This is a genomic window from Tessaracoccus sp. MC1627 (assembly GCF_014164725.1).
Taxonomy (GTDB): Bacteria; Actinomycetota; Actinomycetes; order Propionibacteriales; family Propionibacteriaceae; genus Arachnia.
Genome location: NZ_JACJGA010000001.1, coordinates 795,282 through 1,025,213 on the forward strand (window position 1 = coordinate 795,282; position 229,932 = coordinate 1,025,213).

Annotated in this window: 206 protein-coding genes and 5 tRNA genes (1 of these 211 cut by a window edge); 132 read left to right on the forward strand and 79 right to left on the reverse strand. The window is 69.5% G+C overall.

From position 1 onward, the window contains the following. From H5399_RS03600 to H5399_RS03610, 3 genes are all read right to left on the reverse strand, one after another. Positions 1-457, reverse strand: partial view of a histidine kinase gene (locus tag H5399_RS03600; RefSeq protein ID WP_182781629.1) — the 5' end (the start) only. 626 nt of this gene lie to the left of the window's left edge; only the first 457 of its 1,083 coding nucleotides appear in the window; the start codon lies at positions 455-457; the stop codon falls past the left edge of the window. A gap of 166 nt (positions 458-623) precedes the next feature. Continuing rightward, positions 624-1,439, reverse strand: coding sequence for an alpha/beta fold hydrolase (locus tag H5399_RS03605; RefSeq protein WP_182781630.1), 816 nt, complete (start codon positions 1,437-1,439; stop codon positions 624-626). Between the two features lie 40 nt (positions 1,440-1,479). Next, positions 1,480-2,133 carry a precorrin-8X methylmutase gene (locus H5399_RS03610; RefSeq protein ID WP_182781631.1) on the reverse strand — a complete coding sequence of 218 codons (654 nt, stop codon included), beginning with the start codon at positions 2,131-2,133 and terminating at the stop codon, positions 1,480-1,482. Positions 2,134-2,346: 213 nt separating this feature from the next. Here H5399_RS03610 and H5399_RS03615 point away from each other — a divergent pair, with 213 nt between their 5' ends. The 6 genes from H5399_RS03615 to H5399_RS17845 all read left to right on the forward strand — a co-directional run bounded on the left by H5399_RS03615 (position 2,347) and on the right by H5399_RS17845 (position 8,410). Beyond that, positions 2,347-3,021, forward strand: coding sequence for an energy-coupling factor ABC transporter permease (locus H5399_RS03615; RefSeq protein ID WP_182781632.1), 675 nt, complete (start codon positions 2,347-2,349; stop codon positions 3,019-3,021). Continuing rightward, positions 3,014-3,289, forward strand: a complete 276-nt coding sequence (locus H5399_RS03620; protein ID WP_220489042.1) for an energy-coupling factor ABC transporter substrate-binding protein — start codon at positions 3,014-3,016, stop codon at positions 3,287-3,289. Before H5399_RS03615 ends, H5399_RS03620 begins: the two co-directional genes overlap by 8 nt. 142 nt (positions 3,290-3,431) lie before the next feature. Next, positions 3,432-4,175, forward strand: coding sequence for a cobalt ECF transporter T component CbiQ (gene cbiQ / locus H5399_RS03625; protein ID WP_182781633.1), 744 nt, complete (start codon positions 3,432-3,434; stop codon positions 4,173-4,175). Next, positions 4,160-4,972: an energy-coupling factor ABC transporter ATP-binding protein gene (locus H5399_RS03630; protein WP_370585683.1), complete on the forward strand. Its 813-nt coding sequence runs from the start codon at positions 4,160-4,162 to the stop codon at positions 4,970-4,972. Before cbiQ ends, H5399_RS03630 begins: the two co-directional genes overlap by 16 nt. Further along, a complete protein-coding gene (gene cbiT / locus H5399_RS03635; protein ID WP_182781635.1) occupies positions 4,969-5,568 on the forward strand; it encodes a precorrin-6Y C5,15-methyltransferase (decarboxylating) subunit CbiT in 600 nt (199 codons plus the stop codon). Before H5399_RS03630 ends, cbiT begins: the two co-directional genes overlap by 4 nt. 115 nt (positions 5,569-5,683) lie before the next feature. Then, entirely contained in the window at positions 5,684-8,410 is a 2,727-nt protein-coding gene (locus H5399_RS17845; RefSeq protein ID WP_255421950.1) for a cobyrinate a,c-diamide synthase, read from the forward strand. Between the two features lie 2 nt (positions 8,411-8,412). On the opposite strand, the gene H5399_RS03650 is transcribed toward H5399_RS17845, so the two are convergent. Then, positions 8,413-8,667 carry a precorrin-6A/cobalt-precorrin-6A reductase gene (locus tag H5399_RS03650; RefSeq protein WP_220490755.1) on the reverse strand — a complete coding sequence of 85 codons (255 nt, stop codon included), beginning with the start codon at positions 8,665-8,667 and terminating at the stop codon, positions 8,413-8,415. An 86-nt stretch (positions 8,668-8,753) separates the two neighbouring features. On the opposite strand from H5399_RS03650, the gene cobT reads away from it, so the two are divergent. The 3 genes from cobT to pyrE all read left to right on the forward strand — a co-directional run bounded on the left by cobT (position 8,754) and on the right by pyrE (position 11,391). Continuing rightward, positions 8,754-9,809 (forward strand): nicotinate-nucleotide--dimethylbenzimidazole phosphoribosyltransferase, encoded by a 1,056-nt coding sequence (cobT, locus tag H5399_RS03655; protein WP_182781636.1) that lies wholly within the window; start codon positions 8,754-8,756, stop codon positions 9,807-9,809. A 236-nt stretch (positions 9,810-10,045) separates the two neighbouring features. Beyond that, positions 10,046-10,855, forward strand: coding sequence for a sortase domain-bontaining protein (locus tag H5399_RS03660; RefSeq protein WP_182781637.1), 810 nt, complete (start codon positions 10,046-10,048; stop codon positions 10,853-10,855). Beyond that, a complete protein-coding gene (pyrE, locus tag H5399_RS03665; protein ID WP_182781638.1) occupies positions 10,852-11,391 on the forward strand; it encodes an orotate phosphoribosyltransferase in 540 nt (179 codons plus the stop codon). The genes H5399_RS03660 and pyrE overlap by 4 nt, the downstream gene beginning before the upstream one ends. A 34-nt stretch (positions 11,392-11,425) precedes the next feature. On the opposite strand, the gene H5399_RS03670 is transcribed toward pyrE, so the two are convergent. Then, entirely contained in the window at positions 11,426-13,663 is a 2,238-nt protein-coding gene (locus H5399_RS03670) for a malate synthase G (RefSeq protein ID WP_220490757.1), read from the reverse strand. A gap of 32 nt (positions 13,664-13,695) precedes the next feature. Next, complete coding sequence (gene aceA / locus H5399_RS03675) at positions 13,696-14,958, reverse strand: isocitrate lyase (protein WP_370585684.1); 1,263 nt, start codon at positions 14,956-14,958, stop codon at positions 13,696-13,698. Positions 14,959-15,103: 145 nt separating this feature from the next. On the opposite strand from aceA, the gene H5399_RS03680 reads away from it, so the two are divergent. From H5399_RS03680 to fbaA, 6 genes are all read left to right on the forward strand, one after another. Continuing rightward, complete coding sequence (locus tag H5399_RS03680; protein WP_182781640.1) at positions 15,104-16,576, forward strand: helix-turn-helix domain-containing protein; 1,473 nt, start codon at positions 15,104-15,106, stop codon at positions 16,574-16,576. 73 nt (positions 16,577-16,649) lie between these two features. Continuing rightward, on the forward strand, positions 16,650-17,429 hold the full coding sequence (locus H5399_RS03685) for a LemA family protein (RefSeq protein WP_182781641.1): 780 nt from the start codon (positions 16,650-16,652) through the stop codon (positions 17,427-17,429). A 204-nt stretch (positions 17,430-17,633) separates the two neighbouring features. Further along, complete coding sequence (locus tag H5399_RS03690) at positions 17,634-18,179, forward strand: YceI family protein (RefSeq protein WP_182781642.1); 546 nt, start codon at positions 17,634-17,636, stop codon at positions 18,177-18,179. Positions 18,180-18,270: 91 nt separating this feature from the next. Further along, the gene (locus tag H5399_RS03695) at positions 18,271-18,906 is read left to right on the forward strand and encodes a TrmH family RNA methyltransferase (RefSeq protein WP_182781643.1); all 636 of its coding nucleotides are present in this window, start codon (positions 18,271-18,273) and stop codon (positions 18,904-18,906) included. A gap of 22 nt (positions 18,907-18,928) precedes the next feature. Continuing rightward, positions 18,929-19,468 (forward strand): hypothetical protein, encoded by a 540-nt coding sequence (locus H5399_RS03700; RefSeq protein ID WP_182781644.1) that lies wholly within the window; start codon positions 18,929-18,931, stop codon positions 19,466-19,468. Positions 19,469-19,565: 97 nt separating this feature from the next. Then, on the forward strand, positions 19,566-20,594 hold the full coding sequence (fbaA, locus tag H5399_RS03705; protein WP_182781645.1) for a class II fructose-bisphosphate aldolase: 1,029 nt from the start codon (positions 19,566-19,568) through the stop codon (positions 20,592-20,594). 575 nt (positions 20,595-21,169) lie between these two features. Here fbaA and H5399_RS03710 read toward each other — a convergent pair. Next, positions 21,170-21,520: a rhodanese-like domain-containing protein gene (locus H5399_RS03710; protein ID WP_182781646.1), complete on the reverse strand. Its 351-nt coding sequence runs from the start codon at positions 21,518-21,520 to the stop codon at positions 21,170-21,172. 143 nt (positions 21,521-21,663) lie between these two features. Here H5399_RS03710 and H5399_RS03715 point away from each other — a divergent pair, with 143 nt between their 5' ends. From H5399_RS03715 to H5399_RS03745, 7 genes are all read left to right on the forward strand, one after another. Beyond that, positions 21,664-23,181, forward strand: coding sequence for a sugar ABC transporter ATP-binding protein (locus H5399_RS03715; RefSeq protein ID WP_182781647.1), 1,518 nt, complete (start codon positions 21,664-21,666; stop codon positions 23,179-23,181). After that, complete coding sequence (locus H5399_RS03720; RefSeq protein ID WP_370585674.1) at positions 23,178-24,185, forward strand: ABC transporter permease; 1,008 nt, start codon at positions 23,178-23,180, stop codon at positions 24,183-24,185. The genes H5399_RS03715 and H5399_RS03720 overlap by 4 nt, the downstream gene beginning before the upstream one ends. Positions 24,186-24,250: 65 nt before the next feature. Continuing rightward, positions 24,251-25,294, forward strand: coding sequence for an ABC transporter substrate-binding protein (locus H5399_RS03725; protein WP_182781648.1), 1,044 nt, complete (start codon positions 24,251-24,253; stop codon positions 25,292-25,294). A gap of 147 nt (positions 25,295-25,441) precedes the next feature. Beyond that, positions 25,442-27,211, forward strand: coding sequence for an L-fucose isomerase (locus tag H5399_RS03730; protein WP_182781649.1), 1,770 nt, complete (start codon positions 25,442-25,444; stop codon positions 27,209-27,211). A gap of 106 nt (positions 27,212-27,317) precedes the next feature. Further along, the gene (locus H5399_RS03735; protein WP_182781650.1) at positions 27,318-28,730 is read left to right on the forward strand and encodes an FGGY-family carbohydrate kinase; all 1,413 of its coding nucleotides are present in this window, start codon (positions 27,318-27,320) and stop codon (positions 28,728-28,730) included. After that, a complete protein-coding gene (locus tag H5399_RS03740; protein WP_182781651.1) occupies positions 28,727-29,710 on the forward strand; it encodes a LacI family DNA-binding transcriptional regulator in 984 nt (327 codons plus the stop codon). The genes H5399_RS03735 and H5399_RS03740 overlap by 4 nt, the downstream gene beginning before the upstream one ends. Positions 29,711-29,825: 115 nt before the next feature. Next, entirely contained in the window at positions 29,826-30,263 is a 438-nt protein-coding gene (locus H5399_RS03745) for an RbsD/FucU family protein (RefSeq protein ID WP_182781652.1), read from the forward strand. Between the two features lie 267 nt (positions 30,264-30,530). On the opposite strand, the gene H5399_RS03750 is transcribed toward H5399_RS03745, so the two are convergent. From H5399_RS03750 to H5399_RS03770, 5 genes are read right to left on the reverse strand one after another with little or no spacing between them, the layout of a single operon-like run. Further along, positions 30,531-31,580, reverse strand: coding sequence for a biotin/lipoate A/B protein ligase family protein (locus H5399_RS03750; protein ID WP_182781653.1), 1,050 nt, complete (start codon positions 31,578-31,580; stop codon positions 30,531-30,533). Positions 31,581-31,603: 23 nt separating this feature from the next. After that, positions 31,604-31,840, reverse strand: a complete 237-nt coding sequence (locus H5399_RS03755) for a thioredoxin family protein (protein WP_182781654.1) — start codon at positions 31,838-31,840, stop codon at positions 31,604-31,606. Between the two features lie 21 nt (positions 31,841-31,861). Further along, positions 31,862-32,902, reverse strand: coding sequence for a permease (locus tag H5399_RS03760; RefSeq protein ID WP_182781655.1), 1,041 nt, complete (start codon positions 32,900-32,902; stop codon positions 31,862-31,864). Positions 32,903-32,905: 3 nt separating this feature from the next. Next, positions 32,906-33,208: a helix-turn-helix transcriptional regulator gene (locus tag H5399_RS03765; RefSeq protein ID WP_182781656.1), complete on the reverse strand. Its 303-nt coding sequence runs from the start codon at positions 33,206-33,208 to the stop codon at positions 32,906-32,908. Between the two features lie 46 nt (positions 33,209-33,254). Continuing rightward, a complete protein-coding gene (locus H5399_RS03770) occupies positions 33,255-33,683 on the reverse strand; it encodes a hypothetical protein (RefSeq protein WP_182781657.1) in 429 nt (142 codons plus the stop codon). A gap of 126 nt (positions 33,684-33,809) precedes the next feature. Between H5399_RS03770 and H5399_RS03775 the strand changes: the two genes are divergently transcribed. Beyond that, positions 33,810-35,477 (forward strand): alpha/beta-hydrolase family protein, encoded by a 1,668-nt coding sequence (locus H5399_RS03775; RefSeq protein WP_182781658.1) that lies wholly within the window; start codon positions 33,810-33,812, stop codon positions 35,475-35,477. Here the strand turns inward: H5399_RS03775 and H5399_RS03780 are convergent. The 4 genes from H5399_RS03780 to H5399_RS03795 form a co-directional block, all read right to left on the reverse strand. After that, complete coding sequence (locus H5399_RS03780) at positions 35,447-36,250, reverse strand: sulfite exporter TauE/SafE family protein (protein WP_182781659.1); 804 nt, start codon at positions 36,248-36,250, stop codon at positions 35,447-35,449. The two genes, H5399_RS03775 and H5399_RS03780, sit on opposite strands and share 31 nt — an antisense overlap. After that, on the reverse strand, positions 36,247-36,594 hold the full coding sequence (locus H5399_RS03785) for a rhodanese-like domain-containing protein (RefSeq protein ID WP_220490761.1): 348 nt from the start codon (positions 36,592-36,594) through the stop codon (positions 36,247-36,249). The genes H5399_RS03780 and H5399_RS03785 overlap by 4 nt, the downstream gene beginning before the upstream one ends. Further along, positions 36,591-37,964 carry an MBL fold metallo-hydrolase gene (locus tag H5399_RS03790; RefSeq protein WP_182781660.1) on the reverse strand — a complete coding sequence of 458 codons (1,374 nt, stop codon included), beginning with the start codon at positions 37,962-37,964 and terminating at the stop codon, positions 36,591-36,593. Before H5399_RS03790 ends, H5399_RS03785 begins: the two co-directional genes overlap by 4 nt. Positions 37,965-38,045: 81 nt before the next feature. Next, positions 38,046-38,717 (reverse strand): fructose-6-phosphate aldolase, encoded by a 672-nt coding sequence (locus H5399_RS03795; protein ID WP_182781661.1) that lies wholly within the window; start codon positions 38,715-38,717, stop codon positions 38,046-38,048. 193 nt (positions 38,718-38,910) lie between these two features. Here H5399_RS03795 and H5399_RS03800 point away from each other — a divergent pair, with 193 nt between their 5' ends. Continuing rightward, positions 38,911-39,981: a hypothetical protein gene (locus tag H5399_RS03800; protein ID WP_182781662.1), complete on the forward strand. Its 1,071-nt coding sequence runs from the start codon at positions 38,911-38,913 to the stop codon at positions 39,979-39,981. A 62-nt stretch (positions 39,982-40,043) separates the two neighbouring features. On the opposite strand, the gene H5399_RS03805 is transcribed toward H5399_RS03800, so the two are convergent. Beyond that, positions 40,044-41,069: a LacI family DNA-binding transcriptional regulator gene (locus H5399_RS03805; RefSeq protein ID WP_220489037.1), complete on the reverse strand. Its 1,026-nt coding sequence runs from the start codon at positions 41,067-41,069 to the stop codon at positions 40,044-40,046. Between the two features lie 99 nt (positions 41,070-41,168). Between H5399_RS03805 and H5399_RS03810 the strand changes: the two genes are divergently transcribed. Beyond that, positions 41,169-44,033, forward strand: a complete 2,865-nt coding sequence (locus tag H5399_RS03810) for a glycoside hydrolase family 32 protein (protein ID WP_182781663.1) — start codon at positions 41,169-41,171, stop codon at positions 44,031-44,033. A 54-nt stretch (positions 44,034-44,087) separates the two neighbouring features. Here the strand turns inward: H5399_RS03810 and H5399_RS03815 are convergent, their stop codons facing one another. After that, entirely contained in the window at positions 44,088-45,320 is a 1,233-nt protein-coding gene (locus H5399_RS03815) for a serpin family protein (protein WP_182781664.1), read from the reverse strand. 182 nt (positions 45,321-45,502) lie between these two features. Between H5399_RS03815 and H5399_RS03820 the strand changes: the two genes are divergently transcribed. Genes H5399_RS03820 through H5399_RS03845 form a run of 6 tightly spaced genes read left to right on the forward strand, consistent with a single transcriptional unit; the run spans position 45,503 to position 54,107 of the window. After that, positions 45,503-46,255: a DeoR/GlpR family DNA-binding transcription regulator gene (locus H5399_RS03820; RefSeq protein WP_182781665.1), complete on the forward strand. Its 753-nt coding sequence runs from the start codon at positions 45,503-45,505 to the stop codon at positions 46,253-46,255. 28 nt (positions 46,256-46,283) lie between these two features. Further along, positions 46,284-47,654 carry a dihydrolipoamide acetyltransferase family protein gene (locus H5399_RS03825; RefSeq protein ID WP_182781666.1) on the forward strand — a complete coding sequence of 457 codons (1,371 nt, stop codon included), beginning with the start codon at positions 46,284-46,286 and terminating at the stop codon, positions 47,652-47,654. Between the two features lie 15 nt (positions 47,655-47,669). Next, the gene (gene lpdA / locus H5399_RS03830) at positions 47,670-49,103 is read left to right on the forward strand and encodes a dihydrolipoyl dehydrogenase (protein WP_182781667.1); all 1,434 of its coding nucleotides are present in this window, start codon (positions 47,670-47,672) and stop codon (positions 49,101-49,103) included. Positions 49,104-49,134: 31 nt separating this feature from the next. Then, the gene (locus H5399_RS03835) at positions 49,135-51,594 is read left to right on the forward strand and encodes a thiamine pyrophosphate-dependent enzyme (protein ID WP_182781668.1); all 2,460 of its coding nucleotides are present in this window, start codon (positions 49,135-49,137) and stop codon (positions 51,592-51,594) included. A 3-nt stretch (positions 51,595-51,597) separates the two neighbouring features. Continuing rightward, on the forward strand, positions 51,598-52,956 hold the full coding sequence (locus tag H5399_RS03840) for a PHP domain-containing protein (RefSeq protein ID WP_182781669.1): 1,359 nt from the start codon (positions 51,598-51,600) through the stop codon (positions 52,954-52,956). After that, positions 52,953-54,107 (forward strand): SDR family NAD(P)-dependent oxidoreductase, encoded by a 1,155-nt coding sequence (locus tag H5399_RS03845; RefSeq protein WP_255421951.1) that lies wholly within the window; start codon positions 52,953-52,955, stop codon positions 54,105-54,107. The genes H5399_RS03840 and H5399_RS03845 overlap by 4 nt, the downstream gene beginning before the upstream one ends. Before the next feature lie 152 nt (positions 54,108-54,259). On the opposite strand, the gene H5399_RS17855 is transcribed toward H5399_RS03845, so the two are convergent. Next, positions 54,260-54,976, reverse strand: coding sequence for a hypothetical protein (locus H5399_RS17855; protein ID WP_182781670.1), 717 nt, complete (start codon positions 54,974-54,976; stop codon positions 54,260-54,262). 536 nt (positions 54,977-55,512) lie between these two features. Here H5399_RS17855 and H5399_RS03855 point away from each other — a divergent pair. Then, complete coding sequence (locus tag H5399_RS03855) at positions 55,513-55,926, forward strand: CBS domain-containing protein (RefSeq protein ID WP_182781671.1); 414 nt, start codon at positions 55,513-55,515, stop codon at positions 55,924-55,926. A 28-nt stretch (positions 55,927-55,954) separates the two neighbouring features. On the opposite strand, the gene H5399_RS17860 is transcribed toward H5399_RS03855, so the two are convergent. Both H5399_RS17860 and H5399_RS03865 read right to left on the reverse strand, forming a co-directional pair. Further along, positions 55,955-56,938, reverse strand: a complete 984-nt coding sequence (locus tag H5399_RS17860; RefSeq protein ID WP_255421952.1) for a zinc-binding alcohol dehydrogenase family protein — start codon at positions 56,936-56,938, stop codon at positions 55,955-55,957. After that, positions 56,935-57,462, reverse strand: coding sequence for a PadR family transcriptional regulator (locus H5399_RS03865; RefSeq protein WP_182781672.1), 528 nt, complete (start codon positions 57,460-57,462; stop codon positions 56,935-56,937). The genes H5399_RS17860 and H5399_RS03865 overlap by 4 nt, the downstream gene beginning before the upstream one ends. A 149-nt stretch (positions 57,463-57,611) precedes the next feature. On the opposite strand from H5399_RS03865, the gene H5399_RS03870 reads away from it, so the two are divergent. The 6 genes from H5399_RS03870 to H5399_RS03895 all read left to right on the forward strand — a co-directional run bounded on the left by H5399_RS03870 (position 57,612) and on the right by H5399_RS03895 (position 65,570). Next, complete coding sequence (locus H5399_RS03870; protein ID WP_182781673.1) at positions 57,612-58,511, forward strand: ABC transporter substrate-binding protein; 900 nt, start codon at positions 57,612-57,614, stop codon at positions 58,509-58,511. Positions 58,512-58,579: 68 nt separating this feature from the next. Further along, the gene (locus H5399_RS03875) at positions 58,580-58,876 is read left to right on the forward strand and encodes a Dabb family protein (RefSeq protein WP_182781674.1); all 297 of its coding nucleotides are present in this window, start codon (positions 58,580-58,582) and stop codon (positions 58,874-58,876) included. Between the two features lie 99 nt (positions 58,877-58,975). Then, entirely contained in the window at positions 58,976-59,197 is a 222-nt protein-coding gene (locus H5399_RS03880) for a CsbD family protein (protein ID WP_182781675.1), read from the forward strand. Positions 59,198-59,652: 455 nt separating this feature from the next. Continuing rightward, a complete protein-coding gene (locus tag H5399_RS03885) occupies positions 59,653-62,040 on the forward strand; it encodes a glycoside hydrolase family 3 N-terminal domain-containing protein (RefSeq protein ID WP_182781676.1) in 2,388 nt (795 codons plus the stop codon). Positions 62,041-62,138: 98 nt separating this feature from the next. Continuing rightward, positions 62,139-62,549 carry a hypothetical protein gene (locus tag H5399_RS03890; protein ID WP_182781677.1) on the forward strand — a complete coding sequence of 137 codons (411 nt, stop codon included), beginning with the start codon at positions 62,139-62,141 and terminating at the stop codon, positions 62,547-62,549. 51 nt (positions 62,550-62,600) lie between these two features. Then, a complete protein-coding gene (locus H5399_RS03895; RefSeq protein WP_220490763.1) occupies positions 62,601-65,570 on the forward strand; it encodes a glycoside hydrolase family 3 C-terminal domain-containing protein in 2,970 nt (989 codons plus the stop codon). A 96-nt stretch (positions 65,571-65,666) separates the two neighbouring features. Here the strand turns inward: H5399_RS03895 and glf are convergent, their stop codons facing one another. Further along, a complete protein-coding gene (glf, locus tag H5399_RS03900) occupies positions 65,667-66,809 on the reverse strand; it encodes a UDP-galactopyranose mutase (RefSeq protein ID WP_182781678.1) in 1,143 nt (380 codons plus the stop codon). 89 nt (positions 66,810-66,898) lie between these two features. On the opposite strand from glf, the gene H5399_RS03905 reads away from it, so the two are divergent. Next, a complete protein-coding gene (locus H5399_RS03905; RefSeq protein ID WP_182781679.1) occupies positions 66,899-67,612 on the forward strand; it encodes a LytTR family DNA-binding domain-containing protein in 714 nt (237 codons plus the stop codon). After that, positions 67,609-68,910, forward strand: a complete 1,302-nt coding sequence (locus H5399_RS18440; protein WP_182781680.1) for a sensor histidine kinase — start codon at positions 67,609-67,611, stop codon at positions 68,908-68,910. The genes H5399_RS03905 and H5399_RS18440 overlap by 4 nt, the downstream gene beginning before the upstream one ends. Here H5399_RS18440 and H5399_RS03915 read toward each other — a convergent pair. The 4 genes from H5399_RS03915 to H5399_RS03930 form a co-directional block, all read right to left on the reverse strand. After that, a complete protein-coding gene (locus H5399_RS03915; protein ID WP_182781681.1) occupies positions 68,903-69,913 on the reverse strand; it encodes a glycosyltransferase family 2 protein in 1,011 nt (336 codons plus the stop codon). The genes H5399_RS18440 and H5399_RS03915 overlap by 8 nt on opposite strands. 14 nt (positions 69,914-69,927) lie before the next feature. Beyond that, on the reverse strand, positions 69,928-70,554 hold the full coding sequence (locus H5399_RS03920; protein WP_182781682.1) for a hypothetical protein: 627 nt from the start codon (positions 70,552-70,554) through the stop codon (positions 69,928-69,930). A 19-nt stretch (positions 70,555-70,573) separates the two neighbouring features. Beyond that, entirely contained in the window at positions 70,574-72,967 is a 2,394-nt protein-coding gene (locus H5399_RS03925; RefSeq protein ID WP_182781683.1) for a glycoside hydrolase family 3 C-terminal domain-containing protein, read from the reverse strand. A 202-nt stretch (positions 72,968-73,169) separates the two neighbouring features. After that, on the reverse strand, positions 73,170-73,574 hold the full coding sequence (locus H5399_RS03930) for a hypothetical protein (RefSeq protein ID WP_182781684.1): 405 nt from the start codon (positions 73,572-73,574) through the stop codon (positions 73,170-73,172). A gap of 153 nt (positions 73,575-73,727) precedes the next feature. On the opposite strand from H5399_RS03930, the gene H5399_RS03935 reads away from it, so the two are divergent. The 6 genes from H5399_RS03935 to H5399_RS03960 all read left to right on the forward strand — a co-directional run bounded on the left by H5399_RS03935 (position 73,728) and on the right by H5399_RS03960 (position 79,963). Beyond that, entirely contained in the window at positions 73,728-74,366 is a 639-nt protein-coding gene (locus H5399_RS03935; RefSeq protein WP_182781685.1) for a response regulator transcription factor, read from the forward strand. Next, complete coding sequence (locus tag H5399_RS18445) at positions 74,363-76,168, forward strand: histidine kinase (RefSeq protein ID WP_182781686.1); 1,806 nt, start codon at positions 74,363-74,365, stop codon at positions 76,166-76,168. Before H5399_RS03935 ends, H5399_RS18445 begins: the two co-directional genes overlap by 4 nt. Positions 76,169-76,252: 84 nt before the next feature. Continuing rightward, a complete protein-coding gene (locus H5399_RS03945; RefSeq protein WP_182781687.1) occupies positions 76,253-77,743 on the forward strand; it encodes a methylmalonyl-CoA carboxytransferase subunit 5S in 1,491 nt (496 codons plus the stop codon). Between the two features lie 11 nt (positions 77,744-77,754). After that, the gene (locus H5399_RS03950) at positions 77,755-79,311 is read left to right on the forward strand and encodes an acyl-CoA carboxylase subunit beta (protein ID WP_182781688.1); all 1,557 of its coding nucleotides are present in this window, start codon (positions 77,755-77,757) and stop codon (positions 79,309-79,311) included. Positions 79,312-79,323: 12 nt separating this feature from the next. After that, entirely contained in the window at positions 79,324-79,584 is a 261-nt protein-coding gene (locus H5399_RS03955; protein ID WP_182781689.1) for a hypothetical protein, read from the forward strand. A 19-nt stretch (positions 79,585-79,603) separates the two neighbouring features. Beyond that, complete coding sequence (locus H5399_RS03960) at positions 79,604-79,963, forward strand: biotin/lipoyl-containing protein (RefSeq protein WP_182781690.1); 360 nt, start codon at positions 79,604-79,606, stop codon at positions 79,961-79,963. 541 nt (positions 79,964-80,504) lie between these two features. Here H5399_RS03960 and H5399_RS03965 read toward each other — a convergent pair. Continuing rightward, complete coding sequence (locus tag H5399_RS03965; protein WP_182781691.1) at positions 80,505-80,951, reverse strand: hypothetical protein; 447 nt, start codon at positions 80,949-80,951, stop codon at positions 80,505-80,507. Between the two features lie 186 nt (positions 80,952-81,137). Between H5399_RS03965 and H5399_RS03970 the strand changes: the two genes are divergently transcribed. Both H5399_RS03970 and H5399_RS03975 read left to right on the forward strand, forming a co-directional pair. Beyond that, a complete protein-coding gene (locus H5399_RS03970; RefSeq protein ID WP_182781692.1) occupies positions 81,138-82,301 on the forward strand; it encodes an iron-containing alcohol dehydrogenase in 1,164 nt (387 codons plus the stop codon). 80 nt (positions 82,302-82,381) lie between these two features. Continuing rightward, on the forward strand, positions 82,382-83,830 hold the full coding sequence (locus tag H5399_RS03975; RefSeq protein ID WP_182781693.1) for an AI-2E family transporter: 1,449 nt from the start codon (positions 82,382-82,384) through the stop codon (positions 83,828-83,830). On the opposite strand, the gene H5399_RS03980 is transcribed toward H5399_RS03975, so the two are convergent. The 3 genes from H5399_RS03980 to phoU form a co-directional block, all read right to left on the reverse strand. Further along, the gene (locus H5399_RS03980; protein WP_182781694.1) at positions 83,824-84,561 is read right to left on the reverse strand and encodes an SDR family oxidoreductase; all 738 of its coding nucleotides are present in this window, start codon (positions 84,559-84,561) and stop codon (positions 83,824-83,826) included. The genes H5399_RS03975 and H5399_RS03980 overlap by 7 nt on opposite strands. Positions 84,562-85,051: 490 nt before the next feature. Then, complete coding sequence (locus tag H5399_RS03985; protein WP_182781695.1) at positions 85,052-85,801, reverse strand: phosphoglyceromutase; 750 nt, start codon at positions 85,799-85,801, stop codon at positions 85,052-85,054. 31 nt (positions 85,802-85,832) lie between these two features. After that, positions 85,833-86,498 carry a phosphate signaling complex protein PhoU gene (phoU, locus tag H5399_RS03990; RefSeq protein ID WP_182781696.1) on the reverse strand — a complete coding sequence of 222 codons (666 nt, stop codon included), beginning with the start codon at positions 86,496-86,498 and terminating at the stop codon, positions 85,833-85,835. Between the two features lie 199 nt (positions 86,499-86,697). Here phoU and H5399_RS03995 point away from each other — a divergent pair, with 199 nt between their 5' ends. Continuing rightward, positions 86,698-87,873: a cell wall metabolism sensor histidine kinase WalK gene (locus H5399_RS03995; RefSeq protein WP_182781697.1), complete on the forward strand. Its 1,176-nt coding sequence runs from the start codon at positions 86,698-86,700 to the stop codon at positions 87,871-87,873. Further along, positions 87,874-88,551 carry a response regulator transcription factor gene (locus tag H5399_RS04000; protein ID WP_182781698.1) on the forward strand — a complete coding sequence of 226 codons (678 nt, stop codon included), beginning with the start codon at positions 87,874-87,876 and terminating at the stop codon, positions 88,549-88,551. It begins immediately after the preceding gene. A 3-nt stretch (positions 88,552-88,554) separates the two neighbouring features. On the opposite strand, the gene H5399_RS04005 is transcribed toward H5399_RS04000, so the two are convergent. After that, positions 88,555-89,046 (reverse strand): hypothetical protein, encoded by a 492-nt coding sequence (locus H5399_RS04005; RefSeq protein ID WP_182781699.1) that lies wholly within the window; start codon positions 89,044-89,046, stop codon positions 88,555-88,557. 162 nt (positions 89,047-89,208) lie between these two features. Between H5399_RS04005 and H5399_RS04010 the strand changes: the two genes are divergently transcribed. The 4 genes from H5399_RS04010 to H5399_RS04025 are packed head-to-tail and all read left to right on the forward strand — an operon-like array spanning position 89,209 to position 92,614. Next, a complete protein-coding gene (locus tag H5399_RS04010; RefSeq protein ID WP_182781700.1) occupies positions 89,209-89,694 on the forward strand; it encodes a CarD family transcriptional regulator in 486 nt (161 codons plus the stop codon). A gap of 8 nt (positions 89,695-89,702) precedes the next feature. Beyond that, positions 89,703-90,404, forward strand: a complete 702-nt coding sequence (ispD, locus tag H5399_RS04015; protein WP_220489035.1) for a 2-C-methyl-D-erythritol 4-phosphate cytidylyltransferase — start codon at positions 89,703-89,705, stop codon at positions 90,402-90,404. Between the two features lie 12 nt (positions 90,405-90,416). Next, positions 90,417-90,890, forward strand: a complete 474-nt coding sequence (gene ispF / locus H5399_RS04020; protein ID WP_182781701.1) for a 2-C-methyl-D-erythritol 2,4-cyclodiphosphate synthase — start codon at positions 90,417-90,419, stop codon at positions 90,888-90,890. 47 nt (positions 90,891-90,937) lie between these two features. After that, positions 90,938-92,614 carry a DUF2207 domain-containing protein gene (locus H5399_RS04025; RefSeq protein ID WP_182781702.1) on the forward strand — a complete coding sequence of 559 codons (1,677 nt, stop codon included), beginning with the start codon at positions 90,938-90,940 and terminating at the stop codon, positions 92,612-92,614. Positions 92,615-92,624: 10 nt separating this feature from the next. Here the strand turns inward: H5399_RS04025 and H5399_RS04030 are convergent, their stop codons facing one another. The 3 genes from H5399_RS04030 to cysS all read right to left on the reverse strand — a co-directional run bounded on the left by H5399_RS04030 (position 92,625) and on the right by cysS (position 96,585). Further along, the gene (locus H5399_RS04030; RefSeq protein WP_370585675.1) at positions 92,625-94,061 is read right to left on the reverse strand and encodes a glycine hydroxymethyltransferase; all 1,437 of its coding nucleotides are present in this window, start codon (positions 94,059-94,061) and stop codon (positions 92,625-92,627) included. Positions 94,062-94,143: 82 nt separating this feature from the next. Continuing rightward, entirely contained in the window at positions 94,144-95,097 is a 954-nt protein-coding gene (gene rlmB / locus H5399_RS04035; RefSeq protein ID WP_182781703.1) for a 23S rRNA (guanosine(2251)-2'-O)-methyltransferase RlmB, read from the reverse strand. Then, positions 95,098-96,585: a cysteine--tRNA ligase gene (cysS, locus tag H5399_RS04040; protein WP_370585685.1), complete on the reverse strand. Its 1,488-nt coding sequence runs from the start codon at positions 96,583-96,585 to the stop codon at positions 95,098-95,100. Between the two features lie 31 nt (positions 96,586-96,616). Here cysS and H5399_RS04045 point away from each other — a divergent pair, with 31 nt between their 5' ends. Both H5399_RS04045 and H5399_RS04050 read left to right on the forward strand, forming a co-directional pair. Next, on the forward strand, positions 96,617-97,336 hold the full coding sequence (locus H5399_RS04045) for a DsbA family oxidoreductase (RefSeq protein WP_220490765.1): 720 nt from the start codon (positions 96,617-96,619) through the stop codon (positions 97,334-97,336). A 32-nt stretch (positions 97,337-97,368) separates the two neighbouring features. Further along, positions 97,369-97,989 carry a class I SAM-dependent methyltransferase gene (locus H5399_RS04050; RefSeq protein ID WP_182781706.1) on the forward strand — a complete coding sequence of 207 codons (621 nt, stop codon included), beginning with the start codon at positions 97,369-97,371 and terminating at the stop codon, positions 97,987-97,989. Here H5399_RS04050 and H5399_RS04055 read toward each other — a convergent pair. From H5399_RS04055 to H5399_RS04065, 3 genes are all read right to left on the reverse strand, one after another. Then, positions 97,986-99,365, reverse strand: a complete 1,380-nt coding sequence (locus tag H5399_RS04055; RefSeq protein WP_182781707.1) for a DUF4032 domain-containing protein — start codon at positions 99,363-99,365, stop codon at positions 97,986-97,988. The two genes, H5399_RS04050 and H5399_RS04055, sit on opposite strands and share 4 nt — an antisense overlap. 9 nt (positions 99,366-99,374) lie before the next feature. Beyond that, positions 99,375-100,565 (reverse strand): cystathionine gamma-synthase, encoded by a 1,191-nt coding sequence (metB, locus tag H5399_RS04060; protein ID WP_182781708.1) that lies wholly within the window; start codon positions 100,563-100,565, stop codon positions 99,375-99,377. 99 nt (positions 100,566-100,664) lie between these two features. After that, positions 100,665-101,759, reverse strand: a complete 1,095-nt coding sequence (locus H5399_RS04065) for an ABC transporter ATP-binding protein (RefSeq protein WP_182781709.1) — start codon at positions 101,757-101,759, stop codon at positions 100,665-100,667. Between the two features lie 211 nt (positions 101,760-101,970). Here H5399_RS04065 and H5399_RS17875 point away from each other — a divergent pair, with 211 nt between their 5' ends. Both H5399_RS17875 and H5399_RS04075 read left to right on the forward strand, forming a co-directional pair. After that, positions 101,971-102,741 (forward strand): DedA family protein, encoded by a 771-nt coding sequence (locus H5399_RS17875; protein WP_370585676.1) that lies wholly within the window; start codon positions 101,971-101,973, stop codon positions 102,739-102,741. Continuing rightward, positions 102,738-104,828: a beta-galactosidase gene (locus H5399_RS04075; RefSeq protein ID WP_182781711.1), complete on the forward strand. Its 2,091-nt coding sequence runs from the start codon at positions 102,738-102,740 to the stop codon at positions 104,826-104,828. Before H5399_RS17875 ends, H5399_RS04075 begins: the two co-directional genes overlap by 4 nt. 6 nt (positions 104,829-104,834) lie before the next feature. Here the strand turns inward: H5399_RS04075 and H5399_RS04080 are convergent, their stop codons facing one another. The 3 genes from H5399_RS04080 to manA all read right to left on the reverse strand — a co-directional run bounded on the left by H5399_RS04080 (position 104,835) and on the right by manA (position 106,775). After that, positions 104,835-105,440 carry a trans-aconitate 2-methyltransferase gene (locus tag H5399_RS04080; RefSeq protein ID WP_182781712.1) on the reverse strand — a complete coding sequence of 202 codons (606 nt, stop codon included), beginning with the start codon at positions 105,438-105,440 and terminating at the stop codon, positions 104,835-104,837. 38 nt (positions 105,441-105,478) lie between these two features. After that, a tRNA-Thr gene (locus H5399_RS04085) sits at positions 105,479-105,554 on the reverse strand. Positions 105,555-105,596: 42 nt separating this feature from the next. Further along, complete coding sequence (gene manA / locus H5399_RS04090; RefSeq protein ID WP_182781713.1) at positions 105,597-106,775, reverse strand: mannose-6-phosphate isomerase, class I; 1,179 nt, start codon at positions 106,773-106,775, stop codon at positions 105,597-105,599. A gap of 126 nt (positions 106,776-106,901) precedes the next feature. Between manA and H5399_RS04095 the strand changes: the two genes are divergently transcribed. Further along, the gene (locus H5399_RS04095) at positions 106,902-107,177 is read left to right on the forward strand and encodes a DUF3263 domain-containing protein (RefSeq protein WP_182781714.1); all 276 of its coding nucleotides are present in this window, start codon (positions 106,902-106,904) and stop codon (positions 107,175-107,177) included. On the opposite strand, the gene H5399_RS04100 is transcribed toward H5399_RS04095, so the two are convergent. Further along, a complete protein-coding gene (locus H5399_RS04100) occupies positions 107,167-107,652 on the reverse strand; it encodes a hypothetical protein (RefSeq protein WP_220489032.1) in 486 nt (161 codons plus the stop codon). The genes H5399_RS04095 and H5399_RS04100 overlap by 11 nt on opposite strands. 222 nt (positions 107,653-107,874) lie before the next feature. Here H5399_RS04100 and groL point away from each other — a divergent pair, with 222 nt between their 5' ends. The 8 genes from groL to H5399_RS04140 all read left to right on the forward strand — a co-directional run bounded on the left by groL (position 107,875) and on the right by H5399_RS04140 (position 117,829). Then, entirely contained in the window at positions 107,875-109,506 is a 1,632-nt protein-coding gene (gene groL / locus H5399_RS04105; RefSeq protein WP_182781715.1) for a chaperonin GroEL, read from the forward strand. 123 nt (positions 109,507-109,629) lie between these two features. Further along, entirely contained in the window at positions 109,630-110,040 is a 411-nt protein-coding gene (locus tag H5399_RS04110) for a phage holin family protein (RefSeq protein ID WP_182781716.1), read from the forward strand. Next, positions 110,037-111,542: a DUF3375 domain-containing protein gene (locus tag H5399_RS04115; RefSeq protein WP_182781717.1), complete on the forward strand. Its 1,506-nt coding sequence runs from the start codon at positions 110,037-110,039 to the stop codon at positions 111,540-111,542. Before H5399_RS04110 ends, H5399_RS04115 begins: the two co-directional genes overlap by 4 nt. Continuing rightward, entirely contained in the window at positions 111,511-112,143 is a 633-nt protein-coding gene (locus H5399_RS04120; protein ID WP_182781718.1) for a DUF4194 domain-containing protein, read from the forward strand. Before H5399_RS04115 ends, H5399_RS04120 begins: the two co-directional genes overlap by 32 nt. After that, on the forward strand, positions 112,140-115,472 hold the full coding sequence (locus H5399_RS04125; protein ID WP_182781719.1) for an SbcC/MukB-like Walker B domain-containing protein: 3,333 nt from the start codon (positions 112,140-112,142) through the stop codon (positions 115,470-115,472). Before H5399_RS04120 ends, H5399_RS04125 begins: the two co-directional genes overlap by 4 nt. Then, positions 115,469-116,623 carry a Wadjet anti-phage system protein JetD domain-containing protein gene (locus H5399_RS18450; protein ID WP_182781720.1) on the forward strand — a complete coding sequence of 385 codons (1,155 nt, stop codon included), beginning with the start codon at positions 115,469-115,471 and terminating at the stop codon, positions 116,621-116,623. The genes H5399_RS04125 and H5399_RS18450 overlap by 4 nt, the downstream gene beginning before the upstream one ends. Beyond that, on the forward strand, positions 116,620-117,330 hold the full coding sequence (locus tag H5399_RS04135; RefSeq protein ID WP_182781721.1) for a copper homeostasis protein CutC: 711 nt from the start codon (positions 116,620-116,622) through the stop codon (positions 117,328-117,330). Before H5399_RS18450 ends, H5399_RS04135 begins: the two co-directional genes overlap by 4 nt. After that, complete coding sequence (locus H5399_RS04140; RefSeq protein WP_182781722.1) at positions 117,323-117,829, forward strand: NUDIX hydrolase; 507 nt, start codon at positions 117,323-117,325, stop codon at positions 117,827-117,829. The genes H5399_RS04135 and H5399_RS04140 overlap by 8 nt, the downstream gene beginning before the upstream one ends. Here the strand turns inward: H5399_RS04140 and H5399_RS04145 are convergent. Further along, entirely contained in the window at positions 117,826-118,647 is an 822-nt protein-coding gene (locus H5399_RS04145) for a hypothetical protein (RefSeq protein WP_182781723.1), read from the reverse strand. The two genes, H5399_RS04140 and H5399_RS04145, sit on opposite strands and share 4 nt — an antisense overlap. A 175-nt stretch (positions 118,648-118,822) precedes the next feature. On the opposite strand from H5399_RS04145, the gene nagB reads away from it, so the two are divergent. From nagB to H5399_RS04170, 5 genes are all read left to right on the forward strand, one after another. After that, positions 118,823-119,614 (forward strand): glucosamine-6-phosphate deaminase, encoded by a 792-nt coding sequence (nagB, locus tag H5399_RS04150; protein ID WP_182781724.1) that lies wholly within the window; start codon positions 118,823-118,825, stop codon positions 119,612-119,614. Positions 119,615-119,698: 84 nt separating this feature from the next. Further along, complete coding sequence (locus H5399_RS04155) at positions 119,699-120,082, forward strand: cold-shock protein (RefSeq protein WP_182781725.1); 384 nt, start codon at positions 119,699-119,701, stop codon at positions 120,080-120,082. A 5-nt stretch (positions 120,083-120,087) separates the two neighbouring features. Further along, positions 120,088-120,858 carry a DUF3027 domain-containing protein gene (locus H5399_RS04160; RefSeq protein ID WP_182781726.1) on the forward strand — a complete coding sequence of 257 codons (771 nt, stop codon included), beginning with the start codon at positions 120,088-120,090 and terminating at the stop codon, positions 120,856-120,858. A gap of 67 nt (positions 120,859-120,925) precedes the next feature. After that, positions 120,926-122,473: an NCS2 family permease gene (locus tag H5399_RS04165; protein ID WP_370585677.1), complete on the forward strand. Its 1,548-nt coding sequence runs from the start codon at positions 120,926-120,928 to the stop codon at positions 122,471-122,473. 114 nt (positions 122,474-122,587) lie between these two features. Next, the gene (locus H5399_RS04170; RefSeq protein ID WP_182781727.1) at positions 122,588-125,989 is read left to right on the forward strand and encodes a pyruvate carboxylase; all 3,402 of its coding nucleotides are present in this window, start codon (positions 122,588-122,590) and stop codon (positions 125,987-125,989) included. 9 nt (positions 125,990-125,998) lie between these two features. On the opposite strand, the gene H5399_RS04175 is transcribed toward H5399_RS04170, so the two are convergent. Beyond that, complete coding sequence (locus H5399_RS04175; protein WP_182781728.1) at positions 125,999-126,619, reverse strand: hypothetical protein; 621 nt, start codon at positions 126,617-126,619, stop codon at positions 125,999-126,001. Between the two features lie 36 nt (positions 126,620-126,655). Between H5399_RS04175 and H5399_RS04180 the strand changes: the two genes are divergently transcribed. The 9 genes from H5399_RS04180 (at position 126,656) to H5399_RS04220 (ending at position 138,202) form a co-directional block, all read left to right on the forward strand. Beyond that, on the forward strand, positions 126,656-127,636 hold the full coding sequence (locus tag H5399_RS04180; RefSeq protein WP_182781729.1) for a hypothetical protein: 981 nt from the start codon (positions 126,656-126,658) through the stop codon (positions 127,634-127,636). 12 nt (positions 127,637-127,648) lie between these two features. Then, positions 127,649-128,782 (forward strand): N-acetylglucosamine-6-phosphate deacetylase, encoded by a 1,134-nt coding sequence (locus H5399_RS04185; protein ID WP_182781730.1) that lies wholly within the window; start codon positions 127,649-127,651, stop codon positions 128,780-128,782. Between the two features lie 50 nt (positions 128,783-128,832). After that, a complete protein-coding gene (locus H5399_RS18340; protein ID WP_182781731.1) occupies positions 128,833-129,522 on the forward strand; it encodes a metal-dependent transcriptional regulator in 690 nt (229 codons plus the stop codon). Then, entirely contained in the window at positions 129,515-130,270 is a 756-nt protein-coding gene (locus H5399_RS04195) for a class I SAM-dependent methyltransferase (RefSeq protein ID WP_182781732.1), read from the forward strand. Before H5399_RS18340 ends, H5399_RS04195 begins: the two co-directional genes overlap by 8 nt. 121 nt (positions 130,271-130,391) lie before the next feature. Beyond that, entirely contained in the window at positions 130,392-130,751 is a 360-nt protein-coding gene (gene trxA / locus H5399_RS04200) for a thioredoxin (protein ID WP_182781733.1), read from the forward strand. Positions 130,752-130,872: 121 nt separating this feature from the next. Beyond that, positions 130,873-132,510, forward strand: coding sequence for an NAD(P)-binding protein (locus tag H5399_RS04205; RefSeq protein ID WP_182781734.1), 1,638 nt, complete (start codon positions 130,873-130,875; stop codon positions 132,508-132,510). Next, positions 132,507-136,079: a pyruvate:ferredoxin (flavodoxin) oxidoreductase gene (gene nifJ, locus H5399_RS04210; RefSeq protein ID WP_182781735.1), complete on the forward strand. Its 3,573-nt coding sequence runs from the start codon at positions 132,507-132,509 to the stop codon at positions 136,077-136,079. The genes H5399_RS04205 and nifJ overlap by 4 nt, the downstream gene beginning before the upstream one ends. Next, positions 136,079-137,092, forward strand: coding sequence for a dihydroorotate dehydrogenase-like protein (locus H5399_RS04215; protein ID WP_182781736.1), 1,014 nt, complete (start codon positions 136,079-136,081; stop codon positions 137,090-137,092). The genes nifJ and H5399_RS04215 overlap by 1 nt, the downstream gene beginning before the upstream one ends. A gap of 18 nt (positions 137,093-137,110) precedes the next feature. Further along, a complete protein-coding gene (locus H5399_RS04220) occupies positions 137,111-138,202 on the forward strand; it encodes a calcium/sodium antiporter (RefSeq protein ID WP_182781737.1) in 1,092 nt (363 codons plus the stop codon). 66 nt (positions 138,203-138,268) lie between these two features. Here the strand turns inward: H5399_RS04220 and H5399_RS04225 are convergent. The 4 genes from H5399_RS04225 to H5399_RS04240 all read right to left on the reverse strand — a co-directional run bounded on the left by H5399_RS04225 (position 138,269) and on the right by H5399_RS04240 (position 139,701). Next, positions 138,269-138,344 (reverse strand) — tRNA-Arg (locus H5399_RS04225). 341 nt (positions 138,345-138,685) lie between these two features. Continuing rightward, a complete protein-coding gene (locus H5399_RS04230) occupies positions 138,686-138,949 on the reverse strand; it encodes a type II toxin-antitoxin system RelE/ParE family toxin (protein WP_182781738.1) in 264 nt (87 codons plus the stop codon). After that, positions 138,946-139,209, reverse strand: coding sequence for a type II toxin-antitoxin system Phd/YefM family antitoxin (locus tag H5399_RS04235; protein WP_197971681.1), 264 nt, complete (start codon positions 139,207-139,209; stop codon positions 138,946-138,948). The genes H5399_RS04230 and H5399_RS04235 overlap by 4 nt, the downstream gene beginning before the upstream one ends. 246 nt (positions 139,210-139,455) lie before the next feature. Next, a complete protein-coding gene (locus H5399_RS04240) occupies positions 139,456-139,701 on the reverse strand; it encodes a hypothetical protein (RefSeq protein ID WP_182781739.1) in 246 nt (81 codons plus the stop codon). A gap of 490 nt (positions 139,702-140,191) precedes the next feature. On the opposite strand from H5399_RS04240, the gene H5399_RS04245 reads away from it, so the two are divergent. The 19 genes from H5399_RS04245 (at position 140,192) to H5399_RS04335 (ending at position 162,533) form a co-directional block, all read left to right on the forward strand. Continuing rightward, entirely contained in the window at positions 140,192-140,668 is a 477-nt protein-coding gene (locus H5399_RS04245; protein ID WP_182781740.1) for a hypothetical protein, read from the forward strand. After that, entirely contained in the window at positions 140,665-140,985 is a 321-nt protein-coding gene (locus H5399_RS04250) for a transcriptional regulator (RefSeq protein ID WP_182781741.1), read from the forward strand. Before H5399_RS04245 ends, H5399_RS04250 begins: the two co-directional genes overlap by 4 nt. A 91-nt stretch (positions 140,986-141,076) precedes the next feature. Then, positions 141,077-142,186, forward strand: a complete 1,110-nt coding sequence (locus H5399_RS04255) for an endonuclease NucS domain-containing protein (RefSeq protein ID WP_182781742.1) — start codon at positions 141,077-141,079, stop codon at positions 142,184-142,186. Positions 142,187-142,308: 122 nt separating this feature from the next. Then, positions 142,309-143,781, forward strand: coding sequence for a HEPN domain-containing protein (locus H5399_RS04260; RefSeq protein WP_182781743.1), 1,473 nt, complete (start codon positions 142,309-142,311; stop codon positions 143,779-143,781). A gap of 178 nt (positions 143,782-143,959) precedes the next feature. After that, positions 143,960-144,712 (forward strand): hypothetical protein, encoded by a 753-nt coding sequence (locus H5399_RS04265; protein ID WP_182781744.1) that lies wholly within the window; start codon positions 143,960-143,962, stop codon positions 144,710-144,712. Between the two features lie 82 nt (positions 144,713-144,794). Next, positions 144,795-146,030, forward strand: a complete 1,236-nt coding sequence (locus tag H5399_RS04270; RefSeq protein WP_182781745.1) for a hypothetical protein — start codon at positions 144,795-144,797, stop codon at positions 146,028-146,030. 330 nt (positions 146,031-146,360) lie between these two features. Further along, positions 146,361-147,776, forward strand: coding sequence for an MFS transporter (locus H5399_RS04275; RefSeq protein ID WP_182781746.1), 1,416 nt, complete (start codon positions 146,361-146,363; stop codon positions 147,774-147,776). Between the two features lie 3 nt (positions 147,777-147,779). Next, positions 147,780-149,879, forward strand: a complete 2,100-nt coding sequence (locus tag H5399_RS04280; protein WP_182781747.1) for a molybdopterin oxidoreductase family protein — start codon at positions 147,780-147,782, stop codon at positions 149,877-149,879. Next, positions 149,876-151,360, forward strand: a complete 1,485-nt coding sequence (locus H5399_RS04285) for an FAD-dependent oxidoreductase (RefSeq protein WP_182781748.1) — start codon at positions 149,876-149,878, stop codon at positions 151,358-151,360. Before H5399_RS04280 ends, H5399_RS04285 begins: the two co-directional genes overlap by 4 nt. A 107-nt stretch (positions 151,361-151,467) precedes the next feature. Beyond that, positions 151,468-154,068, forward strand: a complete 2,601-nt coding sequence (gene nirB / locus H5399_RS04290; protein WP_182781749.1) for a nitrite reductase large subunit NirB — start codon at positions 151,468-151,470, stop codon at positions 154,066-154,068. Further along, positions 154,065-154,460, forward strand: coding sequence for a nitrite reductase small subunit NirD (gene nirD, locus H5399_RS04295; protein WP_182781750.1), 396 nt, complete (start codon positions 154,065-154,067; stop codon positions 154,458-154,460). The genes nirB and nirD overlap by 4 nt, the downstream gene beginning before the upstream one ends. Before the next feature lie 12 nt (positions 154,461-154,472). Continuing rightward, positions 154,473-155,606, forward strand: a complete 1,134-nt coding sequence (locus H5399_RS04300) for a uroporphyrinogen-III synthase (RefSeq protein WP_182781751.1) — start codon at positions 154,473-154,475, stop codon at positions 155,604-155,606. Continuing rightward, positions 155,603-156,289 carry a sirohydrochlorin chelatase gene (locus H5399_RS04305; RefSeq protein WP_182781752.1) on the forward strand — a complete coding sequence of 229 codons (687 nt, stop codon included), beginning with the start codon at positions 155,603-155,605 and terminating at the stop codon, positions 156,287-156,289. The genes H5399_RS04300 and H5399_RS04305 overlap by 4 nt, the downstream gene beginning before the upstream one ends. Before the next feature lie 66 nt (positions 156,290-156,355). Continuing rightward, positions 156,356-156,637: a DUF2249 domain-containing protein gene (locus H5399_RS04310; RefSeq protein WP_182781753.1), complete on the forward strand. Its 282-nt coding sequence runs from the start codon at positions 156,356-156,358 to the stop codon at positions 156,635-156,637. Continuing rightward, entirely contained in the window at positions 156,637-157,095 is a 459-nt protein-coding gene (locus H5399_RS04315; protein ID WP_182781754.1) for a hemerythrin domain-containing protein, read from the forward strand. The genes H5399_RS04310 and H5399_RS04315 overlap by 1 nt, the downstream gene beginning before the upstream one ends. Next, positions 157,055-158,158 carry a hypothetical protein gene (locus tag H5399_RS04320; RefSeq protein ID WP_255421953.1) on the forward strand — a complete coding sequence of 368 codons (1,104 nt, stop codon included), beginning with the start codon at positions 157,055-157,057 and terminating at the stop codon, positions 158,156-158,158. The genes H5399_RS04315 and H5399_RS04320 overlap by 41 nt, the downstream gene beginning before the upstream one ends. Further along, positions 158,155-160,749 (forward strand): multicopper oxidase domain-containing protein, encoded by a 2,595-nt coding sequence (locus tag H5399_RS04325; RefSeq protein ID WP_182781755.1) that lies wholly within the window; start codon positions 158,155-158,157, stop codon positions 160,747-160,749. The genes H5399_RS04320 and H5399_RS04325 overlap by 4 nt, the downstream gene beginning before the upstream one ends. A 70-nt stretch (positions 160,750-160,819) precedes the next feature. Beyond that, positions 160,820-162,199 (forward strand): UTP--glucose-1-phosphate uridylyltransferase, encoded by a 1,380-nt coding sequence (locus H5399_RS04330; RefSeq protein WP_182781756.1) that lies wholly within the window; start codon positions 160,820-160,822, stop codon positions 162,197-162,199. After that, on the forward strand, positions 162,192-162,533 hold the full coding sequence (locus H5399_RS04335; protein ID WP_182781757.1) for a hypothetical protein: 342 nt from the start codon (positions 162,192-162,194) through the stop codon (positions 162,531-162,533). Before H5399_RS04330 ends, H5399_RS04335 begins: the two co-directional genes overlap by 8 nt. A 60-nt stretch (positions 162,534-162,593) precedes the next feature. On the opposite strand, the gene mscL is transcribed toward H5399_RS04335, so the two are convergent. The 4 genes from mscL to H5399_RS04355 all read right to left on the reverse strand — a co-directional run bounded on the left by mscL (position 162,594) and on the right by H5399_RS04355 (position 164,720). Continuing rightward, positions 162,594-162,959: a large conductance mechanosensitive channel protein MscL gene (gene mscL, locus H5399_RS04340; protein ID WP_182781758.1), complete on the reverse strand. Its 366-nt coding sequence runs from the start codon at positions 162,957-162,959 to the stop codon at positions 162,594-162,596. 180 nt (positions 162,960-163,139) lie between these two features. Then, positions 163,140-163,760, reverse strand: a complete 621-nt coding sequence (locus H5399_RS04345; protein WP_182781759.1) for an SAF domain-containing protein — start codon at positions 163,758-163,760, stop codon at positions 163,140-163,142. 48 nt (positions 163,761-163,808) lie between these two features. Then, positions 163,809-164,096 (reverse strand): FmdB family zinc ribbon protein, encoded by a 288-nt coding sequence (locus H5399_RS04350; protein ID WP_182781760.1) that lies wholly within the window; start codon positions 164,094-164,096, stop codon positions 163,809-163,811. A 39-nt stretch (positions 164,097-164,135) separates the two neighbouring features. Further along, entirely contained in the window at positions 164,136-164,720 is a 585-nt protein-coding gene (locus H5399_RS04355) for a 5-formyltetrahydrofolate cyclo-ligase (protein WP_182781761.1), read from the reverse strand. A gap of 18 nt (positions 164,721-164,738) precedes the next feature. Here H5399_RS04355 and glp point away from each other — a divergent pair, with 18 nt between their 5' ends. From glp to H5399_RS04370, 3 genes are all read left to right on the forward strand, one after another. Further along, positions 164,739-166,034 carry a gephyrin-like molybdotransferase Glp gene (glp, locus tag H5399_RS04360; protein WP_182781762.1) on the forward strand — a complete coding sequence of 432 codons (1,296 nt, stop codon included), beginning with the start codon at positions 164,739-164,741 and terminating at the stop codon, positions 166,032-166,034. An 83-nt stretch (positions 166,035-166,117) separates the two neighbouring features. After that, on the forward strand, positions 166,118-166,858 hold the full coding sequence (locus H5399_RS04365) for a hypothetical protein (RefSeq protein ID WP_182781763.1): 741 nt from the start codon (positions 166,118-166,120) through the stop codon (positions 166,856-166,858). Between the two features lie 45 nt (positions 166,859-166,903). After that, positions 166,904-166,979 (forward strand) — tRNA-Ala (locus H5399_RS04370). A gap of 49 nt (positions 166,980-167,028) precedes the next feature. Here the strand turns inward: H5399_RS04370 and H5399_RS04375 are convergent. Further along, complete coding sequence (locus H5399_RS04375; protein ID WP_182781764.1) at positions 167,029-168,219, reverse strand: MarP family serine protease; 1,191 nt, start codon at positions 168,217-168,219, stop codon at positions 167,029-167,031. Positions 168,220-168,305: 86 nt separating this feature from the next. On the opposite strand from H5399_RS04375, the gene H5399_RS04380 reads away from it, so the two are divergent. Both H5399_RS04380 and nhaA read left to right on the forward strand, forming a co-directional pair. Beyond that, positions 168,306-168,902 carry a hypothetical protein gene (locus H5399_RS04380; protein ID WP_182781765.1) on the forward strand — a complete coding sequence of 199 codons (597 nt, stop codon included), beginning with the start codon at positions 168,306-168,308 and terminating at the stop codon, positions 168,900-168,902. 287 nt (positions 168,903-169,189) lie between these two features. After that, complete coding sequence (gene nhaA / locus H5399_RS04385) at positions 169,190-170,464, forward strand: Na+/H+ antiporter NhaA (protein WP_182781766.1); 1,275 nt, start codon at positions 169,190-169,192, stop codon at positions 170,462-170,464. Positions 170,465-170,478: 14 nt separating this feature from the next. Here nhaA and H5399_RS04390 read toward each other — a convergent pair whose 3' ends face one another. Then, complete coding sequence (locus tag H5399_RS04390; protein WP_182781767.1) at positions 170,479-170,964, reverse strand: flavin reductase family protein; 486 nt, start codon at positions 170,962-170,964, stop codon at positions 170,479-170,481. Between the two features lie 50 nt (positions 170,965-171,014). Next, complete coding sequence (locus H5399_RS04395; RefSeq protein ID WP_182781768.1) at positions 171,015-172,448, reverse strand: uracil-xanthine permease family protein; 1,434 nt, start codon at positions 172,446-172,448, stop codon at positions 171,015-171,017. 94 nt (positions 172,449-172,542) lie between these two features. Between H5399_RS04395 and H5399_RS04400 the strand changes: the two genes are divergently transcribed. Beyond that, a complete protein-coding gene (locus H5399_RS04400) occupies positions 172,543-173,628 on the forward strand; it encodes an FAD-dependent oxidoreductase (protein WP_182781769.1) in 1,086 nt (361 codons plus the stop codon). A 12-nt stretch (positions 173,629-173,640) separates the two neighbouring features. Here H5399_RS04400 and H5399_RS04405 read toward each other — a convergent pair whose 3' ends face one another. After that, positions 173,641-175,221, reverse strand: a complete 1,581-nt coding sequence (locus H5399_RS04405; protein ID WP_255421954.1) for a dolichyl-phosphate-mannose--protein mannosyltransferase — start codon at positions 175,219-175,221, stop codon at positions 173,641-173,643. Between H5399_RS04405 and rsmI the strand changes: the two genes are divergently transcribed. The 5 genes from rsmI to H5399_RS04430 are packed head-to-tail and all read left to right on the forward strand — an operon-like array spanning position 175,220 to position 179,211. Next, on the forward strand, positions 175,220-176,071 hold the full coding sequence (gene rsmI / locus H5399_RS04410; protein ID WP_182781770.1) for a 16S rRNA (cytidine(1402)-2'-O)-methyltransferase: 852 nt from the start codon (positions 175,220-175,222) through the stop codon (positions 176,069-176,071). The genes H5399_RS04405 and rsmI overlap by 2 nt on opposite strands. After that, positions 176,068-176,934 (forward strand): TatD family hydrolase, encoded by an 867-nt coding sequence (locus H5399_RS04415; protein WP_182781771.1) that lies wholly within the window; start codon positions 176,068-176,070, stop codon positions 176,932-176,934. The genes rsmI and H5399_RS04415 overlap by 4 nt, the downstream gene beginning before the upstream one ends. Next, positions 176,927-177,781, forward strand: coding sequence for a 16S rRNA (adenine(1518)-N(6)/adenine(1519)-N(6))-dimethyltransferase RsmA (gene rsmA, locus H5399_RS04420; protein WP_182781772.1), 855 nt, complete (start codon positions 176,927-176,929; stop codon positions 177,779-177,781). Before H5399_RS04415 ends, rsmA begins: the two co-directional genes overlap by 8 nt. A gap of 45 nt (positions 177,782-177,826) precedes the next feature. Next, positions 177,827-178,726 (forward strand): 4-(cytidine 5'-diphospho)-2-C-methyl-D-erythritol kinase, encoded by a 900-nt coding sequence (locus tag H5399_RS04425; RefSeq protein WP_182781773.1) that lies wholly within the window; start codon positions 177,827-177,829, stop codon positions 178,724-178,726. Then, positions 178,723-179,211: a MarR family winged helix-turn-helix transcriptional regulator gene (locus H5399_RS04430; RefSeq protein ID WP_182781774.1), complete on the forward strand. Its 489-nt coding sequence runs from the start codon at positions 178,723-178,725 to the stop codon at positions 179,209-179,211. Before H5399_RS04425 ends, H5399_RS04430 begins: the two co-directional genes overlap by 4 nt. Here the strand turns inward: H5399_RS04430 and H5399_RS04435 are convergent. From H5399_RS04435 to H5399_RS04450, 4 genes are all read right to left on the reverse strand, one after another. Continuing rightward, the gene (locus tag H5399_RS04435) at positions 179,178-179,858 is read right to left on the reverse strand and encodes a TetR/AcrR family transcriptional regulator (protein ID WP_220490849.1); all 681 of its coding nucleotides are present in this window, start codon (positions 179,856-179,858) and stop codon (positions 179,178-179,180) included. The genes H5399_RS04430 and H5399_RS04435 overlap by 34 nt on opposite strands. A gap of 101 nt (positions 179,859-179,959) precedes the next feature. Then, entirely contained in the window at positions 179,960-180,172 is a 213-nt protein-coding gene (locus tag H5399_RS04440; protein WP_182781776.1) for a hypothetical protein, read from the reverse strand. A 250-nt stretch (positions 180,173-180,422) separates the two neighbouring features. Further along, positions 180,423-180,992: a DNA-3-methyladenine glycosylase I gene (locus H5399_RS04445; protein WP_182781777.1), complete on the reverse strand. Its 570-nt coding sequence runs from the start codon at positions 180,990-180,992 to the stop codon at positions 180,423-180,425. Positions 180,993-181,163: 171 nt separating this feature from the next. Next, complete coding sequence (locus H5399_RS04450) at positions 181,164-182,531, reverse strand: DUF222 domain-containing protein (protein ID WP_182781778.1); 1,368 nt, start codon at positions 182,529-182,531, stop codon at positions 181,164-181,166. Between the two features lie 173 nt (positions 182,532-182,704). Between H5399_RS04450 and H5399_RS04455 the strand changes: the two genes are divergently transcribed. The 3 genes from H5399_RS04455 to H5399_RS04465 all read left to right on the forward strand — a co-directional run bounded on the left by H5399_RS04455 (position 182,705) and on the right by H5399_RS04465 (position 183,515). Next, positions 182,705-182,783: transfer RNA gene (locus H5399_RS04455), tRNA-Gln, on the forward strand. Positions 182,784-183,015: 232 nt separating this feature from the next. After that, on the forward strand, positions 183,016-183,261 hold the full coding sequence (locus H5399_RS04460; protein WP_182781779.1) for a type II toxin-antitoxin system Phd/YefM family antitoxin: 246 nt from the start codon (positions 183,016-183,018) through the stop codon (positions 183,259-183,261). Then, positions 183,258-183,515 carry a Txe/YoeB family addiction module toxin gene (locus H5399_RS04465; protein ID WP_182781780.1) on the forward strand — a complete coding sequence of 86 codons (258 nt, stop codon included), beginning with the start codon at positions 183,258-183,260 and terminating at the stop codon, positions 183,513-183,515. The genes H5399_RS04460 and H5399_RS04465 overlap by 4 nt, the downstream gene beginning before the upstream one ends. 361 nt (positions 183,516-183,876) lie before the next feature. On the opposite strand, the gene H5399_RS04470 is transcribed toward H5399_RS04465, so the two are convergent. Then, positions 183,877-184,878: a LacI family DNA-binding transcriptional regulator gene (locus H5399_RS04470; RefSeq protein ID WP_220490770.1), complete on the reverse strand. Its 1,002-nt coding sequence runs from the start codon at positions 184,876-184,878 to the stop codon at positions 183,877-183,879. Between the two features lie 191 nt (positions 184,879-185,069). On the opposite strand from H5399_RS04470, the gene H5399_RS04475 reads away from it, so the two are divergent. Continuing rightward, positions 185,070-186,290 (forward strand): Gfo/Idh/MocA family protein, encoded by a 1,221-nt coding sequence (locus tag H5399_RS04475; protein WP_182781782.1) that lies wholly within the window; start codon positions 185,070-185,072, stop codon positions 186,288-186,290. 45 nt (positions 186,291-186,335) lie between these two features. Beyond that, positions 186,336-186,836, forward strand: a complete 501-nt coding sequence (locus tag H5399_RS04480) for a DUF427 domain-containing protein (RefSeq protein WP_182781783.1) — start codon at positions 186,336-186,338, stop codon at positions 186,834-186,836. Between the two features lie 167 nt (positions 186,837-187,003). Here the strand turns inward: H5399_RS04480 and H5399_RS04485 are convergent, their stop codons facing one another. The 5 genes from H5399_RS04485 to H5399_RS04505 form a co-directional block, all read right to left on the reverse strand. Continuing rightward, positions 187,004-188,401 carry a hypothetical protein gene (locus H5399_RS04485; RefSeq protein WP_182781784.1) on the reverse strand — a complete coding sequence of 466 codons (1,398 nt, stop codon included), beginning with the start codon at positions 188,399-188,401 and terminating at the stop codon, positions 187,004-187,006. Between the two features lie 204 nt (positions 188,402-188,605). Beyond that, positions 188,606-189,700, reverse strand: coding sequence for a ScyD/ScyE family protein (locus tag H5399_RS04490; RefSeq protein WP_182781785.1), 1,095 nt, complete (start codon positions 189,698-189,700; stop codon positions 188,606-188,608). Positions 189,701-189,885: 185 nt separating this feature from the next. Then, complete coding sequence (locus H5399_RS04495; RefSeq protein ID WP_182781786.1) at positions 189,886-192,321, reverse strand: hypothetical protein; 2,436 nt, start codon at positions 192,319-192,321, stop codon at positions 189,886-189,888. Then, positions 192,311-193,333: a substrate-binding domain-containing protein gene (locus tag H5399_RS04500; protein WP_182781787.1), complete on the reverse strand. Its 1,023-nt coding sequence runs from the start codon at positions 193,331-193,333 to the stop codon at positions 192,311-192,313. The genes H5399_RS04495 and H5399_RS04500 overlap by 11 nt, the downstream gene beginning before the upstream one ends. Beyond that, positions 193,326-195,407 (reverse strand): glycoside hydrolase family 36 protein, encoded by a 2,082-nt coding sequence (locus H5399_RS04505; protein ID WP_370585678.1) that lies wholly within the window; start codon positions 195,405-195,407, stop codon positions 193,326-193,328. Before H5399_RS04505 ends, H5399_RS04500 begins: the two co-directional genes overlap by 8 nt. A 163-nt stretch (positions 195,408-195,570) precedes the next feature. Between H5399_RS04505 and glmU the strand changes: the two genes are divergently transcribed. Continuing rightward, positions 195,571-197,052: a bifunctional UDP-N-acetylglucosamine diphosphorylase/glucosamine-1-phosphate N-acetyltransferase GlmU gene (gene glmU, locus H5399_RS04510; protein ID WP_182781789.1), complete on the forward strand. Its 1,482-nt coding sequence runs from the start codon at positions 195,571-195,573 to the stop codon at positions 197,050-197,052. 5 nt (positions 197,053-197,057) lie between these two features. Further along, complete coding sequence (locus tag H5399_RS04515; protein WP_182781790.1) at positions 197,058-198,032, forward strand: ribose-phosphate diphosphokinase; 975 nt, start codon at positions 197,058-197,060, stop codon at positions 198,030-198,032. 31 nt (positions 198,033-198,063) lie between these two features. Here H5399_RS04515 and H5399_RS04520 read toward each other — a convergent pair whose 3' ends face one another. The 7 genes from H5399_RS04520 to H5399_RS04550 form a co-directional block, all read right to left on the reverse strand. Next, positions 198,064-200,562, reverse strand: coding sequence for an FGGY-family carbohydrate kinase (locus H5399_RS04520; RefSeq protein ID WP_182781791.1), 2,499 nt, complete (start codon positions 200,560-200,562; stop codon positions 198,064-198,066). Continuing rightward, positions 200,562-201,722 carry an L-rhamnose isomerase gene (rhaI, locus tag H5399_RS04525; RefSeq protein WP_182781792.1) on the reverse strand — a complete coding sequence of 387 codons (1,161 nt, stop codon included), beginning with the start codon at positions 201,720-201,722 and terminating at the stop codon, positions 200,562-200,564. The genes H5399_RS04520 and rhaI overlap by 1 nt, the downstream gene beginning before the upstream one ends. Before the next feature lie 86 nt (positions 201,723-201,808). Continuing rightward, positions 201,809-202,825 carry a LacI family DNA-binding transcriptional regulator gene (locus tag H5399_RS04530; protein ID WP_370585679.1) on the reverse strand — a complete coding sequence of 339 codons (1,017 nt, stop codon included), beginning with the start codon at positions 202,823-202,825 and terminating at the stop codon, positions 201,809-201,811. A gap of 101 nt (positions 202,826-202,926) precedes the next feature. Next, positions 202,927-203,751: a carbohydrate ABC transporter permease gene (locus H5399_RS04535; RefSeq protein ID WP_182781937.1), complete on the reverse strand. Its 825-nt coding sequence runs from the start codon at positions 203,749-203,751 to the stop codon at positions 202,927-202,929. 5 nt (positions 203,752-203,756) lie between these two features. Then, a complete protein-coding gene (locus H5399_RS04540) occupies positions 203,757-204,689 on the reverse strand; it encodes a carbohydrate ABC transporter permease (RefSeq protein WP_182781793.1) in 933 nt (310 codons plus the stop codon). Positions 204,690-204,839: 150 nt separating this feature from the next. After that, positions 204,840-206,177: an ABC transporter substrate-binding protein gene (locus H5399_RS04545; RefSeq protein ID WP_182781794.1), complete on the reverse strand. Its 1,338-nt coding sequence runs from the start codon at positions 206,175-206,177 to the stop codon at positions 204,840-204,842. Positions 206,178-206,329: 152 nt separating this feature from the next. Next, positions 206,330-209,104 (reverse strand): glycoside hydrolase family 78 protein, encoded by a 2,775-nt coding sequence (locus H5399_RS04550; RefSeq protein WP_182781795.1) that lies wholly within the window; start codon positions 209,102-209,104, stop codon positions 206,330-206,332. Positions 209,105-209,251: 147 nt separating this feature from the next. Between H5399_RS04550 and H5399_RS04555 the strand changes: the two genes are divergently transcribed. From H5399_RS04555 to H5399_RS04605, 11 genes are all read left to right on the forward strand, one after another. Continuing rightward, positions 209,252-210,283, forward strand: a complete 1,032-nt coding sequence (locus H5399_RS04555) for a LacI family DNA-binding transcriptional regulator (RefSeq protein WP_182781796.1) — start codon at positions 209,252-209,254, stop codon at positions 210,281-210,283. Positions 210,284-210,364: 81 nt separating this feature from the next. After that, on the forward strand, positions 210,365-211,258 hold the full coding sequence (locus H5399_RS04560; protein ID WP_182781797.1) for a GTP-binding protein LepA: 894 nt from the start codon (positions 210,365-210,367) through the stop codon (positions 211,256-211,258). A gap of 141 nt (positions 211,259-211,399) precedes the next feature. After that, positions 211,400-212,002, forward strand: coding sequence for a 50S ribosomal protein L25/general stress protein Ctc (locus tag H5399_RS04565; protein WP_182781798.1), 603 nt, complete (start codon positions 211,400-211,402; stop codon positions 212,000-212,002). Further along, a complete protein-coding gene (gene pth, locus H5399_RS04570) occupies positions 211,999-212,583 on the forward strand; it encodes an aminoacyl-tRNA hydrolase (protein WP_182781799.1) in 585 nt (194 codons plus the stop codon). Before H5399_RS04565 ends, pth begins: the two co-directional genes overlap by 4 nt. Before the next feature lie 22 nt (positions 212,584-212,605). Further along, on the forward strand, positions 212,606-216,091 hold the full coding sequence (gene mfd / locus H5399_RS04575) for a transcription-repair coupling factor (protein WP_182781800.1): 3,486 nt from the start codon (positions 212,606-212,608) through the stop codon (positions 216,089-216,091). Between the two features lie 91 nt (positions 216,092-216,182). Next, positions 216,183-216,686, forward strand: a complete 504-nt coding sequence (locus tag H5399_RS04580) for a hypothetical protein (protein WP_182781801.1) — start codon at positions 216,183-216,185, stop codon at positions 216,684-216,686. Between the two features lie 17 nt (positions 216,687-216,703). Continuing rightward, positions 216,704-217,312, forward strand: coding sequence for a MazG family protein (locus H5399_RS04585; protein ID WP_182781802.1), 609 nt, complete (start codon positions 216,704-216,706; stop codon positions 217,310-217,312). A gap of 76 nt (positions 217,313-217,388) precedes the next feature. Then, complete coding sequence (eno, locus tag H5399_RS04590) at positions 217,389-218,669, forward strand: phosphopyruvate hydratase (RefSeq protein WP_182781803.1); 1,281 nt, start codon at positions 217,389-217,391, stop codon at positions 218,667-218,669. 120 nt (positions 218,670-218,789) lie between these two features. After that, positions 218,790-219,320 (forward strand): septum formation initiator family protein, encoded by a 531-nt coding sequence (locus H5399_RS04595; protein WP_182781804.1) that lies wholly within the window; start codon positions 218,790-218,792, stop codon positions 219,318-219,320. A 12-nt stretch (positions 219,321-219,332) separates the two neighbouring features. Further along, complete coding sequence (locus H5399_RS04600; RefSeq protein WP_182781805.1) at positions 219,333-219,827, forward strand: DUF501 domain-containing protein; 495 nt, start codon at positions 219,333-219,335, stop codon at positions 219,825-219,827. After that, the gene (locus H5399_RS04605) at positions 219,824-220,741 is read left to right on the forward strand and encodes an exopolyphosphatase (RefSeq protein WP_182781806.1); all 918 of its coding nucleotides are present in this window, start codon (positions 219,824-219,826) and stop codon (positions 220,739-220,741) included. Before H5399_RS04600 ends, H5399_RS04605 begins: the two co-directional genes overlap by 4 nt. Here the strand turns inward: H5399_RS04605 and H5399_RS04610 are convergent. The 4 genes from H5399_RS04610 to H5399_RS04625 form a co-directional block, all read right to left on the reverse strand. Further along, positions 220,738-222,231, reverse strand: coding sequence for a flotillin family protein (locus tag H5399_RS04610; RefSeq protein WP_182781807.1), 1,494 nt, complete (start codon positions 222,229-222,231; stop codon positions 220,738-220,740). The two genes, H5399_RS04605 and H5399_RS04610, sit on opposite strands and share 4 nt — an antisense overlap. 16 nt (positions 222,232-222,247) lie before the next feature. Beyond that, entirely contained in the window at positions 222,248-222,766 is a 519-nt protein-coding gene (locus tag H5399_RS04615) for an NfeD family protein (protein WP_182781808.1), read from the reverse strand. Between the two features lie 62 nt (positions 222,767-222,828). Then, positions 222,829-223,170 (reverse strand): HNH endonuclease, encoded by a 342-nt coding sequence (locus H5399_RS04620; protein ID WP_182781809.1) that lies wholly within the window; start codon positions 223,168-223,170, stop codon positions 222,829-222,831. Positions 223,171-223,612: 442 nt separating this feature from the next. After that, positions 223,613-224,104, reverse strand: coding sequence for a hypothetical protein (locus tag H5399_RS04625; RefSeq protein ID WP_182781810.1), 492 nt, complete (start codon positions 224,102-224,104; stop codon positions 223,613-223,615). A 688-nt stretch (positions 224,105-224,792) separates the two neighbouring features. Here H5399_RS04625 and H5399_RS04630 point away from each other — a divergent pair. After that, positions 224,793-224,866: transfer RNA gene (locus H5399_RS04630), tRNA-Leu, on the forward strand. Positions 224,867-224,869: 3 nt separating this feature from the next. Here the strand turns inward: H5399_RS04630 and H5399_RS04635 are convergent. Then, on the reverse strand, positions 224,870-226,288 hold the full coding sequence (locus H5399_RS04635) for an MBL fold metallo-hydrolase RNA specificity domain-containing protein (protein WP_182781811.1): 1,419 nt from the start codon (positions 226,286-226,288) through the stop codon (positions 224,870-224,872). A gap of 129 nt (positions 226,289-226,417) precedes the next feature. Between H5399_RS04635 and H5399_RS04640 the strand changes: the two genes are divergently transcribed. Next, positions 226,418-227,230 (forward strand): Bax inhibitor-1/YccA family protein, encoded by an 813-nt coding sequence (locus H5399_RS04640; RefSeq protein WP_182781812.1) that lies wholly within the window; start codon positions 226,418-226,420, stop codon positions 227,228-227,230. Here the strand turns inward: H5399_RS04640 and H5399_RS04645 are convergent. Beyond that, positions 227,215-227,910, reverse strand: coding sequence for an NUDIX hydrolase (locus H5399_RS04645; protein ID WP_255421955.1), 696 nt, complete (start codon positions 227,908-227,910; stop codon positions 227,215-227,217). The genes H5399_RS04640 and H5399_RS04645 overlap by 16 nt on opposite strands. A 93-nt stretch (positions 227,911-228,003) precedes the next feature. Here H5399_RS04645 and H5399_RS04650 point away from each other — a divergent pair, with 93 nt between their 5' ends. Then, a complete protein-coding gene (locus H5399_RS04650) occupies positions 228,004-228,894 on the forward strand; it encodes a neutral zinc metallopeptidase (RefSeq protein WP_182781813.1) in 891 nt (296 codons plus the stop codon). Positions 228,895-228,903: 9 nt separating this feature from the next. Here the strand turns inward: H5399_RS04650 and H5399_RS04655 are convergent, their stop codons facing one another. Next, positions 228,904-229,899 carry a hypothetical protein gene (locus H5399_RS04655; RefSeq protein ID WP_182781814.1) on the reverse strand — a complete coding sequence of 332 codons (996 nt, stop codon included), beginning with the start codon at positions 229,897-229,899 and terminating at the stop codon, positions 228,904-228,906. Positions 229,900-229,932: the final 33 nt, after the last annotated feature.

The window sequence follows — 229,932 nt, forward strand, 5'->3', positions numbered from 1 at the left end:
CGTTGCGCGAGACGGCGTTGAGGCCGAATCCGACGAGCACGAACACGGCGTCCAGCGCGAACCACCCGAGGATCACCTCGAAGGGATTGAAGTCCTCCGCGAGCTTGCGAGCCGTGGCGGTCACCGACGCCGTGAACACGGTTGCTGCCATCACCGCTGCCTGGGCCCATCGCCCGTTCCTCAAAGCGGCGACGACAGGGAGCATGAGGAGATAGCCCCAGAAGCCGAGCAGGTTCTCGTCGACCGCGGCGGCCGTGACCGCCATGACGATGGTCAGCGGCGCCCCGACTCTCGGCCAGCGGACGGCCACCACCACAGTGAGGAACGCCGCGACGTCGAGGGCCACGATCTCTGGGGGCAGGACGAGGCGGGCCCGGGGAGCGAGGAGCTCTGCCGTGATGATCACGAGCGCGATGAGGACCTCCAGCGCGCCGCTCGAGAGTGCTTTTCGTCCCACGCCGTCATCCTATGGGTGGGCGACGCTCGCCCGACCAGCGGAGGAGCGCGGGAAGGTACTTTCGTACCCTCCCGGATGCATTCTCGGCGGATCGCGGCGACACTGCGGCTACGCCGAGGTCTTGGGGGGACCTCGGCGCCACAATCGCCCGCGTCAGGCGGACTGCTCAGCGGTGCGCGTGCTCGTCGATGAGATCAGCGATCAGCTTCGGCGACGCGAACATCGTGGCGTGCGGCCCCGGCACCGTTGCGAACCAGCCGTGCTTGAACGTGCCCGCCAATTTCTCGGCCCAGTCGAGGGGAACAATGGGGTCGTCGAGCCCGCAGAGCACCAATGTCTTCGCGTCGATCCGCCCCGCGACCAGTTCCATATCCATCTGAAGCAGGTGCGGGGTCTGCTGGACCATGTACGGCACCCCGGCTCGGAACAGATAGTCGTAGATCGCCATCGCCGCGACCTGCGGGGGCTCCTTCAACCCGTTGGCCATCAGCAGCCCCGCGACCTTCGCCAGCGAGCGGGCCGACGGCGTCACCACCGGCGCGATCAGGACGATGTGGTCGACCTCCTCGGGGAAGTCGGCGGCCAGCTGCGCCACCACCTGGGTGCCCATCGAGTGGCCCACCACCACCGGGTGGTCGAGGTCCTTCTCCGCCAGGTACTTGCCGACGAGGGCAGCGTGATCGGCGATGCTCAGGTCGCGGTCAGGGCGGGGGGAACGGCCATAGCCGGCCAGGTCGATGAGGTGGACGTCACCGTGGTTCGCGAGCTCTACCGCCGTTGGACCGTACGAACGCGCCGACACGCCGATGCCGTGGATGAGCACGAAGTCCGGGCTCGTCTTCTGCGGGACCTGGCAGGGGAACCGGTAGGACACCATCGACGCGTCGCCATAGCCGGAGCGGCTGGTGTGGTATTCCACCGTGCCGACGTACTTGTTCTTGTACACCACCTCGTCGCGGGGTGCGTGGCGGCGGGCGGACATGCGGCTCAGCGTAGCCGTCACGCGGACGTGCCAGCGGTTCTCAGGCTTGGCGTGAGGTGTTGGTCAGCTCGTCGGTGCTGGCGATGGCGTTGACAGCGGCGACGGTGAGGGCCGAGCCGCCCCGTCGGCCGTGGACGACGAGATACTCGAGGCCTAGGTCGTTTGCCGCCAGCGCCTGCTTGGACTCGGCGGCACCGACGAACCCGACCGGGACGCCGATCACCGCCGCCGGCCTCACGCCGGTCTCCGCGACCACCTCGAGCAGCCGGAAGAGCGCCGTCGGCGCGTTGCCGATGGCGACGACGGCGCCGTCGAGGCGGGGCAGCCACAGGTCGATCGCGGCCATTGTCTTGGTCATCGACTTCTCGGCGGCCAGCGCCGCGAGGCCGGGGTCCTTGATGTGGCAGACGACGTCGTTGTCGCGGGGGAGGCGGGAGGCGATGATGCCGGTGGCCACCATGGAGGAATCGCAGAGGATCGGTGCTCCGGCCCGCAGCGCGGCGTTGGCGGCGGCCACGACGCCGGGAGTGAAGGCCACGTCGTCGGCGACGTCCGGGGCGCCGGCCGCGTGCACCATCCGCACGACGACGCGGGCCACGTCGTCGGGGAAGCGGGTGAGATCGGTCTCCTCGCGGATGATCCGGAAGGATTCGCGGTAGATGTCGGAGCCGTCGGTCAGGTAGTCGTAGCGCACGCCATTCACCGTAGTGGACCCCGCAATAGCGGGGGACGCAGGGCTCTGGTTGACTGGGCCCCACACATTCACACCGCGAGGGGACCAGGAAGCCGGAACGAGCCGGCACGGTCGCGCCACTGTGGACCGCCGTCGGGCGGGAAGTCAGGAACTGGACCCTCACGGCCGACTGCCTGGGGCGCGTCATCCCGGGCGAAGGGACCTAAGAGAGCGATGCACATCGCCGAGGGGATGCTTCCCCCGTTGCACTGCGCGGCCTGGCTGGCCGCCTCCACCCCGTTCGTCGTCCACGGCGCCCGCGCCGTGCTCACCACCGTGCGGGAGCACCCGGAGCGCAAGCTGATCCTCGCCGCGGCGGGCGCGTTCACGCTGGTGGTGAGCGCGCTGAAGCTGCCGTCGATCACGGGAAGCTCGTCGCACCCGACGGGGACAGGCCTGGGGGCGGTGCTGCTCAAGCCACCGGTGATGGCGTTCCTCGGCACGCTGGTGCTCCTGTTCCAGGCGACGCTGCTCGCCCACGGCGGGCTGACGACGCTCGGGGCGAACGTGTTCTCGATGGCAATCGTTGGGCCGTGGGCGGCGTACGGGATCTACCGGGCGACGGCGCGGCTGTCGGCCCCGCTGTGGGCGTCGGTGTTTTTGGCGATGGCGGTGGCGAACATCGCCACGTATGCCGTGACGTCGGTGCAGCTGGCGTTGGCGTATCCGGACCCGGTGAGCGGGCTGGGGGGCGCGCTGGTGAAGTTCCTCGCGCTGTTCGCGGTCACGCAGGTCCCGCTGGCCGTCGCCGAGGGGCTGCTGGGTGTGCTGCTGGTCGGGTTCCTGACGCGTGCGGCGCGCCCGGAGTTGGCCCGGCTGGGTCTGCTCAAGGAGGACGCCGGTGTTTAGCCGTCGCGACGTGTGGATCGGGGTGGCGCTCGTGGTCGCCGTCATGGGGGTGTACCTCGGCAGCCTGGCGCTGGCCCCCACGGGGGCGGAGTTCCTGGGCAGCGACGCCGCCGCGGGGGACCTGACCGGCGGCGTGCCGTGGCTCGAGCCGCTGTTCGCGCCCGAGAGCGCGGAGCTCGAGTCTGGACTCTTCGCCCTCCAGGCGGGCCTGGGCGGCATCCTGCTGGGCTTCGTCCTCGGCCGGTTGACGGCTCGGCGCGCGTCATGAGGGAACTCGCGACGGTTGCCGGGGTGGCCCGTCGTCCGAGTGTGAATTCCTGGGTTGAGTTCACCCACGGGAGTCACACTCGGGGCGCGGTGCGCGGCAGCGACCGCCACCTCACCCGTCATTCGACGTCCGGCGCACGCCCGTGAGCATCCACGTCACCGCCGTCGACGACGCCGCCTGGGCAGGGCCCTGGCGGGCGATCCCTGTGGGGCACAAGGTGGGGCTCGCCGTCGCTCTGGTGCTGACCGCTCTGCTGACGCCGGCCTGGCCCGGGACCCTGCTGGTGGCGGGGGCGTCGCTGATCCTCATGCTAGGACCGGCCCGCATCCGGCCGGGTCTGGTGGCCGCCGTCGCGCTGCCTCCGCTGGCATTCCTCGTGGTGGGGGCGTTGCCGCTCGCGGTCGAGGTGGGCGACGGGCTGCGCATCACCGCCGACGGCGGGCTCCGGGCGGCGGAGATGCTCGCGCACGGCGTCGCGGGGACCTTGGCCGTCCTGCTGCTGGCCACCACCACGCCGATGAGTGACGTGCTGGGCTGGCTGCATCGCCGCGGCCTCCCCGGCCCGCTGCTGGAGATCGCCGCACTGATGTACCGGCTGCTGTTCGTGCTGCTCAGCAGCGCGCTGGCGCTGCAGGCCGCGCAGGCCGCCCGTCTCGGGGGCGACGCGCCCTTCAGTCGTCGGTTCCAGGCCGCCGTCGACGGCATCGGCACCGTCCTGCTAATGAGTTGGCGCCGCGCCACCCGGCTGCAGGCGGGCCTGGAGTTGCGCGGCTACGAGGATGCGCTGCCGACGCTACGGCCCGTGGGCCGCACCCGCCCCTGGGCCCCGGCTGCGGGGGCCGCCCTCGTCGCCGGCATCTGGCTGGCCTGCTGGGCGGTGGCGTGATGCTCCGGGCCGAGGGGGTCGTCGTCGGGTATCCGGGCGGCTCGGCCGTGTTGACGGGGGCGAACCTCTCCGCCGCGTCGGGGCGGCGGGTGGCGCTCCTCGGCGCCAACGGTTCGGGCAAGACCACACTTCTGCAGTGCCTGGCCGGGGCCCTGCCTGCCGCCGACGGCCGGGTCACCCTCGACGGGCAGCCGCTCACCCACACGCGGGCCGCGCTGCGGGCGCACCGCCGCCGCGTCCAGTTGGTGCTGCAGGACCCGGACGACCAGCTTTTCTCCGCCGATGTCACCCAGGACGTCTCCTTCGGCCCGCTCAACCTCGGACTCAGCGACGACGACGCCCGCGCCCGCACCAATGAGGCTCTCGCGCTGCTCGGCATCGCCCACCTCGCCGCCCGCCCCACGCACCAGCTGAGCTTCGGCGAACGCAAGCGCGTGGCGCTGGCGGGGGCGGTGGCGATGCGGCCAGACCTGCTGCTGCTCGACGAGCCGACGGCCGGGCTCGATCCCGCAGGGGTCGCCGACCTGCTGGCCACGCTGTCCGGTCTGGACGCGGGGATCGTGTTGGCCACCCACGACGTCGACCTCGCCCTGGCCTGGGCCGACGACGTGGCCGTGGTGCTGGATGGTCACGTGACGCAGGGGCCGCCGTCGCTGCTCGGAGACGAGGTCCTGCTCCGCGCCGCCCAGCTGCGCCGCCCCTGGCCCCTGGAGCTCGCGGCCCGCCTGGGGCTCGCCGGCGCGCCGCGCGACCTCGACCAGGTACTCGCTCTCCTTCCGGATGGAATCCGCCAATGATCATCGACCCCGACGGCGCCCTGCTCGGCCGCACCCCCGGCCTCCCGGACGACGTCTTCGAACACGACGGGCTCATCACCAAGCGACACATCCGCGCGTCCGCGTTGGCGCTGCTGCGGCCGCTGGCAGGCGAGTTGCTGTGGGACCTCGGCGCGGGGGCCGGCTCGGTGGCCATCGAGTGGTGCCGGGCGGCCGACGGGGCCCGGGCGGTCGCCGTCGAACGGGTGCCGGAGCGGGCGGCGAGGGTCGCGGCGAACTCGGCCCGGCTGGCGCCCGCGGGGGCGGTTCGGCTGGTGGAGGCCGGTGTCGCGGAGGCGGTGGATGGCCTGCCCCGGCCCGACGCGGTGTTCATCGGCGGGGGAGCGACTGCCTCGTTGCTGGAGCGGGCGGTTGATGCGCTTCCGGTGGGGGGCCGGCTCGTCGTGCACGGGGTGACGGTGGAGGCCGAGGAGGTGTGTGTCGCGGCGTACCGACGGTGGGGCGGGCAGCTCGCCCGGCTGCACCACGAGCACGCCGCACCCATCGGCCGCCTGTTGGGGTGGACGCCCGCGCGCGCAGTGGTGAGTTGGGCGTACGTGGTGGAGGGGTCGCGTTGAGCGCGCCCACACGCGCGACCTGCGGCAGCGGCCGATCGTCGCGGTGCCTCGTCACTGAGATGGCCCTCGTCCAGCACCCCTCCCAGCAGGGCCAGCGCGGGCAGGCCGGCATCGAATGGTGAGCCGGCTGGTGATCGCGGCGCCGTCGTCTGGGCAGGGGAAGACGACGGTGGCCACCGGGCTGATGGCCGCGCTGCGGGCGCGCGGGCTGGAGGTGGCGCCGTTCAAGGTCGGGCCGGACTACATCGACCCCGGCTACCACGGGCTCGCCACCGGCCGGCCGGGCCGGAACCTGGATCCGTTCCTCTGCGGCGAGGAGCGCATCGGGCCGCTGTTCGCGCACGGCGCCGCAGGTGCGGATGTCGCGGTGATCGAAGGCGTCATGGGGCTGTTCGACGGGCGGCTCGGCACCGGCGGTTTCGGGTCGACGGCGCACGTGGCCCGGCTGCTGGAGGCGCCGGTGGTGCTGGTGATCGACGCCCGGCACACGTCGCGGAGCGTCGGCGCGGTGGCGCTGGGCATGGCGCGGTTCGATCCCCGTGTGCGCGTGGCGGGGGTGATCCTCAACCAGGTGGGGAGCGACCGGCACGCCGCGGAGGCTCGCGCCGCCGTCGAGGAGGTGGGGCTGCCGGTGCTGGGGGTGCTGCCCAGGGCGTTGGACATCGAGGCGCCGTCGCGACACCTGGGCCTGGTGCCGGTGGCCGAACGCGACGACTCGAGGGTCGCGGCGATGGGCGAGGTGGTGGCCGAGCACGTTGATGTGGAGGCGCTGCTGGCGGTGGCCGTTGGGGCGCCGGAGCTGGACGTCGCCCCGTGGGATCCGGCGCGGGAGGTGTCGCCGCCGTCGGACCGGCGGCCGGTGGTGGCCGTGGCCGGGGGACGGGCGTTCACGTTCCGCTATCCGGAGACCGACGAACTGTTGGAGGCGGCGGGGTGCCGGGTGGTGGAGTTCGACCCGCTCGTGGATTCCGCGCTGCCGGAGGGGACGGCCGGGCTGTGGCTCGGCGGCGGGTTCCCGGAGGTGTACGCGGGGGAGTTGGCGTCGAATTCGCCGCTGACGGGGGAGATCCGGGCTGCTGTCGCGGGCGGGCTGCCGACGGTCGCGGAGTGCGCCGGGCTGCTGTACCTGTGCCGGAGCCTGGACGGTCGCGGGATGGTGGGCGCCGTCGAGGCGGACGCGACGATGGGGCCGCGATTGACGATGGGCTACAGGGTCGCGGTGTCGTCGCGGGACACGTTGCTCGGCCGCCCCGACGAGGAGGTGACGGGGCACGAGTTCCACCGCACGACGGTGAGTCTGGATGCGGCCGCGGGCGAGACCGCAGCTGTCGGGCCGGCCTGGCTGTTGGACGGCAGGGATGACGGTGTCGCGGGGGAGACCCTCCACGCGTCGTACCTGCACGTCCACTGGGCCGGCCACCCACAGTTGGCCCAGCGCTTCGCCGACGCAGCACATGCCCAGGAGCGAGTAGAAGCGGCCGTCTCTCTTCGCTCCCTGAGGAGGTCCGCCCGCGAAGCGGCGGGGACCGTCTCGAAGGGTCGAGAACCCAAGCCTGCGTGGGGACCTGGGTCACAACCCTTCGAGACGCCCGAGGCGCCTTCGGCGCCGGGGCTCCTCAGGGAGCGGGTGGGGGCGCCGGAGGTGCCTTCGGTGCCGGGGCTCCTCAGGGAGCGGGGGGAGACGGCGGAGCTGGACGATCCCGAGGCAGGCTCGACCCACCCGCGCGGCCAGCGTTCCTCCAGATCGGATCCCGACCCCCTGAGGGGGCCGAGACCCTGCCTGGAGGAACAGCAACCGCGCACCCCCGACCCGACCCGGCTCGTGCCCGGCACCGTGGACCTCCTGCACCACGGCGACCGCGACCTCGCCCCCGGCCTCGTCGACCTCGCCGTCAACGTCCGGGTCCCCGCGACACCCACCTGGCTGGCAGAGGAGATCTTCGGCGACGGCGATCTCGCCGCCTACCCCGACCCCCGCCCCGCACGTGACGCCTTGGCCGCGCATCACGGCGTCGACCCCGCCATGGTGCTCCCGGTCGCCGGCGCCGCCGAGGCGTTCACCCTCATCGCCCGCGCCATTCCGGGCGACGCGCTGGTAGTCCACCCGCAGTTCACCGAGCCTGAGGCGGCGCTGCGGGCCGCCGGCCGCGCCCCCCGCCGCCACCTGCTCCGGCCCGACACCGGCTTCCGGCTCGTCCCCTCCCAGGTTCCGGCGGCGGACCTGATCATCGTCGGCAACCCCACCAACCCCACCGGCGTCCTCCACCTCGTGGCGGACCTCGCCGCGCTCCCGGCCGGGATTCTCGTCGTCGACGAGGCCTTCATGGACGCGATCCCTGGCGAAACCGAGACCCTCATCGCGCCCACGATGCCGGGGCGCCTCGTGCTGCGCTCGCTCACGAAGACCTGGGGGCTAGCAGGCCTGCGGGTGGGCTACGTGATCGGCGACCCGGCCCTCATCGCGCTCCTGGCTGCCCAGCAACCGCCGTGGTCGGTGTCCACACCCGCGATCCGCGCGTCCGTGGCCTGCACCTCCCCGCGCGCCTCCGCCGAGGCCTCCCGCCTCGCGGAGGAGGCCGCCCGGGCCAGAGCGGATCTCGCCGCGCGCCTCACGGACGCGGGACTTGCCGTCGTCCATGGTCACGCGCCATTTGTGCTGGCCGACGCCTCGGCGCTGTCGCCGATGTCGCTGCGGGAGCCGCTTGCCGAACGCGGATTCGCCGTGCGGCGTGGAGAGACGTTCCCCGGCCTCGGCCCCACCTGGCTGCGGTTCGCCGTTCGCACCCCCGACGTCCACCGTCGGTTGGCCGCAGCCTTCTCCGCCCTCAACGGCCGGCCGTGACGTCAGCCCAGCCAGGCCAGGGCGGCCGCGACATCGGCTACCTCGGGCACCCCCAAGGGCGACGCAGGACGCCGGATCATCACGACGGCGGCGCCCCGCTCGGCGGCCACAGCCAGTTTCGCGTCGGTGTGCGGGCCGCGGGCGTCCTTGGTCACCAGCACGTCGACCCCTCCGAAGCCTCCGATCCGCACCTCTCCCGCCACGAGGGGGGGGGCGCGGGTCCGGCCGGCCAACGAGAGCACCGCATCGCGTCCCACCAACACCTCGGCCAGCCGTCAGCCCTCCGCGGTGCCACCAAGGATCAGAATCACCAGCCCATCCAACCATCGAAGACAAGGACGCCATGACCCTCCTCGACGACACCCTCGCCGCCCTCCGCCCCGCCTCCGCCGACGCCTTGGCGGCGGCCCGCGCCAGGCAGTTGACCCTCACCAAGCCCGCCGGGAGCCTCGGCCGGCTGGAGGAGATCGGCAACCGGCTCGCGGCCATCGCCGACGCCTGCCCGCCCCCGCTGCCCGAGCACGCCGTCATCGGCCTGTTCGCCGGCGACCACGGCGTCTGCGTGCAGGGCATCAGCCCCTGGCCGCAGGAGGTCACGGTCCAGATGGCGCTCAACATCGCCTCGGGCGGCGCGGCCATCAACGCCATCGCCCGCCAGGTGGGGGCCGACGTGTGGGTCACGGATGTGGGTGTCGCGGTGGAGGTGCCGGAGCACCCCGGGATCCGCGCCCGCAAGGTCCGGTCCGGGACCCGCGACTTCTCCGTCGAGCCGGCCCTCACGCTCGATGAGGCCCGGGCGGCCCTCGAGGTGGGCATCGAGGCGGCCAACGAGGCCATCGACGGCGGCGCCGACATCCTCCTCACCGGCGAGATGGGCATCGGGAACACCACGCCCGCCAGCGCGCTGATCGCCGCGTTCTCGGGCCTTCCCGTGACCTCCGTGACGGGCCGCGGGGCCGGCGCCGGCGACGACATGCTGAGCAGGAAGAACGCCGTGATCGAGGGCGCGTTGGCCCTGCACCGCCCGGACCCCGCGGACCCGCTGGGGGTCCTGGCCGCAGTCGGCGGGCTCGAGCACGCAGCCCTGGCGGGCTTCATCCTCGGCGCGGCGGCGCGCCGGGTGCCGGTGATCATCGACGGGGTGATCGCGGCATCGGCGGCGTGTGTCGCGGCGGGTTTCGACGAGGCGGTGACCGGATACCTGATCGCGGGTCACGCGGGCGTCGAGCCCGGCATCAAGGCGGCGCTCACGTGGCTGGACCTGCAGCCGCTCGTGGACCTGGATCTCCGCCTCGGCGAGGGCACCGGCGCCGCGCTGGCGTTGCCGACGGTCCAGGCGGCCGCGCGCATCCTGCGGGAGATGGCGACGTTCGACTCCGCGGGTGTCGCGGAGGGGTGACGGGCGCTACCCTCACCGCTCTCCCCTCGGCCCGAGGCGCCCAAGCGCGGAGACGGGACCCCAGTGCCGGTCACCCCACCTCCTCCTGAGCGTGAAGCCTCGAACTCGCGTCCCGCTTCCGCGGCCGTCGCGCCTGACTCCTGGCCTCTACCGTGCGGCGGCCTTGAATCGCTCGATGTGGTTGGCGCCTGGGAGCGGGACCACCACGGCGGGCCGGTTAGGGAAGAATGGCGCGCATGGAAGCGAAGCGGGCCGCCGGCGAGGGCGAGGGTGACGAGCCTGCGGTCGCTGCTGAGCGAGACGGCTCGGGCAAGCCCGTCAGCCCATCCCGTGCCGTCGAGCCCGAATCGGACCAGGCAGGGCCTGAGCAGCCGTCCCGCGGCGCCGAGTCGCGGCGTCGCGTGTCGCCGCTGACCGTCAGCGGGCTCGTGATCCTCGCCGCGACACTCGCAGTCACCGGATTCCTCGCCTGGCAGGTCTTCGGCACCACGTGGCTCGCCCGCGGCGCGGCCGCCGAAAGCGTGGCCCAGCTCCGCGACCAGTGGGCCACCGCGACACCTACGCCGCCCGCCGAGGACGGCGAACTCCCAGCGGAGCTGGCCCCCGGCCCGGGCGAGCTGGCCTGGATCCTGCGCCTCCCGGGACAGAACCTCGAATGGCCCATCGCCGCAGGCGTGGACGAAGACCTGCTCACAGAATCCGTCGGGTGGTACCCGTCGACGGCGCTCCCGGGGCAGGTCGGCAACGTCGCCCTCGCCGGGCTCCGGCTCACGCACGGCGCACCCTTCGCGGACCTGCTCAGCGTCCAAGTGGACGATGAGGTGGTTATCGAGACAGCCCAGGCCATCTACACCTATCGGATCACGCTGCCGCCCTCGCACCTGACGGTGCATCGCGACGACTCCTGGGTCCTCGAGCCCGTCCCCGGGAAACCCGACCTCGCGCCCACCGAGGCCATCATCACGCTGACCACCCACGAAGACCTCATCGACACCCCGGACCGCGCCGTCGGTTTCGGCGTCCTGGATACAACGGAGATGAAATGACAGACCGCAGCGAACTCATCGGACACATCAAGGCCCTCGCCGTCGTGCACGGCAAGGTCACGCTGGCGTCCGGCAAAGAGGCCGACTACTACATCGACATGCGCCGCGTCACCCTCGACGGCGCCGCCTCGCCCCTGGTCGGTCGCGTGATGAACGAGCTGGTCGCGGACCTGGACTTCGACGCCGTCGGCGGGCTCACCCTCGGCGCTGACCCCGTCGCCACCGCGATGCTGCACGCCAAGGCCGCCGAGGGTGGCCGGCTCGACGCCTTCGTGGTGCGCAAGTCCGCCAAGGGGCACGGGATGCAGCGCCGGATCGAGGGCACCGAGGTGGCGGGCCGCCGCGTGCTCGTGGTCGAGGACACCTCCACGACGGGTGGCTCGGCCCTGACCGCCGTCGAGGCCGTGCGCGAGGCCGGGGGCGAGGTGGTCGCGGTGGCCGTGGTGGTGGATCGCGGGACCGGCGCCGCCGAGAAGGTCGGCGACGCCGGTCTGGAGTACCGCTACGCGGTGGATCTGGCGGACCTCGGCCTCTGAGCCGTCGCTCCCTCAGCTCAGGGATCGGATGGGCTCAGCTGAGCCCGTACCGCGCCTTGTACTCGCGGCGCCGCGCGTGGAGGATCGGCTCGGTGTAGCCCGAGGGCGACCACGCGCCCTGGATCACCAGGTCCCTGGCCGCGCACCACGCGATCGAGTCCTCGAACGCCCCACCGCCCGCGACACCCGGCGACATCGGCCGGTAGGCCGGATCGTCGGCGTTCTGCGCGTCGACCACCCGCGCCATCCGCTTCAGCGCCTCGACGACGAACCCCTCGGTGACGATGCCGTGCCGGATCCAGTTGGCCAGCATCTGGGAGCTGATCCGGCAGGTGGCCCGGTCCTCCATGAGCGAGGTGTCGGTGATGTCGGGCACCTTCGAGCACCCGACGCCCTGGTCGATCCAGCGGACGACGTAGCCCAGGATGGACTGGCACGAGTTGTCCACCTCCTGCTGCCGCTCCTCAGGCGTCCACCGGGTGCTGGGCGCCAGTGGGATCTCGAGCAGCTGATCCAGCGACGCCCGCCGCCCTCGCTCCGCGATCTCGTCCAGCCGCCCCCGCGCGTCGACGCGGTGGTAGTGGGTGGCGTGCAGTGTCGCGGCGGTCGGGGAGGGGACCCACGCGGTGGTCGCCCCCGAGGAGGGATGAGCGATCTTCTCGGCCACCATGTCCGCCATCAGGTCCGTCTTCGCCCACATGCCCTTGCCGATCTGCGCCCGGCCCGGCAGGCCGCAGGCGATGCCGACGTCGACGTTCCAGTCCTCGTAGGCCTGCATCCAGGCGGCCTGCTTCATCTCCGTCTTGCGGATCATTGGCCCGGCCTCCATCGAAGTGTGGATCTCGTCGCCGGTGCGGTCCAGGAAGCCGGTGTTGATGAAGATGATCCGGTCCGCCGCCTCCGCAATGCAGGCCGCGAGGTTGAGGGTGGTGCGCCGCTCCTCGTCCATGATCCCCATCTTCAGCGTGGTGCGGGGCAGGCCCAGCACGTCCTCGACGGCGGCGAACAGGTCGCTGGTGAAGGCCACCTCGGCCGGCCCGTGCTGCTTGGGCTTGACGATGTAGATCGATCCCGTGCGTGAGTTGCGCCGCGGGTTGTGCGACGACAGCCCCGGGATGGCGCACAGGCTGGTGACCAGTGCGTCGAGGATGCCCTCGGGGAGCTCGCGGCCCTCGGAGTCGAGGACGGCGGGTGTGGTCATCAGGTGCCCCACGTTGCGGCACAGCATCAGCACCCGCCCGTGCAGGGTGAGCTCCCCGCCGTCGGCCCGGGTGAAGGTGCGGTCGTCGGCCAGGGTCCGGAGGAACGAGTGCCCGCCCTTCTCCATCTCCTCCGAGGCGGTGCCTGCGTTGAGCTCGAGCCAGGTGCGGTAGCCGATCGCCTTGTCGGGGCCGTCGACGGTGGACACCGAATCCTCGAAGTCCATGATCGCGGTGACGGCGGACTCCAGGACGATGTCGTCGATCCCAGCGAGGTCTGAGCGGCCGATCGGCCCGGTGGGGTCGATCCGGAGCTCGATGTGCAGGCCGTTGTTCTCGATCAGGATGGCCGACGGCGACTCCGCCAGACCGCGGTAGCCCACGTACGCCCACGGCGTCGCGAGTCCGACGGTCTCGCCCGAGCCGAGCGTCGCCCGCAGCTCCTTCCCCGCCCCGTAGCTCACCACCTCGCTGTGGGAGCCCAAGGCCAGGGGGGCCGCGCGGTCCAGGAACTCCCTGGCCCACGCGATGACCCGCTGGCCGCGCGCCGGGTTGTACCTGGCCCCCCGGCCCGCCCCTCCGTCGTCGCTGATGGCGTCGGTGCCGTACAGCGCGTCGTACAGCGAGCCCCACCGGGCGTTGGCGGCGTTGATCGCGAACCTGCGGTTGGTGACCGGGACCACCAACTGCGGGCCCGCCATCTCCGCGATCTCCGCGTCCACGTTCGTGGTGCGGGCCCGGACCCCGGTGGGCTCGTCGAGCAGGTACCCGATCTCCCGCAGCAGCGCCCGGTAGTGCGGCGCATACGGGGTGCCGGGGGTGGCGCGATGGAAGGCGTCGATGGCGCCCTGCATCCGGTCCCGCTCATCGAGGAGGCCGCGGTTGCGCTCGGAGAACTCCCCGAAGACGCGCTCGAAGCCGGCCCAGAACCGCTCGCGGTCCACCCCGGCCACGGGCAGTGCCGCGCGGTCCAGGAAGTCCACGAGGGTCCGGTCCACCCACAGGGGCCCGACGGGGGCGTGGGTCTCCGACGGGGGGTGGGGCTGGGTGGGGGCGGTGAGTGTCATCGTCATGGGAGTGCTCCTTGCTTGAGTGCGAGGTGGGGTCAGAACTGCGCGGACTCGGTGGAGTCCTCGAGGGCGGTGGTGGAGCTGGAGGGGTTGATCGCGGCGGCGATGGCGTCGAAGTAGCCGGTGCCGACCTCCCGCTGGTGACGGGTGGCGGTGTAGCCGCGTGCCTCGGCGGCGAACTCGCGCTCCTGCAGCTCCACGTAGGCGCTCATCTGGCGGGTGGCGTAGCCCTCAGCCAGATCGAACATGGAGTAGTTGAGGGCGTGGAACCCGGCCAGGGTGATGAACTGGAAGGCGTAGCCCATGGCGCCCAGCTCGCGCTGGAACTTCGCGATGGTGTCGTCGTCGAGGTGCTTCCTCCAGTTGAACGACGGCGAGCAGTTGTAGGCCAGCATCTGGTCAGGGTGCTCAGCCTTGATGGCCTCTGCGAACTCCTTGGCGGCGGCCAGGTCCGGGACGCCGGTCTCCATCCAGAGCAGGTCGGCGTACTTTGCGTAGGCCTTGCCGCGGGCGATGCTCGGCTCCATGCCGGGGCGCACCTTGTAGAAGCCTTCGCTGGTGCGCTCGCCGGTGATGAACTCCTGGTCGCGCTCGTCGACGTCGGAGGTGATCAGGGTGGCGGCCTCGGCGTCCGTGCGGGCGATGATCACCGTCGGCACGCCCGCGACATCAGCCGCCAACCGGGCCGCGTTGAGCGTGCGCTCGTGCTGCTGGGTGGGGATGAGCACCTTGCCGCCGAGGTGGCCGCACTTCTTCTCGGCCGCCAGCTGATCCTCCCAGTGCACCCCGGCCGCGCCGGAGGAGATCATGGACTTCATCAGCTCGTAGGCGTTGAGGCTCCCGCCGAAGCCGGCCTCGGCGTCGGCGACGATGGGAACCAGCCAGTCCTCGACCGTGCGGATGCCCTCGGCGTGCTCGATCTGGTCCGCGCGCAGCAGTGCGTTGTTGATCCGCCGGACCACCTGGGGCACCGAGTTGGCGGGGTATAGCGACTGGTCCGGGTAGGTGTGCCCGGAGAGGTTGGCGTCGGCGGCCACCTGCCAGCCGGAGAGGTAGATGGCCTTCAGGCCGGCCTTGACCTGCTGCACGGCCTGGTTGCCGGTCAGCGCGCCCAGCGCATTGACGAAGTCCTCGCTGTGCAGCTGCTCCCAGAGCTTCTCGGCGCCGCGGCGCGCCAGGGTGTGCTCCTCCTGGACGCGGCCGCGGAGGCGGACCACGTCGTCGGCCGTGTAGTCGCGCTGGACGTGGGTCCAGCGGGGGTTGATCTTCCAGTCGTACTTCAGGAGCTCTGCGGACATCGGGTCGTTCATGGGATTTCCTTCCGGTGGTGGCGGCGTCTCTGCTGCCTCGTGCGGTGCGATGTCACCATCCTGGGCGGATCTGCCAGCATTTGGTCAGAAATTCCTGGTGAAGAAGCGCAGAAATTCCGTTAGCATCAATTTCATGCCAGTCGACGACGATGGACCCGTGCGAGCCCCAGACCTCGAGGGGCCTTTCGACCCGTTTTCACTGGGACGACGGCTCCGCCACCTCCGCAAGGAGCGCGGCCTCACCCTGTCGCAGGTATCGGAGGAGTCCGGGCTGGCCGCCTCCCAGCTGTCGCTCATGGAGAACGGCAAGCGCGAGGCCCGCCTTTCGCAGCTCCAGGCGCTGGCCCGGGTCTACGGGGCGACCCTGGATGACCTGACCGCACCCGTGCCCAGCCGCCGGGCGCAGCTCGAAATCGAGCTGGAGCGCCTGATGCGGTCCCCGCTGGCCCGGGCCAAGGGGTTGCCCGTGGTGCGGATCTCGCCCCGGATGCCCCTCGACGTGCTCGAGGCGCTCGTCGCCCTGCACCGGGAGCTCGCCCACGACGCCGCGGAACGAATGGCCACGCCTGAGGAGGCGCGGCGGGCGAACGCGCAGCTCCGCGACGAGATGCGGGGGCGCGATAACTACTTCGGTGCCATCGAGGAGCAGGCCGCCGCCCTGCTGAAGCGATGCGGGTACGTCTCCGGCCCTCTGTCTCAGCACCTCATCGGTGAGATCACGACGCACCTCGGCTTCACGCTGCACCACGTGGGGGACCTGCCGCATTCCACGCGCTCGGTGATGGACCTGAAGAACAAACGCATCTACCTGGCCGCGGCCTGGTCCAGGGAGTACGACCCCCGATCGGTCCTCCTGCAGGCGCTCGGCCATCACATCCTGGACCACGCGCCGCCGGCCAACTACGGCGATTTCCTCCGTCAACGCATCGAGACCAACTACTTCGCCGCGGCCCTCCTGCTCCCGGAGGGACCCGCCGTCGAGTTCCTCCAGAAGGCGAAGGCGCGCCGGGAGCTGGCGCTGGAGGACCTGCGGGATTCCTTCGCCGTCAGCTACGAGGCGGCCGCGCACCGGTTCACCAACCTGGCGACGAAGCACCTCGGGATCCCCGTGCACTTTCAGCGCGTCCACGAGTCGGGGATCATCTACAAGGCCTACGAGAACGACGGGGTGGCGTTCCCCCGCGACAATCTCGGCGCCATCGAGGGTCAGCCGGCCTGCAGGTACTGGACCTCTCGCGAGGTGTTCGATGTCGCGGACAAGTTCAACGCCTTCAACCAGTACACGGACACGCCCACGGGCACCTTCTGGTGCACCGCGCGGGTCGAACAGACCGGCTCGGGTCTGTTCTCCACGGGGATCGGGGTGCGGTACCGGGACTCGAAGTGGTTCCGCGGCCGCGACACGAGGGAACACTCAGTGTCCACGTGCCCGGACCCCTCCTGCTGTAGGCGTGCCCCCGAGGATCTGGCGACGAGGTGGTCGGGGCACTCCTGGCCGAGCGCCCGCACCCACGCCCACCTGTTGGCGGCGCTGCCGCCGGGCACCTTCCCCGGCGTCGACGACACCGAGGTGTACCAGTTCCTGGACGCCCATCACCAGCAGTAGTGGGCCGGTGGTGTTGCTGCGGGTGAATCCTCGGCTGCGCTACCGTGAAGACGACTGTTAGAAGGAGACCCCCGTGGACATCATCCTGATCATCCTCATCGTCCTGGTCGTCGTCGCTCTCGCCGTGGTGGGCTGGGGCGTGAGCGCCTACAACGGCTTCGTCCGTAGCCGCAACCTGATCCAGGAGTCGTGGCGCCAGATCGATGTTGAGCTCAACCGCCGCTACGAGCTGATCCCCAACCTGGTCGAGACCGTCCGCGGCTACGCGGCGCACGAGCGCAACACGCTCGAGCAGATCACGGCCCTGCGCAACACCGCCCGCTCCCTCTCCCAGCAGAGCCACGGGCAGCCGAGCGAGCAGCGCGCCGCCGTCGAGTCCGAGCTGACGCAGGCCGTGCACAACCTGCTGGTCTCGGTCGAGGCCTACCCGGATCTGAAGTCCAACACCAACTTCCTCGAGCTGCAGCGCGAACTGACCGATACCGAGGACCGGATCGCCGCCTCGCGCCGCTTCTACAACGCCAACGTGCGTGATTACAACACGCGCATCGAGTCGGTCCCGAGCAACATCATCGCCGGGTTCGCGAAGTTCGAGAAGGCCACCTACTTCGAGGTCAACGACCCGATCGTGCGCCAGGCCCCCGACGTGAACTTCGGGGAGATCTCGCAGCGTCCCACCGCCTCACCTGAGCCGCAGCAGCAGATCCAGGCGCCCAGGTACGACGACGTGGCCCAGCCCTACCAGCCGCCGCAGCGCGCCCAGGACCAGCCCCCGGCCCAGCCGGCGGTGCCCCCGCCGTCGCAGAATCCCACGCAGGGCGAGGGCGGCTACCGTCCCCCGTTCTCCAGCTGACCTGCGCGCCGAGGCCCGCTCCCATGCGTGGGGGCGGGCCTCGCGCATGCCCAGGGGAAGGATCCTCGCTGGTTGAGCCCGCCGCGGCGCGAAGCGCCCGCGGCGGCGTCGAAATGGACTCGGGTGTGATGAATCTCTGAACTGGTTGACATTTCAACAACAGTCGTTTAAGGTTGTACCAACAGCCCACGAAAGGAACACCTCATGGCCCTCAACGAACTCAACGGCACCTACGTTCTCGATCCCTCCCACAGCACCTTCTCCTTCGTGACCCGCCACGCGATGGTCACCAAGGTCCGCGGCTCCTTCGAGCAGTTCGAGGGTGCAGCAGTTGTCGACGCCGCCAACCCCGCCAACACCAAGCTGGACGTCACCATCGACGCCGCGTCGATCACCACCCGCAACGCCGACCGCGACGGTCACATCCGCTCCGCCGACTTCTTCGACGTCGAGAACCACCCCACCTGGACCTTCAAGGGCACCGACTTCGCCATCAAGGGCGACGTCGTCGAGGTGACCGGCGACCTCACCATCAAGGACACCACCCGTCCCATCACCCTCCCGCTGGAGTACCAGGGGGCCGCCAAGGACCCCTTCGGCAACGTCCGCGTGGGCTTCGAGGGTTCCACCGACATCCTGCGCTCGGACTTCGGTCTCACCTGGAACGCCGCCCTCGAGACCGGCGGCTTCCTGGTCTCGGACAAGGTCGCCATCGAGGTTGAGATCTCCGCGATCCAGCAGGCCGCCTGATCCACCCACACAGCGCCCCGGCCGATCGGCCGGGGCGCTGTCGCGTCCCCGTCGCTTGCCTCTCAGGACGGAGTGGGACAAGCTTCGCTCCGTGACCGACGCCGAGCCCCACGACCCGACGGCGCCCACCGTCGGTGTCGGCCCGCACCCCCAGCCCTGGCCCGACGACGAGCGCCTGGATCCCGAGTTCCTCGCTGAGGGCGACCGCCGCAACGTGATCGACCGGTACCGCTACTGGCGGATGGAGGCGATCGTCGCGGACCTCGACCGGACGCGGGTGCCTCTGCAGGTGGCCATCCAGAACTGGGAGCACGACTTCAACATCGGCTCCATCGTCCGCACGGCCAACGCCTTCAATGTCGCGGCGGTGCACATCGTGGGTAGGCGACGGTGGAACCGCAGGGGAGCGATGGTGACCGACCGCTACCTGCACGTTGTCCACCACGAGGACGAGGCGTCGCTGTTGGCTCACCTCGCCGAGCAGGGCGTGACCCCGATCGGGGTCGACAATCTTCCAGGGTCGGTGCCGCTCGAGACCGCACAGCTCCCAGAGCGCTGCTGCCTGGTCTTCGGCTCCGAGGGCCCGGGCCTGACCGAGGCGATGGTCGCGGGGTGCGAGCGCCTCGTCGCGATCACGCAGCGGGGATCGACCCGCTCGATGAACGCCGGCGCCGCCGCGGCCATCGCGATGTACCACTGGAGCCTGCAGCACGCCGGCCTCCGCTGACCCGCGGGCTATTGTGGCGACCATGCAGCCAGAGCGTTTCGCGGCGGGCCTGACCCCCCTTCCGACGGCGGCCCGCGTGACACAGAAGCGCGGTGCGCTCCGCTGGCGGATCATCTCCACCGTCATCTCGCTGGCCATCCTGGCCGTCATCATCCTCACCGTCGGACGCGACTGGCCGCAGGAGTGGACCATCGCCATGGTGGCGATCTGGGTGGGCTCGTCGGCTTTCTGGATCGTGGTCTCGGTGTTCGGCCTGCAGCGCGCCAAGCGTGACCTTGGCCGCATCCAGGACGGAGTCGCGTTCTACCTCGATCCCGACGGTGTCGAGTTCGTCACCCCGCCTGCGCCGCCAGTCCCGTGGGATCGCGTCACGGCCCTCAAGCTCACCGGGGGACTCTCCGGTGCCGGGCCGTCCGTCGTACTGGAGGCCGACGGTGTCGCGGTGGCCAAGGTGCCCGCAAGCTTCGTCGACGCCAGCCCGGCGGTGATCGACTCGGCTGCCCGGGCCTACTCGCTCGGCCGCGTCGGATTGGACGTCTCAGCGCTCGACAGGGTGCTCTGAGCTGAGCGCTCCTGAGTGCTGACCCCGCCCTCCCTCCCGGGACCCTGAGGCGATAAGGTTGGGGCGACCCGAAGTCTCACTCAGAAAAGAGGCATCCATGCCCATTGCTACTCCCGAGATCTACGCCGAAATGCTCGATCGGGCCAAGGCGAACAAGTTCGCCTACCCGGCTATCAACATCACCTCATCGTCGACGGTGACCGCGGCCATCCAGGGGTTCGCGGAGGCTGGCTCTGACGGCATCATCCAGGTTTCGACCGGCGGCGCCGAGTACGCCTCCGGGTCCACCATCAAGGACAAGGTCACCGGCGCCGCTGCGCTCGCGGCGTACGCGCAGGAGGTGGCGAAGAACTACCCCATCCAGATCGCGCTGCACACCGACCACTGCCCCAAGGACAAGCTGGACTCGTTCGTCCGTCCGCTGCTGGCCATCTCGGCCGAGCGCGTGAAGAACGGACAGCTCCCCCTGTTCCAGTCCCACATGTGGGACGGCTCGGCCGTGCCGATGGAGGAGAACCTGCAGATCGCTGACGAGCTGCTCGCCCTCACCAAGGCCGCCAACATCATCCTCGAGATCGAGGTCGGTGTCGTCGGTGGCGAAGAGGACGGCGTCTCCGCCGAAATCAACGACAAGCTCTACACCACCATCGAAGACGGCATGCGCACCATCGAGGTGCTCGGCCTGGGCGAGAAGGGTCGCTACATGACGGCCCTCACCTTCGGTAACGTGCACGGTGTGTACAAGCCGGGCGCGGTCAAGCTGCGTCCCGAGGTGCTCAAGGAGATCCAGGACGCCGTCGGCGCCAAGTACGGCAAGGACAAGCCGTTCGACCTGGTCTTCCACGGCGGTTCCGGCTCCACCGCACAGGAGATCTCCGACGCGGTTGACTTCGGCGTCATCAAGATGAACGTGGACACGGACACGCAGTACGCGTACACCCGTCCCGTCGTCGGTCACATGTTCAGCAACTACGACGGCGTCCTCAAGGTCGACGGCGAGGTGGGCAACAAGAAGCACTACGACCCGCGCGCGTGGGGCAAGCTGGCCGAGGCCGGCATGGCCGCCCGCATCGTGGAGGCGTGCGAGAACCTCCGCTCCGCCGGCACCACGATGGGCGCCAAGTGAGCTGAACCACGGTTCGAACGGCGTGTGGCCGGTCCCTTCGGGGGCCGGCCACACGCCGTTTCCGTTGGCTGAGGTGCCGCCCTGCATCGCTGGCTGAGGTGCCGCGCAGCGGCCTCGAAGCCTATGAAACGTGAGCTGACAAGGTCACCTTCTTGAGGCTTCGAGTCTCGTCGCTTCGCTCCTCGCGCCTCAGCCCGCGGGGGTTGTCCTGTCGCTGCGCTCCCTCGGCCGCGGGGTTGAGTCCGTTCCAGCGGGATTGGTCGCGGCGCTCGTGGCGCTCTCCCCTTCCCGCTGGCTGAGGTGCCGCGCAGCGGCCTCGAAGCCTATGAAACGTTGGCTGACAAGGTCACCTTTTTTAGGCTTCGAGGCTCGTCGCTGCGCTCCTCGCTCCTCAGCCCGCGCGGTTGTCGCTGCGCTCCTCGCTCCTCAGCCCGCAGGGATGGTCGCTGCGCTCCTCGCGCCTCAGCCCGCGGGGATGGTCGCTGCGTTCCTCGCGCCTCAGCCCGCGGGGTCGTAGCTGGGCTTCTGGCCCGAGGGCCGGCGGGTCGGGTGTGGTCGCTTCTCGGCCGGGGTGGTTACTTCAGGGAGGTGTAGGCGCCGCCGTCGATGAGGCTGGTGAAGCCCAGGTCCTCCATGATGTCGATCGCGGCCGCGGACCGGTTGCCGGAGCGGCAGTACACGACGTAGGTGTCGTCCTTGGGGAGCTCTCCGACGCGGTCGGCGAAGTCCGCGGCCTGGACGTCGATGTTGAGCGCGCCTTCGATGTTGCCGGCCGCGTACTCGGAGGGGGTGCGCACATCGATGACCGTGGCGCCGTCGGTGATTGCCGTGCGTGCGGTGTCGGCGCCGGCGTCGGAGCATCCGCTGAGCCCGAGCAGGGCGGCGACGGCGACGAGGAGGGCGAGGAGGGGCATGCGTAGCTTCATGCGCACAGTCTATACCCCTACGGGTATACGTTCGTCACAGTTCGGTAACGACGGTGGCACCTCGGATCGCGGAATGATAGCGTTAGCATCCGTCGGGCTGGGCGCGAGAGCCCAACCGATCCGGCAGGTACGAAGGAGTACGTGTGACCAAACTTCTAGAGCTGAAGAACGTCTCGAAGACGTTCCCGGGCGTGAAAGCGCTGAGCAACGTCCACCTGGATCTCAACGCGGGCGAGGTGCTCGGCCTGTGCGGCGAGAACGGCGCCGGCAAGTCCACGCTGATGAAGATCCTCACCGGCATCTATACCCCGGATCCCGGGGCGGAAATCTGGCTGCAGGGCAAGCGGGTGGAGGTACGCAACACCAACCATGCCCGTGACCTTGGCCTCAGCATCATCCATCAGGAACTCAACATGGTTCCTGACCTCACCGTCGCCCAGAACCTGTTCCTCGGCCGCCCCGGCAGCCACAAGGGCGGCTACATCGACGACGCCAAGCTGAACCGTGAGGCCGCAGAGCTGATCGACAGGCTCGGCATGAACCTCAATCCCAAGACCTATGTCCGCGACCTCTCCGTCGCGCGCCAGCAGATGGTCGAGATCGCGCGCGCCCTGTCCTACGATTCGCGGATCCTGGTCATGGACGAGCCGACGGCGGCCCTCACGCTCGCCGAAACCGACGCGCTCTTCGGCATGATCCGCGACTTCATCACGCCGGAGACCGGCCTGATCTACATCTCCCACCGTATGCCGGAGATCGAGGAGATCACCGATCGAGTCTCCGTGCTGCGTGACGGCCAGTACATCGGCACCGTCGTCACCAAGGAGGTCGAGATCCGCGAGATCATCTCGATGATGGTGGGCCGCGAGGTCTCGGGCGACGCCCGACCCCGCACCAAGCCGGTCTCCGACGAGGTGGTCCTCAAGGTCGCAGGCCTCAACAGCAAGAAACTTGTCCGGGACGTGGGCTTCGAGGTCCGCAAGGGTGAGGTGCTCGGATTCGCAGGGCTGATGGGCGCCGGGCGCACCGAGGTGGCTCGTGCCGTCTTCGGCGCGGACCCACGCACCAGCGGAGACATCTTCGTGCACGGCCAGAAGGTGAACATCCGCACCGCGGCAGACGCCGTCCGCGCCGGCATCGGCTACCTCTCCGAGGACCGGAAGCAGTTCGGGGTCCTGCTGGATCAGGACGTCAAGGCCAACACGGCCATGGCGGCCATGAAGGACTTCCACATCGGCGGTTTCATCCTCGACGGCAAGATCAAGACTGTCGGCACCGAGTACTCGCAGAAGCTGCGCGTCAAGACCCCCAACGTGAATCAGCTGCTGGGAAAGCTCTCGGGCGGCAACCAGCAGAAGGTGGTCATCGCGAAGTGGCTCGTGCGCAACTGTGACGTGCTGATCTTCGACGAGCCCACCCGCGGCATCGACGTCGGCGCCAAGGAGGAGATCTACAACCTCATCGAGCAACTGTCCGGTCAGGGCAAGGCGATCATCGTCATCTCGTCCGAGCTGCCGGAGGTGCTGCGCGTGTCGCACCGCATCGCCGTCATGGCACACGGGCACATCACCGGTTTCCTCAACAACGAGGACGCCTCCCAGGAGAACATCATGGAGCTCGCCACCGTCGGCATGGCTCAGTTGAAAGGACACGCAGCGTGAGCACTGACACCGCCACCAAGGCAGCACCAGCCGAACCCTCCCGGGTGCAGCAGTTCCTCAAGTCGTCGCTGCAGCAGGTGTTCGTCTTCGCCGCGCTGATCGTGGTGTTCGTCTTCTTCATGATCTTCGCGCCCAACTTCAACGCCGGCGTCGTCATCCCCAACATCCTGCTCCAGGCCGCCGCCATCGGCACGATGGCGCTCGGGGCGACGTTCGTGATTGCCACCGGCGGCATCGACCTGTCGGTGGGCACCGGCATGACGTTCACCGCCGTCATGGCGGGCGTGTTCATGTCCGCGGAGTTCATGAACCTCCCCCTGGGCATCGGCCTGCTCCTCACCATCGTGGTGGGCGCGGCGATGGGCCTGGTCAACGGCCTCCTCATCGCGTATCTCCACATCCCGCCGTTCATCGCCACGCTCGCGATGATGATGGTCACCCGAGGGTTGTCGCTGATCATCTCCAACGCCTCCAGCATCAAGATCGCCAACCCGGACTATTCGCTGATCTCCAACGGGCGGATCATCCCCTTCCTGTCCAACGCGGCGCTCATCTTCGTCTTCATGGGCATCATCGCCGCCGTCATCCTCGGGAAGACCCTGCTCGGGCGCTACGCCCTGGCGATCGGCTCCAACGAGGAGGCCACCCGGCTGTCGGGCATCAACGTGAAGTTCTGGAAGGCGCTCGTCTATGTCACCGCCGGCGTGTTCACCGCCTTCGGTGCCATCCTCTACTCCGGCCGCTTCGGCTTCGTCCAGCCCGCTGAGGGTCTGGGCATGGAGCTCCAGGTCATCGCGGCCGTGGTCATCGGCGGCACCTCGCTCTCCGGTGGCCGCGCCAACATCGTCGGCACCATGATGGGCGCCCTGCTCATGATGACGCTGACCGTCGGCCTCCAGATGATGGGCGTCGCCCAGCAGTGGCAGCTCGTCGTGACCGGCGTCGTCGTCCTCCTCGCCGTCTACGCGGACATTCTGCGCCGTCAGCGCGCCTCCGCCGTCTAGATCCACCCACAACTTCATCCACGTCACGGGAGGGCGGTCCTCCCAGAAACCGAAAGGAAACCGCCATGCGCATGCTGCGCTCCGCACTGGCAATGTCGTCAGTGCTCGTCCTGGGCCTCACGGCCTGCTCCACCTCGTCCACCACCACTTCGTCGGCCCCTGCCCCGGCAGAGACCACCGCGAGTTCGTCCGCACCTGCCGAGTCCTCGGCCCCCGCCGAGGCGGGCGAGATCCCGATGGGCGACGGCACCCAGACCATCTACCTGGTGTCCAAGGGCTTCCAGCACCGCTTCTGGCAGGCAGTCAACCAGGGCGCCGAGGAGGCCGGCGAGGAGTTCAACTACAACGTCGAATTCGTGGGCCCGGAGAACGAGCAGGCCGTCACGCAGCAGCTCGATCAGCTCCGCACCGCCCTGCAGTCGGCTCCGGCCGCCATCGGCTTCGCCGCCCTGGACTCCGGCGCAGCCGGCCCCGTCCTGGCTGAGATCCAGGCCGCCAACATCCCGATCATCGCCTTCGACTCGGGTGTGGATTCCGACATCCCGCTGACCACCGTCTCCACCGACAACAAGGCCGCGGCTGCTGAGGCGGCCAAGAACATGGTCGAGCTGCTGGGCGGCACCGGCACCGTCGGCATGGTCTGCCACGACCAGACCTCGGCCACCGGCAAGCAGCGCTGCGAGGGCTTCCAGGAGTACATGGCCGCCAACGCGCCCGACATCAAGGTCCTTGACCCGCAGTACGCGGGCGAGGTGGGTCTCGCCGCCAACACCGCCAAGGCCCTCATCCAGGCCAACGCGGACATCACCGGCATCTACGGCTCCAACGAGGCCTCGGCCATCGGCGCGCTCCAGGGCGCCATCGAGTCCGGCAAGGAACTGACCGTCGTGGGCTTCGACTCCGGTAAGGCCCAACTCGACGCCATCCGCAACGGCCAGCAGGCCGGCGCCATCACCCAGTCGCCCGTCAAGATGGGCTACGAGACCGTCGTCGCCGCCATCCGCGCCATCGACGGCCAGGAGCTGCCGAAGATCATCGACTCCGGCTTCGCCTGGTACGACGCCAGCAACATCGACGATCCCGACATCGCCGCAAACCTCTACGAGTGAGAGATACGGGGTGGGCCTTCGGGCCCACCCCGTCCCACGCCCCCACATCCCGTACCCCGGGCGCAGCCCCTGCCGGCCAGCTGCGCCCACCGCACCGCACCGGCACCCATGAGAACCGCAAGACATTGATCAAAGAAGGTGTGTTTCGTGTCCAACTACCCCAAGATCGGCATTCGCCCCATCATCGACGGGCGGCGCAACGGCGTCCGTGAGAGCCTCGAAGACCAGACCATGAACATGGCGCTGCGCGTCAAGGAACTGTATGAGGCCGAGCTGCGCTACCCCGACGGCACCCCCGTCCAGGTGGTCATCGCCGACTCGACGATCGGCCGAGTCCCCGAGGCCCAGGCCACGGCTGAGAAGTTCAAGCGCGAGAACGTTGGCCTGACGCTGTCGGTCACGCCGTGCTGGGCGTACGGCTCCGAAACCATCGACATGGACCGCACCATGCCCCACGCCATCTGGGGCTTCAACGGCTCGGAGCGCCCGGGGGCCGTCTACCTCGCCGCCGCGCTCGCCGGTCACACCCAGCTGGGCATCCCCGCCTTCGGCATCTACGGCGAAGAGGTCCGCGACGCCGACGACGACTCCATTCCCGACGATGTGCGCCAGCGGCTGCTGGACTACGCGGGCGCGGGCCTCGCCGTCGCGCTCATGAGGGGCAAGTCCTTCCTCTCCATCGGCGGCGTGTCCATGGGCATCGCCGGCTGCGTGGTCAAGGAGGAGTTCTGGAACTACTGGCTCGGCATGCGCAACGAGTACGTGGACATGGTGGAGCTCGAGCGCCGCATCAAGCTCGGCATCTACGACGAGGCCGAGTACGAGAAGGCCTACGCCTGGGTGCGCGAGAACCTCGTCCAGGGGGAGGACTTCAACCCCGAGGAATGGCAGCGCTCCGCCGAGGACCACGAGGAGTGGTGGGCCTACGTCACCAAGCTCGTCCTGATCGGCCGCGACCTCATGATCGGCAACCCGAAGCTCGCCGAGAAGGGGTTCGGGGAGGAGGCGCTGGGTCACGGCGCGCTCGTCTCCGGCTTCCAGGGGCAGCGCCAGTGGACCGACTACCTGCCCAACGGCGACCTGATGGAGACCCTCCTCAACACCCAGTTCGACTGGAACGGCAAGCGCCAGCCGCAGGTCATGGCCACGGAGAACGACAACCTCAACGGCGCCTCGATGCTGTTCAACTACCTGCTGACCAACCGTGCGCAGATCTTCTCCGACGTGCGCACCTACTGGAGCGCCGATGCCATCGAACGCGTCACGGGGCACCGCCCCGAGGGCCGCGCGGCCCAGGGCGTCATCGACCTGCGCAACTCCGGCGCCACCACCCTGGACGGCACCTTCGCCGCGAAGGACGCCGACGGCAACGCCTGCATCAAGCCCTGGTGGGAGCTGACGGACGAGGACATCGCCGCGATGACCGAGGCCACCACCTTCCACCCGGCCAACACCGGCTACTTCCGCGGCGGCGGCTTCTCCACCCACTTCCGCTCCGCGGGAGACGTGCCGGTCACCATGACCCGCATCAACTGGGTCGACGGGCTTGGGCCGGTGCTGCAGCTGGCCGAGGGCTACACCGTCGAACTGCCAGACGAGGTGGCCAAGACCATCGAGCTGAGGACCGATCCGGGGTGGCCCACCACCTGGTTCGTGCCCACCATCACCGGCGAGGGCGCCTTCACCTCTGTCTACGACGTGATGAACGCCTGGGGTTCCAACCACGGCGCGATCAGCTACGGCCACATCGGCCACCAGCTCATCACGATGGCCTCGATGCTCCGCATCCCCGTCAACATGCACAACGTGTCGAGGGAGCGGATCTTCCGGCCGAAGAACTGGCTGGGCTTCGGCTCCGCCGATCTGGAGGGCGCGGACTACCGCGCCTGCGCGCAGTTCGGTCCGCTCTACAACTGACGTCTCGGGTTCCCCCAGCCTGAGGCGGTGACCCCGCCGCGACCCATACTGGGAACGCGGCGGGGGTTTAACCCCCCGACGCCCCGATCCCACCAGGAGGACCACCGTGAATCCAGTCACCGCGCTGGCCGTGGACCTCGGCTCGTCGTCGGGCCGCGTCATCGCCGGCACCTTTCGCGACGGCAGGGTTGAGGAGGTGGAGGTGCGGAGGTTCGCCCACGAGGCGATGCTGCGCGGCGGCTACCTGGCGTGGGATCTGGACTTCATCTGGGCCGAGGTGGTCGCGGGGCTGCGGGACGCCGTCGCCCGCTTCCCAGACGCCATCAGCGTCTCCGTCGACACCTGGGGCGTGGACTACGTCCCCCTCGATGCCGAAGGCGATCGGCTCACCCCCGGCCGCGCGTACCGCGACGAACGCACCGCCCGGACGCACGCAGCGTTCCGCGCTCGGCTCAGCGACCAGGCCGCCTGGGACGCCACCGGCATCGCGCCGGCCACCATCAACACCGCCAACCAGCTGTTCGCCTTCCTGACGGAGGAGCCGGAGGTGGCGGCGAGGGTGGATCAGATCCTCCTGCTGCCCGACTACTTCACCTACCTGCTTTCCGGGGTCCGGGGCTGGTCCCGGTCACACGCGTCATCGACGGGTCTCTGCCGCCCGGGGGCCGATGAGTTCAGCGATGAGGTGTTCGACGCGCTCGGCATCCCGCGCCGCTGGGTGGGGGAGGTCACCCGCGAACACGCCGTCGTCGGGCCGTGCACCGTCGCCGGGTTGGAGCAGCTGACGGCGGTCACCGCCGGCGCGCACGACACCGCCTGCGCGGTCCACGCGCTTCAGCGCGACGTGGACGACGAGTCCCTCTTCCTGTCCTGCGGGTCCTGGTCCGTGTTGGGCGTGCTCCGCGACGAGCCGCTCATGTCGCGGGAGGCGTACCAGTTGGGCCTCACCAACGAGGCGCGCGCCGACGACGGGCTGCGCCCCCTGTTCAACATCACGGGGCTGTGGATCCTGCAGGAGTGCCAGCGTGAGTGGAGGGCCACCGGCGGCGTCCACGACATCGTGGAACTCGTTGCGCGGGCAAGGGCCGCCGAGCCGCTGGGCTACCTGATCAACCCCGACGAGCCGCAGTTCGCGCAGCCCGGAGGCATGGTGGGGCGGGTGACCGACGCGCTGCGCGCCCAGGGCGCTGACGTGGAGGGGCTCGACGAGGGGGCCGTCGTGAGGGTGGTCCTCGAGTCGTTTGCCGCCCGGTACGCGCGAGGGGCGGCGGATCTCGCGGCCCTCACCGGCCGCTCAGCCAAGCAGCTGAACCTCGTCGGTGGTGGCTCCCGCAACGCGCTGCTCTGCCAGCTCACCGCCGACGCGATCGGGGTGCCGGTCATCGCCGGGCCGGTGGAGGCCTCCGTTCTCGGCTCGCTGCTCGCGCAGCTCGAGATCATGGGCCGGCTGGATCCGCGGGACCGCAACGCCGTGATCGGCGCGTCGGCGAGAACCGTGCGCTACGAGCCGCGGCCATGAGCAGGCGGGGGGAGCGGGCGAATCTCCGCGACATCGCCGAGGCCGCGGGGGTCTCGATGCAGACGGCATCGCGGGTGGTGCGCGGCGTGGACGTGGTGGCCGAGGCCACGCGCGCCCGCGTGCTGGCCGCCATCGAGGAGCTCGACTACCAGCCCAACATGGCGGCGCGTTCGCTGTCGGCCCGCCGCACCGGGTCGGTGCACATCATCGACGCGGTGCCGCTGCTCCACGGCCACGCCACCACCTACGTCGTGATCTGCCAGCAGCTGGCGGCGCTGGGCCTGCATATCTCCACCTCCGTCGTCAGGTCCGAGCTCGGCGGGCTCGCGCTGCGCGAACTCGTGCCGGTAGGCGCCGACGGTGTGGTGATCCTCGGCGGTCGCTACGAGCCGGGGGAGTGGGTCAACACGGTGGCCACCCGGCTGCCTACGGTCTACGTGGGTCAGGTCAAGGAGCTGCCGCCGCTGGCCGTCGGGGTCGCGGTGGATCACCGGGCCGGAGCGCTGATGGCCGTCGAACACCTCGTCGGGAGGGGCGCCACGCGGATCGCCCACGTGGAGGGGCCCACTGAGTGGATCGACGCGCGGTTGCGGCACGAGGGCTACCTCGCCGGCTGCGCGGCGGCCGCCCTCGAGCCGTTGGTCCTCCAGGCCGGATCCTGGGACGCCGCGGCTGCCAGCCCGTTGATGACCGGTCTGGATCGGCGCGTGGACGGGATCTTCGCGGCCAACGACCACCTCGCACTGGGCTCCATGACCGCACTCCAGTTGGCGGGGCGGAGGGTGCCCGGCGAGGTCCGGGTGGTGGGGTTCGACGATGCGTTGGGCTCGGAGTCGTTCCTGCCGCCGCTGACCACCGTCCGTCAGGACTTTCGGGCGGTGGGAGAAGCGGCCGTGGCAGCGCTGAGCCTCCTGCTCAACGGTGACGAGGCCCACTCCACCATCATCACGCCCACCCTGGTGGTGCGCTCCAGCACGTGATCACCACGGCGGCAGGAAGCCGTGCACCGTCCCGGTTCACCCCTTCGGCCGTTGAACCTCAGGACAACCCAATCCGCCGGAGGCCCTCCGCGTCGGCCCAGATCAAAGGAGAACAATGCTCTACGGACCCATGACCCACCCCCAGCTCCTCGGCGCCCTCGGTCGCGCCGGCCACAGCTCCAAGGTCCTCATCACCGACGGCAACTACCCGGCGGCCACCGGCGCCCCCGTCTCGGCGGAGCGGATCTACCTCAACCTGGCGCCCGGGCTGCTGACGGTCTCAGACATCCTCGAGGTGCTGAAGCTCACCATCCCGATCGAGCAGGCGGGGATCATGGTCCCCGCCGCGGACGCCACAGAGGTGCCCGAGTCCATCCCGGCGCACGATGAGTACCGCGCGGCATTGCCGGGCATCGAGGTGGTGGAGATCCCGCGGTGGGACTTCTACGACGTGGCGAAGTCCGAGGACGTGTCCGTCGTGATCGTGAGCGCGGACCAGCGGCTGTACGCGAACCTGATCCTCACCGTCGGGGTCCGCCAGCCCGGCGAGTAAGTGTCCGGTGACTCGATCCCTGAGGAGGTGCACCGCTGAAGCGGGGGTGGCGGTGTCTTCCCTTCGATCCCTGAGGAGGCGCACCGCCGTAGGCGCGGGTGCCGTCTCGAAGGGTCGTGTCGTGACCTGGCAAGGGTTCTTGCTGCGGGTTTGAGTGACGACCCTTCGAGACGTCCCACGGTCGCTTCGCGACGCGGAACTCCTCAGGGAGCGGGGTAGTGGGTCCCACGGTCGCTTCGCGACGTGCAACTCCTCAGAGGAGCGAGGTCAGGGGATCCGCTTGGTCCACGCCTCGGAGGAGAACTTCGTCTCCACCAGGTGCTGAGCGGCGGCCAGCTCCGCGTCGGTGTAGCCCCGACGCTGGGTGGCGTAGCGCCCCTCGAAATGGGCGAGGAACGACGCAATGATCTGATCGCGGGGGAGGCGGGTCTGCGATCGCAGCGGGTCTACCCTCTTATTCGCCGACTTCGTGCCCTTGTCGGAAAGCTTCTCGCGGCCGATGCGCAACACCTCGAGCATCTTGTCCGCGTCAATGTCGTAGGCCATCGTCACGTGGTGCACCACCACTCCACCCGTCACGCGACGCTGAGCGGCGCCGGCGATCTTCCCCTTGTCCGAGGCGATGTCGTTGAGCGGCACATAGCGGGCGTTGACGCCGAGCTCGGCCAGAGCGCCCATCACCCACTGGTCCAGGAACTCGTAGCTACGTTCGAAGCTCAGCCCCTCCACCAGCGACGCGGGCACCACCAGCGAGTAGGTCACGCAGTTGCCGGGTTCCATGAACATAGCCCCGCCGCCGGTGATCCGGCGCACCACGTTGATGCCGTGGCGCCCCCGGCCCTCGTCGTCGATCTCGTTGCGGTAGGACTGGAAGGATCCGATCACCACCAGCGGCTGGTCCCAGTCCCAGATGCGGAGGCTGGGGTTGGCCTCGCCTCGGGCGAGCCTGCCTGCGATCACCTCGTCGAGGGCGACGTGCATCCGCGGATCCATCGAGACCGGGCCTATGACGTCGAACAGGTGATCCGACCAGTCGGAGGCGTGCCCCAGGGCGCGGCGCACCGCGATGCCCACTGCCTCGGGGGTGAAGCCGATCAGTGTCGCGGCGGGGTCCAGCCGGGCGACGATGGCGGCGGCGAGATCCGCGACAGACGACGTGTCCGGCATGCCGAGCAGGGCGCCGTTGATGTCGTCGAGCGCCTCGTCGGGCTCCAGGAAGAAGTCCCCCGAGACCGCGGCCTCGGTGATCTGGCCGTCGTCACTCTCCACATCGACCGCGACCAGCTTGCCGCCCGGGACCTTGTACTCACCACGCATGCCCCGACCCTATCGGGGCACTCCTAGCGGGCTTGGATCAGCTCCACGATCTGGGTGGGCGTGGGGACGCGGCCGTAGGAGACGACGTCGCCGTCGATCACCAATCCTGGGGTGGACATCACGCCGTGGGCCATGATGTCGGCGTATTCGGTGACCTTCTCCACCTCGGCGTCGACGCCGAGCCGTGTGAGGGCCTCCCGGACGTTCTTCTCGAGGTTGGTGCAGTTCTTGCAGCCGGGGCCGAGGACCTTGATGAGCATGGGGTTCCTTCTTTCAGGGGGTCAGGCGAACAGATTGAATCCGAAGCCGATGGCCATGATGGCGATCGACACGCTGCCGAAGAACAGTGCGAGCAGCTTGGGCTTGAGGACCTGCTTGAGCAGGATGAACTCCGGCAGGGAGAGCGCGACGGTGGCCATCATGAACGACATCACCGTGCCGAGCGCCATGCCCTTGGTCCAGAGCGCTTCGGCGATGGGGATCACCCCTGCCGCGTTGGCGTAGAGGGGCACCCCGGCCAGGGTGGCGAGCACGACGGCGAACGGGTTGTCCGCGCCGGCGTAGGTGGCGAAGAAGTCTGTGGGTACCCAGCCGTGGATGACAGCGCCCACTCCGACGCCGACGAGGATCCACTTCCAGACCCGGCCTACGATGTCGCGGGTCTCCTCGAGGGCCGCCTCCACCCTCTCGTGCAGTGTGGGGCGGTGCCCGTCGGCGTGCAGCACGGCGACGGGGGTCTTGAAGACGAAGTCGGCGACGAGGTGATCCAGCTTGAGCCGGCTGTAGAAGAAGCCCAGAGTCACGGCTGCGGTGAGCCCCGCGACAACGTAGGCGATGGTGTTGGGGATCCCGAAGGTGTCTGCCAGCAGCACCACGGCCACCTCGTTGACCAGCGGCGACGCGATGAGGAACGTCAGCGTGACCGCCAGCGGGATGCCCGCGCCCACGAAGCCGATGAACAGCGGGATGGAGCTGCAGGAGCAGAACGGCGTGATGGCGCCGAACAGGGCGGCTAGGACGAGCGAAAGCCACAGCGGCTTCCCCTCCAGGAAAACGCGTACCCGCTCGGGACGAAGCGTGGTGCGGACCATGCCGATCACGAAGATCATGCCGACCAGCAGCAGGATGATCTTGGAGGTGTCATAGAGGAAGAAGTGGACGGCGCCCGGGATGCGCTGGGTCAGGTCCAGCCCGAGCGCACGTTCGAACAGCGCGTCCCAGAGAACCTCGTTGAGCGCATACAGCCCGGCCCAGACCACGGCCGCCGCCGCGAGGGCGGCGATCAGGCGTTTGGTGGAGCGGGGGGTGAGTGTCGCGGACACCGGTCAGCCTCTCAGCTCGCCTGGCAGAGCGGAGCGGACAAGCGCGGCGGCGCCGTCGGCCAGCGTGTAGTCGATCCAGCGGCCGCGACGGGTGCCGACGATCAGGCCCGCCTCGCGCAGCACCTTGAGGTGGTAGCTGAGCAGGTTGGGGGCGATGTCGATCGTGGCCTGGAGGTCGCAGACGCATTGTGTCGACGACGACAGCCTCGACAGCACCCGCCACCGGATGGGGTCCGCGACAGCCTGCAGCACCGCCACCGCGCGATCCTCGCGCAAGGTCAGTTCAATGAGGCTTGATTCAAGCATGATTGAATCGTACGCCTCTGGTTGACGGGCGGCGGGCCGGGGTGGGTTAGGCGGCGGAATCCGGGGTGGCAAGGAGCCGGCGTACCCCGCTGCGGGCGAACATGAGGACGAGGATGAGAGCGGTGACGGCCCAGAAGCCGCCGAGTTTCACGCTGTCGCCGAAGAGCAGGGCGATCAGCTCCAGGACGACGAACTTGCTGCTGACGAGCAGCGCCCAGAGCAGAAGACCAGCGACGATGCGGCCCACCGGCGTCGTGGCTGCCTTGAACCGTGCCTTGGCCCGATCCTTCAACGCCACCACCACCTCCAGCACCAGCTTGAGGATGACGGCCGTGAGCAACGAGAGAGTGAAAGTCTCTGAGATCACAGCGGGCATATACTCCGCGGCCAGGTTGAGGACCACCACGTAGACGAAGACATCGACCACATCTGCGGCCGACAGCCACCGACGCCGGGGTGCCGCAGGATCTGCCATGGGCTCATCCTAGGGACGCGTCCCCCCGGATCGGGGGAGGTGCCCACGAGGCACACTGCCGTAGCCTGTGTGCCGGCGGTCACGCCCGGTGGGGGCGTTGGACCCGCACCGCACACGGAGGGTCACATGAAGCAGCACCTTCAGCAGTACCTGCGCAGCCTGAACCCGGTTGGTGTCGCGATGGGGGCCGTCCTGCTGGCGCTGTCGCTCACGCCGTCGCTGCTTCCGAGGCCCGCGGTCCTGCAGGGTGTGGGCTCCGGCATCGTGTTCGGCGTCGGCTACCTGATCGGCGTGGCGCTGGCCGTCCTGGGGGCGAGGCTGACCCGGTGGCGTCCACCGCAGGAGTGGCTGCATTGGCTGCGTCTGGTGGGATGGCCCCTGTACGGCGCGGTCCTGATCGCTGCCATGATCGGCGGCGTCGCCGCGCAGAACGAGGTGCGCCGCCTCGTCGAGCTGCCCCCGCAGGACAACGTCAACATCCTCGGGTTCGTGGTGGCGTTGGCTGTTGCCAGCCTGGCGAGCCTCGGACTCGGCCGCCTGGTCCGCTCCGCGTGGCGGCGCACGCTGCGTCGGATGGTGGAGGGCGGACGCACCCCCGCCGTCGCCCTCAAGCTGGCGAGCCTCCGGGCCGCCGCGGCGTCGGTCCTGATCCTGGCCCTGCTGGGCATCGGCTTCTTCGGGCTGCTCAATGTCGCGTACCGGGGCATCAACGGCCAGCCGGCGGGCGGTGTCGTCGCGCCCGGTGCCGCGGAACGCTCGGGCGGGCCGGGGTCCGAGGTGACGTTCGAGGAGTTGGGGCGCCAGGGCGGGGACTTCGTGACCGGCGGCCCGACGGCCGACGAGATCAGCGCGCTCACCGGGGAGCCCGCGATGACCCCCGTGCGCGTGTACGTGGGCGTGGGTGCGGGCGGCACGCTGGCGGACAGGGTGGCGACCGCCGTCCGGGAACTCGTGCGCACAGGCGGCTTCGAGCGGGAGGTGCTCGTGGTCGCGGCCACCACCGGCTCAGGCTGGGTGGAGCCGCAGGGCGTGGACTCCGTCGAGTACCTGCACTCGGGCGACACGGCGACGGTGGCCCTCCAGTACGCCTACACCCCGAGCTTCGTGTCCGCGGTCACCGCGCCGGAGCTCACCGTCGAGGCCGCCTCTGCGCTGTTCACCGGGGTGCGGGGCCACTGGCTCACCTTGCCGGAGGAGGAGCGTCCCAAGCTGGTGGTCTACGGGCTCAGCCTCGGCGCCCAGGGCCTGATGAACGCATTCGGCAGCGTGGACGCGCTCGCCGAACGCACCCAAGGAGCGCTGCTCGTCGGGCCCACCTACGCCACGCCCCTGTGGCAGGAGCTGCAGGCGACGCGCGACGCAGGATCACCGCCGTGGCAGCCGGTCCTCGACGGCGGGCAACGGGTGCGCTGGGCCTCGCAGTCCGGAGACTTCGACACGCTGGAGGGGGACTGGTCCGAGCCGCGGGTGGCCATCCTCCAGCACGCAACTGATCCGATCACGTGGCTGGGGCCTGAGCTCATCTGGCAGCGCCCGGAGTGGTTGACCGAGGGCGGCAGGGCGCCGGACGTGAGCCCGCACATGCGCTGGATCCCGGTGGTGACGGCGGTCCAGGTCTTCCTGGACATGCTTGTCAGCGTGGACGTCCCCGCCAGGCACGGGCACGCGTTCGGCGACGTGATGATCGACGGCTGGGTGGCCGTCACCGGCGACGGGGGCCTCGATGAGGCGACGATCGCGGAGATCCGCGCCGTCATCGAGGACTACTGGGTGATCAAGCCCGTCAACGTCTGAGCCAGGATCGCCAGCGAGGTCACGCCGAGCAGCGCCGCGAAACCGAGGCCCAGGGTCCTGGCCGGGAGCCGTCGGCCCACCCTGCCGCCGAGGATGGCGCCGACGGCGGCCAGCGCGCTGAACCATCCGATCATCGTCCAGTCGATGTCGGTGGCCACCGTCAGCCTGGTGGCGAGCGCCACCAGCGAGTTGAGGACGATGACCAGCAGAGACGTGGCCACCGCCTGCTGCATCGTGAACCCCAGGGCGAGCACGAGGGCGGGGACGATGGCGAACCCGCCACCCACTCCGAAGAACCCTGTGAGCAGGCCTACCCCGGTCGCGGTCAGCGCCACGAGGCCGACCTGGCGCCAGTTGACGCGAAGCGGTTCGCGTTCAATCATGGGCGGCACATGGCGCGGCGAGGCCGACGACGGGCGAAGGAATTTCTTCGCCATCACCGCCGCGACGATGAGCAGCAGTACCGCGAACAGGGCCATGAGAACGTTGCCCGGCATCTGCATCGACAGCAGCGATCCGCCGATCGCCCCCGCGGAGCCCAGTGCGGCGAACGCCACCCCTTCGGAGGGGCGGACAAGACCGGCCCGCCAGTGCCCGATCATCCCGGCGCTGGCTGTGACGCTGACCACGATCAGCGAGCCGGCCATCGCGGCGGCGGGCGGCTGACCCGCCAGGTACACCAGCACCGGGACGGTGATGATCGCCCCGCCTCCCCCGAGCGCCCCCATGATGAGGCCCACGGCGATGGCCAGGGGGGCGATCCACCACGTCATCGGCTGCCTGAGCCCGCCCCGTGGAGGCGCGCCGAGACGGGGAGGCCCGCGGAGATCCAGCCCAGGGTCCCGCCGCTGACGGAGATCGCCTGACGCCCGGCGTCGGCCAGCGCGCGCGCCCCGGTCATCGACCGGCGGCCGCTGCGGCAGACCACATAGATGGGGCGGTCCGTCGGCACCTCGTCGACCCGCGACGCGACCTCGCCGAGCGGGATCAGGATCGCCGACGGCACATGGCCCTCGGCGTACTCATCCGGTTCACGGACGTCGAGGATGAAGTCGCCCCGCTTCCAGGCGGCGTGCAGCTCCGAGATGGTGCACTCGACGACATCGGCCGTGCTCACTGCGCACTCGCCATCGGCAGGCCGTTCTTCTCTGCGTTCTCGAAGTTGTCGTCGATGATGACGACGTTGAGGCCCTTCGCCGCCAGGATCGAGCCAGCGATGGAGGAGCGGTAGCCGCTCTGGCAGTGCACCCAGATCTCGCCGTCTGGGGCCTCGCTGATGCGCGTGAGCAGGTCGTGGAGCGGGATGTTGACGGCGCCGTCGATGTGCGCGGTGTCGTACTCGGAGGTGCGCCGCACGTCGAGGATCTCCACCTGGCGGTGGTGCCGGACCTGGCTGAGGTCGCCGAAGTTCGCCTGCTGCAGCGTGGCGGGGGCGTCGGTCCAGTCCTCCGGGGTGCCGGTGGCGCTGGCGGCGACGTGCTCGATTCCGATGCGCACCAGCTCCCGCTGCGCCTCGGCCACCTGCTCCCTCGACTCGCCGAGGAGCGTCAGCGGGGTGCCCCACGGGATCATCCAGCCGATGTAGGTGGAGAGCTGTCCGTCCAGGCCGAAGTTGAAGCTGCCGGGCACGTGTCCGGCAGCGTAGGCCGTGCGATTGCGCAGGTCCACCACCCACTCGCCCTTCTCGAGGCGGGCGCGGATCTCGTCCTTGTCCGCCTGCGTGGGCTCGGCGAGGTCGGGCGCACCGGGACCCGACGAGTTGGCCGGGGCCATGTGAGCGTAATACGCGGGGTAGACGTCCAGGCCGGCGAGGATCTCGTCGATCCACTCGGTCTCGTCCTGCGTGAGCACAGGATTGGTCCGCTTCTCGCGCCCGATGGTGGACTCGGTGCCGCTGGTCTGGGTGGCCGCGCAGAAGCTGCCGAAGCCGTGCGTGGGCATGATTTCCGTGGCATCCGGGAGCTCGGTGGCGAGGCGGTGTGCCGAGTGGTACTGGTGCCGGACCAGGTCGTGGGTGTGCGCGGCGCCGAGCAGGTCCGGGCGTCCGGTGGCACCGAACAGCAGGGATCCCCCGCTGAAGACCGCCTGACCCTGGGCGTCGTCGTCGTCCGCGGTGGGGTTGAAGAGGACGTAGGACAGGTGGGTGAACGTGTGCCCGGGGGTGGCCAGCGCTTTGACCGACATGGTGGGTGACACCTCCACCACCTGCTCGTCGACGATGGGGGTGCGCTCGAACGACACCGTGTCTGCCGCGTTGACGTAGTAGTCCGCGCCGCGTTCGCGCGCCAGGGCCAGGCCGCCGGTGACGTAGTCGTTGTGGATGTGGGTCTCGAAGACTGCACTCAGCTGCACGCCCTCGTCGTCGAGGATCGTCGTGACGCGATCGATGTCGCGCTGGGGGTCGATGACGAACGCCACGTTCCCGTCGTGGACCACGTAGCTGCGGTCGCCGAGGGTCGGGGTGGCAATTGTGATGATCTTGGCCATGGGTCACTCCTTCGTTTCACAGGAGTATATACCCCAGGGGGTATAGGTCGTCGAGCCTCAGCAGACCATGACGGGGTGCGCTCAGGGGAGCGTGGTCGTCCCGTGCACCTCTTTCCAGTCCGAGATGAAGGCGTCGACGGCGTCCTCGATCATGGGCGCCGACAAGGCCTGGCGCAGCAGCTTCGGCGACAGCGTGACGGCGTGCGCGCCCGACTCCAGAGCGTGTGAGACCTGCGAGATGTTCTTGAAGCTGGCCGCCATGATCTTGCTCGGTGCGTCGAAGCGGTCGATGAAGCTGGCCAGGGTGCTGATCATCCCGCGGGTGTCGATGTCCAGGCTCTGCATGCGGTTGTAATAGGGCGCCAGGTAGTCGACGCCGGTCGCGATCGCGAGGAATCCCTGCGTCTTGGAATAGATGGCGGTCGCCGTGACCCTCACACCCTCCTCCTTGAGGGTGCGCATGGCCTGGATGCCGGCCTCGGTGGTGGGGATCTTGGGGTAGACGTTGGCGTCGATCTTGTCCAGCAGGCGGTGGGCCTCGTCGATCATCCCCTGCGCGTCCTTGGCCAGCACCTGCACGTGAAGCGTGCGGTTCGGGCCGATGATCGAGCGGATCCGCTTCAGGTGGGCGTAGAAGTCGATCTGGCCCTCCTTCTTGAGGATCGACGGGTTCGTCGTCACGCCCGTGACGGGGTAGATCGGGGTGAGGCGCTCGATGTCGTCGAGGTTGGCGGTGTCGAACAGGATGTCCATGGGAGCCTTTCGGGATGCGTGGCGGGGCCTCGGCCCACCTGTATTCCACCACCGTGGGAGCGCGAACGGGAGGGATCGTCGGCGATCCGGGCAGATGCCCAGCCGGGGGCTACCGTCGGTCGTGTTCCGGCGGGACAATGTGCTCAGCCCTGCCGCACGGTGGCCGTGGGGTGGTTCAGGATCGAGGTGCTCCATGGTGGACGACGACGGTGCGGCTGGCCGGGAGGACGCGCTCTCGGGTCCCGAGGCTCGAGTGTCGCGGCGGTGGGTGACCGGTGCCGTGGTCGGCGGACTGATTCTCGCCGCCGTCGCCATCCCGCTGGGGTATCAGGCGCTGTGGGGTCCCGACCGCGCGGTCCCGGGCGACACCCCGAGCGCCAGTCCCACCGTTTCGGGCCCAGAGACGCCGGTGGGTCCGACCCCGTCGGTCGGTCTGCCCTCCGCGTCGTCGGAGCCTCCCGTGGGCCCCGGTGAGAACCGGTGCCCGGGCAGCTCGGAGGAGGCCGCACAGGACCGCTTCCAGCTCACCCCGTTCGACGGCGACCTTCCCGACGGAGCCGTGAGCGCGTGGCTGTGCGGCGACCCCAATGAGGGCTTCACGTCCACGGGTGGCCCGGCCGAGGCGCTGACCAAGGGGGTGGACGAGCTGGTGGCCGCGTTCAACGCCCTTGAGCCACTGCCCCAGGACATCGCTTGCACCATGGAGTACCGGATGACCTACGTGGTGGTCGTCGACTACGCGGATGGGGCCAAGCGGCTGAGCGGAGAGTTGCACGGCTGCCGGGCGGTGAGCGACGGCGAGCGCCGGCTCGCCGGAGCCGACGGGTTCCTGGCCACGGTCGTCAGGCTGTGGGAGGACCAGCGCGCAGGGCTTCCGGCCCCGACGGAGGCGCCGGAGGTGTGCCCGCCGCTCACCACGCTTGTTGCAGCCACCCCTGACGACGTGATGGCCGGCTACGTCTGCTCCCGGAACTTCGGCGACATCCGGATCCTGCAGGAGGTCCCCGACGATCTGCTGGCGCGCATGGCGGAGTCGCTCAAGACCGACGTGGGCGGGGAGGTCCCCGGGATGGGCATCGACGACCGCGGTGCGTTCGTCCTGGTCGACGGGTGGGGCTCGACGATCTCGCTGGTGCCGCTGCACGACGGCAACTTCGCCGTCGACCCGGGCGCCCTCACCGAGTTCACCTACTGGAAGCCGCCGGTCGACCTGGCTGAGGAGTTGCACGCGTTCCTCGGTCCGGAGCCGTCGCCCACGGGCTGACGGCCTCGTTCACGATTCCGGGCCACGGGGGAGAGTCGAGTCCGATGGCTCGCCTGTGACGCTCAACGACCGGCGCCGGGCTCAGCCCTGATCTCCCCGCTGCCTCGCGGAATGAGGGTGGTGGGAAGGACCGTGTGCTGGGGCGGGGACACATCACCCGCGAGCCGGGCGAGGACCTTGCGCGCGCACAGCTCGCCGATGGCGTCGGGATCCTGAGCCACGACGCTGAGCCCAGGCGTCACCAGATCGGCCATCGGGATGTCGTCGAAACCGATGAGCGCCACGGAGTGCTGTCTCCCGAGGCGCTGGAGCGTCCGCATGGTGGCGATCGAGATCTCGTTGCGGGCGGTCACCAACGCTGTGGGTGGGTCCTCCCCAGTCAGGAGTGCCGTGACGGCTGCGCTCACGTCGTCCTCGACGGCCAGGTCCGGGATGCGAAGGCAGTCGGGATCGCCGTGGGTCTCCTCCTCGAAGCCTCGAAGCCGCTCCTGGGTGGTGCGGATGGCCATCTTGTTGGCCAGGAAGGCGATGCGCCGATGCCCGTGGGCGCGCAGGTGTCGCACGGCGGCACGGACGCCCCCGACGTTGTCCACGGTCACCGTGTCGCACTCGATGTCGTCGACGGTGCGGTCCACGAACACCACGGGCCAGCCCCTGGCGATCTCCCGCGCCAGGAGCCCGTGCTCCTCGCGGATGGTGGAGATGATCAGACCGTCGAGGCGCCGGCCCAGGAGCGTGGTGAGGGCGGTGAGCTCGAGGTCAGGGTCGTCGCCCGTGCTGGCGGCGATGACCATCAGCCCGGCGGCCCGGGCAACCCGTTCCACGGCCCCGTGCACCTGGCTGTCGAACGGGTTGCTGACGCTGGAGACAAGCAGACCCAGAGCGCGGCTCCCGCCGTCGCGGCGGCGCAGTTCGGCGGCCTGCTCGTGCAGTACGTAGCCCAACTCGGCGGCGGCGGCGCGCACCCGTTGCGTGGTCTCGGGACGCACATGCGGCTCGCCATTCATCACGCGGGAGACGGTCTTGATCGCGACGCCGGACGCGACTGCAACGTCGCGAATGGTGGGCCTGTGTGAGTGGAGTGCCACTCCGTCATTCTCCTCGATAGCGGCTGGAAGGGGGTTGACATCTCACCGGACGCCGTGTGACCCTGGTCATGACAACGTTGTCATAGGCAAGGAGAAGACGTGAAGAAGGCACTAGGAATCGGACTGGCGGGGGCGGTCCTGCTCGGCGGTCTCACCGTCCCGGCGGCTGCGGAGCACTCCGCGGGCCAGGAGCCCTACCGGCCGGCGTACCACTGGTCGCCGGAGCACAACTGGATGAACGACCCCAACGGACTCGTTTACCACGACGGCGTCTACCACATGTACTACCAGTACAACCCGCTCGGCACCCGGTGGGGCAACATGTCCTGGGGCCACGCCACCAGCCCGGACCTGGTCACCTGGACCGAGCAGCCGCTGGCCATCCCCCAGACGTTCAACGACGACGAGGTCGCGGTGGAGGACATCTTCTCCGGCTCCATCGTGGTGGACGAGACCAACTCCAGTGGGCTCGGCACCGCGGAGAACCCGCCGCTGGTGGCCGTCTACACCAGCGCGTACACGCAAGCGCATCCCACCTTGGCCGGGAAACAGGCCCAGTCGCTGGCCTACTCGCTCGACGGCGGCTACACCTGGCAGAAGTACGAGGGCAACCCCGTCCTCAACCGCAACTCCAACAACTTCCGCGACCCGAAAGTTATACGTTACACGGCGGCCAACGGCGAGGCCTACTGGGTCATGGTGGCGGTCGAGGCGGTGAACCACGAGGTCGTCATCTACCGCTCGGACAACCTCGTGGACTGGACCTACCTCTCCACGTTCGGACCCGCCAACGCCACCGGCGGCATCTGGGAGGTGCCGGACCTGTTCGAGCTCCCCGTGGGTGACACGGGTGAGACCAAGTGGGTCATGGTGGTCAACCTCAACCCCGGAGCCGTGGCGGGCGGGTCGGGCGCGCAGTACTTCGTGGGCGAGTTCGATGGCACCAGCTTCACCGCCGAGACCATCGTGGAAGGGGCGGCTGACCCCCTCGGCACGGTGATCGAGGACTTCGAGTTCGAGTCCTGGGACGGCTCCGGGTGGACCGTGCAGAACGAGCCGGGCAACGCGCAGGACGGGCCGTTCGCGACCGGCCCGTTCCCCGGAACGTTCGCCGATCAACAGCCGGTCAGCGGCTTCCGAGGCGAGCAGCTCGTCAACAGCTTCGTGGGATGGGACTGGCCCGTCGGCACCCTGACCTCCGAGCCGTTCACCGTGGATACGACGTGGCTGAACCTCCTGGTGGGCGGCGGCAACCATCCGCACCTCGAGGGCGGGAGGCTCGACAACGAGCCTCCGGCCGGCACGCTGCTGTGGAACGGCTTCGAGGGCGGCCAGACGCTGGAGGAGTTCGGCTGGACGGGGTCCGGTGATCTCGCGGCCAACGCCAGTCCGTCCTACGCGGGCGGGGATTACTACATCGGCGAAGCCCGGATCAACACCTTCGAGGGAGGGCTCGGGGGCGATGGCAGGGTCGGCACGCTCACCTCTCCCGAGTTCACGCTTGACGGGGATTACGTCAGCTTCCTCGTGGGCGGTGGACGGGACAAGGAGGGGGGCCTGGAGGTCCAGCTCCTGGTGGGCGGCGAGCCCGTTCGTTCGGCCTCCGGCACTGACGGCGGATCGCTCAACTGGCACTCCTGGGACGTGTCCGAGCTGGACGGCTCGACGGCTCAGCTGCGCATCGTCGACCAGGCCACCGGCGGCTGGGGGCACCTGACCCTCGACCACGTCGTGATGGGTGACGAAGCGGCGCTGCCGCGCACCGACGAGACCACCGTCAACCTGGTCGTCGACGGCCAGGTGGTGCGGTCCGCCACCGGCCAGAACTCCGAGAATCTCGACTGGGTGTCGTGGGACTTGTCCGGGTTGCAGGGTGAGACGGCGCAGATCCGCATCATCGACAACAACCGCGCGGGATGGGGACACATCCTGGTGGACCAGATCGTGGCGAGCGATGCCCCGCAGCCGCGTCAGGTGGAACGGTACGACTGGCTGGACTGGGGCCGTGACTACTACGCGGCCATCTCCTTCAGCAACACCCCCGACGGCCGTCAGGTCATGCTCGCGTGGATGAACGACTGGTCCTACGCCGAGAACATCCCGACGGGGGAGTGGCGCAGCGCCATGGCCCTCCCACGGGAGGTGACCCTCGAAGTGGTCGACGGCGAGTACGAGCTCGTCCAGGCCCCGGTGGAGGAGGTCTCCACGCTCGAGGTGACGAAGGACTCCCTGCGGAAGCGCAACGTCAACGTCAACGACGGTGCCGTGGCGCTGCCCTGGAGCTCGGACGCCTACGTGCTCGACGTCACCGTCGACCCGAAGGACGCCGAGATGGCGGGCGTGGCCGTGCGCACCAGCGACGACTACAGCCCTGACTCCGGTGAGGGCACATTCGTGGGCATCGACACAGAGACAGGCAAGATCGTGGTGGACCGCACGAGGTCCGGCGCCGTGGACTTCGATCCCGACTTCCCCGTCGTCACGTCCGCGCCGCTGACCAACCCTGACGGGTCGGTGACCTTCCAGGTCTACGTCGACAGGTCCTCGGTGGAGGTCTTTGCGGAGGACGGCGTGCGCACGCTCACCAACCAGGTCTTCCCGGCGGCCGACTCGCTCGGACTGTCGCTGGTGAGCCTCGGGGGTACGGCGCGGTTCACCTCCGTGGTGGCCACGCCTCTCACCCAGTCGGTGCACACCGGCACGACGCCTCCCGAGGTGTCGGTGGAGAATTCCTGCTCGGACGGCGCCACGGTGACGCTGACCAACCCCACCGACGAACGGATGATCGTCACGCTCTCTTCGGAGGGCACGCCGCTGGAGTTCTCGCTGGCGGCCGGGAAGACCAAGGTCGTGACGTTGACCGACGGCGTCGGCGAGGCAGCGGGATCCCTCTCGGTTGCCTCGGTGACCCGTCCGGCCAAGACGAAGGCCTGGACCTCGATGAGCCTGCCGGCCTGCAGCTGACCTGACAACTCGGCGCCCGTCCCGCAGGGGGGCGGGCGCCGAGCCATGTCTGCACTACTCGGCAGCGGCGGCAGGGTCCTCGACGACGGCGAGGAAGATCGGCCATCGTGTCCGGGTGTCCAGCACCCGCATGACGTAGGGCCGGTCCACCCAGAGCTCGGCGTCGTAGGCCGGCATGCCTGTGCCGACGGCGCCCTCGGTGAGCACGGCCCCAACGGTGCCCTTCGGGCTCACCGTCAACGTCACCTGCTGCACCAGCGGGCCCAGCGTCCCGCCGGGCACGATCCTGCTCAGGTCGGACAGGACGATCCCGGCCTCCTGGACGGGTTGCAGCAGGTCCCAGGTCTGCTTCTGGTCCGACGTCGGCATGACGACGGAGACCTGTCCTTCGCCGGCGGCCTCCAGCCCCTCCGCGACGGCCACGAGTTCGTCGACGCTGAGCTGACCAGGAGCCACCCCCGGTGAGGGGAGGATCACGTCCATCGCGAGGACGTCGTCGTACGGCAGGCGCACGGCAGCCCACCGCGACCCCTCCGCGAACCTGGCAGGAACGATCTCCGTCATGCCGGGCACCTCCGTCGGCGCGCCACCGGCGGGGGTGAACGGCACCGGCCACTCGCTGGTGAACGGCGTGCGCCATCTGGCAGCGAACAGGACGGCGTCCTGCAGCACGAGCTGCAGCTCCGGCGTCACCTCGATGGCGGACTTCTCGATCAGCCCGGCGGTGTGCTTGTTCGCCCACGCGTCCAGCACCGCCTTCGCCCCGTCGCGGTCCACTCGCTCCACCCCCGAGTCGTAGAACCTCGACAGCCGGTCCAGGAAGGCCTCCTCGACGATCGCCTCGTCAAGGATCACCACCTGCGACGCCTGATGGACGACGATCTCCTCCGGCGGCTCCTTCTTGTCCACGCTGTCCGGAAGTGTGTCGTACCCGGCGAGTGCCTGTCGCAGCGCCGCGACGGCCGCGGACCGCTCGTCCCCGGCCAGGCCGATCGTCGAGTCGAGCGACGCGGCGCTCGCCCCGGCGGCGCCCTCGCCCAACATGGCGATGGCGGACATGAGCGAACTGGGGCCCAGCACCCTGTTGCCCGTCTTCCCGGCCAGCAGCGTCCATGCCAGCGCCTCGGTGGCCGCGGACGCCGTCGGCACGCCGGAGGTGTCCAGGGGGAACTCCTCCGGGGCGATGGTCCCTCGCAGTTCCCCAGGGCTGGCCGTGGCGCAGGACGACAGTGGGATGGCAAGGGCCGCGAGTCCCGCGGCGGCCAAGAGTGATCGACGGGTGGGCATCGCTGGCCTCCTTCCCTCCAGCGTAGATCCGCATCCTCGCGAGGGTGCCGACGTGACCGGATCGTGATGTCGTGAGCAGATGCTCAGCATTTCGCCAGCCGTCAATCGAAACCCGTACGAAGGGCTTAGGGTGGTCACATCGAAACCACTTCGGAAGTCAATGGCAAGTGATGGGACCGACAATGACCGTCGAGCGCGCTGAGCGGGCGAGCGAGATCATGACGCGTCTCACCGATGATGGCACCCTCTCGGTCTCCGCCCTCGCCGTCGAGCTCGGCGTCTCCGAGGTCACCATCAGGGGAGACCTCAGGAACCTCGAGGAGCGCGGACTCCTGGTCCGCACGCGCGGCGGGGCCCGCCCCACCACGCTGAAGTCCATCCTGCAGCGCGAGAAGCTCCACGTGGAGGCCAAGCAGCGCATCGCCGCCGCGGCCGCCGCGATGGTTCTCGACGACGACACCATCATGATCGAGGCCGGTACCACCACCGCCATGCTGGTGCGCAACCTCACCGGGCGGCGCGGCGTCCAGATCGTCACCAACTCGGCGCTGGCGTTCTCCACGGCCCGGATCAACCCCGCGCTCGGGGTCATCCTCACCGGGGGCGTGTTCCGCGCCGAGTCGGAGTCCTTCGTCGGCCCGCTCGCCGAGCGCGCCATCGCGGACTTCAACACCCGCCTGGCCTTCGTCGGCACGGACGGGTTCTCTCCTGAGCGGGGACTCACCACGCGGTTCGTGGAGGGCGGCCAGGTGGCCTCCCTCATGCGCGAGCGGGCGGAGGAGACCTGGCTGCTGGCCGATTCGTCGAAGTTCGGGCAGGCCGGCTTCGTCACCTTCCTGCCCCTGGCGGGCATCACCGGAGTCATCACCGACGACGGCCTCCCCGCGGGCGCCGTCGAGGCGCTCCGGGAACACACCCAAGTACGCGTCGTCTAGTCAATCAACGAAGAAGAAGGACAACACCATGGCAACCGTCGTAGTCATGCCGCAGCTCGGCAACAGTGTCGAGTCGTGCCTGATCGTGTCGTGGCAGGTGAAGGTGGGCGACGAGATCGCCGAGAACGCCATCGTCTGCGAGGTCGAGACAGACAAGGCCTCCATGGAGGTCCCCTCCTCCGCGGCCGGCACCGTGCTGGCCCTGCTCTGGGCCGAGGGCGACGATGTCCCGGTCAAGGAGCCGCTGCTGGTTGTGGGCGCCGCGGGCGAGGATCCCAAGCCGGCGCTCGACGCGGCCGGATGGAAGGGCGACGGCGAGGCCGAGGCCACGCCCCCCACCGAGGCAGCTGCACCCGCCGTCGCGCCCGAACCCGGGGAGGCCCCCCAGACGGAGCGCACCGCGGCCACCGGCGCTTCGAGCCCCCGCGCCCGCAGCCTCGCCGCCGCCAACTCCCTCGACCTCGGCGCTGTCGCCGAGGGCTCGGGTCCCGGCGGCCGCGTCATCGAACGCGACGTCAAGGATGCCCTCACCTCGGCCACCACCGGCGCCGCCCGCGCAGGAGCCCACGGCTCGGCCGCGCAGGGCACCGGGCTCGGCGGCCGCGTGACCACCGCCGATCTCGCCGCCCCGGCCGAGCCGGCCGCCGCGGCCGCCCCCGCGGCGCCACGTCCGGCGAGCGCCGTCGACGCCGACTTCCCCGGCCCGTCGGAGGCCACCAAGGTCAAGGGTGTCCGCAAGGTCATCTCGGACCGGATGATGAACTCGCTGGCCACCTCCGCGCAGCTCACCTACACCACCACCGCGAACGCCCAGGGCCTGCTCGACCTGCGCAAGAAGCTGAAGAACTCGGACTCGTCGCTGGGCATGAACGGCGTCACCATCGGCGACCTCGTCGGCTACGCCGCGGTCCGCGCCGCCGCGAAGAACCCCTCGCACAACGCGCACCTGGCCGACGGCGTGCTCACCACCTTCGAGCGGGTCCACATGGGCTTCGCCTGCGACACCCCCCGCGGCCTCCTTGTGCCGACGGTGCGCAACGCGTCGCTGATGAGCCTGCGCGAGTTCTCGGCCGTCAGCAAGCAGCTCGCCAACGAGGCCATTCAGGGCTCGATCAACCCGGATCTGCTCTCCGGCGCCACCTTCACGGTGTCCAACCTCGGCGGCTTCGGCATCGAGTCCTTCACCCCGCTGCTCAACGTGCCGCAGACGGCCATCCTCGGCGTCGACGCGATCTTCCCGCGGGTCAAGGTCAACGCCGACGGCTCCGTCGGCGCCGAGCAGCGCATCGGACTGTCGCTCACCGCAGACCACCGGGCCATCGACGGCGCGGACGCCGCGCGCTTCCTGCAGGACCTCGTGAAGTTCATCGAGGCCATCGACATCACCGTTCTCGGCTGAGAGGAACCAGCACCAATGAGTGACTACGACGTCATCGTCCTGGGCGGAGGCCCCGGGGGCTACATCAGCGCCGAGCGCCTCGGCCACGCCGGGAAGAAGGTCCTCCTCATTGAGGCCGAGGCCCTCGGCGGGACCTGCCTCAACGTGGGCTGCATCCCCACCAAGGCCCTGCTCAACGCGGCCAAGACCTACGAGCACGCCAAGCACGGCACCAACCTCGGCATCCACACCTCCGACATCACGGTGGACTGGACCGAGCTCCAGAAGTGGAAGGCCCAGACGGTCACCACCCTGGTCAAGGGTGTGGGCTTCGCGGAGAAGAAGGCCGGCGTCACCGTCGTCAAGGGCTACGGCACGTTCGAGGGACCCGGCAAGGTCACCGTGCGTTTCGACGCGGACGGCGCCTCCGGCTCCGGTCCGGCTCAACGAGCGGAGAGCTACACCGGCGACCACGTGATCCTCGCCACCGGCTCCGTCCCCGTGATGCCCCCCATCCCGGGCGCCAAGGACCCTTCGACAGGCTCAGGACAAGGCAACCCGCACGTGGTGGACTCCACCGGCATGCTCGCCGTCGAGGCCATCCCGCCGCGCCTGGCCGTGATCGGCGGCGGGGTGATCGGGCTGGAGTTCGCGAGCCTGTTCGCCACGCTCGGCTCCGAGGTCACCGTCGTGGAGATGCTGCCCGAGATCGTGCCGTTCATGGACGCCGAGCTGGCGCCCATGCTGCGCAAGGCCCTCAGCAACGTGAACTTCAAGCTGTCCTGCAAGGTCACCGCCCTCGACGGCGGGACCGTCCGCTACACCACCGCCGACGGCGCCGACGAGGCCGTGGAGGCCGACGTCGTGCTCATGGCCGTGGGCCGCCGCCCCGCCGTGCAGGGCTGGGGCGCGGAGAACTCCGGCCTGGAGGTCTCCGGCAAGGGCGTGGTGGTCGACGACCGCATGCGCACCAACCTCCCGAACGTCTGGGCCATCGGCGACGTCACCGGACGCTCCCTCCTGGCACACGCGGCCTACCGCATGGGCGAGATCGCCGCGGCGAACATCCTCGACCCCGAGGCCTACCGCAAGGGCGAGGTCATGCGCTGGTCCACCATCCCGTGGGCCGTCTACTCCATCCCGGAGGCGGCGGGCATCGGGCTCACCGAGGCCCAGGCCAAGGCCCAGGGCGGCAACGTGCAGACCGTCACCGTCCCAGGCGCCATGTCGGGCCGCTTCGTCGCCGAGAACGGCGTCAAGGCCCCCGGCGCCGCCAAGCTGGTCTACGACGGCGACACCCTGCAGGTGCTCGGCGTCCACGTCGTGGGCAGCTACGCCTCCGAGATGATCTGGGGCGCCTCCGTGGTGCTCGAGACCGAACTCAACATCACCGACCTGCGCCAGATCGTCTTCCCCCACCCCACCGTCAGCGAACTCATCCGAGAGGCGGCTTGGGCTGCCAAGGCCTGAGCGACCACCAGAAAGCTAGGAGCAGTCACACATGCCACGCACCCTCGTCGTCGATCCGAGCAACGTCCGCTCGGCGTCGTTCATCACCACGCCCGACATCCCCGTCAACCAGTACAAGCCCAACTTCGCCGCTGAGCTCGAGACCCACGGCAAGGACGGTCTGGTGGACATCCTCCACGACATGATCGCCGTGCGTCAGTTCGAGACCATGCTGAACTCGATCAAGACCACCGGCGCCTGGAACGGGGTGGAGTACAACCACCGCGGCCCGGCGCACCTCTCCATCGGGCAGGAGTCTGCCGTCGTCGGCCAGGCCTCGCAGCTCGATCCCACCGACTTCCTCTTCGGCTCGCACCGCAGCCACGGCGAGATCCTCGCCAAGTGCTACTCCGCGGCCCGCAAGCTCGACCCGGCCGAGCTCGAGAACATCATGAAGACCTTCCTCGACGGCGAGACCCTTGGCTTCGCGGAGAAGGTGGGCCACGACGGCCTGCTGGACCTGGCCGAGAACTTCATCCTCTACGGCACCGTGGCGGAGACCTTCGCCCGCAAGGCCGGCTTCAACCGCGGCCTCGGCGGCTCCATGCACGCCTTCTTCGCGCCCTTCGGTTCCATGCCCAACAACGCCATCGTCGGCGGCTCGGCCGACATCGCCACCGGCTCGGCGCTGTTCAAGCGGATCAATCGCCAGCCCGGCATCGTGATCGCCAACATCGGCGACGCGTCGATGGGCTGCGGCCCGGTGTGGGAGGCCATGATGATGGCCGCCATGGACCAGTACCGCACCCTGTGGAAGCACGGCGTCGACGGCAACCCGCCGATCTGGTTCAACTTCTTCAACAACTTCTACGGCATGGGCGGCCAGACCTCCGGCGAGACCATGGGCTACGACATCCTGGCCCGCGTCGGTGCAGGCGTGAACCCCGAGGCGATGCACTCGGAGCGCGTCGACGGACTGAACCCGCTCGCCGTGGCCGACGCCGTCGCCCGGAAGCGCCAGATCCTCGAGTCCGGCAAGGGCCCGGTCCTCACCGACACCATCACCTACCGCTTCTCCGGCCACTCGCCGTCGGACGCCTCCAGCTACCGCACCCGCGAGGAGGTAGAGCTGTGGGAGACCCACGACGGCCTCAAGAACTACGCGGCCTACCTCGTCGAGAACAAGGTGCTCAGCCAGACCGAGGTCGACGACATCCAGGCGAAGTTCGACGAGCGCCTCACCAAGATCATCGCCATCGCGACGAAGGACGAGGAGTCCAGCCCCCGCGTCGGCATGGACTTCATCGAGACCGTCATGTTCTCCAACGGCAACGTGGAGGCCATGGCCGAGGGCGAGCCCGAGCTGCTCGAGCCGCTGGAGGAGAACGCCCGCGTCAAGTCGCTGAAGAACAAGGTGCGCAAGGCCACCGACGAGAACGGCAAGCCCGTCTCCAAGGCCAAGGCCTACTCCTACCGCGACGCTCTGTTCGAGGCCGTGGCGCACCGCTTCGCCACCGACCCGACGATGGCCGGCTGGGGCGAGGAGAACCGTGACTGGGGCGGCGCGTTCGCCGTCTACCGCGGGCTCACCGAGATGCTGCCGTACCACCGCCTGTTCAACTCGCCCATCTCGGAGGCCGCCATCATCGGCGCCGGCGTCGGCTACGCCCTTTCGGGTGGCCGCGCCATCGTCGAACTGATGTACTGCGACTTCCTGGGCCGCGCGGGCGACGAGATCTTCAACCAGGCCGCCAAGTGGCAGTCCATGTCCGCCGGCCTCCTCACGATGCCCCTGGTCATGCGCGTGTCCGTGGGCTCCAAGTACGGCGCCCAGCACTCCCAGGACTGGTCCGCGCTCGTGGCCCACATGCCCGGGCTCAAGGTCTACTACCCCTCCACCCCGTACGACGCCAAGGGCATGATGAACCTGGCGCTGCGCGGCACGGATCCGGTGATGTTCTTCGAGTCCCAGCTGCTCTACGACGTGGCCGAGCAGTTCGCGGCCGACGGCGTGCCGGAGGGCTACTACGAGGTCCCCGAGGGCGAGCCGGTGGTGCGTCGCGAGGGCACCGACCTGACCATCGCGGTGATCGGCCCCACGCTGTACCGCGTGATGGAGGCCGCCGACCTGCTTCAGGAGAAGTACGGCATCTCCACCGAGGTGATCGACCTCCGCTTCGTCGCGCCGCTCAACCTGGACCCGATCGTCGAGTCCGTGAAGAAGACCGGACGCCTCGTGCTCACCTCGGACGCGGTGGACCGCGGGTCCTTCCTGCACAACGTGGCCTCGTCCATCCAGACGCTGGCGTTCGACCACCTCGACGCCCCCGTCACCGTGGTGGGCTCGCGCAACGCGATCACCCCGGCAGCCGAGCTGGAGAAGGAGTTCTTCCCCCAGCCCGACTGGCTGATCGACGCCATCCACGAGCGGATCCTCCCGCTCAAGGGTCACGTGCCCACCACCAACCAGACCAACGCCGAGCTTGCGCGTCGCTCCCGGCTGGGGCTCTGAGCCATGTCCCGCGACGTGATCAACGATCCGACGGCGGTGCCGGCCGAGCGCCTGGCCGCCCTGCGGGAGTACCTGCAGGACGGCCCGGAGTTCCCGGAGTTCGTCACCGAGTCCAACAACCACGTCCACACCATCTACAGCTTCAGCCCGTACACGCCGGCGATGGCCGCGCTGCGGGCACGTGAGGCCGGTCTGATGGTGGTGGGTTCGGTGGACCACGACTCCGGGGCGGCCGCCGCGGAGATGGCGGAGGCGGCCTCGTTGCTCGGCATGGGCGCGGTGACCGGCTTCGAGTGCCGCGTCTACGTGCACACCGCCGACGAGGTGGCCTCGGGCAACGCGCCGATGCACACCCGCAAGCTGAACAACCCGGACACCGCGGGCATCGCCTACATGACGGTGCAGGGCATTCCCGCCTCGTCGCGCGACAAGGTGGCCGAGTACCTGGTGCCCATCCGCGACGCGCGGCTCAAGCGCACCGCCGCGATGGTGGAGCGGGCCAACGAGATCCTCGGCCGCCTCGGCGCGCCGCTGATCGACCTGGAGGAGGACATCGTCGAGCGGTCGCAGTTCCTGCGGGGCGGGACGGTGACCGAGCGTCACCTGCTGGCGGCCATGGCCTCGAAGCTCATCGAGCGCTTCGGGCCGGGGCAGTCCCTGGTCGACGGGCTGGCCGAGATGGGCCTGTCGCTCTCCGGCAAGGTCGCGGACCAGCTGGCGGATCCGGACAACCCGCACCTTGTCTTCGACCTGCTGGGCGTGCTGAAGGCCGAGTTCCTGGACCAGATCTACGTGATCCCGGAGCGTCTCGAGGACGGCGGCGAGTGCCCGAGCATGGCGGAGGTGATCGCCTTCGCCAAGTCCGTGGGCGCCATCCCGTGCTACGCCTACCTGGGCGACGTCACCGCGTCGCCGACGGGGGACAAGAAGGCGGAGAAGTTCGAAGACGACTTCCTGGAGGAGCTGTTCGTCGAGCTGGAGCGCATGGGCATGCCGGCCATCACCTACATGCCGCCGCGCAACACTGCCGAGCAGATGGCCCGCGTGGCCGAGCTGGCCGCCGAGCATGGGATGCTGGAGGTCTCCGGGGTGGACATCAACACGCCTCGCCAGGTGTTCAACTGCCCGGAGCTGCAGCGCCCCGAGCTGGCGCACCTCAACGACGCCACCTGGGCGATGGTCGCGCACGAGCAGCTCGCCAACGAGTCGGCGTCGCTGGGACTCTTCTCGCCGGACTCTCCGCTGGCGGTCCTGCGGTTGACGGACCGGGTGGCGCGCTACGGCGCGCTCGGCCGGGCACTCGTGGCCGGTGAGACCACCGTCGAGGAAAGTGTCAGTCAACTGAGGAGGGCTCTTTCATGAGCATCGTCGACATCGCCCCGGTGGTCCGGGGCGCCTACCTGGCGAGGCACGGCATCCCGGTCCTCGTGACGTCGCTGGCTGAGGTGCCGACGCAGTCGGCCTCGAAGCCCCACCCCCCGCTGGCTGAGGTGCCGACGCAGTCGGCCTCGAAGCCTATGGAAGTGGCCACGGCCGCAGACCTTCCCCAGGCCCTGGCCGACGCCGACCTCCCCCTCCCCGGCGACGTCGTCGTCGAGGTGGCGGGGGAGCGCCACGCCTTCTCGGTGAGCACCCTCGGCGACCTCACCCCCCTCCCCGGCGCACGCTCGGCCGAGGCGCGCAGCGCGGCCTCACGGTCCGCGGTCGTCGCGGGGAAGGTGGCCGTGGTCACCGGCGGCGCCCAGGGCTTCGGCGCGGAGATCGTCCGCGGTCTCGTCGACTCCGGCGCGTTCGTCTACATCGCCGACCTCAACGCCGACGGCGCGGCCGCACTGGCGGCCGAGCTCGGCGAGCAGACGGCGGCGATCACCGTCAACGTGGCCGACGAGGCATCCGTCGCCGCGATGGCCGAGCAGATCGCGGCCACCACCGGTGGCCTTGACCTGGTGATCTCCAACGCGGGCATCGTGCGCGCGGGCAGCGTCCTGGAGCAGGACCTGTCCGCGTTCGCGCTGACCACCGACATCAACTACACCGCGTTCTTCCTCGTCACCAAGCACCTGGGCCGACTGCTCGCCGCCCAGCACTCGGCGGCTCCTGGCTGGATGACCGACATCATCCAGATCAACTCGAAGTCCGGCCTGGTGGGCTCGAACAAGAACGGCGCCTACGCCGGCTCGAAGTTCGGCGGGATCGGCCTGGTGCAGAGCTTTGCGCTGGAGCTCGTCGAGCACGGGGTGAAGGTCAACGCGATCTGCCCGGGCAACTTCTACGACGGCCCGCTGTGGTCGGATCGGGACAGGGGGTTGTTCGTGCAGTACCTCCGCTCCGGGAAGGTCCCCGGCGCCACCACCGTCGACGAGGTGCGCGAGTTCTACGAGGCCAAGGTGCCGCTTCGTCGTGGCACCACGGGGGCCGACGTGATGCGGGCGGTGTACTACATCGTCGAGCAGGCGTACGAGACCGGCCAGGCGATTCCCGTCACCGGCGGTCAGGTCATGCTGAGCAGCTGATCCCTGCCGACGCCTAGGCGGCGGATCTGGTCTCGACTACGCGACCAGATCCGCCGCTCAGCATTTCCGGACCTCTATCGCTCCCTGAGGAGCCCCGCCCGCGGAGCGGCGTGGGGCGTCTCGAAGGGTCGTGACGCCAGCTTCCGCTGGGACTAAGCCACCAGATCCGCCTCTTTGGCTTGCGGACATTGGGGGCAGCCGAGCCGCTGGCCCTCCCAGCCGCGCGCGCCCAGCGCATCGGCCAGTTGAGCCGCGACGGCGCACGCGTCGAGCGTTACCGCCTGCCACCCGTAGCGCAGGGTGGAGGTGTCCTCCGCCACCAGACGTTCGTTGTCGCGGGCCATGTCCTTGGACCACTCGGTGTGGTCCCGCACACCGTCGAGTTCGACGGCGAGCCGCGTGTCTCGATACAAAGAGTCCCCGCGCCCGACGACGCTGCGCGCCTGCTTCTCGGGCACGGGCAGACCGTGGGGGAGTAGCACCTGGCTCTGGAAGCGCCACTCCAGGGCGCTCTCGATGCCCTGGCCGGCGTAGCCGCACAGTTCCTTGATGACGGCCGAGTGCCGGGTCCGTTGCCGCGTGGCGAGTGTGGCCAGGATCCTGGCGGGTAGCGTCCGGCCCTGCGCGAGGGCACGCGCCAGCGCCGCGACAGTCGCGTCCTCCGAGCTGACCCGGGCCAGATCGACCAGGGACGTCTCCACCGACGTCCGTGGGGGACTGCCCATGCCCTTCCTCGTCCCCCGTCGGTACACCACGCTCCACTGGCCGACGGTGAAGCCGTCGCGTCTGGCCGCGGTCCAGACTGCGATCCGCGACGGGGCGTCCCGGACGGCGTCGTGGAGGTGCGCCGCGGCGTCCTCCCCCAACACGGCGTCCCTCCCACCGCGGAGCAACCCTGCCCTGGCGGCTGCCAGCCACGTCACCCCGTGGTCAGGTGCAGACCGTCGGCGGGATTGACCCAGTCCCTGGCCATCCGTCGGATCACCGCCCGGGTCAGCCCGGCGTCGATCAGTTGCTCCGTGGTGAGGATCCCCTCCTGGCTGGTTGCGAGCGCGCGGAGGGCCGGAGAGAGGTGTTGTCACGGATGCATTGGCCAAGCGTGCCGAGCCAACGGCCCCACGTCACCGGGTCGGGCGACCACGGACAACACCGCCGACCAACCGGACAACACCGCTGGCCACTGGGGTGCCACCGTCGCCTGATCGGCGGATCTAGGCCCGACTACGCGACCAGATCTGCCGGCCAGCGATGCGCCAGCCGTCGGCCGGTTCCTAGCTGGCGCTTCTGGTCTCGACTACGCGACCAGATCTGCCCCTCACCGAGGCTCGGCTGGTTTACATCCGCCCAACCTGGGTAAGGGGGGAGTGGAGGGTCCGAGATCGGGCCACTGACAGATGGAGGAATCATGAAGACCGCACGAGACATCATGACCACGCCGGCGGAGACGCTCGCGCCCACCGCGACACTCACCGAGGCCGCCCAACAGCTCCGGGACCTCAACGTCGGCTCGCTACCCATCCTCGACGGCGACCACCTGGTGGGTGTGGTCACCGACCGCGACATCGTGGTCCGAGGCATCGCCGAGGGCCTGGACCCGTCGAGCGCCACCGTCTCGGAGGTCGCGACGGGCGCCGTCGTGACTGTGGATGTCGCCGACGATGCCGAGAAGGTCGCCCGCATCATGGGCGAGCGGCAGGTGCGTAGAGTCCCCGTACTCGACGGCGGGAAGCTCGTCGGCGTCATCGCGCAGGCCGACGTGGCGCGTGATCTCGACGCCCGCACCACCGGCGACGTGGTGGAGGACATCTCCCAGCGTTGACCCGTCGGCGGTGAGATCATCGGTCATCTCAGAGTGTGACGATGAGCTTGCCCCGTGCGGTTCCCTGCTCCATGACAGTGTGGGCTTCCTGGATCTTATCGAGGGTGAAGGTGCGGTCGATGGGGACTACGGCCCGGCCGGCGGCCACATCGTCGAGAAACCCCTGGAGAACCTCCGGGGGGAGGTCGTCGGCTTCGCCGGAGTAGGCGGTGAGCCGGACGCCCCGTGGGAGGTAGTCGATGGGGTAGAAGTCCCGGACTGTCCACTGGTTGGACAGCATGCCGGTGAAGCAGACGACGCCATGCACCCGGGTAGAGCGCAAGGTGTCCGGGAGCGTGGGGGTGCCCACGAGCTCCACAGCCGCGTCGACACCGTCGGGCAGGATGCGGCGGACCTGCGTCGCGATGTCGCCGTCGTCGATTATCACGTGGTCGACGCCGACGGCACGTAGTGACTCCGCCTTGGCCGGGTCGCGGGTGGTGGCGAACACCAACGCGCCCCGTCGCTTGGCCAGGACCGCGGCAGCCATCCCCACCGATGAGGACCCGCCCCGGATGAGGAGTGACTGGCCCGGCTGCAGGTCCAGCCCCACAGTGAGGGATCCGTAGGCGGTCTGGAGCATCTCGGGGAGGGCGCCGAGGGTGGCCCAGTTGAGGTCGGACCGGAACGCGATCACCTGGCCGGCGGGCACGCAGGTGTACTCGGCGTAGCCGCCGTCGAAGACGCGGCCCATGCCGCCCATCATCGTCATCACCTGCTGTCCGGGCTCGAATTCCCCGCCGGGTGCGAGATCGACCACCCCTGTCGCTTCGATGCCGGGGACCCGCGGGAACGTGACGCCCTCGGCGAGCCCGAGACGGGTATGCAGTTCGGAGCGGTTGAGCCCGAACGCGTGGATCCGGATGCGCACCCAGCCGGGCCGGGGCTCAGGTATCGGAAGCTCCCGGACGAGCAGGTTGGAGACGGGGCCGGGGGCTTCAAGCACCACTGCGCGCATCGTCGTGGGGGTCATCGCGTGCCCTCCAGCACGTCGCGGAGCCACGCGCGCTCCGCTCGGCTGGTCGCGCCGGCGGTCAGCATGATGCCGCGACGGTAGGGGTCGGTGACCTCGTCGAAGCCGAGGGCGCGATCACCGTCGTAGAAGAATCCCACTCCCGGCTCGTCAAGGAACGCGAATCGACGCCGCAGCACTGCGTGCTGGTCGGCTACGGCCGGCAGGTTGGACAGGAAGGCGAGGACGACGAAGAATCGGCCGCCGTCGGTGATGTCGTGGCCACTCGCGCCGCGTAGCCGGGCCCGAAGCTCGTCCAGGCCGGCGCCGGTCAGGCGCAACGTCTGCCGCTGGACGGCCCCTCGACCGGGTGAGGGATCGTCGCGCTGCACGAGGCCCGCCGCCTCCAGGCGCTTGAGGGCGGGGTAGAGCGTGCCATCGCTGATGGCTCGCGCATAGCCGTGCAGCCGCTCCATCCGATGCCGCAGCTCGTAGCCGTGGAGCGGCCCTTCTGCCAGGAATCCCAGCACCATCAACTCGATCACAAGCCCACCCTACACCTCGATTCGTGTTACCTCGTTTCGATATATAGACTGGTGCGTGTTCCCCAACCGAACCGGCTCCTCGTTGACCGCAGGACAGCTGGTCACGCTCACTGAGACGCCAGCCTCTGGCGCCTGACCGAAGGAAATCCATGCCCCTGCTTCACACTCTCACCGTCGTCTCCGCCGGCCTTGCTGCGGCCGTCGCCCTGACCGCCTGCGGGGGCTCTGAGCCTCTCGCCAGCGGGGAGACCGAGGCGATCGTCATCGGGTCGCAGGACTACTACTCCAACGAGATCATCGCCGAGATCTATGCCCAAGCCCTTGAATCGGCCGGGCATGAGGTGGTCAGGGAGTTCCGCATCGGCCAGCGTGAGGTGTACGTCCCGGAGATCGAGTCCGGCGCCATCGACCTGTTTCCCGAGTACTCGGGTCCGCTGCTGCAGTACTGGGAGCCGGACACCCAGGCCCGGCTGGCGGACGAGGTCTACGCCGCGCTCCGGGACGCCACCCCTGAGGGGCTGAGGCTCCTGGATCAGTCCCCGGCCACGGATCAGGACTCGTATACCGTCACCCGTGCCTTCGCCGAGCAGTGGGGTCTGGAGACCATCGCCGACTTGGCCGCGGTGAGTGAGCCGCTGACGCTGGGCGGCAACTCCGAGGGCGAGGCGCGCCCCAACGGTCCCAGTGGGCTGGAGGCCGCCTACGGCGTCTCCGTCGCCTTCACGCCAATCGAAGACGGCGGCGGCCCGCTGACCGTCAAGGCCCTCCAGGACGGCGACATCCAGCTGGCCATCATCTACACCGCTGATCCGTCCATGCAGAAGAACGACCTGGTCAGCTTGGAAGACACGGAGGGGCTCTTCCTCGCCTCCCACGTCGTGCCGGTCGCCAGCGACGACATCGACGACGAGGCAGCGGCCATCATCAACGCGATCAGCGCAGCGATGTCCGCCGACGATCTCGTGGGCCTGAATCTACGCAGTGTTGACGAGGAGCTCGCCCCCGCGCAGATCGCGGCCGACTGGCTCGCCGCCGAGAACCTGAACTGAGCACACCCACCCACCGATCGAACAACTCAGCCGCACGCAGCGGCCACCACCCACAGAGAGAGCAGAACATGATCACCCACGTCTGGAACATGCAGTTCACCACCGAGGCCACGACCGAGCAGCGCGAGGCACTCGTCGACGCGATGACGGAGCTTCCCGCCAAGATCGAGGGCGTCGCGTCCTTCCGCTCAGGTGCTGACCTCGGGCTCAACCCCGGCAACGCCGAGGTCGGAATCATTGCCGAGTTCGCCGACGAGCAGGCCTGGCGCAACTACTTCGCAGCTCCGGCGCACGTCGCGTTCGTCGACGACCACGTGACCGCGTTGTGTGCCACCTGGAGCGCGTTCCAGCTGCGCACCCTCTGAGGCGGGCTTCTCCGATAATCGTCGAACCCTTCCCTAGCTTGATCCGGGGGCGTACCGTGGAACTCGTCCTGTTATCTAGACCAACTCGGGAGGCAAAGTATGGGCTTCGGAGACAAGATTCAAGAGACCATCGGTAAGGCCAAGGAAGGCCTGGGCGACTTGATCGACAACGACGAGCTTCGCCGAGAAGGCCAGAAGGACCGCATCGAAGCCAGCGCGAAACAGGTGGGCGCTGAAGTGAACGAAAAGTTCACCGACGCTACCGGCAACGTGGCTGACAAGGTGGAGGACTTCAAGCGTGACGTCTCAGACGGCCGCTAGCCAGGCTTTATCACTACCAGGACGGGGTCGCCTTCGGGCGGCCCCGTCTTTGTTGTTGCCAGCATGCGTGGGGCTTGCTCGTGCCGCGCGCGAGCGGTTGCCCCTCGAGATACTCGAGACCCGGAGTTCTGCCGTGCACCCTGGCGGCCCGGCGCAGGTTGTGCGCATAGACCGACAGGTTGTGCTCAGCGCGGCGACGGCCAATTCCGCGGCTGATTGAGTTTGTCACGGTTACACGCGACGTCAGTCCGACGGCCCAGGTCAGTGCCTACAGCACTGCAAGGGCAGCGGCAGGCGACGCGAGGGCCGTGTCCACATGGATCGTGACAGGACAGCGGTACGGGCGGTGAACGGAGACCTCCACTCCCCGCATACCGCATCGGTCATCGGTCCGAGAAACTCAACGAGGAGAGTTTGATGAAGATTCACCAGCGCGCGACTGCAGGAGGCGTTCGATGAAGCGTCCCACTGTACGGATCATCGCCTTCGCCGGGATCGCCGCCATGGCACTTGCGGGATGCACAGCAAACCCGCAGGGGTCTGAGTCCCCCGTACCCACGTCGGAGCAGGCCGTGACCGGCACCTACACCGAGCGTGAGGTCACCGACGGGTCCACGGCCTTCATGGTCGTCGAGAACCCGGGTGATGGCCCGACCCTGTCGTACGGTGCCGAGAGCGGCATCACGCTGCTCGAGGAAGAAATCGGGGGCGCGACCTATGCGTTCAAGGACATGAACGCCAACGGCGAGCTCGACGCGTGGGAGGACTGGCGCCTTGACGCCACCGAGCGCGCCGCCGACCTGGCCGAAGCAATGTCGATCGAGCAGATCGCCGGCCTCATGCTGTTCAGCTCCCACGAGCGCACACCCGCCGATGGCCTGACCGACGCGCAGAAGACCTACCTGTCGGAGTCCAATCTGCGCAACGTGCTCAACGCCGCTGGCAGCGACGCGGCGGTCACTGTCCCGTGGGTCAACGAGATGCAGGCCTACGTCGAGACCCTCGCCACGGCTGACCTGCCCTACGTGCCGGTCAACTTCAGCTCCGACCCGCGCTCGACCGCCGGTTCCGGCGGCTACAACGCTGAAGGCGCCGACATCTCCCGCTGGCCCTCCAGTCTCGGGCTTGCGGCAACCTTCAACGCCGAGCACACGGCGAACTTCGGCGAGATGGCGTCCGCGGAGTACCGCGCGCTTGGGATCGCCACCGCGCTCAGCCCCCAGATCGACCTCGCCACCGAACCGCGCTGGCTGCGCGTCGGCGGGACCTTCGGTGAGGACGTCGATCAGAACACCGAACTGGCCGCGGCCTACGTCGACGGCTTCCAGGGAACCGGTGGCGAAGACGTCTGGGGCTCCGAGTCCGTCAACGCCATGATCAAGCACTGGGCCGGCGACGGTCCGGGCGAAGGTGGCCGCGAAGGTCACACCGACGCGGGCAAGTACGGCGTCTACCCCGGTGACAACTTCGACGAGCACGCCGCGGGCTTCCTCGGTTCGCTCGACTCGGCGGCCGTCATGACCGCCTACTCGATCGCTCTGGATGCTGACGGTGAGCCGCTTTTCGGCGAGCGTGTCGGCACCGCCTACGACAACGGGCGCATGTCGATCCTGCGTGAGGACAACTCCTACGAGGGCGTTGTCGTCACCGACTGGGGCGTCATGAGCGGTTCCAAGGACGAAGGTGCGTTCTTCGGCATGGCTTGGGGCGCCGAGGATCTGACGCCTGCAGAGCGCTACCTTGAGGTGCTGGGGACCGGACACGACATGTTCGGCGGCGTCAACGACGCCACTTTCCTCCTCGAGGCCTCCGCGCTGTGGCAGGAGAAGTTCGAGGCTGGGGAGCTTGACGTGGACGCGGAGACCCGCTTCCAGGAGTCGGGTGCGCGCATCCTCACGATGCTCTTCAACCCGGGGCTCTACGAGAGCGCATTCCTGGACCCCGCCGAATCCGCTGAGATTCTCGCCAGCGACGACAAGCTCGAGGCCGGCTACGCCGCGCAGCTCGACTCCGTCGTGATGGTCAAGAACGACGGCGGAACAATCGCCGCGACCGAGGCCGCTGACTGGTCCGACAAGACCGTCTACATCCCGCGCTCCTACAGCAACGGCTTCGCCAGCGCCTTCGGGCCCGGCGAGTACACCGAGGGTCCGAGCATCGACCTCGAGGTTGCCGAGCAGTACTTCGGCACCGTCGTCACCGATGAGGCCGTGTCCGACGCAGATGGCGTCGTCACCAGCTACACCGCTCCGGACCTGAGCAACGTCGACCTCGTCCTGGTCGGCATGGACAGCCCGGACAATGGAGGCAACTTCTCCAACATCGGCCACGATCTCGAGACCGATGAGTGGTACCCGTTGTCCCTCCAGTACCGCCCCTACACCGCCGACGGCGAGAACGTGCGCCAGGAATCGATCTCCGGCGACATCCTCGCCGACGGGACCAAGCAGAACCGCTCCTACTTCGGCAACACCTCGCGGATCGCGAATGAGGCCGACCTCGACGCGTTCGAGCGGGCCGTGGCAGCGGTTGATGCCAGCGGCAAGGACATCCCGGTGGTGACCGTTCTCAAGGCGATCAACCCGGTCGTACCGGCTGAGTTCGAGGCGGCGTCCGACGCGATCGTCGTGGGCTTCGGCACCAGCGACCAGGCCCTCATCGAGGTCTCCCTGGGCCTGTACGAGCCCATGGGTCGCCTGCCGATCCAGTTCCCCGCGAACATGGACACCGTCGAGGCGCAGCTGGAGGATGTCGCGAAGGACATGACGCCCTACACCGACGCCAACGGCAACGTGTACGACTACGGCTTCGGCCTGAACTACGCCGGCCCGATCGCCGGCTGACGCAGATCACCCGAGGGGTGGCCGACGGACTCGTTCGTCGGCCACCCCACTACCGGCCGCGGGACCAGCCCAAGGCCAGAGACCACAAGGAGACAATTGTGAAGACCAACAAGATCCTGACCACCGGACTCGGCCTGCTGATCGCCCTCACCGGCGTCTTCGGCGTCACCGCATGCTCCGGCGACAACGGCGCCGGCAGCGCGTCGCAGAGCAGCCAGGCCACGCAGAACATCGACGTGGCTGAGGACCTGGAGAACGCGCGCCAGACGGTGCTTGAGGCGCTCGAGGACGACGACTGGGCCCAGGTCATGCTGGCCAGCGACGTCGACGCACCCACCGTCAAGTACGGCCTCCTCGTGATGCCCTACACCTACTCCGAGGCCACCTCCCGTGTGCAGGGCACCATCGAGATCGATGGCGACAAGTTCACCATCGAGGCTGACTCCGCCGCGACCGGCCAGACCTGGAAGATCGACCAGGACGGCACCATCACCGAGGTCACCGAGTAGTCCTCCGACCAGAGGACTCCCCACGCCGCCCGTACTCGAAGGAGAGAAGAAGTGAACGCCCGACCCAAGAAGGACACAGGTCGCCAGAAGGCGCCCATGTCGAACAAGAAGTTCCTGTGGATCTGGATCCCCGTGCTCGCCACGGTGACCGCGCTGATCATCGTCGTGAACGTGGCGCTCGTCGCCGGAGGCGGATGGGTCGCGTCCCAGCTCGGGTCCGGCACGTACACCTTCACCAACTCCGAGGAATCGGCGGAGTGGGACACCGAGTACTACACCTCCGACTTCGCCGACATCGAGGAGGTCGACGCGGCGGCCAAGGAACTGGTTGAGGAGATCGCGGCCGGCGGCATCGTCCTGGCGAAGAACGAGGCGGGCGCGCTGCCGCTCGCTCCAGCGTCGCGGGTCACGATGCTGGGCCGTGCTGCGGCGGACCCCGTCTTCGGCGGCGCGGGCTCCGGCTCGGTTGACACGCGATCTGCGGTGACGGCACGGGGCGGGCTGGAGAACGCAGGCTTTGTGGTCAACGATTCGGTCTACGCGGCGATCGAGGCGTTCGTCGCCGAGAACAAGCGGGGCCACATCGAGATGGACAACCCCGGAGCCTCCAGCTACAACATCGGCGAGCTCGTCGTCGCGGACTACGAGGCTCACCAGGCCTCGTTCGCGGACTACTCCGACGCGGCGATCGTCTACATCGGCCGCCCCGGTGGCGAGGGGGGCGACCTGTCGCGGGACATGACCGACTGGGACGCCAACGCCGTCGACGGCCAGCACCAGCTGGAGCTGAACCAGGACGAGCGGGACCTGCTCGAGCTTGCCAAGGAGTCCTTCGAGACGGTGGTGGTCGTGGTCAACTCGTCGACGACCATCGAGATGGGCGACGTCCAGGACGACCCGGGGATCGACGCGGTCCTCCTGGCTGGATCGCCGGGAGCAACCGGTCTCTCGGCACTGGGTAGGATCCTGAACGGCGAGGTGAACCCCTCCGGTCGCACAGCCGACGTCTGGGCCGCCGATTTCACGGCAGATCCGACGTTTGTGAACTTCGGCGACTTCATCTACGACAACATCGAGGCGTCCTTCCCGGTCTCGGCCGTCGAGCAGGCCACCTCCAACGCGACGCTGACCTCTGACGCGCCGTTCGTGAACTACGCCGAGGGCATCTACATCGGCTACCGGTACTACGAGACCGCGGCAGCCGAGGGCTTCATCGACTACGACGATGCGGTGGTCTACCCGTTCGGCTACGGCCTCAGCTACAGCGACTTCGCGTGGGAGATCGTCTCGAGCGAGGCGGGCGACCTCGACGGCACCGTGTCTGTGGAGGTCGAGGTCACCAACACCGGCGACGAGGCGGCCAAGGACGTGGTCGAGCTGTACTACACCTCGCCCTACACCCCCGGTGGCATCGAGAAGTCCGAGGTGGTGCTCGGGGCATTCGACAAGACCGGACTGCTCGAGCCCGGCGCGTCCGAGACCCTCACCCTCGAGATCGCCGTCGAGGACATGGCCTCCTACGACCACCTCGACAACCGCGCGTACGTGCTCGAGGCAGGCGACTACGAGATCAGCCTGCGCACCGACTCACACACCCCCGCTGATGGCGTCGAACCCATCACCTACACGGTGGCCGATGACGTCGTCTACTCCGGCGACGACCACCGCTCGACCGACCTCGCCGAGGTCACCAACCAGTTCGACGATGTCTCGGCCGCTTTCACCAGCGAGCCCCAGGAGGGCAAGATCCTCTCGATGTCGCGTGCGGACTTCGCGGGTACCTTCCCGCAGGCGCCGACGCCCGACATGTTCGTCGCCGACGACGCCGTCGTGGCCGGGTTCGCCCCCTGGGATCACGAAGCGGCAGCAGCGGAGTTCGACGGTGAGAAGCCGGCTCTCGGAGAGGACTCCGACCTGACGCTTATCGACATGCGCGGGCTCGCGAAGGACGACCCGAAGTGGGAGGAGATCATGGACTCCCTTACGGTGGGCGAGATGACCGATCTGCTGCTCAACGGCGCATACCAGACCGCCGGCATCGGGTCGATCGCCAAGCCGCAGACGCTCGAGCCGGACGGCCCGGCGGGCTTCTCCTCCTTCATCAACTCCTCGATCAACGGCGTCGCCTACCCCTCGCAGTTCCTCATCGCGCAGACCTGGGACGTCGATCTCGGCACCGAGATGGGCAGGATGCTCGGAAACGAGGCGCTGCAGAAGGGGATCAACGGCTGGTACGCACCAGCGGCCAACCTGCACCGTTCTCCGTTCGGTGGCCGCAACTTCGAGTACTACTCGGAGGACCCGCTCCTCTCGGGCGCGCTGCTCACCGCAGTGGCAGACGGTGTCGCGGAGAAGGGCGTCTACACGATGCTCAAGCACTTCGCGCTCAACGAGCAGGAGACGAACCGCGTCAACAACGGGATCGCCACCTGGGCGAACGAGCAGACCATCCGTGAGCTGTACCTGAAGCCGTTCGAGATGGCCGTCAAAGACATCACGATGGACGTCACCTACATCGCCGACGAGAACGGCACTGTCGAGGAGACCACGATCGGCGCGGGCGGTGTCATGAGCTCGTTCAACCGGATCGGGTCAACCTGGGCCGGAGGCTCCGAGGCGCTGATGACCAACGTGCTCCGCACCGAATGGGGCTTCGAGGGGTTCGCCATCTCGGACTTCAACCTGTACCCCTACATGAACCCGAACCAGTCGATCAGCGCCGGCACGGATCTCACCCTGACCTTCCAGCCGTCGAAGTCGCTCTCGGACACCTCCTCCGCCAAGGCGGTCACCGACATCCGGAACGCGACTCAGAACATCCTGTTCACTGTCGCGAACTCCAACGCGATGAACGGGCTCGCCCCCGGCACGACTGTCGATTACACCCCGCCCACCTGGGTCTACATCCAGTATGCGGTCTCGGCCGTCCTGGGCGCGCTGGTCCTCCTCGGGGCGTTCCTGGTGTGGCGTCGGGTGCGCCGCCACAGCGCCACCACGGAGGCCGGTTCGGCAGCAAGCTGACCGCTCCTAGCAACGCACACGGGTGCGGGACCCTTTCCGGGTCCCGCACCCGTGTGCGTCTATGCCGTGATCCCTCCATCGCGATCGGGCGGAAGATCAGCTGAACCAGCCGCGCACCGTGCTGTCGAAGCGGCTGAGCGCCGAGCCGATGGCCATGTGCATGTCCAGGTACTGGTAGGTCCCAAGCCGCCCGCCGAACAGCACGCGCGGTTCCCCGACCGTCGCCTCGCGGTACTGCTCCAACCGCGCCCGGTCGTCGGGGGTTGCGACGGGGTAGAACGGCTCGTCGCCCGCGTCCGCGAAGCGGGAGTGCTCCCGCACGACGACGGTGCCGGAGCGGTGCGTCCGCTCCGGGTGAAAGTGCTTGAACTCCAGTGTCCGGGTGTAGGGCACGTCCTCGTCGCACTCGTTGATCACTGCGGTGCCCTGATGATCCGAGACGTCCAACACCTGACGATCGAAGTCCAGAGTGCGCCAACCGAGGGCCCCGAACCGGTGGCCGAAGTAGCGGTCCATGGGGCCGGTGTAGACCACGGGGACCTGACCGACCGCTGCGTCTCGGCTGAGCTCCTGGCCGCTGTCGAGGAAGTCCACGCCCAGCCGGACGTCGATGAGCCGATGGTCGGCCATGCGCTCCAGCCAGGCCGCGTAGCCGTCGCGGGGCATGCCTTGGTGGGTGTCTGAGAAGTAGCGGTTGTCGTAGGTGAACCGCACGGGGAGCCTGGTGATGATGGACGCCGGCAGGTCGCGGGGATCGGTCTGCCACTGCTTGGCGGTGTAGCCCCGGATGAACGCCTCGTACAGCGGCCGGCCGATCAGCGAGATGGCTTTGTCCTCGAGATTGCCCGGCTCGCGGCCGGCGAGCTCGCCGGCCTGCTCGTCGATGAGACTGCGGGCCTCGTCGGGGCCGAGGCCTGTGCGGAAGAACTGGTTGATGGTGCCGAGGTTGATCGGCAGCGGGAACACCTCTCCGCGGCGGCGGGCGTAGACACGGTGTTCGTAGGGGGTGAATGCGGTGAACCGATTGACGTAGCCCCACACCGCGTCGTTGGACGTGTGGAAGATGTGGGCCCCGTAGCGGTGCTCCTCGATGCCGGTGGCCTCGTCCACCGTGCTCCAGGCGTTTCCACCGATGTGGTCCCGCGACTCGACGACGCTGACCCGCAGTCCGAGCTCAGTTGCCGCCCGCTCCGCGATGGTCAACCCGAACAGGCCAGACCCCACAACCAACAGATCCATCTGTCCTCCCGGTAACCAGTTGTGGGCGAGGCTACCAGCGCCCCGCCAGGTGCCGGTTGATAATGTGTGGGACTTCGGGAGGAGGGCGCATGATCCGCATCGGAGTTGTCGACGACCAGGAGGAGAGCCGCCACCTTCTGCAGAGTTACCTGGCCCGCTACGAGCTTGAGAACGGTGGCCAGTTCGTCGTGGAGGAGTTCACCGACGGCTCTGAACTCACGGCCGCCTACCGTCCCCGCTTCGACATCATCTTTCTCGACGTCCAGATGGAGAACCTCGACGGTTTCGCCACCGCCCGGCTGATCCGCGAGGTTGACCCGGGCGTCATCCTCATCTTCGTCACCAACATGGCGCAGTTCGCCATCAAGGGCTACGAGGTGGACGCGATGAGCTATCTCCTCAAGCCTGTGCCCTACTTCGCGTTCTCCCAGGAGCTCAAGCGTTCGCTGCAGCGCCTCGACCGCGCCCGCGACGACCACATCGTGCTCAGCGTGGGCGGTGAGGTGCTCCGCGTCAACCTGGTCGACGTGGTCTACATCGAGAGCATCAAGCATCGGCTCGTGTTCCACACCAGCGAGGGCAAGCTGTCGATGATCGGCACCCTCAAGGAGATGTCCGCCCAGCTCGAGCCGCGTGGCTTCTTCCGTTCCAACAGCTTCCTGCTGGTCAACCTGCGTCACGTCGAGGGCTTCAGCGACGGAGAGTCGAAGCTCACCGGCGGAATCTCGCTGCCTGTGAGCCGCTCGCGGAAGAAGCCGTTCCTCGAGGCGCTCACCGGCCACTTCGGGGGGCACCCGGCGTGACTGAGGTCCTGCCCAACATCCCTCGCGAGATCACAGGGCTGGCCGAATGGCTGGCGTGCGTGGTCTACATCCTTGTGTTGCCACGACGGTGGGGGGTGGTGGGGACCGCGGCCACCTGCGTCGTGGGCCTCGTGGTCCTCGTCTCCGTGCAGCTATTCGCCGGCAAGCTCCCGCTCCAGCTGTGGACGGTCGGGATGCTGCTGGCGGTGGCGGCCATGTGCGCCTTCATCGCCGTCACCACGACGGTGGGGCCGCGCGACGTCGGCTACGTCGCCGCCCGCGCGTTCGTGTTGGCCGAGCTTGTGGCCTCGCTCGAGTGGCAGATCCACGCGTTCTACTTCCACCCCGAACCCGGGGTCACGGGCCTGGTTCCGACGATCGTGCTGCTGATCCTCTACGCGGTGGCGTTCGGTGCCGCCCACATCCTTGAGCGCCGTCACTTCGACGGGACGGCGCCGGCCGTCGGTCCCCGAATGCTCGCCATCGCCGTCGCCATGGCGGTGACGACGTTCGCGCTCAGCAACCTCAGCTTCATCACGCCCAACACGCCGTTCAGTGGGGCGATCTCCATCGAGGTGTTCTACATCCGCACGTTGGTGGACCTTGCCGGCTACATCGCCCTCTATGCCCAGCACGAGCAGCTCCGCAAGCAGCGCGCTGATCTTGAACTCGCGGCCATGGACGGGATTCTGCGCACCCAGCACGACCAGTATCTGGCCGCCAAGCGGGACATCGACATGGTGAGCCGCGCCGCCCATGATCTCAAGCACCAGTTGGAGGTGATCCGGGCGGAGGTAGATCCGGAGCAGCGCGGGCGGCACCTGGACACCCTCGGAGACACGCTGAACGAGTTCGGAGCAGCCTTCGACACTGGCAACCCGGTTCTCGATACGGTCCTCACCTCAAAGGCACGCTACTGCCGTTCACGCGGGATCAACTTCACCTGCGTGGCGGACGGCACAGCGCTGGGTTTCGTCGAGGTGATGGATCTGGCCAGCATCCTCGGCAACGCCTTGGACAACGCGATCGAGTCGGTGTCGCGGCTGGGGGAGGAGGAGCACCGGATCATTCGGGTCGCGGTGTTCAATCAGGCCCGCTTCGTCGTGATGAAGTTTGAGAACTACTTTGACGGACAGCTGCAGTACCTGGAAGGGGAGTTGGCCACGCGGAAGGTGGGCGGCACCCACGGACTGGGGCTCAAGAGCATCCGCTTCGCCGCCGAGAAGTACGGCGGTCAGGCTATCGTCGCGGCTCAGGACAACTGGTTCACGTGCACGGTGCTGCTGCCGCTCAGTTGAAGCCGACAGCGCGCTGCGCCGCGAGGTAGGCCCACACGGAGACCGTCCGGCCCGCCTTGCCTGGCAGGTTCACCAGGGCACCGACGCCGCTGCGCCGCAGCCGCCGGTGGGCGGTGGCGTGGGCTCCTCGGAGGTCGCGCCACAGATCCCGCTTCTGCCTCAGGTGCTCAGGCTGCCCCGCGCGGATCAGCATGATCGATGACACCGCGCAGATCAATCCGAGGTAGTGCACCAGATAGCGGTGCAGGGCGGGGTTCGTGGATGCCGCGTCTGGCAGGGCATCGATCATCATCCGGTTGACGCGCAACTGCTGATCCAGCCGCCGCAGCATGACGGATTCGTTGACCGACTGGTCCGCCCGGCCGATGTGGTAGCGGTACAGGTCCACGTCGAGGTACTGCAGCCGCCGCACGAAGGGCAGCGGCACGAAGGCGAAGAGGTTGTCCACGTAGAACGTGTGCTCCGGCAGCCGCATGCCGGATGAGCGCAGGACCGCAGTGCGGTAGGTCAGCGAGTGCATCAGGAGCCCCTGATTGGGGCGGAATCGTCCCACCTCCCGCCAGGAGAACTCGCGACCCTGGGGAAGGACGTTGCGGTAGCGCATCGCGTGCCGGCGACTTCTGCCCTCCTTCTCGTAGACGAAGTTGCTCACCACCAGATCAACCGGCTCGTCGCCCTGGGCGCGCAGGACGGCCAGTATCGAGGCGAGGGCGCCGCGATCCAGCCAGTCGTCGCTGTCGACCACCTTGAAGTACCTGCCCGTGGCGGCGTCGAGACCGGCGTTCACGGCCGACCCGTGCCCCCCGTTGGGCTTGTCGACGACCCTGACCCGGCCGGGATGCGCCCCGGCGTAGCCGTGTGCGATCGCGGACGTGTCGTCGGTGGAGCCGTCGTTGACGACGATCACCTCGACGTCGTCATCGAACGGCAGCATCGAGTCCAGGCAGCGGTGCAGGTAGGCGGCCGAGTTGTAGCTCGGCACCACCAGGGACAGGGTCGTCACAGCGGATGATCCTTTCAGGCCGTGTGCTGCTCGGCAGGTGCCTCGTCGGTGGTGACGGGCTCCTGCTTGAAGATCACCTTGAAGATGGGGTAGAAGACCCAGAACGAGATGGCCGAGTTGATGATCATCGTGATGACATCGGCGGTGGTCTCGCCTGTCTGGCCCCAGCCGAGCGTGTCGATGAAGAAGGTGTAGATCGGCGCCTTGTAGAAGCCCTGGGCTGCCGCGGCCACCAGCGTGATGACGAGGTAGGCGACGAAGTACCAGAATGCCGCCCGCCAGATGCTGGTGTTGGACTTGAAGGTGATGTTGCGCTGGGCGAAGAAGTTGATCACCTGTGCAATGAGGATGGCGAGCTGGACGGCCAGGAAGTACGCGAGGCCTCCACCCCCATCCGGCAGCGCGCCCGCGGCGTAGTCGAAGACGAAGTACTGCGAGCCGTCGATGTTGGAGCCGATGGGCCACACCTGGAAGTCGGTGTCGATCAGCGACGTGCGGCCGAAGATCCCCCGGAACACGGGCATGATCACGATCTGCAACACGGTGACGCCGTTGCTGAGGATGAAGAACATGAGGAACTTGGACAGCTCGGGGTGGCGTTCGCTGAATCCCGCCCACATGGAGCGGATCTTGGTCAACATCGTGTGGATCTCCTTGGGTTCAGCGGGCCGCGGTGAGCTGGCGCGTGAGGTTCTTGGTGGTGCGGCGGGCTCGGATGAAGCCGCCGAGGATCATCCGCAGCCCTCGGATGTGGTGACCGTTGACGAGGGTGACGATGCCGTCGACCATCTCGTCGCTGACCATGCCGCCGGTCATCTTGCCCAAGGCGCGGAAGGGCATGTTGTAGAGGAACTGGATGTTGAGGTCGGGCTCGCCCTTGGCCTCGCTGCGGAGGCGCAGGGTGTTCAGGACCCAGTGCGCGAAACGGCCGAGCGGGCTTCGCCCCAGGCGGAGATCGCCGAGCGGGTCATTGCGGTCCACCGTGCCATCGGCGCTCTCCGGAAGCACGGTGACGCCCAGGAGGTCCCGGAACTCGTCGTCGGTGAGACCGCGCAGCATGGCGGTGCGCAGCGTCGCGGGGGCGACGGCGCTGGTGACGCTCACCCCGGGGATGTGCAGTTCCCCGCTCAGCCGCACGTCTGCCGAGCTGGCGCCCACCAGGACGCGGCGGGCGGCATCCTCGACCACCCATCCACCGGTGGCGGTGTCGAAGTGGCGCCAGGTGTAGCTGTCGAAGGCGATCGTGACGCGGCGCGACTCGCCCGGCGCGAGGCGCACCTTGGCAAAGCCCTTGAGCTCCTTCTCCGGGCGCACGACGGCGCTGCCCGGCGTCGCGACATACAGCTGCGCGATCTCGGAGCCAGCCACGGGGCCCGTGTTGGTGAGGGTGAACTTGGCGCCGGCTTCGCTCACGGAGAGGTCCGAGTAGCTGAAGGTGGTGTAGCTGAGGCCGTGACCGAACGGGTAGCGGACGGCGCGCCCTGCGGCCTCAGCGTGGCGGTACCCGACGAACAGACCCTCGCGGTACACGCTCGAGCGGCCCTCGGCGGGGAAGCTCCCGAAGGTCGGGGTGTCGGTCAGGGCCATCGGGTAGGTCTCCGCGAGCTTGCCCGAGGGCGTGACAGCCCCGGTCAGGACCCGCATCGCGGCTTCGGCGCCGGCCTGGCCGGAGAGATAGCCGTGCAGCACGGCCCGGGTCCGGTCCGCCCAGCCCATGTCCACGACCGAGCCGGCGCTGAGCACCACGACAACGTTCGGGTTGGCGGAGGCCACGGCCCGCAGCAGGGAGAGCTGCGCGTCGGGCAGGTCGATGTGGCGACGGTCCACGCCTTCGGATTCGCTGATCTCGTCAAGTCCCAGGTAGAGGAGTGCCACGTCGGCCGACCCCGCGGCCGCGACAGCCTCGCGCTCCAGGTCCCCGTCGGCGGGGGAGTGCCGACGGTAGCCCTGCGCGAACGCGGCCAGTTCCAGCCCACTGCCCGCGATGGCCTCGCGGGCGCTGGTCAGGCGGGTGGGGTTGACGGCGGAGGAGCCGGCGCCCTGGTAGCGGGGGGTGTCGGCCATGTCGCCGATGAGCGCGACGGTGGTGCCGGCGGGCAGCGGGAGGATCGCGCCCTCGTTGCGGAGCAGCACCATCGACTCCTCGGCAGCGCGACGGGCGATGTCGTGGTGGGCGTTGCGGTCAACCTGCGGGCGCGGGGACTTGCGGGCCCCGAGTGCGAGCGCCACCACCTCGGCGGCCCTGGCGGTCAGGGCCTCCTCGGAGATGCGGCCGTCGCGGACAGCCTCGACGAGTTGGCGCACCGAGTCGAAACCGGGGGCGGGCATCTCAAGATTGGCCCCGGCGGCGACGGCGGCGACGGCGTCGTTGCTGCCTCCCCAGTCGCTGATCACCACGCCGTCGAAGCCCCACTCGTCACGGAGGATGTCGGTGAGCAGGTGGCGGTGCTCGTGGGCGTAGGTGCCGTTGACGCGGTTGTACGAGCTCATCAGCGCCTTGGGTGCGGACTCGCGGACCACGATCTCGAAGGCGGTGAGGTACAGCTCGCGCAGCGTCCGCTCGTCGATGACGGAGTCCGACGCCATGCGGCGCAGCTCCTGGCTGTTGACCGCGAAGTGCTTGGGTGTCGCGGCCACGCCTTCGGCCTGGACGCCGCGGACGTAGGCCGCGGCGAGCTTGCCACTCAGGTACGGGTCCTCGGAGAAGTACTCGAAGTTGCGTCCACCCAGGGGGCTGCGCTTGAGGTTGAGGCCGGGGCCGAGAAGCACGTCGACGTCAAGGGCGCGTGCCTCGCGCCCGAGGGCGTGGCCCACCTGGTTCGCCAGGTCGACATCCCAGCTGTTGGCCACCGTCGCTGAGGTCGGGAAGCAGGTGGCCGGCTCCGAGGCGTTGAGCCCGAGATGGTCCCCCGAGCCGACCTGCTTGCGGATGCCGTGGGGGCCGTCGGCCATGAAGAACGAGGGGATGCGGTGTCGCGGCAGGTCTCGCGATTCCCAGACGTTCTTGCCGCTCAACAGGGCGGCCTTCTCCAGCGTCGTCAGCTTCTCGATCATGGGGCATCTCCGATGATGGGCTTGGTGGCTGGCGGGTCGTTCCGCCGTAGGACTGATTCCAGCACGCCGCCCGGGGGTGTCTCCCGTCGCGCATGCACAACCGGCACGATCACCGGCACGATCTGTCGCGTTCCGCCCGACGACAGCGCAGGGCCCCGTCCTTGCGAGACGGGGCCCTGGTGAACCGGCGGAGCGTGTGCTGTCAGGCGGGCTGCGGCATGCGGCTCCGCTGTGCCGGGGCCAGCAGCAGCACCGCGATCACGATCGCCAGCAGGATCGAGCTCCCGGCCATCACGCGCAGCAGGACCGGAACCCCGGCGACGAAGAAGGCAGGGAGGGCCGTCAGGGCGGAGATCGCGACGGCTCCGGTGGCGATGCGGTGCGCCGCCGGATGGTCCGTCCGCCAGCCGATGATGACCGCCATCAGCCCGATCACGCCGAGCACCGAGCCCAGCACCAGCACGATGAAGGGTGGGCCCACCTCGCCGGTGACGGGAATGAGGGCTGAGGGGATGTTGGTCAGGGAATAGAGGCCGGCGAGGACGAGGCCGGTGATCCTCTTGGCCCCGAGCTTGGGCCGGTCGAGTGAGGTGGCGCTGGTGTTCATGGTGAGATCCTTTCGTCTGGTGTCCCTCCAGCGTGCGCCGCGCGCGTATCCCACCGCGACAGTCGCGTCTCCCCTCGCCCCGGGAGTGGGTCCCGCCTGGTCGGGAACATTCTCCCGGTGCCCACCCAGGCGGCTGGCTGCCATTCTTGGGCCATGACCGTTCGGCTTGTCCTCGTCGATGACCACCCGGTGGTGCGACGGGGCCTGCGCGCCCTGCTCGACACCATCGATGAGGTGGAGGTGGTGGGAGAGGCCGCCGACGGCGAGGCCGCGGTGCGCGAGGCCCAGCTGCTCCACCCTGACGTGATCCTCATGGACATCAGGATGCCCATTCTCGACGGTGTGGAGGCCACCCGGCGGATCAGCGCGGCCGTGCCGGAGGTCGCGGTCCTGGTGCTGACGATGTACGACGACGACGCCACCGTCCTGACCGCGATGCGGGCCGGCGCCCGCGGATACCTGCTCAAGGGGGCTGAGCAGGACGAGATTGTCGCGGCCATCCGGGCGGTCGCCGCCGGGCAGGTCATCTACGGGCCGGGGGTCGCCGCGCGCATGCTCAGCCTGTTCGCGGCGCCGGCGGTGTCGACGGTCCCCTTCCCGGAGCTCACCGGGCGGGAACGCGAGATCCTCACCCTCCTGGCCTCGGGGCTGCGCAACGCCGCGATCGCCAGGCAGCTCTTCCTCTCTCCCAAGACGGTCAGCAACAATCTGACGGCGATCTTCGCGAAGCTGCGGGTCGCGGACAGGTCCGCGGCCATCATCCGGGCGCGCGACGAGGGGCTGGGCTCGTGACCGACGTGGCCGAGTCCTCCGCGCTCGTGGTGATGTGCCTGGCCCTGATCGGATCGGGCGTAGCGCTACTCGCCACGCGAGGCAGCCGCACCTCGGCCGCGCTGCTCATCCTGGCCGGCGCATTCGGGGTGACGGGTGTCGCGATGGGGAGGCTCGGGCTCGACCCGGCCAGGCCCTGGACCGCCGCAGGCGTGCTCTTCCTGCCGCTCAGCCTCATCACATACCCGCGGGTGAGGCGCAGCACGCCCGATCTTCTGGCGGTGACGGTGAGCGTCGCCATCGGAGCAGCCGCCGTCGCCTACCCCGGTTCGGGGGCCATCGCGGTTCTCGCCACCGCCGTGTTGAGCGTGGTGGTGATCAGGACGTGGTGGGCCTTTGAGCGGGGGGAGGCGGGGGAGCGTGCGCCGCTGGCCTGGGTCGCGTTGGCCCTCCTCGTCGCGCTCTGCGCGTCCTTCCTGGGCGCGTTCGGCGGGCTGGGGCTCGTCGGGACGGTGGCCGCCATCCTGTCGTTGGCGCTGATCGGCCCCGCGATGGTGGTGGGGGTCAGGGCCCCGACGACAAGCCCGCGCGGGGCGCTGGTCTGGGTGACAGTCACCTTCACGACCGTGGCCGGGTACATCGCGGCGTTCGGCCTCGTGGCGGCGATGGTCGAGCTCCTCCTGGGGAGCCCCCCCACCGTCGGCGTCCAGGGGCTGCTGGCGGCGGCCCTGGCCCTGGGGGTGCACCCGTTGCGTCACGTCCTGCGAGGCGTCGTAGAGGAGCTCTTGTTCGGGCGCCGCCGCGATCCTCTCGACGCCGCTGCTCGGGTGGCTGGGTCGGTCGGCGACGAGCCCGAGTCTGCGCTCGAGGCCATCCGGGACGCGCTCGGGCTGCCCTACGCCGCGGTCGTCGCGGGCGGCGTGACCCTCGCCGAGTCGGGGAGCAGGGTGGGGACGGAGGCGGTTCGCCCCCTCGAGCCGGGGTCGCCGGGGACCCGGCGGCTGGTCGTGTGCCTACGCAGCGGAGAGCTGCGGTTGAGCCGCGACGACGAACAGGTGTTGTCGCTCGCCGGCCCCCTGCTCGCCCAGACGCTGCGCGCTCACGAGCTCGCCGCCGAGGTGCGGGCCTCGCGGGTCACGGTCATCTCCGGGGTCGAGGACGAGCGGCGACGGCTGCGCCGCGACCTCCACGACGGCCTGGGACCCAGGCTGACGGGCATCGCGTTCACCGCGGACGCGGCGATCAACACCCTCCGCTCCGACGGCGGGGCCACCGTTGCGCTGCTCTCCGACCTGCGCGCCGAGGCCGCCGCTGCGATCGTCGAGATCCGCGGGCTGGTGGACGGACTGCGGCCCCCGTCGTTGGACGAGCTGGGGCTGGTCGGCGCCCTCCGGCTGCAGCTGCAGTCGCTGCGCAGTGCGTCGGGGCAGCCGATCTCCGTCGAGCTGGACGCGGATGTGCCGAGCGGGCTCCCCGCAGCCGTGGAGGTGGCGGCCTACCGGATCGTCACCGAGGCGTTGTCGAACGTGGCGCGTCACGCAGGGTCGACGCGGGCCATCGTGCGGCTCGAGCCCTCCGACCACCCTGGTGGGCGGGCGCTCCTCATCGAGGTGCGCGACGGGCACGCCGAAGGAAGGAGGGCTGAGGACCCGAACACTCAGTGGCGCCCAGGCGTGGGTCTGGGGTCCATGCGCGAGCGGGCCGAGGAGCTGGGAGGATCCTTCGAGGCCGGCCCCACGCAGGCCGGTGGGTACGTGCTCGCAGTCCTCCCGCTGACCGCCCCAGTGCCCGCTCGACTAGGGGCGACGACGGCACACGAGTAGTTCTCCAGCCTACAGCAGGTTGGTCGGACCGATTATCTCGGGGGTGCCGTCCCGGGCGACCGACGGCCATGATTGGATTACTCCATGACAGCCCGAAAGATCGGCGTGACGGAGCTTGTACTCCGAGACGCGCATCAGAGTTTGATGGCGACCCGCATGGCCATGGAGGACATGGTCGGCGCCTGCGAAGACATCGACCAGGCTGGTTACTGGTCAGTCGAATGCTGGGGTGGCGCGACGTTCGACGCGTGCATCCGATTCCTGAACGAGGACCCCTGGAAGCGCCTGCGCACGTTCCGCGAGTTGATGCCCAACTCCCGGCTGCAGATGCTGCTGCGCGGCCAGAACCTCCTCGGTTACCGCCACTACGAGGACATGGTCGTCGAGAAGTTCGTGGAGAAGTCCGCCGAGAACGGCATGGACGTCTTCCGGGTCTTCGACGCCCTCAACGACCCCCGCAACATGGCCCACGCCATGGCCGCGGTGAAGAAGGTGGGCAAGCACGCCCAGGGCACCATCTGCTACACCATCTCCCCGGTCCACACCGTCGAGGGCTACATCAAGCTCGCCGGCCAGCTGCTGGACATGGGCGCCGAGTCCATCGCCCTGAAGGACATGGCCGCCCTGCTGCAGCCGCAGCCCGCCTACGACATCATCCGCGGCATCAAGGAAACCTACGGCGACGTGCAGATCAACGTGCACTGCCACGCCACCACCGGCGTCACCCTCGTGTCGCTGATGAAGGCCATCGAGGCCGGCGCGGACGTCGTGGACGCGGCCATCTCGTCGATGTCGCTCGGCCCCGGCCACAACCCCACCGAGTCGCTCGTAGCGATGCTCGAGGGCACCGAATACACCACGGACCTGGACATGGAGCGCCTCCTCAAGATCCGCGACCACTTCGCGGGCGTGCGCCCCAAGTACAAGGAATTCGAGTCCGCCACCCTGGTGGACACCGACATCTTCCTGTCCCAGATTCCCGGCGGCATGCTCTCCAACATGGAGTCCCAGCTGCGGGCCCAGGGCGCGGGAGACCGCATCCGCGAGGTCATGGAAGAGGTCCCCAGGGTCAAGGCAGACGCCGGCCACCCGCCGCTGGTCACCCCGTCGTCGCAGATCGTGGGCAGCCAGGCTGTGTTCAACGTCCTCATGGGCCGCTACAAGGTGATGACGGGCGAGTTCGCGGACCTCATGCTCGGCTACTACGGCGAGTGCCTCGGCGACCGCAACCCCGAGGTCATCGAGCTGGCCCAGAAGCAGACCAAGAAGGACATCATCACCGGCCGACCCGCTGATTACCTCAAGCCCGAATGGGACAGCCTCCACACGCAGGCCGAGGCGCTCGAGGGCTTCGACGGCTCCGAGGAGGACGTGCTCACCAACGCCATGTTCCCGGGCGTTGCGCCGGCGTTCTTCAAGACCCGCGCTGAAGGCCCCAAGAGCGTGGCGAAGACGCCGGAGCAGCTCAACACCGAGAAGGTAGCCGCTGCGAGCCACCAGGGCATCACCGGTCCCATCAAGTACAAGGTGACGCTCGCCGGCCGCGAGCACCACGTCGCCGTCGAGCCAGTCTGAGGAGCAAGCAGATGCCCAAGGAATACACCATGGCTGAGCGCCTCGATCAGCTCACCGAGAAGCGCGCCCACGTCCACGCCGGTGGCGGCGAGGACAAGCTGCAGAAGCACCGCGACAAGGGGAAGATGACGGCGCGCGAGCGCATCGCCTCCCTCGTCGACGACGGCTCCTTCCAGGAGACCGGCGCCTTCCGCCGCAACCGCACCACCACCTTCGGGATGGACAAGGCGGACATGCCGGCCGACGGAGTGGTCACCGGCGCCGGCTACGTGCTGGGGCGCCCGGTCCACCTGGCCAGCCAGGACTTCACCGTCATGGGCGGCTCCGCCGGCGAGGCGCACTCCATCAAGGTCACTGAGACCCTGAAGGCGTCGCTGACCACCGGAACGCCGTTCATCTTCATCAACGACTCGGGCGGCGCCCGCGTCCAGGAGGGCATCGACTCGCTCTCCGGCTACGGCAAGGTGTTCTACGCCAACGTCCTGCTCTCAGGCGCGGTGCCCCAGATTTCGATCATCGCCGGCCCGTGCGCCGGTGGCGCGGCCTACTCGCCCGCGTTGACGGACTTCATCATCCAGACGCGCAAGGCCCACATGTTCATCACGGGCCCCGGCGTGATCAAGCAGGTCACCGGTGAGGACGTCTCGCAGGACGAACTCGGCGGCGCGGATGCGCACATGGCACGCTCCGGCGTGGTGCACTTCGTGGCCGACGACGACGAGCAGGCCATCCTGATCGCCAAGAAGCTGCTCAGCTTCCTCCCGCAGAACAACACCGAGGATGCCCCCATCGTCGATCCCGACGACGTGGTGGAGCCCAACGAGAAGCTCCGGAACATCCTGCCCGTGCAGTCCAACAAGGGCTACGACGTGCGCGAGGTCATCGCCGAGATCGTGGACCACGCGGACTTCCTCGAGGTTCAGGCCGGCTGGGCGAAGAACATCGTGGTGGGCTTCGGCCGGATCGTGGGCCGCACCATCGGCATCATCGCGAACCAGCCGAGCGTCATGTCCGGCGTGCTGGACATCGACTCCTCGGACAAGGCCAGCAAGTTCGTCCGCTTCTGCAACGCGTTCAACATCCCCGTGGTGAACCTCGTCGACGTCCCCGGCTTCCTGCCCGGCGTCGCCCAGGAGCACAACGGCATCATCCGCCACGGCGCGAAGATGCTCTACGCCTACTCCGCGGCCACCGTCCCGAAGATCACCGTCGTGATGCGCAAGGCCTACGGCGGCGCATACCTGGCGATGTGTTCGAAGGACCTCGGCGCGGACAAGGTGTTCGCATGGCCGACGGCGGAGATCGCCGTGATGGGCGCTGCCGGCGCGGCCAACGTCGTGTTCCGTCGCGAGATCGACGCGGCCGAGGACAAGGAGGCGCGTCGCGCCGAGCTGGTCGAGGAGTACCGCGAGACGTTCTCCACCCCCTACATGGCGGCGAGCCGTGGCCTGGTGGACGACATCATCGATCCGGCAGACACCCGTCGCGAGATCGCCATGGCCCTCGAGCTGCTCGTCGGTAAGCGCGAAGTGCGCCCCGCCAAGAAGCACGGCCTCGGCCCGGCCTGATCGGGGATAGCGATGGAAGACACCACACTGCAGGAGTTGCGCGACGCTGTCGCGGCCCTCACGGACAAGGTTGCCGCCCTCGAGGCACGGGTGGAGTCCCTCGAGGACTGCCGCCAGATCCCCGAGGCGGACATCATCGCCATCGGCGCCGCCGTGGCCGCGTACTTCGGCCACAAGGCCAAGGTGCGCGCCATCCGTTACGGGTCGCAGACCAGGTGGGCCGCGGCCAGCCGGGCCCGCGTCCACGACCGGTCCGTCCCCCACGTCCGCTGACACAGCCACAGGAGAACCAATGAAACTCAAGGTCACCGTCAACGAGACGGAATACGAGATCGATGTCGAGGTCGAGGAAGAGGAGCGCCAGGGGATGGGGCCGGTCATCATCGGCGTCAACGCCGGTGCCAACCCCATTCCGACGAAGGCCTCCGTGTCCGCCGTCAGCTCCAACGCCGTCGTGGCGCCCCTGGCGGGGTCGGTCGCGCGGGTGCTGGTCACCGTCGGCGAGGAGATCGAGGCCGGGCAGGTCCTGCTGCTTCTCGAGGCCATGAAGATGGAGACGGAGATCACCGCCCCCGCGGCGGGCGTCGTCTCTGCCATCCTCGTCGCCCCCGGCGACGCGGTCCAGGGTGGTCAGGCGCTCATCGAGCTCTGACAACCGCTTCAACTCACGACGGGCCCCGGGTGCGCGAGCACTCCGGGGCCCGTCGCTGTTCCCTGGCGCGCCTCTCAGGTGCACGACACGCCGTCTGAATGTGGGTGCGTGTGCACCAGCGACGGTGGGGTGCGGGTCCGACGGCGAGTCGTGCACGGCCGGTAAGGAGGGTGCCTGCGGGGGGTGTGGTGCTGCGGTCGGGTGCATCCGTGTGCACGACACGCCGTCGGAATGTGGGTGCGTGTGCACCAGCGACGACGGGGTGGCACTCGGCCGGCGTTTCGTGCGCACCTGACTCCCGGCGGGAGGAGCGGTGCTGGGGGAGTGGTGATCCGGCGTTGATGGCGCTCCGGTTGAGCGTGCACGAAACGCCGTCGGAAGCAGGGTGCGTGTGCACCAGCGACGACGCGGTGACGCTCGACCGGCGTTTCGTGCACACCCAGGGGACGGCTTGTGGGCACGACACGCCGTCGGAATGTGGGTGCGTGTGCACCAGCGACGGTGGGGTGCGGGTCCGACGGCGAGTCGTGCACACCCACGGTCACGGGGCGCCGCATTGAGGCGTAGGGTTCGCATCACGGGGATGCGTCGCGGGGGACCTTAAGGCGGCCGGCACGACGGCGTGCGTGGGCCAGATCGACCGTCGGAGCGCTCCGTCACCAGCGCTGTCGGCTGCATACAGGGCGTCCAGAGGGATGAGCGGCAGCGCGGGGCACCCTTCGGTAAGGGACGGCTGGAAGATCTGCGGGTACCCGGTCACGAAGATGGTGGCCTTCGGTGCTTGGGTTTTGAGCGCCGTGATCAGCAAGCCGAGGTCGGCGCCCATGTCCCCCAGCTTGTCCGCAGCCGCGAGGATCGCACCCTGGCAGCGGGAAGGAGCCTCAGCGCAGGCTTGCGCGACCGTCATGAAGCCGACGTCGTTACCGCCCACGGTCAGCGTGATTTGGTTCGCCGACTCCGGCACCTTCGGGACCTGCTTCATGAGCACTTCGTCGATCGTGGCCCCAGAGGAGGCGAGGAACGCCACCCGGTTCCACTGCCCGGCAAGCGGGACGCGGACGCCATCGAAGGCGCCGGGTTCGTCACCGGCTAACGACACCCGCTGGCCCCGTCGCTCCGGACTTCTTCCGGGCGACGGGGCCTTCGTCTGCCGTCGGTCTGGCACGCTGGAGGCATGACCGAGTTCACCTTCGCCACCGCCACGTCGATCCGGTTCGGGGCGGGGGTGGCGGCCGAACTCCCTCAGCACAGCCGACGGCTCGGAGAGCGTCCCTTCGTCATCACCGGCCGCAACACCCACCGACACGCCGAGGTCCTCCGCGACATTTCTGACGTCGGCTCCTTCGCGCTCACCGGTGAGCCCAGCTTCGACGACGCCCGCGCCGCGGTCGCCGCCGCACGTGCCGCCAAGGCGGACCACATCATCGGCATCGGCGGGGGAGCGGTACTGGATCTGGCGAAGGCCGTCGCGGCCCTGGCGGCCGGCGACACCGACCCGATGGACCACGCCGAGGTGATCGGCGGCGGCCACCCGCTCCCGCACCTGTCCCTGCCGTTCATCGCGCTCCCCACCACGTCCGGCACCGGCTCCGAGGTGACGGCCAACGCCGTCCTCACCTCCGTCGAGCACCGGGTGAAGGTGTCGCTGCGGGGACCGTCGATGCTGGCGACGGTGGCCATCGTCGACCCCGCGCTCACGCTCACCTGCCCCCCGCTGGTGACGGCGCAGTCCGGCATGGACGCCCTGACCCAATGCCTGGAGCCGCTCACGTCCCGGTTCGCCAACCCGATGGTCGACGCGCTCGCGACCGCGGGTCTGCGGGCCGCAGCGCGAGGCCTGGCCCGCGCCGTCGCGGAGAGCGAGGACCTGGAGGCGCGCACCGACATGGCCTTCTGCTCCCTCATGGGCGGCCTCTCGCTGGCCAACGCGAAGCTGGGAGCCGTCCACGGCTTCGCCGGTCCGCTGGGCGGCACCACCGGCGCGCCCCACGGCGCCATCTGCGCGGCCCTCCTCCGGGTCACCACCCGCACCAACATCCGCGCCATGGCGGAGCGCGAGCCGGACAACCCGGCGTTGGCGAAGTACGCGGTCGCGGCCGAAGCGCTCACCGGTGAGCGGTTCGACGGAGCGCCCAGAGCCCTCGTCGGCGAGCGGCTCGAGGCCTGGCTCATCGCTTTGGAGGACCAGTTGCGCCTCCCCGGGCTGGCCGAGCTTGGCCTCGCCGAGGGGGATCACGACGCCGTGGTCGAGGCGGCCATGAAGGGCAGCTCCATGAAGGGCAATCCGATCACCCTGACCCGCGACGAGCTGGCACAGATCCTGCGCGACGCCGCCTGATCCGCCACCTCCGGCGTGCCCGGTACGCTGAGCGGCAGACCGGCGCCAGTCACACCGGCCCGCGAACGCAAGGAGGATGGGTGACCCACCACGAGGATCAGAGGGAAGGTGGCGCCTCGGCGCCCCAGAACAGCACAGCGGACCAGAAGGGACACGACGCGCCGCACCCGGACCTGACGGCCGATTCCGTCCCGGACCCGCGGCCTGGACATCCGAGTGACGCGCTGCTCACACCTGATCCGGCGGAGCCCGTGGACCGCGCTGACGTGATCGGCCAGGGCGGACGCTGGCTCGCCCTGTGGGCGGGCCGGTTCCTCCTCATCGCGCTCGCGCTCGCCGCGTTCGGCTGGGTCTTCGCCCAGTTCTGGGACGGTGTGCTCCCGCTGGTGCTCGCGCTCCTGCTCACCTCGGTGCTGTGGCCGGCCACCGCGGCGCTCAAGCGCGTCGGGGTGCCCTATGCGCTCGGGGCGGCGATCTCGCTGCTCGGAGGCGTGGGGATCATCGCCGGGCTGATCGCCAGCATCGCGCCGAGCGTGGCCAAGCAGTGGCCCGAGTTGTCCTCGCAGGCGGTGCAGGGCGTCCGGCGCCTTCAGGAGTGGGCGGCGGGGCCGCCGCTCAACCTGCGGGACGAGCAGCTCGACACCTGGATCACGCAGGGGCTGGACTACCTGCAGTCCCGAGCCGGTGAGATCTTCTCTCAGGCGCTCAGCATCGGCGGCAGCGTCGGCAACGTCGTCATCACGCTCCTGCTGATGATGGTGCTGACCTTCTTCTTCCTCAAGGACGGCGCGAGCTTCCTGGGCTGGACCCGGAGGGTGGTGGGTCGGCGAGCAGGATTCCATGCCACCGAGCTCCTGACCAGGCTCTGGGGCACCGTCTCCGGTTACATCCGCACTCAGGCCATCGTCAGCTTCGTTGACGCTCTTTTCATCGGGCTCGGCCTGGCACTGCTCGGCGTCCCCCTTGCCTTCCCGCTGGCCGTGATCACCTTCATCGCGGGCTTCATCCCCATGGTGGGAGCAGTGACCGCCGGCGCCTTCGCAGTCCTGGTGGCGCTCGTCTCCAACGGGTTCACCACCGCCGCCCTGGTGTTGGGCCTGATCCTCCTAGTGCAGCAGCTGGAGGGCAACATCCTGCAGCCACTGTTGCAGTCCAAGGTGATGAAGCTTCACCCCGTGGTCGTGCTGCTCGCTGTGGTGCTCGGCAGCGTCTGGTTCGGCATCATCGGCGCCTTCCTGGCCGTTCCCGTGGCTGCAGCCATCGCCGTCGTCCTGCGCTACCTCGGAGACCTGATCGACATTAGGACGGGGGAGCGGTCAGCTGACGAGGTCGAGTGGGCCACGGCCGACGGTCGGGTGGTGGCGAGCGAGTCCGAGCGCTCCGCCCAGTTCTTCAGCGCCTTGGTGCGGCTGCGCCGCACGAGGCGCCCGGAGGTCGAGGTAGCCGATGAAGGCGTCCTAGCGGAGGATGAGCACGGTGATGAGAGCCACCGGTCCTGGCTCGATCGGATGCGTCGCCGCAGTCACTGACCTTCGCGGTACACCTTGTGCTGGGCGGCCTGCGCCCGCGGGCGGATGGTCAGCCTGTCGATGTTCACATGCGACGGGCGGGTGGCCATCCAGGTGATCGCGTCCGCCACGTCCTCGGCGCTGAGCGGCTCCGCGACACCCCGATACACGGCCGCGGCGCGGTCCTCGTCGCCCCCGAAGCGGGTGACGGAGAATCCCTCCGTGCGCACCATGCCGGGGCAGATCTCGGTGATGCGGACCGGGACGTCGAAGAGCTCAAGCCGCATGGATTCGACGACGGCGCGCTCCCCGGCCTTCGCTGCGCAATAGCCCGCGCCGCCCTCGTAGCCGGAATCGGCGGCAGTGGAGGTCACGAACACGATCACACCCTGGGCCGCGATCAGCGCGGGGAGCAGCGCCTTGGTGACGCGGGTGGTGCCGATCAGGTTGGTCTGCAGCATGGCCGTCCACGCGTCCAGGTCCGCGTCGCTCACCGGCTCCAGCCCGAGCGCGCCGCCGGCGTTGTTGACCAGCACATCGAGGGCTCCGCCCGCCGCCTCGGCGAGGCGGGCCACGTCGTCGTCACTGGTGATGTCGCACTCGACGGCGACCCCGCCGATCTCGGCGGCCAGCGCCTCGATCCGGTCTGACCGGCGGGCCGCGCAGATCACGCGAAACCCCTCCCGCGCCAGGAGGCGCGCAGTCGCTGCCCCGATCCCAGAACTTGCCCCTGTCACCACAGCTGTCTTCATGGGGGCCACTCTAGGACGACGATGAGATCCGCGTGAAGGTGATAGTCACGACCCTTCGAGACGGGCCACGCCGCTTCGCGGGCGGCCCTCCTCAGGGAGCGGTTCGGCGGCCCCGGCACACACCGCGCCTGATCCATCAGGGATGGTTTCCAGGAGTGCTCGTCTGGCGGCTCGCCCTTACTCAACCTGGCTTGTGGAGGCGCATGAGGGTGCTGGGTGACTGGGCGGCTCGGCGCAGTGATGCCCAACCCGACGATCACATGACTGGCGTCCCGCCTCAGCAGGGCCGCACCAGGGCCGCCCCGTCGGCCATCGCCCGGACCCGACCACGCCACGGTGAGACCAGTGCAGGAGTTGTGAAGAGATGCCCGGGCGGCCCTCAAGCCACCCGGGCATCTGCGAACTTGGGAGAGGCACCAAGGCCAACCGCAACGGGCCGCCCGGTCATCGCCTCACAAGTCCTGCACCTACGCCAGGCGCGATGCCGGGTCTACTTCTTTCCTTGGTTCTTCACTGCCTCGATGGAGGCGGCGGCCGCCTCGGGGTCCAGGTAGCGACCACCCGGGGTGACCGGCTTGTAGTCCTCGTCCAGCTCGTAGTAGAGCGGGATGCCGGTGGGGATGTTCAGTCCGGCGATGTCCTCGTCCGAGATGCCGTCCAGGTGCTTGACCAGCGCGCGCAGGGAGTTACCGTGGGCCGTCACCAGCACGGTCTTGCCCTCGGCCAGGTCCGGCACGATGTGCGCTTCCCAGTAGGGCAGCATGCGCGCCACGACGTCCTTGAGGCATTCGGTCCGCGGGCGGTCCGCCTCGGGGATGTCCGCGTACCGGGGATCGTGGTGCTGCGAGAACTCGTCGTCGACGTCGATGAGCGGCGGCGGCGTGTCGTAGCTGCGGCGCCAGAGCATGAACTGCTCCTCGCCGTACTGCTCCAGCGTCTGGGCCTTGTTCTTTCCCTGCAGCGCACCGTAGTGGCGCTCGTTGAGGCGCCAGCTGCGCTTCACGGGGATCCAGTGACGGTCGCAGCCGTCCAGCGCCAGGTAGGCGGTGTGGATGGCGCGGCGCAGCAGCGAGGTGTGCAGGATATCTGGGAGGAGGTCCTCCGCCTGGAGCAGTCCGGCGGCGGCCTTGGCCTCCCCGATGCCCTTCTCGTTGATGTCCACGTCCACCCAGCCGGTGAACAGGTTCTTGGCGTTCCACTCGCTCTCGCCGTGGCGGAGCAAAATCAACTTCGCGGTCATGCGCGCAACACTACAGGCGGGGCCGCCGCCGTCAGGCGTTGGGCCAGTCCTCGCCCTCGGGCACATCGCCGGTGATGATGTAGATCACTCGCCGGCCCACCGCGACAGCGTGGTCTGCGAAGCGCTCGTAGTAGCGGCCCAGCAGCGCGACGTCGACGGCGCCCTCGATCGAGATGTCCGTCCCCTCCGCCAGCATCATGGAGAACTGTTCGCGGCGCAGGACGTCCATCCGCTCGTCGATCTCCACCAGACGGTGGGCGCCCTTGGCGTCGCGATCCTGCAGCGACTGCCTGGCGAGGGTGACGATCTCGATGGCGATGTCAGCCATCTCGCGGAAGCTCGCATCGAACTGCTCCGGGACGGCGCTGACCGGGTAGCGCAGGCGCGCGATCTTGGCCACGTGGGCGGCGAGGTCGCCCATGCGGGCGAGCTCGAACACGACGCGGATGGCCGAGACGATGGTGCGGAGCTCGCCGGCGACGGGGGCCTGCAGCGCCAGCAGGGAGAGGCACTTGTACTCCATCTCCTCGTGCATCTTGTCCAGCTGCACGTCGTTGCTGATGACGGACTCGGCCTTGGTCAGGTCTGCCGTCAGCAGCGACTCGGAGCCTTCGCGGATCGCCACTTCGACGAGTCCGGCCATGTTGACGAGGCTGTCGAGGATCGAATCGAGCTCCTCGTGGTAGCTGGTGCGCATGTGCAGTGCTCCTTGTGTGTCAAAGCCAACGGCCAGTCTAGCCGGGGGAGGGCCATCCCGAACGATAGGCACCCCGGGTAGCGGGGCATTTCCTCTGGGTGAATCGCGGGTGAACGGACGGTGAAGACTCGGCGCCGCCGTCGCTGCTCAGAGGGCTTTCGGGCCCGGGCCCCTGGCGGTCGAGTCATATGATGGCGGCATGCACCCAGCCCTCGCCGGACTCATCGGGGCGGGGGTAGCCCTGCTCGGTGTCCTGTTCGCGTACCTGCTCGTCCAGGGCAAGCAGAGCTGGCGCCAGCTGGAGGCCCAACGCATGGCGGACAAGGCGTCACGGGAACTGCACGACGTGCTGGACACCATCGCCTCCGGCGCCGTCCTCGTTGGCCCTCACGACGAGATCCTCATGGTCAACGAGCCCGGCGTGGCGCTCAACCTCGCCCGGGGCAGCAGGGTCGGCTTCCCCGAGCTGCTCGAGCGCGTCCGGGAGGTGCGCTCGTCCCAGGCGCCCTACCGCGGGCCGGTGGTCCGGGAGCTCCACCCCGGCTCCGAGAGGCTGGAGCTCGCCACCCGGATCGCCCCCATGGTGGACGAGAACGTGCTCGTCATCGCGGAGGACGAGTCAGCCCAGAAGCGGGTGGAGGCGGTGCGGCGCGACTTCGTCGCCAACATCTCCCACGAATTGAAGACCCCCATCGGCGCCATCTCGGTGCTGGCGGAGGCCGTCGAGGCGGCCAAGGACGACCCCGAGGCGGTCCAGCGCTTCGTACACCGGATGCAGCTGGAGACGGCCCGGCTCGCCGAACTGGTCAATCAGATCATCGATCTGTCCAGGCTGCAGTCCACGGACCCCCTGCTCAGCCGGGAGGTGGTGGACGTGGCCGAGGTGGTGGGTGAGGCGATCGCCCGCTCGCAGGAGCGCGCCACGCAGCGGGACGTCTCCCTCATCCTGGCCCGCACCACGCACGCGAAGGTGATGGGAGACAGGTGGCAGCTCGCCGATGCCGTCACCAACCTCGTGCAGAACGCCATCAACTACTCCGACGAGAAGGCCCGCGTCACGCTCAGCATCCTGCCCGTCACCGCAGACGGGGACCAGTTCGTGGAGATCAAGGTCTCGGACAACGGCATCGGCATCAGGCCCGAGGAGCAGGAACGCGTCTTCGAGCGCTTCTACCGGGTTGACTACGGCCGGTCGCGGCAGAGCGGCGGCACCGGTCTCGGCCTATCCATCGTGCGCCACATCGCCAACGCCCACGGCGGCACCGTGAGGGTGTGGTCCAGGCCCGGGCAGGGCTCCACGTTCACGCTGCGGCTACCCGCCTACCTGGGGCCAGATCCCGCCGCCACAGATCACGACACCGACGAGGAGGCCTAGATGACCCGCATCCTGATCATCGAGGACGAGGATTCCTACCGCGACGCCACCAGCTTCATGCTCCGTAAGGAGGGCTACGACGTGGTCACGGCGGCCGACGGCGCCGAAGGGCTGGCGGAGTACGACAGGAACGGTGCCGATCTGGTGCTGCTGGACCTGATGATGCCTGGCATCCCCGGCGTGGAGGTGTGCCGCCAGCTGCGCGCCAGGGGCAACGTCGCCATCGTCATGGTCACTGCCCGCGATTCAGAGGTGGACAAGGTGGTGGGCCTTGAGCTCGGCGCCGACGACTATGTCACCAAGCCGTTCAGCCACCGCGAGCTCGTCGCCCGGATCCGGGCAGTGCTGCGGAGGGGCCAGGACCAGGTTCTGCTCCCCGAGGTGGTGGAGGTCAGCGGCGTGCGGATCGACGTGGAGCGTCACCAGGTCAACGTCGACGGCGTGGACGTCCGCTTCGCGCTGCGCGAGTTCGAGCTCCTCGAGCTCCTGCTGCGCAACGCCGGCCGGGTGATGACCCGGGGCCAGCTGATCGACCGCATCTGGGGCAGCGACTACGTGGGCGACACCAAGACCCTCGACGTGCACATCAAGCGGTTGCGCTCCAAGATCGAACGCGATCCGTCCAACCCGGAGCGGCTGGTGACGGTGCGGGGCCTCGGCTACAAGTACGACGCCTGACGCTCAGGCGCCGGCCTGCTCCCACGCCTCGACGAAGTCCGGGTGCTCCGCGGACACGACGGGGACGCTCAGGGTGACGCTCTGCCCGCCGTCGAACTGCACCGCGACCCGTGCGAGGCGCCCCACCAGCAGCTCGGAGGTGTTGAACGTGGTGTCCGCGCCGTCGAGGATGATGGTCTTGCCCTTGGGGATGTCCGCCGTGAAAGGCACGGCGTTGAGCTCACCGAACGAGCCATCCTCCAGCTCGGCGGCGTATCCGAGGCCGGCGACGCTGGCTGCCTCGTCGCGCGAAGCGATCCCGCCCAGGATCATTCCCGTGCCGTCGCCGTCGGTGACCACCATGAAGTTGCGCAACTTGAGCCCGCCCTCATCCACCTGGACCCCGGCCGCCGGCGGTGCGGCGTACTCCCATTGGCCCGCGGTGCACCCGCTCACCGAGACGGCGAGCGCGACGGTGGCGACGAGGGCCGCGGTGCGGCGCAGGGTCTTGCTCATGTGTCCTCCGGCTGTGGGGCGTGGCTAGGCACATCCTAACCGGATCCGGGCTGTGTGTACCACGAAGCATCCAGCGCGGGGCCCCGGGGTGGGGTAAGAATCGCCGTCTGGGTGGGTGGCGGCGGCCCTGCTAGAATTGAGTTCTGGGAAAGGGGTCATTGAATGACTTTTTCGATCGGTGAAACGGTGGTCTACCCAAATCATGGGACTGCTGTCATTGAAGACATCGAGAACAAGACCATCAAAGGCGAGGACAAGTTGTACTTGGTCCTCCGCGTCATCGGACAAAACGACCTGGTGATCAGCGTGCCGGCGTGCAACCTGGATCTGGTTGGTGTGCGGGACGTGGTCGACGCTGATGGTTTGGAAAAGGTGTTCGCGGTGCTTCGCGCCGAGCACACCGAGGAGCCGTCCAACTGGTCCCGCCGCTTCAAGGCCAACATGGAGAAGCTGCACTCCGGCAACGTGATCAAGGTCTCCGAGGTTGTCCGGGATCTGTGGCGTCGAGACCGCGACAAGGGTCTCTCCGCCGGCGAGAAGCGGATGCTGGCGAAGGCCCGCTCCATCCTGATCGCCGAGCTCGCGCTCGCCGAGCAGGTCAACGAGGACAGGGCCGAGGTCATGCTCGACGAGGTCCTCGCCTCCTGAATCCAGAAGTGTCACATCTTGATACGCCGGTCGTCGCCGTTGTGGTGGCGGCCGGTTCTGGTTCCCGGCTGGGCGCAGCCCAGCCGAAGGCCCTCGTAGAGCTGGAGGGCGTCACCCTGGTCCGCCGTTCCGTGGACGCCCTGGCAGCAGGGGGAGTCGAGCAGGTCGTCGTCACCGTCCCCCACGGCCTCGAACCGGAGTTCCGTACCGCGCTGGACGGGGCCGCCGTGCCCACCACCTGCGTCGAGGGGGGCTCAACCCGGCAGGACTCCGTACGGATCGGGCTGGCCGCCATCACCGCGCCGGACCGGGCCGTCGTCCTCGTCCACGACGCGGCCCGCGCCCTCATCCCGCCCACCGTCGTGCGGGCCGTGGCGTCGGCCGTGGCCGGCGGCGCGGAGGTGGCCATCCCCGTGCTGCCTGTGGTGGACTCCATCCGCCGGATCGACGGGGCCTCGTCGCAGGTGGTGGACCGGGCCCCGCTGCGAGCGGTGCAGACACCCCAGGGGGCGCGGTTCGGCGCGCTGCGGCGGGCCCACGACCTCCTGCTGGCCGAGGCGCTCGAGGTCACCGACGACGCCGCCGCCTGCGAACACGCCGGCCTCAGCGTCACGCTCGTCGACGGGCACCGGGACGCGTTGAAGATCACCGAACCCGTGGACCTGGTGCTGGCCCGAGCCATCCTGGCCGCTCGGGATCACTCACACTAAGGGGCAGCAACGATGAATCGAGTGGGGATCGGCACGGACGTGCACCGGCTGGAGCCGGGGGTGCCCCTCTGGGTGGCCGGCGTGCACTTCCCCGACGAAGCCTCCGGCCTGGCCGGTCACTCCGACGGCGACGTCGCCGCCCACGCGGCGTGCGACGCGCTGCTCAGCGCCGCCGGGATGGGCGACCTCGGAAGCAACTACGGCACCGCCGAGCCGGAGTGGGCGGGCGCCAGCGGCGTAGCCTTCCTCACCGAGACCGCCCGGCGCGTCCGCGCGGCCGGCTACGCCATCGGAAACGTGGCCGTCCAGGTGATCGGCAACCGGCCCAAGCTCGCACCGCGCCGTGCGGAGGCGGAGCGCGTGCTCAGCGCCGCCGTCGGAGCCCCGGTGACCGTCAGCGCCACCACCACCGACGGGCTCGGCCTCACCGGCCGGGGCGAGGGTGTCGCGGCCATCGCGGTGGCCACGGTCGTCGCGGAGGACTGACGTCGCGGGTGCGCTAGGTTGCTGATACCTGAAGAGGAAGGGCTGCGATGAGCCGTCGTGCGCGTTGCTGGATGCTGATCGCCGCCGTCGCGACGATGCTGTGGTGGCCCTCAGCCGCCCTCGCGCAGGACGGTGAGGCGGCCGCCGAGGTCGCGGGCGTGGTTGCTGCCGACGGGACTCTGCGCGTCACGCAGACCCTCACCTTCGACGCGCCCCTCGACGAGCTCACCCAGGTGCTGGCGCTCACCCGAAGCATCGACTCCTCCCACTTCCACCGGTACCGCATCAGCAACATCTCGGCCACTGTCGCGGGCGAGGCGGTGGACCTCGCCACCACCACCACCGCCACCCAGGTGGAGATCCGGATGGCCGTCGACGGTGCCGGCCCTCTCATCCTCGCCTACGACGTCCACGGCGCCACCCGCACCGAGCAGGGCCAGGACGGCGCCCTCACGATGCTCCAATGGCCCCTGATTCAGGGCCTTCCGGTGGCGCTCAGCCAGGTGGCAGGAGTGGTCGAGGGGCCGGCGCTCCCGGACATGATCGGCTGCGAGGCCGGCCCCCGCGGCAGCGTCGGCCGGTGCGCGGCGCTCGGCGGCGGCACGTTCGCCCAGCCGGATGCGGCGTTCCAGGACGGTCCCCGAGACGCGGGCGACGAGGTGGTGCTCAGCGTCGCCTACCCCGCGGATGAGGTGGCAGCTACGGCGGACCTCCAGGAGCGGTGGAGCCTGGATCGCGCGTTCACCGTCTCCTGGCCGACGGTGCTCGCGGCCCTCGGCGCCGCCCTTCTCGGGGGCGCGCTGCTGCTCCTGCTGCATCGCCGCGCCGGCCGCGACCTCGCCCCTTCCGCGGCCCACGCCATCGGATCGTTCGCGCCGGTCGGGCCCGGCGAGTCAGTGTTCCGGGTGGCGGAGGGCGTGCGCCCCGGGCACGTGGGCACGGTCGCCGACGAGCGGGTGGACCCGATCGACGTCACGGCCACCCTCGTTGACCTCGCCGTCCGCGGGCACCTGCTCATCACGGAGCTGCCGCGGCCCAGCCACGGGCTGCTGGACTGGACGATCGAGCGCACCGAGGCCCCCGTCGACGAGCTGGCCCGGTTCGAGCAGGAGCTGCTCGACGCCGTCGCTCCCGTAGGCGAGCGGACTCTGGTGTCGCGGCTGAGCGGTCGCCTCGCCGATCGGATCGTCGGCATCCAGGACGCACTGTACGACGACGTGGTGGCACGGGGCTGGTTCGAGCAGAGGCCGGACTCCACCCGGTCGTCGTGGCGCACCCGCGGGTACGTCGTGCTCGGGCTGGCCTTCCTGGCCGCCGTGGTGCTGGTGGCGTTCACGACCCTCGGCCTGATGGCGCTGGTGCTGGTGTCGGTGGGGGCCGCGGTGGTGTGGGTGGCGGACCGGATGCCGCGCCGCACCGCTGCGGGCACCGCCCTCCTCGACGGTCTCGGGGCCCTGTCCGCGCTGTTGGCCACGCACACCACCGCCGAGATGCCGCGCGGCCGCGAGCTCCAGGAGATCTCGCGGCTGCTCGGCTACACCGTCGTGCTGGGCGGCAAGGAGCGCTGGCTCGAGGCCATGGTGGCCGCCGACGACGACGACACCGTCCCGGATCCTGCCGTGCTCAGCTGGTACCACGCGCCCGGCACCTGGCACCTCCAGGACCTCCCCGCATCCATGACGCAGTTCATCCACACGGTGCAGGGCGCGTTGTACTCACGCTGAGGCGTGCGCCTCAGAGCTCGAAGCCCGGGTACAGCGGCCGCATCGACAGCAGGCGCTCGGCCTCGGCCAACGACGTACTGCGGGCGTCGTCGGTGAGGACGTACTTCGCCTTGCTCGGGTCGCCCGCGGCGGTGGTGGTCGGCGTGGTGGACTTCAGGACGCCGGAGATCATGTCCGCCACCGCATCCATGTCCGAGGCGGTGAAGCCGCGCGACGTCAGCGCGGGGGTGCCGAGCCGGACGCCGGTGGTGTACCAGGCGCCGTTGGGATCGTTGGGCACCGCGTTGCGGTTGGTGACGATGCCGCTCTCCAGCAGCGCGGACTCCGCCTGGCGGCCGGTCAGCCCGAAGGAGCGCACGTCCATCAGCACGATGTGGTTGTCCGTGCCTCCCGTGACCAGGGTCACGCCGCGCCGGAGCAGGCCCTCGGCCAGCGCCTTGGCGTTGTCGGCGACGTTCTGCGCATAGGTCTGGAACTCCGCGGTGCGGGCCTCGGCCAGCGCCACCGCCTTCGCAGCCATGACGTGGGACAGCGGGCCGCCGAGGACGAGCGGGCAGCCGCGGTCCACCGACGGGGCGAACTCCTTGGTGGCCAGCACCATACCGCCGCGCGGGCCGCGCAGGGACTTGTGCGTAGTGGTGGTCACCACATGCGCGTGCGGCACCGGATCCTCGTCGCCGGTGAACACCTTGCCGGCCACCAGACCCGCGAAGTGGGCCATGTCCACCATCAGCACGGCACCCACCTCGTCGGCGATCTCGCGCATTGTGGCGAAGTTCACGCGCCGCGGGTAGGCGGAGTAGCCGGCCACCAGGATCAGGGGCTTGAACTCGCGGGCCTGGGCGGCGAGGGCGTCGTAGTCCAGCAGCTGCGTCTCGGGATCCGTCCCGTAGGAGCGCTGGTGGAACATCTTGCCCGACACGTTGGGGCGGAAGCCGTGCGTGAGGTGGCCGCCGGCGTCGAGCGACATGCCGAGCAGTCGCTGGTCGCCGAAGCGGCGCCGCAGCGTCTCCCAGTCCGCCTCGGACAGGTCGGCCACGCCCTTGGCGCCGAACTCGGCCAGGCCCGGGGCCTCGACCTTGTTGGCCAGGATGGCCCAGTAGGCCACCAGGTTCGCGTCGATGCCCGAGTGCGGCTGCACGTAGGCGTATTCGGCGCCGAACAGCTCGCGGGCGTGCTCGGCCGCAACGGCCTCAACCGTGTCCACGTTCTGGCAGCCGGCGTAGAAGCGGTGCCCGACGGTGCCCTCGGCGTACTTGTCGCTCAGCCAGGTGCCCATGGTGGCGAGCACCGGAAGACTGGCGTAGTTCTCCGACGCGATGAGCTTCAGCGACGCGCGCTGGTCGGTGAGCTCCTGCCGCGTCGCCTGCGCGATGCGGGGCTCCACCTGCTCGATCATGCCCAACAGGGTCTGGTAGGCCGAAGAGATCGACTCGAGATCGCTCACAGTTCTCCTTGAGTGTGCGGTGTGGGTACCAATCTAGTCGCCCCGTCGCCTGGGGGCATTTTTCACCGTTGGCGGCTGGACATCACTCCGACGGGGTGATCCCGGAGCGCTGCTGGGTCACCTCGTACAGCGCGATGGAGGCGGCGACGGAGGCGTTGAGCGACTCCACCGAGCCTGCGATCGGGATGGAGACCAGTGCGTCGCAGTTCTCGCGCACCAGGCGCGCCAAGCCCTCGTCCTCGGAGCCCACCACGATCACCACGGGCCCGTCGAGGCCGGGCGCGCCGGAGACGGGCACCTCACCCTCGCCGGCGAGCCCGATGATGGTGAAGCCCATCTTGGACGCCTGCTGCAGGGCTCGGTTGAGGTTGGTGGCCATTGCGATCGGCAGCCTTGCGGCGGCCCCGGCGGAGGTCTTCCACGCCGCGGCCGTCATGGAGGCAGAGCGTCGCGAGGGGATGATGATTCCCTGCGCGCCGAACGCCGCCGCGGATCGCACGATCGCCCCGAGGTTGCGCGGATCCGTGATGCCGTCGAGAGCCACGACGATGCCGTCCAGCTCCAGCGCGTCCGCCAGCACATCCTCGGCGTCGGCGTACTCGTAGGCGGGCAGCTGCACCGCGACGCCCTGGTGCACCAGACCGCCGGTGACCCGGTCCAGCTCGGCTCGGGTGACCTGAAGCAGGGGCAGGCCGTGCTCAGCGGTGAACTTGAGGATGTCGCGGAGACGGTCGTCGCGCTCCGCGCCCTCCGCGACGAAGGCCTGCTTCACCGGCAGGCCGGCCGTGAGAGCCTCGAAGACGGGGTTGCGCCCCACCACCCAGTCCGCCCCGACGGGGTTCTTCGTGGTCTGGGGACGTCCCTGCCCGGCGCGCTGCGCGGCCTGCTTGGACTTGTAGGCCTTGTGGTAGGGCCGGTCCTCGGCCTTCGGTGTGGGCCCGCGACCCTCGAGGCCGCGCCGGACGCGCCCACCCGATCCGGCGGTCTTGTTCTTGCCCTTGCTGGTCGCGCCGCGGCGCGATGAGTTGCCTGCCATCTACTTCTTCTCCAAGCTCCACCGGGGGCCGGTGGGGGTGTCTGTGATCACGAGGCCGAGGCCTGCGAGGGTGTCGCGGATGGCGTCCGCGGCGGCCCAGTTCTTGTCCGCCCGGGCCTGCGCGCGCTGCCCGAGGAGGGCCGCGACGAGGCCGTCGACGACTGGGGTGAGGTCGTCGTGTGACGTCTGGCCCGCCCATTCGTCGGCGTCGGGGTGGATCCCGAAGACGTTCAGCATCGAATCGACGACGGCGGCGTACAGCCGCGCCTTCTCGTGATCCCCGTCGGCGATCGCCTGGTTGCCGACACGGATGGCCTCGAACAGGGCGGCGGTAGCGGCCGGCGTGCCGAGGTCGTCGTCCATCGCCCTGTCGAACGCTTCGTACTGGGGGACCTGCAGTGGTGCGTAGGCGAAGAATCCGACGTCGCGGAGGGGCTTGACGCGCCCGACGAAGGAGTCGATACGCGCGATGGCCTTCTCCGCCTCCGTCAGCGACCCGCGGGTGCCCTCGTCGGCGGGCGAGAACTCGATGGTGGAGCGGTAGTGCGGGGCGAGCAGGAAGAAGCGCACGGCGCGCGGGTTGTAGATCCTGGTCACCTCGGAGACCAGCGCGGTGTTGCCGAGCGACTTGCTCATCTTCTCGCCGGCCATGGTGACCCAGGCGTTGTGCATCCAATAGCGGGCGAAGCCCTTGCCCGCCGCGGCGGACTGCGCCAGCTCGTTCTCGTGGTGCGGGAAGCGGAGGTCGACGCCGCCGCCGTGGATGTCGAAGGTGTCGCCGAGGTACTTCCCGGCCATCGCCGAGCATTCGAGGTGCCATCCGGGACGGCCGCGACCCCAGGGCGAGGGCCAGGACGCCGTCGCCGGCTCGCCCTCCTTGTGTCCCTTCCAGAGGGCGAAGTCTCGCGGGTCGCGCTTGCCGCGCGGATCCGCGTCTGCCGCGGGCTCCATCTCGTCGACCTTCATCCCGGACAGCTCGCCGTAGCGGGGCCAGGACTTCACGTCGAAGTAGACGTCGCCGGACCCGTCCGGCGCCGCGTAGGCGTGGCCGCGCTCGATGAGGGTCTCGGTGAGCTCGATCATCTCCGGAATGTGGCCGGTGGCGCGGGGCTCGTACGTGGGGGGTTTGCAGCCCAGTGAGGCGTAGGCGTCGTGGAGTTCGCGCTCGAAGTGGTAGGCGTGGGCGAACCACTCCACGCCGGCCTCGGCGGACTTGGCGAGGATCTTGTCGTCGATGTCCGTGACGTTGGCCACAACAGAGACCTCGAGGCCCGTATGTTCCAGCCATCGGCGCAGGACGTCGAAGACGACCTCCTTGCGGATGTGCCCCAGGTGCGGCGACGCCTGGACGGTGAGCCCGCAGTGGTAGATCGACACCTTGCCCTCGGCGAGGGGAACGAACGCGCGCACTGAGCGGGTCGCGGTGTCATAGAGCTTGAGGGTCACAGGAGCAGAGTCTACTGGGCAGCCCGCGGATTCGCCGCTCAGAGGTGATTGAAACATGTACTATCCTGGGCTGGTGACTCTCAACGTATCGATCTGGTCAGACATCGCCTGCCCCTGGTGCTACATCGGCAAGCGCCGCTTCGAAACCGCGCTGGGCCGGTTTCCGCAGCGCGATCAGGTGGTGGTCCAGTGGCGCAGCTACCAGCTCGATCCGGGCCTCCCCGAGCACGACCATCGCACCGAGGTGGAGTACCTCGTGGCATCGAAGGGCCTGCCCGCCAGCAGCGTGGAGGCGATGATCGCCCACGTCTCCGAGCAGGCTGCCGGCGAGGGGCTCACCTACGACTTCGACAGCCTCGTCGTCGCCAACTCCCGCCGCGCGCACCGCGTGCTGCAGGCCGCCAAGCGGGCCGACGCCGTCGACGGTGGCGCCCGCACCGACCGGCTGAAGGAGTCGCTGCTGTCGGCCCACTTCGAGGGGGGCGTAAACATCGGGGACACCGAGGTGCTGGGCGGGCTGGCCGCCGCGGCGGGGCTGGCCGAGGAGGAGGCGCGCGCCGCCGTCGACTCCATGGATCTCGACGCCGCGGTGGACCGCGACATCGCAGAGGCGGCCGCCATCGGCGTGCGCGGAGTGCCGTTCTTCGTCTTCGACGACAAGTACGGGGTCTCCGGCGCACAGCCTCCTGAAGTGTTCCTCCAGGCGCTCGAGGTGTCATGGTCTGAGCGGGTGCCCGGGTTGATCACGATCGACGGCTCCGGAGAGGCCTGCGGTCCTGACGGCTGCGCGTGACGGCCGCTCGACGCCGGTGGTCTACTTGACCCATGTCGAAAGCGCGCGAGGAACGGCTCCGTCACCACTGGGACGAGGGAGCCGAACACTTCGACGACAAGATCGCGCCCCTTGAGCGCCGGTTTCTGGCCGGGAGCCGGGCCTGGGTGGCGGAGCGTGCGGCCGGCCAGGTGCTGGAGGTCGCGGTGGGGACGGGGCTCAACCTGCCCTACTACAGCCGCGACATCACACTCTCCGCGATCGAGCTGAGCCCCGGGATGTTGGCGGTGGCCGAGCGCAGGATCGACCGTCTCGGGCTCACCGTCGAGGCGCAGGTCGGGGACGGCCAGGAACTGCCGTTCGACGGCGGGTCCTTCGATGCCGTCGTGTGCACCTACTCGCTGTGCGGCTTCGCGGACCACCGGCGCGGGGTCGAGGAGATGGTGCGGGTGCTTCGCCCCGGAGGCAGCCTCCTGCTCGCCGACCACGTGGGCTCCACCAATCCCGTGCTCCGCGCCGGGCAATGGCTTCTCGAAGCCGTGACCATCCCGCTGCAGGGGGAGTACTTCACTCGCCGCCCGCGCCTGGTCGTCGAGGCGATGGGCCTGGAGGTGGTGGCGGCGGACCGGTTGCATCACGGCGTCATCGAGCGGGTCCACGCCCGCAAGCGCTAAGCCTTCTTGGGCTTCTTGGCGGCCTTGGCGCGCAGGGCGTTGATGTCGAACCCGGCTACCACCGGGATGTCGGGGTCGTTGGCGCCGTCCTCCCAGGGGTCGTAGGGCTTCTCGTCGTTGTCGTCGACGTAGCCGTGGGACGGGTCGTACTTGTTGGCGAGCTCGCCGCCCACCGGATCGATGTTGGCCATCTGCTCGTCAGGCAGCTGGGTCAGCACCTCCTGGATGTACCCGGCGGCCGCCTCGGTGGTGGGCACCTCACGGTTCTCGCGCTGCGACTGGTACCACCGGTAATCCAGCACCTCGTGGAAGAACTGGGCCGCGTCGCGCTTGGCGCGCAGGTCCGCGGGGATGCGCGTGACTGCCGGCTCGAAGACCTCGACGAGCCACTTGTGGGCGGCCACAGACTCGGGGGCGTGCGGGGCGTTCTTGGCGCGGAAGGTGTCCATGTCGTTGAGGAGGCGCCTGGCCTGGTGCTCCTCGGCATCGAGCCCCGTCAACCGCATGAGCCGACGGGTGTGATGCCCGGCCTCCACCACCTTCGGCCGCATCCGGATGGTCTGCCCGTCCGGCGAGGCGTCGACATCGATCTCGGCCACGTCGAAGCCGAGTGCGTTGAGGCGACGGACGCGACCCTCGAGGCGGTAGAGCTCCGAGCCGGCGAACTCCTCCTCGCCGGTCAGCTCCGCCCAGAGCTGCTGGTAGCGCTCCTCGATGGTGGCCACCAGCCACTGCGGGTCCAGTGAGGCGTCGAGGATGCCGCCGGCCTCAAGGTCCAGGAACTCGCCGAAGAGGTTGGTGCGGGCGATCTGCAGGTCGTGGGCGCGCTGCCCGTCGGTGAGTGTGTCGTGCAGCTCGCCGGTCTCGGCGTCGACGAGGTAGGCGGCGAACTCGCCGGCGTCGCGGCGGAAGAGGATGTTGGACAGCGACACGTCGCCCCAGTAGAAGCCGGTGAGGTGGAGGCGGGCGAACAGCGCCACCATGGCGTCCAGCAGCCGGTTGACCGTCTCGTGCTTGACGCCCGGATAGAACAGCGAGCGGTACGGCAGCGAGAAGGGAAGGTGCCGCGTCAGCAGGATGGGGTCCAACGGGTCACCGTCGGAGTCCACCCGGCCCAGGACCACGCCGACGGGGTCCACCGACGGCACTCCGAGGCGCTTGAGCTCGGTGAGCATGCGGTACTCCTGCACCGCCACCTCCTCCAGGATCTCCTTGGCCGCGAAGATCTCCTCCCCGACAGTGAGGAACCGCACCACATGGCGCGAGATGCCTCGAGGGAGGGCGACGAGGTGGCGCGCAGGCCACTCCACCAGCGGGACCTGCCAGGGCAGCTGGAGGAGGTCCGCGTCGGGCTTGGCAGCGAGGAACCGGGGCACGGGCCGAGTCTAATGCCCGCCGCGGCGGCTGTCGCTGCCCGAGCCCTCGGCGCGCTGCAACGCTTCCGCGACGACGGCCACCAGGTCCTCCTCGGCCTCGATGCCGACGCTCAACCGCAGCAGACCGCCGTCGATCCCCGCGGTCTCGCGCGCCTCGGCGGTCATGCCGGCGTGCGTCATGGTCTCCGGATGGCACACCAGCGATTCGACCCCGCCCAGGGACTCCGCCAGGTGGAAGATCTGCAGCCCGTCCAGGAAACGGTGCACCGCGTCCACTCCACCGGCCAGGTCCAGCGAGATCAACGAGCCGAAGCCGCTCTGCTGCCGCGCCGCGACCTCGTGGCCGGGATGCGAGGCGAGGCCGGGGTAGTGCAGCGCCGCGACAGCAGGGTGCCCGTCGAGCAGCCGCACCAGCGACTCCGCGTTGGCTGCGTGCACCCGCATGCGGGCGTCGAGCGTGCGGAGCCCGCGCAGCGTCAGGTAGGCGTCGAACGGGCTGGACGTGAGGCCCAGCGCGTTGGCCCACAGCCGCAGCTTGGCGTGCACCTCCGGGTCCGCCGCGACGGCCACGCCCCCCACCACATCGGAGTGGCCGTTGATGAACTTGGTGGTGGAGTGCACCACGATGTCCACGCCGTGGTCGAGCGGCCGCTGGAACAACGGCGACAGGAACGTGTTGTCCGCCGCCACCAGAGCCCCGACGGCGTGCGCGCTGGCGGCCGTCGCCGCGATGTCGGTGATCCGCAGGAGGGGGTTCGACGGCGTCTCGATCCACACCAGGGAGGGGGAGCGGTCGAGCGCCGCATCGAAGGCGTGCGCATCGTTGAAGTCCACGAACTCCACCTCGAAGCGGCCCTGCGAGGCCAGGAACGTGAACAGCCGCCACGTCCCGCCGTAGGCGTCGTGCTGGACGACGACGCGGCCGCCGGCGGGCACGAACGTTTCGGCCACCAGCGTGATGGCGGCCAGCCCGGTGGCGACGCTGGTGGCTCCGGCGCCGCCCTCCAGGGAAGTCAGCGCCTCGTTGAGAAGGTCCCGGGTGGGATTGCCGGAGCGAGTGTAGTCGTACTCGCGGGGCTCGTCGAAGCCGTGGAAGGTGAAGTTCGTGCTCAGGTACAGCGGGGGCACGACGGCACCATAGGCGCCGTCGGCACCCAGCCCCGCCCGCATGCCCCGGGTCCAGCGTCCAAGCTCAGCCATCAATCGCTCCTCTGTACAGACCCCTGCAAAATAGTGGAGCCCCGGCGAACCGGGGCTCCACTACAGAAGGATTTCGCTCTCAGGAGAGCGATCGCGCGCTCAGGAGAGGCGCTCCTCCGTCTTGTTGCTGAACACGTGGACGGCCTCAGGAGCCGCCGCGAGGCGGACGACCTCACCCTTGTGGGGTGCGGTGCGGGCGCCGACGCGGGCGACGAACTGCTGCTCGCTGACGATCTCGTCCTCGTGCGAGGAGGCGAGGGTGCCGTAGAGGAACGAGTCGGCGCCCAGCTCCTCGACGACGGCGATGTGGAGGCCGATGCCCTCCTCCGCGACGCGGAACGCCTCGGGGCGGATGCCGATGGTGAGGGTGTCCTCGCCGTTGGCGGCCTTGGCCAGGGTCTCGCGGGGCACGCGGACGACGTAGTCGCCAACCTGCACGCCGTCTTCGACGCGCTTGCCGGAGATCAGGTTCATGGCCGGCGAGCCGATGAAGCCGGCGACGAAGAGGTTCTTCGGCGCGTCGTACAAGGCCAGCGGGGTGTCGACCTGCTGCAGGTTGCCGTCCTTCATCACCGCGACGCGATCGCCCATCGTCATGGCCTCGACCTGGTCGTGGGTGACGTAGACGGTGGTGACGCCGAGGCGCTGCTGCAGGGCGGCGATCTGGGTGCGGGTGGAGACGCGGAGCTTGGCGTCGAGGTTCGACAGCGGCTCGTCCATGAGGAAGACCTGCGGCTGACGCACGATGGCGCGGCCCATGGCGACGCGCTGACGCTGGCCACCGGAGAGGGCCTTCGGCTTGCGGGAGAGGAAGTCCTCGAGGCCCAGGAGCTTGGCGGCTTCCTGGACTCGCTTTTCGCGGTCCGCCTTGGGCACGTTCTGCATCTTGAGCGCGAAGCCCATGTTGTCAGCGACGGTCATGTGCGGGTACAGGGCGTAGTTCTGGAAGACCATGGCGATGTCGCGGTCCTTCGGGGGAAGGTCAGTCACGTCGCGGTCGCCGATGTAGATGGAGCCGGAGTTGACCTCTTCGAGGCCGGCCAGCATGCGCAGGGAGGTCGACTTGCCACAGCCCGAAGGGCCGACAAGGACCATGAATTCGCCGTCCTCGATCTCGAGGTTCAGCTTGTTGACGGCGGGACGATCGGTCCCGGGGTAGACACGGGACGCGTCCCGGTAGCTAACTGTGGCCATAGCCATATTCCTTTCCACGGGCAGGTACGTGCCCGACGATCCGTTGTGGATAGGAACCTGTTTTCAGGTGTTCCTGAGGCGAGACTTTACACCCCACCCCCCGGGATTTCGAAGCCGGGGTGCAGAACTGGAACCCGCACTCGAGGGTTCCGCATCCGGTGCCGCGATGTGTGGTGAGGGCATCGGCGCCTGTCCACGTACCATTCAACGCGTGACTGATGAGCAGCCCCGCGACGACGCCGCGGTTGAACCGGGCGGCCCCGCCAGCCCGGACCAGCCCGCGCCGGAGGACGCAGAGCAGGCCTGGTGGGAGGCCGACGGCATGCCGTGGCGCAAGGAGCCCGGCCGCGACGACATCGCCTGCCTCGCCTGGTTCGGCGTGGTGGGCGTCTTCGGGTTGATCCTGCTCCCCACCCGGGCCTGGCTGCTGGCCACCGCGCCGGACTGGCTGGCGATGATCACCGGCGGCCGCACGTCCGTGGCGGCCAGCGGGGCGATCGCGTCGACGGGCGGGATGGCGCACTGGCCTGTGGTCCTGATCGTCGCCTCGATCCTCAGCCTGAAGTTCGACTGGATCTACTGGTGGGCCGGCAAGCTGTGGGGGCGCGGCATGATCGAAGTCTGGGCCGGGCAGTCCAAGCGCGCCGCACGCGGCTACGCACGCGCCGAGCGCTGGGCCGAGAAGCTGGGTCCGGTGGGTTTCCTCATCGCGTATTTTCCGATGCCGCTGCCTCTGATGCAGGTGGTGTTCGTGCTGGCCGGTGCATCGGGGATGAGCCTCCGACGGTTCCTCATCTACGACTACATCGCCTCGACGCTGTGGCTGATCGCGTTCTTCCTGACGGGCTGGCGCTTGGGTGACGCCGCGGTCGCGGTGCTCAACGCCTACGCCAGGTTCGCGGGCTACGTGGCGATCGGGCTGATCAGCTTCATCTTCGTGACCACCTACCTCAAGCAGCGACGAAAGGTACGTACGTCATGACAACGCAGCCGTACCGGCCCACCGGCGTCCGCTTCGGGGCCGCCTACTACCTCGAGTACCAGCCCACCGACGACCCGACCCGTGACCTGGACCTCATGCAGGCCGCCCACTTCACGGTCATCCGAGTGGGGGAGTCGACCTGGAGCACCTGGGAGCCGCGCAACGGCGAGTTCAATCTCGACTGGCTGCAGCCCGTCCTCGACGGCGCGCACGCGCGTGGCATCGGGGTCATCCTCGGCACCCCCACCTATGCGGCCCCACCGTGGCTGGCGCACGCCTACCCCGAGATCGCCGGCGAGCCGCGCACCGGGCAGCGCCAGCCCTGGGGCGCCCGCCAGGAGATCGACATCACCCACCCCGCGTTCCTGTTCCACGCGGAGCGTGTCATCCGGAAGGTCGTCGCCCGCTACGCGGACCACCCCGCCGTGATCGGCTACCAGGTGGACAACGAGCCCGGCGTCATCCAGCTCCACAACCACGCCACGTTCGTGCGTTTCCTGGAATGGCTCAAGAAGCGCTACCACAACGTCGAACGGCTCAACGAGGAGTGGGGCCTCACCTACTGGTCGCACCGCATCAACCACTGGGTCGAGCTGTGGCGGCCGGACGGCAACGCCCAGCCGCAGTACGACCTCGCCTGGCGCACGTTCCAGAACGAGTGCACCACAGAGTTCATCGCGTGGCAGCGCGACATCGTGCGCGAGTACGCGCGGGAGGACCAGTTCGTCACTACCTGCGTGGCCTTCGACAGGCCCACCATCGACGAGGCCCAGGTGAGCGCGGGCCTGGATGTCGCGGCGGCCAACGCCTACTACGCGATGCAGGATCACCTGGCGTGGGACTCCGAGTTGGAGCGCCCGGAGCCGTGGGTGCGCACCGGCGTGCACGGGCTGCTCGAGCTGGCGGACCGCTCCTACGGGCTGCAGCAGCGCCGGTTCCTCGTCACCGAGACCAACGCTCAGGCCATCCAGTGGGCCTCAGCCAACTATCCCGCCTATCCGGGCCAGCTCATCCAGGCGGGCCTGGCGCTGGTTGCCCGAGGAGCGGCGATGGTGGAGTACTGGCATTGGCACACCCTCCACTTCGGCACCGAGACCTACTGGGGCGGCGTCCTGCCCCACTCGCAGGTGCCCGGGCGGGTCTACCGCGAGGTGGCGGAGCTGGGCGGCATCCTGTCGGCGGTGGGGGAGCACCTCGACAGTTACGTGCCGGACGCCGAGGTGGCCATCCTGTGGGACACGGCCACCAAGCAGCACTACGAGTTCACGCCGCCGCTGAACGACGACGGCGGGACGCCGCGCCCGACGGCCTATCACGACATCGTCGGCGCCTTCCAGCGCGGCGCCGTCGACGCCGGGGCCCAGGTGCGGTTCCTCCACACCGAGCAGTTCCGTGCAATGTCGGCGGCGGACCTGGTGGAGCAGTACCCGGTGCTGGTGGCCGCGTCGCAGTTCGTGGCGAGCGGTCACGACCTGGCGCGAATGGCGCGCTACGCGGAGATGGGCGGCACGCTCGTCGTCGGGCCCCGCACCGGCTACGGAGACCTGGAGGCCCGCGCCCGGCTGGCGGTGGCGCCGTACCGGCTTCGAGAGGCCGCGGGCCTCACCTATGAGGAGTTCTCGAACCTCGACGCGCCGCTTCCGCTGGTGGCCGAGGGGATGGCGCTGTCCGAGGGTGCCAGCGGCACGCTGTGGCTGGACGGCTACCTGCCCACTGACGCCGAGGTGCTCGCACGCTACGACCACCGCCGGTTCGGCGAGTTCGCGGCCGTGACCCGCCGTCGGCACGGCGAGGGACAGGTGGTCTGCGTGGGCACGGTGCCCAACCCGGCCCTCGCCGCGGACGTCGTCCGGTTACTCGTCGCGTCGCCCGTCTCGGCAGCCTGGGTGCGAGACGCGTCGGTCTCCGTCATGTCCGGACGCTCCGACGGGCGGCGTATCTGGTTCCTGCACAACTGGAGCGACGAACCCGCCGCCGCGACAGTCCCGTCCCCGGTGGTTGACCTGGTCAGCGGGGCCAGGCACGCCGCAGACCAGAGCCTCGCACTCGGCCCCTGGTCCTGCCTGGTGCTGGCCGATCCGGCCTGAGTGGGGTCAGGCCCTGGAGCAGAGCGCGACGAGGAAGTCCGACCGCTCCGTGAAGGGCCGCAGGTCCCACGTGGACAGCGCGACGTCCAGCCGTAGCCCGGCGGCATCGACGTCGGCGAAGAAGTCCGCGAACTCGTAGCCGCGGCCCCCGCCGAAGCCGATGATCGCGCGTCCCTCCGGTGCCAGGTGCGTGCCGAAGCGGCGCAGCACCTCCACGCGCGTCGACGGCGCCAGGAAGCCCATCACGTTGCCGGCGGCGATGATGACGTCGAAGTCCGCCTCGACGCCCGCGGCCGGGAGATCCAGCTCGGCGAGGTCACCGACCACCCAGGTGGGTCCGGGGTGGTCCGTCTCCGCGGCCTCGATGAGGGCTGGGTCCACGTCCACGCCCACCACCACGTGGCCCAGCGCGCTCAGGCGGCCACCGACGCGCCCGGGGCCGCAGCCGGCATCCAGGATGCGGGACCCGCGCGGCACCATGGCGTCGACCGTCCGGACCTCCCCGGCCAGGTCATGGCCGGCCGCTTCCATGATCTTGAAGCGCTCGATGTAGCGCTGGGAGTGATCAGGGTCTGCCGCGATGATGCGCGCCCACTTGCTGGGTTCAGTCATGGGGTCATTCTTGTCCCGAGTGCCCCCGGGTCACAAAGTGGAGCCTCCTGAGGGAGTCGAACCCTCGACCACTCGCTTACAAGGCGAGAGCTCTGGCCGCTGAGCTAAGGAGGCAGGCGCCCCTATTCTGCCGTGAGGGGTGGGTGTCCGCGCAAGCTAGGCCCCCGACGCGGCGACGAACAGCTGGCCCTTGCCGGTGACCGTCACCTGTTCGTCGGCGGGGATGAACACGGCGTCTCCAGACTCGACGCGCTGCGGCTCCCCGTCGCCGTGGAGGGTGAACGCGCCTGAGGTGGCCAGCGCGATCCGGCCCGAATCCGGACGGGGGAGCGCCAGGGCGCCCTCGTCACACGGGGCCAGCAGCCACAGCTCGAACTCAGGGAACGACGTGGGGTAGAGGTAGATGCCGTCGCCCCCGGCCGGCACCAGGATCTCCGGGACCATCGGCTCGAAGCCCACCACCTGCAGCAGTCCATCGACGTCGATGTGCTTGGCGGTGAGGCCGCCGCGCATCACGTTGTCCGAGTTGGCCATGATCTCCACGCCGGTGCCGCGCAGGTAGGCGTGCATCACGCCGGCCTCGAGGGCCACGGCCTCGCCGGGCTGCAGCGCGAAGCGGTTCATCAGCAGCGCCGCCAGGATGCCCGGATCACCGGGGAAGTGCTCGTCCAGCTCGACCGCGGTGCGGGCGAACTCGCCCAGGCTCGCCGGCGCGTGCAGGCGTTCGACCGCGGCCGCGAGCACCACATCCACGAGATAGCGCCGCTCGGCCAGCGACAGCACGTCGAGGAACACCTCCTGCAGCGCCGGTGCGTCGCGGCGGTCCCGCAACGGCCCGATGACTGAGGCGAGCTCGTCGGCCACCCCGAGGCCCTCGAAGAGGCCTGCGGTTTCCACGGGATCCCGGAAGCCCAGCAGGCCCTCGAAGGGGGTGAGGGCCACGATGGCCTCCGGCTTGGGCCAGTCGTCCTTGAAGGAGCGCACCGGATCCGCGGGATGGAGACCCTGGAGGGATTCGCGCGCGTAGCCCACCTCGGCCTGCTCGCGCGACGGGTGCGCCTGCAGGCTGAGCGGCGAGGACGCGGACAGGATCTTCAACAGGAACGGCAGGCGGGCCCCGAACTGCGTCTCGGTGGCGCTCCCCAGGACGTGCGGCTCGTCCTGGACGAGATCCGCGAGCGCCCGCCCGTCGTCGAGGAACGCGTGCCCGCCCGGGTGGGTGCCCAGCCAGTACTCGGCCCACGGGCGCCCATCCGGGTCCCTACGGAGGATCGCGGGGATCTCGGTATGGCTTCCCCAGGCGAAGTGCTGGACGTGGCCGGTGAGTCGGCGCATGGCGATGGAGTCCTTGAGGTGTGGGGGCCAGGGTGCCCTCGACTGTACCGCGCACGCTGGGTCGACGGGGTGCCCAGCGGTCGCCGGCTAATGACACTGATGTGATTCGGGTTTAGACTGGGCGCCATGTCTGAAGCCTTCACCGTCAGCGCACCGGCCGAGTTGTCGGACCGTGACGCCGCGATCCTGGACTTCGAGGACCGATGGTTCACCTCGGCGGTGCCGAAGGAGCAGGCCATCATGGAGCACTTCAACCTGTCGTCGGCCCGCTACTACCAGCACCTCAACGTGCTCATCGACACCCCCGAGGCCTTGGCCTATCGGCCGCTCCTGGTGAAGCGTCTGCGCCGGATGCGCGGCCAGCGTCACGCCGCCCGCTCGGCCCGCCGGCTCAACGGCTGATCAGCCTCCGCAGCCCCAGCCTCAGCGGCATCGGCGGATTGCTGCGGTAGCCACCCTTGAGCAGGTCCGCCTGTACCTCGAAGTGATTGGCGCTGGCCCGGTCTCCGGTGCGCACCATGGACCACGCCACCGCCATCGCGTAGAGCGGCAGGAACGGCAGCCCCAGGCAGTAGGCGTACTGCCAGGCGTGGCCGTCCTCGTGCTCCATCAGCGTGGGCGTCGAGGCCTCCACCTCCTCCAGGCTCCGGCGGGGCACCAGCACCACCGACCCGATCGTCATGGCGCCGGCGTTGGTGATCGGCAGCCGCACCCGGTCCGCGACGATCAGATGGTCGCGGAGACGGAGCCGGGACCGACCCGCCAGCGCGACGACGAGGCCGAGCGGGGTGGACAGGTTGGCCAGGTTGGCGGCGTTGCGGAGGAGCCGCGGCAGATCAGTCGTCGGCCGCCGCTGTCGTCGAGAGCTGCGCGTCACAGGCCGAGCCTAACCTCCACTTCCGGCGACGAGAGCGCCTCGCAGCCACGAAATTCTTTGCACTCTCTTGTGTCGAGTGCTAATAATGGGGTTAGCACTCTCACGCTTTGAGTGCTACCGAACTGTGGTGAGGCTTAGCCGTCCGTCGCGGGCACCGCGGTTCACCCGACACTGCACACTCGGGGCTCCGGCCCCACTTGACGGGAGGACTCCCGAAACACCATGGCAAAGCTGATTGAGTTCAATGAGGAAGCGCGCCGCGCCCTCGAGCGTGGCATGAACACGCTGGCCGACGCGGTCAAGGTGACGCTCGGCCCCAAGGGTCGCAACGTCGTCCTGGAGAAGAAGTGGGGCGCCCCCACGATCACCAACGATGGCGTGTCCATCGCCAAGGAGATCGAGCTGGAGGACCCGTACGAGCGCATCGGCGCCGAGCTGGTCAAGGAGGTCGCCAAGAAGACTGACGACGTCGCCGGCGACGGCACCACCACCGCCACCGTCGTGGCACAGGCGATGGTCCGCGAGGGCCTCCGCAACGTCTCGGCCGGGGCGAACCCGATGAGCCTGAAGAAGGGCATCGAGACCGCTGTGGCCGCCATCGTCGCTGAGCTGGCCAACATGGCCATCGACGTCGAGACCAAGGAGCAGATCGCCGCAACGGCCTCGATCTCCGCCGCCGACGCCACCGTTGGCGAGATCATCGCCGAGGCGATGGACAAGGTCGGCAAGGAGGGCGTGATCACGGTCGAGGAGTCCAACACCTTCGGCCTGGACCTTGAGCTCACCGAGGGCATGCGCTTCGACAAGGGCTACATCTCGCCCTACTTCGTCACCGACGCCGAGCGCATGGAAGCCACCCTGGATGATCCCTACATCCTGCTCGCCAACTCCAAGATCTCCTCGCTGAAGGACCTCCTGCCGGTCCTGGAGAAGGTCATGCAGTCCGGCAAGCCCCTGCTGGTCATCGCCGAGGACGTCGAGGGTGAGGCCCTCGCAGGCCTGATCGTCAACAAGATCCGCGGCACCTTCAAGTCCATCGCGGTCAAGGCCCCCGGCTTCGGAGACCGCCGCAAGGCCATGCTGACCGACATCGCCATCCTCACCGGCGCCGAGGTCATCAGCGAGGAGGTCGGCCTGTCCCTGGACGCCGTCACCCTGGATCTCCTGGGCTCGGCTCGTTCCGTGCTGGTCACCAAGGACGAGTGCACGATCATCGAGGGCGCCGGCGAGTCCGCGCAGATCGAGGGTCGCGTCACGCAGATCCGTCGCGAGATCGAGAACTCCGATTCCGAGTACGACCGTGAGAAGCTGCAGGAGCGCCTCGCCAAGCTGGCCGGCGGCGTTGCCGTCATCAAGGTCGGCGCGGCCACCGAGGTGGAGCTCAAGGAGCGCAAGCACCGCATCGAAGACGCCGTCCGCAACGCAAAGGCCGCCGTCGAGGAGGGCATCGTGCCTGGTGGTGGCGTCGCGCTGCTGCAGGCGTCGAAGTCCGCCAAGGTCGAGGGCCTTGAGGGCGACGAGGCTGTCGGCGCGCAGATCGTCTTCAAGGCGGCCTCGGCCCCACTGAAGCAGATCGCGTTCAATGCCGGGCTCGAGGGCGGCGTGGTGGCTGAGAAGGTCGCACACCTGCCCGTGGGTCAGGGCCTCGACGCGGCCACCGGCGAATACGTCGACATGGTCGCGGCCGGCATCATCGACCCGGCCAAGGTCACCCGCTCGGCGCTGCAGAACGCGGCGTCCATCGCGGCGCTGTTCCTCACCACCGAGGCGGTCATCGCCGACAAGCCGGAGAAGGCCCCCGCGGGCGGCGCCGGCGGCGGCATGGACGAGATGGGCGGCATGGGCGGCTTCTGAGCCAACCCGTCGCACAGACATACCAGGAGGGCGGTCCCGTTTCGGGGCCGCCCTCCTGTGCTGCCCACTAGACTCGTCGGCGTGTCGACGGCGGGTCCGCCGCGACCTGTCGGAAGGGCCATCATGCTTCGATTCCTCGCGTCGACGGCGCTGCACCTGCTGGGCAACGCCGTGGGGCTCCTGGTTGCCTCGCTCGTCCTCGAGGGGTTCCACCTCCAGCCGCTCGGGTTCGTCTTCAGCGTGGTGTTCTTCACGGCCATCGAGGTGCTCCTCGGACCCTTCGTCCTCAAGATGGCCGTCACGCACATGCCCGCGCTGCGGGGCGGTATCGCGTTGGTGACCACCTTCGTCGGGCTGTTCCTCACCACGCTGTTCACCGGCGGTCTCCGGATCGAGGGGGTGACCACCTGGGTGCTGGCGCCGCTGATCGTGTGGGTGTCCGTGCTTCTCGCAGCCATCCTGCTGCCCATGGTGCTGTTCAAGAAGGTACTGGCCGAGCGGTCGGAGCAGAAGGCGGCCCGACCCGTCGTGTGATCACGAGCATCGAGATGGTGGGCGTAGCGGCCGGCGCGACCGGCGCCAGGCGGGCGGCGGAGACCGCCAGCATGAAGCTTGTGCGCGCTGAACTCATGCCAGTGGTGGTCGCCATCCTCGTCAGCAGGTTCGGCGATCGACGCTCGCTCGCCTACGGCGAGTTCATCACCCAGGTGGCCGAGGACCTCGACGAACTGCGCGACATCGGCTTTACCCTCCCTCGCACCGCGCAGGAGTATGTGGGGGACTGGATCCGCGACGGGTACCTCATCCGGCGGCCCACCGCGGCTCGCGAAGAGTCCGTCGAGCTGTCCCGCGGCGCCGCGGACGCGGTGCGTTTCGTCGGGGCGGTGGAGCAGCCTCACTCGGCCGTGACGTCGTCGCGCCTCAGCACCGTGACCGGGCTGCTGGGCGCGCTGGCGGCCGAGTCGGACACAGACCCGGCTACCCGGCTCGAGGCGCTGCACGCCAGGCGGGCTGAGCTGGACGACGAGATTCGCCGCATCGAGTCCGGCGAGATCCCTGTGCTCGACGACGCACTGGCCCGGGAGCGTCTTCAGGAGATCCTGCGCCTTGCCGGTGAGGTGCCCGGTGACTTCGCGAAGGTGGCCGACGATCTTGAGGCTCTCAACTCCTCCCTGAGGGAGCAGATCATCAACAACGAGGGCGCCCGCGGCGGCGTACTCGACGAGGTTTTCGCGGGCGTGGACCTGATCGAGAATTCCGAGGCCGGGCGAACCTTCGGCGCGTTCCACGAACTCCTCCTGGACCCTGTGTTGTCGGACACCTTCCATCGCGCCGTCGACGCGGTGCTCGAGCGCCCCTTCACCCTGGAGTTGCCGGCAGCCGACGCGGCCTTCCTGCGCCAGTTCCTCGTCGTCCTGCAGCGGGAGAGCGCCCAGGTGCGCCAAAGCCTGACCGACTTCTCGCGGAGCCTTCGACGATTCGTCGAGACCCAGGAGTATCGCGAACACAAGCGGCTGGCTGACGCGCTGTCCCGCGCGGAGCAGGTGGTGCTGCGCGTGATGGCGCGCGTGCACCCCACCACGGAGATCGGCCGAGACCTGGACCTCACCTCGATGTCCCTCTCGTCCATCGGAAGCTGGACACTGGAGAACCCGGCGGACATGCGCGCCACCGCAGATGTCCTCCGCGGGGAGGTGCTCGAGCTGGACCTGGAGCGGCTGAAGGCCTTGGTGAGGCTCACCGAGATCGACTTCTCAGAGCTCCAGCACAACGTGGCCGACACCCTCGACGCGCTCCCCGCGCCCACCGTCGGCGACGTGCTTGCCCGCCACCCCGCGACCCAGGGCCTGGCCACCGTCGTCGGGCTCCTCCTGCTGGCCGAGCAGCAGGCCTCGAGGGCACCTGGTTCCGAGCCGTGGACGTGGACCTCGCAGGCGGGCTCCCCACGAACTGTCAGTGCTCCGCGCTACGTTTTCACACAAGTACCGCCAGAGTGGAGTGCCCATGACGTTGCAGCCGGCCCCGCGGCGCGCTGATGAGGTTGTCGACGAGTTCGATGACGCTCCCGTCGAGCCGCCCGTGGATCACGGCGAGCTGGATCCGGCCACGCGCCGAGTCCTGCTGAGCCTCATCCGTGGCCCGTACCTGCGCGCAGATGAGCAGACGAAGGTGTGGTCCGCGCTGGTGCGTCACGAGGCCGTGGTGCGGACCCGGCTGGCGGACCTCTACCTTGATCTGGTGCTGGACCTGGACGCCGGGGTGGCGTTTGTGCGCAACCTCGAGATCGACGATGCGCCCAAGGTGGTGCGCGCACACCGACTGACCGTTCTCGACACTGCCCTGGTGCTGTTTCTGCGCCGGCGGCTGCTCGCCGGTCAGGGCTCGGCCAGCCGCACCTTCGTGGGGCGCGATGAGATCGAGGACCAGCTGCGCTCCTACCAGCGGCTCGTCGCCACGGACAAGAAGGGCTTCGCGGACCGCATCACGGCCTCGATCAACAAGATGACGAAGAACTCGGTGCTCCTGACAGCGGGCACGGAGGACCGGTGGGAGATCTCTCCGGTCCTGGCGCTGGTCTTCGGCTCCGACGAGGTGGCCGCGGTCACCGCAGACCTCTCCAGGCTGGTGGAATCGTGAGTCAGCATCGCCTGCGGCGCGTGCAGGTGGTCAACTGGGGCACCTTCGGCGGCGAATGGAGTTTCGCTGTGCCGTGGAAGGGCATGCTGCTGACTGGCCCGTCGGGCGCGGGCAAGTCCTCGCTGCTGGACGCGATGGCCGCCCTGCTGGTGCCGCCGGGCCGGATGCGGTTCAACGCCGCCGCCCAAGGCACCGACACGGGGGACCGTGAGCGAAGCCTCCTCACCTACGTCCGCGGCGCCCACAAGCGCGAGACGGACGAGGAGACCGGCGAAGTGGGCACGGCGTTCCTCCGCAGGGGCCCCACCTGGAGCGCTGTCGCGCTCACGTACGCGGACTCGGCCGGCACGGTCTCCACCCTGGTGCGCCTGTTTCACATCCGCGCCTCATCCACGGATGCACGGGACCTCAAGAGCATGTACATCCTGGCGCCCGAGCCGGTGGACGTCCTCACGCTCAAGAGCTACGTCGAGAACGGGATCGAGAACCGTCGGGTGAGCGCCGCGTTCCCGCACTGGGACTGCTACAGCGCAGACGCCTACACCGCCTTCTCGACGAAGTTCAGGCGGGTGCTGGGGATGGGCAGCCAGCAGGCTCAGATCCTGCTGCACAAAACCCAGTCGGCGAAGAACCTCACCAACCTGGACAACCTCTTCCGGGATTTCATGCTGGACCTCCCCGAGACGTTCAAGTTGAGCGACGCCACCGTCGAACAGTTTGAGGAGCTTCGGCTCGCGCACGCCTCGGTGGTGGATGCCCGCCGCCAGGTGGAGACACTGACCCCGTTGCGGGCCGTCGACGCCCAGCTGCGTGCGTTGGATGCTGAGCGGACGGCGCTGGCCGCTGAGGAGGAGTACCTGGGCACCTGGGTCCTGGTGCGGAGGCTGACGGGCGCCCGGGCTGAGTTGGATCGCGAGGCGCCGGTTCTGGAGAGGCTCGCTGCCGAGGTGCGGATCGCCGAAACCGCCCTCGATGAGGCAGCCGACGACGTGCGCCGCACCGAACGCGCCGTTGAGCAGTCCGGCGGCGCCCGGGTGGGGGCGTTGGAGGAGCTGCGCACGGCCCTGCAGAGCAGCCGCGACCAGCGGAACTCCCGCGCCGAGGAGTATGCGGCCGCCGCAGCTGAGCTCGGACTCGCGTTCCCCGGCGACGCCGTCGAGGCCGTCTCCTTCGGTGGGCGGCTCCAGGAGCGCGCCAGCGGACTCGCCGCAGACCGCGCCCGCCAGCGTGCCGGGCAGTTCGACCTCCTGACCCGCAAGGGAGACCTGGTGCGGAAGCGCGACGGTCTCGACGAGGAGTTGACCGCGCTCAGGCGCCACCGCTCCAACCTCGATGCCCGCCTCCTGCACGTGCGGGAGCGGCTCGCCGGCCTGCTGCACGTCGAAGAGACGCGGCTGCCCTTCGTCGGCGAACTGATCCAGGTGAAGGCGGATGAGGCGGGGTGGACCGGGGCCATCGAGCGAGTGCTGGGATCTCTGGCGCGCACCCTCGTCATACCCGAGCAGCACTATCTCGCGGCCGCGGAGTTCATCGACGGCGAGTTCCTCGGTACCCGGCTCGTGTACGAGCGGGTCCGGGCGGCGGAGCCGGTGGCTGCGGAGGTCAGCGCCCCCGGCGGATCGCTGGTGGCGAAGGTGGACATCGCGGAGGGTCCGTTCGCGGGCTGGCTGGCGGATCGGCTGATGCGCCGCTACGACTACGCGTGCGTGCCGAGCCCGGCAGGGTTCGCCGGGGTGGAGCGGGCGGTCACCCGCCAGGGCCAGGTCAAGCACTCCGCGGCTCTCCACGAGAAGGACGATCGCCGCAGAGTCGAGGACCGCTCCCGCTGGGTGCTCGGATTCTCGACGGAGGCGAAGGAGGCAGAGCTTGTCGAGCGGCTTGGCGTGGCGGAGCGTGAGCTGGCCGAGGTGGAGCAGCGCCTCACGGAACTCGACGAGGGGGAGCGGCGGCTGCGCGGTCTGGAGGCTGCGCTCGGTCGGTTGGCCGGTTTCGCGTGGGACTCGGTGGACGCGGCACCGGTGGAGGCGCAGCTCAGGAGTGTCGAGCGGGAGCTGGACCAGTTGCGCGAGTCGCACAGCGATCTGCGCCAGCGGGAGGCCGAGCGGGACCGCGCCCTTGCCGCGCACAGCCGGGCCGAGCAGGACCGGCGGAGGCTGGTTGGGCGGCACGACGAGAAGGCCTTGGTCGTGGCGCGGCTCCTCAGCAGCATCGAGCGTTGGCAGGCCGACATCGACGGGGCCTCCACGGTGCCGGAGGGGGTGTCCGCGGCTCTGGACTCGAGGCTCCTGCGCCTGGCGGTGCCCGAGGAGAGGGCCGAGGTCGCGATGCGGGCTGAGTTCCGAGACGTGGCCGAGGCCATTCAGCGGCGCACGGCGAAGGCGGAGCGTGCGGCCGCCACGGCCATGGCGGAGTACGGCCGTGGCTGGCAGAACCAGGCGGCGGACTGGGGAGACACCGTCGACTACCTCCCGGAGTACCTGCAGCGCCTCGAGGACCTCGAGTCGGACCGGCTTCCCGAGTTCGAGGAGCGGTTCTTCTCGCTGCTGCAGAGCCAGGCGCGCAACAACGTCAGCCAGCTGGCCATGATGATCAGGGGGGCCAGGCGGGAGATCCGCAGCCGCGTTGACGAGGTGAACAAGTCGCTGCTGATGACGGCGTTTTCACCCACGGGGTTTCTGCAGATCGAAGTGCGGGACAGGTCCCTGCCGGATGTGGACACCTTCCTGGCCACGCTCAACGCGATCACGTCCGGGTCGGTGATGGACTCTGTGGCCGCCGGTTCACCCCAGGAGCGAGAGGCGGCCGAGGCCCGGTTCGTCCTTATGCAGGGCCTGCTCCAGCGGCTGGGATCGGCCGATGCCGCTGACAGGGCGTGGCGTGAGCGGTGCCTGGACACGCGCCAGCACGTCGCCTTCCAGGCGCGGGTGATGGACGCCGACGGTGTTCAGCTGGACGTGTTCACAGGCTCGGGCGGCAGGTCCGGCGGTGAACGGCAGAAGCTCGTCACCTTCTGCCTCGCGGCCGCGCTGCGGTTCCAGCTCGCCCCGCCGGGAAGGACCGAGCCCACCTACGCGCTCGTAGTCATCGACGAAGCCTTCGACAAGGCGGACCACACCTTCACCCAGGCCGGCCTGGAGGTGTTCCGCTCCTTCGGCTTCCAGCTGCTCCTCGCCACCCCGATGAAGATGCTGCAGACCATCGACGACTATGTCGGCGGCGTCGTCATGGTCACCAACGAGCCGGGCCGAGGCTCCGCGCTGCAGGAGCTGCATTACGACGTCGACGCCCCGATCGCGGGCTCGGAGGGCGCCCAGGAGGTCCTGCTGTGAGAACGGTCACGGACCTCCAGGGCTGGGCGGTCCGCCGATGGCGCACACACTGGCCGGACTGGCTCGCGAACCCCGACTCATCCCGGGTGTCGTGGCCGCTGCACCCGCCCACTGAGCGCGAGCTCGCGGCGGACCCCGACGGGATCGCCCGCGAGGTGGCCCACTGGGCCGCCGTCGAGCAGACGCCGGGGCTGGTCGTGGAGTGGGTCGAGCGCCGGTCGGGGACTTTTGGGCGCCAACGGCTCCCGGCCAGGGTGACGGCAGAGCCCGCAGCGATGGCGTCGCTGGCCGGTGAGCGCCAGACCTGGGCGCGGGCAGCCGAGGCAGTGGGCATGCTGCGCCGCGCGTGGCCGGACCGGGACCTGACGGCATCGGTGCGGGAAGCCGCCAAGAGCCTTGGGAAGCTCGGCGAAGAGGATGTGACCAGGCTGCTGGCGGTGCTCGGCTGGCTGGAGGCGCACCCGGAATCAGGACTGTGGGAACGCGAACTGCCGGTGACCGGCATCGACTCCAAATGGCTCGAACGGCATCGGGGGCTGGTGGACGCGCTCCACGAGGGGATCGTCGGTGGCGCGGCCGGGCTCCGCAGGCACGGACCCGTGTTCCGCGTCCGGTACCTGGACTCCGCTCTCACCGACGGCCCGCGAGAGTTCGCCGTCGGAATGTCAGGGATGGCGTCCCTGACGGCCGCGGGCCGCGTGCTGCTGGTGGAGAACCTCACCTCGCTGCTGGCGCTGCCCGACCTACCAGGCACCGTCGCGGTGCACGGCATGGGCTTTTCGGCGCCGTCACTGGCCCACGTGCCGTGGATCCGTGACGCGGACGAGGTCTGGTACTGGGGTGACGTGGACACCTACGGCCTGCTCATCCTCGGCCAGGTGAGGGCTGCCCTGCCGAGCGTCCGCTCGGTCCTCATGGACCCCGCGACCCTGCAGGCGCACAGCCAGTGGGCGGGGACCGAGCCCAGCCCGTTCCGCGGTGAGATCGGCTTCCTCACCGCCGACGAACACCGAACGCTCTCCGCACTCCGCGACGGAGACCTGCGCCTCGAACAGGAGCGCATCCCGCGCGCGCACGCCCACGCCGCCCTGCGCTCCGCGCTGCGCGCCTCCGCACGCCAGAGGCCCGGCGTTGGCAAGATGGCCACATGAATCTGCTGGAGGTCATCGCACTGCACGCGGCAGACGCCGAGCGGGCCGAGGCCGGCGGTGCGGACCGGATCGAGCTGCTCGGCACCATGGACGACGACGGGCTCTCCCCGGAGCCGCGAGCAGTCGAGAAGGTGCGCCGCGCCACGTCGATCCAGATCCGGCCCATGGTGCGTCTCCGCGCGGGCTTCGGCACCGACGGCGGCGAGGTCACCCGGCTGAAGGGCCTGATCGCCGGCTACCTGGACGCCGGCGCCGACGGGGTGGTCCTGGGCTTCCTCAATGGCCTCAACCGGATCGACAAGGAAGTGGTCAGCGAGCTCGTCGGCGACGGCGCGTTCCCGTGGACCTTTCATCGCGCCATCGACCACTGCCTGGACCCCGATCGCGCCTGGGCCGACCTGCGCACGCTTGCCCGCCTGGACCAGGTCCTCACCGCCGGGTCCGCCCGCGGTGTCGAGCACGGACTCGACGACCTGGTGCGCAGGGCCCGCGCTGATGCGGACGTGGCCCGCCTCATCATGGCCGGCGGCGGGCTGACCCCCGAGCACGTGCCGTGGCTGGTCCGGGCCGGCGTCAGATCCTTCCACATCGGCTCCCCGGCCCGCCCGGGACGCTCCTTCAAGGCATACGTCGACTCGGACCTGGTGGCCAGCTGGCGCGACCTCATTGACGACGAGGTGGCCCACACCAGGCATCCCCATGGGTGATCGCCGGGTCCATCGCCGGCTGGCCGCGCGCGTGATCGTGCTCGCTGAGGATCAGGTGCTCCTCATGGGCGACGTGGACCCAGGGGTTCCCGGCTCCCGATTCTGGCAGGCGCCGGGCGGGGGAGTGGAGGCCCGCGAAAGGATCCGTTCCGCTGCGGCGCGTGAGCTCGACGAGGAGACCGGCCTGGTCGTCGACGAGCGCGCGCTCCTCGGCCCCGTCGCGGTGCGGCGCCTGTTCCGTGGCTACTCGGACCGCATCCTGGTTCAGGACGAGACGTTCTTCCTCTACCGCACGCAGTGGTTCGAGCCGGTGGCTGCGGGCCTCACGGAGCGCGAACGCTCCCGCCACGTGGCCACGCGGTGGTTTCCCCTCGACGACCTGCCCGAGAACACCTGGCCGCCGCAGATCGCGGCCCTGGCGCGATGGGACGGGCCGGAACCCGTGGAGCTGGGTGACGTGGAGGAGTCGACGGTGCCGATCGAAGCCGGGGACCTCTAGGCGCGCAGGGCGCCGACGACGAACACGATCGTGAACACCAGCGAGGCGAGCATTCCCACCAGCGAGTCTCTGCCGAGGGTGTCCATGAGCAGCTGCCAGCCAAGCGTGGCCAGGCCGATCGCCAGCGCCGAGCGGCCCGCTCGGCCGGTGAGCGCCTCGGTGCGCATCCCGAGTCCTCCGGCGGCCGTCAGCACGAACGGCGACAACGACGGCAGCACGAAGCCGAGGAAGCACAGCCCGCCGGCGATGAAGGCCAACTGCTTCTGCGCGGCCAGTGGGCGTTGAGGCGGGCCGACGGGTGGGGGCGGCGGATACCCAGTGGGGGTCGGGTGGCCGGTGGGCGTCGGGGCCGGGAATGGCGCGGGTGGCTGTGCGCGCCTGGGGGCCGCCTCCGCGAGGGGTTGGGGAACAGCCGGGGGCGGCGAGGGCGCCAACTCGCCCGGCGGCGGGAGCCTTGGGCCGGTGGGCGGCGGCAATTGGTCCCCCATGGCGCTCGCCCATTCCCGCCCTACGGGCTGGGGTGCGGAGGTGACGATGGGGTCGCGCGGGTCCCGCTTCACCGCGACACCCGGGCCCGGCGTCAGCGCGGACGCCGCGACGGCGAAGGAGTCCCGAGGGTCCCTGGCCTGCTTCGGGCCGCTGGACAGTTGTGCGAGTGGAGCCTGGGGGGCCGCGTCGAATCCCGAGGGCGCCGCGATCGGGCCGGGCGTGGCGGACTTCCACTGGTCCCCGGAGGGCAGTGGCTCGACGCGGGGGGTGGCGAAGCCCTCGGGCCGCTCCGTGGGCGCGTAGGCCGCGCCGTCCTTCCAACTCGCCATGCCCCCATGCTACCGACGCCTCCGGCACCTGACGCGGGCAGGCGACTGCGCACTCAAGATGCTCATGTTCCGCTCTTGTGATCAGAAAACGCGCGTTCTGGCTGGCCCGGGCCTACTGTCATCGTGACGCGCTGCCAGACCTGGGCTGCGCACGGTTGAGGCGGAGGTCCGGAAGATGGAAGTGGTGCTGTGCGCGGATGCGCAGGCCGTGGGTGAGCTGGCGGCGGACCGGGTGACCCAGTATCTGCAGGGAATCCCCACCCCGGTGCTCGGCCTGGCCACGGGCAGCTCGCCGCTGCGCCTCTACGAGGAGCTGGCCCGCCGCGTCCAGGCCGGGACGCTCGACGTGTCGCACGGCCTCGGGTTCGCGCTGGACGAGTACGTGGGCATCGACCCCGGGCACCCCGAGAGCTACCGCAGCGTGATCACCCGCACCGTCGTCGAGCCTCTGCGGATGGACCCCGCCAGGGTGAGCGTGCCCGACGGCACCGCGACAGACCTGCAGGCGGCGGCGGACCGCTACGACGCGGCCATCGCGGCTGTCGGGGGCGTCGACGTCCAGATCCTCGGCATCGGCACCAACGGGCACATCGGTTTCAACGAGCCCTTCTCGTCGTTCGCCTCCCGCACGCGGATCAAGACGCTCACTCCCGAGACCCGCCGCGACAATGCCCGCTTCTTCGACGCCACCGAACAGGTCCCGTCGCACTGCGTCACCCAGGGCCTGGGTACCATCATGGAGGCCCGCGTGGCGCTCATGGTGGTCACCGGAGAGCACAAGGCGGCAGCTGTCGCGGCGATGGTCGAGGGCCCCGTCGCGGCCTCCTGTCCGGCCTCGATCCTGCAGTTCCATCCGCGGGCGGTGATTATCGTCGACGAGGCGGCTGGGTCCAGGCTGAGGAACGCCGGGTACTTCCGGGAGATCGCCGAAACAGAGCGCACGCTCCCCGGTCTCGGCGGGCGCTGACGCGGCTGCGGCTCCATTGGGGTTCGGCGCTCCGGAGCGGATAGACTGCGCGTTCTGACTACTCCTAGTGCAAGTGAGGGCGACGTGCCTACCGGTAAAGTGCGATTCTTCGACGCTGAGAAGGGCTTTGGGTTCATCACCAAGGACGACGGCGGCGATGTCTACGTGCGCTCCAATGCGCTTCCCGCCGGCGTCGAGGCGCTCAAGGCGGGGCAGCGCGTCGAGTTCGGCGTGATCGAGGGCCGCAAGGGCGAGCAGGCGCTGAGCCTGCGGGTGCTGGAGCTGCCGCCGTCGCTGTCCAAGGCCTCCCGCAAGGACCCGGAGCAGATGGCGGTGATCGTCGAGGACCTGATCAAGATGCTCGACGGCATCGGTAACGACTATCGCCATCGCAGGCACCCGGACACCAAGCACGCCACGCGCGTGGCCGAACTGCTGCGCCGCGTCGCCGACGAACTGGAGCTGTAAGACAGATGCCCAAGCCCAAGCTTGATGTCGTGGCGGCCTCGGCCGTGGATCTGGCCCGCGCCGCCGCCGTCGAGGTGGGCGGCGGGGACTCGGTCGGCGAGCACCTCGGCGTGCTGGCGGAGGACGGCGACAGGGTGGTCACCCACTCGTTCGAGAGCCTCCACCCCGGCTACCGGGACTGGCATTGGGCGGTCACGCTTGTGAGGGCCTCGCGCGCCAAGGAGGCCACCGTCAACGAGGTGGTGCTGCTGCCGCTGCCCGGTGCCCTCCAGGCGCCGGCGTGGGTGCCGTGGGCCGATCGGATCGGGCCTGGGGACATCACCCCCGGCACGCTGATGCCCACCCCCGACGATGATCCGAGGCTCGAGCCCGGCTTCGCTGCCACGGACCTGCCCGCGGACGCGGACACCTCCGAATGGGTGCAGCTGCGCACCACTGTGGCCGAGCTCGGCCTGGGCCGCCCGCGGGTGCTCAGCAGGTTCGGCCGCGACGAGGCGGCTGAACGCTGGCTCGAAGGCCCGCCCGGGCCCGACGACGAGGGCTCCCGAGAGGCGCCCGCCCCGTGCATGACCTGCGGCTACTTCGTCGCGCTCCGAGGCTCACTGGGCACGCTGTTCGGGGCCTGCACCAACCAGTACTCGCCCTGGGACGCGCACGTGGTGTCGTTGGAGCACGGCTGCGGAGGGCACTCGGACGTCGTGGACGCCGAGCGCGCCAGGGAGCTGCCGGCCCCGTCGTTCGACACCATCACCATCGACGAGAACCTGTTCGACTGAGCCTGGCACCGCCCACAACCCGGGGCTGGTGCTGACGCGGCGCCGCGAGGCCGTACGATAACCGTCCGTGGTTACCAATACTCCCAAGGCAGCACGGCTGCACCCAGAAACCGAGCCCCCGCGATCCGGCCTCGACGGATTCTTCGAGATCACCAAGCGCCACTCCACCGTCGGTCGGGAGATCCGCGGCGGCCTGGTGACGTTCTTCGCGATGGCCTACATCATCGCCCTCAACCCACTCATCATCGGCACCGCCGTCGACAAGAGCGGCAACCTCATCTCGGGGCAGCCGAAGTTCACCGACGCCGCCATGACGGTGGTCAACGACGCGGCGGTCGGCCAGTCGATCGGCATGGTCGCGGCGGCCACGGCGCTGATCGCGGGCCTCCTCACGCTCGCGATGGGTGTCATCGGCCGGTTCCCGATGGGCCTGGCCACCGGCCTGGGCCTCAACGCGCTGGTCGCCTACGTCCTGGCGCCCCAGATGACCTGGCCGCAGGCCATGGGTCTGGTGGTGTGGGAGGGCATCCTCATCTTCATCCTGGTGTTGACCGGCTTCCGCACGGCGGTCTTCAAGGCCATCCCACGGACGCTGCGCACGGCCATCTCCGTCGGCATCGGCCTGTTCATCGCCTTCGTCGGCCTGATCAACGCCGGCATCGTGCGCAAGCCCGCCGGCGCGCCCCCCGTCGAGCTAGGCATCAACGGCTCGCTCATGGGCTGGCCCATCGCCGTGTTCTTCCTCGGCATCATGGTGCTCATCGCGCTGCACGTGCTGAACGTCAAGGGCGCGATGCTCATCTCCATCCTCGTGGCGACGGTCGCCGCGGTGATCATCGAGGCCATCGCGAAGATCGGGCCGCAGTTCACCGCTGACGGACTCAACCCCGTCGGGTGGTCGCTCAACGTGCCGCAGCTCTCCAACCTCGCCCTGCTGCCGGACCTGGGCCTGATCGGCCGCGTCGACATGATCGGCGCCTTCTTCCCCGAGGGCGAGTTCTCGATCACCAACTTCCTCGCGCTGGCCATCCTCGTGTTCTCCCTGTTGCTGGCCGACTTCTTCGACACCATGGGCACCGTCGTGGCCGTGGGCAGCGAGGGTGGGCTGCTGGACGAGCACGGCATGCCGCCGCGCACCACCGAGATCCTGCTCGTGGACTCCGTGGCCGCCGCGGCCGGTGGCTTGGGCTCCGTGTCGTCGAACACCTGCTACATCGAGTCGACGGCTGGCGTCGGCGAGGGTGCCCGCACGGGCCTCGCGTCGGTGGTGACCGGCGCTGCCTTCCTGGCGGCGATCTTCCTGGCGCCGCTGATCAACATGGTGCCCTCCGAGGCCGCCGCACCGGTCCTCGTCTTCGTCGGGTTCCTCATGATCGCCCAGGTGGTGGACGTGGACTGGAACGACGCCGAGGTGGGCATCCCCGCGTTCCTGACCATCATCCTGATGCCGTTCTCCTACTCGATCACCACGGGCATCGGCGCCGGTTTCCTCGCCTACGTGTTCATCAAGCTCGTCAAGGGGCACGCCAAGCAGGTGCACCCGCTGATGTACGTGGTGGCGGCGCTGTTCGTCATCTACTTCATCCAAGGCGCCCTCATCGGCCTGATCAACTGAGCCCAACCTCCCGGCCCACGCGGCCGCGACACAGCCCATCGGGATCCGTCAAGCAACCACGGATGGCGATGAAGCGTCAGTGTCGCGTCCGCGTGGGCCGGTAGTCTGTCGCCCATGTTCCAGAAGGTATTGGTAGCCAATCGAGGCGAGATCGCCGTCCGCGCCTTCCGCGCGGCCTACGAACTCGGCTTCCGCACCGTCGCCGTCTTCCCGTACGAGGATCGCAACGCGGACCACCGGATCAAGGCGCAGGAGTCCTACCTCATCGGGGAGGAGGGCCATCCGGTCCGCGCCTACCTGGACATCGACGAGATCATCCGCGCGGCCAAGGAGTCCGGCTCGGACGCCATCTACCCCGGATACGGCTTCCTCTCGGAGAACCCGGATCTCGCCTCGGCCTGCGCGGCCAACGGCATCACGTTCATCGGCCCCTCCGCCGACGTATTGACGCTGGCCGGCAACAAGGTGCGCGCCATCACCGAGGCGCGCCGCGTGGGCGTCCCCACCCTCGCGTCCTGCCCGCCCTCCACGGACACCGACGAGCTGATCAGGGCCGCCGAGGAGATCGGATTCCCCGTCTTCGTCAAGGCTGTCGCCGGCGGCGGGGGCCGCGGAATGCGCCGCGTGGACGACCCCTCCAGGCTGGCCGACGAACTGGGCGCGGCCATGCGCGAGGCCGAGGCCGCGTTCGGAGACGCCACCGTCTTCATCGAGCAGGCCGTCGCGGCACCGCGACACATCGAGGTCCAGATCCTGGCAGATACCCAGGGCAACGTGGTGCACCTCTTCGAGCGGGACTGCTCCATCCAGCGCCGGCACCAGAAGGTGATCGAGATCGCGCCCGCGCCCCACATCTCGCAGGAGCTGCGCGACGCTCTCACTGCGGACGCGGTGAAGTTCGCTCGTGCCATCAACTACACCTGCGCCGGCACCGTCGAGTTCCTCGTCGAGACCGAGGGTGAGCGCGCGGGGCGTCACGTGTTCATCGAGATGAACCCGCGCATCCAGGTGGAGCACACCGTCACCGAGGAAATCACCGACGTCGATCTGGTGCAGGCGCAGATGCGCATCGCCGCCGGCGAGTCCCTGGATGAGATCGGCGTACGGCAGGACGAGCTGCAGATCCGGGGGGCCGCGCTCCAGTGCCGGATCACCACCGAGGACCCGCAGAACTCGTTCCGCCCCGATACCGGCCTCATCACCGCCTACCGCTCCGCCTCGGGGGCCGGCATCCGGCTCGACGGCGGCACCACCGGAACCGGCGTCGAGATCAGCCCCCACTTCGATTCGCTGCTGGTCAAGCTCACCGCCCGAGGCCGCGACTTCCCGATGGCCGTTGCCCGAGCCCGTCGGGCGCTGGCGGAGTTCCGCGTCCGTGGCGTGGCCACCAACATCCCCTTCCTGCGGGCGGTCCTGGACGATCCGGACTTCGCCGAGGGCGCTGTCACGACGGCGTTCATCGACCAACGCCCGTATCTCCTCCACGCGCGCACTCCCGCGGACCGGGCCACGAAGCTGCTGCGGCACCTCGCCGAGGTGACGGTCAACCGGCCCAACGGTGAAGCGCCGACCACGCTCGAACCCCTGACGAAGCTGCCCAAGGCAGACCTCGCCTCGCCCGCGCCCGACGGCGCCCGCCAGCGGTTGCTGGCGCTCGGGGCGGAGGGCTTCGCGCGGGAGTTGCGCGAAGCTGTGCCCGTGCGGATCACCGACACCACCTACCGCGACGCCCACCAGTCGCTGCTGGCCACCCGGGTGCGCACCCGGGACCTGCTCGCCGTCGCCCCCACCCAGGCGCGTCTGCTGCCGCAGATGTTCTCGGTGGAGTGCTGGGGTGGGGCCACCTACGATGTGGCGCTGCGGTTCCTCGGCGAGGATCCGTGGGAGCGCCTCGCCACGCTCCGCGAGGCGATGCCCAACCAGAACCTGCAGATGCTGCTGCGCGGCCGCAACACCGTCGGCTACACCCCGTACCCCACGGAGGTGACCAATGCCTTCGTCGCGGAGGCGGCCGCCACGGGCGTGGACATCTTCCGGATCTTCGACGCCCTCAACGACGTCGAGCAGATGCGCCCGGCGATCGAGGCCGTGCGGGGCACCCCGTCGGTGGCGGAGGTGGCGCTCTGCTACACCTCCAACCTCCTGGACCCGGCCGAGAAGATCTACACGCTGGACTACTACCTGCGGCTGGCCGAGCAGATCGTCGACGCCGGCGCGCACATCATCGCCATCAAGGACATGGCCGGCCTGCTGCGTCCCGAGGCGGCCCGCCGGCTCGTCACAGCGCTGCGTGACCGGTTCGACCTGCCCGTCCACCTGCACACCCACGACACCACCGGCGGCCAGCTCGCCACGCTGATGGCGGCCATCGACGCCGGCGTCGACGCGGTGGACGTGGCCAACTCGGCGATGAGCTCGACGACGTCGCAGCCCCCGATGTCCGCACTGGTGGCGGCGCTGGACCAGACCGAGCGCCAGTCCGAGCTGGACCCACAGGCTGTGCTGGACCTGGAGCCGTACTGGGAGGCGGTGCGCAAGATGTACCGGCCGTTCGAGTCCGGGCTTCCCGCCCCGACGGGCCGCGTGTACAGCCACGAGATCCCCGGGGGGCAGCTGTCCAACCTTCGCCAGCAGGCGATCGCGCTGGGCCTGGGGGAGAAGTTCGAGGCCATCGAGGACATGTACGAGGCGGCCGACAAGATCCTCGGCCGGCCCACGAAGGTCACCCCGTCGTCGAAGGTGGTGGGAGACCTCGCCCTGCATCTGGTGGCGGTGGGCGCGGAGGCCGCCGCATTCGAGGCGGACCCGCAACGCTTCGACATCCCGGACTCGGTGATCGGATTCCTCAACGGCGAACTGGGCGAGCCCGCCGGCGGCTGGCCCGAGCCGTTCCGGAGCAAGGCCATCGAGGGCCGCCGCACGCCAGCGCGCGTGACCGAGGTGGCCGACGACGACCTCGCCCTCCTCGCCCAGCCCGGCCGCACCCGTCAGGAGACCCTCAACCGGCTCCTGTTCCCCGGCCCCACGAAGGAGTTCCAGCAGCAGCGTGAGGACTTCGGGGACATCTCCGTGCTGCCCACCGTGCCGTACCTGTACGGCATGGAGCGGGGCAAGGAGTACCCCATCACGCTGGAGAAGGGCGTCACGCTGCTGGTGGGCATCGAGGCGATCTCGGAGCCGGACAAGCGCGGCAAGCGGAGCGTGATGTGCCTGCTCAACGGCCAGATCCGCCCGGTGCGGGTGCGCGACCTGAAGATCAAGTCCGAGGTGGCGACGGCGGAGCGCGCCGATTCGAAGAACAAGGGCCATGTCGCGGCGCCGTTCAGCGGTGCCGTCACGCCGACGGCCGAGGCGGGCGCGAGGGTCGCGGTGGGGGATCAGGTGGCCACCATCGAGGCCATGAAGATGGAGGCCGCCATCAACGCCCCCGTCGCGGGCGTGGTCAAGCGAGTCGTCCTGACCGGCACCACGCAGCTCGAGGGCGGCGACCTGGTGCTGGTGATCGATCCCGAGTGATCGGCGGGGCTAGGCGGTGGTTCCCACCACCACCACGTCGAGGTGCGGCTGCCCTGAGGCAACGGTGAGTACCTCGATGAGGGGGGTGAGGAACCTCCGGTCCTCGTCGGTCAGCTCGGGGTGGTCGAACGCCGCGCGCAACCCGGCCAGTGTCTCGACGGCGTGCACGTGCTTGGCGTAGCCGGCAACCTGTCCCGGCTGGATGCGCAGGGCGATGCCCAGGTCGCGGTCCGCGAGGCTGCGCAGCGAGTAGTCGCTGTTGAGCCCGGCCCGGGCGAGGTTCCATTCGGTGCGCTCGAAGGCGGCCTCGTCCCAGACCACCCTCCTGGTGGCGGCGGCCAACTCCTCCAGCCACGCGATCAGCACCCGCCACGACGGGGCCACCCGGTCCGGGGCGATGTAGGCGCCGTCGAGCAGCGCGTCCACGTCCGCGCTCGAGGGCGCGGCGGGATCGACGGCCATGGAGGGGTCGCGGCGAAGGAGGGGACGCAGCCAGCTGCGGTGTGCGGGGGCGGGGCGGGCAAAGTAAGCGGCCGCCGAGGCCCGAAGCCGTTCGGCGAGGGCGGGGGAGGCGCCGAAGATGTCGCGCACATCGTCGATGGCGATGGCGCACGCGACGAGCTGTTGCATGCATCCAACGGTAACCGTGGGCGTACCATCGGCACAGTGAATCCGAGAACTCGCCGCATCATCGTCACGGGCGTCCTGGTGGCGCTCGTTCTCATCGCGGTGATCGGCGCCATCCTGCCTGCCTGGGCCGAGGACGTCGAGCCGCCGGAGGGTTCCACGCCGGTGGTGGGCATGGCCTACGGCTCGGGCTCGTCGACGCTGTGGCTGGCCGGTCCGTCGGCCGACGACGGGGTGGTCGTGTCCGCGGAGGACGGCAGGGAGATCTCGTTCGGGGGTGACCCTGAATCGGTCCAGGCGCTCGCCTGGCGGGGAGACCGGTTGTGGGTGGGCGACATCGGTGATCCGGACGCGTCCCGTGACTTCGTGGTGGTGTTCCGGCTCAGTGAGCTGACCGAGTCGCGGCTGACCTACTTCGCCTACGACTTCGTCTACGAGGACGGACCGCACGACGCGCAGGCCTTGATGATCTCGGGCCGCGGCCGCATCTACATCGCCACCGCAGGGGCGGACCCCGGCATCTACCGCGCCGAGCTCGAACCGTCGCGTCAGGAGATGAACACCTTGACCCGCGTCGTCGACGCTCCGGAGGGAGTCACGGACGGGGTGTTCCTCTCCGACGGCACCACCCTGGCGCTCCGAACGGGCGTGGGCATTGAGTACATCGACGCGCTGACGTGGGAGCCGTTGGCCACCGACACCATCATCGGGGCCCCTGAGGGCGAGTCGCTTGCAGTGGGGCCGGATGACCAGATCTTCGTCGGCGGCAACCCTCTGATCCGCGAGGTCGAGGTTCCGTCGTCGGACGTCACCACGACGGTCGCGCCCCCGGTGGATCCATCGGCATCGGCATCCCCCTCGCCGGACGCCTCGGCGTCCGCGTCGCCGTCGGCCAGCGCCGAGGCGGAGGAGCCCGGGCCCGAGTCGGCCCCGGCCCGCACCGGCACGACGATCGCGCTGCTGCTCGCGGGCCTCGTCGCCCTGATCGCGGGTGCGGTGACCTTCTTCGTCCGCACCTGATTGGATGAGGCCATGGCCCATCAGCTCACCGTCGCCCACGCCGTCACTCCGGAAGGGGTGATCGACGACGCCACCATCGTGATCGAGGGCGGACGGATCGTGTCCATTGAGCCGGCCGGGGGAGGGGGCGCGCTGTGGGCGGTCCCAGGCTTCGTCGACACCCACTGCCACGGCGCCGTCGGCGTCAGCTTCGGCGACCCGGACCCGGCCCGCAACCTCGAGGCCATCGCGTACCACAGGACGCACGGCACCACCACGATCTTCGCCAGCACCGTCACCGAGCCGTTGGAGAAGCTGGAGGCGCAGTTGGCGGTGCTCCGCGCCCTGTATGACGCGGGAGATCTCGCGGGCATCCACCTCGAGGGCCCCTTCCTGGCCACGGAGCGCAAGGGCGCCCACGACGAGGCGCTCCTGCGCGTACCGGACCCGGCCTCGGTCGAGCGGCTTATCTCCGCGGGAGGCCCGGCGCTGCGGATGATCACCCTCGCCGTGGAGCTCGAGCACGCCGAGGTCGCGACGCGTCGCTTCATCGAGGCGGGTGTGGCGGTGGCGTTCGGGCACTCCGACGCCGACGACATCCAGACCGCGGAGTCCATCGAATGGGGCGCCACCGTCGCCACCCACCTGTTCTCAGCGATGCGCTCGATCCACCACCGCGACCCCGGGCCGGTGCCGGTCCTTCTGGCCGACCAGCGCGTGATGGTGGAGCTGATCTGCGACGGGGTCCACCACAAGCCCGTGATCGCCGCGATGAGCATCGACGCCGCCACGCCCCGTCGAGTCGCCTTGGTCACCGACGCCATGAGCGCCACCGGCAAGGGCGACGGGCGCTACATCCTGGGCGAGCTCGAGGTGGAGGTCTCCGGCGGCACCGCGCGGCTCGTCACTGCAGACGGAGCACCCGGCGCGATCGCCGGCTCCACCCTGACCATGGACAAGGCGTTCGAGTTCGTGGTGCAGGAGGTGGGGGTGAGTATCCCCGACGCGGCACTGATGGCGGCCACCACTCCCGCGGCCTGGCACCGGCTCGACGACGTGGGCCGCCTCGCGCCCGGCTGCTGGGCCGACGTCTGCCTCGTCGACGACGACGGGCGCCTGCACGCGGTGATGCGTCGCGGCGAGTGGGTGGTCCCGCCTCGGCCCTGATCGCGCTGGGTCCGCGACACTAGGATGGGTGGCGAAGGGGGCAACCGGACATGAGTGACCTGATCGACACCACGGAGATGTATCTCCGCACCGTCTACGAGCTGTTGGAAGAGGGGGTGCAGCCCCTCCGCGCCCGGATTGCCGAGCGGCTGCACCAGTCCGGCCCCACCGTGTCCCAGACCGTCGCCCGCATGGAGCGCGACGGCCTCCTGCACGTCGACACCGACCGAACGATCCGCCTCACCCGCACCGGGGCCACGCTCGCCCGCGACGTGATGCGGAAGCACCGCCTGGCCGAGTGCCTGCTGACCGAAGTGATCGGGCTGGAGTGGGAGAAGGTGCACGACGAGGCCTGCCGCTGGGAGCACGTCATCTCCATCGACGTCGAGAAGCGGCTGGTGGCCATCCTGGATTCGCCCACCCGCTCGCCCTACGGCAACCCCATCCCGGGGCTCAAGGAACTGGGCGTGGACGTCGAACACACGCCGTTCCGGGAGCACGCGGACCCGCTTGCTGACCTCGTCACAGATCAACCGCAGCGCTTTGTGCTGCAGCGGATGAGCGAGAATCTGCAGGCGGATCACGGCATGCTGCCCGCGCTCGCCGCCGCCGGGTTCAGGCCGGGCGTCTCGCTGCTGGCCCACCGCGACGTGGACGTGGTGCGGGTGGATATCGACGGCGTCACCACGGACGTGGGTCTGTTCGCCTCCGAGCTGCTGTTCGTGAGTCGCGATGAGTGAGGACCATGAGGAGCTGAGGTGGCTCGGGACGAGCGGCCCGGGCGCCATGGAGGACGTGCTGAGCCGCGCCTACGGCGGTGATCGGACGCCCTACGAGTGGTTGGCGCGCTCGGTGTCGGCCTCGGCGTCGACGGTGCTGGACCTGGCCTGCGGCGCCGGTGCGATGATCGAGCGGCTGCAGCGGCCCGGCCGGACGGTGATCGGGCTGGACCGCTCGGAGGCGGAACTGGTCGAGGCGGCGCATCGCCACCGCGGACCGCTGGTGCTGGGCCACGCGTCGTACCTGCCCTTCTCGGACAACAGCTTCGACGCCGTGGTCTCGTCGCTGGGCATCGCCGTCGTGGCGGACCGGCCGCGGCTGATGTCCGAGGTGTCGCGGGTGCTCCGCCCGGGCGGCGTGTTCGCCGCGCTGACGCCGTCGCTGCGCCCCGCCAACACCCAGGACCTGCGGCTGGTCACCCGGCTGGCCCAGATCCTTCGGGTGGCGCCGCTGCTGCCCGGGATCACAGAGTTCCGGGCGCGCGACGCGCTCCTCGCCGCCGGCCTCACCAAGGCCGAGGACCGTCGGGCGAAGTACTACGTGGAGGTCGCGAACCGCGAGGACGCGGAGCGGCTCTTCGCCGGGCTCCGCGGGGCGACGACCCGGAACCGCACCATGGCCGCCGTCGACTTCCTCGTGGCCCGCGCCGAGCAGTCAGGGCCGGTCCGGGTACCGCTGCCCATGCGCCGGCTGATCGCCATCAAGTAGCCGATCCGAAGGTCGGCTACGCTGGGCCATACCCCACGGGGTGTCCCACTGCGGGAATACCGCGCCGCAGTCGCGTGTTGTACCCCGCGACGAACGACACAAGGAAGAAAGGGGATCGCCCATGGCGACCACAGCCCTGACCGCAGAGAACTTCAACGACACCGTCAGCGAGAACGAGGTCGTGCTGATCGACTTCTGGGCCGACTGGTGCGGCCCGTGCAAGCGCTTCGCGCCGATCTATGAGGATGCCTCGGCCCGTCACGACGACGTTGTGTTCGCCAAGGTGGACACCGAGGACGCCCGTGACGTGGCCGCCGCGTGGGAGATCCAGTCCATTCCCACCATCATGGCCTTCCGCCGCGGCAACCTGGTCTTCCGCCAGGCCGGCCTGCTCAACGGCAAGCAGGTGGACTCGCTCATCGAGCAGATCAAGGCCCTGGATATCGACACCCTCGTCGAGGAGGCGCAAGCCAAGCCGTGAGCGTGAGCCACAGCTGACGCGAAAGGCCCGCTTCACAAGCGGGCCTTTTGTCTGCCCCCAGGTCTCCCGGCATACCCCGCCCCCCTACGATGCTTGGTAGTAGCTACGAAAAGGGGCAACGATGGCCGCCGAGCGCAGGGACATGACAGTCCAGCCGGATCTCAGTCACACAGCGGGGCGGGTGGCCCCGGTGAGATCACGGAAGCCGATCTATCTGGACATGCTTCCGCCGTGCAACGCGGGCTGCCCTGCCGGGGAGAACATCCAGGAGTGGCTGCGGCTGATCAAAGCGGGCGAGGCGGAGGCGGCGTGGCGTCAGCTCGTCGCCGACAACCCGTTTCCGGCCATCCACGGCCGCGTCTGCTACCACCCGTGCGAGACGGACTGCAACCGCAAGGACCTCGACGAGGCGGTCTCCATCCACTCCGTCGAGCGCTATCTCGGAGACCTGGCGATTGAGAAAGGCTGGCGCGTCCCGCAGCCCCGACGCCGCTCCGGCAGGCGCGTGATGGTGGTGGGCTCCGGCCCGGCCGGCCTCTCCGCCGCCTACCACCTTGCCCGGCTCGGCCACGCCGTGGAGATCTTCGACGCGGGCGACAAACCCGGCGGGATGATGCGCTACGGCATCCCCGAGTACCGGCTTCCGCGCGACGTGCTGGACGCCGAGCTGCTGCGGTTGGTGGAGCTCGGCGTGGTGTTCCGGCAGAACACCCCCATCAAGGATCTTCTCGCCACCCAGCGCGATGGCGCGTTCGACGCGGTCTTCGTGGCAGTGGGTGCCCACATCTCCAAGCGAGTCGACATCCCGGCGGCAGACGCCACCCGTGTGCTGGACGCCGTCAGCTTCCTGCGCGACGTCGCCTCCGGCGAGCGCCCCATCATCGGGCGCAAGGTGGCGATCTACGGCGGCGGCAACACCGCGATGGACGCCGCCCGGGTTGCGCGCCGGCTCGGCGCCGAGGAATCCGTGGTGGTGTATCGACGCAGCATGGCGCAGATGCCCGCCCACGCCGACGAGCTGGAGGGAGCCCAGGCCGAAGGCGTGCAGATGAACTGGCTGCGGACCATCACCTCGATGAACGACGAGGACCTCACCGTCGAGATCATGGAGCTCGACGAGGACGGCAAGGCCCGCGGCACCGGGGTGTTCGAGAAGCTGGAGGCGGACACCGTCATCCTCGCCCTCGGCCAGCGCGCCGACACCCACTTCCTGCGCGCCATCCCCGGGATGAGCTTCAACGACGACGTGGTGGAGGTGGACCCGCACAGCCTGATGACGGCGGTGCCGGGCATCTTCGCCGGCGGCGACGCCGTGCCGTCGGACCGCACCGTCACCATCGGCGTGGGCCACGGCAAGAAGGCGGCCCGGCGGATCGACGCCTGGCTCAACAAGGAGGAATGGGTGCCGGTGGAGAAGCACCCGGTGGTCACCCTCCCGATGATGAACCTGTGGTATTTCGGTGACCACGAGCGCCGTGTCCAGGCCGAGACCGACATCGAGGAGCGGCTCGAAGGCTTCGGCGAGGTGGTAGCGGGCCTCACCGACGCAGAGGCCGCCTACGAGGCCGACCGGTGCCTGAGCTGCGGCAACTGTTTCGAATGCGACGGCTGCCTGGGCGCCTGCCCCGAGGACGCGGTGATCAAGCTCGGCAAGGGCAACCGGTACCGCTTCGACTACGAGAAGTGCACCGGCTGTGCCAGCTGCTTCGAGCAGTGCCCCGTCCACGCCATCGAGATGATCCAGGAGGGCCCCCGATGAGCACCAAGGCCATCATTGACGGCAACGAGGCAGCGGCCGACGTCGCCTACCGCGTCAGCGAGCTGTGCTCGATCTACCCCATCACCCCGTCGTCGACGATGGCGGAGCTGGCCGACGAGTGGTCCGCGCACGGCCGGGCCAACATCTACGGCCAGGTTCCCACCGTCATCGAGATGCAGTCCGAGGGCGGCGCGGCCGGAGCCATGCACGGCGCCCTCCAGGGCGGTGCGCTGTCCACCACGTTCACGGCGTCGCAGGGCCTGCTCCTGATGATCCCCAACATGTACCGGATCGCCGGCGAGCTCACCTCGACGGTGTTCCACGTGGCCGCGCGATCCCTGGCCACGCAGGGCCTGTCGATCTTCGGCGACCACCAGGACGTGATGGCCGTCCGGCAGACCGGGGTGTGCCTCCTGAGCTCGGCCTCCGTGCAGGAGGCCCACGACATGGCCGCGGTGGCGCACTCGGCCACGCTGCGCACCCGGCTGCCGATCGTGCACTTCTTCGACGGGTTCCGCACCTCGCACGAACTCAACACCCTGACCAAGCTCACCGATGACGAGCTGCGCCAGTTCATCCCCCGCGAGCTGGTGATGGAGCACCGCGCCCGTGCGTTGAGCCCCGCCAACCCGTTCATCCGCGGCACCGCGCAGAACCCGGACACCTACTTCCAGTCCCGCGAGACGGCCAACCTGTACTACCAGTGGGCGCCGAAGGTGATCGCCAACGAGATGGACAAGTTCGCCGAACTCACCGGCCGCCGCTATGGGCTCGTCGAGTATCACGGCGCGCCGGATGCGGACCGCGTCGTGGTGATCATGGGCTCCGGCGTGGAGGCCGTCACCCCCGTCGTGGACCGCATCAACGAGGCAGGGGGGCGCGTCGGCGTCATCCAGATCCGTCTCTACCGGCCGTTCCCCACCGACGCGTTCCTGGCCGCACTGCCGGCCAGCGCGAAGAGGGTCGCGGTGCTGGACCGCACCAAGGAGTCGGGCGCCTCCGGCGAGCCGATGTTCCTGGACATCACCTCGCTGTTGGCGGAGGCTGTCGCGGGCGGGCTGCGCGACGAGCTGCCGATCACCATCGGCGGCCGCTACGGCCTGTCGTCGAAGGAGTTCACGCCCGCCATGGTGCAGGCGATCTACGAGGAGCTCGGTCTCGATTCGCCCAGGCCGCGGTTCACCGTCGGCATCCACGACGACGTCACCCATCTCTCGTTGGACTACGACCCGACGCTGGACCTGGAGAACCCCGAGACCCTGCGCGCCGTCTTCTACGGCCTCGGCTCGGACGGCACCGTCGGCGCCAACAAGAACACCATCAAGATCCTCGGCTCCTCCGAGGACACCTTCGCGCAGGGCTACTTCGTCTACGACTCGAAGAAGTCGGGGTCGCGGACGGTGTCGCACCTGCGCTTCGGGCCTCACCCCATCCACGCGCCGTACCTGATCAACCAGGCGGGCTTCATCGGCTGCCACCACTGGTCCATCCTGGAGCGGGTCGACGTGCTCGAGTTCGCCAGGCCCGGCACCGTGCTGCTGCTCAACGCCCCCTATGGGCCGGAGGGGACCTGGCATCAGCTGCCCCTCCCCGTTCAGCGCAGGATCATCGAGCTGGGGATCAAGGTCTACGTCATCGACGCAGGGAAGGTCGCGCGCGCCGCCGGGCTGGGCAGCCGCACCAACACCATCCTGCAGACCTGCTTCTTCGCCATCTCCGGCGTCCTGCCACGCGACAAGGCCATCGACAAGATCAAGGACGCGATCACCAAGACCTACGCCCGCAAGTCCGCCGAGGTGGTGCGTAAGAACCACGAGGCCGTGGATGCGGCGCTGGCCGAGCTGCACGAGGTGGTGGTGCCGGACTTCGCCTCCTCGGATCACGGGTTCATCCCGCCCGTGCCCGCCAATGCGCCCAAGTTCGTGCGCACCGTCACCGCGACCATGCTGACGGGTCGCGGCGACGACCTGCCGGTCTCCTCGCTCCCAGTGGACGGGACCTACCCGTCGGGCACCACCAAGTTCGAGAAGCGCAACATCTCCGAGATCGTGGCCGAGTGGGACGCCGAGTCCTGCATCCAGTGCGGCAACTGCGCGTTCGTCTGTCCCCACTCGGTGTTGCGCGCCAAGAGCTACCCGGCCGATGCCATCGGCGACGCGCCGGAGGGGTTCCAGTCGGCGCCGCTCAACGCCGCCGGCCTGCCGCAGACCCGCTACACCCTTCAGGTCTACGTGGAGGACTGCACCGGCTGCGGGCTGTGCGTGGAGGCCTGTCCGGTCAAGCCGGTGGACCAGCCGTCGCGGCGTGCGATCAACCTGGTTCCCCTGCTGGAACGGGAGAAGGAGAAGGAGGCGGTCGAGTACTTCGAGACCATCCCCCAGAACGACCGCTCCCGGGTGGACTTCGGCACCATCCGCGGCACCCAGTTCCTGGAGCCCCTGTTCGAGTTCTCGGGCGCCTGCTCCGGCTGCGGTGAGACGCCCTACCTCAAGCTGCTCAGCCAACTGTTCGGCGACCGCGCCACCATCGCCAACGCCACCGGCTGCTCCTCGATCTACGGCGGCAACCTGCCGACGACGCCCTGGGCCAAGAACGCCGCGGGCCGCGGGCCGGCCTGGTCCAACTCCCTGTTCGAGGACAACGCCGAGTTCGGCCTGGGCATCCGCCTGGCCGCGGACCTGCACGAGAACCTCGCCCGCACCAGGCTCGCCGAACTCCGCGACGAGATCGGCGATGACGCTCTGGTCGACGGAATCCTGGGCGCGCCCCAACGCCAGGGCTCCGAACTGACCGCGCAGCTGGACCGGGTCAACCGGCTCAAGGAGAAGCTCGTCGGGCTCAAGGGGATCGCCGCGGAAGACCTGCGCAGCGTCGCGGACCACCTGATGCGCCGCTCGGTGTGGATCGTCGGCGGCGACGGGTGGGCCTACGACATCGGCTCGGGTGGCGTGGACCATGTCCTCGCCTCCGGCCGCAACGTCAACATCCTCGTCCTGGACACCGAGGTGTACTCCAACACCGGCGGCCAGGCCTCGAAGTCCACGCCGCTGGGCGCCGTCGCGAAGTTCGCCTCCGGCGGGAAGCTGACCAACAAGAAGGACCTGGCCATGCAGGCGATGGCCTACGGGTCGGTCTACGTGGCCCGCGTGGCGATGGGCGCGGACCCGCAGCAGACGCTCAAGGCGTTCAGGGAGGCCGAGGCCTACGACGGCCCCAGCCTGATCATCGCCTATAGCCACTGCATCGCGCACGGCTACGACATCCGCAAGGGCCTCGAGCAGCAGTACCGGGCCGTCAACTCCGGACACTGGCCGCTGATGCGCTACAACCCCGTCATCCGCGACTCGGGCGGCAACCCGTTCCTGCTGGATTCGCCGCGGCCGCGGATGTCGCTGCAGAAGTACCAGTCCGCCGAGCTGCGCTACAAGGTGCTTCGCGCGGCGGATCCCGTGGAGGCGGACCGCCTCCTTGCCCTGGCGCAGGAGCAGGTGGACCGCAAGTGGTCCGAGTACGAAGAGCTCGCCGGCCGGGGCGCTCACCAGTTCGCAGCCGATCCGAGGAACCGATGATGAACGATCTCGCCACCACCTACCTGGGGCTCACCCTGCGCAACCCGGTCGTCGCGTCCGCGGGGCCGCTGTCGCAGACGGTGGCCGGCGTGAGGGCGCTGGCCGACGGCGGCGTCGGTGCCGTCGTGCTGTACTCGCTGTTCGAGGAGCAGCTGCGCCGCGAGGCTGAGGCGGTCGCGGCGCTGGAGGAGATGTACGAGGACTCACACGCGGAGGCGCTGTCCTACTTCCCGACGGTGCCGAGGGCGGCCCACGACGCCAGCCACGCGTATCTGACGCTGGTCGAGCAGGCGGCGAAGGCTGTCGACGTGCCACTCATCGCCTCGCTCAACGGGGCCTCGGTGGGCGGCTGGACGCAGACGGCGCGCCAGCTGGAGGAGGCCGGAGCCGCCGCCATCGAGCTCAACATCTACTTCGTGCCCGGCGACGTGATGATGTCGGGCCACTCGGTGGAGGAGCGGCACCTGGCCATCCTCGCCGCGGTCAAGGGCGCCGTCGGCATTCCCGTGGCGGTGAAGCTCAGCCCCTACTTCTCCTCGGTGGGCAACATGGCGGTCCGCCTCGACGCGGCGGGGGCGGACGGGCTGGTTCTGTTCAACCGGTTCCTCCAGCCGGACATCGACCTGGACCGCATGACTGTGGAGTCCGGGGTGACGCTGTCGTCCCCGGTGGAGGCGCGGCTGCCGCGCACGTGGATCTCGGTGCTGCACGGCACGGTGGAGGCCTCGCTGGCCGCCACCACCGGCGTGGACACCGCCGACGACGTGGTCAAGTACATTCTCGCCGGCGCGGACGTCGTGATGACCACCTCGTCGCTCATCCGACGCGGGCCTGCCTATGCGCAGGTGCTCGTCGACGGCCTCGGCCAGTGGCTGACCGCTAAGGGCCTGAAGCTGTCCAAGGCCCGCGGGCTCCTGGCGGTGCCCGCGGAGGCCGCGCCGGACGCCTACGAGCGCGAGGGCTACGTGTCGGCGCTGCAGAAGGCGCAGCACACCTACGGTTCGCTGCGCTGACGTCCCTACGATAGGGGCGTGCTGACAGACGTCCTCCTCATCCTCGGCGGTCTCGTGCTGCTCGTCCTCGGCGGCGAACTGATGGTCAGGGGAGCGGGGTCGCTGGCCAGGCGCCTGGGAATGTCGCCGCTGGTGGTCGGTCTCACCGTGGTCTCAGTCGCGACGTCGGCGCCCGAGCTGGCGGTCACCGTCGACTCGGTGCTGGCGGGCGCCCCGGAACTGGCCGTCGGCAACGTGATCGGCAGCAACACCGGCAACGTGCTGCTCATCCTCGGCGTCGGCGCGCTGATGGCGGCGCTCAGCGTGCAGCGCCAACTGCTGCGCTTCGACCTCCCCGCCATGGTGGGCCTGTCCTTCGTGCTGCTGCTGCTCAGCCTCGACGGTTCCCTCGGCCTGATCGACGGCGTGATCCTGATGGCTGCCTTCGTCACCATCATGGTGACCACCGTCATCCTCGGCAGGAGGGCGGTGGCCCGGGAGGCAGCCTCCGGCGGCGACGACGCGGAGGTTGAGGCCCCCTCCCCGGTGTGGGTGTCGGTGGCGTTCGTCGCGGTGGGGGTCGCGGCGCTGGTGTTCGGCGCACAGCTGCTGGTCCGGGGGGCGGTGTCCATCGCCTCCGGACTGGGGGTCTCGGAACTGATTATCGGCCTGACCATCGTGGCCCTGGGGACGTCGCTGCCGGAGCTGGCCGCAACGGTCGCGGCCGTGCGCCGCGGCGAGGTCGACATCGCGGTGGGCAACATCGTGGGGAGCAACATCGCCAACATCGGTCTCATCCTGGGTCTTCCCGCACTGTTCTCGCCCGGTGGACTGCCGGTGCCGCCGTCGTCCGTGGCGCTGGACCTGCCGCTGATGATCGCGGCCGCGTTGGCGCTGGGCACCGTCGCGTTCACGGGGCATCGGGTGGTGCGGCTCGAGGGCGGCGTGTTCGTCGCCCTGTACGCGGCGTACCTGGGTTACATGGTGCTGGCCTCCGCGGAGCACGACGCTCTGCGCGAATTCTCGCTGGTGATGGTGGCGTTCGTGCTGCCGCTGCTGCTCGTGGTGGGCGCGGTGACGGTGTGGGAAGAGGTCCAGCTTCGCCGATCCCGACCAGCTCCCGCTGGTTGAGCCAGCCGTGGGCGTAGCGCCACCGGCTGCGTCGAAACCGACCCGCACACGGGACAGGGATGATGCTGGCGACCCCGGGAAGATTCGAACTTCCGACACAAGGTTTAGGAAACCTCTGCTCTATCCCCTGAGCTACGGGGCCACGCGACCCCTGAGGCGGAGTCAACCCGGACAGGATACCGGGCTTCTTCTATACCGCAGAACCGGGACATCCCCTTCTGGTGGCGAGGAGCGAACACGACATCCGTCCCCCATGCATGCCTCGCAGATTGAGCCGATCCTGCTGCCGCGTCCCGCGGATGCACTCTTGCTAGCCTGACGACGTGCTTCGGCGGTCAAGTCCCGGCTAGGGCTGCTTGTCCTGATCCACGTGCGAGCGGCCCTGGTCCATTTGCGGCTCCTTGGCGGGGCACTAAATCAGGGCCACGCTGTGGAAGTCAGGTCGGAGGCCGAGACGGGACAAGACCTCGTGCTGAAGTCCGGCTATCTACGTTCGTAGATGTCACGACGGTGGCCGACGGCAACCGCCAGGACGAGCAGCACGTTGTCGTGGATCCCGTAGACGATCCTGTAGTCGCCGGTCCGGACACGCCACTCACCGTCGCCGCCAACCAGCTTCTTGGCACCGCTCGGGCGCGGTTCGCCCGCCAGCAACTCGATCGCCGCCTGGACCCGCCGCTGGGCGACCCGGTCCAGCTTGCGTAGCTGTCGGACCGCAGCGGGCGCGACCTCGATCCGGTAGCTCATGCCAGGCCGAGGTCGGCCTTGACCTGCTCCCAGGGGATCGCCGACTCACCATCGGCCATCTCGGTGCGTGCCACACGGACAGCCTCGAGATCGGCCAGGTCTTCCGCGGCCGCAATCAACCGGTCCAGGTCGTCGGCGTCGATGACGGCTGCCACCCGCTGGCCCCGACGGGTCAGGTACACCGGGTCGTGCCCCACGCGGGCCGCGTCCACGACATCGGCGAGGCGGGCCCGGGCGTCGCTCACAGTCATCTCAGTCATGCCACCCATGATAGCCGCTGGAACGGCTGAAACGTACAACTCAGCGCCCGCGGTTGCTGTGCGCCGAAAGCGCGACTCTCGGCAGGATCGAACGCGCTGGCTGCGGCAGATCAGTGCGTTTGCACGAGCAACTCCGCACTTGGCATGGCAACCGCCTATCGCGCTCGGCGCCGCTGGACGGCGGCGCCAGGAAGGTTCGGGGAGGGTCGAGCGGGGGGTCGTAGCCTGAACTGGTGACCCAGGAGGTCAGTGATCCCCTGGAGCTGAACCGCCGCGGGTCAGTAGCCCGATGACAGACACAGCGATCAGAAAGGAGCCCACCAGCGCGACGAAATCGAGAGTCTCGCCCCAGACCAACGACAGGAACTGCAACGGCTGCGACAGTGTGGGGGCCGTGGTGAAGACGAACCAGTTCGGGACGGCCGTCCCGATCACGGCCAGGAGTCCCAACAGCCCACCCAGAACAAGGCCACGGCGATGTGTTCTGGACACTGGTCCTGGCCAGAATCCGAGGATGCCGGCGCTGAACACCGCCGCACCCGCGAGCAAGATCCAGAAGACGGCGTGTAGGACGGCGTCCGTCAGAGCCCAGCCGGGTCCACCCTGAAGCAGCGTCCTGACCACCCATGTAGCGATCGCCGCAACGCCACAAGAGGCGCCCACAACGCCCAAGGGGACCAGTTTCTTGGCTTGCTCTGCAACCGTCGACGTCGACCGTGTTTCCATGACAGAACCCTAGAGTGCCTTCGGGTCAGTCCCACATGTGAACATGCAGTGCTGGAGGAGCCGACCCTGATCAAGGGGCCAAGAGGCGTGAGGATCATGGAGGCAGCGTCATCGCCACCGGCGAGCACCGAATGCGGCATGTCCGGATGCGTTTGGGCTGGCGACTGCGGCAGGTGGCAGCGTCCAAGTTGGTTGACGCAACGACAACCACGCTAGATACTTTCCTCATTGTAAACCAACTCACAGAGAGGCGGCCATGGACGCCCACGAGCAGCCCACGCCTGAAGAGGCCCGGGCCAGCCTCGAGCAGATCACCGCGTCACGCACCGCCGCCGCGACGGCCACCCGGCGGCCCGCGTGGATCGACGCGGGCATCAGCACCGCAGCGGGCGCCACCATCGCCCTCGGCACAGCCGGATACTGGGTGGCCGCGATCGTCGTCCTGGTCGTTGGCTCGCTCGTGTTCGCGGTTGTCCTGCACCGGCAGGCCCGCGGACGAGGGCAGGTGCTCGACCAACGCGCCATCGGTGCTCGCACGCTCAGGTTCGCCCTGCTGTACGCCGTGCTGTTCGTCCTGGGCCAAATCGAAGCACCACCCAACTGGCAACCCTGGTACTCCCTCGGGGCGGGACTGATCGCGGCCATGGGCGGATACGCCTGGCTGCGCTCGGAAGAGCGCTACCGCATCCGGCGCCTCATCGCCGGGGACTACGACCGCTACGACCTCATATGAGCTGGGAACCCCCCGTCCCCAGATTCGACGACCTGATCCACGCCCCAACCCGGCTCCGGATCACCGCCGCCCTCGCGACCGCCACCGACCTCGAGTTCAGCGCCCTCGAAGACGCCCTCGAGATCTCGACGTCACTACTCTCCAAGCAACTCAAACTGCTCGCCCAAGCCAACTACCTCACCCTCGAAAAACGCCCCCAACCCTTCGGCAGACCACGAACCTGGATCCAACTCACCCCCGCAGGACGCACCGCCTACCTCGGCCACGTCCAAGCGCTCCGGCAACTCACCGAAACCGAGGGACCGTCTCACGAATAGGCCACCGGGTCGCGGCATGAGCGGATGGCAAGCGGGACTTCTCCGGGCTGTGTCGGACCCCGCGTTGCCATTTGTCCGGCAGACTGTCCCCATGCCGGTTGAGATGGGGATGTGGCGCATCGATGGGGATACGCCACGGAGGTTGGGTGCGAGCACCCTCCCGTCGGAGGCGACCCTGGAGGAGTTCTTGGAGCGCGACCCGTCGCTGCTGGGTGAGCCGCTCCTGGTGATTGGCCGTCAGGTGCGAACCCCTTACGGCAAGTACATCGACCTTCTAGCAATGGATGCCGAGGGCAACCTCAACGTCCTCGAACTTAAGCGTGACAAGACACCACGCGACGTGGTTGCCCAAGCGCTGGACTATGGATCCTGGGTCTCGACTCTGACGCGCGACGAGGTGCTCGGCATCGCCAACGCCCACCTCGATCAGCCCTTCGAGGCGGCCTTCGAGGAGATCTTCGGTGAGACACCGCCGGACGAACTCAACGCGGACCTGCGTCTGACCGTCGTGGCCACCGAGCTGGACTCGAGCTCCGAGCGGATCGTGTCCTACCTGCGTGCCTTCGGCGTGCCCATCAACGCCGTCTTCTTCTCCTTCCTCGAAGACGAAGGTCGTCGCTATTTGGCCCGCTCTTGGCTCGCCACAATCGACGACAGTGGAGCAACCATCGGCGCTTCGAAGCGGCGCTCGGGCAAGCGAGCAGAGTGGAACCAGCGCGATTGGTTTATCTCGTTTGGTGATGAGGTGGGTGGGCGTTCCTGGATCGACGGCCTGAAGTACGGCTTCGTGTCCGCAGGTGGAGACCCCTGGTACTCACGGACGTTGCGAACTGTTCCTGTAGGTGCTCGGGTCAATGTGCACATCCCGAAGCGCGGATACGTGGCCGTCGGCATCACCCTGGGCGAGGCCCGCCGCTTCGACGATGCCCATGTCGAGGTCGAAGGCCAGTGGGTCGCGCTGGCGAAGCAGCCGCTTGCCGGAAACTACCACCACGCGACAGCGACTGGACCTGAGGGCGATGACATTGCCGAGTGGGTGATCCCTGTGCGCTGGGCCGATGCTGTGCCTGCCTCTGAGGCTTTCTGGGAGAAGGGCATGTTCGCCAACCAGAACAGCGCCTGCAAGCTCCGCCAGGAGTTCACGCTGGATCGGCTGAGCTCACACTTCCGCCTCAAGGATCACGACGACGTCGATGAGTAGCTCCCGCAGCTGCGGCAAGGCAACCCGCGGCAGAGTCTGGCGTCCGGAACCGGCCAGCGGCGGCGATCAGCGCCGTGGCAGTCTGGGCTCGACCCACGCCGCGCCTGCGGCAGACTGGCCGCATGCCTTCCGACGACGACGCGAAACCACAACTCCGACTCCTGGAGGTCGAGCGGGAACAGCTTCGTACCCTCACCTTCCATGCCGTAGCTGAATGCATTGGGAAGATTAAGGCCCTCTACGAAGACGGCCACAAGTTCGACAAGCACACCTACCCGGTCCGCGACACCGATGAACACGGCACATACGGAAAGGTCGAATGGTCGTCTTCGAAGGACGTCCCGCTATCCTATAAGTCTGCGATCGGGCCATCGACCAGCCACGGCGCGGCCATGACCTTCTCGGACATCGACGGGATGCAGGAACTCTTAGATTTCGTCGCTGATCACCACCGATTGAGCTCATGGATGGTTCCCGATGACTTCGGTGATGACGAGGGGCGAGAGTACATACGAGCCATTGGGGTCGCCGACCTCCCCCTCGAAATAGCAGACCGCCACATCAATACAGCCGGCTGGGAACTCGACCAAGAAGTCCTCGAGCGACTCTTCGGAGAGATGGAAGCATGGTGGCTGAATGAAGAACTCGCAGTCGACCTGTGGGTGCCCATCCTTGGAATCGACTTCGAGTGTGACGAAGTGCTCCTTGATGACCAGTCTCGCTTGGTACGCCTGAGCGACAAGGAACAACTCGCTCGCTGGCCGGGCCAACACCTCGGCGACCAAGCCGCGTACGTGGCGATGGCGACGCATGCCCTCGTCGTCTCCGGATGGAGAATGCCGAACACTCACGGGCTCCAATGGTTCAGCCCGACGAACCCGCCCGAGTCGATCCTTATCGCGGAGCGGTTCCTGGAAGCCCTCGCGGTCGTGACCCACGAGCCCTCCGGATACGTCCAAGCCATCATAAGGCCGGTGGGATGGTCGCCTGGGTACGTGGCAGACCTCCCGGTGGTGATCACCGGCGCACTCGTTCGAGATCGCAAGTCAATCCGCTTGAAGCCAGCCTCCGAACCGAGCGTGACACTCACCGCCGACGAAATCGAGACACTGCGGCGGACGTACCACGCACTCTCCCGCCACAAAGATGTCGCGCTTGCTGCAACCCGCCTCCTCTGGGCGGAACGACGAGGAACCGAGGCGGACCGCATCGTCGACCTGTGTGTTGGCCTCGAGGCCCTCCTGTCAGACTCGCAGGGCGACACGACCTACAAGATCGCACTGCGCTCCGTGGGACTGTTGGCCGAACATGGGACCCCGGACCCCTCAAAGTTCTTGGCGCCTATGAAGACGGTGTACGCGCACAGATCAAGCGTCGTTCATGGCCGCGGCAGTGCCAAGACGGCCACGGTCTCACTAGGCGACGAGACGTACCGGACCGAACACGTCGCGCACTTGGTGTTGAGGCTGTTGCTGGCGACCCGGATCGAGAATCCGACGTTGACACCGGCCGAGATCGACAAACGGATCCTCGGGAGAGCACTGGACCTCTACTCGCGCATGCAGCACGAGCCGCCTCAGAACAGTACGCGCTGAGCAATGTGCGGATGTGCGGCATCATGTCGGGCACCGGGTGGCATCCTTTGTTCACATGAGCGGAACTGACGGGGCAAGCGACCCCCGCGGATGGCGTGAGTTTGAAGGAACCATCGCGACGTCACACTCGGTGGCAAAGTATGGTGGCGTCCGCCTAGAGCCTCAGGCTCTCCAACACATGGCGGATGCGTTGAACGCGGGGCAGATTCCGATGTTGGCACAGCATGATCCGCGCCGCAGACTCCGGACACGGCAGTTGTCGGCCGCTGTTGAAGTCCTACCCGATGGCGAACAGGCCGTCCGGTTCACTTGCCTTGTTCACCCTGATGACCTGGGCCTGATGGAAGGCATGCGCGGCATGTCTTTCGCGACGTCGGAACTGATTGGAAGCGTCGAAGGGCCGAATCCCGGACGGGGGACCCTAGAGTTGCGTGCAGATGCTGCCGTCTTCAGCGACGAGGTCATCGCGCGGGCGTGCGAGCAGATGTGCACGCTCGGCCGAACGCACGGTTTTCGACTGTTGCAGTTCGCTGGACCTGATGAGGCGCGGATCATCCTCGATATCGCCTACAGCACCGTCGTAGCCTTGGGACCAGGCCTCGCCGCCAGCGCCATCTACGACGGGCTGCGCTACCTATTCCGTCACAGGTCGAAGAGCTCTCCAGAGGCCTTGGTGCAGTTGGAACTCGCGACTTCCGTGCGAGGCGGCGATGTGAAGGCCGTCATCCAGACCAGCGATCCCGCCGTTGCTAAGGCCGCCCTAGCCGCCTTCTCGGATGCGGTACAGGCTGTGGCGAGCACGCCGCCGGAGGAGCGACCTGTGCTCGACTGGGATGCGACGAGGCGCACTTGGCTTCCTGAGCTTCAGAGGGGTCCCGAGGGGCAAGAGGGTTCTGACTCCAAGGATGACGAGGGGACGGATGCCCCGTAGACCTCGGCCACGGCTTCTCCCGAAGCGGTGTCATCTGGTCGGTGGACGGTGATCATGTCGGCTCGGCAGGTAGCCTCCTTGCGTGGACGAACCGCGGGTGCTCTCGGCTGACCAATACAAATACTGGCACGTGGATTTCCAGAAGGGGTTGATCAAGATCATTCGCCAGGATGGCCAGATCCTGGAAGACGTGTTGGAGCCCAGATTCCGAGGACGGGCCTCCCAAATCGCCACTTCCACCTTCGGCTGGGAAGAATGGTCTATCCTTTCGGCTACTACCAGGGGCGACCTCATCATCACAGAAGGGTTCAATCCGAATTCTCCGCCACCGCTATACGGTCGACCATCCGTCTACTTGGATCAGAATCGGTGGCGGACCGTCGCCGACGTGCTGCACAACCCGCATCAAGTGGCGGACCCCAACGAGCGCCGTGCTGCGCACGACCTGATTCAACTGGCTACCGACGGTGGCATCGTCCTGCCGTTGTCGATGGGGCACATGCTGGAGACAGCCGGCCTACATAGCGAACGGCGCTACGAAGTCGGAGTGGCCATGGCGTATCTAGCCCGTGGGTGGCAGATTCGGAACCCGCTCGACCTCTGGAGACACGAGGTTGAGATGACGATCCGTGATCACCTCGGGCTCACAGAGGGCGCGCCCGTACTTCGTCCCATCGTGACAGAGCCTGGCGCCCTCTTCGGCTCCGATACGGCCTTGGGAATCAATGAGGAGATGGGTGACGTCGACAAGCTCATGGCCATGCTCACCATGCCAAATGTCGTCCTGGAAACGCTTATCAATCCAGAGCGGACTCCCAAACACCCGCTGACTAAGTGGATTGAACACCACTCGCGCATAACATCTCAGCTGGACGAGGAGAAGGTCTCGAAGGACCAACGCCGTCGGCTTGCTAGGCGCCGCTACTGGAACGAGAACATCGGCTTCTACACGGCCGCGCACCAGAGATTGGCGCAATCTTCGGACTTCCCGATGTTCAGCGATCAGCGATTGGTCCAGATGCTCAAGGCATCACCCATGGTTGGACTGCAATCTGAGCTCTTCATACGCCGATTCATAGACCGCCAGAACAAGTGGCGTCGCAATGACCTGATTGACATGTTTCATCTCTCCAGCGCTGCCGCGTACGCCGACTATGTGTGCGCGGAGACGCATACCGGAACACAACTTCGCGAGGCACAGCGAACACTAGGCCGAAAAGAAACCGTCTTCACGACACTCGAGGACCTGGTCACGAGGCTTCGCCGGGACGGCGCCCGGGCAGAGTCAGAGAGGTCATCACACCCGCCAAGCGCGTAAATCAGAGGGACCTCTCATCAGACTTGATGAGAGGTGGCACGACCCGGATCGCGGAACGCGCGACCATCGGCAGAGTCGATCCGGCAAGACCTTATGAGGGAACACCCGCAGATCGGCATGAGAGTGAAGTTTGAAGAAGGGCCGCCTGACGCGGGCTCTCGGCCTGATCGGCCCCGCGTTCTCCTCACGCTCGGCGGGGAATCCGCGTGAGGAAGAGGTCACAGGCCCGTTACCGGGCGGCTCATCGCCCGTCACATCCTCTACGTAGTTTCTGTGGGGAGCAGCGTCGCTCAGGTATCCCGTGACCGAGAAAGAGCCGAAGGAGCGACCATGACTACCACCCAGACACATCCGTCGAACGAGCCGGAGGGGATCGTCGACGACACCCTGACGGCTGACCAGGTCGCCGCCCGGGCGCTTCCCGCCGCTGGAGGCCTCACGCACCGTGCCGGTCGCTGGATCGACGGCTGGGACCCGGAGAACCCGGAGCAGTGGGGGAGTGTGGGCCGGCCCATCGCGCGCCGCAACCTCACGCTGTCTGTCTTCGCCGAGTTTCTCGGCTTCGCCGTCTGGGCGCTGTGGAGCATCGTCGTCCCGCAGCTCAACGGCGTGGGCTTCAACCTCAGCATCAACGAAATGTTCTGGCTGGTCTCGACGCCGGCCCTTGTCGGCGCCACGCTCCGCCTTCCCTACACGTTCGCCGTGCCCCGCTTCGGCGGCCGCAACTGGACCGTGGTCTCCGCCCTGCTGCTCCTCCTCCCGGCTGGGGCGCTGGCGTGGGCCGTCAACCACCCCGAGCTGCCATTCATGGCGCTGATGGGGATCGCGGCCCTCGCGGGATTCGGCGGCGGCAACTTCGCCTCGTCGATGGCCAACATCTCCTTCTTCTTCCCCGCCAAGGAGAAGGGCGCCGCCCTCGGCCTCAACGCCGCCGGTGGAAACCTCGGCACCGCCGCCGTGCAGCTCGCGGTCCCGATCGTCATCACCATCGGGGCCGGGGTCAGCCTGGACCGGGCAGGCTTGATGTTTATCCCGCTCGCACTCCTGGCGGCAGTGCTGGCCTGGCGCGGGATGGACAACCTGTCCAACGCCAAGTCCGACCCACGCGCCTACGCGGCCGCGCTGCGCAACCCGCACACCTGGATCCTGTCGTTCATCTACATCGGCACCTTCGGCTCGTTCATCGGCTACTCCGCCACCTTCCCGACGCTGCTGAAGAACCTCTTCCCGGCGGTGACCCTCTCGCTCGCCTTCATGGGCGCGCTGGTGGGCTCGGTCTCGCGCCCCTTCGGCGGATTCCTCGCAGACCGGGTGGGCGGCGCCCTGGTGACCTGCGCATCCTTCGTCGCGATGGCGGTGGGGGCGGTCGGTGCGATCATCGGGCTTCGGCTCGAATCGTTCGAGATCTTCTTCATCTCCTTCCTCTGGCTGTTCGTCTTCACCGGCATCGGAAACGGCTCCGTCTACCGGATGATCCCGGCGGTCTTCGCCGGCACCGTCCGCGACAGCGGCACCGGATCCTTGATGGCGGCGGGCCGCGCGGCCGCCGGCTGCATCGGCATCGCCGGCGCGATCGGCGCCTTCGGCGGCTTCCTCATCCCGCAGGGATTCGCCCTCTCCAGGACCCTGACCGGGGACCTGCAGGCGGCCCTCTGGACCATGGTGGGCGCCTACCTCCTCATGCTGGGTGTCACCTGGTTCACCTACCTGCGCCGCGGCTCACGCATGGCCGCGCTGAAGGTCTGACCCATGACCGCCACCCACTGCCCCTACTGCGCGCTCCAGTGCGCGATGAACGTGGCGCCGTCAGACCCGGGGGTGACCCCGACGGTGACCCCGCTGGAGTTCCCCACCAACCGGGGCCGGCTCTGCCAGAAGGGGTGGACGTCCGCCGAGGTGCTGACCACGCGGGACCGCCTCACCAGCCCGCTGGTGCGGCGCGACGGTGAGCTGGTGCCCACGGACTGGGACACCGCGCTGACGCTGGTCGCCGACACGCTGATCCGCCTACGGGTGGAGCACGGGCCGGAGTCGGTGGCGGTGTTCGGGGGCGGCGGGCTCACCAACGAGAAGGCCTACCATCTCGGCAAGTTCGCCCGGGTGGCGCTGCAGACGCCCAACATCGATTACAACGGCAGGTTCTGCATGTCGTCGGCCGCGGCCGGCGGCCGGAGGGCCTTCGGGCTCGACAGAGGGCTGCCCTTCCCGCTCACCGATCTCGACGGCGCCGGCGCGATCCTCCTGGTGGGGTCCAACCCCGCCGAGACGATGCCTCCGTTCTGCACCCACCTGTCTGGGGCGCAGGAGGCGGGCGGGCTGATCGTCGTCGACCCCCGCCGCACGCCGACGGCGGCCCTCACCGGCGACGGCCGGGGCCTGCACCTCAGCCCGCTGCCCGGCACGGACCTGGTCCTTCTCCTCGGCCTCACCCAGATCCTGTGGACCGAGGGCCTGATCGACCGCGACTACCTGGCCGAGCGCGCCAACGGCGTCGACGAGCTGCGCGCCAGCCTGGCCGCGTGGTGGCCGGAGCGGGTGGAACGCGTCACGGGCGTCCCGGTGACCGAACTGCGCAGGGCCGCCCGCCTGCTCGCCGAGGCCAGCCCGGCGCGCGGCGGCCGCGGCGCCTACGTGCTGACCGGCCGCGGGGCCGAGCAGCACGCCCACGGCACCGACACCGTCACCGCCGCCGTGAACCTCGCGCTGTGCCTCGGCCTGCCCGGACGGGTGGGCTCCGGCTACGGGTGCCTCACCGGCCAGGGCAACGGCCAGGGCGGCCGCGAGCACGGCCTCAAGGCGGACCAACTGCCCGGGTACCGCTCGATCACCGACCCCGCCGCCCGCGCGCACGTCGCCGCCGTCTGGGGGGTGGATCCCGACTCCCTCCCAGGCCCCGGGAAGCCGGCTGTCGCGCTGTTCGAGTCGCTCGCCACCCCCGGCGGCCCGCGGGCGATGCTCATCCACGGATCCAACCCGGTGGTCAGCCTGCCCGACGTCCTGCGCCTCACCGAGCGGATCCAGGCCCTCGACCTCCTCGTGGTGGCCGACTTCTTCCTGTCCGAGACCGCCGCCATGGCCGACGTCGTCCTCCCCGTCACCCAGTGGGCCGAGGAGACCGGAACCATGACCAACCTCGAGGGGCGCCTGCTGCTGCGCGCCCGCGCCACCCTGCCCCCCGTCGGTGTGCGGACCGAGCTGGAGGTGTGGAGCGACCTGGCCGAGCGCCTCGGAAGCCCCATCCCGTTCAGCGCCGACCCAGCCGTCGTGTTCGACGAGCTGGCCCGGGCCAGCGCTGGCGGAGTGGCCGACTACGCCGGATTCAGCCACCAGCGGCTCCGCGACGGCGACGCCCTCTACTGGCCATGCCCCGCCCCAGACCACCCCGGCACGCCGCGGGTGTTCCTCGACCGGTTCGAGACCCCGGACGGGCGCGGGGTCCTCCACCCCGTCGACCAGACCCCACCCGACGACGAGCTCACCCCGGAGCTGCCGCTCTACCTCGTGACCGGCCGGGTCCTGCAGCACTACCAGTCCGGCGCGCAGACGCGGCGCGTCCCGGCCCTCAACAGCGTGGAGCCCGAGGCCTATCTCGAGCTGCACCCTCTCCTCGCGCAGAGGTTGGGTGTCGCGGCGGGTGACCGGGTGGCGGTGCATTCGCGTCGAGGCAGCTGCGAGGCGGTGGCCAGGCTCACCGAGGGCATCCGCCACGACACGGTCTTCATGCCCTTCCACTACCCGGACGCCGGCGCGGTCAACCGGGTCACCAATGCCGCCACCGACCCCATCTCGGGCATGCCCGAGCTGAAGGTCGCGGCCGTGCGGCTGACCCGGATCGGAGCTGCGTCATGAGTCACCGGATCGTCGTCGTGGGCAACGGCATGGTGGGGCACCGCTTCCTCGCCGACCTGGCCTCCCACCGCCTCGACGACGTCGAGGTCACCGTCCTGGGCGAGGAGGGGCACGCCGCCTACAACCGGATCCTCCTACCCGATGTCATCCTCGGCCGGGCGGACCTGCCGGGGCTCACGCTGCCCGAGAGCCGTGGCGTGCGGATGCTGCGCGCCCGCAAGGCCACCGGGATCGACCGCCGCAACCGCACGGTCGTCGACGCTACGGGGGAGGAACACCCCTTCGACACACTCGTGCTGGCCACCGGGGCCGATCCGGTGTTCCCCACCGTCGACGGCGTGGTCCGCGCCGACGGCACCCCCATGCCCGGCGTGGCCGCGTTGCGCACCTGGGACGACGCGGACCGCGTCCGCGCGGCCGCCGTCGAGGGCTCCAGGATGGTGGTCATGGGCGGCGGCGTGCTGGGCATCGAGGCCGCTGTCGCACTCGCGGAGGCAGGCAGCGCGGTCACCATCGTCCACCGCGGCTCTGCGCCGTTGGACAGGCAGTTCGATCCCGCGAGCGGCGCCGTGGTCCGGGCCGGGCTCGCCGACCGGGGCATCACCACGCTCGTCGACGTGCGTGTCGCGGGGGTGGAGCGTCGTCGCGACGGCGCCCTCACCTCCGTGCGTCTCACCAACGACCGGCACATCCCCGCGGACATGCTGCTGGTGGCGATCGGGGTCAGGCCCCGCACCCGGCTCGCCGAGGCGGCCGACATCTGGGTCCGCAACGGCATCCTAGTCAGCGACACCTGCCGCACCGACGATCCGGCCATCTACGCCATCGGCGACTGTGCCCGCACCCCCCGTGGCTGTCCCGGGCTGGTGGGTCCCGGCTGGGAGCAGGCACGTGTCCTGGCGCACCACCTCGCAGAGAAGATCAGCGGCCGCTCCGGTCCCCGCCCCGTGCTCGGCGCGGACGCCGGCGTGTTCCGGGTGAAGGCCGAGGGTCTCGATGCCGTCACCATGGGCGAGTTTCCTGTCGACGCGTTCGCGCCCGGCGCCCCGCGGGTGCTCAGCCTCACCGACCCCGTCGGCCGCCGGCGGGTGCGGGTCGCCGTCGCGGACGGACTGCTGGTGGGCGCCACCTGCGTCGGCGATCCCCAGGTCGCGGCCGACCTGACGGTGGCGTTCGACTCCCGGACGCCTGTCCCCGACGACCCGGCCGCCCTGCTGGCCCGCCCGCTCGCCGGCGCCGCCCCGGCGATGTCGGTGGTCGACCTGCCCGACGCGGCTGTCGTGTGTCGCTGCAACGCCGTGACCAAGGCGGCCATCACCGATGCCGTCAAGGCAGGCGCCGACACTCCTGAGGCCGTCGCCTCGGCGACGCGCGCCTCCACCGGATGCGGAAGCTGCACCTCCGACGTCTGCAGCCTGGTCGCCGCCCTCGGCGCAGCCGGCAGCCCGCGAACCTCACTCGAGCGGGTCACCGTCGCGTGAGTGGCTTGTTGCACACCCGAAACGTGACTGATCCAGCCCCGGAAAACGCGACACCTACCGTCGTAGACACCGAGGACGCCAACCCAACAGATCCCCAGGAGGCCGATATGAGCAAGCTGTGTGTGGTGGTCGGGGGTGGCATGGTCGCCCACCGATTCGTCGAGGCGCTGCGTTCGCGCGACGAGGCCGGCGAGTGGCGCGTCACCGTGCTGGCCGAGGAGCCTCGCCCGCCCTACGACCGGGTGGCCCTGACCAGCTACTTCGAGAACCGCGACCCCGAGCTGCTCAACCTCGGCGAGGCGCACCTCTGGCAGGACCCGAACGTCAAGCTGCGCCGCGGCGCCAAGGTGGTCTCCGTGGACCCGGCGGCGCACACCGTCATCACCGAGAACGGCATGTCGCACGCCTACGACTCCCTGGTGCTGGCCACCGGCTCCTACGCGTTCATGCCGCCTGTGCCCGGCCGTGAGCTGCCCGGCTGCTTCGTCTACCGCACCATCGACGACGTGGCGGCGCTCCGCGGCTTCGTCGAGACCTTGCAGGAGCGCAACCCGAAGCGTCGCGTCCGGGGCGCCGTCATCGGCGGCGGGCTGCTGGGCCTCGAAGCGGCCGGCGCGCTGCGGAAGCTCGGCGCCGACACCACCGTGGTCGAGTTCGCGCCCAGGCTGATGCCCCTGCAGGTCGACGAGGGCGGCGGCGAGTCGCTCAAGCGCCTCATCGAGGCCATGGACGTCGACGTGCGCGTCGGCACCGCCACCTCGGCCATCAAGGGCCGGATCGCCGTGGAGAAGATGGTCTTCAACGACGGCTCCTCCATCGACGTGGACGTGGTGATCTTCGCCACCGGCGTCCGTCCCCGCGACGAGCTCGCCCGCGACGCCGGCCTCGAGGTGGGGGAGCGCGGCGGCATCGTCGTCGACGACTCCTGCCGCACCGCCGACCCCGACATCTTCGCCATCGGCGAGGTGGCCTGCATCCAGGGCCGCGTCTGGGGCCTCGTCGGCCCCGGCTACACCATGGCGGAGGTGGCGGTGGACCAGATGCTCGGCCGCTCCGGCACCTTCACCGGCGGCGACCTCTCCACCAAGCTGAAGCTCCTCGGCGTTGACGTGGCCAGCTTCGGCGACGCCTTCGGCACCACCGACGGCGCACTGTCCGTGGTCTACACCGACCCGATCGCCGGCGTCTACAAGAAGCTCGTCCTCTCCGACGACGCCCGCACCCTGCTGGGCGGCATCCTGGTGGGCGACGCCTCGGCCTACGCCGGCCTGCGCCCTCTGCTGGGCCGGCCGCTGGGGGTGGACCCCGCCGCATATCTGGTGCCCGCCGGCGCGGAGGGCGCCCCCGTCCAGGGCGAGCTGCCCGACGACGCCCCCGTCTGCTCCTGCAACAACGTGACGGCAGGCGCCATCCGCTGCTCTGTCACAGAGGCCGGCTGCACCGACCTCGCCGGTGTGAAGGCCTGCACCAAGGCCGGCACCAGCTGCGGCTCCTGCCTGCCGCTGGTCCGCAAGCTGATGGTCGCGGAGCTCGAGAAGTCTGGGACGGTGGTCAGCAACGCCCTGTGCGAGCACTTCGAGCTCTCCCGGGCCCAGCTGTTCGACGTGGTCCGGATCACCGGCCTCACCACCTTCTCCGAGATCATCGGCCGGCACGGCCGCGGCCGCGGGTGCGACATCTGCAAGCCCGTCGTCGCCTCGATCCTGGCCAGCCTCGGCAACGGGCACATCCTCGCCGGCGAACAGGCCGCGATCCAGGACACCAACGACCACGTGCTGGCCAACATCCAGAAGGACGGCACCTACTCCGTCGTGCCCCGCGTGCCCGGCGGCGAGATCACGCCCGACGGGCTGATCGTGATCGGTCAGATCGCCCGCGACTTCGGGCTCTACACCAAGATCACCGGCGGCCAGCGGATCGACATGTTCGGCGCCCGGATCGACCAGCTGCCCGACATCTGGCGGCGCCTCGTCGACGCCGGGTTCGAGTCCGGCCACGCCTACGGCAAGTCGCTTCGAACGGTGAAGTCCTGCGTGGGGTCCACCTGGTGCCGCTACGGCGTCCAGGACTCCGTCGGCCTCGCGATCGACCTGGAGCTGCGCTACCGCGGGCTCCGCTCGCCGCACAAGCTCAAGCTCGGGGTCTCCGGGTGCGCCCGCGAGTGCGCCGAGGCCCGCGGCAAGGACGTCGGCATCATCGCCACGGACAAGGGCTGGAACGTCTACGTGGGCGGCAACGGCGGCTTCACGCCCCGCCACGCCGTCCTCCTGGCCGAGGACCTCACCACCGAGGAGCTCGTGCGCACCATCGACCGCTTCCTCATGTACTACGTGCGGACCGCCGACAGGCTCCAGCGCACCGCCGTGTGGCTCGAGTCGATCGAGGGCGGCCTGGACCACGTCCGCACGGTCATCATGGAGGACTCCCTCGGCATCGCCGCGGACCTCGATACCGCCATGGCCGGCCACGTCGACGGCTACCGCGACGAGTGGCGCGACGTGTTGGAGGACCCGGTCAAGCTGGCCCGGTTCGCGGGTTTCGTCAACGCGGCCGACGCCGTCGACGACAACCTCCAGTACGTGGGGGAGCGCGGACAGGTCCGGCCCGCCACGGACGCGGACCGCACCTCCGGCGTCGAGCTGGTCGATTCCGAGCGGCGGCCGGTCCTGGTCGCCGGACCCACCATCCCCATTGGAGGAGCACGATGATCACCACCACCGAACCTGTCTGCCGCCTCGACGACCTGCTGCCGGAGAGACCTGTCGCCGCCCTGATCGACGGCCGGCAGGTGGCCATCGTCAGGCTCCACGACGACCGCGTCGTCGCCGTCGGCATGTGGGACCCCTTCGCCCGCGCCAACGTGATGGCCCGTGGACTGGTGGGCTCGTCCCTGGTGGACGGGGAGGACGTGCCCGTACTCTTCTCTCCCATGTACAAGCAGGCGTTCGATCTCCGCTCAGGCGTATGCCTGTCGGATCCCGCCGCCGCGCTCGGCACCTGGGAGGTGACGGTCCTCGACGGCCGGGTGTACGTCGGGGGGCAGGTGACCTGCGAGTCGCCGGCCCGCCGCAGCGACGCGCCCCTGGCGAGGGCGGGCTGAATGGACGCGACGATGACCGCCATCGGTGCCACCGCGGCAGCCGGCGCGCACTCGCTCGCCGGCTGCCGCGTCGTGCTGACGGCGAAACGACGGGCCTCCGAACTGGCCTCGGCGCTTGAGCGCCGTGGGGTGGAGATCATCCGGGCACCCATCCTCTCGATCGTGCCGCACGCCGATGACGAGCAGCTGATCGCCCACACCAGGGCGCTGATCGCCGATCCCCCGGACGCGGTGGTGGCCACCACCGGCGTCGGGTTCCGGGGCTGGATGGAGGCCGCGGACGCCGCCGGATGCGCCGGCGAGCTGCTGGAGGTGCTGCGGGGGGCGAGGATCATCGCGCGCGGACCCAAGGCGCAGGGTGCGGTCCACGGCGCGGGCCTGACGGCCGACTGGGTGGCGGACTCGGAGACGGCCGCCGAGATCAAGGACCTCTTCGAGACCGAGGGCGTCGCGGGCCTGCACGTGGCGGTGCAGCACCATGGTGCGGGCAGCGACGGCATCGACGAACTCCTCGTCGATCTGGGCGCCCGAGTGACGTCGCTGGTGGTGTACCGGTGGGGGCCCTCCCCGGACCCCGAGGCGGTGAGCCGCGCCGTCGCTCTGGTGGCGGCCGCCGAGGTCGACGCGGTGGCCTTCACCTCCGCGCACGGGGTGGTGGAGTTCCTCGCCGCGTGCGAGCGGGAGGGGCTGCGGGATGCCGCGATCGAGGCGATGGCGGGGCCGGTCCTCCCCGCGACGGTGGGGCCGGTCACCGCGGCGCCCCTCATCGAGCTCGGTCTCACCCCGTTGATCCCCGACCGGTTCCGGCTTGGCGCACTGGTGCGGGAGCTCACGACGGCGCTGTCGGCCCGCGGCGTGGCCGAGGTGGCCACCCCGGCGGGCGTGCTGTGGCTGCGGCGGTCCGCCGCCAACCTGGGCGGACGCGCGCTGCCGCTCAGTCAGGTGCAGTTCGCCGTGCTGCGCTCACTCGTCGAGGCGAAGGGGGGAGTGGTGTCGCGCGAAGAGATCCTGGCCGTGCTGCCCGGCAGCTCCAACGACCCGCACGCCGCCGAGGTCGCGGTCGCGCGGCTGCGTGACAGTATGGGGGATCGCTCGCTCGTGCGCACCGTGCCGCGGCGGGGTTACCGGTTGGAGGTGAGCGCATGACACCGGCGCTCGTGGTCTGTGCTCACGGCACCGACGACCCGGACGGCCAGGCCGCCGTGCTGGCCATCGCGGACGCGACGGCGACAAGGCTGCCGGAGGTCACCGTCGAGGTGGCCTACGTGGACGTGCAGGAACCGAAGCTCGATGTCGTGGTGGACCGCCTCGTCGCGGCGGGTCACCACGTGGTGGTGGTGCCCGTACTGCTCACGCTCGGCTTCCACACGGAGGTGGACGTGGCCGAGGCGATCGCCGGCCACCCTGGGCGGGTGGTGTCCACGGGCCCGCTGGGGCCGGATCCGCGGCTGGAGGACGCTCTCGTGGAACGGCTCCGCGAGGCCGGCGCCCCCGAGGGGTCGGCGGTGGTGGTGGCCGTGGCCGGTTCGTCGCGCCCGGAGGCGGCGGAGGTGGGTCGCGGTGTGGCGCGCGCCGTGCAGGATCGGTGGGCCGGGCCCGTCACGGTGGGGTTCCTCTCAGCGGCCGAGCCCAGGGTCCCTGAGGCTGTCGCGGAGGCCGGCGGATCTGGCCCAGTTGCTGTGGCGTCCTACCTGATCGGGCCCGGCTTCTTCCAGCGCAGGCTCTCCAGGGCCGGTGGAGACGTGGTCGCCCAACCCCTCGGCGCGCATCCCGGCCTGGTCTCGGTGGTTGTCGACCGTTACCGAGCGGGCGCGGGTCAGCTCGGCTGATCCGTCGGAGTCCATGGGGGCTACCCCGGAGATTAGATACAAGTTTCTTGTAGTAATCTGTCGGGCATGACAGAGATCTCCCTCACCCCCAAGTCAGGCTGCGGTTGCGGCGGTCATGACGAGTCCCTACCCGAACTCGACGCGCGCATCATCCCGCACGCCGTTCGCCACGCCGCCATTCACGGCGTCGTCGACGGCCTCCAGCCGGGCGCGGCCTTCGTCCTGGTGGCCCCGCATGACCCGGTGCCGCTGCTCCGCCAGATCACAGAGCGCCACGGCGAGTCGATTGCAATCAGCTACGTGCAGGAGGGCCCCGAGGCCTGGAAGCTGAAGCTGGCGCGCCTCTGATGTGCAGCTACTGCGGGTGTGACTCGATCACGGTGATCGGTCGGTTCATGAATGAGCACGTCGAGATCGTCAACGCGTGCGGACAGTTGCGCCGCGCCGTCGTCGACGGTGGAGACGTGCCTGAGCATGCCCGCGCCCTCGCCCTCCTCCTCGGGCCGCACACGCAGTCCGAGGAGGTGGGTCTCTTCACGGTGATGAAGCGCCGCGACGAGTTCGCTGACCACGTCAGCATTCTGTGCGGCGAGCACCGCTCGCTCGACGAACTGCTGGCTGCCATCGCCGCAGGCGACCACTCGCTCATGGACGTCTTCGAGGACGCCCTACGTGACCACATCGACAAGGAAGACAACGGATTGTTCCCGGCCGCTGCCCTCGGGCTCGACGGCGACGAATGGGCCGAGATCGATACCACCACCCATGAGCACGACCACGCTGCCGGCACCCCGCACCATCACTGACCCAGGGGCGCGCACGCGCCCCCTCCGCGTCGCGCTCATCGCGCTGGCCGGGGTCTCGCTGCTGACGGGCCTCAACGCGGCGTTGCTCCGTCTCGGGATGTGGGCGCCCGTGGATTCCGACCGGCTGGCGGACCTCCACGGCCCCGCCATGACGCTCGGCTTCATGGGCACCCTCATCTCCCTTGAACGGGCCCAGGCACTGCGTTCCCCCCTCGCATACCTGGCGCCCGCCCTGCTGGGCGCGGGGTCGCTGGCGTTGATCGCCGGCGCCCCGCCCCTGCTCGGCGAACTTCTCCTCCTCGACGGCGGGCTGGCATTCCTGGCCGTGGCCGTGGCCCTGTGGCTCCGGGCCCCGCTGCCTCTGGTGGCCGCCCAGGCGCTCGGCACGCTCTTCGTCCCGCTGGCGGCGGCCGCGATCCTGCTGGCCGACATCCCGGCCGCCCTTCCGCTGCTTGCCGCCTTCGTGGTGATCACCATCGCCGCGGAGCGCGCCGAATTGGCGCAGCTCACCATGGGCGCCCGTGCGGTGCCCATGCTGCTCGCCCTGGCGACCGTGGTGGCGCTCGGCGCCGCCCTCGCGACCGCCCTCCCCGCCGTCGGCTATCGGGTGCTGGGGTTGGGCTGCCTGCTCGTGGCCGCCTGGCTGCTCCGCGACGACGTGGGCCGCCGCATGATCCGCGGCACCGGGTTCCGCCGCTTCAACGCCGCCGCGCTGCTGGCCGGCAACGGATGGCTTGCCGTGGCGGGCGCTGTGTGGCTCGTGGTCGGGCAGCCGGTCGCCGCGGGCCACCACGATGCCACCATCCACGGCGTCTTCCTCGGCTTCGGTGTGTCCATGATCATGGCGCACGCCCCCACCATCTTCCCGGCCGTCATCGGCCGCCCCCTGCCGTATCGTCGGTCGATGTGGCTCCCGCTCGGGCTGCTTCACGCCGGCATGACCGCGCGGATCCTCGGCGACCTTCTCGCCGTCGGTGACCTGTATCGAACCGGAGGAACCCTGACCGTGATCGCGATGCTCGTGTTCGCCCTGACCGTGATCGCCTCGGCGGTGAGGGGATGAGGCGCCGCCGCGGGCTCCGCGACTTCGCGCTGGTGGTGTGGCTGGCGGCCGCCGTCGTGGTTGCTCTCGCGCATCGCTGGATCCCCGAGTCCACCTGGCTCATGGTGCACCTGGTGGCGCTCGGCGCTCTGACGCACTCGGTGATGGTGTGGAGCGCCCACTTCACCGCGGCGCTGCTCAAGACCCGCGACGACGACGCTACCCGCCGCCTGGCAGACGTGCGGCTGGGCGTGCTGGGGGCCGGCTCCCTGCTGGTCTTCCTCGGCGTCCCGACGGCGCAGTGGTGGCTCGCGGTCACCGGCGCCACCGTCGTATCAGCCGCCGTGCTGTGGCACGGCGCCGTCCTGGTGCGCGACCTCAGGCGTGCCCTGCCGGGGCGGTTCCGGATCTGCATCCGCTACTACATCGCGGCGGCGGCCTGCCTGCCCGTGGGGGCCGGGTTCGGCGCGACGCTGGCCTGGGGGCTCGACGACCGCTGGCACGCCGCCCTCCTCGTGGCCCACACCATGACCATGCTGCTCGGCTGGATCGGGCTCACGGTGGTGGGCACCTTCGTGACCTTCTGGCCCACGGTGCTGCGCACCCGGATGGACGACCGGTCCGAGCGCCTCGCCAAGCAGGTGCTGCCGGTGCTGCTGGCCGCCATCGCCGTCGTGATCGGGGGTTCCCTCACGGGCCTCCGGCCGGTCTCGGTGGCCGGGCTGGTCCTCTACGCCGCCGCGCTGGGATGGTGGGGGCGCTGCCTCATCGTGCCGTTGAGGAAGCGTCCGCCGCGCGAGTTCGCCGCCGCGTCGATCCTTGCCGGGGCCGTGTGGGCGTGCGTGGCGGTCCTCGCCACCGCCGTCCACGTCGGACGCTCCGACGACCTCGAGTTGGCCTCCGGATACCCGATGCTGGCCTCGCTGTGGGTGGTGGGCTTTCTGCTGCAGCTGGTCACCGGCGCGCTGTCCTACCTGTTGCCGTCGGTGATCGGCGGCGGGCCGCGCGTGGTGCGCGCCGGCGCCGCCGAGTTCGACCGGTTCGCCACCGTGCGGCTCGTCGTCATCAACGGCGGGCTGCTGGCCTGGGTGGCCCCACTGCCCAGCTGGGTCAAGGTGACCGTGTCCGTGCTGGTGCTCGCCGCGCTCGTGACATTTCTCCCGCTCATGGTGCGCGGCATCCGAGCCTCCGTGGCGGAGCGCCGCCGCGCCGCGGCCGGCGAACCTGCCCCTGAGTTGAAGGAACGGCGCAGCGTCTTCACCGGCGACGGTCTGGTCGCGGGCGTGGCGGCGCTGGCGATCGCGCTCAGCGTCGGCGTCGGCCTGGATCCGGCGGCGGCCGGCGTGGCCTCGACCACCGCCCCGGCCGCGTCGGTTCCGGCCACCGGCGAGACGGTCCGGGTGAAGGTGGCGGCACGCGACATGGAGTTCGTGCCCGACAGAGTGGAGGCCCAGCCGGGCGACCGCGTCATCGTGGAGCTGGTCAACGAGGACCCCACCACGGTGCACGACCTCCTCATCGGGACGCTGCGCACCCCACGGCTCGCGCCGGGGGAGAGCGCCGAGCTCGACCTCGGCGTCGTGGGCCAGTCCATCGAGGGCTGGTGCACCGTCGTGGGGCACCGTCAGATGGGCATGACGTTCGACGTGGTGGTGGCGGGCGCGCCCGCCGCAGCCCCCGACGAGGAGGCCGCCGAGCCAGAGCACGGTCACGCGGCCGGGGACCCGGACGCGACGCTCAGCGCCGTGGTCGACCCCGTGGCCCCGCCGCTGACCGACGAGACCGTCCGCCGCTACGAGTTCCGGGTCACCGAGGTGCCCCTGGAGGTGGCCCCGGGCGTGTGGCAGCGGCGGTGGACCTTCAACGGCGGCAGCGTGGGCCCAACGCTGCGCGGACGGGTGGGCGACAACTTCGAGATCACGCTCATCAACGACGGCTCCATGGGCCACTCGATCGACTTCCACGCCGGCGCTCTGAACCCCGAGGGGCCCATGCGCACGATCGCGCCCGGCGAGCGGCTCGTCTACCGGTTCACGGCCGGGCGCGCCGGCGTCTGGATGTATCACTGCTCGACGATGCCCATGAGCGCGCACATCGCCGCCGGCATGCACGGCGCCGTGATCATCGAACCCGAGGGTGGCCTGCCGGAGGTGGACCGCGAGTACGTGGTGGTCCAGTCCGAGGTCTTCGTCGCCGACGACGCCGCCACCGCCGAGGCCGCCACCGAGGTGGACGCGGATGCCGTCTCCGCCGAGCAGCCGGACCGGGTGGTGTTCAACGGCGTGGCCAACCAGTACGACCAGGAGCCGTTCGTCGCACGCGTGGGGGAGCGGGTGCGCTTCTGGGTGCTCGACGCCGGGCCGAACCGTGCCACGAGCTTCCACATCGTGGGCGGGCAGTTCGACACCGTGTACCGGGAGGGCGGGTACCTGCTCAAGGACGGCGTGGACGCCTTCGGCGGCAGCGGCGGTGGCGCCCAGGCACTGGCGCTGGCGCCGGCGGAGGGCGGGTTCGTGGAGTTGGAGTTCCCGGAGCCCGGGCGATACCCCGTCGTCAGCCACGTGATGGTGGACGCCGAGCGCGGGGCGCACGGGATTGTCGCGGTGTCCTGATCGCGAGGGCGCGCCCCGGGCGACCGCTGGCCTAGGATCGGTGTCGAGAACCGCAACGAAGGGAACAGCTGTGTCCGAAGCCGGCCTCAACGCCGCCCGCCAGAAGATGATCGACGCCGGGGTCGCGGCCCCCGCGATCGAGGTCTTCTCCCGCTTCTACGAGCTCCTCGAATCCGGTGCCACCGGGGTGATCCGGGAGGACACCATCGAGCCGCTGCTCGATCCACCGATGCTGACCGATGTGGACATCTCCGAGGCGGAGGCCCGCGAGGCGATCGGCAAGACCGTCATCATCAAGCTCAACGGCGGCCTCGGCACGTCGATGGGCCTGGACAAGGCCAAGACCCTGCTGGAGGTGCGCGACGGGCTCAACTTCCTTGATCTCATCACCCAGCAGGTCCTGGCCGCCCGCGACCGCTACCACGCCCGCCTTCCGCTGCTGCTGATGAACTCGTTCCGCACCGAGGACGACACGTTGGCCCACCTCGAGCGCTACGAGGAGCTTCCGGTGGAGGGGCTGCCGCTCAGCTTCATGCAGAACCAGGAGCCGAAGCTCCGCGCAGATGACCTGACCCCCGTCGAGTGGCCGGCCGACCCCACGCTCGAGTGGTGCCCGCCCGGGCACGGCGACCTCTACCCGGCGCTGGAGGGCTCCGGTGTGCTGGATCAGCTGCTGGAGCACGGCTTCCGGTACGCCTGCGTGTCGAACGGCGACAACCTCGGCGCCGCGCCCAACGCCACGATCGCCGGCTGGTTCGCCCGGTCCGGCGCGCCCTACGCGGCCGAGGTGTGCCGACGCACCATCAACGACAAGAAGGGCGGCCACCTGGCCGTGCGCAAGGCGGACAATCAGCTCATCCTCCGCGACACCGCCCAGACCGCGCCGGAGGAGATGGACTTCTTCACCGACGAGCACCGCCACCCGTTCTTCCACACCAACAACCTCTGGTTCGACCTCCAGGTCCTCCGCGACACTCTCACGGAGCGCAACTCCGTCCTGGGGCTTCCGCTCATCCGCAACGACAAGACGGTGGACCCCTCTGACGGCGACTCCACGCCCGTCATCCAGGTGGAGTCGGCGATGGGTGCCGCCATCGAGGTGTTCGAGGGGGCTACCGCCATCTGCGTGGGCCGCGACCGCTTCCTGCCGGTCAAGACCACCAACGAGCTGCTGCTGCTGCGCTCTGATGTCTACGACCTGACCGACGAGGGCCGCCTGGTGGCCACCACCTCGAGCTCCCCGGAGATCAGCCTCGACTCCCGGTTCTACAAGAAGGTGGACAAGTTCCTGGCCCGGATCCCGGTGGCACCATCCCTACGGCAGGCGAGCTCTCTCAAGGTGGACGGAGACTGGACCTTCGGCGCGGGGGTCACCGTGGTGGGGGACGCGGAACTCGCCGACGAAGGCTCTCCCCAGCAGGTCCCCGACGGCGCCACCCTCGGTGGGTGACCGCGACCTGTCGGCGGCGCTTGGCCTGGCGCTGACGGGGGAGCGGCTTCCGCTCAGCTCCCCGTCCTCGCTGCCCGAGGAGCTGGCCCGCCTGGGCTTCGACGCCGGGCGGCTGGCCGCCCTGCGAACGCAGCGGCAGGAGGCCTGCGAGCCGTGGCCGTTCCCGGTGCCGCTGGAGGAACGGCGCGCTCTCGGGTTCGCACGGTTCGACGCCGCGCTGGCGGAGGCCCGCCGGGAACTGGGCCTCACGGGCCTCACGCCGTCGGCGCCGGCTTCGCGGCCGCTTGACCGCCACGAGCAGCGCCTCGCTGACGACCGGCCACCCCACTGGTGAGGTGACGCCACAGGGACGCCACCCAGTGGGTGACGCCCCTGTGAGAACGACGAGCGGGGCTCAGACGCGGTTGTTGACCAGCGAGTCGCGGATCTCTTCGAGCAGCTGCTCCGACTTGGTCAGCGAGGGGGCCTCGGCTTCGGTCTTGGCGAAGCGCTCCTTGGCCTTGGTGTAGGGGAGTACCACGCCGAAGTACACGACGAAGGCCACGATGACGAACGCGACCAGTGCGGTGAGGAACGCGCCCACCGACACCCCGCCCGGCGAGTAGGACGAGAAGTCCGGGGTGCCGCCGAGCTTGCCCAGCAGGTCCATGAACATGGCGGTGAACGCGGTGACGACCGTGGCGAACGAGGCGCCGACGACGAACGCGACGGCAAGCTCGACGAGGTTGCCGCGCATGAGGAATTCCTTGAAGCCCTTCATGGGAATCAGGTCTCTTTTCTGTGTTCCGCTGAAGCGGGAGACGACCCGTCACGCGATGCAGCGACGGGGGCGATCCGTGGGGGAGGCCACACGAGAGGCCGTCCGGATCTGGGCGTTGAGCCGTCAATGACGCTAGCGGGCATGTCGCGAGGATGGCAAACCGGCGCGGCTACACGCGTCTCACAAGGCGCCCAGCACCACGCTGAGCTGGCCGGTCTGTCCGAGGGCGGCCACCATGGCGGCCTCCTCAGCCGGGACGTCCATGAGTACGAGGCCGTCATCCCCGGCCCCCGCGACCGCCAGTGCGGACCCGCCTGGCGCGGCCGGCAGCGCCGCGACCCTGGCGTCCCGGCTCAGTACCTCCGCGGACTCCGCGGAGGTGACCACGAGCGTGACGGGATCCCCTGGGCGCAGCAGGGACCGTAGAGCCTGGTCCGGCAGGGTGATGGGCACGACGGCGCGGCCTGGGGAAACGCCCTGGCCTGTGGCCAGGAGCCCGGCCTGGAGCAGGGTGCCCGCGGCGAGATCCACCGCTGTCACCTGACCGATGACGTCCTCGAGGGCCGGCGGGGCGCCCGAGAACACGAGGTGGGCAGGGAGGTCAGTGAGCGTCACGTCCGCCGAGGTCAGCGTGTGGCCCGCGGCCAGCGGCCCAGCGAGGACCGGCGCCGACACCGTCGGCCCACCCGGCTCGGCGAGCCACTGCGCCACGAGCAGCACCGACAGCGCGGCCAGCAGTGCGGCGACGGCACGGCGATGCCAGGACACGAACGAGGCGACGGGGGTGAGGATGCGTCTCATACCCCCTTGATCGCAGGTGGAGAGCCCGATTTCCCGCTGTCCACAGGTTCAGGCGGACTTGGCCTCCACCTTGGGCGCCGACGCGGCCTTGACCGGCTCGGACTTGGCCGGCTCCGTCTTGGCCCCGGACTTGGCGGGGGAGGAGGCGGCCTTCTTCGCGGCGCGCGAATCCGTGGCGTAGAAGCCGGAGCCCTTGAACACCACGCCGACGGCGCTGAACACCTTCCGCAGTCCGCCGTCGCACTCGGGGCAGTCCGTCAGGGCGGGGTCCGTGAACTTCTGCACGGCCTCGAGATCGGTGCCGCAGTCTGTGCAACGGTACTGGTAGGTGGGCATACAGGATCCTCCGTGGGAGACGACGCCACCCATGGTAGTTCAGAGCGTCAATCTGACCGATTCGCGCTCTGTGACGTAGCCGTCGACCGGGATGTCGTGGGGGAGCGTGAGGGGCCCCAGATCGTCGCGGATCTCCTCGTGGCGCGCCAGTGCAACCACGAAGGACAGCGGGTCGCGGTGGGGCAGCGCCCGGTCGTACCAACCGCCGCCGGTACCGAGGCGCGCGCCGTCGGTCCCCACGGCAAGGCACGGCGCCACCACGAGGCCGGCCTCTGCCAGCGCCTCGGGAGGGAGGACGGGCCCGGTGGGTTGCGCGATGCCTCCCCACCCCGTGGCCATCGCGTCCCACCCCTCGAAGCGCGCCCACGCCACCCCGCGGCCGGTGATCCTCGGCAGCAGGAGGCCCCAGCCGCGGGCGGCAAGCGCGTCGATGGCTTCGACGGTGCCCGGCTCACCGTCGCGGGATACGTACGCGGCGACGGTGCCTACGGGGAACCCCTCCGCCAGGGCGAGGAGGAAACGAGCGCGTGCGGCGTTGTCAGCGGCCCATTGTTGGGCTGAGACCCGGGCGCGGGCCGCGGAGATCCGGGCGCGCAGCGCGTCCTTCCGGGCCGAGAGGGTCATTGGCCTATCGTAGGCAGCATGGCTTGGTTTGCCCGGAAGAAGCAGGACGACGTCCCCGGTGAGGAAGAGTCGGTCGAGGAGGAGCCGCGGCTCCCCGATCCGCCAACCCTGGACGCCTCCGGGCTGCGGAGCGTGACTGATCACACCGCCTACCTGCTCCGCCTGGTCGAGCCTCTGCGGCCGTTCGGGATGTCGTTGCTGGAGGCGTGGAACCAGGTCCTCTGCGAGGACATCGACTCGATGATCGCGGTGCCACCCAACAGCACCTCCAAGGTGGCCGGCTACGCCGTCCGCGCCAAGGAGTTGCTGGACGACGAGGGGCACCTCGCCGCACCGATGGAGATCGTGGACCTCACCGTCGCCAGGCTGCCCGAGCGGGCGGCCGCCTCGGTGGCGCCCGGAGACGTGCTGCCCCGCGGCGCCACGGCGGTGCTGCCTGCCACCTTCGGCACCGTCGAGGACGGCAAGGTCCGGCTCATCGAGCGCGTCGGCGAGGGGGAGTACGTGCGCGCCGCCGGCGAGCACCTCAAGCTCGGCACACGCCTGCTCAGCGAGGGAGACCTGCTCGACGATCGGGGCATCGGCCTCCTCGCCAGCGCGGGCATCGACAAGGTGATGGTCCGGCCCCGCCCCCGGGTGGTGGTGGTCAGTTCCGGGGATCACCTCGTGGATCCCACCAGCAGCGTGCAACACGGCGAGGTCACAGACGCCAACTCGTTCATGGTCGCGGCGGCGGCCAAGGCGGCGGGCGCGACCGTCTTCAGGGTGGCCGTGCACTCCAACGATCCCTCCGCCATCGAAGAGGCGGTCACGGATCAACTGATCCGGGCTGACCTGGTGATCTCCACCACCGGCGGACGCCGCGAGGATTACGAGGCGGTGGCGTCGGTGATGGAGCGGCTCGGCCTGGTGGACTCGGTCAACGTGGCCATGTCGCCCGGACGGACCCAGACCTTCGGGCTGATCGGCGAGGACCATGTGCCGATGCTGATGCTGCCGGGCAACCCCGTGAGCGCCTACGTGTCCTTCCACGCCTTCGCACGCCCGCTGATCCGGCAGCTCATGGGCGCCCGCGCCGGACACCGGAGCGTCCGCGCCATCGCCTCGGGTGGGCTCCGCTCGCACCGCGGGCAGATGCATCTCCTGCGGGGCCGGGTCACCACCGAGGGCAGCATCCGCCACGTGGCGCAGGTGACGGAGAACTACGCCTTGGGTGAGCTGGCTCATTCCAACGCGCTGATCGTGCTGGATGAGCACGTCGAGCATGTCAACGCCGGCGAGGCCGTCAAGGTCTGGTTGCTCGACGAGGAGTGAGAACTCGAAATAAGCGACGGTGATCCGCCGACTCGCCGCAGCCGGGGGACCAAATCACAGCGTTGTTGTTTAACGTAGGCGGCGTGCTCGCCGGAATCCTCATCGCCATCGTCGTCGTCGTCGGTCTGGCCCTTGGGCTGCCCTGGGTGAGGAACGCCCGGGAACTGGACGCCGATCTCGACGGGGATCCCTCGCAGCGGTTCTCGGACTCGGTGCGGATTCTCCACCGCGACGTCGTCGAGCATGTCGAGGACGACGACGCGGCGCAGGTGTCGACGCCGTTGACGCGCCGGACCGACCTTCTCGAGCTTCGCCTCATCGCCCGGCAGGCGGCCCGCCGTCGGCTCATTGTCGCGGCGGTGCTGGGTGCGGCGCTGGTGACGCTGGCGGTGCTGGCCGGGCTGGGTATCGTCCACTGGTGGAGCCTGCTCATCCCCGCAGGGCTCCTGGTGGCGTTCTTCGCCGTGGCGCGGGTGTCTGTGGTGTCGATGCACCGCAGCCTGGACGCCCGCTCGGCCGCGGTGAAGGCGGGGTTCGATGAGGACGAGGACACCGTCGTCATCGACCTGTCGGACCGCGAGGCCACCGAGAACATCGAGATCTCGATCGATCTGTCGATGCCCACCACCATCGGCGCGCTGTGGGATCCCATCCCCGTCGCTCCGGCCACCTACGTGCAGCAGCCGCTGCTGCCCCGGACGGTGCGCACCATCGACCTGTCGGCTCCGGTGAGCCAACAGCCGGCGCAGATTCCGACGGCGGACAACCCGGCAGGCGAGGCCCGGGAGGTCTCCGAGTACCGGCCACGGGCGGTCGGGGACTGACTTGGAGCCCCGCTCGGCTCGGTGCTAGGCTTCGTGATGCTTCAAGGGGCTATGGCGCAGTTGGTAGCGCGTCTCGTTCGCAATGAGAAGGCCGGGGGTTCGAATCCCCCTAGCTCCACCAAGGTCGGTCCCCCGGGACCGGCCTTTCTGGTTCCACCCCCCCTTTCGGCTCACTTCGTGCACGCCTGGGTGCTGACCTCCTGCGTGGCCGTGGCCGCCCCGTCGATCAGGGCGTTGGTCTGAGCGTTGGTGAGTGCATAGGTGGTCTCTGCATCGACGAGCGAGATGGCGAAGACCGTCCCGGCCACCTCGCCGTTCTCGTTGAGCACCGGACCCCCGGAGTTTCCCTGCTCGGCGTGGGCGCGAAGCGACAGGACCTCCCGCGACACCACCGTCGAGCCGTAGATGTCGTCGCCGCGGGCGTCGATCGTGCCCCGGACGCGCCCCGAGGTGACCGTGTACGGGCCCCCTCCGGGGAAGCCGGCCACCGCCACCGGCGTCTCGGCAGGCAGCGGGCCGCTCCGGGTCAGCGGCTCGGCCTCCAGCCCCGGCACGTGGAGGACAGCGATATCGATGTCCGGGGCGAACGTGACGACGGTGGCGGCGAGTGTGCGTCCACCCACCTCGACCGCCACGGCGTCGGAGCCGGCCACCACATGGGCGTTGGTGACCACCCGTTCCGGGGCGCTCACCCACCCGCTGCCGCTGTTGGCGGCCAGCGGGCCGCGACACTCGGGCACTGCGGCCGCGATCTTCAGCACGCTGTCGGCTGCCGCCTGCACCCCGGGGGATTGCGCCGTGGCGTCGTCCGGGGCTGGGACCGGCAGCTCGGGCTCGGGGAAGAGCCCGCTGAAGACCCGCGGGAGGCCCGCGGCGTCGAGCATCACCGTCAGTCGCGATGCCTGCCGGGCCGCCTCCTCGGGCATCGCGCGCCCGATGACACCGAGGCTGACCGACGAGTCGATGGTGCGCACCCACGCGGGCGGGGCGATTGGCTTGATCGCTGCGGCGAGCACGCCCAGCACCAGGGCGGAGACCACCACGGCCCCGCCGGCCCCGAGGATCGCGTCGACGGGGTTCGGCCTGCCCGGCCCCCGGAAGCGGCGGCCGATCGAGCCGATCACGGCGTCGCCGAGCGCCGCGCCCGCCATGGCTGCCCCGACAAGGGCCATCGTCTGGCCCAGCACCGGCCAGTCGGAGCCGAACGCCGCCACCAGCCGCGGCCCCGCCCACAGGCCGGCCAGGATGCCCGCCACCGTGCCCGCCAGGGAGAAGGCGCCCGCGACCAGCCCGGTGCGCCAGCCGCGCGCGCCGTAGCTGAGGAGCATCAGGACGATGGCGGCTTCGAGGATCCAGTTCATGGGGGCTCCTGACTAGTGGGACCCTCTCAAGAGTGCCACCTCCCGCGGGCGCCCGACGCTGCTGCCCCGTCGCGTAGCCTGGTGGGGTGTCCGAGCCCCGCAAGCCTCGCCGTCCCGCCCTCCGCGCACCATCGGTGCTCGATGAGATGGGCGAGAGCGTGGACCCCGTCGCCGAGCTGCACGCCGCCCACGCCACCGCGGCCACGCTCGTCGGAGCGGGCCGCCAGGGCAGGGATCCGGAGCTCACGGCGCGCCTCATCGGTGTGGTCGACGAGGTGGGAATCACCACGCTGGCAGACCTGTGGGCCTCGCGTCCGGCCCGCTCGCTTCCCGGGGCGCTGTACCGGCTCTACGTCCTGCGCGAGTGGGTGCGGCGCGACGCGGACATCGCCGCCCGCCAGTACTCCGCCGGCACCCACCTCTCAGAGTCCAACCACGCCATCGCAGGCGCAGATCCCACCGGACCGGACGAGGTCCTGCGGGTGGCGGACGACATCCTCCGCGGCGTGTTCGAGGGCGACCTGGCGCTCGCGTTGGAGCGGGCCGGGGCGTTCGCCCGCGTCGTCTCCGCCGGGCGGGGGAACCTGCAGTCGCACGACGACGTGCACGCCGACCGCCTGATGCACCTGGCGGAGGATCTTGCGGCCAGCGCCCGGCTCTGGCGTCGCGGCGAATTGGAGTAGCAGGTTTGTCCTGGGAGCCGCGCCGGGTATTCTCCAGACGGGTGCCGAGCTGCGGTAGCCCCGGGCTCCACACTTAGCCGCTTTGAGCGGCCCCGCGCCGAGAGGCGCTCCCGGCTCGGCACCCCACCCCCTCGTCTCATACTGCGGACATCCGTCGTGGACCTCGTGCGGGTTTCAGGCGGGTGCTTCGCTAGTCTTGGGCCCCGGAGTGTCGGGAAGTCTGGTCGACGTCGTGGCTGGCGCGCTGTCATCGGCGCGCTGTCATCACGGCCTACCGAAGGAGACGCATGACCCCCCCCACAGAGCAGAACCGTCGAAGCCGGCTGCGGCACTGGGTGACCCTGGAGACCACGAGCGGTGTGCTGCTTCTCATCGCCGCCGTCGTGGCCCTGATCTGGGCCAACTCCCCCTGGCGCGAGGCCTACCAGGCGCTCTCCGGGCTCGTCGTCGGCCCCGAGGCGCTCCACCTGGACCTCTCGCTGTCCAAGTGGGCCGCCGATGGCCTGCTGGCCGTGTTCTTCTTCATCGTGGGAGTCGAGCTCAAGCACGAGATCGTCGCCGGCAGCCTCCGCCGCCCGAAGGAGGCGGCCGTGCCGGTGTTCGCCGCGATCGGCGGGATGGCGGTGCCGGCCCTCATCTACGTGGCCGTCGTCACGCTGCTCCAGGACCCGACGGCGCTCCAGGGCTGGGCCATTCCCACCGCGACCGACATCGCGTTCGCCATCGCGGTGCTGGCCATCTTCGGTCGGGGCCTGCCTCGCGCGCTGCGCACCTTCCTGCTGACGCTGGCCGTCGTCGACGACCTGCTGGCCATCATCGTCATCGCCGTCTTCTACACCTCAGGCCTCAACCTCCTCTGGCTGGGCGCATCGCTGGCGGTCATCGCTCTGTTCGCGCTCGTGGTGCGCTCGCGCAAGCCGGCGCCGTGGCTGCTGCTCATCCTGGCGCTCACCGCATGGGCCCTCATGCATGCCTCCGGCGTCCACGCCACCATCGCCGGCGTGCTGCTCGGTTTCGTGGTCCCGGCCATCGCCGTGCACGGCGAGACGGAGACGCGCACCCACCATTACGAGCACGCCGTGCGGCCATTCTCGTCCGGCATCGCACTGCCCCTCTTCGCATTCTTCTCGGCGGGCGTCTCGCTCGTCGACGGCGACGGCCCCGCCAGCGTGCTTGCGCAGCCGGTGGTGCTGGCGATCGTCCTCGGACTCATCGTCGGCAAGCTGGTCGGCGTGCTCGGGGTGACGGCACTGGTCACGAAGTTCACGCCGCTGCGGCTGCCGGACAGCATCGGCCTGCGCGACCTGCTGCCGGTCGGCTTCCTCACCGGCATCGGGTTCACCGTGTCCCTGCTCATCGCCGAACTGTCGTTCCCGGATGCCGAACACACTGCAGGGGCGAAGCTCGCGATCCTCCTCGCCTCGTTCCTCGCGGCAGGTCTGGCCGCGGTCTTCCTCCGCTGGGACGCCAAGAAGCTCCGCACCCGTGACATGAACCTGGACGGCATTCCGGACATGGACAGCGCCCCGATCCGCGACGCGCGGGACGTCTCAGACCACTGACGCCTCAGCGTCGGTCACGGGTGCCGGGTGGGGACGAGGGCCTGGAACTGGCGCATGTGGTAGGCCAGGGACGCGTCACCCTGGAACAATGCCGCTGCCACGGTGCCCAGGATGATGGTGTGGTCACCGCCCGGCTCGAACGACAGTTCGTCGCAGCGCAACCAGGCGACGGCGCCGTCGAGGCGCGGGAGGCCGTGGTCGTCGTGCCAGACGAGGCCTGAGAACCGGTCGGGGAGATCGTTGCGGGCGAACCGGAGAGCCAGCTCAGCCTGGTCCTCGCCGAGCACGTTGACGCCGATCCGCCCGGACGCCCGCACTCTCCCGATCATTCCGCCCCGGTTGTCCAACGCGAGGAGCACCATGGGCGGGGAGATGGACAGCGACGAGAATGCCGAGACCGTGGTGCCGGTGGGGACGCCGTCGACTGTGGTGGTGATCACGGTCACGGGCGCCGCCACGCGAGCCATGGCGTCGCGGAAGGTGCTCTGCAGGTCATCCACGGCCCCCACGGTATCGCCCCGCGGCAAAGGGCCGCGGGGCCGTCCGAGCCTCAGCGGGGCGAGTCGTCGTCCTCGTCGACGTAGATGCCGGGGGCGTCGTAGATGAGCGAGGCGCCGTCGGCGCTCTCACGCATCTCTCGCGGCGCGATGACCCGGGCCAGGTGGTAGATCCCGATCGTCACGATGGTGCCGAGTGCGATGCCTCCGATGCTGAAGTCGTCACCCAACGGCAGCTGCACGTCGCCGACACCGATGATGATGCCCGCCGCGGCAGGGATCAGGTTGAGCGGGTTGCCGAAGTCGACCCCGTTCTCCTTCCAGATCTTCGCGCCGAGGAGGCCGATCATGCCGTAGAGGACGACGGTGATGCCGCCCAGCACTGCGCTCGGGGTGGCGGAGATGACGGCGCCGAACTTCGGGGAGAAGCCGAACAGGATGGCCACCAGGGCAGCCACCACGTAGGCGGCTGTGGAGTAGACGCGGGTGGCGGCCATGACGCCGATGTTCTCCGCGTAGGTGGTGGTGGGGCCGGCGCCGACGAGGGTGGCGATCATCGAACCCGCGCCGTCTGCCGCGATGGCCCGGCCCATGACGGGGTCCAGGTCCTCGCCGGTCATCTCGGCGACCGCCTTGACGTGTCCCGTATTCTCCGCGATGAGCGCGATCACGACGGGCAGCGCCACGATGATGGCCGCGAACGAGAAGCTGGGCAGGTGGAAGCCCACCACGTTGTCCGTGGCGCCATAGGTCCAGTTCGCCAGATCGCTGACCGGCGGGAGGCCGAACCAGTTGGACTTCGCCACCGGGGCCCAGTTCACGCGCAGCTGCTCGGTGACCGTGCCGTCCTCGGCGACGCGCTGGAGGGGCCCGAGGACCAGGTCGAAGACCCAGCTGAGGACGTATCCGATGATCAACGACAGGAAGATGGCGATGCGGCCCATGAAGCCACGCAGCCCGATGCTCAGTGCGATCACGATCAGCATCACGGTGAACGCCACCCACGGATCCACCGGCCAGTAGACCGACGCGACCACAGGGGCCAGGTTGAAACCGATCAGCATCACGACGGCGCCGGTGACCACCGGCGGCAGCGCCTTGTGGATCACGCGGGCACCCGCGAAGTGGATGATGAGACCCACCATGAAGAGGGTCAGGCCCACCACGAACAGCGCACCCGTCAGGTCCGCGGGGTCACCGCCGGCGGTGTAGATCGCGGTGGCCACGCCGACGAAGGAGGCCGACGATCCCAGGTAGCTCGGCACCCGGTGCTGGACCGCGAACAGGAACACCAGCGTCGCGACGCCGGACATCATCACCGCGAGCTGCGGGTTGAGGCCCATCAGCAGCGGGAACACGAACGTGGCGCCGAACATCGCCACCACGTGTTGGGCACCGAGCCCGACGGTGCGGCCCCAGCTGAGCCTCTCCGTCGGCTTCACCACCGCGTCCGGGGCGAGAATTCCGTTGTTGTGCAGCTTCCACATGGGGGCGCTTCCTTTCGTCGGCCAGACTTTACTGCCTTCGCGTGGCGGGCCTGTCACCGGTCCCGCCGTCGTGGTCTCGGGCTAGGCTGAACCCATGGCACACGACGTGGTTGTCCTGGGGGCGAGCGTCGCGGGGCTGACCGTGGCCCGCCGCTTGGCGGCAGAGGGTTACGACGTGCTGGTGCTCGACCCCAACCAGGAGTTCCGCAGCGCCGCGATCGGACACGGGGTCGCGGCGGTGGGCCACGCGTCCACCGTGGCCACCATGACCATCGCCTACGGGGTCGCGGGCGCGCTGGAGCACGCCCGGCGCAACCTCGCCGCCATGGCGGAGATCAGGCAGATCCATCCCGGCCTGACCACCATGACGCTCCGCGACAGTTCGCTGCCCGGGGGCGACGAGCGGGAGACGCGGGAGGTGGCGGAGCTGTTCCGCACCGCGGGCGCGGAGGCGCAGGTCGATCGCTGGCCCGGCGGGGCGGCGCTGGTCACCCAGGCGCTGTGCGTGGACGTCGATGAGTACGCCAGGCTGCTGAGGGCGGCCGCAGTGGCTGCGGGTGCGCAGGTGGTGCACGAGGTGACCGTGACGCACCTGACGCGACGCGAGGGCATCACGCGGATCGGGTTCCGCAACAACCTCGCCTGGGTGCGCGACGCCGGCGACGTGGGCGGGGTCGCGGTCATCGACACTCTGGGCGTCAGCCCGTGGGGGAGGGCTGCGCGAATCGGCCCGGCGCAGTGGGTTCCGGTGCTTCGCTGCATCCCCGCCCGCCCCCGCACGGAGGTGAGCCTGCACGCCACTGGGCCCGCGTGGATGATCCGACCGGTGGGGGAGGCCGCCCTCGTGGTGGGCCAGAAGGTGAGCCTCTCGTCGATCGACGCCGCGACGGCGGGGCTGGCGGAGTGGGCGCGCTCGGAGTTGGGCGCCTCGGCCCTCGAGACGGGCCGGATGGCCATCGATCCCAGCGACCACGGTCGCCCCGTCGTCGGTGCCTCCGCGATCCCGGGCGGGTTCTACGCGCGCGGCAACGGTCGCGGTGAGCTGATGAACGGCACCGCCAGCGGCTACTACCTGGCCGGCCTGCTGTTGGGGGACTCGCCGGCCAACGCCCTGCCGCGGTTCAGCAGGATGCGCGCCTACGGGTCCCGGCTGCTCAGGCAGCGCGGCGCGGAGGGCTAGTCCGGAGACCGCCTAGATCCAGGCGTTGCCGAACCACATGCGCATCAGCCAGGCCGGCCGCGTCATGATCTCAGCGGTGAGGATGGGGTAGAAGAACGCGAAGTTGAGGATGATCAGGGCCAGTAGCACGCCCACCGCCATCGCCCGCACGCGCCGTCGAGGATGGTGGGCCGGGCCTAGGATCTTGCCCAGGGCCATCGCCAGCACCGTGGCGCTGAACGGGATGATCATGATGGCGTAGAAGAAGAACAGGGGCCGGCCGGCGTAGCGGAACCACGGCAGGTAGGTGGCCGCGACGGCCAGCAGCGGAACGGAGAACCGCCAGTCCCGGCCCATCAGCCACCACACCAGCCCCGCGCCCAGCGCGAGCGCCGCCGCCCACCACAGCAGCGGGGTGCCGATGCCGTTGACGATGCTCACGCAGGTGGTGCCCACGGCCTCGCAGCCGTCCACCCCCGGCTCGATGTCGTTGACGGCGTAGATCGCGATGGGGCGCTGTAGGAACAGCCAGCCGGCCGGGTGGGCCTCGTAGGAGTGGGTGGCATCCACCATCATCCCGTCGCCGGTATGGAAGCGGTACATCTCAACGTGGTAGTGCCACAGTGAGCCGAGCGCCTCGCCGAAGCGCTGCACGACGGGGTCCTCCGGGTTGTCCGCGCCCCAGCCGCGGTAGTAGCCGCCGTCGGTAGTGAACCAGCCGAACCAGGAGCCGAGGTAGATCGGCACCACCACGACCACCAGGTTGACGAACGCCATCGGGGCGTCCACCAGCACGGACCACCACTGGGCGCGCCCGGCGCCGGCCAGCCGCCGCGCGCCCAGGTCCCAGAAGACGACGACGATCCCGAACATGGCGATGAGGAACAGCGAGTTCCACTTCACGGAGACCGACAGAGCCAGCATCACTCCGGCCGCCACGCGCCAGGGCCGCCACAGCAGCAGGGGCCCGAACGAGCCGCCCAGGTCCGGCAGGTCGTGGGCCCGCAGGTGGGCGGCGAGCTTGTGGCGCATCCAGTCCCGGTCCGCCACGAGCGCCGCCACACCCGCCACAGCGAAGGTGGCCTGGAAGATGTCCAGCAGGGCGATGCGGCTCATCATGAACGCCAGGCCGTCGAAGGTGATCAGTAGCCCCGCGACGCCGCCGATCAGCGTGGAGCGCGACAGGCGCCGGGCCATCCGGATGGTGAAGAACACCAGCAGCGTGCCGAAGATCAGCGCCATGAACCGCCAGCCGAAGGGATTCATGCCGAACATCGCCTCGCCGGCCGCGATGAGCAGCTTCCCCACCGGCGGGTGCACGATGTAGGCGGCCGCCTCCTTCATGCCGGAGAGGTCCCCGGCCAGGATCATGTCGTTGGCGTCCTCGACCCACTGCCGCTCGTAGCCGGACTGCAGGATCGCCCACGCGTCCTTGGCGTAGTAGGTCTCGTCGAACATGATGGCGTGGGGCTGGCCCAGGTTGTGGAAGCGCAGCAGGAACGCCATCAGCGTGATGCTGAGGGTGACCACCCATCCGGCGGTGCGGTCGCGGAGCCGGCCGTCGTCGAGAGCCTGGAGCGTGGTCAGCACCCATGCATCATAGGCTGAGCTCATGCACCCCCTTCCCGACGGAGCCCTGATCCTGGCGGCCACGCCCATCGGGTCCTCCGACGACGCCAGCCAGAGCCTGCGCACCGCCCTGGCTTCGGCGGATGTCATCGCGGCGGAGGACACCCGCCGATTCCTCCTGCTCACCAAGCGGTTGGGGATCGAGCCGACGGCGCGGGTGGTCAGCTACTTCGAGGCAAACGAGGCCTCGCGCACCGTCGAGCTCGCGGCCGCCGTCGCGGCGGGGCAGCGGGTGGTGCTGGTGACCGATGCCGGCATGCCGTCGGTCAGCGACCCGGGGTATCGGCTGGTGGTGGCCTGCATCGACGCCGGCCTTCGGGTGACCGCCGTGCCCGGGCCTTCCGCGGTGCTGACCGCGTTGGCCGTCTCCGGGCTGCCCGTGGACCGGTTCTGCTTCGAGGGGTTCCTGCCCCGCAAGGCCGGCGAGCGGGGCCGTCGATTGGCGGCCCTGGCAGGCGAGGAGCGCACGATGGTGTTCTTCGAGGCCCCCCACCGGCTGGAGGAGTTCCTCCGCGACGGCGCCCGCGAGCTGGGCGCGGCCCGTCCCGCGGCCGTGTGCCGCGAGCTCACCAAGCCCTACGAAGAGGTGATTCGCGGGCCGTTGGCCGAGCTGGCGGAGTGGGCTGGGGGCGGGGTGCGCGGCGAGGTCACCGTCGTGGTTGCCGGGGCGCCGCCGTCGACGGCATCGGCTGACGACGCGTTGGAGCTGGTGCGGCGGGCGCGGGCCGGTGGTGCGAGACTGTCCGAGGCGGTGGCGGACGTGGCGAAGGTCACCGGAGCCAACCGCAAGGAGCTGTACGCGGCCGCGTTGGCAGACAAGGAGAGCGCCAAGTGAATCCCCTCGACACCCTCGGCCTGCCGCCCCTGCCGGAGGCGCTGCCCCGGCCCGTCGTCGACAACCACACCCACCTGTGGTCCACCCACGAGTATTCGGGTCTGCCGGTGGGTGACTCTCTTCGGCTGGCCGCCCAGGTGGGGGTGTCGCGGGTGATCGAGGTGGGCTGTGACGTGGAGTCGTCGCGGGCGGCGATCGAGCTGGCCGAGCGCCAGCCCGCGGTGCGCGCCGCAGTGGCGCTGCACCCCAACGACGCCGCCCGGGTGTTCCTCCGCGACGGGGCCGCGGGTCTCGCCGCGGTGCTGGCGGAGCTGGAGCCGCTGGTCGCGGCGCCCGAGGTGGTCGCGGTGGGGGAGACCGGCCTGGACTACTTCCGGACGCGGGAGGCGGCGGGCCAGGAGGCTCAGGAGGTGTCCTTCCGGGCGCACATCGGGTGGGCGAAGACCTACGAGCGGACGCTGGTGATCCACGACCGCGACGCCCACGACGACATCCTGCGCGTGCTCGACGACGAGGGCCTCCCGGGCCGGGTGGTGATGCACTGCTTCTCCGGCGACGCCGACTTCGCGCGGCGCTGCGTGGAGCGAGGGGCGTTCCTGTCGTTTCCCGGGGTGGTCACTTTCGGCTCGGCCGGGGCGTTGCGCGACGCAGCGCTGGCGACGCCGCTGGACCGGATCCTCGTCGAGACCGACGCGCCGTATCTCACCCCGGCACCCCGAAGGGGCAAGGCCAACGCGCCCTACCTGCTGCCCCACACAGTCCGGTTCCTCGCGGACCTGCTCGGCGTGGAGTTGGCGGAGTTCTGCGACCGGATCGTCGCCACCACTGCCGCGGCGTACGGGGAGTGGGGGACCGATGCCTGAGCTCGGACTGTTGGACCCGGCCTCGGTGCGCCGCATCGCCGCCGAGCTGGACCTACGCCCCACCAAGCAGAGGGGGCAGAACTTCGTGGTGGACCCCAACACGGTCCGGCGGATCGTCGCGCTCTCCGGCGTGACGGTCGAGGATGTGGTGCTGGAGATCGGGCCCGGCCTCGGCTCCCTCACCCTCGGGCTCCTGGAGACCGGTGCCCGGGTGGTCGCCGTCGAGATCGAGGAGCGGCTCGCCGTGCGGCTGGAGCGGACCGTACGCGAGCGGATGGGCGAGGATGCAGCCGAGCGGCTGAAGGTGGTGGCCGCGGACGCCCTCCAGGTGGATGCGCTGCCGGGGCCCGCGCCGTCGTCGTTGGTGGCCAATCTTCCCTACAACGTCTCCGTGCCGGTCCTGCTGCGCATGCTCGAGCTGTTCCCGGACTGGACCGATGGGCTGGTGATGGTGCAGCTGGAGGTGGCGGACCGCCTGGTGGCGCCGCCTGGAAGCAAGGTCTACGGCGTGCCCAGCGCGAAGGTGGCCTGGTACGCCGAGTCCGCGAGGGTGGGCACGGTGCCCCCCAAGGTGTTCTGGCCGGTGCCCAATGTGGAGTCCGGGTTGGTGCGGATCACGCGCCGCCCGGCGCCCGCGACGACGGCGTCCCGCGAGGATACCTTCCGGGTGATCGACGCGGCGTTCTCGCAGCGACGCAAGATGCTGCGCGCGGCCCTGGCGGGGCTGATCGGGTCGTCGGCGGCAGCGTCGGAGCTGATCGAAGCGGCGGGTGTGGATCCCCAGCTGCGCGGCGAGATGCTGGACGTGGCCGCGTTCGCGGCGATTGCCGAGCGGGTCTCTGGCTGACGGACGCCACTGGGCCCGCGGCGCGGTTTGCGCTACGTTCATGGGGTGACGGCGGTCAGGGTTCGCGTGCCCGCGAAAGTGAACCTCGCCCTGCGGGTCGGCGGGACCGACGCCCAGGGCTATCACGAGTTGGGCACCGTCTTCCAGGCCGTCTCCCTCGGCGACGAGGTGGTGGCCGAAGCGGCTCCCGCGGGCGAGTTCCGGCTCGCGTTCCAGGGCGAGGGCGCCGCGTTCCTCCCCATCGACGACACCAACCTGGCGATGCGTTCGGCCAAGCTGCTCGCGGAGCACTTCGGGCGTCACGACGTGGGCGTGAGCCTGCTGGTGCGCAAACGGATCCCGGTGGCCGGCGGCATGGCCGGGGGGTCGGCCGATGCGGCCGCGGTGCTGGTGGCGTGCAACGCGCTGTGGGCGCTCGGCGCCACGCGGGAGGACCTGCACGACCTGGCTGCCCAGATCGGCTCGGACGTGCCGTTCCTCCTGCTGGGCGGCACTGCTATCGGCACCGGTCGAGGGGAGATCCTCACCCCGGTGATGTCGAGCGGCACCCTGCACTGGACGTTGGCCCTCTCCCACACCGGGCTGTCCACGCCGGCGGTGTTCAAGGAGTTCGACCGGATGTGCAGCCCCCAGGACACGAGCATCCCCGTGGCGCTCCTCGAGGCGCTTCGGGCCGGCGACGCCCCGGGTGTGGGGGCGGCGCTCATCAACGACCTGGAGCGGCCCGCGATCTCGCTGCAACCCACGTTGGCCCGCACCCTGGAGATCGGCCTGGGCGCCGGGGCGCTGGGCGCCATCGTCAGCGGGTCGGGGCCCACGTGCGCGTTCCTGGCGGGTTCCGACGCGCACAGCCATGAGTTGGCCGAGGTGCTCGGTGTCTTCAGCGGGGTCCGGGCCGTCCGCCGCGCCTACGGGCCGGTGCAGGGAGCGCAGGTGCTCGGATGACCGGCGACGAGGTCGACGAGGTGGTGACCGCGTGGGCGCGGGAGCGCGACGACCTGGCGCTGGAACCGATGCACATCTGGTCGCGCATCGACCGCCTGGCCGGCATCCTGGCCGGTCACCGCAAGCGCGCCTTCTCCGCCCACGCCATCGAGGGGTGGGAGTTCGACGTCCTCGCAGCCCTGCGCCGGGCCGGTGAGCCTTACAGGCTCTCGCCGGGTCAGTTGTTGCGCGAGACCCACGTCACCTCGGGCACGATGACCAACAGGGTGGACCGGCTGGTGGCGCGCGGAGCGGTGACGCGGGATCCCGATCCCGACGACGGTCGCGGGATGCTGGTGACGCTCACCGCTGCCGGTCTGGAGCTGGTGGATGCGGCGCTGTTGTCGCTGCTGCTGCTCGAGGAGGCGCTCCTCGCCGAGTGGGACCCGCATGACCGGGCAGAGATGACCGACTACTTGAGGCGGCTGCTGCTCGGCTCGGCCTGATCCTCGGCTTCCGAATCGGGCGCGGTGCCGGCCCGGCGCCGGTCGATGCCTTCCATGATCAGCCTCGGCTCGGCCTGGAGGTGGGCCATGCCGTTCCAGGCGAGGTTGATGAGGTGGCTCGCCACCACCTGCCGGGACGGCTCCCGGTTCTCCAGCCACTGCTGACCAGTCTGCGCCACCAACCCGACGAGGGCCTGGGCGTAGAGGCCGGCGAACTGGGGATCGTGCCCGGTGCGCTCGAACTCGCCCGCCAGGATGTCCTCCACCTGTGCGGCGATGTCGCTGAGGATGGAGGCGAACGAGCCGCTCGCCTGCCCCGTCGACGAGTCCCGCGAGAGGATCCGGAAGCCGTCGGGGCAGCCGTCGATGTAGTCTAGGAGGGCCATCGCGCCGCGCTCCAGCAGCTCCCGGGATCCGGCGCCTGGGGTTGTGAGTGCGCTCCTGATGGAGGTGTGCAGGACCTGGGTCTCCCGATCCACCACAACGGCGTAGGCGCCTTCCTTGCCACCGAAGTGCTCGTAGACCACCGGCTTGGAGACTCCGGCGCGCGCGGCGATCTCCTCCACGGAGGTGCCCTCGTAGCCGCGTTCGGCGAAGAGTTCGCGGGCGATCTCCAGCAGCTGCTCGCGGCGCTGCGTGGCCGTCATCCGGGTGCGGGAACGGCGTGCGCGGGCAGGTTGGCGGGTGGACACGGGTGCCATTGTCTCACGACCACCAGAGGAGGGCCCCGACGGCGGATCCACGCCTGTCACTCGGGGCCGGTGGCTCGCTTGAACCGCTGTTGGGCGCCCTGCTTTGTCAGTCCGTAGAGCTCCCCGATGCGGGACCATGAGGCGCCGGCCTTGCGGGCCTCGCGGACGGCGGCGTTCTCGGCCAGGTCCGCCGCCTCGCGGGCGTGGCGCGCTGCGTCAAGGGCGCCGAGCGCCGCGGCTCGTGCATCGCCCTGACTCTTCTCCGCCATGTGCGCATCGTAGCCCGCGACACGCGTCAATGGATACTTGACAGATCCGTCAAGCGATGGTTGACTCGTGTGTCAACGAGACATTGACGCACAGGAGGTGACATCATGGCGAAGAAGGATAAGAAGTCCAAGAAGGACAAGAAGTCGAAGAAGTCCAAGAAGTCCAAGAAGTGACTCGAACCCCACCGAGAAGGCCGGCCCCGTGAGGGGCCGGCCTTCGGCGCGTCTGGGCTTGGGCTGGGGCTCCGCGCTAGGCCGTGGGCTGAGCCAGCCAGCAGCCCTGGATGTGGTCGTCTGCCATCCCCACCGCCTGCATGAGCGCGTACAGAGTGGTGGGGCCCACGAAGCGGAAGCCGCGCTTCTTGAGATCCTTGCTCAGAGCGACGGTTCCTGGTGTCTGGGCCGGCACGTCCGCAAACGTGAGCGGTGGACGATCGCGGGGCTCTGGGGCGTGCTCGGCCACGAGGTCCGCCAGACGGAGGCCACCGTCGTGCATGTCCAGCAGCGCCCGGGCGTTGCCGATGGCCGCGGTGATCTTGGCCCGGTTGCGCACGATTCCGGCATCGCCCATGAGTCGCTCGATCTCCTCCTCGCCGAACTCCGCGACCGCCGCCGGCCGGAACCCCGCGAAGGCGGCGCGGAATGCCTCGCGCTTGCGCAGGATGGTCAGCCAGGACAGGCCGGCCTGGAACCCCTCCAGGCAGAGGCGCTCGAACAGTGCCGCCTCGTCCGGTGAGTCCGGCACGGGCCGCCCCCACTCCTCGTCGTGGTAGGCCTGATACAGCTCGTCGCCCGCCCCGAAGCAGCGCACCTTGTCCATGAGTTGATCTCCCTTCAGAGATTCGAGTGTGCCCCCACTCTGGGCCGCGCGCGTGGCGATGTCCCAGACGACTTCGCGGGCTGGGGATAAGTCGTCGCGTCTTCGGGCGCGCGCTCCTGGCCCGCTCACCGGTTCGGTGGCGGGCTGAGCCGAATGGGCGGAGGCCCGGGGTCAGTTGAGGGCGACGGTGCCGTGCGGGGTGACGCGGTAGAGGTAGCCGAGTGGGCTTCGCCACAGCGCACAGCCTGGACTCTGCAGGTGGGCGAGCCAGTGACCGGCGGTCTTGGCCCGGTGGATGCGCGTCCTGAGGGGCGCGAGGTTGCCTGTCCAGGTCTGCCCCGGCGGTCCGGACGCCCGGTAGGCGACGGTGTGGTCCTGCTGCAGGCCGCGGCTGGGTGTCTGGGAGTAGGGGAAGGCGTCGGTGGGGAATATCTGGATCACCGCCTCGCGGAGCCGGTGGCTGGGGCGATAGGGATCCTCGGCCGGAATCTCCGGCAGGTCGATGACCGGGCGGACCACCACCTGCTTGTCGCCGAGGAGGAGGCGCAGCGTGTCCTGCGTGAGGGAGCCGGCGCCTTCGACCCGGGCGGGGCCGTCCAGGCCGGCCAGGGATGCGGCCGGGATGTGAACGAACACCTGGGTGACGGGGCGCAGTTTCTCCAGGGGCGTGGTGATGGTGCCGCAGGTGTGCCCGGTGCAGCCGGCAGGGTGTGGGCGGTGGCGCTCCGCGTCCGGATCCTGGTCTGCGATGGGACCCGGGGAGGCCGCGTCGAGTAGGGCCGGCTGACCGGCGGCCTGCTGCTGCAGCGCCAGCGCATAGGCGGGGTGGGCCAGAGCGCCCAGAGCCCGGGCCCGCAGCTCGGCCTTGGAGACGCCGGCGGCGGTTGGGTCCGCGCCGGGGAGGAGCGCGGCGATCTGTTCGATGGCGGCGTCCAGGTACTTGGCATCCAGAACGTCGAGCTGGGCGGAGACCTGCATGGAGCCCTCCCTGTACGCATAGATCGACACGTGACGGGCTTCCAGGGTCCGGCGTTCCTCCTCGGCGGCGAGCTGGGGAGCGGCCTCGATGATCAGCTTGTCGATCAGGTTCATCGACGCAGTCCAGCTGAGCCGGTGCTGCTGCTTCAACCAGCGCGTGGACAGGGCGTCGGCCACCTCCCGGGGGAGCGATTCACAACGACCCGCGGCCGCGGCGGCGCGGTGGGGATCCACCTGGAGCTGTTGGACGGCGGTCCACAGCGTGGGGTGCCGGTAGCGAAGGTTGAGTGCGCGGCCGGTCAGGCTGACGGCCTGGCGTGTGGTGCATCCCAGGAGCCCGGCCAGTTCGAGGCCGAACCACTCCGAGATCAGTGGGCAGCCCTCCCCGCCGACCCGGAGGTCCTGCTCGTAGAGGGCCTCGTGGACCTCGTCCTCGGTGTCTAGGTGGTAACCCACGGCCAGCTGGCTGACCAGGCGTAGCTCGTCGGCTTCGGCCCGTCGTTTCGTGATCCGATTGGCGCGCAGCTGGTCTGCCAGGTGCTGCGCCTCCGTTGTCTTCATACCCCTCACGATAGAAACGACCTCTGACAATTTCGGCCTCCAGAATCGCTCCGGCCAACTTTTTCTTTGACGACTTTTCTGAAGGGTCCGAGCGGGGCGGAGCCCGTGTGTTGACGGCGGGTGGTCGCCCAGGCTGCGGCTGTATAGACTCTGTCAAGGCCCTCCGGGGCCGTTCCCCGGTTGGTCTTTCGGTAGGGCCCGCCTGACTTTGAATCAGGATTAGCGCAGCAGGTTCGACTCCTGCCCGGGGAGCGATGGCCAGTGGGGTGCGACAGTTGCCTGGACCGTGGTCGTGGCAGTGGCCGAACAGGTCTGAGGCGCACGGCATCCGCGTGTGCTCATCGCGATCTCTGGCGTGGGTGATCGGAGAGCGGCGCAGGTCCTGACTTGTCGCGCGCTCATGCTTGATGGTCGGGTGGTTGGTTATCGTTGACCTCGATGCCATACTGGTACAAGAAGTAGTACCAATGGAGGAGGGGTAGCCATGGCTGTCACCGCAAGTGAAGCTCGCAAGAACCTGTTCCCGCTGATCGAGCAGGTCAACGAAGACCGCACGCCGGTCGAGATCACTTCCCGGCGGGGTGATGCAGTGCTCATGTCCCGAGCTGACTACGACGCGCTCGAGGAGACTGCTCACCTCCTGCGGGTGCCCGCCAACGCACGACACCTGCTCGAAAGCCTTGCCCAGGCGCATGCGGGGCAGCGCGACGAGCACGACCTCATTCGATGAGGCTGGTCTTCACGCCGAACGGGTGGTCGGACTACGCGTACTGGTCGGCAGCCGACCGGCAGACACTCAAACGGCTCAACCGCCTCATCGACGACGCGATGCGCGACCCCGTCAGCGGAATCGGTAAGCCCGAACCACTGCGACATATGCTGGCGGGTGCCTGGTCCCGACGGATCACCGAGGAGCACCGCCTGGTGTACCTGGTCGACGGCGACGACCTGATCATCCTGCAGGCACGCTTCCACTACAGCTGACCAACTCATCTGCCGCCGACCGAGCGGACGTTTCTCGCGTTTGCTTGTCCAGCTGCCCTCCGCTGTGAGGAGTCCGATTTGGTCGGGTTCGCGAGATAGTCAGAACTCGACGACCTTGCAACCCGCGTAGCCTGACGGGCCCCCGAGCATCCGCCTTTGCCGCGATGTGCACAGTCATATCGGGAGGGTGAGGAACGCATACAGGATGTGAATGCTCCTGGTCCTCGAACAACAACTCCCCGCCGGGTGAGACCAAGAGTGACCCGAACGGCTCATCGCCGGCGGAGAGGGCCTGCTCAGCGAGGTCCACGGCGCGGGCAAGGAACCGTCGATCATCATCATCGAGGGGCATGACCCCAGACTAGGTCGGCCTTAGGGGATGTGGGCAGCCGCAGGAGCGGCGGACGACGAGGTCCATGGGAAACGTCTCATGGGCGGGGGTGCGACGGTGGACCAGTAGATCGATCGCCTCGGTGGCCATCACCGCGACAGGTTGACGCACCGTTGTGAGCGGGGGAGACGTGAACCGGGTCTCCTCGGTGCCGTCGAAGCTCACGACGGCGACGTCCTCCGGGACGCGCAGGCGAAGCTCTCCCGCGGCCGTCAGGAGCCCGATCGCCTGCAGATCCGAGCTGGTGACGACGGCGCTCGGTCGGTCCGCGCGGCTCAGGAGCTCGAGCCCGGCGCGGTAGCCGCCCTCGCGGGTGAACCCGGTTCGTGACACCAGGCCGGGCGTCCGGCCCTGATCGGCGTGTGCCCGTTGCCATCCGGCCTCGCGGCGGTCGGCGTCGGGGTCCACGCTCTCGCCGATGACCAAGGCGACGCGGCCATGGCCGTGCACCCCCAGGAGGTGCCCGACCGCCTGGGCCATCCCGTCGGCGGCGTCCGGGCCGACCGCGGCGTAGCCGGCGACCGGCGCGGCCGCGTCGATGATCACCAACCGTTGGCGCGCACCCCGACGTCGCAGCTCGTCCAGCCGGCCCATGGCGGTGGCGCGGGCGACGATCAGCCCGTCGATCTGGCGGTCGCAGAGGTCGAGCATCGCGCGGAGGGCGGAGTCCGGGCCGGGCCCGCCGGCGGTCATCAACAACGCGTACCCCTGCTCGGCCGCTGCCTGCTGCAGCTCACGGGTGTACTCGGCGAAGAACGGGTTGGTGGTGTCGCCCACCACCAGGCCCAGCGTGCTGGTGCTGCCCAGGGACAGGGCGCGCGCGGTCCGGTTCGGGCGGTACCCCAGGTGGTCCACCGCCTCACGGACCCGCCGCGCGGTTGCCTCCGATACCTTCTTCGGGCCGCCGTTGACGACGTGGCTGACCACCGCCGTGCTGACGCCCGCGTAGCGCGCGACATCTGTCCGCGTCACGGCGCGCGGCCTGCTTCGGGGCGGGGTGGGCTCCGAGGTCACCGGTCAACCTCCCTGTCTGGGCTGGCGTTCCAGGCCATCCTAAGGGAAGTTGCGTCACACATGGTTACCCGGGTAACTTTGTGGGCACCGCGTCGCAGCGGCCCACGCATCCACACCCCCACGCCTTCAGTCGAAAGGACTGCACCCTCATGAAGATCGGTGTCATCGGAACCGGCCAGTTCGCCCGGAGTTTCATCAGCCTCTGGCAGCTGCACCCCGCCGTCGAGGAGGTCTACGTGACCGACCTCGTCCCCGAGCGGGCGGCGCAGCACGTCGAGCAGTACGGCCTGGCCGGCAGCTTCCCCGACGCCGACGCGCTGCTGGCCTCCGACGTCGACTCGGTCGCCATCATGACGCAGCGCTGGAGCCACGGTGAGTTGGCCCTCAAGGCGCTCGAGGCTGGCAAGAACGTCTACTCCGCGGTGCCGATGGCGATCAGCGCCGAGGAGATCGCTGCCATCGTCGCCAAGGTCGAGGAGACCGGGCTGATCTACATGATGGGGGAGACCAGCTACTACAACCCGGCCGTGATCTACGCCCGCACGCGGATCGCCGACGGGGCCTTCGGGCGCGTCTTCTACTCCGAGGGCGACTACGTCCACGACATGGACAACGGCTTCTCCGCCGCCTACCAGTTCAGCGGCGGGGAGGACTGGAAGCCCACCGCGAGCTTCCCGCCCATGCTCTACCCGACCCACGCCATCGGTGGGGTGCTCGGGGCGCTGCCCACCTTCGCCACCTCCGTGTCGTGCCTCGGCATCGTCGACCACGGCGCCGACGGCATTTTCGACAAGTCCATCTCCCGCTGGGGCAACGACTTCTCCAACATGACCGCGCTGTTCGAACTCGCCGACGGCGGCGCGATGCGCACCAACGAGTTCCGCCGAGTGGGTTACTGGAAGGGCCACGAGTCCCGATTCCGCTTCTACGGCACCGAGGAGGTCTTCGAGCAGTCCGGCGACGGCGCCACCCTGAGCGTCAAGACCGAGGGCGAGGACTACGCCAAGGGCGAGACCCTCGACGTGAGCGACCTCCTCGCCACCGGCCCCGGCGAGCTGCCCGAGGGCTTCGGCGACGTCGACCCCGCGCTCATGCAGAGCTTCGCCTCAGGCAGCGCCAAGGTCCAGGACCGCTCGCGGCTCCCGCGCGAGTTCGACGGCGCCCACAACGGCCACGAGGGCAGCCACCACTACCTCGCCGACGACTTCGTCCGCGCCGTGACCACCCGCACTCAGCCCCCGGTGAACGCGTGGCGCGCAGCCCGGTTCACCCTGCCCGGCGTGATCGCCTTCGAGTCCGCACTCCAGAACGGGGCACGGCTCCCCATCCCGGACCACGGCGACGGCCCGGCCGATCCAGGCTGGGACTGACCCAACACCCGGGGGCGGTCTGAGCGCCCGAGCTATCGTCGAGGCATGGTGTTCAGACCACGTCCCGACCGGACCGGCCCCGGGCAGGAGTCGGTATGGGATTACCCCCGCCCACCGGCCCTGCGGAAGTGCGCCCTGCCGATCGAGGTAGTGCTCGGCGGCGAGGTCATCTGTAGGACGTCGGAATCCTGGCAGGTCCTGGAGACCAGCCACCCACCGACGTACTACCTGCCCAGGACGAGCTTCGTGGAGGGCGCCCTGCGGCCGGCCGACGGCCGATCGTTCTGCGAGTGGAAGGGCGCGGCCCGCTACCTCGACGTGCACGGCGGTGGTCGCACGGCGCCGTCGGCCGCCTGGTACTACCCGACGCCGACGGCCCCCTTTGCCGCGCTCCTCGATCACGTTGCCCTCTACGCCGGCCCGATGGATGCCTGCGTGGTGGGCGGGGAGACGGTGACGCCCCAGCCGGGCGGGTTCTACGGGGGCTGGGTCACCTCGGCCGTGACCGGCCCGTTCAAGGGCGTGCCCGGCTCCATGGGTTGGTGAACACCCAAGACTGGACCGGCCCGCGGGGAGGGAACTCCACGCGGGCCGGTTGGGGTCATCTCACCTGAGGATCAGCTCACGCCACCTCCAGCTCGAAGGCCCCGGCGACGGCAACGCCTCCGGGGGCCCGGTCATGAAGACGGGTCCCCGGGGGCGCCGACGGGAGATCAGGCGATCGCGCCGGAGACGGCGTCCACCTTGACCAGGGTGGTCTCGGGCTCGCCGTCGACGATGGTGGTGATCTCCACCTCGAAGAGCTTTGCGCCCTGCTTGGCGCCGAACTTCCGGGTCACCTTCACCTGCGCCGTCGTGCGGTCCATCGTCGCGAGGGCTGCCACGGCTGCCTCGGAGTCGGAGAGGAACGAGCCGTTGTTCGAGGAGGCGTTCACCTGGAGTCCGAACGCGTTGGTGAACGAGATCCCGTTGTCGCCCTTGAGCTGCGCGCGGATGTAGTTGTCCGCCCCGGCTGCGACGTCGTCGAGATCCACGGTGTTGCCGGTGGCCACCACCTCGCCGTCGGCGATCCACTCGATCGAGGTGTAGTGGGTGCCCTCGATGGTGATGGTGTCGTCCACCTCGTCGACCTCGATGTTCGTGATCGTCGGGGCGGGCAGCGTGCGGTCACCCCTGAAGTTGGCGCCCAACTCGCGCTTCGCCACCAGGGCGGTGGAGTAGAAGGCGCCCGAGCGCATGGTGGCGTGGACGTCGGCCTCCGTCAGCTCCGGCATGAGCAGCCGGTTGTAGTCGTAACCGAGCGCGCCCGTGGAGTGGGCGTCGTCGTTGGCGAAGCCGGGCACGTTGAGCTCAGGCATGGTCTCCTGGAGCACGGAGTCCCACAGGATCCGGTCGGAATAGGAGTCGCCGTCGGAGACCTTGTTGACGATCTCCATGCCCACCAACGTGTCCGGGTAGGCCTCGAACAGGCCGACGTAGCGGGCCACCTTCACGGGGTCGGTGGCGGCGGCCCCGCCGGTGGCGGTGTTGCTCCCGCCGTAGTACCGGCCGGGGTGGTTGATGTGCATGATGGGCTCGAGCGCGCCCTCGGCCGCGGTGAGCCCGTCGACGTAGGCGATCTTCGACTCGAGCGTCGCGTCGCTCCCGTTGTTCCAGTCGGTCCAGAAGGTGTTGAGGTGGTCCTTGACCGACTGTTCGTCGGAGTGTCCGGTGCCGATCATGCCCGGCAGCCCGCCGCGGTCGGCGCCGGTGTTCATCTCGATCATGCGCTCGGTGGTGAGGTAGTACTCGGGATTCGCGATCGCCTTGGCTGTGTCGGTGCGGTCCCAGGTGGTGTTGACGAAGTTGTGATCCGTCATGGAGTAGACGTTGAAGCCGAGGGCGTAGGCCTGCTCGAGCATCTGGCGGGCGGTGTTGCCGCCGTCGGACTCGGTGGTGTGGTTGTGGAAGCCGGCCTTGTACTGGTACCAGCTCCAGTCGACACCCGCGTAGGGGCTGGTGACCTTGTAGTCGAGATCGGTGGTGGTGGCGCTGGCCTCCATCGGTACCGCGGTGAGCGCAAGGATGCCGGCGACGGCGGCCGCGACCAGGCTGAAGTGACGTCGGGACATGGGGAATCCTCCTGTGGTGATCGGTCCCGCATCCGGCGGTCTCCGCCTGGGAGGCGGGCGTCGGATCTGCGAGGTGGTTCACCGTCATCCCAACGGGTCCAGGTGAACACGATCATCACAGGAGGCGAACAGGCAACCAACTCCTACCGAACGTAGTATTGACGAGTAATGCCTGATCAGACCCCATTCGGGTCTCCCAGGTCCCTAGAGGCGTTGCGAGATCAGGGTCCCGTTGCCGAAGGCTCCGACGGTCGCGTAGAGCGTCGACCCGCTGACCTCGACGTTCGCGGCGCCCTCAGCCTCCAGGAACAGGCCGGCGGCGCCACCACCGGCGGGGACCATGAAGATTCCTGGGCCGAAGAGGGAGGCGATGTAAAGGTTGCCGGCGCCATCGAGCGCGATGCCAGTGGGGGTGATCAGGCCGTCGGCGTACTGGCTGTACGCGCCCGTCGCCGCGTTCACCCGGTACACCGAGCCGCGAGCGCCGAGGCTCGCGTCCTCGGGGCCCCCGGGCAGCGCCGACACGAACAGCCGCCCGCCGGGGCCGACCTCGACGTCCGTGGGCACCCCCTCGAAGCCGTAGCTGAGACCCGCGCACGATGGCACATTGAGGGCCTCGGCCGCCTCCTCGGTGATGGTTGCCATACTGGCGGGCAGCACCATCAGGGTGCTGATCGCTCCTGACCTGAGGTTCACCGAGAAGACCGCGTTGGCTCCCGCGTCGGCGACGTAGGCCGTGTTGCCCGCCACCGCCACGGCGTAGGCGTGCGAGTCGACTTCAACGTCGGCGCCGGTGTAGCTGGCGGGAATGCCCTCTTCGCCCAGTTCCGCCACGCACTCCTCGTTGGCTGCAGCATCCTCGGCGGACAGGCCGTACTGGACGTCCTGGTCGGGGTTGTTGTCGATCTCGTGCTGGGCCAGCTGGTCGGTGATCGTGGTGACCACACCGTCGGAGTCGATGGACTTGAGTGAGGCCGCCATCGGCCGCGGATCCATCGGGCCTGCGCCCTGGCTCTCCACGAAGAAGAGGGTGCTGCCGCGGTAGTCGCTGCCGGCGACATCCCACTCGGGCGCCTCATAGAGCGTGGTGGCGTCGCCGCCGGCGACGGTGGTGAGCCTGCCGGCGAACTCCTCCGAGACGGTCACCGCCTTGCCTGGACCCACCGACAGGTGCAGGGGGCCGATCAGCCCATCGGCCAGCGTCGTCGGATCGCCCGAAGGCGGGGCCGCCTGGGCGAGTGAGGCGGAGGCGAGAATCATCAGGGCGGCAGGTACGGCCGCCAGCGTGCGCGTCTTCATCGAGGCTCCTCTGGTCAGTGACGGTGGGAGCCGGAACGACATCCTGGTCAAGCCCCCTGAGGGGAAGGCTCGTGGGGAGGCGGGCGGGTGTCAAGGTGTCCTGGCGCAACCCAGGTGGGGTATGCGGCGGTCAGCGGGGAAGCGGGACACCGTTCGTTCCGTCGCCGCCCATATCTGCGTGAGGATCACTGCTTGGGGTGCCTCAGACGAGCGACTCTCACCTCCCGGATGAGCGGCGGTTCGCCGGTGGGATTGAGCAGACTCAAGGGCTGGTCGGCAGTGGTCAGAGTCACGGGGATGGCGCGCTCCCAAAAGTCGTCCCAGGAGTAGGTGTAGCGGCAGTGGGCGTGGCCTGCCAGATGCTCGCCCTCCCACACCTCGAGCCGCCGGTCCACCACCTGGGGGTTGTAGTCGTGGCGTCCCTGCAGCTCGGCGTTGGCGTAGGTGACCACCACGACGAACTCGCCGGCCGCCGCCAGGGCCCCGTCGCGGGGGAGGGTGGCGCCCCCGTGCCAGGGCACCCGGACCACATCGACGTCAGCGGTACGCGTCACCACCAGCGACCGCACCAGGGCGGTCCCGCCCGGGCAGCTCAGTTCGATCTCGTTGATGCCCTGGGCCAGGAACACCCGGGCGACGCCGGCTGCCGCTCCCGCCGCGACACCGACGCTTCCGGCGTCCTGGCCGTTGACCCGGAGCGAGACCCCACACCCGCCGTCGTCGACCATCCGCACCGCCAGATCGTGATAGCCAGACTTCCACGCCGACGCGTACACGTCGGCCCGCCCGGCCCCAGCCAGCCTGGCCCCGCCGGCGCCCCCCGTCGGCCACTCCAGCTGGGCGCCGTCGAACAGCCTGAACGTGCTTGCCGGGTAGGTGGCGGGATCGCCGTCGGTGGCATCCATGAGCACCAACCGGTCCAGCGTCACCTCGGCCCCTGGGAGCAGCGAGGCCACGTCGATGCTCGTCCGCAGCGACAACTCGCGCCGCCCCGCGCCCAGCCGCACCGTCGTCTCCGCGCTCCCGCGGTACTTCCCCCGCGACCGCTCGTTGAGCGCGAGGCTCGCCGGATACTCGACGAAGGCCGCGAACATGCCGTCGACGAACAGCGCGTGCCGCCCGGGCTCGCCTGCGGCGCTGCCGATCGCCTGGAAGCGATATGTCCCGTCGCGGGGCACCTCGACCGTCCACGCGGCCGACGAGGAGACCTCCCGGAACGACGACACGTCCGCGCCACCCGAGGCCAGGAACTGCCAGCCCTCCGCGGCCTTCGGATCGTACCGCGACACCTCGGCCGACGTGAGGATCGTGTCCTCCGCCTCCACCGTCGCGCACCACGGATCAGGGGCCGACGCCCCGGCCGCGGCGGGGGTGATGAGCGCCTGATAGGCGCAGTGCCGGTCGTACGGGGCGACGGTGAGGCTGAACCCACCGTCGGCCACGAGCACCCCGCGACCCGACGACACCAACCGCGGCGCCGCATGGAGACCGTCAACCCCCGTGAGCACCGCCTCCCGCACCTCGACGTCGACGCGGCCACCGAACAACGCCGGGTCCAGCCCGGAGACCTCCAGCAGCACCTTCCGGTCCGTCCCGCCGAACAGGACCGTGGCGCGCGCATTGGCCGCGTCGACGGCCGCGATCGCCTGCAGCGTGTCCGGCGCGTCCGGCTCCGGCGGCGTCACGGCAACCGTCGTCGAGCCCTCGAGGTCGCCGTACCACTTGAGCATCCACCAGCCCCCGTTGGCGCCGTGGGCGCGGGCGGTGTTGTCCGACAGGTTGCCCGCGTAGTTCCAGTAGGCCATCTGGGCGTCCACCTTGGTGTCCTCGAACATGGCGAGCCACTGGATCAGCTGGCCGGGGACGGCCATGTCGCGGAGCATGCCGTACTCGGTGATGTTGACGTCGATGGGCTCGATCCCGCGCTCGGCCTCCATCGCGCGGTACTCGCGCAGGTGGCCGCGGTAGGTGCCGAGGTTGTCGATGCCCAGCTCGTGCCAGATGAACACCTCCGGCAGGCAGCCGTGCACGACGGCGAAGTCCAGGAAGTCGGCGGTGCGCTCCGGCTGCCACTGCATGTCGCCCGGCCCGCCGATCCTCGGCTCGCCGAGGCCGTGACGCGCCCAGACCCCGCGGATGACGCCGACGACTGTCAGCCAGTCGGCGAGGAACTGCTCCCGATGCTCCGGCCACTCCGGGTACCAGTTGCCCCCGTCGGGCTCGTTGAAGGGGATCAGCACGTAGTCGCGGGGCCGGGCCGAGCGGGTGGCGACGGCCTCGGTGATCCGTTCCACCACCTCGAGGAATGCCCAGGCGCCGTCCGGGCCATCGCCGGGGCGCCGGCCGCCGTGGTAGGGCCAGTCCGGGTAGTGGTCCTGGATGTAGATGTACATGTCGCGGCCGTGCTTGGCGAAGAAGGCGCCCTCGACGGCGAGCGCGTCGCCGCTGGGGTGCTGCGTCCCGAACGGCGCCTTCTGGCTGGTGTTGGTGAGGTGGGCGCCGTTGAGCAGCGCGGCGGTGGGGACGCCGTCGTCGCCCAGCCCGTACAGGGTCCCGGAGGCCCCGCCGCGGAAGGAGCCCACGGGGGAGGCGCAATCCACGAGGAGTCGGTCAATGGTCACGGGCGGGCCTTCCGGGGCGGGGTGCGGCGGTGCTGGCGCGCAGGATGAGGTCTGGGGTGAGGGTGATCAGGGACTCTCCGACGGCGCGGTCGCGGAGGAGCTGCCAGCCGCGGCGGCCCAGCTCGGCGAAGTCCTGCGCGACGGTGGTGAGCGCCGGGTTCCACAGCTGCGCCAGGGGATGGTCGTCGAACCCCGCGACACTCACGTCCCGCGGAACCCTGACGCCCCGGTCCCGGAGGCCGGCGATCACGCCCATGGCCACCTCGTCGTTGCCGCAGAACACGGCCGTCACCTCGTCGCGCCCGGCGAGCGCTCGGCCGAGGGGGCGCGCCTCGGCGGGCTCCCAACCCGCCTCGATGATGGCGGGCACCGGCCGGCCTGCCGTGATCAGCGCCCGGCGCCAGCCCGCAGTCCGGCCGCCCTCGCCCCCAGGGGAAGGGACGCGCACGTGGTGCACCGTCGGATGTCCGAGGGAGAGGAGGTGGGAGGTCAGCGCGAACGCGCCGGCGTCCTCGTCGATCACGATCTGCGCCCTCCCGTCGAAACGACCCCCGGACAGGGCCACGGCTGGCACCCCTGAGGGCAGCCGGTTCAGGGCCGCCACGCCCGCGGGCTCGAACGCCAGCACGATCACCCCGGCCACGGGCTGGGACAGCGCCAGGCCGACGGCGGCGCCCAGCTCCGCCTCCCCGGCGCCGTCGAGCGCGGTGATGGTGACGAGGTGGCCGTCGGCCCGCGCCGCCTCCTCGATGCCGCGGAGGGTCTCGGCGTAGCCGTAGCGCGACGTGTTGCCCGCCAGTACCGCGACCACCCCGGGCGCCCGCCCACCCAGCGCCCGGGCGGCGGGATTGGGCGTGAAGTTCAGCTCCGCGACGGCGGCGGCGACGCGGGCGCGCTTGTCGTCGCTGATCCGCGCGGCGCCGGTGAGATACCGCGACACCGTCGGCACCGAGACCCCGGCCAGCGCGGCCACGTCCTTGATGGTCGCGGGCTGGGCCGTCGCCTCAGCCACGGCGGTCCGAGGGCGTGAGCCGGATCAGGCGGGCGCTGGTGGTCAGGGCGGTGTCGGCGTGGAGGGTCCCGGAGGTGGCGTCCCAGCTCAGGTCCCAGCCGTCCGCGGCTTGTGGAAACACGGTCGTGACGGTCACGGGGCGGCCCGTGAGGTGGGGGACCGGCAGCGCCACGCCGTCGGCCTCCTCCCGCTTCCACAGCGCGACGAGGGCGTCGTCTCCGGTGCGGAGTCCAACGGCGACCACCGGGTCCGTCCAGGCTGGCAGCCCGAGCGGCCAGAAGGGGAGCGCGTGCCGGAGCTCGGAGCGGAGAGCCTTGGCCACGTCCACCGCCTCCCGCACCAGCGCCAGCTCCGGACCCGACATGGTGTTGAGGTAGCCGGAGAGATAGATGCGGCCGACGAGCCCAGTGACCAGGCAGAACGCGATCTCCTCCGGGTCCATCCCGTGCTGCGGATAGGCCCAGCTGGCGGCCTGTTCGGGGAGCATCTGCATCGGCGCCGACGCCGCGATCGGCGGGTAGAGCCTGAAGTCCTGTTGGTCCGAGGTGGACTGGAGTTGAAGGCGGCTGAGCATGGCGAAGTCCGCCCGCATTCCTCCGGAGCCGCAGTTCTCCAGAATCAGCCCGGGGTGTCGGTCGAGGACGCCGTCGAGCCAGGCCAGCACGGCGCGCGAGTGCTCCAGCAGGCCGTGGCCGACGCTGTCGGAGGCGTGGTCCGTGCCCGCACCTGGGTTGATGTTGTAATCCAGCTTGAAGAAGCCCACGCCGAAGTCGCTCACCAGGCGGTCGACGACGCCGTCGAGGTGGGCGCGTGCCGCGGGGTGACGCAGGTCCAGGTGGTAGCGGTCCTGCTCGACGATCGGCTGGCCGTGCCGCTGCAGGAACGCCTCCGCGGGGAGTCGGTCCGCCATCGGGCTGCGCACGCCGATCACCTCGGGTTCGAGCCAGAGGCCGGGCGTCACGCCGTGGCCGCGGATCCGGCCGAGCACCTCGTCGAGCCCCCCTGGGAAGCGGGTGGTGGACGGCAGCCACTCGCCGACGCTGTCCCACCAGTGGCCGGAGTCGTCGTACCAGCCGGCGTCCACGCAGAACACCTCCGCGCCCACCTCCGCGGCGGCGTCGATGAGGGGGAGGAGCTTGTCGGTGGTGGGGTCGCCGCCCAGCGTATTCATGTAGTCGTTGAAGCACACCGGCATGAGCTCGTTGTCCGGGTGCGGCCGTCGTGCGGCTCGTCGGTAGCGGGTCATCGCGGCGGCGGCGTCGTCGAGGGTGGCGCCGAGTGCGACGGCGGCCTTGACGGTGGTGAAGGACTCGCCGGGGGCCAGGACGAGGGACCAGGCGTGGTCCAGCTCCGTCGGGCCCGACAGGGCCACGGAGAAGTCGTCGTGCTCCTCGCCCACCTCGATCCGCCACGGCCCGTTGTGTTCCACCTGCCACAGCCAGGCCGCGCCGTCGGAGTCCGAGGCCGCGCCGGCCACCGGGGCGTGCTCTCCGCTGGACCAGGTGCCGCGGGAGACGAGTGTCGCGGCGCCCCTCGGGCGGACGCCGGTGAGGTGGGCCGCGATGGCCGGGAACAGGTCCGGTCGGAAGGGGCGGGCGCTCCACCGCGACTCGGCCAGCCAGTCGCTGGCGGCGCTGTGGAACTCCCAGGAGCCCGCGTCGCGCACGCCCAGAGGCGCGGCCCAGGAGGAGACCGACCGCAGGCAGACCGGCGCCGCCCCGGTGGCCGTGACGGTGACCTCGGAGGAGAACGCGGCCACGCCGTCCGGGGAGGCCAGGAGCACGTCGGCCTGGATCCCGTCGCCGGAGAGGGTGAGGCGGAGACGGTGCCAGGCTCCGTCCGTGGTCGCCTCATGCGTGAGGTAGCGCAGCCGCTCGCCCAGGGCTGTCATGCCGACGCGGGTGCTGGCCAGCGCGTGCCCCGAGGTGGTGGTGAGGATCTGCACGAGCCCGACAGGTTCGGCGGAGGTGACCTCCACTCCGTCAGCCCCTGCCGAGGTCAGTGCCACCGGCCCTTCGGGCGCCGTGGTGAAGGTCAGCGCCAGCCCAGCGTGCCCCCAGGTCAGTTCGGTCACGGTCACTCCCTTGTCGCGCGGTCGCGGCCAGTCAACCACATCTCTGATAACGGTTTCAAGGACGGCCCGCCCGGAGTCCGCGCAGTGGCGGGCGCGGGGCTGGTATTTTGACCGGGTGAGCCCCGGGGGGAGCTCGCGGTCGGCGACCGAAGGAGAAACACCCGTGTCCACCACTGACAGCGACCTCGCGCCCGTCGCGGCCGTAGTCGTCCTCGCCGCAGGCGGCGGGACCCGCATGAAGTCCGCCAAGTCGAAGCTGCTCCATGAGGTGGGGGGCAAGCCGATGCTGAGCTTCGCCGTCTCCGCGGCCGCCGCGCTCAACCCGGCTCACCTCGTCGTGGTGGTGGGGCATCTGCGAGAACAGGTCTCTGACCACCTCGAGAAGCTCTCCGAGGCGGTCACCACGGCGGTCCAGGACGACCAGCTGGGCACCGGGCACGCCGTCGCCTGCGGGCTCGCGGGTCTCGGTGAGCTGGAGGGCGACGTGGTGGTCACCTACGCGGACGTGCCGATGCTGACGGGAGACACCCTCCGCCAGTTGGTGGCCGTGCACCGCGCCCATCACCATTCGGTCACGGTGCTGACCGCGCGCGTCGAGGACCCCACCGGCTACGGCCGCATCATCCGCGACGGGGACGCGGTGACCGGGATCGTTGAGCACAAGGACGCCACCGACGAGCAGCGCGCCATCGACGAGATCAACTCCGGCATCTATGTCTTCGACGCTGCCACGCTCCGCGAGGGCCTCGCCTCACTCACCACCGACAACGCCCAGGGCGAGCAGTACCTCACCGACGTGCTCACCTACGCCCACTCACGCTCGCAGCGCGTGGGCGCCCACCTCATCGATGACGTGTGGCAGACCGAGGGAGTCAACGACCGCGTCCAACTGGCCCGGATCAACCTCGAAATGAACCGCCGGATCCGCGACGCGTGGATGATGGCGGGGGTCACCATGGTTGACCCGTCCAGCACGTGGATCGACGTGGACGTGGACCTCGCCCGAGACGTCGTGCTCATGCCCGGCGTCATCCTCCAAGGGGCCACGACGGTGGGGGAGGGCGCCATCATCGGCCCGGACACCACACTCATGGACGTCGAGGTGGGCCCCGGCGCCGAGGTGATCCGCACGCACGGGTCCTTCGCCGTGATCGGCGAGAACGCCACCGTCGGCCCGTTCGCGTACCTGAGGCCCGGCACCGAACTGGGCAAGGGCGGCAAGATCGGCACCTTCGTCGAGACCAAGAACGCGGTGATCGGCGACGGCGCCAAGGTGCCGCACCTCACCTACGTCGGGGACGCGGTCATCGACGAGGGCGTCAACATCGGAGCCGGCACGATCTTCGCCAACTACGACGGCGTCTACAAGTCGACGACCCACGTCGGCAAGCGCGCCTTCGTCGGCTCCAACTCCGTGCTCGTCGCGCCCGTCGACATCGGGGCGGGTGCCCTGGTGGGCGCCGGCTCCACGATCACCGATGACGTGCCGGCCGGCAGCCTCGCGCTGGCGCGTGGCAGGCAGCGCAACATCGACGGCTGGACGGCCGATCGCCGCCCTGATTCGAAGGCGGCCGCCGCGGCGGCCGAGCACGACGGCAGCATCCACCCTGCTGTTCTGGAGTCCCGAGCGAAGAAGAAGGCCTGATCGACGTGTCGCAGATCGCCAAGAACAACAAGCACCTCATGCTCTTCAGCGGGCGGGCCTATCCCGAGCTGGCGCAGGAGGTGGCCACCCTCATGGACGAGCCGATCGTGCCCACGCGGGCGCTCACTTACGCCAACTCCGAGATCTACGTGCGCTTCGAGGAGTCCGTGCGGGGCTGCGACGCCTTCGTCATCCAGTCCCACACCGCGCCGGTCAACGAGTGGCTGATGGAGCAGCTCATCATGGTGGACGCGCTCAAGCGGGCCTCCGCCAAGCGGATCACGGTGGTGGCGCCCTTCTACCCGTACGCGCGCCAGGACAAGAAGCACCTCGGCCGCGAGCCCATCTCGGCGCGGCTCGTCGCGGACCTGTACAAGGCTGCAGGCGCCAACCGGATCATGTCCGTAGACCTCCACGCCGCCCAGATCCAGGGCTTCTTCGATGGCCCCGTCGACCACCTGTGGGGGCTGCCAGTGCTCTCGGACTACGTCAAGAAGAACTACGACGTGGGCAACATGTGCGTGGTCTCCCCCGACGCCGGCCGGGTGCGGCTGGCCGACATGTGGACCGACGTGCTCGGCACCCCGCTGGCCATCGTCCACAAGCGGCGTGACCACGACAAGGCCAACACCGTGGCCGTGCATGAGGTGGTGGGCGATGTCGAGGGCAAGGTGTGCCTGCTGGTCGACGACATGATCGACACGGCCGGCACCATCGCGCAGGCAGCCCAGGCCCTGCATGACCGGGGTGCGTCCAAGGTGATCACCGCCGCAACGCACGCCATTTTCTCCGGCCCCGCGGTCGAGCGGCTCAACGGCGCGAACGTCTCGGAGATCATCGTCACCAACACGCTGCCCATCCGCACGGAGCAGCCCATCAACAACCTCACGGTGCTGTCCATCGCTCCGTTGATCGCCAAGGCCATCAACGCGGTGTTCCTCGACGGCTCGGTCACCTCGCTCTTCGGGGGCGTCTCGTAGTTTCGTCCGCCGCGTCGCCGCGAGGGCGCCGTCAGGCCTTGGCCACCTGCTGTCGGTACGCCTCGGCCTCCCAGGTCTCGATGAAGCGGCGCTCCGCCTCGTTGAGGGCCCGCACGCGGCCCAGTGCGGTCGCGGCACGGCCCACGGTCAGGGCGTCGACATAGACCTGCAGCGCCGTGGTGGCGGACTTCTCGGAGTCGCCGACCGCGGCCACGCCGGCGCCGGGCACCACCACGATCACCGGGTCCACCCCGCGCGCCTCGCGGAACGCGGCCAGCGCGCCCGGCAGCTCGTCGGCAGTGGTCACCACGAGCGGAAACGAACCGGCGTAGACGATCTGGTCCGGGATCAGCGGGCCCTCGACGAGGAACCGCGCACCGGCCTCGGTGGCCGGGAAGCTGCGGGCGATGCCGCCCTCGTCGGTTGCCACAGCCACCGCGCCCAGGGCCGCGCGGAACGCCTCCGCGACGGCGCCCAGGTCCGCACCGGACGGAGTCGAGGGCTCGTCGGCGGACGCCGACGCCACCGCCTCCTCGATCCTGGCAAGGATCCGATAGCTCTCGGCACGCACGTCGTCCGGGTTGTCGCCGGCGACGATGAGGCCGTGGTTCATGAGGAACGTCGCCTTGGGCGCCGGCTGGCCGGTGCGTGAGGTGAAGTCCTCGCGCCGCGCCGCGATCTCGCGGGCAAGCGGAAGGCCGGGGTCCACGTAGGACACCCAGAGCACGTCGTTGCCGAACATCTCGGCAGTCAGGTGCTCGCCGTCGGCGTTGCAGGTGATGGCGTTGATCAGCAGCGGGTGCGTGTGGAACACGTAGGTGTCCGGGATAAGCGCGTGAAACAGGATCTCCACCGACGGACGGCGGGGGCCGTCGTCGCGGCGGGCGAGCCCGGCGATGTGGTTGACCGGGTCGCCAAGGCTCGGGTCGGGGTCCGGGGCGTCGAGGGAATTCAGCAGCACCTGCATGTCCAGCGGCACCAGGTCCTCGGCGGTGATCGAGGCCAGCGAGACGCCGCTCGGCTTGATCCACAGCACGCCGTCGGCCTTCGCCGACGAGTTGCCGCCGCCCGCGCGGGTGAATGCGGGATTCGCGCCGAACTCGTGGGACAGCGCGGTGATCTCGGCGAGCTCGAGCTCGGGGCGGGGAAGGTACTGGGTCACGGTGGTGGAAGCCATCACGGTCTTTCTGAGGTCTGAGAGGGAGCCGGAGAGGATGCCGACGGAGCGGGCCTGGATCAGGCAGTTGCCGAGTGCGGTGGCCTCGACGGGGCCGGCCGAGACGGGAAGGCCGGTGCGGTCGGCAGTGCGCTGCGCGAGCAGCCTGTTCTGGCTACCCCCGCCCACCACGACGACGCGGCGCGGGGAGCGGCCGGTGATCGCAGCGAGCTCGGAGATCACGCCGGCGTAGGCATCAGCCAGGGACTCGATGAGGGCGCGCGTGAACACAGCGGGGTCCTCGAGCCGCCCGTCGCCGCCGGCCAGCGCCTTGACCCTGCTCACCATGTCGCCAGGTGGGAGGAGGCTGGGGTGGGTGGCGTCGAAGTGCGGGGCGTCGGTGACGGCGCGGGCGGCCTCCACCAGGTCCGGGACCGCGTACTCGCGGCCGGACGCCGCCCAGGTGCGGACCGCCTCGGACAGGATCCACAGCCCCATCACGTTCTTGAGGTAGCGGACGGTGCCGTCCACGCCGCCCTCGTTGGTGAGGTTGGCCTGCCGCGACTCCTCGGTCAGGATCGGCGCGTCGAGCTCCATGCCGACGAGGGACCAGGTGCCCGACGAAATGAACACGTCGTCGGCCTCCAGCGGTGCGCCGACGACGGCGGAGGCAGTGTCGTGCGAGCCGACGGCCACCAGCGGCACGCCGGCGGCCGGACCCGTCGTGATCGGACCGACGACGGCGCCCGGCTCGACCACGTCGGCGAAGATCCGGCGGGGGAGGCCCAGGCGCTCGATCAGGTCCCAGTCCCACTGGCCGGTCAGGGGGTCGAGCAGGGCGGTGGTCGACGCGTTGGTGCGCTCCGCGACCGCCTTGCCGGTCAGCCAGTAGCCGAGCAGGTCGGGGAGGAGGAGGAACCGTGTGGCGCGGTCCAGCCGGCCGGCAGCCTCGTCGTCGGCCAACTGGTTGACCGTGTTGAACGGCACGTCCTGCAGGCCGACGCGGGAGTACAGCTCCTCCTCGCTGATCCGCTCGCGCACGAGGGCGCGGCCGCGCTCGGTGCGGGGGTCGCGGTAGTTGAAGGGGAGCTCGAGCAGTCCGTCATCGCCGATGAGCCCGTAGTCGACGGCCCAGCAGTCGATGCCGAGCGCGGCCACCCCGTCCGGGGCGGCCTCCATCGCGCGGCCGATGCCCGCCTGGATCTCGTCCAAAAGCGCCACCACGTCGAGCCGGAGCCCGTCGTCGGTCTGGCGGGCGGCGGTGGAGAAGCGGTGCACCTCGTTCAGCGAGACGCGACCCTCGGCGAACGTGGCCAGCACCACCCGGCCACTCGTCGCGCCGAGGTCCACCGCGATGACGGACTGCTTCGGCATCAGGCTCCCCAGCCCGCCTGAGCCCCGCCCACGCGCTCCTCAGCGATCTTGGCGAGGTAGCCCGAATCGGCGAACGCCTTCATGGGGTCGCCGGCCAGCCCCCGCGACTCGCGCCACTCGGCCAGCATGGGCCGCACGTCGGTGTAGAAGGCGTCCATCATGATGGCGTTGGCGCCGAGGACGTCGTTGGAGTCCTGGGCGTCCTGCAGGGCGTCGGCGTCGACGAGCAGCACGCGGGCCGTCATCTCCTGGACGTTGAGCACGGAGCGGATCTGGCCGGGGATCTTGTCCTCGACGTTGTGGCACTGGTCCAGCATGAACGCCACGCCGTTGGCCGGGTCGAGGCCGCCGCCGCGGCGCACCTCCCAGAGGATGCGGAACAGCTGGAACGGATCGGCCGCGCCCACCACGAGATCGTCGTCGGCGTAGAAGCGCGAGTTGAAGTCGAACGAGCCGAGCTTCCCGAGGCGCAGCAGCTGGGCGACGATGAACTCGATGTTGGTGCCAGGCGCGTGGTGGCCCGTGTCGAGGCAGACCAGCGCGCGGTCGCCGAGCGCGTTGACGTGCGCGTAGGAGGTGCCCCAGTCCGGCACGTCCATGTGGTAGAAGGCCGGCTCGAAGAACTTGTACTCCAGCACCAGGCGCTGCTCCGCGCCGAGCTGGCTGTAGATTTTGGCCAGGGAGTCTGCCAACCAGTCCTGACGACGGCGGATGTCGCCCTGGCCGGGGTAGTTGGAGCCGTCCGCGAGCCAGATCTTGAGGTCCTGCGAGCCGATCTCGGTCATGATGCCCAGGCACTCGAGGTGGTGGTCGATCGCCATCTGGCGGACCTTTGGGTCGTTGTGGGCGAGGCTGCCGAACTTGTAGGCCTCGTCCTGGAACGTGTTGGAGTTCACCGTGCCGAGCTCGACGCCCAGATCGGCGGCGTAGGTCTTGAGCGCGCTCCAGTCCTCGACCTTGTCCCAGGGGTAGTGCAGGGCGACCTTCGGCGACAGGCCGGTGTACAGGTTCACCTGGGCGGCGTCGGCCAGCTTCTCCTGGATGGTTCGGGGGGTGCCGGGGGTGCCGAACACGCGGAACCGGGTGCCCGAGTTGCCGTAGGCCCACGACGGGACCTCGATGACCTGGTCCTCGAGTTGCTTGCTGATGGTGCTGATCATGGTGGGCGCCTCCTCGCGCTTTAATCGTTTCAGGCGATTGATTGAAACGATACAACTCTGTGGGTGTGGGGTCAACGCCGGGGGTACTACGAGACGCTTGATGCCCGGGCTACCAGGGTGGGGGTGAAGGTGATCGTGCGGTGCTCGTGCGGGCGGCCGTGGTCCTGGTCCTCCAGCTCCTGCAGCAGGAGTTCTGCCGCGGAGGACCCGAGCTCGCGCCTCGGCTGCGCCACGGAGGACAGCGGCACGGCCGCGGCGGCGGCGAAGTCGATGTCGTCGTAGCCGACGATGGCCACGTCGTGCGGGACTCTGATCCTGGCCGCCACCAGGCCCTGCAGGAGCCCGATCGCGATCATGTCGTTGGCGCAGAAGATCCCCGTGGGGCGCTCCGTGGCCGACAGCAGCGCCAGCTGCTCCGCCGCCGCACGGCCCGACGCGAAGTCAAGAGCGTTGACGGAGATCGCGAGAATGCTGACGCCGGCCGCAGCCGCGGCCCACTCGGCACCCTCGCGTCGATCCCTGACCTGCGCCAGCGACGACGGGCCGCCGACGAAGGCGAGCGCCGTGTGCCCCTGGGCGATGAGATGCTCGGCCGCGATCCGCCCGCCCGCCACGTCGTCGACGCCGACGGTGCAGCCTGTCCCGCCGTGGGCCCGGTCCACCAGCACTGTGGGGATGCGCGCCTGGAGCAGGGCGTCGACCTCTGGTGGCGTGGCGCCGATCGGCCCGAGGATCACGCCCCGGACCCGCTGGTCCCGGAACGAGCGCAGCGCGGAGGCCTCCCGCTCAGGGCGGTTGTCCGAGTCACCGATGGTGGCCGCGTAGCCCGCCTCCTCCAGCCTGCCCTGGGCGCCGCGCAGGACGTCGGCGAAGAACGGGTTGGCCACGTCCATCACGGCCAGCCCGATTACTTTGCTCTTCCCGGCCCGCAGCGCCTGAGCCTGTTGATTGGGCGCCCAGCCAAGGTGGCGGATAGCCTCCTCCACGCGCTCACGGGTTGCCGGGAGTACCCGCTCGGGGTTGTTGATGACGTTGGACACGGTGCCGATGGACACGCGCGCCATCTCGGCCACGTCACGCATGCTGAGGCGCGGATGGTTCACCGGACTCCGTTCGGATTCGGGGGGCTGCGCATACTTTACGCGCCGACCCCCCTCGGGCCGCGGACGACGAGGGCGCCGCGACGACGACCCCGTCGCGATGGTCATCCCTTCACCGCTCCCGATGTCATCCCGGCCACGATCTGGCGCTGGAAGAAGATGTACATGATCAGCGGCGGGATGGTGATGAGCATGATGTTGGTGAACAGCAGGTTGTAGGACGTGTTGAACTGGCTCTGGAAGTTGAACAGCGTCAGCTGCACCGTGGCGTTCTGGTCCCCCGGGAGGAAGTAGAGCGGGTTCTGGAAGTCGTTGAACACGAACACCGACTGCACCACCACGACGGTGATGATGACGCCCCGGAGCAGCGGGAGGACCACCTGGAAGAACAGCCGCATCGGCCCGGCGCCGTCGACGATGGCCGCCTCGTCGATCTCCTTGGGGATCCCGGCGATGAACGCACGCATCATGAGGACGGTGAACGACAGGCCGAACGCCACCTCGATGAGGATCAGGCCGGGCAGCGTCTTGAAGATGCCGAGCGTCTGCATCACCCAGATGGTGGGCACGACGGCGGGCGGGATGATGAGGCCGGCGAGCACGAGACCGTTGATCCACGGGTTCAGCCAGCTCTTGCGACGCTGCAGCACGTAGGCGACCATCGCGCCGAAGATCACCATCAGCGTGACGCTGGCCACGGTGAGGATGGTGGAGTTGATGAACGCGATGATGAGCATGAAGTCCCGGGTCTGGATGACCGTGACGATGTTCTCCCACAGCACGATCTGCTCGGGCCAGGAGAACTGCAGAAGGTTGGCCTCCTTCTGCGGCTTCATGGCCGTGAGCAGGATGAAGGCGAAGGGGAGCAGGAAGATGACGCTGGTGAGCGCGATCCCGATGATCCCGATGATGTAGCCGATGGGCTTCATCCTGGTCACTGGGCCACCTCCTTTGAGTTGAGCCACCGCGAGAGCGGGTAGATGATCGCGGTCACGACGATGAAGAGGATGACGTTGCCCGCGGTGGAGAGGCCGTAGAAGCCCGCCTGGTACTGCTTGTAGATCACCGAGGCGATGACGTCCGAGGCAAAGCCGGGACCGCCCTGGGTGGTGGTCCAGATGAGGTCGAAGGAGCGCAGGCCGCCGATCAGCGACAGGATGATCACCGTCGAGGTGGCGGGGAACGAGAGCGGCAGCATGATGCTGCGGAAGATGTCCCACGCGCTGGCGCCGTCCACCTTGGCGGCTTCGTAGTACTCCTGGGGGATGGCCACCAGGCCGGCGATGTAGATCAGTGTGGCCAGGCCGATGCCCTTCCAGACGTCGATGGCGGCCACGGTGAGCAGCGCGATGTTGGGGTCGACGAGCCAACGGGGGCCCTCGATGCCGACCACGCCCAGGGCTGCGTTGACCACGCCCGACGTGGGGTTGAGCAGCACCTGGAACGTGAGGCCCACGCCGACGGCCGAGACCAGCACCGGGAAGAAGGTGACCGAGCGCAGGTAGCCGCGCGCCCAGATCTGCTGGACCAGGATGACGGCCAGCAGCATGCCCAGCACCACCTTGGCGCCCGAGGTGACGAACGCGTAGATGAGCGTATTGATCAGCGCGCCGACGAGGCCGGGCTCGCTGAAGAAGGTGACGAAGTTGTCGAAGCCGACGAACGTGGCCTTGAACAGCGTCCACCTGGTGAACGCGAAGTAGAAGGACAGGACGGTGGGGACGATGAAGAGGGCGATGAACACGATGCCGCCCGGTAGGAAGAACCACAGCGGGTAGCTCTTGTCGATGTGCACGGGGGAGATGCGAGGTTTGGCGGCCGACTGCGGCCCGGCAGCCGCGCGCGGTGGGGAGTGGATGGCGGACATGGAGGCTCCTGATGGCTGAAGGTCACGTCGTCGTGGGCGGCTGCGGTGCCGCTGGTTTCAGTGTCGCGGGGACAAGGGAGGAGGGTGGGGGAGGAGCGAACGACCCCCACCCTCCGCGGGTGTGTGCCGGCCCTCACGGGCCGGGGTGGATCACCAGCCCTCGAGGCCCAGCTGCTGGGCCTGCTTCTCGACGTCCTGGTCGTAGAGCTGGGCGCCGTCAGCGGCGGAGCGGATGCCGGAGCCGACCTCGACGGTGATCTTCTCGAGGTTCGGGCCCTTGACGGGGGACAGGAACTCAAGAGCCGGGCTGGCCATGCCGTTGTCGAAGTAGGTCTGGAGATCTCCCACTGCGGCCGGCAGGTCGGCGGGGAGTTCGCAGCCTTCGACCAGGTACGGGCCGGTGGGGGTCACCGCGGCGGTCTGCGCGTCGCAGGCCTCGGGGGTGGCCACCCAGTCCACGAACTTCTTGGCCGCCTCGAGCTGATCGCCCTCGGTGGTCTTCGGGATGTAGAGACCGGCCGGGGTCCAGGCGGTGAGGCCGTTCTTGGCCGCGTCGTCGCCCGGCTGGGCGAAGAAGCCGATGTTCTCAGCGGCGTCGTCCGACAGGCCGACGTAGGTGTTGATCACGAAGGAGAGCATCGGGTAGTGCGCGCCGGAGCCGGTCACCAGCTGGTTCAGCGCCTGATCCAGCTTCGCGGTGGCGAAGTCCTCGTTCACGTAGCCGGCCTCGTAGACCTCTTGGAGCCGCTGGAATCCCTTGAGCGCGGGCTCGTCGACGTACTTGGCCTGGTTGGCGGTGTACTGCTCGGCCCAATCGGGCTCAACCGCGGTCACGTTGTAGAAATCGGCCAGAATGAACAGCTGCGAGGTCCAGGTGTCGCCGTAGCTCTGGATGACGGGATCGATGCCGGCTGCCTTGATGGCCTCGTTGTTGGCCATGAACTCGTCCCAGGTGGTGGGGACCTCGAGGCCGAGGTCCGCGTAGACGGCCTTGTTGTAGAGGATGCCGCCGCCCATGGCCTGGCCGACGGGGACGCCGAACATGGCGTCGCCGCTGCTCACGGCGGTCTTGAAGGTGTCGTCGACACGCTCGGCAAGGGCCTCGCCGGAGAGGTCGACCAGCGTGGTGGTGGGGTCCAGTGCCTGGAGCAGTGATCCGGAGTTGTACCAGAACACGTCGCTCATCTCGTCGGTGGCGAGGCGGGTCTTGACGATGTTGTCACCGTCGGCGCCCTGCGGGCGGGACTCGACCTCGACGACCACCTCTGACTGCGCCGCGTTGAAGCCCTCGGCGATGGCGTTGGCAGTGTTGAGGGACGTCTCGGAGTTGTCGACGAGCAGGGTGATTTCGACGGCCTCAGCGGCAGGGGCGCCGCTCCCCGAGGGGGCTTCGCTTTCGGCGGAGCCGAGAGATCCGGGGCTGCAGGCGGCCAGTGCTGCGGCCGCGACGATCGCCATGCTGGCGATTCCGGTCTTCTTGAGATTCATGTAGTGCCCTCCGTTGGACTCAATCAGATGAAACGTTTCATCTGCATGTTGAAAGGTTAAAATGTCGGCCCTGGGCCTGTCAAGCGTTTGTAGGTCTCAGTTTGGTCACGGCCGACGCCGTGAGGCGTCGACCGTAGCCAACTGAGGTTTCGTCAGGTGAGGCTTTCGCGCACCACGGCCAGGATCTCGTCGCGGCCGCCGTCGCTGCCGCCGAGGGTGAAGGCGTCCACCAGGACCTCGACCGGGTCGTCGAGGTGGGCGGCCATCCTGTCGGCCACGGAGCCCTCGTCGGTGAAGTGCACCATGCCCCGCAGCGGCGCCGCGATGGTGCCCTCCACGAAGCGCTCCCAGCGGGCGGGATCGTCCATGAGGGCGCGCACGGTGGCGGGCGGGCCGTAGACCGGCTCGGGCAGCGTCACGCGCCACTCGTGCGTGCCGGAGGTCGCCACCCCGGTCAGGTCCGGGAGATCCACCTCGGCGGTCACGCCAGGGGGAATCGTGGCGGAGACCACCACGTCGTCGCCGTCGCGGCGCCACCCCACTGAGATCTCGCCGAACGGCGACAGGTGACGTGTGCTCGCGTGGGTCAGTCCACCGCCCGGTTTGGGCGCGATCCTGATCCGCCGGTATCCCGGCTCCAGGGGCGCGAGGCCTGCGACCGTGCGGTGCAGCCAGTCGGCCACCGCGCCGAGCGCGTAATGGTTGAAGGAGGTCATCTCGCCGGGGTTGATGGTGCCGTCGGGCAGCATCGAGTCCCAACGCTCCCAGATGGTGGTGGCGCCCATGGTCACCGGGTAGAGCCACGAGGGGCAGCCGGTCTGCAGCAGTAGCCGGTAGGCGGTCTCCACGTGGCCGTTGTCGGCCAGAGCGTCCGTGACCAGGGGGGTGCCGACGAAGCCCGTCGAGATCCGGAATCCTGAGATCCGCACCAGGTCGGCCAGTCGCGAGGCGGCAGCTTCGCGCTGCGCGTCGTTCTCCAGGAGGTCGAACACCAGCGCCATCGCGTACACGGTCTGCGCGTCGCTGAGGATCCGCCCGCCTGGGGTGACGAACTCGCGCCGGAAGCCGGCCAGGGCCCGGTCTGCCACGGAACGGGCGTAGGCCTCGATGTCGGCGTCGCCCACGATGGCCGCGGCTCGGGCCGTGAAGTCGGCGCTGCGGTAGACGTGCGCGGTGGCGACGACGTCCGGATCCGCCTTGGCGCGGGCAGGCTCCTCCGGCGGCGCCGTCGGGTCCAGCCAGTCGCCGAACTGGAAGCCCCCGGACCAGACGCCGTCCTCGCCGGCGGCGTTGTCCAGGAACTCCACCCAGCGGCGCATGCTCGGCAGCTGGCGGGCCAGGACGGCCTCGTCGCCGGTGCGCTCGTGCAGCACCGTCGGCACGATCGCCGCAGCGTCGCCCCACGCGGTGGCCACCATGGCGCCGAGGACGTTGGGCACCACGATGGGCACGCCGCCGTCGTCGAACTGGTCGGCCTCGAGGTCGCGCAGCCAGGAGCGCAGGAAGCCTGTGCTGTCGTAGAGGAACTCGGCGGTGGGCGTGAACACCTGAATGTCGCCGGTCCAACCGAGGCGCTCGTCGCGCTGCGGGCAGTCCGTGGGCACGTCGACGAAGTTGCCGCGCATGCCCCACGCCACGTTCTCGTGCAGCCGGTTGAGGAGCTCGTGGGAGGAGTCGAACCAGCCGGTGCGCTCCATGTCGCTGTGGATGACCACGGCCTCGGCGGAGACGATCTCGGCCTCCTCGACGCCGTCGACGCGGGCGTAGCGGAAGCCGTGGAACGTGAAGGTGGGCTCCAGCACCTCGTCGCCGGTGCCGGCGAGGTAGTAGGTGTCGGTGGCCTTGGCGGTGCGGAGAGGGCGGATGCCGAGCTCGTCGTGTTCGAGAACCTCGGCCTGCGTGACGGTCACCTCGCGGCCGGACTCCGCCCGGACGGTGAGGCGGACCCAGCCGACGACGTTCTGGCCGAAGTCGACGAGAAGGGCGCCGGACGGGGAGCGCCACGTCTTCTGGGCTGCCACCACCTCGGTGACGCGCACGGGCGGGCCGTCGGGGGCCACCAGCAGGCTGAGGTCGGCGTCGACGATCTCGACGGCGTCGTCGCCCTGGGGCTCGGTGATCCGCAGGTCGGTGGTGCAGCCGTCGTAGATGTCGTCGGCGAGGACGCGCCAGGTGTGCGCTCGCCAGGTGTCGTCGGTGCCGAGGATGTGGCGCGTGCCGTCGGCGGTGACCACCTCGAGCTGGGCCAGGAGGGCCAGGCGGTCGCCGTAGAGGGCCCGACGGTTGCCCCAGGTGAGCCGCCCGCGGAACCAGCCGTTGCCGAGGAGGGCGCTCACATCATTGGCGCCCTCCCGCAGCAGGCCGGTGACGTCGTGGGTCTGGTAGCGCAGACGGTGGCTGTAGGTGGTCCAGCCTGGCGCGAGGTACTCGTCGCCGACGCGCTCACCGTTGAGGCTCATCTCGTAGAGGCCGTGCGCCGTCACATGGAGGCGTGCGCTGACGATCTCGCTGGGGAGGTCCCACTCGGTGGTGAGCAGGGGTGCCGGGGTGAGGATGCCACCGAGGGTCGCGGGGGAGATGAACCGGGCCTGCCAGTCGGTGGTCTCGAGGAGCCCGGCCTCGACGGCCACCGGCTCGCTCCAGGCGGCCCACTCGCCGTCAGCGCCCTGTGCCCGCACGCGCACGACCACACGCTCGCGAGAGGTGAGCGGCGCCTGCGGCCAGGCGACGAACAGCTGCTCGGCGGACTCGGTCTCGTGAACCGTGGCGGCCCCGTCCCGCTCGATCTCGACGGCGTACCCGGCCTGCGCCCAGCCGTCGGGGGCGTCGGTGACCTGCCAGGAGAGGCGGGGGGAGGGATCGCCCAGGCCCAGGACAGTGGGGGAGACGGGGCGGTTCTCGACTCGGAGTCGTGTGGTGGTGGTCATCTGCTTCCTCGACGTTGAGACTGACGCTTCCTCGTGAAACGTTTCATCTTATGGTGGCCCGAGGGGAGGAGTTCGTCAAGCCCTGTTCTGGGTTCCGTTTCGCGGCGAATGGAGCGTTTCATCTTCGGAGCGCCTACATTGCTGCCTATGAATCCGCGCGCCGGGGGGCGCCTGCCCAGCATGAACGACGTCGCCCGCGAGGCGGGCGTCTCTCTCGGCACGGTGTCCAACGTGCTCAACAAGCCGCAGGGTTGCCGACCGGAGACCGTCGAGCGGGTGCAGGCCGCGATCACCCGCCTCGGCTTCGTGCGCAACCTCAATGCCCGCTCCCTCGTCGGGGCTACCTCGCACACCATCGGGCTCAACGTGTTCGACCTCAGCAACAGCCTCTTCGTGGACATCGCCAGAGGCGCTCAGGCCACCATTCGGGAGCGGGGCCACCAACTGGTGATCACCGACTCCGACACCGACCAGCGCCAGCAGCGCGAGCATCTGGACTACTTCGACGAGACGCGGGTGGCAGGCATCCTGTTGGCGCCCCAGTTCGACCCCGACGATGACATCGATCGGCTCGGCTCCCACGGCCGACGCGTCGTCGTCCTCAACCACGACACACCGGGTGCCTCGTGGTCCACGGTCCTGGTGGACAACGAGCACGTGGGCTACCTCGCGGCCAGCCATCTGATCGGCCGTGGCTGCCGCCGCCTCGCCTTCGTCGGGGTCCCCGAATCGCTCCAGCCGGCCGACGAGCGTCGGCGGGGCGTCGCCCGGGCGGTCGCGGAGTCGCAGGCCGTCGACCTGCTCGACATCAAGACCAGCGATCTGCAGATCGCGGGTGGCATCGTCGCCGGGCGTCAGCTGCTGGCCATGGATCCTCAGCTGCGCCCTGACGGTGTCGTGTGCGTGGCCGACCTCACCGGCATGGCCATCATCCAGGTTCTGGCGGCCGGGGGCGTGCCGGTGCCCGGTGAGGTGCTGGTGATGGGCTGCGACGCCAACATCAACGCCTGGGGTGGCCCCGTGACGCTCACCACCGTCGCCCAGCACGGCGACGAGATGGGGTCCGTCGGGGCCCAGATCCTGCTCGACGAGTTGGCCGACCCCACTCGCCCGCCGACCCGTCACGTGATCCGACCGGAGCTGATCGAGCGTTCGTCCACGGCCGCGCTGGCCCGCTGACGCCGGCTCACACGGTGGACGAGACCTCATCCCACTTGGGGAGATGGTCCATGCTTGAGGCGGAACGAGGGGAGTGCTGTCATGGCCGCGAAGATCACAGAGGCATCTCTTCGGACCTTCGTGCTCCAGCTGGGTGACAAGCACCCTCCTATCCGCCTGGCCTCCGCGGACCGCACCGTGCGCAACCCGGAGCTGGTCCGCACCCGGTTCGCGCACGTCATCGACTACCTGGCCCGCGTCGAGCTCGAGGTGGACCGCAACGTCCTGGAGCTGCTGACCGTCCTGCCGAACGTGAGCGAGGTGGACCGCATCTTCTACCAGGACGTCTGGTACGACCAGGAGATGGCCCACGGCTACCTCCTGGATCAGCTTCAAGGCGACCTCGGGATGGAGCCGCAGGAGCCCTTCATGAGCATCCCGCTCCGGATGAAGCTGCTCGGCGCGCTCGCGCACTGGGAGCCCATCCACGACATCTCGCGCATGCTCTACTACCTGACCGGCGCGTCGACAGAGCGGCAGGCGGTGCTGGCCTACTCGTCGCTGATCAAGGAGCTCACCCGCATGGGGGAGACGGCCATCGCCGAGACGATCATCCACCCCATCAAGCAGCAGGAGCCCGGGCACTTCGCGTTCTACAGGATGAGCGCCGAGAAGATGGTGCAGGACGAGGAGCTCAAGCCCTGGCAGGTGCAGGTGGCGCGGCTGCTGCGCTCGAAATCGTTCACGATGGTGGGTGTCGACTACGTGAAGTACTACCAGCAGGAGTTCGGCGGTGTGATGGCCGAGCTCGGCATCGACGCCGAGATCGAGATCTACGCGCGCGAGATCGGGCGCCTCGAGGCAAAGCTGTTGTGGGCCAACGAGAAGGGCATGGACTTCCCGCCCTACTTCCTCAAAGCGCTGCGCGAGTCCGTGGAGATGTATCGCGGCAGCAAGAGCTTCGATGCCCCGCGCCCCAACCAGGTCGTCCTGTAGATCCGATTGGCACGCCCCAGAGGGGCTGGGGTAAGCTTGCCGGGCTGCCTGGCGAGGGACCCCCAGGGTCCGTGATCGACTAGCTCTATTCCTCGCTCGGCGCCCGCACGCGCAGATATCCACAGCTTGAGGAGATTCACCATGGCAGACGTCAACCTGACCGCCACCACCCGCACCGAGTTCGGCAAGGGCGCCTCGCGCAGGCTCCGCCGCGCCGGCTCCACCCCCGCCGTCCTCTACGGTCACGGCACCGATCCCGTGCACCTGGCGCTGCCGGCTCGCGAGACCTTCCTCGCGCTGCGTCAGCCCAACGTGCTGCTTCAGATCACCGTGGAGGGCGACAAGACGCCGTTCCTCGCGCTGCCCAAGCAGGTCCAGCGCCACGCCATCCTGCACTCCATCGACCACATCGACCTCGTGCTCATCAAGGCGGGCGAGAAGGTCACAGTCGACGTCCCGCTGACGTTCACCGGCGAGGCCGAGCGCGGCACCCTGGTCAACCACGAGCTCAACAACCTGAGCGTCCTGGCCCCGGCCGCCAGCATCCCCACCGAGTTCGTCGTGTCGATCGAAGGCCTCTCCTCCGGTTCGCACCTGACGGTCGGGGACATCCCGCTGCCCGAGGGCGTCGAGGCGGCCGTCCCGCTGGACGTCGTGGTGGTCAGCGTCGGCCAGGCGCCGGTGCAGGACCTCGGCGACGAGCCCGAGGCTGCTGCCGCTGAGGGCGCCGTCGCGGCCGAGTGACCGATTCCACCTACCTCGTCGTCGGGCTCGGCAACCCGGGCCCGACCTACGAGGCCACCCGGCACAACGTCGGGTTCTGGGCCGTAGCGGACCTCGCGGACCGCTACGGTTCCTCGTTTTCCTCCCAATCCCGGATGCGCGCCGAGCTGGCGACGGTGACACTCCCCGGGCCGTCGCCCGTCAAGCTGGTGCTGGCCAGGCCCACCACCTACATGAACGACTCCGGGTCCGCGGTCAAGGCCGTCGCCGCGTTCCACAAGATCAAGCCCTCGCACGTGATCGCCGTCCACGACGAGCTGGATCTGGATCCAGGACGGCTGCGCGTGAAGCTCGGCGGCGGGGACAACGGGCACAACGGGCTCAAATCCATCCGCGCCCACCTCGGCACCGGCGACTTCTACCGCGTTCGTGTCGGCATCGGCCGGGCGCCGGGCAGGCAGGACGCGGCAGCCTGGGTGCTGGCGAAGATGAAGCCGGCAGACCTCGAGGGCCTGCGGGTGGACGCGGCCGTGGCGGCCGACGCCGTCGAGTTGCTGGTGCGCGAGGGCCTCGTCGCCACGCAGAACCGCTTCAACTCTTGAGACCCGGTGCAAGGATGATCGCGTGAAGTTCCCCGGATTACTGACGGCACTCGAGCGCGACCACGCCCTTGCGGCCACCCTCGCAGACTCGCGCCGCTCGGGCGTCACCGCGCTCGACGTCACGGCAGTGACGCCGTTCTTCCCTCTGCTGACCGCCGCCATCGCGGAGGGGTCCGGTCAGACGGTGCTGATGATCACCTCCACCTACCGCGAGGCGGAGCAGGTGACCACGGAGCTGGGCGGATTGCTCGGCGAGGATGCGGTGGCCTACTACCCCGCCTGGGAGACCCTGCCCCACGAGCGGCTGTCGCCCAGAGCTGACACCGTCGGGCGCCGCCTCGCTGTGCTCCGCCGCCTCGCGGGTAAGGGCGAGCAGCCCCCGCCGCAGGTCGTCGTCGCACCCATCCGGTCCATCCTCCAACCCCAGGTCAAGGGGCTGGCGGACATGGCGCCCGTGCGGATCGTCGTCGGGGAGGAGTACCCCCTCTCGACCCTGCTGGCGGACCTTGCGGGCGCGGCCTACAGCCGCGTGGATCTGGTGGAGCGCCGCGGCGAGTTCGCCGTCCGCGGCGGCATCGTCGACATCTTCCCGCCCACCGCCGAGCATCCGGTCCGGGTGGACTTCTTCGGCGACGACGTGGACGACATCCGGTCCTTCACCGTCGCGGACCAGCGCTCCACGGGCGAGACGACATCGTCGGTGATCGCGCCGCCCTGCCGCGAGCTCCTCCTCACGACGGCGGTGCGCGCCCGCGCCAAGCGGCTGGCCGCGGAGCACCCCGAGCTCGGGGACATGCTGGGCCGCATCGCCGAAGGCCAGGCCGTCGAGGGCATGGAGGCGCTCACTCCGGTGCTGGTGGACGGGCTTGAGCTGCTCGTCGACGTGCTGCCGAAGGGCTCGCTGATCCTCGCCAGCTCGCCCGAGCTGATCCGGGCGCGCGCCGCGGAGCTCGTCCAGACCAGCCAGGAGTTCCTGGAGGCCAGTTGGGCGGCTGCGGCCGGCGGCGGGAAATCTCCCGTGGACCTGGGTGCCTCCGCCTACTGGGGCCTCTCCGACGTGCGGCAGCACGCGTTGGCGATCGGTCACCGCTGGTGGTCACTGTCGCCGTTCGCCGCCGACGACGAGCCGCACGCCTTCGACGCCGATTCGGTGCACTCCCGCACCATCAAGGTGACCACCACGGAGTCCTTCCACGGAGACACCGAGGTGGCCACCCGCCACATCTCGGCCAAGCTCGCCGACGGCTGGGGCGTGATCCTCTGCGTCGAGGGTCGCGGGTTGGCGGCCCGCATGATCGAGGTGCTGGAGGAGGCCGGGATCCCAGCCTCACTCGACGACCTCGAGAGGCCGCCCACGCCCGCCCGCGTCGCGGTGGTGACGTCGTCGCTGCGTCAGGGCTGGCGCGCCGACGAGGCGAAGCTCGAGGTGATCACCGCCGCCGAGCTGACGGGCCAGACGGTCACCGACCGGACGGAACGCAAGCTCCCCGCCCGACGCAAGGCCGCCATCGCTCCACTGGAGCTGAAGTCCGGGGATCCCGTCGTGCACGAGCAGCACGGCGTGGGCCGGTTCGTCGAACTCGTGCAGCGCACCGTCCAGGGCGCGGTCCGCGACTACCTCGTCGTCGAGTACGCGCCCAGCAAGCGCGGGCATCCCGGGGACCGGCTCTACGTGCCGATGGACCAGCTGGACCAGCTCAGCCGCTACGTCGGCTCCGAGGCGCCCGCACTGGACAAGATGGGCGGTGGGGACTGGACCAAGCGCAAGGCCAAGGCGCGCTCGGCCGTCCGCGAGATCTCCGCCGAGCTGATCAAGCTGTACGCGGCCCGGCAGGCCACCAAGGGCTATGCGTTCGGGCCGGACAACGTGTGGCAGCGGGAGCTGGAGGACGCCTTCAGCTTCGTCGAGACCCCGGATCAGCTCGCCGCCATCACCGAGGTGAAATCGGACATGGAGAAGCTGATCCCCATGGACCGGCTGATCTGCGGCGACGTGGGATACGGCAAGACGGAGATCGCCGTCCGTGCCGCCTTCAAGGCAGTTCAGGACGGCAAGCAGGTGGCGGTGCTGGTGCCCACCACCCTCCTGGTCACGCAGCACTACCAGACCTTCGCCTCGCGCTTCGCCGGCTTCCCGGTGCACCTTGCGCAGCTCTCCCGTTTCCAGAGCGACTCCGAGTCCAAGAAGGTGATCGACGGCCTGGCCACGGGCCGGGTGGACGTGGTGATCGGCACCCACCGGCTGTTCAGCAAGGAGATCCAGTTCAAGGACCTCGGCCTGGTGATCATCGACGAGGAGCAGCGGTTCGGCGTCGAACACAAGGAGCGGCTCAAGGCGATGCGGGTCAACGTGGACGTTCTGTCGATGTCCGCCACCCCCATCCCGCGCACCCTGGAGATCGCCATCACGGGCATCCGGGAGATGAGCGTCATCGCCACCCCGCCCGAGGAGCGGCACCCGGTGCTGACCTTCGCCGGGCCGCACGACGACGCGCAGGTGAAGGCCGCCATCCGCCGCGAGCTGGCGCGCGAGGGCCAGGTGTTCTTCGTGCATAACCGGGTGGGCACCATCGAGAAGACGGCCGCCCACCTCCGCGAGCTGATCCCCGAGGCGCGGGTGGTCACCGCCCACGGACAGATGAGCGAGAGCCGCCTCGAACAGGTGATGCTGGACTTCTGGGAGCGCCGGGCTGATGTGCTCGTCTCCACCACCATCATCGAAGCGGGCCTCAACATCCAGAGCGCCAACACCCTCATCATCGACCGCGCTGACACCCTGGGCCTGTCCCAGCTGCACCAGCTTCGCGGGCGTGTGGGCCGCTCCCGGGAGCGTGGCTACGCCTACTTCCTCTACCCGCAGGACAAGCCGCTCACCGAGGCCTCCCATGAGCGCCTCGCCACGATGGCCGCCAACACGGACCTCGGCTCCGGGATGGCCATCGCCATGCGTGACCTCGAGCTGCGCGGCGCAGGTAACCTGCTCGGCGAGGACCAGTCCGGGCACATCGAGGGCGTCGGCTTCGACATGTACCTGCGCATGGTGGGCGAGGCCGTGGCCAGCTATCGCGGCGACGACACCGAGACCGAGCCCCAGATGCGCGTGGAGCTGCCCATCGACGCGCACCTCCCGGAGGACTACATCTCCTCGGAGCGGTTGCGGCTGGAGATGTACAAGGAGATCGCCGAGATCCGCACGGAGGCCAACCTGGAGGCGGTGCGCGCCGAGATGACGGATCGCTACGGCCAGCCGCCGGCCCCCGTCGAGGCCTTGCTCGGCGTGGCACGCCTTCGAATGCTGGCCCGGGCGCACGGCATCCAGGAGATCGTGCCCCAAGGCAAGGTGGTGCGGTTCTCACCGGTCCACCTGCCCGAATCACGGCAGATCAGGCTGCAGCGCCTCTATCCGGGCGCCTCGCTCAAGCCGGCCCAGGATCAGCTGCTGGTCCCGAAACCGGAGGGCGACCACCTGACGTGGGCCACCACGCTGCTGGGCCAGCTGTTCGGCTGAGCCGACGGCGGCCTCAGGCTCACCGAGGGCGATGCGCTAGGCTGACCGCGGTGCCCTGGGGCACGGTCGAAGGTTCGGTGAAAGGTCACACATGTTGCTGAAGCGCGTTGTCCCGCTGGTCGCCGCCGCGGCCCTGTTCGCCGGCTGCAGCCCCATGCCGAGCACGGCCGTTCAGGTGGGGGACACGCGCATCTCCGAGGCCCAGGTGGACGGCGTCGTCGCCAGTTGTGAGTCCGTCGGCATCGGCCCGGATCAGGTTGATCGCCGCACGCTGGTGATGTCTGAGATCCTGGGCGCCGTCGCGGTGGAGATCGCGGCAGATCTCGATCAGACCGTCACCGACGAAGAGGCGCTCGCCGTGCTGCGCGAGACCGCCGGCGAGAGCCCCGCGCTGAACGACCCGGAGTGCGCGAGGATCGCGGCGGCGGGCTCGAAGCTGCAGATCCTGGTCGCCAAGCTGGGCGAGGACGCGGACATCGCAGTACTCCAGCAGATGTTCGAAGACGTGGACGTGGACCTCAACCCGCGCTACGGCCAGTGGGACCCGGCGGGCGAGGGCGTCACCGGCACCGGCTCGATGTCGGTCCCCTCCTGACCGGAGCCTCGCACCACATGACCTCTGAGCTCGAGCGGCTCCGCCAGGTGATGGCCGAGCTGCGGCTCAAATGCCCCTGGGACGCCGAGCAGACGCACCGATCGCTCCTCAACCACCTCATCGAGGAGGCCTGCGAGGTGGTGGACGCCGTCGAGACCGGAAACGACGTCGAGCTCCAGGAAGAACTGGGTGACCTCCTCCTTCAGGTCTACTTCCATGCGCGCATCGCCGAGGACGAGGGTCGCTTCACCCTCGATGACGTGGCCGCCGGCATCGCGGACAAGCTGATCCGCAGGCATCCGCACGTGTTCGCCGACGAGGACGTGCCCCAGAACATGTGGCAGAGCTGGGAGGAGCGCAAGCGCGCTGAGAAGGGGCGATCCTCCGCGCTGGAGGGCATCGCCGAATCGCTCAGTGTGCTCGGCCGCGCTCACAAGGTGATCTCACGCAGCCGCTCCCATGGGGTCCCCGTCGAGTTGCCGGACGAGCCGTTGGACGCGCAGAGCGTGGGCCGCGGGATCCTGGATTTCGTGGCCCGGGCGCAGGCGCACGGGATCGACGCCGATGCGGCTGCCAGGGAGGCGCTGCGCGAGCTCGAGAACCGCGTCCGGAGCGCGGAAAGTTAAACCGTCCCGCCACTGCTTCCCACCCTGTGGAAGCTAGGCTGGGCCACGAAAGAGAACCACTCTTGAAAGGGAGCACATGGCATCCATCGAATTCATCCAGGCCCGCGAAATCCTCGATTCCCGAGGCAACCCGACCATCGAGGTCGAGGTCGAGCTTGATTCGGGAGCGAGCGGCCGCGCCGCCGTCCCGTCGGGTGCCTCCACAGGCGCCTTTGAGGCCGTTGAGCTCCGCGACGGCGACAAGGGTCGCTTCGGCGGCAAGGGCGTCCTCACCGCCGTCCAGAACGTCACCGAGGTGATCGGCGAGGAGATCCTCGGCATCGACGCCTCCGAGCAGCGGCTGGTGGACATGGCCATGCTGGAGCTCGACGGCACGGACAACAAGGCCAAGCTCGGCGCCAACGCCATCCTCGGCGTGTCCCTGGCCGTCGCGCACGCCGCGGCCGAAGAGGCAGGCCTGCCGCTGTACAAGTATGTCGGTGGACCCAACGCCCACATCCTTCCCGTCCCCATGATGAACATCCTCAACGGTGGGTCGCACGCCGATTCCAACGTGGACATCCAGGAGTTCATGATCGCCCCCATCGGCGCCGAGAGCTTCGCTCAGGCCGTCGAGATGGGCGCCGGCGTCTACCACGCGCTGAAGTCCGTCCTGAAGGAGAAGGGCCTCAACACCGGCCTCGGCGACGAGGGCGGGTTCGCCCCCAACCTCGAGTCCAACCGTGCAGCTCTCGACCTGATCCTCGAGGCCATCAAGAAGGCCGGCTACGAGCCCGGCGTCGACGTGGCTCTCGCCCTGGACGTGGCCGCCTCCGAGTTCTTCGAGGACGGTGGCTACACCTTCGAGGGCGCCACCAAGACGGCCGACGAAATGGTGGACTACTACGCCGAACTCGTCGACGCCTACCCGCTGGTCTCCATCGAGGATCCGCTCAACGAGGAGGACTGGGACGGCTGGAAGGCCATGACCGATCGCCTCGGCGACAAGGTCCAGATCGTCGGTGACGACCTCTTCGTCACCAACGTCACCCGCATCCAGCGGGGCATCGACACCGCCACCGCCAACGCGCTGCTGGTGAAGGTGAACCAGATCGGATCGCTCACCGAGACCATCGACGCAGTCGACCTCGCCCACCGCAACGGCTACCGCACCATGATGTCGCACCGCTCCGGCGAGACCGAGGACGTCACCATCGCGGACCTCGCCGTCGCCCTGGGTTGCGGCCAGATCAAGTCCGGCGCCCCGGCCCGGACGGACCGCGTGGCCAAGTACAACCAGCTGCTGCGCATCGAGGACGACCTGGACGAGGCGGCCGTCTACGCCGGTCGTTCGGCCTTCCCGCGTTTCAAGGGCTGAGTTGAGGGCCTGATCCGGCACACTGGATCAGTGCCTCAGACTCCTCGGAACAAACCGACCACCAGTGGTCCGGGTCGCGGAACCCCGCGGGCCCGGACCACTGCGCGTCCGGGGGAGCGTGTGCAGCGCCCGCGCGTGGAGCCGCTGCCCGACACCGAGGCCAAGGCCGCCCTCGATCCGAAGCCGGGTCCGCTGCCGCGCGCGCAGCGGGCTCTGTCGGCCACCTGGCGGCTCGCCATCCTCCTCGTCGTCGTTGCCGGGGTGGGGCTGGTGCTGGCCCACTCGCTGCGGGTGTACTTCGCGCAGTCCCAGGAGATCGCCGCCGTCCGGGCGGACATCGCCCTCAAGCAGGAGCAGATCGCGGACCTGGAGGACAAGCTCAACCGCTGGAACGACCCCGAGTACGTGCGCGCCGTCGCGCGGGTGCGGCTCGGTTGGGTGATGCCCGGCGAGGTGGGGTACCGGGTGATCGGCGCGGACGGGCAGCCGCTCGACGGTGCCAGCATCGAGGCCCCAGACCCGGCGGGCACCGGATTGTGGTGGGAGCGGATGTGGGGCTCGGTGGCGCTCGCGGACCAGCCCGTCGAGGAGAGCGCGCCCGCGGCTGACCCGGACCGGACCGTCGCGCCCAGCCCAGAGCCCGAAAGCTAGGAGTCCCTGCCGATGATCGAGCCCACAGAGGCGGACCTCGCCGCGGTCGAAGCACAGCTCGGACGCGAGCCACGCGGGGTCGCTGGGGTGGCGTGGCGCTGCCCGTGCGGAAAGCCCGGCGTGGTCAAGACCCACCCGCGGCTGCCCACCGGGACGCCGTTCCCCACCACCTACTACCTCACCTGCCAGCGCGCCGTCGCCGGATGCTCAACCCTCGAGGCCTCCGGCCTGATGGCGGAGATGACGCAGCGCCTCGCCGAGGACGATGACCTGGCGGCCCGCTACCGGAGCGCCCACGAGGCCTACCTCGCAGACCGCGCTGAGCTGGGGCACGTCGAGGAAATCGAGGGCATCTCGGCCGGGGGGATGCCCACCCGCGTCAAGTGCCTGCACGTGCTGGTCGGGCACGCCCTCGCCGCCGGACCGGGCGTCAATCCCCTCGGCGACGAGGCGCTCGCGCTGCTGGGCGAGTTCTGGACCACCCCCTGCCTCCAGGAGGACGCATGACCACCGTCGCTGCCATCGACTGCGGCACCAACTCCATCCGTTTACTCATCCTCCGGGAGGAGGCCGACGGCACTGTCGTCGAGCTGGCGCGCGAGGTGCGGTTGGCGCGCCTCGGGCAGGGGGTCGACGCCACAGGCGAGTTCCACCCGGACGCGCTGGCGCGGGCGAACGTGATCTTCGAGGAATACGCGGGCATCATCGAGCTCCACCAGGTGGGCGCAGTGCGCTTCGTGGCCACCTCGGCCGCGCGCGACGTCAGCAACCGGGCGGAGTTCGAGCGCAATGTCCGCGACAGACTTGGCGTGGAGGTGGATGTCATCTCCGGCGACGAGGAGGCACTACTGTCCACCACGGGCGTCCTCAGCGGCGTCGAGGCCGCCACCCCGGCGCTCGTCTTCGACATCGGAGGCGGCTCCACGGAGCTGATCGTCGTGCACGACGGGCCGAGCGTCGCCTCGGCGGTCAGCCTCGACGTCGGCGCCGTGAGGGTCAACGAGCGGCTCATGCCCTCGGACCCCGCCACGCCCGACGAGGTGGCCGCGGCCCGCCGCCACGTGGGGAGCCTCCTCGACGGTGCGGGGGTGGACTTCGACTCCTTGGCCTCCGCGCTCGGTGTCGCGGGGACCGTCACCAGCGTGGCCGCATCCGTCCTGGGGCTTCAGCAGTACTCCCGGCAGGCGGTGCACGAGACGCTGCTCAGCCGCGCGGACATCGAGCGCACCGTGGAGCGGTGGCTGGCCCAGACCGCGGCCGAGACCGCGGCCGAGCCGTGCATGCACCCCCTCCGGGCGGCCGTGCTCGGCGCCGGTGGCCTGATCCTCGACGAGATCTCGCGCCGGGTGCCCGGGGGAGCGGTGCTGGTCAGCGAGACCGACATCCTCGACGGCATCGCGCTGGGCCTGCTCGGCGGCTAGCCCTCCACTGGCTGGGCGCTCTGCTCCTTCTGCGTGAAGCCCTCCAGCACGGTGGTGAGGTCGTAGCCCGTGGTGTCCTTCACCAGTTGCAGGGTCTGCAGCATGTTGCTGGCCACCGCCTTGGGCAGCGCGGAGGCACCCTCGGTGGAGACCACGGTGAGGGTCTCGATGTTGGCCATCGGGGCCGCGACCCTCTCCGCGATCTCAGGCAGCACCTCGATCAGCATTTGAAGGACCGCCGCGTCGTTGTAGTGCGCGAACGCTTCGGCCCGCTTGTCCATGGCCTCGGCCTCGGCCTGGCCGACGGCGAGCACCGCAGCGGCCTGCGCCTCGCCCTCGGCGCGCACGGCGTCCGCCTCGGCGACGCGCCGGGCCTTCTCGGCCTCGCCGCGTCGGGCGCCCTCGATGGCCTCGGCCTCGGCCAGCGCCGAGCGACGGGACTTCTCGCCCACGCCGCTGAGCCGTGCCTTCTCCGCCTCGGCCTCCGCGTTGGCGATGGAGGCCGCCTTGCGGGCGTCGGCCTCGAAGATCGCGGCGTTGCGCTGAGCCTCCGCGGCGGTCTCGATCCGGTACCGCTCGGCGTCCGCAGGGCGGCGGACCTCGGTGTCGAGTTGGCGCTCCTTCAGTGCGGCCTGGGCCACGGCCACCTTCTCCTGTTCCATCAGGATGGACTGGTCCCGGTCCGCCTGGGCGAGCGGGCCGGCTGCGGCTGCCTGGGCGCGTGCCGCGTCGGTCTCGGCCTGGATCTCGGCCTGCTTGAGCACCAGCGCACGGTTGGCGATGGCGATCTCCTGCTCGGCGGCGATCTGCGCCTGCTCGGCCTCGCGCCGGGCCTCCGCCTCCGCGACCGCGGCCATCCGTCCCAGCTTCGCGGACTCGGGGCGCCCCAGGTCCGACAGGTAGGTGCCGTCGTCGGTGATGTCCTGGATCTGGAAGGTGTCCAGCACCAGCCCCTGGCCGGTCAGCGAGGACTCGGACTCGTCCGTGACGCGCTGCGCGAAGGCCGCACGGTCGCGGATGATCTGCTCCACGGTCAGCGAGCCGACGATGGAGCGCAGCGAGCCCGCGAGCGTCTCCTGGGTGAACGTCTCGATCTCGTCCTGCTGGGAGAGGAAGCGCTGGGCTGAGGCGCGGATGGAGTCCTCATTGCCGCCCACCTTGACGATGGCCACACCGTCGACGTTGAGCTTGATCCCCTGCCCGGACACGGCGTTGCGGATGGTCACCATGATCCGTCGCGACGACAGGTCCAGCACGTGGAGGCGTTGGATGAACGGGACGACGAAGACGCCGCCGCCCATCACCACCTTCTGGCCACTGAGGTCCGTGGAGACCAGGCCGGTCTCGGGGTTGCGCACCTCCTTGCCCTTGCGGCCGGTGATGATGAAGGCCTCGTTGGGTTTGGCCACCTTGTAGCGGCTCGCGATGAGCAGCCCCACGAGGAGGAGCAGGGCGATGAGCCCCGCGATGGCGGTCAACACTGGTGGCATGGGACGGGCCTTTCGGTCAGGGTTCCAGTTCTGGGGTGGGGGCCGTGGGCGTGACCTCGACGGCGGTGGGGGACACGATGCCCGAGATCCACACGTCGGTGCCGGCGTCGACGGGGTGCTCGGAGCGGGCGCTGAACTTGCGGACGTGTCCGCTCGCCGTGAGGTGGACCTCACCGAAGCCCCCCTCGGGGATGGGGGTGATGACGCGCGCCGTGGCGCCGATCATCGAGTCCGACCGGAAGGTCGCGGTGTCCTCACCGGAGCGCAGGGCTCGCGTGAGCCAGACCGCACCCCAGGCGGCGGTGGAGCCGATGCCGGCTCCCACGACGACGGCCAGCAGCGTGTTGGGCACCAGGGCCAGCGAGAGTGCGCCGCCGAACCCGAAGGCGCCGACGAACGCGGCGATGCTGGAGATGGAGAACAGATCGCTGTCCAAGGCGTCGAGGCCGAGCGCTCCGTCGAGCACATCACCGAGGATCAGGGTCACCAGCACAAGCGCGATGCCCACAGCGCCGATGATCAAGAACGTAGTCAACGGCAGCTCCCTCCGATGGGTGGACACCCCCAGCCTAGCGGCAGCCCGATGCAGCCCTCCGGCTAGGCGAGCATGCGGGTGCCGGTGGGGGTGACTTCGTAGCGGTAGCCGAGGGGGCTGGACCAGTGGAGCTGGCTTGGTCTGGGTTGGTCGGCGCGCCAGGTGCGGGCGGTTTTCACGCGGTGGACCCTGCGGCTGAGTGGGGCGAGGTTCCCGCTTCGGGTCTGCCTTCGGCGGCCGGGTGTGAAGGGTTGGGTGTGGTCGAGGTCCAGGCCGTTGGCTCGGCGCGTGGAGTAGGGGAACATTTCGTGGTCCATGCTCAGCAGGAGGGCCCTTTTCAACCCGGCCGATGGGGCGTAGTGGTCTTCGGCGGGGATTGCGGGCAGGTTGATCACGGGTTGCACCGTGACATCCAACCCGGGGAGGAGTTCGGCGAGGAGGGTGGTGGTGATGTGTCCGGCGCGGTCGATGCGGGCGGTGCCGGTGAGCTGGCCGAGGGCGTCGGTGTGGATGTGGACGGCGAGCTCCAGCTTTTCTGTGGCCGGTCCTTTCCCGGTCCCTGAGGAGGGCCGCCCGCGGAGCGGCGTGGCCCGTCTCGAAGGGTCGTGACTACCACCTTCACGGGATCTGGTGGTCGGGTGCGGGGGGGCGGGGGGGGGGGTGGGGGGACACCCGGGGGGGGGGGTTGAGGCCGACCGGGCCGCGTCTCCCGTCTCCCCGCACTCGTCGTGCCTGTGGCGTGGTCTTGTCCGGGTGCGGGCCGGAAGGGCGGCGTTGGGGTTGGGTCTGCTTGAGCGGGGTGATCGTCGGGTTGGGCACCGCGGCGCGGTGCCGCCCTGCCGTCCCTCACCCTTGCGTTTGGCCGCGGGTTCTCGATCCTTGGAGACGTCCTGCGGTTGCTTCGCGACGCGGGCGAGGGCCGTCCCCTCTCCAGTTGCCTGAGGTGACGGCGTCGGCCCCCTCGGCGGGTAGCTCGCGGCACAGGTCGGCGGCCTTGCAGGCCCTGGCCGCCTCGATCCGGCCTTCCTGCGTGGCCGCATACAGCCGGGGGTGACGATGCTTCAAGCTCAAAGCATCAGCCAGCTTCGAGGCAGCCACGATCGGTGGGCAGCGCAGCAACCCGGCAAGTTCCAGGCCGATGAACTCGGAGACCGCCGGGGTCCCGATACCCCCGACCACCACCCTGCGCTCGGCGAGGACCTCAACGACCTGGTCGTAGTCCACCTCGTAGTGCTCCGCGAGGTCACACAGCAGGGTCAGGGTCTGGGCTTCGGCGAAGCGGCGCAGTTCGTCGGCGGAGCGCAACTGCTCCGCGATCTCGTGTGCCTTGTCCTTCATGGGTTCCACGCTATGTCCGACCTCTGACATTCTTGGCTCCCAGGAGGGTGCCTGGCGAAAATTCTTTGAAGAGATTTCTGGGGGTGCGGCGCGGGTGGCGGGGCTCGACGTGGTGGGTGAGTTGGCTTGTCAGCTTGCGTTTCTGAGGCTTCGAGGCCGCTTCGCGGCCTTTCAGCGAACAGAGGTCTGATGGTTGCCGAGAGGGTGGGGGACGGCAGGGCGGCACTGCGCAGCGGTGCCCAACCCGACGATCACCCGACCGGCATCCCGCTCGAGCAGACCCGTCCCCAACGCCGCCCTGCCGGCACGCACCTGGGACCTGGCAACGCCACAGGAGGACGAGTGCGGGGAGTCGGGAGGCGAGGCCCGGGCGGCCTCACCACCCGACCACCGACCCGGCTGGCCGGTACATTGAGACCCTGGACAACGGCCGCCCGGGCATCGCCTCACGGCTCACCGCACCCGACCACATGAACTGCGTCAAGGTGGTAGTCACAACCCTTCGAGACGGGCCACGCCGCTCCGCGGACGGCCCTCCTCAGGGAGCGATGGAGACCGGCCACGCCGCTCCGCGGGCGGCCCTCCTCAGCTTGTCCGGATATGCACGTGCCGCCGGACCGCCCCGAGGAGGCGGTCAGGCGGGTGGCGCAGCAGTGGGAGTGCTTCCGCGGGATAAACTCGCCGTCGCGCCCTCGTGGCCCAACTGGCAGAGGCAGGCGGCTTAAACCCGCTTCAGTGCGGGTTCGAATCCCGTCGAGGGCACGGTCACTCCGGGACGTCCAGGTCCTCCGGTTCCGCCCCGTCGGCCAACAGACTGACCACCTCTCCGAATCTCGGCACCACGGCCACCCACCCCAGCTCGTCCTCGATCCGCCGCGCAAAGGTGGCGGCGGCGGCCGGTTCGCCGTGTGTCACGAAGACCGTCTCCGGCTCCCTGCCCAGGGCGCGCAGCCAGTCCAGGAGGTCCGACGCGTCACCGTGCACGGAGAACTCGTGGTCGCGGACGATCTCGGCTTTGACGGGCACGTAGCGCCCGTTGATCTTCACCGTGTGGGCTCCGTCCTCCAGCGCGCGGCCACGGGTCCCCTCGGCCTGGAATCCAGTGAGGACCACGGTGTTGCGGGGATCCGGCAGGAGGCGCTGCAGGTGATAGAGCACGCGGCCGCCCTCGGCCATGCCCGACGAGCTGACGATGATCATGGGTTCGGTGCGGAGGTTGAGCTTCTTCGAGTCCTTGGCCTCGCGTGCCTCGCTGAGGTCCAGGTCTGTGAAGTCGGCCAACGTGATGTCGTCGGCAAGCTCGCCCAGCGACTCATCGGCGTACACGGCCAGCGCCGCGATCGACATCGGCCCGTCCACCACCACGGGCACCTGGGGGATCCGTCCCTCTCGGGTCAGCTGCACCAGGGCATGCAGCACGGTCTCGGTCCGGTCGATCGCGAACGCCGGCACCACGACCTGGCCGCCCCGGGCGACGGTGCGCCTGATTGCTTCGGCGAACGGCTCGTGCGCCAACTCCGGCTCGAGATGTTCCCGGTCTCCGTAGGTGGATTCGCACAGCACCACATCCGCGCCGGGCGGGGTCTCACGGGGCTTGAGGATCGGGTGATCGTGGCGGCCGAGGTCCCCGGAGAACAGGACGCTCCGCCCGCCGAAGCTCACGTGGACACTCGCCGAGCCGAGGATGTGCCCGGCGCGGACCCAGCGTGCCAGGACGCCGTCGAGATCCACGTCTTCATCCCAAGGAACCGGGCGCATCAGCGGGAGCGTGTCCTCCACGTGCGCGCTGGTGTAGAGCGCCTCGGGGGGCTCGTGCTTGGAGTAGCCGCCCTTCAGCGCGTCCCTCACGGACTGCTCCTGCAGCCGCCCCGAATCCCGAAGGATGATCTCCGCCAGCCGGGCCGTGGCCTCCGTGCACCAGATGGGCCCGCGGAAGCCGTGCTTGACCAGCGCGGGCAGGTAGGAGGTGTGGTCGGCGTGCGCGTGCGTGAGGAGCACGTCGGAGATCGAGGCAGGATCGACGGGGAAGTGGGCCCAGTTCTGGGTGCGCCACTGCTTCTCCCCCTGGAACATGCCCGCGTCGACGAGGATGCGTCGCCCATCGATGGTCAGGAGGTACTTCGAGCCTGTCACGGTGCCAGCGGCCCCGAGGAACGTCAGGGTCGCGCTCTGAGGTGTTCGCATACCCACGATCCTGGCACGGGGGTGGCGACGCCGCGCCCGAGTGGGCGAAGCACAGCTTTGGTTGCGCCTCTCGGTACCATGGAGATCGACAGCCTCCTCCTCGGGTTGCACCCAGAAAGAGCAAGTGACATGGCAAATCCCATCATCGGGCGCCCCGACGCCTTCACCCGCAACGCTGCCCCGCAGCAGCCCACCTACGGCTATGACCAGCAGCAGTACTCCCAGTACCCGCCGCCGGCCACCGCCCCCTACCAGCAGCCGGTCCGCACCGGCGGCGTGATGACGCTCGACGACGTGATCGCCAAGACGGCCATCATGCTCGGCGTGGTCTTCGTCACCGCGATCGCCACCTTCATGTTCATGCCGCCGAACCTGCTGTACCCGGCGGTCATCGTCTCGGCCCTGGTCGGGTTCGTGACCGTACTGATGGTGGCCGGCCGCGCCAAGCTCCCCATCGGCGGCGTGCTGTTCTACGCCGTCATCGAGGGCGTCTTCGTCGGCGCGTTCTCGCTCCTGTTCGAGATGATGTACCCCGGCATCGTGGTCTCCGCCGTGCTCGCCACCTTCGTGACAGCCGGCGCCACCCTCGCGGCGTACAAGTTCTTCAACATCAGGGTCACCGCGAAGTTCCGCAAGGTCGTGTTCATCGCCACGGCGTCGTTGGCGGCCGTGTTCCTGGTCAACCTCGTCCTTGCGCTGTTCGGCATCAACCTCGGCATCCGTGACATCGGCTCGGGCGCCGGCCTGCTGTCCATCGGCATCTCCGTGATCGCGGTCATCCTGGCCGTGCTCAGCCTCGTGGTGGATTTTGATTCCGTGGAGCGCGGCATCGCCGCCCAGGCCCCGGCTCAGGAATCGTGGCGCGCGGCCCTCGGCATCACGGTCACCATGGTGTGGCTGTACACCGAGATCCTGCGCATCATGAGCTACTTCAGGAACTGAGGCCGGCTGAGCTTGCGGGCGTACTGCGAGAGCAGCGTCCGCGAGCCATTGGTCCAATGCAGTGAGCGCCAGGAGCGCGTCGGCACCCAGCTGGCCCCTTGCGTCGATCCACCCACATCGTGGACGACGGGGTCGCTGGGTGCTTCGCATGTGGCCCCGTAGACCACGCGGAGGGCGTGAAAGTCTTCCAGCCGCCCCGCCAATGAGCGCCCCACCCAGTGCTCGGACTCCAGGGTCAACACCCTGTCGATGACCACGTTCTGGCCCGTCTCCTCGAACACCTCCCGCAGCACGGCGTCCGCCGGTGATTCGCCCGGGTCCACGCCGCCGCCGGGCAGGGCCCAGGTGCCGGGGGCCGCAGTGACGGAGGAATTGATGGTGCCGAGGAGGCCGCGGTCGGAGACCACGAGCGCGTAGGCGCCGATCCGTTGATGCCGGTGCGGGGTCTCACTCGAGGAGGCCACGTACACGGTGTGCCGCTCGAGGGGGCGGTGATCCGCGGCGCACACGTCGCGCACCAGCCAGGTGAACAAGATCTCGCCGTCGTGCATGGTGGCGGACAGGGGCCGGATCGGCACAAAGCCGTGGTCGAACATGGTCACCTTCGGGTGCTGCCCGTGCTCCACGTGGTAGCTGATCACCGGCGCCCCCACTGGACTGGTGACCCCCACGACGCGCATTGGACAAGTCTAGACGGTGCCCCCGGGCGCGATTGAGCGCCGCGATGACGGCCGGCGGTTAGTATGGCGGAACAGAGCTGAGGGAGGCGCGCCGTGGAGTTTCGTGACAATGCCCGAATCGACAACGCCAACATTCGCTACGGCGGCGGCGGTGGGGGCAGGCGCGGCGGCCGTGGCCTGGCGGTCGGCGGCGGGCTCGGTGGCCTCATCATCGCGATTCTGCTCATGGTGTTCGGCGGCGGCAACCTGGGCATCAATCCGGACGACATCCTCGGCGGCGGTGAGGCGGCGCCCCAGCAGGTCGAACCGAATCCGGACTGCCAGACCGGGGCGGACATCGAGAGCAACCCGGAATGTCGCTGGCCCGCCTATGTCGTCGCGATCGAGAACTACTGGAGCCAGGTCGTCGAGGGCTACAGCCCGGCCACCACGCAGCTGTTCAGCGGGCAGGTGGCCACAGCCTGCGGCACCGGCTCCTCCGAGATGGGCCCGTTCTACTGCCCAGGCGACCAGACGATCTACATCGACACGGAGTTCATGGGCGTCCTGCTCAACCAGCTCGGCGCAGCCGGGGGCTACGCCGCAGAGGCCTACATCGTCGCGCACGAGTACGGCCACCACATCTCCAACCTCACCGGCACCATGCAGCAGGCTCGCTCGATGGGCAACGACTCCGGCCCCACCTCGGGCCAGGTCCGGTTGGAGCTGCAGGCGGACTGTTACGCGGGGGTGTGGTTCGCCAATACGCTCCAGGATCCCGAGTCGCCGATCGAGTCCATCACCCAGGACGACCTGAACCGCATCGTGGACGCGGCGCGGGCCGTCGGGGACGACCACATCCAGCAGCAACAGGGCGGCCGTGTGGTCCCCGAGAGTTGGACCCATGGCTCGTCCGAGATGCGCCAGCTGTGGGTGGCCAAGGGCTTCAACAGCGGCGATCCGAATGTGTGCGACACCTTCTCCACCGACGACCTGGGGCAGTAGGGCCCGCGTTCAGTCGACGAGCGCCGTCATGTCGCGGCCTTCGAGGTCCGCGTAGTGCAGCTCGCCCTGGCAGTCCACCTTGACCACCGGCGCGGAGCGCTGCAGGCTCATGTCGATGACGACGTCGCACTGCTCCTCCGGGGTGGTCTGGAACTGGGCCACCGCCTTGGCGAGCGCGGCAGCCTGGATCAGCGATGGGTCGAACGTGGCTACGGTGGGTGAGTCGTTGCGGCGGGTCTCGAAGACGGGGACGGCGCCCACGCGTGCCCGGTTCAGCACCACCCCGCCCTCCGCATCGGGAAGGTCGGCCCAGTAGCCGCGGGTGGCGTTGAACCCGACGGCGTAGGCCTCGAGGTCCTCCCCGATCACTTCCTCGATGCCCGAGGTGATGTCCGCCACGCTGGTCATGCCCAGCACGGCCACCGCGGTGCCGTCCTGCCGGAAGAAGACGGTCTCGGACTCGGGCCTGGACGTGACGGTCATGAGTACCTGGCCGTCGCGGTAGTCCACGATCTGCAGCACCAGGTCTCCGCGGACCCCGCGGAGGTCTGCGATGTCGAACATCCGCCCCACCGAATCCACGGGAAAATCCTCGGGGTCGAAGGTGGCCTGCTCGAAGTACTGCACGTCAGAGTCCACCCGGCTGATCGTGCCGTCGCGCCACTGGTAGGTGGCCACAGACAGGTCGGGGAGCAGCGCGCTGAGCGTGGCCGCGTCTGCGGTCACGTCCACCTTGAGTACCGGAAGGCCCCCGGCAACCCGGTGCAACTCGGCGACCACCTCTCCCGCGGAGCCGTCCGCCAGGGGCACGGTGACGGTGAAGTCCAAGGGAAAGTAGCTGTCAGGCAGCGGCCTCCCGGTGAACGACGCCGTGGCAGAGGGGGTTGGGCTGGCTGACGGAATGTCCGGTGTGGGGGACCCGCTACCGGTCAGACCGGGGGCGGGTGCTGTGCAGCCGGCGACGAGGGCAAGCAGCGCCACCGCCCCGATCCGCCACGTCCTCATGGCGCCAGTGTAGAAGGGGCCGGGGGGCACCCA

Excerpts from the sequence above, each read along its gene's own strand:
- H5399_RS03605 (WP_182781630.1), bottom strand. The coding sequence starts at position 1,439 with ATGTCCGCCCGCCGCCACGCACCCCGCGACGAGGTGGTGTACAAGAAC.
- H5399_RS03615 (WP_182781632.1), top strand. The coding sequence starts at position 2,347 with ATGCACATCGCCGAGGGGATGCTTCCCCCGTTGCACTGCGCGGCCTGG.
- cbiT (WP_182781635.1), top strand. The coding sequence starts at position 4,969 with ATGATCATCGACCCCGACGGCGCCCTGCTCGGCCGCACCCCCGGCCTC.
- H5399_RS17845 (WP_255421950.1), top strand. The coding sequence starts at position 5,684 with ATGGTGAGCCGGCTGGTGATCGCGGCGCCGTCGTCTGGGCAGGGGAAG.
- cobT (WP_182781636.1), top strand. The coding sequence starts at position 8,754 with ATGACCCTCCTCGACGACACCCTCGCCGCCCTCCGCCCCGCCTCCGCC.
- H5399_RS03660 (WP_182781637.1), top strand. The coding sequence starts at position 10,046 with ATGGAAGCGAAGCGGGCCGCCGGCGAGGGCGAGGGTGACGAGCCTGCG.
- pyrE (WP_182781638.1), top strand. The coding sequence starts at position 10,852 with ATGACAGACCGCAGCGAACTCATCGGACACATCAAGGCCCTCGCCGTC.
- H5399_RS03670 (WP_220490757.1), bottom strand. The coding sequence starts at position 13,663 with ATGACGATGACACTCACCGCCCCCACCCAGCCCCACCCCCCGTCGGAG.
- aceA (WP_370585684.1), bottom strand. The coding sequence starts at position 14,958 with ATGTCCGCAGAGCTCCTGAAGTACGACTGGAAGATCAACCCCCGCTGG.
- H5399_RS03680 (WP_182781640.1), top strand. The coding sequence starts at position 15,104 with ATGCCAGTCGACGACGATGGACCCGTGCGAGCCCCAGACCTCGAGGGG.
- H5399_RS03690 (WP_182781642.1), top strand. The coding sequence starts at position 17,634 with ATGGCCCTCAACGAACTCAACGGCACCTACGTTCTCGATCCCTCCCAC.
- H5399_RS03700 (WP_182781644.1), top strand. The coding sequence starts at position 18,929 with ATGCAGCCAGAGCGTTTCGCGGCGGGCCTGACCCCCCTTCCGACGGCG.
- fbaA (WP_182781645.1), top strand. The coding sequence starts at position 19,566 with ATGCCCATTGCTACTCCCGAGATCTACGCCGAAATGCTCGATCGGGCC.
- H5399_RS03710 (WP_182781646.1), bottom strand. The coding sequence starts at position 21,520 with ATGAAGCTACGCATGCCCCTCCTCGCCCTCCTCGTCGCCGTCGCCGCC.
- H5399_RS03725 (WP_182781648.1), top strand. The coding sequence starts at position 24,251 with ATGCGCATGCTGCGCTCCGCACTGGCAATGTCGTCAGTGCTCGTCCTG.
- H5399_RS03740 (WP_182781651.1), top strand. The coding sequence starts at position 28,727 with ATGAGCAGGCGGGGGGAGCGGGCGAATCTCCGCGACATCGCCGAGGCC.
- H5399_RS03745 (WP_182781652.1), top strand. The coding sequence starts at position 29,826 with ATGCTCTACGGACCCATGACCCACCCCCAGCTCCTCGGCGCCCTCGGT.
- H5399_RS03750 (WP_182781653.1), bottom strand. The coding sequence starts at position 31,580 with ATGCGTGGTGAGTACAAGGTCCCGGGCGGCAAGCTGGTCGCGGTCGAT.
- H5399_RS03755 (WP_182781654.1), bottom strand. The coding sequence starts at position 31,840 with ATGCTCATCAAGGTCCTCGGCCCCGGCTGCAAGAACTGCACCAACCTC.
- H5399_RS03765 (WP_182781656.1), bottom strand. The coding sequence starts at position 33,208 with ATGCTTGAATCAAGCCTCATTGAACTGACCTTGCGCGAGGATCGCGCG.
- H5399_RS03770 (WP_182781657.1), bottom strand. The coding sequence starts at position 33,683 with ATGGCAGATCCTGCGGCACCCCGGCGTCGGTGGCTGTCGGCCGCAGAT.
- H5399_RS03775 (WP_182781658.1), top strand. The coding sequence starts at position 33,810 with ATGAAGCAGCACCTTCAGCAGTACCTGCGCAGCCTGAACCCGGTTGGT.
- H5399_RS03780 (WP_182781659.1), bottom strand. The coding sequence starts at position 36,250 with ATGACGTGGTGGATCGCCCCCCTGGCCATCGCCGTGGGCCTCATCATG.
- H5399_RS03790 (WP_182781660.1), bottom strand. The coding sequence starts at position 37,964 with ATGGCCAAGATCATCACAATTGCCACCCCGACCCTCGGCGACCGCAGC.
- H5399_RS03795 (WP_182781661.1), bottom strand. The coding sequence starts at position 38,717 with ATGGACATCCTGTTCGACACCGCCAACCTCGACGACATCGAGCGCCTC.
- H5399_RS03800 (WP_182781662.1), top strand. The coding sequence starts at position 38,911 with ATGGTGGACGACGACGGTGCGGCTGGCCGGGAGGACGCGCTCTCGGGT.
- H5399_RS03815 (WP_182781664.1), bottom strand. The coding sequence starts at position 45,320 with ATGCCCACCCGTCGATCACTCTTGGCCGCCGCGGGACTCGCGGCCCTT.
- H5399_RS03820 (WP_182781665.1), top strand. The coding sequence starts at position 45,503 with ATGACCGTCGAGCGCGCTGAGCGGGCGAGCGAGATCATGACGCGTCTC.
- H5399_RS03825 (WP_182781666.1), top strand. The coding sequence starts at position 46,284 with ATGGCAACCGTCGTAGTCATGCCGCAGCTCGGCAACAGTGTCGAGTCG.
- lpdA (WP_182781667.1), top strand. The coding sequence starts at position 47,670 with ATGAGTGACTACGACGTCATCGTCCTGGGCGGAGGCCCCGGGGGCTAC.
- H5399_RS03835 (WP_182781668.1), top strand. The coding sequence starts at position 49,135 with ATGCCACGCACCCTCGTCGTCGATCCGAGCAACGTCCGCTCGGCGTCG.
- H5399_RS03840 (WP_182781669.1), top strand. The coding sequence starts at position 51,598 with ATGTCCCGCGACGTGATCAACGATCCGACGGCGGTGCCGGCCGAGCGC.
- H5399_RS03845 (WP_255421951.1), top strand. The coding sequence starts at position 52,953 with ATGAGCATCGTCGACATCGCCCCGGTGGTCCGGGGCGCCTACCTGGCG.
- H5399_RS03855 (WP_182781671.1), top strand. The coding sequence starts at position 55,513 with ATGAAGACCGCACGAGACATCATGACCACGCCGGCGGAGACGCTCGCG.
- H5399_RS17860 (WP_255421952.1), bottom strand. The coding sequence starts at position 56,938 with ATGACCCCCACGACGATGCGCGCAGTGGTGCTTGAAGCCCCCGGCCCC.
- H5399_RS03870 (WP_182781673.1), top strand. The coding sequence starts at position 57,612 with ATGCCCCTGCTTCACACTCTCACCGTCGTCTCCGCCGGCCTTGCTGCG.
- H5399_RS03875 (WP_182781674.1), top strand. The coding sequence starts at position 58,580 with ATGATCACCCACGTCTGGAACATGCAGTTCACCACCGAGGCCACGACC.
- H5399_RS03880 (WP_182781675.1), top strand. The coding sequence starts at position 58,976 with ATGGGCTTCGGAGACAAGATTCAAGAGACCATCGGTAAGGCCAAGGAA.
- H5399_RS03885 (WP_182781676.1), top strand. The coding sequence starts at position 59,653 with ATGAAGCGTCCCACTGTACGGATCATCGCCTTCGCCGGGATCGCCGCC.
- glf (WP_182781678.1), bottom strand. The coding sequence starts at position 66,809 with ATGGATCTGTTGGTTGTGGGGTCTGGCCTGTTCGGGTTGACCATCGCG.
- H5399_RS03905 (WP_182781679.1), top strand. The coding sequence starts at position 66,899 with ATGATCCGCATCGGAGTTGTCGACGACCAGGAGGAGAGCCGCCACCTT.
- H5399_RS03920 (WP_182781682.1), bottom strand. The coding sequence starts at position 70,554 with ATGTTGACCAAGATCCGCTCCATGTGGGCGGGATTCAGCGAACGCCAC.
- H5399_RS03925 (WP_182781683.1), bottom strand. The coding sequence starts at position 72,967 with ATGATCGAGAAGCTGACGACGCTGGAGAAGGCCGCCCTGTTGAGCGGC.
- H5399_RS03930 (WP_182781684.1), bottom strand. The coding sequence starts at position 73,574 with ATGAACACCAGCGCCACCTCACTCGACCGGCCCAAGCTCGGGGCCAAG.
- H5399_RS03935 (WP_182781685.1), top strand. The coding sequence starts at position 73,728 with ATGACCGTTCGGCTTGTCCTCGTCGATGACCACCCGGTGGTGCGACGG.
- H5399_RS03945 (WP_182781687.1), top strand. The coding sequence starts at position 76,253 with ATGACAGCCCGAAAGATCGGCGTGACGGAGCTTGTACTCCGAGACGCG.
- H5399_RS03950 (WP_182781688.1), top strand. The coding sequence starts at position 77,755 with ATGCCCAAGGAATACACCATGGCTGAGCGCCTCGATCAGCTCACCGAG.
- H5399_RS03955 (WP_182781689.1), top strand. The coding sequence starts at position 79,324 with ATGGAAGACACCACACTGCAGGAGTTGCGCGACGCTGTCGCGGCCCTC.
- H5399_RS03960 (WP_182781690.1), top strand. The coding sequence starts at position 79,604 with ATGAAACTCAAGGTCACCGTCAACGAGACGGAATACGAGATCGATGTC.
- H5399_RS03970 (WP_182781692.1), top strand. The coding sequence starts at position 81,138 with ATGACCGAGTTCACCTTCGCCACCGCCACGTCGATCCGGTTCGGGGCG.
- H5399_RS03980 (WP_182781694.1), bottom strand. The coding sequence starts at position 84,561 with ATGAAGACAGCTGTGGTGACAGGGGCAAGTTCTGGGATCGGGGCAGCG.
- H5399_RS03985 (WP_182781695.1), bottom strand. The coding sequence starts at position 85,801 with ATGACCGCGAAGTTGATTTTGCTCCGCCACGGCGAGAGCGAGTGGAAC.
- phoU (WP_182781696.1), bottom strand. The coding sequence starts at position 86,498 with ATGCGCACCAGCTACCACGAGGAGCTCGATTCGATCCTCGACAGCCTC.
- H5399_RS03995 (WP_182781697.1), top strand. The coding sequence starts at position 86,698 with ATGCACCCAGCCCTCGCCGGACTCATCGGGGCGGGGGTAGCCCTGCTC.
- H5399_RS04000 (WP_182781698.1), top strand. The coding sequence starts at position 87,874 with ATGACCCGCATCCTGATCATCGAGGACGAGGATTCCTACCGCGACGCC.
- H5399_RS04005 (WP_182781699.1), bottom strand. The coding sequence starts at position 89,046 with ATGAGCAAGACCCTGCGCCGCACCGCGGCCCTCGTCGCCACCGTCGCG.
- H5399_RS04010 (WP_182781700.1), top strand. The coding sequence starts at position 89,209 with ATGACTTTTTCGATCGGTGAAACGGTGGTCTACCCAAATCATGGGACT.
- ispF (WP_182781701.1), top strand. The coding sequence starts at position 90,417 with ATGAATCGAGTGGGGATCGGCACGGACGTGCACCGGCTGGAGCCGGGG.
- H5399_RS04025 (WP_182781702.1), top strand. The coding sequence starts at position 90,938 with ATGAGCCGTCGTGCGCGTTGCTGGATGCTGATCGCCGCCGTCGCGACG.
- rlmB (WP_182781703.1), bottom strand. The coding sequence starts at position 95,097 with ATGGCAGGCAACTCATCGCGCCGCGGCGCGACCAGCAAGGGCAAGAAC.
- H5399_RS04050 (WP_182781706.1), top strand. The coding sequence starts at position 97,369 with ATGTCGAAAGCGCGCGAGGAACGGCTCCGTCACCACTGGGACGAGGGA.
- metB (WP_182781708.1), bottom strand. The coding sequence starts at position 100,565 with ATGGCTGAGCTTGGACGCTGGACCCGGGGCATGCGGGCGGGGCTGGGT.
- H5399_RS04065 (WP_182781709.1), bottom strand. The coding sequence starts at position 101,759 with ATGGCCACAGTTAGCTACCGGGACGCGTCCCGTGTCTACCCCGGGACC.
- H5399_RS04075 (WP_182781711.1), top strand. The coding sequence starts at position 102,738 with ATGACAACGCAGCCGTACCGGCCCACCGGCGTCCGCTTCGGGGCCGCC.
- H5399_RS04080 (WP_182781712.1), bottom strand. The coding sequence starts at position 105,440 with ATGACTGAACCCAGCAAGTGGGCGCGCATCATCGCGGCAGACCCTGAT.
- manA (WP_182781713.1), bottom strand. The coding sequence starts at position 106,775 with ATGCGCCGACTCACCGGCCACGTCCAGCACTTCGCCTGGGGAAGCCAT.
- H5399_RS04095 (WP_182781714.1), top strand. The coding sequence starts at position 106,902 with ATGTCTGAAGCCTTCACCGTCAGCGCACCGGCCGAGTTGTCGGACCGT.
- groL (WP_182781715.1), top strand. The coding sequence starts at position 107,875 with ATGGCAAAGCTGATTGAGTTCAATGAGGAAGCGCGCCGCGCCCTCGAG.
- H5399_RS04110 (WP_182781716.1), top strand. The coding sequence starts at position 109,630 with ATGCTTCGATTCCTCGCGTCGACGGCGCTGCACCTGCTGGGCAACGCC.
- H5399_RS04120 (WP_182781718.1), top strand. The coding sequence starts at position 111,511 with ATGACGTTGCAGCCGGCCCCGCGGCGCGCTGATGAGGTTGTCGACGAG.
- H5399_RS04135 (WP_182781721.1), top strand. The coding sequence starts at position 116,620 with ATGAATCTGCTGGAGGTCATCGCACTGCACGCGGCAGACGCCGAGCGG.
- H5399_RS04140 (WP_182781722.1), top strand. The coding sequence starts at position 117,323 with ATGGGTGATCGCCGGGTCCATCGCCGGCTGGCCGCGCGCGTGATCGTG.
- H5399_RS04145 (WP_182781723.1), bottom strand. The coding sequence starts at position 118,647 with ATGGCGAGTTGGAAGGACGGCGCGGCCTACGCGCCCACGGAGCGGCCC.
- nagB (WP_182781724.1), top strand. The coding sequence starts at position 118,823 with ATGGAAGTGGTGCTGTGCGCGGATGCGCAGGCCGTGGGTGAGCTGGCG.
- H5399_RS04160 (WP_182781726.1), top strand. The coding sequence starts at position 120,088 with ATGCCCAAGCCCAAGCTTGATGTCGTGGCGGCCTCGGCCGTGGATCTG.
- H5399_RS04170 (WP_182781727.1), top strand. The coding sequence starts at position 122,588 with ATGTTCCAGAAGGTATTGGTAGCCAATCGAGGCGAGATCGCCGTCCGC.
- H5399_RS04175 (WP_182781728.1), bottom strand. The coding sequence starts at position 126,619 with ATGCAACAGCTCGTCGCGTGCGCCATCGCCATCGACGATGTGCGCGAC.
- H5399_RS04185 (WP_182781730.1), top strand. The coding sequence starts at position 127,649 with ATGGCCCATCAGCTCACCGTCGCCCACGCCGTCACTCCGGAAGGGGTG.
- H5399_RS18340 (WP_182781731.1), top strand. The coding sequence starts at position 128,833 with ATGAGTGACCTGATCGACACCACGGAGATGTATCTCCGCACCGTCTAC.
- H5399_RS04195 (WP_182781732.1), top strand. The coding sequence starts at position 129,515 with ATGAGTGAGGACCATGAGGAGCTGAGGTGGCTCGGGACGAGCGGCCCG.
- trxA (WP_182781733.1), top strand. The coding sequence starts at position 130,392 with ATGGCGACCACAGCCCTGACCGCAGAGAACTTCAACGACACCGTCAGC.
- H5399_RS04205 (WP_182781734.1), top strand. The coding sequence starts at position 130,873 with ATGGCCGCCGAGCGCAGGGACATGACAGTCCAGCCGGATCTCAGTCAC.
- nifJ (WP_182781735.1), top strand. The coding sequence starts at position 132,507 with ATGAGCACCAAGGCCATCATTGACGGCAACGAGGCAGCGGCCGACGTC.
- H5399_RS04215 (WP_182781736.1), top strand. The coding sequence starts at position 136,079 with ATGAACGATCTCGCCACCACCTACCTGGGGCTCACCCTGCGCAACCCG.
- H5399_RS04230 (WP_182781738.1), bottom strand. The coding sequence starts at position 138,949 with ATGAGCTACCGGATCGAGGTCGCGCCCGCTGCGGTCCGACAGCTACGC.
- H5399_RS04235 (WP_197971681.1), bottom strand. The coding sequence starts at position 139,209 with ATGACTGAGATGACTGTGAGCGACGCCCGGGCCCGCCTCGCCGATGTC.
- H5399_RS04245 (WP_182781740.1), top strand. The coding sequence starts at position 140,192 with ATGGACGCCCACGAGCAGCCCACGCCTGAAGAGGCCCGGGCCAGCCTC.
- H5399_RS04250 (WP_182781741.1), top strand. The coding sequence starts at position 140,665 with ATGAGCTGGGAACCCCCCGTCCCCAGATTCGACGACCTGATCCACGCC.
- H5399_RS04255 (WP_182781742.1), top strand. The coding sequence starts at position 141,077 with ATGCCGGTTGAGATGGGGATGTGGCGCATCGATGGGGATACGCCACGG.
- H5399_RS04260 (WP_182781743.1), top strand. The coding sequence starts at position 142,309 with ATGCCTTCCGACGACGACGCGAAACCACAACTCCGACTCCTGGAGGTC.
- H5399_RS04265 (WP_182781744.1), top strand. The coding sequence starts at position 143,960 with ATGGCGGATGCGTTGAACGCGGGGCAGATTCCGATGTTGGCACAGCAT.
- H5399_RS04275 (WP_182781746.1), top strand. The coding sequence starts at position 146,361 with ATGACTACCACCCAGACACATCCGTCGAACGAGCCGGAGGGGATCGTC.
- H5399_RS04280 (WP_182781747.1), top strand. The coding sequence starts at position 147,780 with ATGACCGCCACCCACTGCCCCTACTGCGCGCTCCAGTGCGCGATGAAC.
- H5399_RS04285 (WP_182781748.1), top strand. The coding sequence starts at position 149,876 with ATGAGTCACCGGATCGTCGTCGTGGGCAACGGCATGGTGGGGCACCGC.
- nirB (WP_182781749.1), top strand. The coding sequence starts at position 151,468 with ATGAGCAAGCTGTGTGTGGTGGTCGGGGGTGGCATGGTCGCCCACCGA.
- nirD (WP_182781750.1), top strand. The coding sequence starts at position 154,065 with ATGATCACCACCACCGAACCTGTCTGCCGCCTCGACGACCTGCTGCCG.
- H5399_RS04300 (WP_182781751.1), top strand. The coding sequence starts at position 154,473 with ATGACCGCCATCGGTGCCACCGCGGCAGCCGGCGCGCACTCGCTCGCC.
- H5399_RS04305 (WP_182781752.1), top strand. The coding sequence starts at position 155,603 with ATGACACCGGCGCTCGTGGTCTGTGCTCACGGCACCGACGACCCGGAC.
- H5399_RS04310 (WP_182781753.1), top strand. The coding sequence starts at position 156,356 with ATGACAGAGATCTCCCTCACCCCCAAGTCAGGCTGCGGTTGCGGCGGT.
- H5399_RS04315 (WP_182781754.1), top strand. The coding sequence starts at position 156,637 with ATGTGCAGCTACTGCGGGTGTGACTCGATCACGGTGATCGGTCGGTTC.
- H5399_RS04320 (WP_255421953.1), top strand. The coding sequence starts at position 157,055 with ATGAGCACGACCACGCTGCCGGCACCCCGCACCATCACTGACCCAGGG.
- H5399_RS04325 (WP_182781755.1), top strand. The coding sequence starts at position 158,155 with ATGAGGCGCCGCCGCGGGCTCCGCGACTTCGCGCTGGTGGTGTGGCTG.
- mscL (WP_182781758.1), bottom strand. The coding sequence starts at position 162,959 with ATGAAGGGCTTCAAGGAATTCCTCATGCGCGGCAACCTCGTCGAGCTT.
- H5399_RS04345 (WP_182781759.1), bottom strand. The coding sequence starts at position 163,760 with ATGAGACGCATCCTCACCCCCGTCGCCTCGTTCGTGTCCTGGCATCGC.
- H5399_RS04350 (WP_182781760.1), bottom strand. The coding sequence starts at position 164,096 with ATGCCCACCTACCAGTACCGTTGCACAGACTGCGGCACCGATCTCGAG.
- H5399_RS04355 (WP_182781761.1), bottom strand. The coding sequence starts at position 164,720 with ATGACCCTCTCGGCCCGGAAGGACGCGCTGCGCGCCCGGATCTCCGCG.
- glp (WP_182781762.1), top strand. The coding sequence starts at position 164,739 with ATGGCTTGGTTTGCCCGGAAGAAGCAGGACGACGTCCCCGGTGAGGAA.
- H5399_RS04375 (WP_182781764.1), bottom strand. The coding sequence starts at position 168,219 with ATGAACTGGATCCTCGAAGCCGCCATCGTCCTGATGCTCCTCAGCTAC.
- nhaA (WP_182781766.1), top strand. The coding sequence starts at position 169,190 with ATGACCCCCCCCACAGAGCAGAACCGTCGAAGCCGGCTGCGGCACTGG.
- H5399_RS04395 (WP_182781768.1), bottom strand. The coding sequence starts at position 172,448 with ATGTGGAAGCTGCACAACAACGGAATTCTCGCCCCGGACGCGGTGGTG.
- H5399_RS04400 (WP_182781769.1), top strand. The coding sequence starts at position 172,543 with ATGGCACACGACGTGGTTGTCCTGGGGGCGAGCGTCGCGGGGCTGACC.
- rsmI (WP_182781770.1), top strand. The coding sequence starts at position 175,220 with ATGCACCCCCTTCCCGACGGAGCCCTGATCCTGGCGGCCACGCCCATC.
- H5399_RS04405 (WP_255421954.1), bottom strand. The coding sequence starts at position 175,221 with ATGAGCTCAGCCTATGATGCATGGGTGCTGACCACGCTCCAGGCTCTC.
- rsmA (WP_182781772.1), top strand. The coding sequence starts at position 176,927 with ATGCCTGAGCTCGGACTGTTGGACCCGGCCTCGGTGCGCCGCATCGCC.
- H5399_RS04430 (WP_182781774.1), top strand. The coding sequence starts at position 178,723 with ATGACCGGCGACGAGGTCGACGAGGTGGTGACCGCGTGGGCGCGGGAG.
- H5399_RS04435 (WP_220490849.1), bottom strand. The coding sequence starts at position 179,858 with ATGACGGCCACGCAGCGCCGCGAGCAGCTGCTGGAGATCGCCCGCGAA.
- H5399_RS04440 (WP_182781776.1), bottom strand. The coding sequence starts at position 180,172 with ATGGCGGAGAAGAGTCAGGGCGATGCACGAGCCGCGGCGCTCGGCGCC.
- H5399_RS04445 (WP_182781777.1), bottom strand. The coding sequence starts at position 180,992 with ATGGACAAGGTGCGCTGCTTCGGGGCGGGCGACGAGCTGTATCAGGCC.
- H5399_RS04450 (WP_182781778.1), bottom strand. The coding sequence starts at position 182,531 with ATGAAGACAACGGAGGCGCAGCACCTGGCAGACCAGCTGCGCGCCAAT.
- H5399_RS04460 (WP_182781779.1), top strand. The coding sequence starts at position 183,016 with ATGGCTGTCACCGCAAGTGAAGCTCGCAAGAACCTGTTCCCGCTGATC.
- H5399_RS04465 (WP_182781780.1), top strand. The coding sequence starts at position 183,258 with ATGAGGCTGGTCTTCACGCCGAACGGGTGGTCGGACTACGCGTACTGG.
- H5399_RS04475 (WP_182781782.1), top strand. The coding sequence starts at position 185,070 with ATGAAGATCGGTGTCATCGGAACCGGCCAGTTCGCCCGGAGTTTCATC.
- H5399_RS04480 (WP_182781783.1), top strand. The coding sequence starts at position 186,336 with ATGGTGTTCAGACCACGTCCCGACCGGACCGGCCCCGGGCAGGAGTCG.
- H5399_RS04485 (WP_182781784.1), bottom strand. The coding sequence starts at position 188,401 with ATGTCCCGACGTCACTTCAGCCTGGTCGCGGCCGCCGTCGCCGGCATC.
- H5399_RS04490 (WP_182781785.1), bottom strand. The coding sequence starts at position 189,700 with ATGAAGACGCGCACGCTGGCGGCCGTACCTGCCGCCCTGATGATTCTC.
- H5399_RS04520 (WP_182781791.1), bottom strand. The coding sequence starts at position 200,562 with ATGCCGAAGCAGTCCGTCATCGCGGTGGACCTCGGCGCGACGAGTGGC.
- rhaI (WP_182781792.1), bottom strand. The coding sequence starts at position 201,722 with ATGATCAGCACCATCAGCAAGCAACTCGAGGACCAGGTCATCGAGGTC.
- H5399_RS04535 (WP_182781937.1), bottom strand. The coding sequence starts at position 203,751 with ATGAAGCCCATCGGCTACATCATCGGGATCATCGGGATCGCGCTCACC.
- H5399_RS04540 (WP_182781793.1), bottom strand. The coding sequence starts at position 204,689 with ATGTCCGCCATCCACTCCCCACCGCGCGCGGCTGCCGGGCCGCAGTCG.
- H5399_RS04545 (WP_182781794.1), bottom strand. The coding sequence starts at position 206,177 with ATGAATCTCAAGAAGACCGGAATCGCCAGCATGGCGATCGTCGCGGCC.
- H5399_RS04550 (WP_182781795.1), bottom strand. The coding sequence starts at position 209,104 with ATGACCACCACCACACGACTCCGAGTCGAGAACCGCCCCGTCTCCCCC.
- H5399_RS04555 (WP_182781796.1), top strand. The coding sequence starts at position 209,252 with ATGAATCCGCGCGCCGGGGGGCGCCTGCCCAGCATGAACGACGTCGCC.
- H5399_RS04560 (WP_182781797.1), top strand. The coding sequence starts at position 210,365 with ATGGCCGCGAAGATCACAGAGGCATCTCTTCGGACCTTCGTGCTCCAG.
- H5399_RS04565 (WP_182781798.1), top strand. The coding sequence starts at position 211,400 with ATGGCAGACGTCAACCTGACCGCCACCACCCGCACCGAGTTCGGCAAG.
- H5399_RS04580 (WP_182781801.1), top strand. The coding sequence starts at position 216,183 with ATGTTGCTGAAGCGCGTTGTCCCGCTGGTCGCCGCCGCGGCCCTGTTC.
- H5399_RS04585 (WP_182781802.1), top strand. The coding sequence starts at position 216,704 with ATGACCTCTGAGCTCGAGCGGCTCCGCCAGGTGATGGCCGAGCTGCGG.
- eno (WP_182781803.1), top strand. The coding sequence starts at position 217,389 with ATGGCATCCATCGAATTCATCCAGGCCCGCGAAATCCTCGATTCCCGA.
- H5399_RS04600 (WP_182781805.1), top strand. The coding sequence starts at position 219,333 with ATGATCGAGCCCACAGAGGCGGACCTCGCCGCGGTCGAAGCACAGCTC.
- H5399_RS04605 (WP_182781806.1), top strand. The coding sequence starts at position 219,824 with ATGACCACCGTCGCTGCCATCGACTGCGGCACCAACTCCATCCGTTTA.
- H5399_RS04610 (WP_182781807.1), bottom strand. The coding sequence starts at position 222,231 with ATGCCACCAGTGTTGACCGCCATCGCGGGGCTCATCGCCCTGCTCCTC.
- H5399_RS04625 (WP_182781810.1), bottom strand. The coding sequence starts at position 224,104 with ATGAAGGACAAGGCACACGAGATCGCGGAGCAGTTGCGCTCCGCCGAC.
- H5399_RS04635 (WP_182781811.1), bottom strand. The coding sequence starts at position 226,288 with ATGCGAACACCTCAGAGCGCGACCCTGACGTTCCTCGGGGCCGCTGGC.
- H5399_RS04640 (WP_182781812.1), top strand. The coding sequence starts at position 226,418 with ATGGCAAATCCCATCATCGGGCGCCCCGACGCCTTCACCCGCAACGCT.
- H5399_RS04645 (WP_255421955.1), bottom strand. The coding sequence starts at position 227,910 with ATGCGCGTCGTGGGGGTCACCAGTCCAGTGGGGGCGCCGGTGATCAGC.
- H5399_RS04655 (WP_182781814.1), bottom strand. The coding sequence starts at position 229,899 with ATGAGGACGTGGCGGATCGGGGCGGTGGCGCTGCTTGCCCTCGTCGCC.